The 181,577-nt window shown below is 61.8% G+C and carries 156 protein-coding genes, 1 tRNA gene and 3 pseudogenes (1 of these 160 only partly in view); 71 read left to right on the forward strand and 89 right to left on the reverse strand.

Annotated features, from left to right (window positions below):
* The 7 genes and pseudogenes from GFM02_RS18540 to GFM02_RS18570 form a co-directional block, all read right to left on the reverse strand.
* Positions 1 to 1,101, reverse strand: the 5' portion of a protein-coding gene (locus tag GFM02_RS18540; RefSeq protein ID WP_168322386.1) for a helix-turn-helix transcriptional regulator. The gene continues 6 nt to the left of window position 1, outside the view; the window shows 1,101 of its 1,107 coding nt (coding positions 1-1,101); its start codon is at positions 1,099 to 1,101; its stop codon lies beyond the left edge, outside the window.
* A 199-nt stretch (positions 1,102 to 1,300) separates the two neighbouring features.
* A complete protein-coding gene (locus tag GFM02_RS18545; RefSeq protein WP_168322387.1) occupies positions 1,301 to 2,728 on the reverse strand; it encodes a gamma-aminobutyraldehyde dehydrogenase in 1,428 nt (475 codons plus the stop codon).
* 13 nt (positions 2,729 to 2,741) lie between these two features.
* Entirely contained in the window at positions 2,742 to 3,554 is an 813-nt protein-coding gene (locus GFM02_RS18550; protein WP_017989472.1) for an ABC transporter permease, read from the reverse strand.
* On the reverse strand, positions 3,544 to 4,509 hold the full coding sequence (locus GFM02_RS18555; protein ID WP_020051707.1) for an ABC transporter permease: 966 nt from the start codon (positions 4,507 to 4,509) through the stop codon (positions 3,544 to 3,546). The genes GFM02_RS18550 and GFM02_RS18555 overlap by 11 nt, the downstream gene beginning before the upstream one ends.
* Positions 4,506 to 5,492 (reverse strand): ABC transporter ATP-binding protein, encoded by a 987-nt coding sequence (locus GFM02_RS18560; RefSeq protein WP_020051706.1) that lies wholly within the window; start codon positions 5,490 to 5,492, stop codon positions 4,506 to 4,508. The genes GFM02_RS18555 and GFM02_RS18560 overlap by 4 nt, the downstream gene beginning before the upstream one ends.
* 228 nt (positions 5,493 to 5,720) lie before the next feature.
* The gene (locus GFM02_RS18565; RefSeq protein WP_026265456.1) at positions 5,721 to 6,881 is read right to left on the reverse strand and encodes an ABC transporter substrate-binding protein; all 1,161 of its coding nucleotides are present in this window, start codon (positions 6,879 to 6,881) and stop codon (positions 5,721 to 5,723) included.
* Positions 6,882 to 6,996: 115 nt separating this feature from the next.
* Positions 6,997 to 7,904, reverse strand: a pseudogene (locus tag GFM02_RS18570) (LysR family transcriptional regulator).
* 179 nt (positions 7,905 to 8,083) lie between these two features.
* On the opposite strand from GFM02_RS18570, the gene GFM02_RS18575 reads away from it, so the two are divergent.
* Entirely contained in the window at positions 8,084 to 8,824 is a 741-nt protein-coding gene (locus tag GFM02_RS18575) for a hypothetical protein (RefSeq protein WP_168322388.1), read from the forward strand.
* A gap of 66 nt (positions 8,825 to 8,890) precedes the next feature.
* Here GFM02_RS18575 and lysS read toward each other — a convergent pair whose 3' ends face one another.
* From lysS to GFM02_RS18600, 5 genes are all read right to left on the reverse strand, one after another.
* Positions 8,891 to 10,387, reverse strand: coding sequence for a lysine--tRNA ligase (lysS, locus tag GFM02_RS18580; RefSeq protein WP_168322389.1), 1,497 nt, complete (start codon positions 10,385 to 10,387; stop codon positions 8,891 to 8,893).
* Positions 10,388 to 10,409: 22 nt separating this feature from the next.
* Entirely contained in the window at positions 10,410 to 11,876 is a 1,467-nt protein-coding gene (gltX, locus tag GFM02_RS18585; RefSeq protein WP_168322390.1) for a glutamate--tRNA ligase, read from the reverse strand.
* Positions 11,877 to 12,118: 242 nt separating this feature from the next.
* Positions 12,119 to 12,868 (reverse strand): TerC family protein, encoded by a 750-nt coding sequence (locus tag GFM02_RS18590; protein ID WP_168322391.1) that lies wholly within the window; start codon positions 12,866 to 12,868, stop codon positions 12,119 to 12,121.
* A 218-nt stretch (positions 12,869 to 13,086) separates the two neighbouring features.
* The gene (locus tag GFM02_RS18595; RefSeq protein ID WP_168322392.1) at positions 13,087 to 13,926 is read right to left on the reverse strand and encodes an AraC family transcriptional regulator; all 840 of its coding nucleotides are present in this window, start codon (positions 13,924 to 13,926) and stop codon (positions 13,087 to 13,089) included.
* 147 nt (positions 13,927 to 14,073) lie between these two features.
* The gene (locus tag GFM02_RS18600) at positions 14,074 to 14,766 is read right to left on the reverse strand and encodes a TetR/AcrR family transcriptional regulator (RefSeq protein ID WP_168272989.1); all 693 of its coding nucleotides are present in this window, start codon (positions 14,764 to 14,766) and stop codon (positions 14,074 to 14,076) included.
* Positions 14,767 to 14,917: 151 nt separating this feature from the next.
* Between GFM02_RS18600 and GFM02_RS18605 the strand changes: the two genes are divergently transcribed.
* The 5 genes from GFM02_RS18605 (at position 14,918) to xylA (ending at position 21,956) form a co-directional block, all read left to right on the forward strand.
* Complete coding sequence (locus tag GFM02_RS18605; protein ID WP_168272988.1) at positions 14,918 to 16,129, forward strand: HlyD family secretion protein; 1,212 nt, start codon at positions 14,918 to 14,920, stop codon at positions 16,127 to 16,129.
* Positions 16,130 to 16,156: 27 nt separating this feature from the next.
* Entirely contained in the window at positions 16,157 to 17,755 is a 1,599-nt protein-coding gene (locus GFM02_RS18610) for a DHA2 family efflux MFS transporter permease subunit (protein WP_168322393.1), read from the forward strand.
* Positions 17,756 to 17,963: 208 nt separating this feature from the next.
* Complete coding sequence (locus GFM02_RS18615) at positions 17,964 to 18,989, forward strand: LacI family DNA-binding transcriptional regulator (RefSeq protein WP_168272986.1); 1,026 nt, start codon at positions 17,964 to 17,966, stop codon at positions 18,987 to 18,989.
* Between the two features lie 21 nt (positions 18,990 to 19,010).
* On the forward strand, positions 19,011 to 20,465 hold the full coding sequence (xylB, locus tag GFM02_RS18620; RefSeq protein WP_168272985.1) for a xylulokinase: 1,455 nt from the start codon (positions 19,011 to 19,013) through the stop codon (positions 20,463 to 20,465).
* Positions 20,466 to 20,645: 180 nt separating this feature from the next.
* A complete protein-coding gene (gene xylA / locus GFM02_RS18625; protein ID WP_077979444.1) occupies positions 20,646 to 21,956 on the forward strand; it encodes a xylose isomerase in 1,311 nt (436 codons plus the stop codon).
* Between the two features lie 81 nt (positions 21,957 to 22,037).
* Here xylA and GFM02_RS18630 read toward each other — a convergent pair whose 3' ends face one another.
* On the reverse strand, positions 22,038 to 23,069 hold the full coding sequence (locus GFM02_RS18630) for a LacI family DNA-binding transcriptional regulator (RefSeq protein ID WP_072640525.1): 1,032 nt from the start codon (positions 23,067 to 23,069) through the stop codon (positions 22,038 to 22,040).
* Positions 23,070 to 23,237: 168 nt separating this feature from the next.
* Between GFM02_RS18630 and GFM02_RS18635 the strand changes: the two genes are divergently transcribed.
* The 5 genes from GFM02_RS18635 (at position 23,238) to GFM02_RS18655 (ending at position 29,564) form a co-directional block, all read left to right on the forward strand.
* Positions 23,238 to 24,761: a sugar ABC transporter ATP-binding protein gene (locus tag GFM02_RS18635; RefSeq protein ID WP_168322394.1), complete on the forward strand. Its 1,524-nt coding sequence runs from the start codon at positions 23,238 to 23,240 to the stop codon at positions 24,759 to 24,761.
* Positions 24,762 to 24,839: 78 nt separating this feature from the next.
* Entirely contained in the window at positions 24,840 to 25,844 is a 1,005-nt protein-coding gene (locus tag GFM02_RS18640) for an ABC transporter permease (protein ID WP_168272983.1), read from the forward strand.
* A gap of 83 nt (positions 25,845 to 25,927) precedes the next feature.
* Positions 25,928 to 26,875, forward strand: a complete 948-nt coding sequence (locus tag GFM02_RS18645) for a substrate-binding domain-containing protein (protein ID WP_003543021.1) — start codon at positions 25,928 to 25,930, stop codon at positions 26,873 to 26,875.
* Positions 26,876 to 27,125: 250 nt separating this feature from the next.
* Positions 27,126 to 28,181: a sugar phosphate isomerase/epimerase family protein gene (locus tag GFM02_RS18650; protein WP_168272982.1), complete on the forward strand. Its 1,056-nt coding sequence runs from the start codon at positions 27,126 to 27,128 to the stop codon at positions 28,179 to 28,181.
* Positions 28,182 to 28,376: 195 nt separating this feature from the next.
* The gene (locus GFM02_RS18655; protein WP_168272981.1) at positions 28,377 to 29,564 is read left to right on the forward strand and encodes a Gfo/Idh/MocA family protein; all 1,188 of its coding nucleotides are present in this window, start codon (positions 28,377 to 28,379) and stop codon (positions 29,562 to 29,564) included.
* A 70-nt stretch (positions 29,565 to 29,634) separates the two neighbouring features.
* Here the strand turns inward: GFM02_RS18655 and GFM02_RS18660 are convergent, their stop codons facing one another.
* On the reverse strand, positions 29,635 to 30,039 hold the full coding sequence (locus GFM02_RS18660) for a DoxX family protein (RefSeq protein ID WP_072640528.1): 405 nt from the start codon (positions 30,037 to 30,039) through the stop codon (positions 29,635 to 29,637).
* Between the two features lie 250 nt (positions 30,040 to 30,289).
* On the opposite strand from GFM02_RS18660, the gene GFM02_RS18665 reads away from it, so the two are divergent.
* A complete protein-coding gene (locus tag GFM02_RS18665) occupies positions 30,290 to 31,663 on the forward strand; it encodes a GH1 family beta-glucosidase (RefSeq protein WP_168322395.1) in 1,374 nt (457 codons plus the stop codon).
* 201 nt (positions 31,664 to 31,864) lie between these two features.
* A complete protein-coding gene (locus GFM02_RS18670) occupies positions 31,865 to 34,075 on the forward strand; it encodes a putative bifunctional diguanylate cyclase/phosphodiesterase (RefSeq protein WP_168322396.1) in 2,211 nt (736 codons plus the stop codon).
* Between the two features lie 49 nt (positions 34,076 to 34,124).
* On the opposite strand, the gene GFM02_RS18675 is transcribed toward GFM02_RS18670, so the two are convergent.
* The 3 genes from GFM02_RS18675 to GFM02_RS18685 form a co-directional block, all read right to left on the reverse strand.
* A complete protein-coding gene (locus GFM02_RS18675; protein WP_168322397.1) occupies positions 34,125 to 35,054 on the reverse strand; it encodes a rhodanese-related sulfurtransferase in 930 nt (309 codons plus the stop codon).
* A gap of 61 nt (positions 35,055 to 35,115) precedes the next feature.
* Entirely contained in the window at positions 35,116 to 36,024 is a 909-nt protein-coding gene (locus GFM02_RS18680) for a CHAD domain-containing protein (RefSeq protein WP_168272977.1), read from the reverse strand.
* Positions 36,002 to 36,490, reverse strand: coding sequence for a CYTH domain-containing protein (locus tag GFM02_RS18685; RefSeq protein WP_065281304.1), 489 nt, complete (start codon positions 36,488 to 36,490; stop codon positions 36,002 to 36,004). Before GFM02_RS18685 ends, GFM02_RS18680 begins: the two co-directional genes overlap by 23 nt.
* Positions 36,491 to 36,644: 154 nt before the next feature.
* Between GFM02_RS18685 and GFM02_RS18690 the strand changes: the two genes are divergently transcribed.
* From GFM02_RS18690 to GFM02_RS18705, 4 genes are all read left to right on the forward strand, one after another.
* A complete protein-coding gene (locus GFM02_RS18690) occupies positions 36,645 to 37,283 on the forward strand; it encodes a 2-dehydro-3-deoxy-phosphogluconate aldolase (protein WP_003543005.1) in 639 nt (212 codons plus the stop codon).
* Positions 37,284 to 37,393: 110 nt separating this feature from the next.
* Entirely contained in the window at positions 37,394 to 38,113 is a 720-nt protein-coding gene (locus tag GFM02_RS18695; RefSeq protein WP_168322398.1) for a tellurite resistance TerB family protein, read from the forward strand.
* A 64-nt stretch (positions 38,114 to 38,177) separates the two neighbouring features.
* Complete coding sequence (locus tag GFM02_RS18700; RefSeq protein WP_168322399.1) at positions 38,178 to 38,873, forward strand: GNAT family N-acetyltransferase; 696 nt, start codon at positions 38,178 to 38,180, stop codon at positions 38,871 to 38,873.
* On the forward strand, positions 38,870 to 39,076 hold the full coding sequence (locus GFM02_RS18705) for a hypothetical protein (RefSeq protein ID WP_017962148.1): 207 nt from the start codon (positions 38,870 to 38,872) through the stop codon (positions 39,074 to 39,076). The genes GFM02_RS18700 and GFM02_RS18705 overlap by 4 nt, the downstream gene beginning before the upstream one ends.
* 1 nt (position 39,077) lies before the next feature.
* Here GFM02_RS18705 and GFM02_RS18710 read toward each other — a convergent pair whose 3' ends face one another.
* The 3 genes from GFM02_RS18710 to GFM02_RS18720 all read right to left on the reverse strand — a co-directional run bounded on the left by GFM02_RS18710 (position 39,078) and on the right by GFM02_RS18720 (position 41,822).
* The gene (locus GFM02_RS18710; RefSeq protein WP_168322400.1) at positions 39,078 to 40,154 is read right to left on the reverse strand and encodes a nickel/cobalt transporter; all 1,077 of its coding nucleotides are present in this window, start codon (positions 40,152 to 40,154) and stop codon (positions 39,078 to 39,080) included.
* On the reverse strand, positions 40,148 to 40,789 hold the full coding sequence (locus GFM02_RS18715; protein WP_168322401.1) for a DUF1007 family protein: 642 nt from the start codon (positions 40,787 to 40,789) through the stop codon (positions 40,148 to 40,150). The genes GFM02_RS18710 and GFM02_RS18715 overlap by 7 nt, the downstream gene beginning before the upstream one ends.
* 139 nt (positions 40,790 to 40,928) lie before the next feature.
* Positions 40,929 to 41,822, reverse strand: coding sequence for a LysR family transcriptional regulator (locus GFM02_RS18720; RefSeq protein WP_168322402.1), 894 nt, complete (start codon positions 41,820 to 41,822; stop codon positions 40,929 to 40,931).
* A gap of 528 nt (positions 41,823 to 42,350) precedes the next feature.
* Here GFM02_RS18720 and odc2 point away from each other — a divergent pair.
* The 4 genes from odc2 (at position 42,351) to GFM02_RS18740 (ending at position 46,757) form a co-directional block, all read left to right on the forward strand.
* Complete coding sequence (gene odc2 / locus GFM02_RS18725) at positions 42,351 to 43,484, forward strand: ornithine/lysine decarboxylase (RefSeq protein WP_025396064.1); 1,134 nt, start codon at positions 42,351 to 42,353, stop codon at positions 43,482 to 43,484.
* A gap of 94 nt (positions 43,485 to 43,578) precedes the next feature.
* Positions 43,579 to 44,169, forward strand: coding sequence for a GNAT family N-acetyltransferase (locus GFM02_RS18730; protein ID WP_168322403.1), 591 nt, complete (start codon positions 43,579 to 43,581; stop codon positions 44,167 to 44,169).
* A gap of 255 nt (positions 44,170 to 44,424) precedes the next feature.
* Positions 44,425 to 45,453 (forward strand): serine hydrolase domain-containing protein, encoded by a 1,029-nt coding sequence (locus tag GFM02_RS18735; RefSeq protein ID WP_168322452.1) that lies wholly within the window; start codon positions 44,425 to 44,427, stop codon positions 45,451 to 45,453.
* 146 nt (positions 45,454 to 45,599) lie between these two features.
* On the forward strand, positions 45,600 to 46,757 hold the full coding sequence (locus GFM02_RS18740) for a GGDEF domain-containing protein (protein WP_168322404.1): 1,158 nt from the start codon (positions 45,600 to 45,602) through the stop codon (positions 46,755 to 46,757).
* 12 nt (positions 46,758 to 46,769) lie between these two features.
* Here GFM02_RS18740 and cysE read toward each other — a convergent pair whose 3' ends face one another.
* From cysE to GFM02_RS18765, 5 genes are all read right to left on the reverse strand, one after another.
* Positions 46,770 to 47,588, reverse strand: a complete 819-nt coding sequence (gene cysE / locus GFM02_RS18745) for a serine O-acetyltransferase (protein WP_168322405.1) — start codon at positions 47,586 to 47,588, stop codon at positions 46,770 to 46,772.
* Between the two features lie 120 nt (positions 47,589 to 47,708).
* Positions 47,709 to 48,206 (reverse strand): GNAT family N-acetyltransferase, encoded by a 498-nt coding sequence (locus tag GFM02_RS18750; RefSeq protein ID WP_168322453.1) that lies wholly within the window; start codon positions 48,204 to 48,206, stop codon positions 47,709 to 47,711.
* A gap of 13 nt (positions 48,207 to 48,219) precedes the next feature.
* Positions 48,220 to 49,209: a WD40 repeat domain-containing protein gene (locus tag GFM02_RS18755; protein WP_168322406.1), complete on the reverse strand. Its 990-nt coding sequence runs from the start codon at positions 49,207 to 49,209 to the stop codon at positions 48,220 to 48,222.
* Positions 49,209 to 50,303, reverse strand: a complete 1,095-nt coding sequence (locus GFM02_RS18760) for a CobW family GTP-binding protein (protein ID WP_168271052.1) — start codon at positions 50,301 to 50,303, stop codon at positions 49,209 to 49,211. The genes GFM02_RS18755 and GFM02_RS18760 overlap by 1 nt, the downstream gene beginning before the upstream one ends.
* A gap of 148 nt (positions 50,304 to 50,451) precedes the next feature.
* Positions 50,452 to 51,240, reverse strand: a complete 789-nt coding sequence (locus GFM02_RS18765) for a creatininase family protein (protein ID WP_168271051.1) — start codon at positions 51,238 to 51,240, stop codon at positions 50,452 to 50,454.
* An 85-nt stretch (positions 51,241 to 51,325) separates the two neighbouring features.
* On the opposite strand from GFM02_RS18765, the gene GFM02_RS18770 reads away from it, so the two are divergent.
* The 3 genes from GFM02_RS18770 (at position 51,326) to GFM02_RS18780 (ending at position 53,966) form a co-directional block, all read left to right on the forward strand.
* Positions 51,326 to 51,838 carry a MarR family winged helix-turn-helix transcriptional regulator gene (locus tag GFM02_RS18770; RefSeq protein WP_025396056.1) on the forward strand — a complete coding sequence of 171 codons (513 nt, stop codon included), beginning with the start codon at positions 51,326 to 51,328 and terminating at the stop codon, positions 51,836 to 51,838.
* A 119-nt stretch (positions 51,839 to 51,957) separates the two neighbouring features.
* Positions 51,958 to 52,980, forward strand: a complete 1,023-nt coding sequence (locus GFM02_RS18775; protein WP_020051667.1) for a LacI family DNA-binding transcriptional regulator — start codon at positions 51,958 to 51,960, stop codon at positions 52,978 to 52,980.
* Positions 52,981 to 53,009: 29 nt separating this feature from the next.
* Positions 53,010 to 53,966 (forward strand): 2-hydroxyacid dehydrogenase, encoded by a 957-nt coding sequence (locus GFM02_RS18780; protein ID WP_168322407.1) that lies wholly within the window; start codon positions 53,010 to 53,012, stop codon positions 53,964 to 53,966.
* A 42-nt stretch (positions 53,967 to 54,008) separates the two neighbouring features.
* Here the strand turns inward: GFM02_RS18780 and GFM02_RS18785 are convergent, their stop codons facing one another.
* Entirely contained in the window at positions 54,009 to 54,788 is a 780-nt protein-coding gene (locus GFM02_RS18785) for a gamma-glutamyl-gamma-aminobutyrate hydrolase family protein (protein ID WP_168322408.1), read from the reverse strand.
* Between the two features lie 292 nt (positions 54,789 to 55,080).
* Between GFM02_RS18785 and GFM02_RS18790 the strand changes: the two genes are divergently transcribed.
* Entirely contained in the window at positions 55,081 to 56,187 is a 1,107-nt protein-coding gene (locus GFM02_RS18790) for a TRAP transporter substrate-binding protein (RefSeq protein ID WP_003552852.1), read from the forward strand.
* 78 nt (positions 56,188 to 56,265) lie between these two features.
* Here GFM02_RS18790 and GFM02_RS18795 read toward each other — a convergent pair whose 3' ends face one another.
* Positions 56,266 to 57,759 carry a TRAP transporter large permease gene (locus GFM02_RS18795; RefSeq protein ID WP_168322409.1) on the reverse strand — a complete coding sequence of 498 codons (1,494 nt, stop codon included), beginning with the start codon at positions 57,757 to 57,759 and terminating at the stop codon, positions 56,266 to 56,268.
* A gap of 21 nt (positions 57,760 to 57,780) precedes the next feature.
* A complete protein-coding gene (locus GFM02_RS18800; protein WP_168322410.1) occupies positions 57,781 to 58,320 on the reverse strand; it encodes a TRAP transporter small permease subunit in 540 nt (179 codons plus the stop codon).
* 329 nt (positions 58,321 to 58,649) lie between these two features.
* Between GFM02_RS18800 and GFM02_RS18805 the strand changes: the two genes are divergently transcribed.
* The 6 genes from GFM02_RS18805 to GFM02_RS18830 all read left to right on the forward strand — a co-directional run bounded on the left by GFM02_RS18805 (position 58,650) and on the right by GFM02_RS18830 (position 65,447).
* On the forward strand, positions 58,650 to 60,953 hold the full coding sequence (locus GFM02_RS18805; RefSeq protein ID WP_020051661.1) for a putative bifunctional diguanylate cyclase/phosphodiesterase: 2,304 nt from the start codon (positions 58,650 to 58,652) through the stop codon (positions 60,951 to 60,953).
* A gap of 146 nt (positions 60,954 to 61,099) precedes the next feature.
* On the forward strand, positions 61,100 to 61,852 hold the full coding sequence (locus tag GFM02_RS18810; protein ID WP_017962130.1) for an N-acyl amino acid synthase FeeM domain-containing protein: 753 nt from the start codon (positions 61,100 to 61,102) through the stop codon (positions 61,850 to 61,852).
* Positions 61,853 to 62,118: 266 nt separating this feature from the next.
* Positions 62,119 to 62,343, forward strand: a complete 225-nt coding sequence (locus GFM02_RS18815) for an aa3-type cytochrome c oxidase subunit IV (RefSeq protein ID WP_017962129.1) — start codon at positions 62,119 to 62,121, stop codon at positions 62,341 to 62,343.
* Positions 62,344 to 62,498: 155 nt separating this feature from the next.
* Positions 62,499 to 63,647, forward strand: a complete 1,149-nt coding sequence (locus GFM02_RS18820) for a Re/Si-specific NAD(P)(+) transhydrogenase subunit alpha (RefSeq protein ID WP_168322411.1) — start codon at positions 62,499 to 62,501, stop codon at positions 63,645 to 63,647.
* Complete coding sequence (locus GFM02_RS18825; RefSeq protein ID WP_168322412.1) at positions 63,647 to 64,045, forward strand: proton-translocating transhydrogenase family protein; 399 nt, start codon at positions 63,647 to 63,649, stop codon at positions 64,043 to 64,045. The genes GFM02_RS18820 and GFM02_RS18825 overlap by 1 nt, the downstream gene beginning before the upstream one ends.
* A gap of 7 nt (positions 64,046 to 64,052) precedes the next feature.
* A complete protein-coding gene (locus GFM02_RS18830; protein WP_168271044.1) occupies positions 64,053 to 65,447 on the forward strand; it encodes an NAD(P)(+) transhydrogenase (Re/Si-specific) subunit beta in 1,395 nt (464 codons plus the stop codon).
* A gap of 93 nt (positions 65,448 to 65,540) precedes the next feature.
* Here GFM02_RS18830 and GFM02_RS18835 read toward each other — a convergent pair whose 3' ends face one another.
* The 5 genes from GFM02_RS18835 to GFM02_RS18855 form a co-directional block, all read right to left on the reverse strand.
* The gene (locus tag GFM02_RS18835) at positions 65,541 to 66,023 is read right to left on the reverse strand and encodes a DUF992 domain-containing protein (RefSeq protein WP_168271043.1); all 483 of its coding nucleotides are present in this window, start codon (positions 66,021 to 66,023) and stop codon (positions 65,541 to 65,543) included.
* Positions 66,024 to 66,085: 62 nt separating this feature from the next.
* Entirely contained in the window at positions 66,086 to 67,738 is a 1,653-nt protein-coding gene (locus GFM02_RS18840; RefSeq protein ID WP_168271042.1) for a sensor histidine kinase, read from the reverse strand.
* A 438-nt stretch (positions 67,739 to 68,176) separates the two neighbouring features.
* A complete protein-coding gene (locus tag GFM02_RS18845) occupies positions 68,177 to 69,046 on the reverse strand; it encodes a tetratricopeptide repeat protein (protein ID WP_168271041.1) in 870 nt (289 codons plus the stop codon).
* A gap of 135 nt (positions 69,047 to 69,181) precedes the next feature.
* Complete coding sequence (gene rpsU, locus GFM02_RS35180; RefSeq protein ID WP_003542939.1) at positions 69,182 to 69,397, reverse strand: 30S ribosomal protein S21; 216 nt, start codon at positions 69,395 to 69,397, stop codon at positions 69,182 to 69,184.
* 176 nt (positions 69,398 to 69,573) lie between these two features.
* On the reverse strand, positions 69,574 to 71,175 hold the full coding sequence (locus tag GFM02_RS18855; RefSeq protein WP_168271040.1) for an adenylate/guanylate cyclase domain-containing protein: 1,602 nt from the start codon (positions 71,173 to 71,175) through the stop codon (positions 69,574 to 69,576).
* Positions 71,176 to 71,461: 286 nt separating this feature from the next.
* On the opposite strand from GFM02_RS18855, the gene GFM02_RS18860 reads away from it, so the two are divergent.
* A complete protein-coding gene (locus GFM02_RS18860; protein WP_168271039.1) occupies positions 71,462 to 73,633 on the forward strand; it encodes a CHASE2 domain-containing protein in 2,172 nt (723 codons plus the stop codon).
* Between the two features lie 6 nt (positions 73,634 to 73,639).
* Here GFM02_RS18860 and GFM02_RS18865 read toward each other — a convergent pair whose 3' ends face one another.
* Entirely contained in the window at positions 73,640 to 74,662 is a 1,023-nt protein-coding gene (locus GFM02_RS18865) for a FecR family protein (RefSeq protein WP_205930372.1), read from the reverse strand.
* 252 nt (positions 74,663 to 74,914) lie between these two features.
* On the opposite strand from GFM02_RS18865, the gene GFM02_RS18870 reads away from it, so the two are divergent.
* Genes GFM02_RS18870 through GFM02_RS18895 form a run of 6 tightly spaced genes read left to right on the forward strand, consistent with a single transcriptional unit; the run spans position 74,915 to position 80,897 of the window.
* A complete protein-coding gene (locus GFM02_RS18870; RefSeq protein WP_168271038.1) occupies positions 74,915 to 76,168 on the forward strand; it encodes a sarcosine oxidase subunit beta family protein in 1,254 nt (417 codons plus the stop codon).
* A complete protein-coding gene (locus tag GFM02_RS18875) occupies positions 76,168 to 76,569 on the forward strand; it encodes a hypothetical protein (protein ID WP_168271037.1) in 402 nt (133 codons plus the stop codon). The genes GFM02_RS18870 and GFM02_RS18875 overlap by 1 nt, the downstream gene beginning before the upstream one ends.
* A gap of 12 nt (positions 76,570 to 76,581) precedes the next feature.
* Positions 76,582 to 76,923, forward strand: a complete 342-nt coding sequence (locus GFM02_RS18880) for a sarcosine oxidase subunit delta (RefSeq protein WP_168271036.1) — start codon at positions 76,582 to 76,584, stop codon at positions 76,921 to 76,923.
* On the forward strand, positions 76,920 to 79,913 hold the full coding sequence (locus GFM02_RS18885; protein WP_168271035.1) for a sarcosine oxidase subunit alpha: 2,994 nt from the start codon (positions 76,920 to 76,922) through the stop codon (positions 79,911 to 79,913). Before GFM02_RS18880 ends, GFM02_RS18885 begins: the two co-directional genes overlap by 4 nt.
* On the forward strand, positions 79,906 to 80,454 hold the full coding sequence (locus GFM02_RS18890; RefSeq protein WP_168271034.1) for a sarcosine oxidase subunit gamma: 549 nt from the start codon (positions 79,906 to 79,908) through the stop codon (positions 80,452 to 80,454). The genes GFM02_RS18885 and GFM02_RS18890 overlap by 8 nt, the downstream gene beginning before the upstream one ends.
* A gap of 44 nt (positions 80,455 to 80,498) precedes the next feature.
* Complete coding sequence (locus GFM02_RS18895; RefSeq protein ID WP_168271033.1) at positions 80,499 to 80,897, forward strand: VOC family protein; 399 nt, start codon at positions 80,499 to 80,501, stop codon at positions 80,895 to 80,897.
* 14 nt (positions 80,898 to 80,911) lie between these two features.
* Here the strand turns inward: GFM02_RS18895 and GFM02_RS18900 are convergent, their stop codons facing one another.
* The 14 genes from GFM02_RS18900 to GFM02_RS18965 form a co-directional block, all read right to left on the reverse strand.
* Entirely contained in the window at positions 80,912 to 81,400 is a 489-nt protein-coding gene (locus tag GFM02_RS18900; protein ID WP_168271032.1) for a MaoC family dehydratase, read from the reverse strand.
* A gap of 90 nt (positions 81,401 to 81,490) precedes the next feature.
* Positions 81,491 to 83,470, reverse strand: coding sequence for a glycogen debranching protein GlgX (gene glgX / locus GFM02_RS18905; RefSeq protein ID WP_168322413.1), 1,980 nt, complete (start codon positions 83,468 to 83,470; stop codon positions 81,491 to 81,493).
* A 12-nt stretch (positions 83,471 to 83,482) separates the two neighbouring features.
* On the reverse strand, positions 83,483 to 85,114 hold the full coding sequence (locus tag GFM02_RS18910; RefSeq protein ID WP_029871878.1) for an alpha-D-glucose phosphate-specific phosphoglucomutase: 1,632 nt from the start codon (positions 85,112 to 85,114) through the stop codon (positions 83,483 to 83,485).
* A 6-nt stretch (positions 85,115 to 85,120) separates the two neighbouring features.
* Entirely contained in the window at positions 85,121 to 86,563 is a 1,443-nt protein-coding gene (gene glgA / locus GFM02_RS18915) for a glycogen synthase GlgA (RefSeq protein ID WP_168322414.1), read from the reverse strand.
* Between the two features lie 3 nt (positions 86,564 to 86,566).
* Entirely contained in the window at positions 86,567 to 87,829 is a 1,263-nt protein-coding gene (glgC, locus tag GFM02_RS18920) for a glucose-1-phosphate adenylyltransferase (protein WP_020051642.1), read from the reverse strand.
* Positions 87,830 to 87,848: 19 nt separating this feature from the next.
* The gene (gene glgB, locus GFM02_RS18925; RefSeq protein WP_168322415.1) at positions 87,849 to 90,056 is read right to left on the reverse strand and encodes a 1,4-alpha-glucan branching protein GlgB; all 2,208 of its coding nucleotides are present in this window, start codon (positions 90,054 to 90,056) and stop codon (positions 87,849 to 87,851) included.
* Positions 90,053 to 92,515 carry a glycogen/starch/alpha-glucan phosphorylase gene (locus GFM02_RS18930; protein WP_003542904.1) on the reverse strand — a complete coding sequence of 821 codons (2,463 nt, stop codon included), beginning with the start codon at positions 92,513 to 92,515 and terminating at the stop codon, positions 90,053 to 90,055. The genes glgB and GFM02_RS18930 overlap by 4 nt, the downstream gene beginning before the upstream one ends.
* 276 nt (positions 92,516 to 92,791) lie before the next feature.
* Positions 92,792 to 93,991: a vWA domain-containing protein gene (locus GFM02_RS18935; protein WP_168271028.1), complete on the reverse strand. Its 1,200-nt coding sequence runs from the start codon at positions 93,989 to 93,991 to the stop codon at positions 92,792 to 92,794.
* A 115-nt stretch (positions 93,992 to 94,106) separates the two neighbouring features.
* Positions 94,107 to 94,994, reverse strand: a complete 888-nt coding sequence (locus GFM02_RS18940; RefSeq protein WP_168271027.1) for a transglutaminase family protein — start codon at positions 94,992 to 94,994, stop codon at positions 94,107 to 94,109.
* Complete coding sequence (locus GFM02_RS18945; RefSeq protein ID WP_168271026.1) at positions 94,991 to 97,408, reverse strand: circularly permuted type 2 ATP-grasp protein; 2,418 nt, start codon at positions 97,406 to 97,408, stop codon at positions 94,991 to 94,993. Before GFM02_RS18945 ends, GFM02_RS18940 begins: the two co-directional genes overlap by 4 nt.
* Before the next feature lie 27 nt (positions 97,409 to 97,435).
* Positions 97,436 to 100,762: a DUF2126 domain-containing protein gene (locus GFM02_RS18950; protein WP_168271025.1), complete on the reverse strand. Its 3,327-nt coding sequence runs from the start codon at positions 100,760 to 100,762 to the stop codon at positions 97,436 to 97,438.
* 103 nt (positions 100,763 to 100,865) lie between these two features.
* Entirely contained in the window at positions 100,866 to 102,248 is a 1,383-nt protein-coding gene (locus GFM02_RS18955) for a sensor histidine kinase (RefSeq protein ID WP_168271024.1), read from the reverse strand.
* Positions 102,245 to 102,922, reverse strand: a complete 678-nt coding sequence (locus tag GFM02_RS18960; RefSeq protein ID WP_003542898.1) for a response regulator — start codon at positions 102,920 to 102,922, stop codon at positions 102,245 to 102,247. The genes GFM02_RS18955 and GFM02_RS18960 overlap by 4 nt, the downstream gene beginning before the upstream one ends.
* 198 nt (positions 102,923 to 103,120) lie before the next feature.
* Positions 103,121 to 104,989 (reverse strand): adenylate/guanylate cyclase domain-containing protein, encoded by a 1,869-nt coding sequence (locus tag GFM02_RS18965; protein WP_168303190.1) that lies wholly within the window; start codon positions 104,987 to 104,989, stop codon positions 103,121 to 103,123.
* 433 nt (positions 104,990 to 105,422) lie between these two features.
* On the opposite strand from GFM02_RS18965, the gene GFM02_RS18970 reads away from it, so the two are divergent.
* Complete coding sequence (locus tag GFM02_RS18970; protein ID WP_168322416.1) at positions 105,423 to 106,292, forward strand: ornithine carbamoyltransferase; 870 nt, start codon at positions 105,423 to 105,425, stop codon at positions 106,290 to 106,292.
* Between the two features lie 63 nt (positions 106,293 to 106,355).
* Positions 106,356 to 107,402, forward strand: a complete 1,047-nt coding sequence (locus tag GFM02_RS18975; protein WP_020051633.1) for an ABC transporter substrate-binding protein — start codon at positions 106,356 to 106,358, stop codon at positions 107,400 to 107,402.
* A 5-nt stretch (positions 107,403 to 107,407) separates the two neighbouring features.
* On the opposite strand, the gene GFM02_RS18980 is transcribed toward GFM02_RS18975, so the two are convergent.
* Positions 107,408 to 109,021, reverse strand: a complete 1,614-nt coding sequence (locus tag GFM02_RS18980) for a right-handed parallel beta-helix repeat-containing protein (protein WP_168303187.1) — start codon at positions 109,019 to 109,021, stop codon at positions 107,408 to 107,410.
* 483 nt (positions 109,022 to 109,504) lie between these two features.
* Between GFM02_RS18980 and GFM02_RS18985 the strand changes: the two genes are divergently transcribed.
* The 4 genes from GFM02_RS18985 to GFM02_RS19000 all read left to right on the forward strand — a co-directional run bounded on the left by GFM02_RS18985 (position 109,505) and on the right by GFM02_RS19000 (position 112,917).
* Positions 109,505 to 110,449, forward strand: a complete 945-nt coding sequence (locus GFM02_RS18985) for a Bug family tripartite tricarboxylate transporter substrate binding protein (protein ID WP_168271020.1) — start codon at positions 109,505 to 109,507, stop codon at positions 110,447 to 110,449.
* Entirely contained in the window at positions 110,446 to 110,937 is a 492-nt protein-coding gene (locus GFM02_RS18990) for a tripartite tricarboxylate transporter TctB family protein (protein WP_020051630.1), read from the forward strand. Before GFM02_RS18985 ends, GFM02_RS18990 begins: the two co-directional genes overlap by 4 nt.
* An 88-nt stretch (positions 110,938 to 111,025) precedes the next feature.
* Positions 111,026 to 112,543, forward strand: coding sequence for a tripartite tricarboxylate transporter permease (locus tag GFM02_RS18995; protein WP_168271018.1), 1,518 nt, complete (start codon positions 111,026 to 111,028; stop codon positions 112,541 to 112,543).
* Positions 112,544 to 112,746: 203 nt separating this feature from the next.
* Positions 112,747 to 112,917 carry a hypothetical protein gene (locus GFM02_RS19000; protein ID WP_168271017.1) on the forward strand — a complete coding sequence of 57 codons (171 nt, stop codon included), beginning with the start codon at positions 112,747 to 112,749 and terminating at the stop codon, positions 112,915 to 112,917.
* 99 nt (positions 112,918 to 113,016) lie between these two features.
* On the opposite strand, the gene GFM02_RS19005 is transcribed toward GFM02_RS19000, so the two are convergent.
* Entirely contained in the window at positions 113,017 to 114,108 is a 1,092-nt protein-coding gene (locus tag GFM02_RS19005) for a DUF475 domain-containing protein (protein ID WP_168271016.1), read from the reverse strand.
* A 352-nt stretch (positions 114,109 to 114,460) separates the two neighbouring features.
* On the opposite strand from GFM02_RS19005, the gene GFM02_RS19010 reads away from it, so the two are divergent.
* Together GFM02_RS19010 and GFM02_RS19015 are read left to right on the forward strand one after the other, a co-directional pair.
* Entirely contained in the window at positions 114,461 to 114,691 is a 231-nt protein-coding gene (locus GFM02_RS19010; protein WP_168271015.1) for a hypothetical protein, read from the forward strand.
* Between the two features lie 57 nt (positions 114,692 to 114,748).
* Positions 114,749 to 114,937: a hypothetical protein gene (locus GFM02_RS19015; protein ID WP_168271014.1), complete on the forward strand. Its 189-nt coding sequence runs from the start codon at positions 114,749 to 114,751 to the stop codon at positions 114,935 to 114,937.
* 56 nt (positions 114,938 to 114,993) lie between these two features.
* On the opposite strand, the gene GFM02_RS19020 is transcribed toward GFM02_RS19015, so the two are convergent.
* Complete coding sequence (locus tag GFM02_RS19020) at positions 114,994 to 115,506, reverse strand: MgtC/SapB family protein (RefSeq protein WP_168271013.1); 513 nt, start codon at positions 115,504 to 115,506, stop codon at positions 114,994 to 114,996.
* Positions 115,507 to 115,725: 219 nt separating this feature from the next.
* On the opposite strand from GFM02_RS19020, the gene GFM02_RS19025 reads away from it, so the two are divergent.
* Positions 115,726 to 116,439, forward strand: a complete 714-nt coding sequence (locus GFM02_RS19025; protein WP_168271012.1) for a hypothetical protein — start codon at positions 115,726 to 115,728, stop codon at positions 116,437 to 116,439.
* Positions 116,440 to 116,445: 6 nt separating this feature from the next.
* On the opposite strand, the gene GFM02_RS19030 is transcribed toward GFM02_RS19025, so the two are convergent.
* From GFM02_RS19030 to cpdR1, 4 genes are all read right to left on the reverse strand, one after another.
* Positions 116,446 to 116,931: a hypothetical protein gene (locus GFM02_RS19030; protein ID WP_168271011.1), complete on the reverse strand. Its 486-nt coding sequence runs from the start codon at positions 116,929 to 116,931 to the stop codon at positions 116,446 to 116,448.
* 123 nt (positions 116,932 to 117,054) lie between these two features.
* Positions 117,055 to 117,249: a hypothetical protein gene (locus GFM02_RS35600; protein ID WP_168271010.1), complete on the reverse strand. Its 195-nt coding sequence runs from the start codon at positions 117,247 to 117,249 to the stop codon at positions 117,055 to 117,057.
* 186 nt (positions 117,250 to 117,435) lie between these two features.
* Positions 117,436 to 117,510 (reverse strand) — tRNA-Val (locus GFM02_RS19040).
* An 83-nt stretch (positions 117,511 to 117,593) separates the two neighbouring features.
* Complete coding sequence (gene cpdR1 / locus GFM02_RS19045; protein ID WP_003542883.1) at positions 117,594 to 117,956, reverse strand: response regulator CpdR1; 363 nt, start codon at positions 117,954 to 117,956, stop codon at positions 117,594 to 117,596.
* A gap of 187 nt (positions 117,957 to 118,143) precedes the next feature.
* Between cpdR1 and GFM02_RS19050 the strand changes: the two genes are divergently transcribed.
* Both GFM02_RS19050 and hisN read left to right on the forward strand, forming a co-directional pair.
* Positions 118,144 to 119,025: an N-formylglutamate amidohydrolase gene (locus GFM02_RS19050; RefSeq protein WP_027667760.1), complete on the forward strand. Its 882-nt coding sequence runs from the start codon at positions 118,144 to 118,146 to the stop codon at positions 119,023 to 119,025.
* Positions 119,026 to 119,296: 271 nt separating this feature from the next.
* Positions 119,297 to 120,070: a histidinol-phosphatase gene (gene hisN, locus GFM02_RS19055; RefSeq protein WP_168283108.1), complete on the forward strand. Its 774-nt coding sequence runs from the start codon at positions 119,297 to 119,299 to the stop codon at positions 120,068 to 120,070.
* Positions 120,071 to 120,157: 87 nt separating this feature from the next.
* Here the strand turns inward: hisN and GFM02_RS19060 are convergent, their stop codons facing one another.
* On the reverse strand, positions 120,158 to 121,132 hold the full coding sequence (locus tag GFM02_RS19060) for an alpha/beta fold hydrolase (RefSeq protein ID WP_168322417.1): 975 nt from the start codon (positions 121,130 to 121,132) through the stop codon (positions 120,158 to 120,160).
* Positions 121,133 to 121,532: 400 nt separating this feature from the next.
* On the opposite strand from GFM02_RS19060, the gene GFM02_RS19065 reads away from it, so the two are divergent.
* Positions 121,533 to 122,003, forward strand: coding sequence for an Hsp20 family protein (locus tag GFM02_RS19065; RefSeq protein WP_003542878.1), 471 nt, complete (start codon positions 121,533 to 121,535; stop codon positions 122,001 to 122,003).
* Positions 122,004 to 122,062: 59 nt separating this feature from the next.
* On the opposite strand, the gene GFM02_RS19070 is transcribed toward GFM02_RS19065, so the two are convergent.
* The gene (locus tag GFM02_RS19070) at positions 122,063 to 123,112 is read right to left on the reverse strand and encodes a bile acid:sodium symporter family protein (RefSeq protein ID WP_168322418.1); all 1,050 of its coding nucleotides are present in this window, start codon (positions 123,110 to 123,112) and stop codon (positions 122,063 to 122,065) included.
* Between the two features lie 45 nt (positions 123,113 to 123,157).
* On the opposite strand from GFM02_RS19070, the gene GFM02_RS19075 reads away from it, so the two are divergent.
* Entirely contained in the window at positions 123,158 to 124,012 is an 855-nt protein-coding gene (locus GFM02_RS19075) for a LysR substrate-binding domain-containing protein (protein WP_168322419.1), read from the forward strand.
* A gap of 55 nt (positions 124,013 to 124,067) precedes the next feature.
* Here GFM02_RS19075 and GFM02_RS19080 read toward each other — a convergent pair whose 3' ends face one another.
* Positions 124,068 to 125,123, reverse strand: a complete 1,056-nt coding sequence (locus GFM02_RS19080; protein ID WP_168322420.1) for a threonine aldolase family protein — start codon at positions 125,121 to 125,123, stop codon at positions 124,068 to 124,070.
* A gap of 538 nt (positions 125,124 to 125,661) precedes the next feature.
* On the opposite strand from GFM02_RS19080, the gene gltB reads away from it, so the two are divergent.
* Both gltB and GFM02_RS19090 read left to right on the forward strand, forming a co-directional pair.
* Entirely contained in the window at positions 125,662 to 130,386 is a 4,725-nt protein-coding gene (gene gltB, locus GFM02_RS19085) for a glutamate synthase large subunit (RefSeq protein ID WP_205930373.1), read from the forward strand.
* 226 nt (positions 130,387 to 130,612) lie between these two features.
* Positions 130,613 to 132,067, forward strand: a complete 1,455-nt coding sequence (locus GFM02_RS19090; protein ID WP_168322422.1) for a glutamate synthase subunit beta — start codon at positions 130,613 to 130,615, stop codon at positions 132,065 to 132,067.
* 189 nt (positions 132,068 to 132,256) lie between these two features.
* On the opposite strand, the gene GFM02_RS19095 is transcribed toward GFM02_RS19090, so the two are convergent.
* Positions 132,257 to 133,495 carry an SGNH/GDSL hydrolase family protein gene (locus GFM02_RS19095; RefSeq protein WP_205930380.1) on the reverse strand — a complete coding sequence of 413 codons (1,239 nt, stop codon included), beginning with the start codon at positions 133,493 to 133,495 and terminating at the stop codon, positions 132,257 to 132,259.
* 92 nt (positions 133,496 to 133,587) lie between these two features.
* Positions 133,588 to 134,811: a lytic murein transglycosylase gene (locus GFM02_RS19100; protein WP_168322423.1), complete on the reverse strand. Its 1,224-nt coding sequence runs from the start codon at positions 134,809 to 134,811 to the stop codon at positions 133,588 to 133,590.
* Positions 134,812 to 135,015: 204 nt separating this feature from the next.
* Between GFM02_RS19100 and galU the strand changes: the two genes are divergently transcribed.
* Positions 135,016 to 135,903 carry a UTP--glucose-1-phosphate uridylyltransferase GalU gene (galU, locus tag GFM02_RS19105; protein ID WP_003542870.1) on the forward strand — a complete coding sequence of 296 codons (888 nt, stop codon included), beginning with the start codon at positions 135,016 to 135,018 and terminating at the stop codon, positions 135,901 to 135,903.
* 69 nt (positions 135,904 to 135,972) lie between these two features.
* Here galU and GFM02_RS19110 read toward each other — a convergent pair whose 3' ends face one another.
* A complete protein-coding gene (locus GFM02_RS19110) occupies positions 135,973 to 137,514 on the reverse strand; it encodes an outer membrane beta-barrel protein (RefSeq protein ID WP_168322424.1) in 1,542 nt (513 codons plus the stop codon).
* A gap of 143 nt (positions 137,515 to 137,657) precedes the next feature.
* Here GFM02_RS19110 and GFM02_RS19115 point away from each other — a divergent pair, with 143 nt between their 5' ends.
* A complete protein-coding gene (locus GFM02_RS19115; RefSeq protein ID WP_131709774.1) occupies positions 137,658 to 138,653 on the forward strand; it encodes a KpsF/GutQ family sugar-phosphate isomerase in 996 nt (331 codons plus the stop codon).
* Between the two features lie 14 nt (positions 138,654 to 138,667).
* On the opposite strand, the gene GFM02_RS19120 is transcribed toward GFM02_RS19115, so the two are convergent.
* The 12 genes from GFM02_RS19120 to GFM02_RS19175 form a co-directional block, all read right to left on the reverse strand.
* Positions 138,668 to 139,123, reverse strand: coding sequence for an NfeD family protein (locus GFM02_RS19120; RefSeq protein WP_168322425.1), 456 nt, complete (start codon positions 139,121 to 139,123; stop codon positions 138,668 to 138,670).
* Between the two features lie 3 nt (positions 139,124 to 139,126).
* On the reverse strand, positions 139,127 to 140,167 hold the full coding sequence (locus GFM02_RS19125; protein WP_113548020.1) for an SPFH domain-containing protein: 1,041 nt from the start codon (positions 140,165 to 140,167) through the stop codon (positions 139,127 to 139,129).
* 185 nt (positions 140,168 to 140,352) lie between these two features.
* Positions 140,353 to 141,387 (reverse strand): ferrochelatase, encoded by a 1,035-nt coding sequence (gene hemH / locus GFM02_RS19130; RefSeq protein ID WP_168322426.1) that lies wholly within the window; start codon positions 141,385 to 141,387, stop codon positions 140,353 to 140,355.
* Between the two features lie 124 nt (positions 141,388 to 141,511).
* A complete protein-coding gene (locus GFM02_RS19135; protein WP_168322427.1) occupies positions 141,512 to 143,494 on the reverse strand; it encodes a bifunctional metallophosphatase/5'-nucleotidase in 1,983 nt (660 codons plus the stop codon).
* A gap of 174 nt (positions 143,495 to 143,668) precedes the next feature.
* Positions 143,669 to 143,989: a hypothetical protein gene (locus tag GFM02_RS19140; protein WP_168322428.1), complete on the reverse strand. Its 321-nt coding sequence runs from the start codon at positions 143,987 to 143,989 to the stop codon at positions 143,669 to 143,671.
* Positions 143,990 to 144,016: 27 nt separating this feature from the next.
* Positions 144,017 to 144,385 carry an outer membrane lipoprotein Omp10 gene (gene omp10 / locus GFM02_RS19145; RefSeq protein ID WP_012758937.1) on the reverse strand — a complete coding sequence of 123 codons (369 nt, stop codon included), beginning with the start codon at positions 144,383 to 144,385 and terminating at the stop codon, positions 144,017 to 144,019.
* 171 nt (positions 144,386 to 144,556) lie between these two features.
* Positions 144,557 to 146,008, reverse strand: coding sequence for a homospermidine synthase (locus GFM02_RS19150; RefSeq protein WP_168322429.1), 1,452 nt, complete (start codon positions 146,006 to 146,008; stop codon positions 144,557 to 144,559).
* A 196-nt stretch (positions 146,009 to 146,204) separates the two neighbouring features.
* Positions 146,205 to 146,570 carry a DUF4440 domain-containing protein gene (locus GFM02_RS19155; protein WP_168322430.1) on the reverse strand — a complete coding sequence of 122 codons (366 nt, stop codon included), beginning with the start codon at positions 146,568 to 146,570 and terminating at the stop codon, positions 146,205 to 146,207.
* 17 nt (positions 146,571 to 146,587) lie between these two features.
* Positions 146,588 to 146,872, reverse strand: a complete 285-nt coding sequence (locus GFM02_RS19160) for a YciI family protein (protein WP_020051601.1) — start codon at positions 146,870 to 146,872, stop codon at positions 146,588 to 146,590.
* Between the two features lie 2 nt (positions 146,873 to 146,874).
* Positions 146,875 to 147,504, reverse strand: coding sequence for an aminotransferase class IV family protein (locus GFM02_RS19165; RefSeq protein ID WP_168303161.1), 630 nt, complete (start codon positions 147,502 to 147,504; stop codon positions 146,875 to 146,877).
* Positions 147,501 to 148,661 (reverse strand): aminodeoxychorismate synthase component I, encoded by a 1,161-nt coding sequence (locus tag GFM02_RS19170; protein WP_168322431.1) that lies wholly within the window; start codon positions 148,659 to 148,661, stop codon positions 147,501 to 147,503. Before GFM02_RS19170 ends, GFM02_RS19165 begins: the two co-directional genes overlap by 4 nt.
* A gap of 93 nt (positions 148,662 to 148,754) precedes the next feature.
* Complete coding sequence (locus GFM02_RS19175; protein ID WP_168322432.1) at positions 148,755 to 150,611, reverse strand: M3 family oligoendopeptidase; 1,857 nt, start codon at positions 150,609 to 150,611, stop codon at positions 148,755 to 148,757.
* Between the two features lie 310 nt (positions 150,612 to 150,921).
* Here GFM02_RS19175 and GFM02_RS19180 point away from each other — a divergent pair, with 310 nt between their 5' ends.
* The 3 genes from GFM02_RS19180 to GFM02_RS19190 all read left to right on the forward strand — a co-directional run bounded on the left by GFM02_RS19180 (position 150,922) and on the right by GFM02_RS19190 (position 155,231).
* Positions 150,922 to 152,466, forward strand: a complete 1,545-nt coding sequence (locus tag GFM02_RS19180; RefSeq protein ID WP_168322433.1) for a sigma-54-dependent transcriptional regulator — start codon at positions 150,922 to 150,924, stop codon at positions 152,464 to 152,466.
* Positions 152,467 to 152,644: 178 nt separating this feature from the next.
* Entirely contained in the window at positions 152,645 to 154,492 is a 1,848-nt protein-coding gene (locus GFM02_RS19185) for a DUF882 domain-containing protein (protein WP_168322434.1), read from the forward strand.
* A gap of 70 nt (positions 154,493 to 154,562) precedes the next feature.
* Entirely contained in the window at positions 154,563 to 155,231 is a 669-nt protein-coding gene (locus GFM02_RS19190) for a GNAT family N-acetyltransferase (RefSeq protein ID WP_168322435.1), read from the forward strand.
* 60 nt (positions 155,232 to 155,291) lie between these two features.
* Here the strand turns inward: GFM02_RS19190 and GFM02_RS19195 are convergent.
* A pseudogene (locus GFM02_RS19195) lies at positions 155,292 to 155,465 on the reverse strand (DUF2312 domain-containing protein); the annotation flags it as partial.
* A gap of 116 nt (positions 155,466 to 155,581) precedes the next feature.
* On the opposite strand from GFM02_RS19195, the gene GFM02_RS19200 reads away from it, so the two are divergent.
* The gene (locus GFM02_RS19200) at positions 155,582 to 155,797 is read left to right on the forward strand and encodes a hypothetical protein (protein ID WP_064682814.1); all 216 of its coding nucleotides are present in this window, start codon (positions 155,582 to 155,584) and stop codon (positions 155,795 to 155,797) included.
* 979 nt (positions 155,798 to 156,776) lie between these two features.
* Here the strand turns inward: GFM02_RS19200 and GFM02_RS19205 are convergent.
* The 5 genes from GFM02_RS19205 to ubiT form a co-directional block, all read right to left on the reverse strand.
* The gene (locus GFM02_RS19205) at positions 156,777 to 156,956 is read right to left on the reverse strand and encodes a twin-arginine translocase TatA/TatE family subunit (protein ID WP_168322436.1); all 180 of its coding nucleotides are present in this window, start codon (positions 156,954 to 156,956) and stop codon (positions 156,777 to 156,779) included.
* Positions 156,957 to 157,578: 622 nt separating this feature from the next.
* The gene (locus GFM02_RS19210) at positions 157,579 to 157,992 is read right to left on the reverse strand and encodes a hypothetical protein (protein ID WP_168322437.1); all 414 of its coding nucleotides are present in this window, start codon (positions 157,990 to 157,992) and stop codon (positions 157,579 to 157,581) included.
* Positions 157,989 to 158,915, reverse strand: a complete 927-nt coding sequence (ubiV, locus tag GFM02_RS19215) for a ubiquinone anaerobic biosynthesis protein UbiV (protein WP_168322438.1) — start codon at positions 158,913 to 158,915, stop codon at positions 157,989 to 157,991. Before ubiV ends, GFM02_RS19210 begins: the two co-directional genes overlap by 4 nt.
* 6 nt (positions 158,916 to 158,921) lie before the next feature.
* Complete coding sequence (ubiU, locus tag GFM02_RS19220) at positions 158,922 to 159,899, reverse strand: ubiquinone anaerobic biosynthesis protein UbiU (protein WP_168322439.1); 978 nt, start codon at positions 159,897 to 159,899, stop codon at positions 158,922 to 158,924.
* Positions 159,890 to 160,396 (reverse strand): ubiquinone anaerobic biosynthesis accessory factor UbiT, encoded by a 507-nt coding sequence (gene ubiT / locus GFM02_RS19225; protein ID WP_168322440.1) that lies wholly within the window; start codon positions 160,394 to 160,396, stop codon positions 159,890 to 159,892. Before ubiT ends, ubiU begins: the two co-directional genes overlap by 10 nt.
* A 101-nt stretch (positions 160,397 to 160,497) precedes the next feature.
* On the opposite strand from ubiT, the gene GFM02_RS19230 reads away from it, so the two are divergent.
* Positions 160,498 to 162,006, forward strand: coding sequence for a UbiD family decarboxylase (locus GFM02_RS19230; protein WP_168322441.1), 1,509 nt, complete (start codon positions 160,498 to 160,500; stop codon positions 162,004 to 162,006).
* Positions 161,990 to 162,628, forward strand: a complete 639-nt coding sequence (locus tag GFM02_RS19235; protein ID WP_168270982.1) for a UbiX family flavin prenyltransferase — start codon at positions 161,990 to 161,992, stop codon at positions 162,626 to 162,628. The genes GFM02_RS19230 and GFM02_RS19235 overlap by 17 nt, the downstream gene beginning before the upstream one ends.
* On the opposite strand, the gene GFM02_RS19240 is transcribed toward GFM02_RS19235, so the two are convergent.
* Positions 162,583 to 163,263, reverse strand: a complete 681-nt coding sequence (locus tag GFM02_RS19240) for an NnrU family protein (protein WP_168322442.1) — start codon at positions 163,261 to 163,263, stop codon at positions 162,583 to 162,585. The two genes, GFM02_RS19235 and GFM02_RS19240, sit on opposite strands and share 46 nt — an antisense overlap.
* 234 nt (positions 163,264 to 163,497) lie before the next feature.
* On the opposite strand from GFM02_RS19240, the gene GFM02_RS19245 reads away from it, so the two are divergent.
* Genes GFM02_RS19245 through GFM02_RS19260 form a run of 4 tightly spaced genes read left to right on the forward strand, consistent with a single transcriptional unit; the run spans position 163,498 to position 166,611 of the window.
* On the forward strand, positions 163,498 to 164,040 hold the full coding sequence (locus GFM02_RS19245) for an iron transporter (RefSeq protein ID WP_168270980.1): 543 nt from the start codon (positions 163,498 to 163,500) through the stop codon (positions 164,038 to 164,040).
* The gene (locus GFM02_RS19250) at positions 164,040 to 164,390 is read left to right on the forward strand and encodes a cupredoxin domain-containing protein (RefSeq protein ID WP_168270979.1); all 351 of its coding nucleotides are present in this window, start codon (positions 164,040 to 164,042) and stop codon (positions 164,388 to 164,390) included. The genes GFM02_RS19245 and GFM02_RS19250 overlap by 1 nt, the downstream gene beginning before the upstream one ends.
* Positions 164,387 to 165,238 (forward strand): FTR1 family iron permease, encoded by an 852-nt coding sequence (locus GFM02_RS19255; RefSeq protein ID WP_168322443.1) that lies wholly within the window; start codon positions 164,387 to 164,389, stop codon positions 165,236 to 165,238. The genes GFM02_RS19250 and GFM02_RS19255 overlap by 4 nt, the downstream gene beginning before the upstream one ends.
* Positions 165,235 to 166,611, forward strand: coding sequence for a 4Fe-4S binding protein (locus GFM02_RS19260; protein ID WP_168322444.1), 1,377 nt, complete (start codon positions 165,235 to 165,237; stop codon positions 166,609 to 166,611). Before GFM02_RS19255 ends, GFM02_RS19260 begins: the two co-directional genes overlap by 4 nt.
* Positions 166,612 to 166,784: 173 nt before the next feature.
* On the opposite strand, the gene GFM02_RS19265 is transcribed toward GFM02_RS19260, so the two are convergent.
* The gene (locus tag GFM02_RS19265; protein WP_168322454.1) at positions 166,785 to 167,138 is read right to left on the reverse strand and encodes a YbaN family protein; all 354 of its coding nucleotides are present in this window, start codon (positions 167,136 to 167,138) and stop codon (positions 166,785 to 166,787) included.
* Positions 167,139 to 167,263: 125 nt separating this feature from the next.
* On the opposite strand from GFM02_RS19265, the gene GFM02_RS19270 reads away from it, so the two are divergent.
* Positions 167,264 to 167,551 carry a hypothetical protein gene (locus GFM02_RS19270; RefSeq protein WP_168283126.1) on the forward strand — a complete coding sequence of 96 codons (288 nt, stop codon included), beginning with the start codon at positions 167,264 to 167,266 and terminating at the stop codon, positions 167,549 to 167,551.
* A gap of 524 nt (positions 167,552 to 168,075) precedes the next feature.
* On the opposite strand, the gene GFM02_RS19275 is transcribed toward GFM02_RS19270, so the two are convergent.
* The gene (locus GFM02_RS19275; protein WP_168270973.1) at positions 168,076 to 168,909 is read right to left on the reverse strand and encodes a universal stress protein; all 834 of its coding nucleotides are present in this window, start codon (positions 168,907 to 168,909) and stop codon (positions 168,076 to 168,078) included.
* 66 nt (positions 168,910 to 168,975) lie between these two features.
* Positions 168,976 to 171,657, reverse strand: a complete 2,682-nt coding sequence (locus tag GFM02_RS19280; RefSeq protein ID WP_168322455.1) for an HAD-IC family P-type ATPase — start codon at positions 171,655 to 171,657, stop codon at positions 168,976 to 168,978.
* Between the two features lie 238 nt (positions 171,658 to 171,895).
* Here GFM02_RS19280 and GFM02_RS19285 point away from each other — a divergent pair, with 238 nt between their 5' ends.
* Together GFM02_RS19285 and GFM02_RS19290 are read left to right on the forward strand one after the other, a co-directional pair.
* Positions 171,896 to 172,219 carry a TraR/DksA family transcriptional regulator gene (locus tag GFM02_RS19285; protein WP_168270972.1) on the forward strand — a complete coding sequence of 108 codons (324 nt, stop codon included), beginning with the start codon at positions 171,896 to 171,898 and terminating at the stop codon, positions 172,217 to 172,219.
* 28 nt (positions 172,220 to 172,247) lie between these two features.
* On the forward strand, positions 172,248 to 174,110 hold the full coding sequence (locus GFM02_RS19290) for a heavy metal translocating P-type ATPase (RefSeq protein ID WP_168322445.1): 1,863 nt from the start codon (positions 172,248 to 172,250) through the stop codon (positions 174,108 to 174,110).
* On the opposite strand, the gene GFM02_RS19295 is transcribed toward GFM02_RS19290, so the two are convergent.
* Positions 174,107 to 174,928 carry a universal stress protein gene (locus GFM02_RS19295; protein ID WP_168322446.1) on the reverse strand — a complete coding sequence of 274 codons (822 nt, stop codon included), beginning with the start codon at positions 174,926 to 174,928 and terminating at the stop codon, positions 174,107 to 174,109. The two genes, GFM02_RS19290 and GFM02_RS19295, sit on opposite strands and share 4 nt — an antisense overlap.
* Positions 174,929 to 175,056: 128 nt before the next feature.
* On the opposite strand from GFM02_RS19295, the gene GFM02_RS19300 reads away from it, so the two are divergent.
* Together GFM02_RS19300 and GFM02_RS19305 are read left to right on the forward strand one after the other, a co-directional pair.
* Positions 175,057 to 175,515, forward strand: coding sequence for a pyridoxamine 5'-phosphate oxidase family protein (locus GFM02_RS19300; protein ID WP_168303153.1), 459 nt, complete (start codon positions 175,057 to 175,059; stop codon positions 175,513 to 175,515).
* 46 nt (positions 175,516 to 175,561) lie between these two features.
* Positions 175,562 to 175,933 carry a hypothetical protein gene (locus GFM02_RS19305; RefSeq protein ID WP_168322447.1) on the forward strand — a complete coding sequence of 124 codons (372 nt, stop codon included), beginning with the start codon at positions 175,562 to 175,564 and terminating at the stop codon, positions 175,931 to 175,933.
* A 203-nt stretch (positions 175,934 to 176,136) separates the two neighbouring features.
* Here GFM02_RS19305 and GFM02_RS19310 read toward each other — a convergent pair whose 3' ends face one another.
* From GFM02_RS19310 to GFM02_RS19325, 4 genes are all read right to left on the reverse strand, one after another.
* The gene (locus GFM02_RS19310; RefSeq protein ID WP_131664379.1) at positions 176,137 to 176,430 is read right to left on the reverse strand and encodes a hypothetical protein; all 294 of its coding nucleotides are present in this window, start codon (positions 176,428 to 176,430) and stop codon (positions 176,137 to 176,139) included.
* A 555-nt stretch (positions 176,431 to 176,985) separates the two neighbouring features.
* Positions 176,986 to 177,981 (reverse strand): HupE/UreJ family protein, encoded by a 996-nt coding sequence (locus GFM02_RS19315; protein WP_168322448.1) that lies wholly within the window; start codon positions 177,979 to 177,981, stop codon positions 176,986 to 176,988.
* On the reverse strand, positions 177,978 to 178,793 hold the full coding sequence (locus GFM02_RS19320; RefSeq protein ID WP_246728907.1) for a peptidyl-prolyl cis-trans isomerase: 816 nt from the start codon (positions 178,791 to 178,793) through the stop codon (positions 177,978 to 177,980). Before GFM02_RS19320 ends, GFM02_RS19315 begins: the two co-directional genes overlap by 4 nt.
* Before the next feature lie 110 nt (positions 178,794 to 178,903).
* Positions 178,904 to 180,844 carry a DUF3604 domain-containing protein gene (locus GFM02_RS19325; RefSeq protein WP_168322449.1) on the reverse strand — a complete coding sequence of 647 codons (1,941 nt, stop codon included), beginning with the start codon at positions 180,842 to 180,844 and terminating at the stop codon, positions 178,904 to 178,906.
* A 490-nt stretch (positions 180,845 to 181,334) separates the two neighbouring features.
* Here GFM02_RS19325 and GFM02_RS35475 point away from each other — a divergent pair, with 490 nt between their 5' ends.
* Positions 181,335 to 181,457, forward strand: coding sequence for a hypothetical protein (locus tag GFM02_RS35475; protein ID WP_281411274.1), 123 nt, complete (start codon positions 181,335 to 181,337; stop codon positions 181,455 to 181,457).
* Here the strand turns inward: GFM02_RS35475 and GFM02_RS19330 are convergent.
* Positions 181,446 to 181,577, reverse strand: a pseudogene (locus tag GFM02_RS19330) (IS481 family transposase); the annotation flags it as partial. The gene GFM02_RS35475 and the pseudogene GFM02_RS19330 overlap by 12 nt on opposite strands.

Below are 181,577 nucleotides of genomic sequence, written 5' to 3' on the forward strand. Positions count from 1 at the left end.
CTTCAGGCCGAAGAGAAGCGAGATCAACTGCGACTGGCGCTGCGTTCCGGTCTTGGAGAGCACCTTCTTGACGTAGCCGCGCGCCGTTTCATAGGTCAGGCCGCAGATCTCGGCGATTTGGCGAGGGGAGGAACCTTCCATCAGCAGGCGTGCGACGGTCGCCTCCTGCGGCGTCAGGGAGAAGAGCCGCCGCAGAAGATCGCCGTCCGCTCTTGCGCGTTCGGAAAGGTCGGTAACGATTGCAACAGCGTGCGAATGGGCGAAGAGATCCGCCGGCAGGCCTCGCAGGAGCTGGGCACGAATGACGAGCGGTGCCTTGCCGGCGCGTGAGAACAGCACCGGCGTCGACACGGCAGGACTGAGGAAGGTGTCGCCGCCGAGAACCGCCTTCAGATGCCGTCGCAGCAGGCCGGTCTCCTCCTGGCTGCCGGACGTGAGTTCGCGATCGACGATGCGGATATCGCCGTGGAGCAGCCGTTCGGCGCGACTGTTCAGATGGCTGACGCGGCCGGTGCGGTCGAAGAAGACCGAGGCGGTGCCGCTGAGCTCGAAGGCCTCGCTCATGCTTTCGATCTTTGCAGCTTGCAGCGAGCGGATGATCTCGGCCGAGGCGGTCAGCTTCGATCGCATGGCAAGTAGGATCCGCTCCTCCTCCCGGTCGAAAGGATGATCGTCGACGCGGCGCTGCAGGTTGAGGCTGAGCAGCGTATCACCCGAGGTAAAGCCGATCATCGCGGAATAACGCAGACCGAAGCGGGCGAGGAATTCGGTGTAGAATTCCAGGCGCCGGAACTCGTCTTCCGAGGCGATGTCGTGCTCGATGACGATGCCCTTGGCAAGCGCGACCGAAAGCCCGCGTTCGCGGAAATCCCGCTTGTACCAGTCTTCGGCGAAATAGACGTCGAAGGCTTCGAGCAGGTTTGGCGTTGTCAGGAACCCCGGAGAAAACTTGCCGACCGCCGGCATGATGTGGGCGCCCACTGAGCCGGTCGCCCGAGAGATCGCTTCCAGCGTGCCGGCCCATCTTTCCGGGGCGAGGGCGGATTCCAGCAATCCGTCCATGGCCTTTTCGAGCTCGGGGATATCGATGCGCGTCGCCATGAACAAAGACTGCCTGACCGAAGCTATTGCCGACCCGGCTTTCGAGCCGGAGGTCGACTATGGAGTGCCCGTATTGCCGCAACAACAAAATAAGACAATAGCAGGCGTTATTTATCGGCTGAATGTTCCGTTTCAACAAAAGTCGCCTGGTTACTATCGGCGCGCCTTATACCCACGGAATATCCTGCCTTTTCGTCTGTCAGCCGTGATTGATCATCACGTGGCGTACGGCGGTGTAGTCCTCCAGCGCGTAGACCGACAGGTCCTTGCCGTAGCCGGATTGTTTGAGGCCGCCATGCGGCATCTCGTTGGTGAGCATGAAATGCGTGTTGATCCAGGTGCAGCCATATTGCAGGCGGGCGGCGGTCTTCATGCCGCGGCCGATATCCTTGGTCCAGACGGAGGAGGCCAAGCCATAATCGCTGTCGTTCGCCCAGGCAACGGCATCGTCGGCATCGGAAAAGCGGGTGACTGAGACGACCGGACCGAAGACCTCGCGGCGGACAATCTCGTCATCCTGTGTGGCGCCCGCAATGACAGTCGGCGTGAAGAAGAAGCCCTTGTCGCCGGAGACCTTGCCGCCGGCGGTGATCTCCATGTGTTTGTGTTCGGAAGCGCGGGCGACGAAGCTTTCGACGCGGTCGCGCTGGCGCTTGGAGATCAGTGGGCCGATCTCGTTTTCGGTATCGTCGGCCTGGTTGAAGCGGATGCTCGAGACGGCCGAGGAGAGGTCGGCGACGAAATTGTCGTAGACCTTGGCATCGGCATAGATGCGGCAGGCGGCGGTGCAGTCCTGACCGGCATTGTAATAGCCGAAGGTGCGGATGCCTGCGACGACGGCATCGATATCGGCATCGTCGAAGATGATGACCGGGGCCTTGCCGCCGAGTTCCAGGTGGGTGCGCTTGACCGTCTTGGCCGCGGCCTGCAATACCTTCTTGCCGGTCGCGACATCGCCGGTGATCGAGACCATGCCGATCTTGGCGTGATTGATCAGCGCATTGCCGACACTTTCACCACGGCCGAGGATGACGTTGACGACGCCCTCGGGAAGGATTTCGGAGAGCAGCTTCGCCATTTTCAGCGCCGTCAGCGGCGTCTGCTCCGAGGGCTTGAAGACGACGGTGTTGCCGCCGGCGATTGCCGGCGCCAGCTTCCAGGCCATCATCATCAGTGGATAGTTCCAGGGTGCGATCGAGCCGACGATGCCGATCGGATCGCGGCGGATCATCGAGGTGTGGCCGGGCAGGTATTCGCCGCCGGCCGGTCCATGCAGGTTGCGCACGGCGCCGGCGAAGAAGCGGTAACAATCGACGATCGCCGGGATTTCGTCGTTCAGCACGGCATTGATCGGCTTGCCGCAGTTCAAAGCCTCCAGTGTGGCGAAGCCGGCGGCATCCTTCTCGATCGCATCGGCGATCTTCAATAGGTAGCCGGAACGTTCGCCCGGCGTCGTCTGCGACCAGCTCGTGAAGGCCCTTTCGGCGGCGTCGACTGCGGCGTCGACCTGGGAAAGCGACGCCTCGGCAAGGTTCAGTACCGTCTCGCCCGTCTTGGGGTTCAGGACGTGCTCTTCCGTTTCCGTGCCTTTTTCAAAGCGGGAACCGATCAGCATTTGGATATCCATGATGTTCTCCCTGTTATTTGCCGGCGCCGGCGATCTGGTCGCCGTCGCGGGTGAGGTAATAGGCTGCCAGGATTGGCAGGAAGGTGACGAGCACCACGACCATGGCGACCACATTGGTGACGGGGCGCTGGCGCGGGCGGATGAGTTCTTCGAGCATCCAGATCGGCAAGGTCGATTGCTGGCCGCCGGTGAAGGTGGTGACGATGACCTCGTCGAAAGACAGCGCGAAGGCGAGCATACCGCCGGCAAGAAGGGCGGTGCCGATATTCGGCAGGATGACATGACGGAAGGTCTGGAAGCCGTCGGCGCCGAGATCCATCGAGGCCTCGATCAGCGAGCCTGAGGTGCGGCGGAAGCGGGCGACCGCATTGTTGTAGACGACCACGACGCAGAAGGTGGCGTGACCGAGCACGATGGTCCAGACCGAAAACGGGATATCGAACAGGCTGAAGGCGGATCGGAGCGCAATGCCGGTGATGATGCCGGGAAGGGCGATCGGCAGGATGACCAGCAGCGAGATCGCCTCGCGGCCGAAGAACTTCGTCTGGCTGACGGCCGCCGCACAGAGCGTGCCGAGGACCAACGCGATCGCCGTGGCGATAACGGCGACCTGCACGGAAAGGCTGAGCGCCGACCAGACGTCCGGCCGGTTCCAGGCGACGGCAAACCATTGCAGGGTCAGCCCGGGCGGCGGCCATTGATAGCTCTTCTCCTCCGTCGTGAAGGCATAGACGAAGATCAGCAGGATCGGCAGGTGCAGGAAGAGCAGTCCGGCGGCTGCGGCGATTTTCAGGGGCAGTGGCGATCTCTTGAGGTCAGAGCGCATCGAAAGCCCCCAATTTCCTGGCGAGCGACAGATAAAGCGCCATGATGACGATCGGCACGACGGAGAAGGCGGCGGCGAGCGGCACATTGCCGGCCGTTCCCTGCTGGGCATAGACCGCCTGGCCGATGAAGAGCCTGGACGAGCCGATGATCTGCGGGATGATGTAATCACCCAATGTCAGCGAGAAGGTGAAGATCGAACCAGCGACGATGCCCGGCAGCGCTAAGGGCAGCAGCACGGTGCGGAAGGTCTGGCGCGGCGTGGCGCCGAGATCCGCCGAGGCCTCGATCAGGTTGCCGGGCACACGTTCGAGGGCCGCCTGCGTCGGCAGGATCATATAGGGCAGCCAGATATAGACGAAGACGATGAAGGTGCCGAGGTAGCTCACCGAGAGCGAATTGCCGCCAATCACGGGCAGGTTCAGGGTCGCGTCAAGCAGCCAGGAGAGATGCAGCTTCTCGAAGATCCAGGTGAGGATGCCTTCCTTGGCGAGGATCAGCTTCCAGGCGTAGATCTTGACGAGATAGCTCGACCAGAGCGGCAGCATGATGCCGAGATAGAAAAGCGCCTTCCATTTGCCTTGCGCATAGCGCGCTGTGTAGTAGGCGATCGGGAAGGCGATCAAGGCGGAAGCGATGGTCACCAGCGCTGCCATGACGAAAGTGCGGATGATGATGTCGAAATTCGTCGGGTTTAGAAGCTGCGCATAGGTCGAAAGGGTGAATTCGTAATTCACCAGGCCTGAGAAATCGTCGATCGAAAAGAAACTCTGCAGAAGCAGGGCGAGCAGCGAACCGATATAGATGATGCCGAGCCAGAGCAGCGGCGGCGTCAGCATCAGGAAGAGCAGCAGTTTCGGGTGCCGCCAGAAGGCATCGGACAGCCGGCCGAAGAACCCGCCGCGCCCCGGAAGAATCGATGTCGCCTCATTGGTGGTGATGAAGATCGCCGTCATGCCGCGTCATCCATGTAGTGGATATCGTCGGGCTGCCAGGCAAGGCGTATGCCGGCGCCGACGACAGGCACATCTGCGCCCGCCGGCAGCATCACATGCAGCCGCGCCCCTCGGAGGCCAACGGTGAGGCGCGTGGCTGCGCCGAGGAAGCTCGCATTGTCGACCTGCGCCTCGACGCCGTCGCCTGCCAGCCGGATTGCTTCCGGACGAAGGCTTGCCCAGCGTCTTTCGCCGCCGAGCGAGGCCATCAGATCAGGCGCGATGACGTTCGACGAGCCGACGAAATCGGCGACGAAGCGGTTTTTCGGGCGGCGGTAGATATCCTGCGGCGTGCCCTCCTGGACGATGTTGCCGTCGTTGAAGACGGCGACGCGGTCGGCCATGGACAGGGCCTCGCCCTGATCGTGGGTGACGAAAACGAAGGTGATGCCGAGCGCACGCTGGAGGCTCTTCAACTCCTCCTGCATCTGTTCGCGCAGTTTCAAGTCCAGGGCGCCGAGCGGCTCGTCGAGCAGCAGCACCTTCGGCTTGTTGACGAGCGCGCGGGCGAGCGCCACGCGCTGCCGCTGGCCGCCGGACAGCTGGCCGGGGCGGCGGGCGCCGTAGCCCGGTAGCTTGACGAGCTCGAGGGCATCGCCTGCCGCCTTCATCCGCTCCGCCTTGCCGACGCCTCTGACCATCAGTCCATAGGCAACATTGTCGAGGATATTGAGATGCGGAAAGAGCGCGTAGTCCTGGAACACGGTGTTGACGTTGCGGCGATAGGGCGGAACGCCGTCAGCTGTCTCGCCGAAGATCTGGATATGGCCCGCGGTCGGCTGTTCGAAGCCGGCGATCAATCGCAGGCACGTCGTCTTGCCGGAGCCGGATGGCCCGAGCATGGCAAAGAATTCGCCGGGCGCGATCTCGAGATCGACGCCGTCGACGGCGCGAACCTGGCCGAAATGGCGCGATACCTGCTGGAAGCGGACGGCTGACGTCATGGGGGCTCCGGGTCGTGTGTGTTCAGAGAGGGCTCGGTCTTGGCCAACAAAGACCCCGCCCCAAACCCCTCCCCACAAGGGGGAGGGGCTTAATCTGCCGTACCCCTTTCGCAAATACCTTGGCGTTTCGGCAGGAATTCGGCGGTGCCACTCGGAGCCCCTCCCCCTTGTGGGGAGGGGTTGGGGAGGGGTCTCACGCTACAACGGTCATCTCAGTGAGGACGTAAATTACCGTCCGCCGATCACGCCGATATAATCCGACACCCAGCGATGATAGGGCACGCATTCGCTCTGCGTTGTGCATTTGGCGACCGGGGTCTTCCAGAACTTGATCTTGTCGAAGTGATCGAAGCCGTTGGTGGCGCAGCCGCTATCACCCATCAGTTCGTTGCCCTTACAGGCGGCGGGAACGGAGGGCACGGCGCCGAACCAGGCTGCGGCGTCACCCTGGACCTTGGCCTTCAGCGAATGTTCCATCCACATATAGGCGCAGTTCGGATGTTCGCTGTCGGCGTGCAGCATGGTGGTGTCTGCCCAGCCGGTGACACCTTCATCCGGGAAGGTGGAGGCGATCTTCTGCTTGTCGGCCTGCAGCAGGTTCACCTGGAAAGGCCAGGAGCCGGAGGCGACGACACCTTCATTCTTGAAGTCGTCGATCTGGATCATTGCATCGTGCCAGTAGCGGGAGACGAGCTTGCGCTGGCCGCGCAACAGGTCGAGAGCGGCCTTGTACTGGTCCTCGGTCAGTTCGTAGGGATCCTTGATGCCAAGATCCGGCTTGTGGGCCATCAGATACATGGCGGCATCGGCGATGTAGATCGCGCCGTCATAGGCCTGGACGCGGCCCTTGTTCGACTTGCCGTCGGGCAGTGTCTGCTCCTCGAAGACGACGTTCCAGCTGGTCGGCGCCTTGTCCTTGAAGGCATCGGTATTATACATCAGCACATTCGGCCCCCAGAGATAGGGCACGCCGTAGTGCACGCCGCCGGCCGTATACCACGGGCCGTTCTGCAGGCGCTCGTCGACGGTCTTGAAGCTCGGGATCAGATCGGTGTTGATCGGCTGGACACGCTTACCGGCGATGAGGCGGAGCGAGGCGTCGCCCGATGCCGTGACGAGATCGAAGCCGCCCTCGTTCATCAGCGAAACCATTTCATCCGAGGTGGCGGCGGTCTTGACGGATACCTTGCAGCCGCTCTCTTTTTCGAAATCGGTGACCCAGTCGTAGTTCTTGTCGGTTTCGCCGCGTTCGATATAGCCGGCCCAGGCGACGATGCTGACCGCACCTTCGCCCTTGCCCAAGGCCTTCAGCGGTTCGGCGGCGATTCCCTGCGTCGCGAAGCTCAGGCAGGCGAGCGCTGCCGTGCAGGATTTCAACAGATTCGTCATCATCCGTCTCCCGGTTTGCCACTTTTGTGGCGGTTTGTTCCCGGATGAAAGGTGACGCGAAAAAGCCGCTTTCGCAAATTCATTTATCAGAAAGGCGATATCGGAAATTCCGATATCAGCGGATACGCCCGGATCTTAAGCTCTCGGCGATACCGACGAAATCGCGCGCCGCCTGCGGCAAGCTGGAGCCCTTGCGCCAGACCATGCCGACCTGGACGACCGGCAGCGATCCCGAGACGTCGCGGCTCTCGATGCGGTCGCCTTCCAGCGACCATGGTCGGTAGACGAGATCGGGAAGCAGGGCTACGCCGGCGCCTGTTGCAACCAGGCTGCGCACCGCCTCCACCGAGCGGGTGCGGAAGGCGACATGCGGGCGGGCGCCGAGCGCTGAGAGCAGCTTGCCGGTATTCTCTTCGATTTCGTGACCGTCAGCATGATCAGCGGTTCGCGGGCGATGTCGGCGACCGAGATGATGTCGGCCGACACCAGCGGATGGCCCATCGGCAGCCATAGTCGATAGGGCGAGGTTTCGAGGATTTCCGCCTGCAGCGCCATGCGGTCGCGCAGGTTTGATATCACCATCACGGCGACATCCAGCTCGCCGCCGACCAGGAGATGTTCGAGGTAACCGCCATTGTCCTCGATGGCGCTGACCTCGATGCCGGGACAGGCGCGCCGGTATCGCGCCAGGAGATCAGAGAGCACATAGCCGGCGACAAGCGAGGTGACGCCGATGTTCAGTGTGCCGGAGAGGGCGCTTTGCTGGCCGGAAAAGCTGGTCCGCGCATCGGAAACAGAGGCCAGGATCTTCGTCGCATGACGCAGGAACTGGTGTCCGTTATGGGTGATTGTCAGGCCGCGCGGATGGCGCTCGAAGAGCTCGACGCCGAGGTCGGTTTCGAGCTCCTTCAGCGCTTCCGTCACCGAGGATTGCGAGATCGAAAGGTTCTGTGCGGCTCGCGTCACCGAACCCTGTTCGGCGACGGCGACAAAATATTGAACCTGGCGAAGCGTGAAGGCCATGGGGTTTTAGAGCATGGCGGAACGGGCCGTGGCAAGCGGTCGAAAAAAGCGGACCTTTTTTGGTATTTTCTTAAAATGGAGCGGGCTTCGCATGCCCACTTAAACTTTCGGAAACGTCATTTCCTTAGCGTTCTCAGCACTTGTCCTGCGTTGGAGTTTCAGATGGCGGAGCAGTTGGCGTGAAGGCCTTACTGCGCATATTCCGGCCTTCCCGGAAATTGGCAATCATCATTGGCGGAGTCGCTCTTCTCATGGGCGTGTCCGGCGGTGCGGCGGTCTATGTCGGCAAGGACAGGCTGATCGGTGCAACTGGTGGTGGCTACGGGCTCGAATGCAGCGACGTCAATCTGGTGACGATCCGCAAGCAGGACCACGTCTGGGTGCGCAAATACATCAAGACGGAACCGACTGACGGGATGACGCGTGTCAAGACCGCGCTGCGTGTCGCCCAGGCGGTTTATGCCGCGCAGAAGCCGGATCTGGTCCAGGTGGTGGTGCTTGATGAAAACGGCCCAACGTTACGCGCCGACATTCGCGGCAGGGCGATCGGCGCCGATGTCGTCTATATCCCGCATCCTGACAAGTCCGTTCCGGGCCTCGACGACAAGTCCTATACGGCGCGCTACTACGACGGCAGGGCCAGCGAAAACGGGCTGTTCTTCGGCGAGCGGATAGAGATGCCGTCCGACGAGATCGCCATGATCAGCGCCGCTTTCAAGGATCCCGAGGATTGCGTCGACCCGGTCGCGGTTGCCTCGACCAGAAGCGAGGAAAAGGGCAAGAAGGCCGCAGGCGGCGGGCATGGCGCAGCGCCGGCAGCCGAAAGCGAAGCCGCGCCGGCTGCAGGCGGCCACGGCGCAGATGCGGTCGCAGAGGCGCCGGTCGAAGAGCCGCCGGCTGAAGCCGCCAAGACCCACTGAACAGCGAGCATGAAAAAGCGGAGCGCCGGGAGGCACTCCGCTTGGCATTTTCGACCTGTCTTCCGGTCAGTCGGCTTTGCTGCGGCGGGCCGGGAAGAGGATGACGTCGCGGATCGACGGTGCATTGGTCAGCAGCATGATGAGACGGTCGACGCCGATGCCGAGGCCACCTGCCGGCGGCATGCCCTGGTCGATTGCGTCGAGGAATTCCTCGTCCAGCTGCTTTTCCTTTTCGCCGCGGGCATGCGCCAGTTCGAGTTGCTCGACCATGCGGCGGCGCTGCTCTTGGGGATCGTTGAGTTCCGAGAAGGCGTTGCCGAGTTCCCAGGCGTTGCAATAGGTCTCGAAGCGCTCGACGAGGCGCGGCTCGCCCGGCACTTCCTTGGCGAAGGGCGAGATATCCTTCGGGAAATGCGTGACATGCGACGGCTGGATCAGCGTGGATTCGACCTTTTCCTCGAAGATGAAGGCAAGGCATTCACCCCAGGTCCAATCCTTCTCGACCGCAAAACCGGCAGCCTTGGCGGCGGCGCGGGCCTCTTCATCGGTCTTGATGGCGAGAAAATCGATGCCGGTCGCTTCCTTGACGGCATCGGGCATCGGCACGCGCTTGAACGGCCCCTTGAAGGACATGGTCTTGTCGCCGAAGGGGAATTCCGTCGTGCCGTGAATGGAGAGCGCCAAGGTTTCGAACAGCCGCTCGACGAGGTCCATGATGTCCTCGTAATCGACATAGGCCCAGTAACACTCCATCATGGTGAATTCGGGATTGTGCCGGGTGGAGACGCCTTCGTTGCGGAAGTTCCGGTTGACCTCGAAGACCTTGTCGGTCAGCCCCGAGATCAGCGTGCGCTTGAGGAAGAGTTCCGGCGCGATGCGCAGGTACATGTCGAGCTTCAGCGTGTTGTGATGCGTCTTGAACGGCTCAGCGGTGGCGCCGCCATAAACCGACTGCAGCATCGGCGTCTCGACTTCCATGAAGCCGTCATTTTCCATGAAGCGGCGGATGCCGGAGAGGATCTTCGAGCGCTGCTGGAAGCGGAGCTTCGAATCCTCGTTGGTCATGATGTCGAGATGGCGCTTGCGGTAGCGCAGCTCGATGTCGGAGAGACCGTGCCACTTCTCCGGCATCGGCAGCAGCGACTTCGTCAGCATGGTGATCGTATGCGCGTTGATCGTCAGCTCGCCACGCTTGGTGCGGCGTACGATGCCGGTGACGCCGATGATGTCGCCGATGTCGATCATCGGCAGCAGCGCACGGGCTTCTTCCGGGGTCGTGTCCTTGTGACTGAAAATCTGGATCTTGCCGCCGGCATCGTGGATGTCCATGAACATGCCGGAGTTGCGCGACGAGTAGACGCGGCCGGCGACGGTGACGACATCCTGCGTCTCGACGTCAGGTTCCAGGTTCTCATATTTCGCGATGAGTTCGGCATTGGTCATCGTGCGGTGGAAATGCGCCGGATAGACCTCGCCGATCTGCTCACGCAGCAGCTTCAGCTTCTGGGCGCGCACTTCCGTCGCGTCGGAGGAAAGGGTGTTTTCGGTCTTGTTGTCAGCCACTGTCGAAATCCTCTGACTGTTCTTACTTCGAGCCGACGAGGGCGGCGACCGCCTGCGAGGCGAGCTTCAGGCGCTGACGCACAACGGACCGGCCGAGGATCGCCATGGAATCGAAGAGCGGCAGCGAGCGGGACGAACCGGAGACCGCGACGAAGAGCGGCGAGACCACGATCTTCAGCTTCTTGCCCATGCGGTCGGCGATCGCGCGCAGCTCCGCCTCGATCGTCTCGACGTTCCATTCCAGGATCTTTTCGAGATCCGGCTGAACGGTGTTGAGGATCTCCAGGATCTCTTCCGGCGGCGACTTGATCTTGGCGAAGTCGGACGGCTGCAGGCCGAGATCGGATTTCAGCAGGAAGCCAGCAAGATCGGGCAGTTCGCCGAGCTTGGAAATGCGCGTCTGCGACAGGCGCAGACCTTCCTTCAGGCGGTCGTTTTCCATCGCCCAGGTCAGCACACGTGCCTGGAATTCCTCTTCGGAGAGCTTCTCGCGGATCCAGCGGCCGTTCAGCCAGTCGAGCTTCTGGATGTCGAAGATGGCGCCGGCCTTGGAGAGGTTCTCCGGATCGAACTTCTCGGAGAGAGCGTCGATATCAAGCAGCTCTTCGCCCTCGGCGATCTGGACGAAGAACAGGCCGAGGAAGTTCATCAACGCTTCCGGAATGTAGCCAAGCGCGGAGTAATAGGAGATCGAGGTCGGGTTCTTGCGCTTCGACAGCTTCGACTTGTCGGCATTGCGCATCAGCGACAGATGCATGAAGACCGGCTGGTCCCAGCCGAAATAGCGATAGAGCAGGATGTGCTTCGGCACCGAAGCCAGCCATTCCTCGCCGCGCGCCACATGAGTGATCTTCATCAGATGGTCGTCGATGACGTTGGCCATGTGATAGGTCGGCATGCCGTCGGCCTTGACGAGCACCTGCATGTCGACGGAATCCCACGGGATGCTGACATCGCCATAGACGCCGTCGGTAAAGTCGCAGGAGCCTTCGGCCGGGATCTTCATACGGATGACGGTCGTCTCGCCGGCAGCCATGCGCGAGGTGACCTCTTCGGCCGCAAGATTCAGGCAGAGGCCGTCATATTTCGGTGGCTTGCCGGCGGCACGCTGGGTTTCGCGCATCTGTTCCAGCCGCGCGGGCGTGCAGAAACAGCGGAAGGCATGGCCCTTGTCGAGCAGCTCCTGTGCATAGGGCTGGTACATCGGCTTGCGATCGGACTGGCGATAGGGGCCGTAGGGACCGCCGATATCAGGGCCTTCCTTCCATTCCAGCCCACACCATTTCAGTGCGTCCAACACCTTCGTTTCGAATTCCGGGGTCGAGCGCGTCGCATCGGTATCCTCGATGCGCAGGATGAACTCGCCGCCGTGCTTCTTGGCGAAAAGGTAGTTGAAGAGAGCGATGTAAGCGGTGCCGACATGCGGCTCGCCGGTCGGCGAGGGAGCGATGCGGACGCGGACGCCGGTGGCTGTCCCGGAAACTGTCATTGTGTGTGCCCGTCAATGAATGCCGGACGGCTTTCATGGGAAAGCGACGTTCGGTCGGAAGGATGCAGATAGCTTCATCGGCAAACCGGCCGGAAAAGGGCATGCACCCGCACTATCCGCCGATCGTCCGTTCGGCTGGCCTTAGGCCATATTCAACCGGGCGCGTCAAGAAAAACCACGCCTGCAAAGGCCTGATGGCGGTCCGGGAGGGCGCCAGTTCCGCCGCGCCGCCCGTCCAAGCCTCAATGCGCGGCGTCGCGTTTGCGTTTGCGGGCGTTGCGCGCGAACATGTTCAGCACCTCGACCAGCGCCGAGAAGGCCATGGCGGCGTAGACGTAGCCCTTCGGCACGTGGAAGCCCATGCCATCGGCGATCAGCGTCGTACCGATCATCAGCAGGAAGGCGAGCGCCAGCATGACGATCGTCGGGTTCCGCTCGATGAAGTTGGCAAGCGGCGTCGCGGCAACAAGCATGACGGTGACGGCGACGACGACGGCGACCACCATGATCGGCAGATGCGGCGTCATGCCGACGGCGGTGATGATGCTGTCGACGGAGAAGACGAGGTCGAGCAGCAGGATCTGGCCAATGGCCGATGCAAAGCCTGTCGTGGTCGACTTGGCGATGAAATCCTCCTGATGGTCTTCCGGATCGACGGTGTGATGGATTTCCTTGGTGGCCTTCCAGACGAGGAACAGACCGCCGGCAATCAGGATCAGATCCTTCCAGGAGAAGCCGTGGCCGAAGGCTTCAAACAGCGGTTCGGTCAGTTGCACGATCCAGGCGATGGTGCCGAGCAGGACGAGACGCATGACGAGCGCAAGACCGATGCCGATCTTGCGGGCCTTCTCGCGGTGCTCGGGCGGCAGTTTGTTGGTGAGAATGGAAATGAAGATCAGGTTGTCGATCCCGAGAACGACTTCCATCACCACCAGCGTGATGAGCGCCACCCAGGCGGCCGGATCCTGAATGAGCGTCATGATTTCCTGCATCAGCATATATCCCCTTTGCGTCACATGCGTAGTGACGCCCGCTATGTAATGTCGCCGGCCTGCCAGGCAAGCGCCGCAAGGGGGTATACGAAACCGATGTGACTTTTATTCCCCTGAACGGGATGATTTAAGGCCGGGGCGGCCTTAAATTTGAATCCTGTTCCAGATTAAAGAGTTAGAGCATGATGTCGTCCGAAAACCGCTGACATTTTTCGGCATCATGCTCTGACCGGCAACCAGATTTCGGTGACGCCCATGCCGGTATAGGGGTCGAAGCGCTCGTCGTAGCGTTCGAACATGTCGGGTGTCTCGCCGTGCTCCAGGCCTGAGGTTGGCCACCATGCGCCAAATATCCGGTTCATCGTCGCCGGAATACCGGAGACATGGCCGCGATGGGCAAAGACGACGTAGCGCTGGCCTGGAAGCTTGAGCGTTGCAAAATCCGCCGGCAGATCGCCGGCATCGGAAATTTCGACCGCGGCCATATAGCGGAATTTCTCTGCTTCACCATCGATATGGGTGCAGATGCCGTAGGCGATGTTGCCTTTCTGGCCGGAGATATGGCCGAAATGGGCATTGAATTTCTGCCAGAGGGAGGGGATGGCGGCATTGCCGCCATAGGAGTAGGTCTCCTGCAGGCCGGCAAACATCATCGGTTGAAGGGTTTCGAAGCGGGGCGGTTCGAGGTCGTTGAGGTGGGCGGGGTCCATTCTGATCGGCTCCAGCAAGACAAGGTTACGGGCGTGCCCCTGTCTGCGCACCGCATCCGGCGTCATGCCGAACTGGTCGCGGAAGGCACGGGTGAAGGCTTCGTGCGAGCCGTAGCCGGCGCAAAGCGCAACCTCGAGAATGGTGGATGAGCCGCCGACCAGTGTGGGCACGGCGCGGCTGAGGCGGCGCCCTCTTATATAGGCGCTGATCGAGTGACCGGTGACGAGCCCGAAGACGCGCGACAGATGGTAGCGCGACAATCCGGCTGCTTCCGATATCTCTTCCAGCGATATATCTCTTTCGAAATGGCTCTCGATGAACCAGATCGCCCGTCCGACGGCGCTCATCCTCATTCTCCTACAGTGCCGCGCCTCTTTTTGAGAGGCGCAAAGGACGCTGTAACACTTTGCAGTGGTTGCGGCTTCTTCCTTAGAGGAAGGCCGCCAGCCGGATTTGATCGCTATTGCGGGATTTTGGCCGATGGAGCGCGGTGGTCAAGGATGCGGTTGGACGGTCTCGTGTCGGCGCGCGCCGTAGGCGGCCATGAAGACCCGGATCGCGCCGCGGATGACGCGCTCGATTTCGTCACGCGGCGGCGGCTCTTCCATGCTTCCGAACAGGCGGAGCTTGAAGAAACTACCGCTGGCGAGATCGAGGAACTGGCCGGCGGCGAGATCGATGTCGTCGATCTCAAACCTGCCTTCGGCGATGTGGCGTTCCAGGAAGTCGCGCATGATGGTGCGCAGATTTTCCGGACCCTTGAAGAAGCGTTGACAGAGCACCGGCATGCGGTCGCGAACGCCGAGAACGGTGCGCATCGCGCTGATGACCTTTTCATCGGTCATATGGGTAACGAAGCTTATCCCGAATTCGTACAGGCCGGCTTCGGGATCGTCATGTTCGGCAAGCGCCGTGCGCACGGCCGCCACGAAGGCGGCGCGCTCGGTCTCGATCATCGCCGAAAACAGCTCTTCCTTGTTGGTGAAATAGACGTAAAGCGTTCCCTTGGAGACTCCGGCCTCGCGGGTCACGTCGTTCATGCTGGCGGCGTCGAACCCCATCTTCATGAAGACGCGCTTGGCGCCGGCGAGGATCTGTTGGCGCTTGGCCGGATCTTCGCCTGCGGCAAATCGGCCTCCGGCAGCGGGAGGACTGAATACGGCGGCGTGGTCTGGTGTCAGCGTCATGTCCTCTTAACCGTGTTGACTGTTTCGCATGTTCTTTAAAAGAAATCGAACCGATTGGTTCTATACATCTTGATATGACGATAAAACAGGTTTAAGTCAACTGAACCGAACCGTTCAGTTCGATTATTTACTCCAGATCGGTAAAGTAGCCATGTCGAGCAACCAGAAGAGCAACGTCGCGCGTATCGTCAGCGAAAACGCCGAGACCGAAGAGGTAAAGGCCGAGGTCGCGGCCGTAGAAGCTCCGACGGCGGAAGCCCGCGAAATTCCTTCAGCTCCCGCGCAGTCGGCGCCGGCTTCGGTCGCCGCACCCGCGGCTGCAAAGAAGCGCCGCAGCCTTGTGCTGCCGATCGTCGTGCTCGCCCTTCTCGCAGGCGGCGGCTGGTATGGTTACGAATGGTGGACGAACGGCCGCTTCATGGTGTCGACCGACGACGCCTATATCGAAGGCGATATCGCAACGATTTCGCCGAAGGTCACGGGCTACGTCGCGAAGGTGAACGTTGTCGCCAACCAGGAAGTCAAAGCGGGCGACGTGCTTGCCACGCTAGATAACGGCGACTATCAGAACGCCCTCGACTTGGCCCAGGCCCAGATCGTCACCGAAAAGCTTTCGCTGCAGCGTATCGACGCGCAGATCGAAGGCGCGAATGCGAGCCTCGTGCAGGCGCAGGCGCAGAAGGTGGCACTCGAAGCGGCCGTTCGCGGTGCCGAGATCACCCAGAAGCGCCAGAGCGACCTTCAGGCGAAGTCGGTCGGCACCGCCGCCGATCTCGACAACGCCAATATCGCCCTCGACCAGGCCAAGGCCAATCTTGCCGGCGGCGACGCCAACATCACCGCCGCACAGGCCAACATCACCATCCTCCAGGCCCAGCGCAAGGAAGCCGAAGGCTCGGTCCGTTCGCTTGAGATCTCGCGCGACAAGGCCGTCCGTGACCTTTCCTTCACCGTGCTCAAGGCGCCTTATGACGGCATTGTCGGCAACCGCTCCGTCCAGGAAGGCGATCTCGTCTCTCCCGGCCAGCGCCTGATGGCGCTCGTTCCGGTGCGCCAGCTCTATATCGACGCCAATTTCAAGGAAACGCAGATCCAGCATCTGGTGCCGGGCTCAAAGGTCAACGTCCAGGTCGATGCCTATAGCGATCATCCGATCGTCGGCACCGTCGCATCGATCTCGCCGGCTTCCGGCTCGGTCTTTTCGCTGCTGCCGCCGGAAAACGCCACCGGCAACTTCACCAAGGTGATCCAGCGCGTGCCGGTGCGCATCGCGCTGCCGCAGGATGCGCTCGACAGCGGCCGTCTACGCGCGGGCCTGAGCGTCGTCGTCGACGTCGACACCCGCACGGCGCCGAGCAAGTAAGCCTTCAGGAAAGGCAGAGGTGATCTGATGGCCGGCAGCGCGACAGCAACGGCGGGGACGATGCCTGCGGCACCCGCCCATGCCGACGAGCGCATGGATCCGAAGAAGCTCATCGCCTTCTTCGCGATGGTGCTCGGGATGTTCATGTCGATCCTCGACATCCAAATCGTCTCGGCCTCGCTTGCGGAGATCCAGGCCGGCCTTTCGGCCGGCAGCGACGAGATCGGCTGGGTGCAGACGTCCTATCTGATCGCCGAAGTGATCATGATCCCGCTTTCGGGCACGCTGGCGCGCATCATCTCGACGCGTTATCTTTTCGCGATCTCGGCCGCCGGCTTCACCATGGCGAGCGCACTTGCCGCGACCGCGACCAATATCGACCAGATGATCGTCTACCGGGTCATCCAGGGCTTCATCGGCGGCGGCATGATCCCGTCGGTCTTCGCGGCCGCCTTCACCATCTTCCCGCCGTCGAAGCGCAGCATCGTCTCGCCGATCATCGGCTTGATTGCGACGCTGGCGCCGACCATCGGCCCAACCGTCGGCGGTTATCTCAGCCATGCCTTTTCCTGGCACTGGCTGTTCCTCGTCAACATCGTGCCCGGCATCATCGTCACGATCGTCACCTGGAACTTCATCGATTTCGACAAGCCGGAACTGTCGCTCTTCAAGAAGTTCGACTGGTGGGGGCTGATCTCGATGGGCGTCTTCCTCGGCGGGCTTGAATATGTGCTCGAAGAGGGCAATTCCAACGACTGGTTCAACGACAGCTACATCACCATAGCGGCCGTCGCTTCCGGCGCTGCAGCCATCGTCTTCTTTTATCGCGCCTTCACGGTGGATTTCCCGGTCGTCGACCTCAAGGCCTTTGCGAACCGGAATTTCTCCTTCGGTTCGGTGTTTTCCTTCGTCATGGGTATCGGCCTCTATGGCCTCACCTATATCTACCCGGTCTATCTCGGGCGCATCCGCGGCTATGATTCACTGATGATCGGCGAGACGATGTTCGTCTCCGGGCTTGCGATGTTCTTCACCGCGCCAATCGCAGGCCGGCTGTCGACCAAGATGGATCTGCGTCTGATGATGGTGATCGGCTTCGTCAGCTTCGCGGCCGGCACCTTCATCATGATGCATCTGACGGCGGATTGGGATTTCTACGAACTCTTCATCCCGCAGATCCTGCGCGGCTTCGGGCTAATGATGTGCATGGTGCCGATCAACAACATCGCACTCGGCACGATGCCGCCCTCGCGCATCCGCGGTGCTTCCGGTCTGTTCAACCTGACCAGAAACCTCGGCGGCGCCGTTGGCCTTGCCGTCATCAACACCGTGCTCACCAACCGGCAGGACGTGCATTACGAGCGGCTGCGGGAGAATATGGACTGGGGCAATCCGGCGGCGATCGACCAGATGAACAACATGGCCGCCAATTTCAACACCTACGGCATGGATGGCGCCTCGGTTGCGATCAAGCAGATGGTCGGTCTTGCCACCAAACAAGCGATCATCCTTTCCTTCAGCGATGTCTTCCTGATCCTGACCGCACTCTTCCTTGCCATGATCCTCGGTGTCGCCATGATCAAGAAACCCGCGCCGCAAGGCGGGGGAGGCGGTGGCGGCCACTGACCTCCGGCCTGCCGCCCCTGAAAAGGCCCTCTCCGGAGGGCCTTTTTGTTGCTGTTTTCCGGCCGCTGTGTCATCAGGCGGATGATCGTCGGCTGGATCAGTCCGAATCGGATAGGCAATGCCGGGAAAATGACGCGAGAATCGGCTCGCTGGATTTTTTGATTTACGTACATCAAAATTGGCGCTAATGGTCTCGTCAGGAGGAATGATGAGGCCAACCGTTCACGATATCGCCGCCGCGGCCGGTGTCAGTCTGGCGACTGTCGACCGGGTTCTCAACCAGCGTCCCGGTGTGCGCCACGTTACGCGGGAAAAGGTCGAGACCGCGATCCGCGAGCTCGGTTATGTCAGAGATGTGGCTGCCGCCAATCTTGCCAAGGGGCGCACCTATCCGCTGGTCTTCATCCTCCCGGCCAGCGACAATTCCTTCATGCACGGGCTCAATGCCGAGATCCGCCAGGCAGTCCTCCGATCGTCGGCGGAGCGCACCGATATCCGCACCATCGAAGTGCCGGCCTTCGATCCGGCCGCCCTCGTCTCCGTGCTCGAAGAGCTTTCCCGCGACAAGCCCTGCGGCATCGCGCTGGTTGCGACCGATGCGCCTGACGTGCGCGCCGCCGTCGACAGGCTGGTGCGCGAGCGCTTTCCTATCGTCACGCTGGTTTCCGATCTCACGGGGTCGCTGCGCCATCACTATGCCGGCGTCGACAATATCGCCGCCGGCCGCACAGCCGCCCGGCTGCTCGGACGATTCCTCGGGCCGCGGAAGGGCGAAATAGCCGTGCTCGCCGGCTCCATGCTGGTGCGCGACCATCGCGAGCGGCTGGAGGGCTTCACCGCTGTCATGGCTGATGAATTTCCCGATCTTGCGATCCTGCCGGTTCTTGAAGGCCGCGACGACCCGGAGGTCGCCCATATGCTCGTTGCCGACGCGCTTTCGAGGAATGCCGGGATCATCGGCGTCTACAGCCTCGGCGCCGGCAACCGCGGCCTGATCCGGGCGTTGAAGGAGAAGGCCGTCGACCGCGTGCTGACCGTGGTTGCCCACGAACTGACCGCTCATACGCGCGCAGCACTGATCGACAACACGATCGATGCGATCCTCAACCAGGATGCCGGCCATGAGGTGCGCAGCGCGATCCGCGTGCTGAAAGCCAAGGCGGACGGGCTTGCCGTCATCGAAGCGCAGGAGCGCATCCGCCTCGACATATTCCTGAAAGACAATCTGCCGTAACGGCAAAGGGAGAAATACCACATGTATCTGGGTCTCGATCTCGGAACCTCCGGCGTCAAGGCGATGCTGATCGACGGTGATCAGAAGATCGTCGGCTCGGCCAACGGTTCGCTCGACGTGTCGCGTCCGCATTCCGGCTGGTCGGAGCAGGAGCCGGCCCACTGGGTGCGCGCCACGGAGGAGGCTGTCGCCGGTCTCAAGGCAAAACATCCGAAGGAGTTGGCGGCGGTCAAGGGCATCGGCCTTTCCGGGCAGATGCATGGCGCAACGCTCATCGATGCCACCGACAAGGTCCTGCGCCCCTGCATCCTCTGGAACGATACGCGCAGCTATGTCGAGGCCGCGGCACTTGATGCCGATCCGCGCTTTCGCGCGCTCACCGGCAACATCGTCTTCCCCGGCTTTACGGCGCCGAAGCTCGCCTGGATCGAGAAGCATGAGCCCGATGTCTTCGCCAAGATCGCCAAGGTGCTCCTGCCGAAGGATTATCTGCGTCTCTGGCTGACCGGCGACTATATCTCGGAGATGTCGGATTCGGCCGGCACCTCCTGGCTCGACACCGGCAAGCGCGCCTGGTCGTCTGAACTGCTGGCCGCCACCAACCTTTCCGAGGCGCAGATGCCGACGCTCGTCGAAGGCACCGAGCAGGCCGGCAAGCTGCGGTCCGAACTGGCGGCGCAATGGGGTATATCAGGGGATGTCGTCATTGCCGGCGGTGCCGGCGACAATGCGGCCTCGGCCTGCGGCATGGGTACGGTCAGCGATGGCGCCGCCTTCGTCTCGCTCGGCACATCAGGCGTGCTTTTTGCCGCCAACGGTTCCTATTTGCCGAAGCCGGAAAGCGCCGTGCATGCCTTCTGCCACGCGCTGCCGAACACCTGGCACCAGATGGGCGTCATCCTATCGGCCACCGATGCTCTCAACTGGCATTCCGGTGTTACCGGAAAGTCGGCCGCCGACCTCACCGGCGAACTCGGCGAGACGCTGAAGGCGCCCACCGGCGTCACCTTCCTGCCCTATCTCTCCGGCGAGCGCACGCCGCACAATGATGCCGTCATCCGCGGCGCCTTCATCGGCCTTGAACATGAAAGCAGCCGTGTCGTTCTGACCCAGGCGGTGCTCGAAGGCGTCGCCTTCGCCATCCGCGACAATCTCGAAGCGCTGCGTTCGGCCGGCACCGGCATATCCCGCGTCACGGCAATCGGCGGCGGTTCGCGCTCGCGTTACTGGTTGGCGTCGATCGCGACCGCGCTCGGCGTTCCGGTCGACCTGCCGGCCGACGGCGATTTTGGCGCGGCCTTCGGCGCTGCCCGTCTCGGCCTGATCGCTGCAACGGGCGCGGATCCGATTGCCGTCTGCACGCCGCCGGTGACGGCGGGCACGATCGAGCCGGTGTCCGCACTGAGCGGCGCTTATGAGGATGCTTACAAGCGCTACCGTGCGCTCTACCCGGCGATCAAGTCGCTGGCGCGTTGAGAACTGGAGCCAGCGGCCCCTCATCCGTCTGCCGGCACCTTCTCCCCGCTGGGGAGAAGAGGTTCGCAGCGGCGCCTCATTCCCCTTCTCCCCTGGGGGAGAAGGTGGCCCGAAGGGTCGGATGAGGGGGCTGCACGGCACGAACGATAAGACTGAATTACGAACCCAAGGAGACCTAACATGAGCACCGGATTTTTCGGCGATATCCAGAAAGTGAAATACGAAGGCCCGGACAGCACCAATCCGCTGGCCTTCCGCTATTACCAGCCGGACGAGATCGTCATGGGCAAGCGCATGGAAGACCATCTGCGCTTTGCTGTGGCCTACTGGCACACCTTCACCTGGCCGGGCGGCGATCCCTTCGGCGGGCAGACCTTCCTGCGTCCCTGGTTCGAGGACACAATGAAGGCCGCCAAGCTCAAGGCCGACGTCGCCTTCGAATTCTTCTCGCTGCTCGGCTCGCCCTACTACTGCTTCCATGACGCCGATGTGCGTCCGGAAGGCAAGACTTTCGCCGAGAACACTAAAAACCTCAACGAGATCGTCGATTATTTCGCGGAGAAGCAGGCCGCAACCGGCACCAAGCTGCTCTGGGGCACTGCGAACCTCTTCTCCCACCGCCGCTATATGTCGGGCGCTGCGACCAATCCGGATCCTGACGTCTTCGCTTTTGCAGCCGCGACGGTAAAGACCTGCATCGACGCCACGCAGAAGCTCGGCGGCGAAAACTACGTGCTCTGGGGCGGGCGCGAAGGTTACGAGACGCTGCTCAACACCGATATCGGCCGCGAGCTCGACCAGCTCGGACGCTTCCTCAACCTCGTCGTCGAATACAAGCACAAGATCGGTTACAAGGGCACGATCCTGATCGAGCCGAAGCCGCAGGAGCCGACCAAGCATCAGTACGACTACGACGTCGCGACCGTCTATGGCTTCCTCAAGAAGCACGGCCTTGAAAACGAGGTGAAGCTCAATATCGAGCAGGGCCACGCGATCCTTGCCGGCCACTCCTTCGAGCACGAGCTGGCGCTTGCCAATGCTCTCGGCATCTTCGGCTCGATCGACATGAACCGCAATGACTACCAGTCCGGCTGGGATACCGACCAGTTCCCGAACAATGTTCCCGAAATGGCACTCGCCTATTACCATGTTCTGGCTGGCGGCGGCTTCAAGACCGGCGGCACCAACTTCGATTCGAAACTTCGCCGCCAGTCTCTCGACCCGGCGGATCTGCTGATCGGCCATATCGGCGGCATGGATTGCTGCGCCCGCGGCCTGAAGGCCGCCGCCAAGATGATCGAGGACAAGGCTCTGTCGCAGCCGCTCGCCGATCGTTATGCCGGCTGGGAATCTGCCGAGGCGCAGAAGCTCTTCCGCGGCGAGTATTCGCTGGATGAGATCACCCACTATGTCGAGAGCCATGACGTCAACCCGCAGCCGAGATCCGGCAAGCAGGAACTGCTGGAGAACATCGTCAACCGTTACGTCTGATAAAGCGTGCCGGCGGTCATCGACCGCCGGCGCAACCCTATCTGGCCGCGCGCTGGCCGGAAGCTTTCAGCCTATATCGGCTTATCGTTTCAACCAGTTGCGCGATGGCGCCGAGACGGAGTTTCGAACCACCAGATCCGGCCTCAGCAGGATTTCCGTTTCGGTCGGCCGGCCATCGGACAGGAGTTCCAGCAGCAGTGCCATCGCCTGCTTGCCGATTGCCGTTCTCGGCTGGCGAATCGTGGTCAGCGGCGGCGATATGAAGACGGCTTGCGGCACATCGTCGAAACCAGTCACCGAGAAATCCCGCGGAATATCGTAGCCTCGCGCGCCGAGCCCGACCATGACGCCGATCGCCGTCTGGTCGTTCACGCACATGAAGGCGGTTGGAAGCGTGTCGCGCATGAAAAGCTGTTCGACCGCATGCCGCCCGCTTTCGATCGTACCGTCGCCTTCGAGCACGATCCTGGTGTCGGGCGGGATGCCGGCGGCGTCGAGACCGGCGTCGTAACCCATGCGGCGCCTGGTATAGGCAAGCCGGGTGCGCGAATCGCCGATGAAGGCGATCTTGCGATGCCCTTCGGCCAGCAGCAGATCCACCGCTTTGCGAGCGCCCTCGGTATCATCGACGCCGACATAGGGAATGCCGCCGTTAAAGACGGGCTCGAAAACGCCGACGCTCGGCGGCAGCCGCGCTGTCATGGTCTGATGCCCGAAGGGCAAGATGCCGGTGAACAGGATCAATCCGGCCGCCTGGTTGGAATTGAAGAATTTCAGATATTCCAGGCCGCGCTGCGCATCGTTCTGCGTGTGGCCGATCAGGATGCCGTAGCCGTGCGCGCGCGCTTCGTTTTCCAGCCCGACCAGAATGTTGGAGAAATTGGGATCGCCGATATCGGGCGCCACGACGAGGATCATGTTGGAGCGGCCAAGCCTCAGGCTGCGCGCCATGGCATTGGTCGTATAGCCGGTGATGGCGATCGCCTGGTTGACCTTGAGGCGGGTGGAGTTGGCGACCTTCTCCGGCATGTGGATTGCCCGGGAAACCGTCGCGATAGAGACCTCGGCGATCCGGGCGACGTCTTCGATGGTTGCGGGCGTGGAATTCGACACTTGGCTCTGCCTTAGGCTTCTTCGCCGCGACACTACACAGACTTGTCGAGAGGTCAAAGGCAGGCTTCAACTGATCTGTGTAAATCAACGATGTAAACCTTTACACGATGTATGTAAAGGTTTACATAGGCCTCCAGAGCGGATGGGATGCCGTTTTGGGAGGACCGGATGACTGTGGAAGCTGCCGACACCGCACCCGTGGTGCTGTCCGCCAGGCGCATATGCAAATCCTTCAGTGGAGTGCAGGTTCTCTTCAGCGTGAACTTCGATCTCCGCGCCGGCGAAATCCATGCGCTCATGGGTGAAAATGGCGCCGGCAAATCCACGCTTGTCAAAGTTTTGTCCGGGTTCGAACAGCCGAGCTCCGGCGAGATCCTGCTCGACGGCAAGCCGGTCGTGCTGCCGCCCAATGGCGCCGCCGAGGCGCTCGGCATCGTCATCATTCACCAGGAATTCAACCTCGCCGAACATCTGACCGTGACGGAGAGCCTCTTTCTCGGGCGCGAAGTCACGCGTTTCGGCGTGCTCGATCGCAAATATATGCGGTCGGAGACACGCAAGGTTCTCGATGTGCTCGGTTCGCATGTCGATGAGAATGCGCTGATCAGCACGCTTTCCATCGCCGACAAGCAGATGGTCGAAATCGCCAAGGCAATCAGCCGCGATGCGCGAGTGGTGTTCATGGACGAACCGACCGCAGTGCTGTCGAGTGAAGAGACCAACATGCTGTTCAAGCAGGTTCGCAAGCTTCGCGACCAGGGTACCAGCTTCGTCTTCGTGTCCCACAAACTCGACGAAGTGATGGAGTTGACCGACCGGGTCACCGTCCTTCGCGATGGCCAATGGATCAAAACTTCGCCGACATCCGTTCTGGACGGCGAATCGATTGCGCAGCTGATGGTCGGCCGCGAACTCTCCAGCCTCTATCCCGCCAAGGTCGAGCCTGATATCGACGAGGAGATTGTCCTCAGGGTCGCGTCGTTGTCCACGGGCTATGTGAAGGACGCGAGCTTCGAGGTGCGCAAGGGCGAGATCATCGGTTTTTCAGGCATGATCGGCTCCGGCCGCACCGAGCTGATGGAAGCAATCGCCGGGTTGCGGACCCGTCTCGAGGGCGAGGTGGTCATCAAGGGTGAAACAGTTCCCTCCGGCGACGTCCATGCCGCCAACCGCTGTGGGCTCGCCTATATGACCAAGGACCGCAAGTCGAAAGGCCTCTTGCTGCGCTCCGGCATGGTGACCAATCTGACACTGCAATCGCTCGGAAGGCACGCTCGTCACGGCTATCTCAGCCCGGGCAGCGAGGCGGCCGCAATGGCCAAGGCCAAGCGCCGCTTCGATATCAGGGTTCGCGATGGCAATATCGTCGCCGGCCGGATGTCGGGAGGGAACCAGCAGAAGCTGCTGCTCGCCAAGGTCATGGAGACCGAGCCTCAGATCATCATCATCGACGAGCCGACGCGCGGCATCGATGTCGGCACCAAACAGCAGATCTATCATTTCATCTCGGCGCTCGCCCGGGACGGCCGGTCGATCATCGTCGTGTCGTCGGAGATGCCGGAGGTCATCGGCCTCTGCACCAGAGTGGCTGTGATGCGCGAAGGGCGTATCGTCGGCGTGCTCGAGGGTGAGGAGATTTCCGAGCAGGAGATCATGCGTTACGCCGCCGGGCTCAAGAAGAAGGCTGCCTGAAGGCTGAAGCAGGGCTTTACCGATCAGGGCGACAGATAAGATTCCCAGAAAATATGGGACGGGAGGTTGGTTTTGGAAATGAGTGTCAACGAGGAGACCAGGGAAATCCGGCGCCGATCCTGGCGGGATGTCGACCTGCGTGCGGTCGCGCCCTTCGTCGCCCTGGCGCTGCTGCTGATCGTCGGAGCTTTAGTCAACCCTAATTTCATCGGCATCACCAACCTTGCCAATGTCGCGACGCGCAGCGCATTCATCGCCATCATCGCGGTCGGTGCGACCTTCGTGATATCAGCGGGCGACCTCGACCTTTCGGTGGGTTCGATGGTGGCCTTCGTCGCCAGCTTGATGATCCTGCTGATGAATTCGGGCGCCATCGAAAACCCGGCTTTGATGCTGGTGGTCGCGGTCGTCTTCACCATGGTTGCCGGCGCACTCTGCGGCCTGGCGAACGGCCTGATCACGACAGTCGGCAGGATCGAGCCCTTCATCGCGACGCTCGGTACGATGGGTATCTATCGCGGCCTGACGACATGGCTGTCGCAGGGGGGCGCGATCACACTTCGCTCCGCCGATATCCAGACGCTCTATCGCCCTGCTTATTTCGGCAATATCGCCGGTGTGCCGGTGCCGATCGTGGTGATCCTGGCGGTGACGGCGGTTGCTGCCTTCATCCTCTACCGCACCCGTTACGGGCGCCACGTCGTCGCGGTCGGATCAAACAGCGATGTCGCCCGCTATTCGGGCATCGCGGTCAACCGTGTGCGGACGATTGCCTTCGTCATCCAGGGATTGTGCGTCGCCATTGCCGTGCTGCTCTACGTTCCCCGTCTTGGCTCGACCTCGGCGACGACAGGTATCCTGTGGGAACTGCAGGCGATCACCGCCGTCGTCGTCGGCGGCACGGCGCTGAAGGGCGGCGCGGGCAGGGTCTGGGGCACGATCTGCGGCGCCTTCATTCTCGAACTGGTCGGCAACATCATGCTGCTTTCGAATTTCATCAGCGAGTATCTGATCGGCGCCATCCAGGGTGCAATCATCATCATCGCCATGTTCGTCCAGCGCTCGCTGGTGCGCAAAGCTTGAATTTCCGAATCATGAATTGACCGGACTTACAGGGCGTCCGGTCCCGTATGGAAAAGTCCCTGACCTTATTGGGAGGAAATAGCATGCGTAAATTGATGTTGGGCCTGGCGGTTGCGGCGGTGACGTTCGCCGGCGCCGCTCACGCCCAGGACAAGAAATTCACGATCGGCGTATCCATTCCGGCCGCCGACCACGGTTGGACGTCGGGCGTCGTGTTCCATGCCGAACGCGTCGCCAAGCTGCTGATGGCCGAACATCCCGGTCTCAACGTCATCGTCAAGACCTCGCCGGACGCCGCCAGCCAGGCCAACGCCGTGCAGGATCTCGATACGCAAGGCATCGACGCCCTCGTCATCCTGCCGTCGGACCCGGATCCGCTCGTCAACGCCATCAAGGAAGTCAAGGCCAAAGGCAAGTTCGTCGCCCTCGTCGACCGCGCGCCGAGCAACAACGACAATTCCGTGCGCGACCTCTATGTCGCCGGCAACAACCCGGCTCTCGGCGAAGTCGCCGGCAAGTACATCAAGGACACGACGCCGGACGCCGAAGTGGTCATCATCCGCGGTCTGCCGATCCCGATCGATCAGCAGCGCCAGGACGGCTTCGACAAGGGTATCGCCGGATCGAACGTCAAGGTTCTCGACCGCCAGTACGGCAACTGGAACCGCGACGATGCCTTCAAGGTCATGCAGGACTACCTGACCAAGTACCAGAAGATCGACGTCGTATGGTGCCAGGATGACGACATGGCCGTCGGCGTTCTGCAGGCGATCGAGCAGGCCAAGCGCACCGATATCAAGTATGTCGTCGCCGGCGCCGGCTCCAAGGACATGGTCAAGAAGGTCATGGACGGCGACAAGCTGATCCCGGTCGACGTTCTCTATCCGCCGGCAATGGTCGGCACGGCAATGGAGCTGACGGCGGCGGCCCTCTACGATCAGGTTCCGGTTCATGGCAGCTACATTCTCGATGCGACGCTCGTCACCAAGGAGAATGCCAAGGACTTCTATTTCCCGGATTCGCCGTTCTGATCCATCGACTGCAGGCAAGCGCCCATTCGAAAGGATGGGCGCATTTTTTATGCTTCCACTACAGCGGCTAGCCGAAAATGCTGCACGTACCTCTTGCCCGCCAAAGGCCATCATGATTAGCTCGCAGCCATATCGCATTTGGCCTCGCGCCAAATTCGACGCAAGGGCGAGGAGGCGCCTTGCTCCCGCCAAATAGCGTGCTACAACACTTCAGAAACGTTTACGGTCGATATTCAGGGAGGAATCTGACATGAAGACGATCAAAGGCCCCGGCCTTTTCCTTGGCCAGTTCGCGGGCGATACTGCTCCTTTCAACTCGTGGGACGCGATTACCAAATGGGCGGCCGACATCGGCTACAAGGGCGTCCAGGTGCCGACTTGGGCCAGTCAGCTGATCGATCTCAAGAAGGCTGCCACGTCCAAGGATTATTGCGACGAATTCGCCGGCAAGGCTCGCGAAAACGGCATCGAGATCACCGAACTCTCTACTCACCTACAGGGCCAGCTCGTCGCCGTTCACCCGGCCTATGACGAAGCCTTCGACGGGTTCGCGGCACCGGAGGTACGCGGCAATCCGAAAGCGCGTCAGGAATGGGCGGTCGAGCAGGTCAAGATGGCGCTGACGGCATCCAAAAACCTCGGGCTCAAGGCGCATGCGACCTTCTCCGGCGCGCTTGCCTGGCCCTTCATCTATCCCTGGCCGCAGCGTCCTGCCGGTCTGGTCGAGACTGCCTTCGACGAACTCGCCCGTCGCTGGGCGCCGATCCTTAACCATGCGGACGAGAATGGTATCGACGTCTGCTACGAGATCCACCCGGGCGAGGACCTGCATGACGGCATCACCTTCGAGATGTTCCTCGAGCGGGTGAAGAACCATCCGCGCGCCAACATGCTCTACGATCCCTCGCACTACGTCCTGCAGTGCCTCGATTATCTCGACAACATCGACATCTACAAGGACCGCATCAAGATGTTCCACGTCAAGGATGCGGAGTTCAATCCGACCGGGCGCCAGGGCGTCTACGGCGGCTATCAGGGCTGGGTCGAACGGGCGGGCCGGTTCCGTTCTCTCGGCGACGGCCAGGTCGATTTCGGCGCGGTGTTTTCGAAGATGACGGCGAATAATTTCGACGGCTGGGCCGTGGTCGAATGGGAATGCGCGCTGAAGCATCCGGAAGACGGCGCCCGCGAAGGCGCCGAATTCGTCGCCGCGCATATCATCCGCGTCACCGAGAAAGCCTTCGATGATTTTGCCGGCAGCGGCACGGACCAGGCGGCCAACCGGCGGATGCTGGGGCTTTCCTAAATCAGTGCATATTGGTTGGTTGCCCCTCATCCTAACCCTCTCCCCGTAAACGGGGCGAGGGGACTTGCCCGACCAAACGTCGAGAGCGGAAAAGACGCCGCGGCATACCCCTTCTCCCCGCGAGCGGGGAGAGGGTGGCGGCAGCCGGATGCAAGGGGTCATATCCGCACCAAGTTTAAATTCCAGGAGGACAGAATGGTAATCGAAGCATCATCCGAACAGACCCGCGAGCCACGCATCCGGCTCGGCATGGTGGGCGGCGGCGCGGGCGCGTTTATCGGCGCGGTGCATCGTATCGCGGCACGCATCGACGATCAGTACGATCTCATCGCCGGCGCGCTGTCGGCTTCGCCCGAAAAGGCGATCGCATCCGGCCGCGACCTCGGCCTCGATCCGTCGCGGACCTATTCCAGTTATCGCGAGATGGCAATCCGCGAGGCGAAGCTGAAGAACGGCATCGAGGCGGTGGCGATCGTCACGCCGAACCATGTTCACTACGATGCAGCCAAGGAATTCCTGAAGCGCGGCATCCATGTCATCTGCGACAAGCCGCTGACGTCAAACCTTGCCGATGCGAAGAAGCTGAAGAAGATCGCCGACGAGAGCGGCGCGCTGTTCGTGCTGACGCATAATTACACCGGCTATCCGATGGTCCGCCAGGCGCGCGAGATGATCGCGAACGGCGAACTCGGCGATATCCGCGTCGTCCAGGCCGAATATCCGCAGGACTGGCTCACGGAAGCGGTCGAGCAAACCGGCCAGAAGCAGGCCGCCTGGCGCACCGATCCGGCACAGTCCGGCGTCGGCGGCTCGACCGGCGATATCGGCACGCATGCTTATAATCTCGCCGCCTTCATCACCGGCCTGGAGCTCGACAGCCTCGCCGCCGATCTCGACAGTTTCGTTCCGGGCCGCCGGCTGGACGACAACGCCCATGTCATGCTGCGCTTCAAGGCGAAGGGTTCGGAGAAGCCGGCCAAGGGCATGCTCTGGTGCAGCCAGGTGGCGCCCGGTCATGAAAATGGCCTGATGGTCCGCGTCTACGGCACCAAGGGCGGGCTGGAATGGACCCAGAAGGACCCGAACTACTTGTGGTACACGCCTTTCGGTGAGCCGAAGCGGCTGATCACCCGGGGTGGCGCCGGTTCAGGGGCGGCTGCCGGCCGTGTCACGCGCGTGCCATCCGGGCATCCGGAAGGTTATCTCGAAGCCTTTGCGACGATCTATACGGAAGCCGCGCATGCGATCAACGCCCGCAAGAAGGGCAAGGCCGTGGACAAGGCAGTGGTCTACCCGACGGTCGATGACGGCGTGAAGGGTGTGGCTTTCGTCGAAGCCTGCGTCGCGTCTTCGAAGAAGAACGGCGCCTGGGTCAAGGTCTGAATTACCGATCTGGATTGCGCCATGAAAGCGCCGAGGCGGGTCAAGCCGCCTCGGCATTTTGTTTATTTGGTCAGGCAGTAGCAGTGCGGCCGCGCTTCAGAAGGTTATCGACGCTCAACGGTCCGGCACCTGCCGCCACCAGATAAAGAAACACGAAGCAGAACAGGATCGCCGCGACGCCGCCGTTCTGAGCGGGATAGATGCCCTTCGACGCATGGCCGATGAAATAGGCGAAGGCCATCAGGCCCGAGAGCACGAAGGCTGCGATACGGGTCTGGAATCCCACCAGGACCAGGAAGCCAAAGGTGAGTTCGAGCAACCCGGCAATCCAGGAGAGCGAGCCCGCGGGCGGCACGCTTGCCGCAGCCGGAAAATGCAGGATTTTCTGTGTTCCGTAGCTGAAAAGCACAAGTGACGAGACGATGCGCAACAGGCTCAACAGATGAGGCTGCAGCGAATGGACCGAAGAGAGCATTGGATTCCTTTCACATTTGTGATTCCATTTCCCGTGTAAGGATCGCGGTCTCAACGGCCAAGTCACGACTGCTGACATTGTTGTTATGAGGGCAGCTGCGCGGTGGGGGAGGGGCGGCTGCAGCGGCGTTGCAGCTGTCCTGTTTTTCCTCCTGCAACGTTGCAGTTTTTCTCGCCGCCAGCCTGTACTTTGCCCACAGGCTTGGCTAAATCCGGCGCAAACGGCTGAACCTGAGAGATAGGATTTGCAGATGATCGATCCGAAGAAACTCGCGGAGCGCTTTCCCGGCGACTTCACTTTCGGCGTTGCCACCGCCGCCTTCCAGATCGAAGGCGCCAGCAAGGCCGATGGCCGCAAGCCATCCATCTGGGATGCTTTCTGCAATATGCCCGGCCGCGTCCATAATCGCGATAACGGCGACGTTGCCTGCGACCACTACAATCGCCTGGAGCAGGACCTCGATCTCATCAAGGAGATGGGTGTCGAAGCCTACAGGTTCTCGATCGCCTGGCCGCGCATTATCCCCGACGGTACGGGTCCGGTGAACGAGGCCGGCCTCGATTTCTACGACCGGCTGGTCGACGGCTGCAAGGCGCGGGGCATCAAGACCTTCGCGACACTCTATCATTGGGATCTGCCTCTGCTGCTCGCCGGTGACGGCGGCTGGACTGCGCGCTCGACCGCCTACGCCTATCAGCGCTACGCCAAGACGGTGATGAACCGCTTGGGGGATCGCCTTGACAGTGTCGCCACCTTCAACGAGCCCTGGTGCATCGTCTGGCTCAGCCACCTCTACGGCATCCATGCTCCTGGCGAGCGCAACATGCAGGCCGCCCTTCACGCCATGCATTACATGAACCTGGCCCACGGCCTCGGCGTCGAGGCGATCCGCTCGGAAGCCCCCAATGTGCCGGTCGGCCTCGTGCTCAATGCCGCCTCGATCATTTCCGGCTCCGACAGCCCGGCAGATCGCGCCGCCGCCGAGCGTGCACATCAGTTCCACAACGGCGCCTTCTTCGACCCCGTCTTCAAGGGTGAGTATCCCAAGGAATTCGTCGAGGCGCTCGGCGATCGCATGCCCGTTATCGAGGATGGCGACATGAAGCTCATCAGCCAGAAACTCGACTGGTGGGGACTGAACTATTATAAGCCCGAGCGGGTCACTGATGATGCCGAACGCAAAGGCGATTTCCCCTGGACGGTGGAAGCGCCGCCGGCAAGCGACGTCAAGACCGATATCGGCTGGGAAATCTATGCGCCGGGCTTGAAGCTGTCGGTCGAGGATCTCTACCGCCGCTACGAGCTGCCGGAATGCTACATCACCGAGAACGGCGCCTGCGACAACACCGATGTCGTCGACGGCGAGGTCGACGATACCATGCGCCTCGATTATGTCGGCGATCACCTCGACATCGTCGCCGGCCTCATCAAGGACGGTTATCCCCTGCGCGGCTATTTCGCCTGGAGCCTGATGGACAATTTCGAATGGGCGGAAGGCTATCGCATGCGCTTCGGTCTCGTCCATGTCGATTATGAGACCCAGGTACGCACGGTAAAAAAGAGCGGCAAATGGTATCGCGAACTGGCAGCTCAGTTCCCGAAGGGCAATCACAAAGCGGGTTAGCGCAATTACTCCAGCGGGCACTTGATCCAGGCGCCTTTTGAACTTGCCCGTCCGGCGGCACGGCAAGCTGACGCTGCTTGCCGTCAATTTCGCGACCACCGGCGGCACGGACAAAAATAGATCGTCAGACACGTGCAACAGGCGGTTGTTTAAACGTTTTTGAACCCTTGGCTGGCAAAGTGCACCGGTCAGGGAGTCGTAATGCAGACCGCCGGAAAGTCGCAGAGTAAAGGATCGGGAATAGGCCGTCACATCACCGTCACGGGCGTGCTTTTTTCCTTCGCGGTCATCGTCGCCGTCGTCACCGTCATGGTGCTGACTGCGCTCGAGCGCGTGACCGAAAACGCCAATCTCCTCGATGACGAGCGCTCGCGCGAAACGACGATCGGCGCGGTGAAGACATTCGAGGATCAGCTCGGCGCGACGCTTGACGATTATGCCGCCTGGAACGATGCCGCCGCCAACGTCTACGCGCCGGACGGTATGGCCTGGACGGTGAGCAATTACGGCGAGATGTCGGTCAATAGCTCGCTGTTCGACATGGCGATTGTCGTCGATGGCGAGAAGAAGGCGATTATGACCTATCGCGACGGCAAACCGATGGAGGAGCCGCTCACGGATTTCTTCGCGCCGTCGCTCTGGATCCTGCTCGACAGGGTGAAGGCGGCCGGCCCGGCCGATCGTCCTCAAGCGGTCGGTTTCGTTACCACCAAGCGGGGCATTGCCGCTGTCGGCGTGGCATTGGTGCGGGAAAAGTCCGGTGCGCTGGACGCGCCCGCCGGCCAGCACCGCTATCTTATTTTCGCCCGCCACATCGATAACGACAGAGTGGCCGCGCTCGGCCAGACCTATGTCATCAGCGGGCTGAGGCTGGCGCCGCCGAGTTTTGCTGCCGACTATCTCGTACCGATCGTCGATCCGACGGGGGCGACGATCGGCAAGCTCGTCTGGGCCTCGCGGTCACCCGGCGATATCGCCTATGCGCAGGTGCGGCCGATGGTCATCCAGGCGCTCGGCCTCGTCGGATTGTTTTTCGTGGTGCTGCTGGTTATCGGCTGGCTTGCCGGCCGCCGCCTGAAGGCGGAGGAAGGCAGCGCTCGCGAGGAGGCGCTACGCGACAGGCTGAGCGGCCTTTCCAATCGGGACGGTCTCGGGCTCGCCGTCGATCGTTTTGTCGTCGAGGCAGGCCAGACCAGGCGCAACGTGCTGCTTCTTTATCTCGACCTCGATGGCTTCAAGGAAGTCAATGACAGCTATGGCCACGGCACCGGCGACCAGTTGATCCGGGCGGTCGCGGCCGGGCTCGATGTACTCATTCCGCAAGGTGCGGTTCTCGCCCGCATCGGCGGCGATGAATTTGCGATCGCCTTTCTCTCTGACAGTGAGAATGCCGCCGCCCTGCAGCTCGCCGAGCAGATCCTCGATTTTCTGGTCGAGCCGCTGGAGATCGGTCGTCGTGTCGTCGTCGTCGGGGCAAGCATTGGTATCGCCATGTCGCCTTCCGGGACGATCGGGCGTGAGGAGCTGGTGCGGCGTTCCGACCTTGCCATGTACAAGGCGAAGGAGGCCGGCCGCGCGCGCATGACGCTCTACGATCCATCGATGGACGCCGATCGAGAGCAGCGCAATGCGCTGGAGCTCGATCTCCGGATCGCCATCGAAAGCGGCGACCTGACGCTCGCCTACCAGCCGCTGATCGATGCGAGCACGCATGCGATGACCGGCGTCGAGGCGCTGGTGCGCTGGAACCGTCCAGGCCATGGTCCTGTTTCGCCCGAGCTGTTCATCCCGATCGCCGAGACCAGCGGCCTCATCGAATCGCTCGGCCTGTTCGTGCTGCGCAAGGCCTGTGAGACGGCCAAGCAATGGCCGGAACTCAATGTCTCGGTCAACGTCTCGCCCGGCCAGTTCCGCAATCCCGCCTTTACCGACTATGTGCGCTACGTGCTGAAGCAGACGGAGATCGAGGCCGGCCGCATCACGCTTGAAATCACCGAAGGCTACATGATCCAGAATCCGCAGCGCACCCGCCAGTCGATCGAACGGTTGAAGGGGCTGGGGGTCAAGGTGGCGCTCGACGATTTCGGTTCCGGCTTCTCCTCGATCGGTTACCTCAGGCAGTTCGGCTTCGACCGCATCAAGATCGACCGCTCGCTGGTCATGGGTGTCAACGACAAACGCCAGCGCGAGATGCTGCAGGCGACGGTAGCGCTCGCCCGCTCGCTCGACATTCCGGTGACGGCCGAAGGCATCGAGACCGAGGAGCAGGCGATAGCCATGCGCCTTTTCGGCTGCGACTGCCTGCAGGGCTATTTGTTCGGAAAGCCCGTGACATCAGACCTTATCACCGAGATGCTGAACGAGCGACGTGCAGCGGAGCCGGAAGCTCGGCGCCGCATCGGCGCAGCCTAAGCAGCGGCCTGATCCTCAGGCAGCAAGGTTGATCAATCAGAATCCTGGCTCAGCTGCCGATATGTCGCTGGCCGCGCTTCTTCGCCAGGGCGATCTGGTGCTGACGCTGACGGTAACGCAGCCGGTCTTCCTCCGTGCGCGTGTCGTAGCAGTGGCTGCAGGAAACGCCTTCCTCGTAAAGCGGCGAAGTCATTTCCTCGGCAGTGATCGGGTTGCGGCAGGCGTGGCAGAGCCGGTGTTCGCCTTCCTTCAAACCGTGCTCGACGGACACGCGCTCGTCGAAGACGAAGCAGGCGCCATCCCAGAGGCTTTCCTCCTGCGGCACTTCCTCCAGATATTTGAGGATGCCGCCCTTCAGATGATAGACCTCGTCGAAGCCCTCCGCCTTCATGAAGGCGGTGGCCTTCTCGCAGCGTATGCCGCCGGTGCAGTACATGGCGACCTTCGGCTTGTTGTGCAGACCGGGATTGTTGCGCACCCAATCGGGAAATTCACGGAAGGTCTTGGTCTTCGGGTCGAGCGCGCCGCGGAAGGTTCCGATCGCCGTCTCGTAGTCGTTGCGGGTGTCGATGACGATGGTGTCGGGGTCGGAAATCAGCGCGTTCCAATCCTTGGCAGCCACATAGGTGCCGACCACCTTGTTGGGGTCGATATCTTCGACGCCCATGGTGACGATTTCCTTCTTCAGCTTCACCTTCATGCGCAGGAAGGGCATTTTCGAGGCGCGGCTTTCCTTGTGCTCCAGGCCCGAAAATTCCGGCTGGGCGCGCAGGAAAGCGAGCACGGCGTGAATGCCGGCATCCGGGCCTGCGATCGTGCCGTTGATGCCTTCATGCGCCAGAAGCAGCGTTCCCTTGACGCCGTTCTCCTCGCAAAGCGTCTGCAAGGGCGCCTGCAGGTCGGCAAAGCGCGGCACGGAAACGAAATGGTAGAGTGCGGCCACGAGGAACGGGCTGGTGTGTGTCAGGCTGTCGGTCATAGGCCGGAAATACAGAAAATCGGCGGGCCGCGCAATTGCCTTCGCCAGTGGCGGCCTTCTCTCAGTTTCCAGCCATCAGCCAGAGAAGCTCGATGCGCTGGGCTTCCTCGTCGGCATCATCGGCGAAGACAGCTTCGGCTTTGATCAGCGCTTGCCGCCGGTCTTCCTGCTGGCGGAAGATGATGATGTCGAGCAGATGCGCCAGGTCGTCATTGCGGGTGAAGAGCTGCGGTTCGGCTTCGACCAGTTCGGAGAGCACGGTGAGATCGTGGATGTGGCCGAGATCCTCGGCGAGCTCCCTGGCCGCATCGCGTTTGGCCTTCATCGCGCCCGGCCAGACGTCGCGCAAAAGGGCATGGTAGAGCCGATAGTCGTAGGTGCGTTTGCGCAGAGTGTGGAAATCGTCGGCCGATGCCTCGCCATGGCAAGCCGCAAGCGCGGCTTTGGCCTTCCGCGCGGTGCGGCGCCAGCTCTTCGCCAGCATGCGGGCATTCTTGCGATGGCCGCCATTAAACGAGACTTCATCCAGCGCGGCGATCGCCTCCTTCAGTGCGTCCGATGTTTCCGTCAGCCGCTGTTCCAGGCCGCTTTCGGCTTCCGCCATCCAGTCACGGCGCCCTTCGAGAATGGTGACGATGCGGCCGAGCGCCTCGCTCTCCTCTTTCCCGCGGGCTGCGTGCTGCAGATATTCCGCTGTGCCGATGAGGGCGGCAGCGTCGCGGATCGCCGAAAGCGAGCGTGCGACATCGCGCAGCCTTACATTTTCATGGGCCTGGAAATCCGGCACCTCGCGGGCCACGAGGCGGTAGAGCGACCGTAGTCGTTTCAGGTTCTTGCGGAAGGAATGGATTGCCTCATGCGCGCCGTCCGGCCGCTCCTCGAGAACCGTGACGGCGTGTTCCAGCTGCTCGGTGGCGACGTTGCGAAACGCCTCGGTAAAATCGGCGTCAGGCCGAATGCGATAAGCCATGCCTGTCGTGCCCGTATTCTGTGGCAAGGGCCTGGTTGGAATAGCGGAAATCGCCGGTCACTTCGCGGCCGAGCCAGGTGGGCAGGGCCGGATCATCGGTTTCTGCCGTCATCTCCACCTCGGCGATCACCAGCCCGCGATGCTCGCCGGTAAAGACGTCGACCTCCCAGACGAAGTCCTCATGCGGAACGCGATAGCGCGTCTTCTCGATGACGACGCCGATCGCGTTCTGCAACAGCTCTTCGGCATCGGCGATCGGGATGTCATATTCGAATTCGTCACGGGTGATGGCGCTGCGGCCGATCTTGATCGTCAGTTTCGCCTTCCTGCCGTCGAGGATGCGCACCCGGACGGAGCGGTCGTCCATCGAGGCAATATAACCCTGCCTGAGGACAGACTTCGTCTCGACGGCGGAACGCCATCCATCGCTGCGTACAAGAAACTTCCGCTCGATCTCTTTCGCCATACCGGTGAACCTTTTGTGACGATTGCGGCACGGTAGCCCAATTTCCACGCATTTCATACCCTTCTCGGCATGCGGTCCGGTTTTATCTCGACAAGGTTCCGCGGGGGCGTTATTCGGGGTCCGAATTCAATCGTTTCAAGGAGGTCGCGCGACCATGGGCGAGAAAACAGAGAAGCTCCTTTCCATCCTGAAACTCCAGCCTGTCGTTCCGGTCTTGATCGTCGACGATGCGAAGACGGCGGTGCCGCTGGCCCGTGCGCTCGTCGCGGGCGGCCTGAAGGCGATTGAGATCACCATGCGCACGCCGGCGGCGCTCGAGGCCGTGCGCGCCGTCGCCGCAGAGGTCGAAGGCGCCGAAGTCGGCGCCGGCACGATCCTCAATGTCGCTCATTGGGAAGCCGCCGTCGAGGCCGGTTCGAAGTTCATCGTCAGCCCCGGCACGACGCAGGAGCTGCTCGATGCGGCTGCGGATTCCGACGTGCCGCTGCTTCCCGGGGCCGCGACCGCCAGCGAAGTCATGGCGCTGCGCGAAGAAGGCTACCAGGTGCTGAAATTCTTCCCGGCCGAGCAGGCTGGCGGCGCCGCCTATCTCAAGGCGCTGTCCTCGCCGCTTGCCGGCACGCTGTTTTGCCCGACCGGCGGTATTTCGCTGAAGAATGCCAATGATTATCTCTCGCTGCCGAACGTCATTTGCGTCGGCGGCTCGTGGGTGGCGCCAAAGGAACTGGTCGCGGCCGGCGACTGGGCCGGCATAACCAAGCTCGCGGCAGAGGCGGCGGCGCTGAAGGCCTGAGTTTCGGCAAGGGCGGGTGAGCCTCACGGCTCAATCCCGCTTCCCAAGTTTGTATTTCAACCGTCGCAAACCTATGTTCTCCTCCAGCTTCAACAGGGAGATGACGAGGAATGTTCGACGCAAAAAAGCTTCTCGACCAGTTCTTGGGTTCGCAGGTGCCGGGTCTCGGCGGCTCGGTCCGCGACAGGGCGGGTGATGCCGTTCAGACGGCCAGGAACAATCCGCTGGCGACAGGTGCGATTGCAGCCGCGCTTCTCGGCACCAAGACCGGTCGGAGTATTGCCGGCAATGCACTGGCGATCGGTGGTCTTGCCGCGATTGCCGGCCTCGGTTACCAAGCCTACAAGAATTACCAGGCCGGGCAGGCCCCGGCTGCCCCTTCCGATGCACCGTCCGCCAATAATCCGGTGCTTCTGCCGCCGCCTGCCGAATCCGGTTTCGGGCCGACGTCGCCTGCCGGCAGCAATGAATTCGCCCTGGTGCTGATCCGCGCGATGATTGCCGCCGCCAAGGCCGACGGCCATATCGACGATGCCGAACGCGCCCTCATCATGGAGAGGGTCAGGGCCGCCGATGTCAGCGGCGAGGCTGCGGCCTTCGTCGAGCATGAACTCGCCTCGCCGACGGATATCGATGCGCTGGTCGCTGCGGCGGTGACGGAAGAACAGCGCGTCGAGCTCTACACCGCCTCGCGGCTCACCATCGAGCCGGATTCACGCGCCGAGCGCGGTTATCTCGACCTGCTCGCAGGCCGCCTCGGCCTTGCCGACCAGCTGGTCGACCATATCGAGGCGACGGTATCCTCCGCCAAGGTGACCTTGTCACAGTGACATCTAGGCCGGTTGCCTTTGTTGGGCGGCTGGCCTATCCACTCTTCCGAAAAGGGGAGTGAAGATGCGCGATCTTGCTAATTTCAAGGGCTGCCCGGCGCCGAAGCCGGTGACGCTGAAGGGCCGTTTCGTTACTGTCGAGCCCTATCGGCGCGCGGAACATCTCGAGGCGCTGTGGGACGGGCTTGGCGGCATGGGCATCAACCCGCTGCTTCTCTATTTTGCCCAGGACGATTTCTCCGATATCGACGATTTCGCCAATTGGCTGGAAACCGTCAATACCAAGTCCGGTTGGCTGACCCATATCTTCCGCGACAACGCCACCGGCAAGATTGTCGGCATGGCGAACTATATGCGCGCCGACCCGGCGAACGGCGTCGTCGAGATCGGCGGGGTGGCGCACGGGGCCGAGATGAAGCGGTCGCCGCTGTCGACCGAGGCGCATTACCTGATGGCCAAGCATGTCTTCGAGGATCTCGGCTACCGCCGCTACGAATGGAAATGCGACAATAAGAACGAGGCGAGCAAAACGACGGCTACGCGTTACGGCTTCAGCTTCGAAGGGGTCTTCCGCCAGCACATGATCTCCAAGCATCGCAATCGCGACACCGCCTGGTTCTCGATGATCGATGCCGAATGGCCGGTGATCAACGATGCCTTCGAAGCCTGGCTTTCGCCCGGGAATTTCGACGCCGAGGGCAACCAGGTTCGCCGCCTGCAGGATATCCGCGCCGATCTCGAAAAGGAAAGGCTCGTATGAGCCCGGAAAGCCGCTCGCAGGCAACCGCCGCCGGCATCATCCTGCTTAGCGCTGCCCTGGTCATCTATTTCCTGCCGACCATCGTTCTGTGGATCGGCAACTTCTCGCCGACGTTGGCGATCGTCGTCGGCGTCTGCCTGATCATGGCGTTTTTCGCTGTCTTCTGGTTGCGGGCTCGTTACCAGCGCAGCCGAGGAAAGTAGCTTATCCCTGCAGCGAGGCCCCAAGCAGCAGGGCGCCCATCAGCATGACGAGCACGGCGCCGAGGATTTCGATGGCATTGCCGACCCAGATCGAGGCGGGCGAGCCGCGTCCGGAGAGGCGGACGGCCGCGCTCTTGGCAGTGACGGCAAGTGTGGCAAGCAGGGAAACGGTAATCGCCGTGCCGAGCGACATGGCGACGACCGAAAGCACGCCGCCGAGATAGAGCCCGTTCAGCAGTGAGAAGGTCATGACCAGAAGTGCGCCGGAGCAGGGACGCAGACCGACGGCAACGATCGCCGACCAGGCCTCGCGAACGCTGAATCTGTCGCCGCCGAGCAGGGCCGGGTCGGGCACATGGGCATTGCCGCAGGTTTCGCAGACCATGCCGGGAACAAAGGTGTGGCCGGCTTCGACAGCCTGCGCCTTGCCGTTGAAGGCATAGGCCTGGCGTTCGGCTGCATTATCCTTCCAGTCGAGCATCATGCTGACCGGGCCGACAGGCGTCGCCATCAGCCGGCGCCGTGGCATATTGCCGGCCATCGAGCGCAGTTTTCGAAACAGCAGCCAGCCGCCGAACAGGATGACCATGACGAAGCTGGCGATCTCCATTGCGTGGGTCGCCTCCGTCAGCGTGATGCCGGTGCCGCGCAACACCAGCCAGGCGCCGCCGACCAGCGCCACCGCCATCACGCCCTGGACGAAGGCCGAAATGAAGGAAATCACCACGCCGCGCTTCAGCTCGACCTCGTTGGCGATCATGTAGGAGGAGATGACCGCCTTGCCGTGGCCTGGGCCGGCGGCATGGAAGACGCCGTAGGCGAAGGAGAGGCCGATCAGCGATGCCAGCTGCCACGGGTCTTGGCGCATCGCCTTCAAGGCGCCGGTCAACGCCCGATAGAAGGCCTGCTGTTCATAATTCACATAGAGCAAAAGCGGTGCGAACGGCCCGCCGGTCGGCTGGAAGCTCGGCTCCGCCGTGCCGATGCCGAGCGGAGATTGCGCATGGGCCAGACTTGCCGCCGCCAGGAGCGCAAGGACGACAGCGGAAAGGATGAGGGGCAGGCGTTTTCTCAGCATGTGACCTCCAGCCGGGTGGCGAAGAGTTTGGACATGTTGGTGCCGGTAGGATCGTTAAAGAAGGCGTCCGTCAGCGACTGTTTGTTTTCCGATATCACTTGGTCGGCATCGGGCCGCACCACCTGATGTTTGCAAGTCTTGAAGCCGTCTCCGACGATCGCAAGCTCACCGTCCGTGGGAAAGTCGATCGAGGTATAGAGCGTCGGGTCATAGACGCCGAAGCTGAGCCTGCCCTTGAGCGGCATCTTCTCGACCGGCTTCACCGCAAAGAACATCAGCAGTTGACCTTCCTTGTAGTCGACATGGATGATGTCAGGCTGCTGAACGGTGATGTTCTTCCCGTTGATCGTCAGGTTCATGTAGTAATCGTAGTCGGCAAGCGACTGCTTCACCGTCTTTCCGACCTCCGCGAGCTCGTTCGGCTCCAGCTTCAGGTCGGTGTTCTTGTCGAAATCCATGACCACGGAGGAAGAGAAGACCTCGTCGAAGCGCCAGACATTGCGCAGTTCCTCGACACTGCCGTCCTTGCCGGCCACGACTTCGAGGCGCGCTTCCACGAAGATGTGCGGATGGGCAAAGGCGGCGGCCGGCGCCAGCGAAAGAAGCGCCGCCATCAGTATCGTCGAATGTTTCATCTATTCCGCTGCTCTGTTCGGTGACCCTGACTTCTTGCCAGAAATTGGGACGGAATTGGGACGGGCTTCACTGGCGGATCCCCGATCGTCGCCGTCCGATCGTCTGAGCCACGTGGTCAACATGGAACCTGTTGTCGCATCATGGGTGCTTCTTGAACCAGTTGTGCAGGTAATCGACGAAGATCCTCACCTTGGCCGGCAGGTAGCGCCGGTGCGGGTAAACGGCATAGATGCCGCGGTCGGTGGGGATGTAATCGTTGAACAACGTTACCAGTTCGCCGCTCTCGATCGGCTTGCGGGCGATGAAATCCGGGATGAAGGCGACGCCGATGCCGGCCAGTGCCGCGCGTAATGTCGCATGCGGGCTGTTGACCTCTATCGGTCCGGAAACGGCAACGGCGAACGAGGTGTTGTCGGGATTGTGGAAGCGGATGCTCGCCTGGGTGCGCGCATTGGTATCGACGATGAAAGGGACGTTGGAAAGAGCCGTCGGGTGATCGAGATCGGGATAACGCTCGAGAAAATCGGGGGTAGCGCAGAGATGGATGCGGAAATCCGAGATCTTGCGGGCGATCATGCCGGAATCCTCGAGTTTGGTGATGCGGATCGCCACGTCGAAGCTCTCCTCGATCAGATCGACGAACCGGTCGTCGGCGGCAATCTCCAGCGAAAGGTCCGGATTCTCCTTGGCGAAATCGATCAGCGACTGGCCGACATCGGCATCGACGAAGGTGCGCGGCACCGAGATGCGCAGCCGTCCCTTGAGCTGCGCATTGTTCTCACGCACGAGATCGGCGAGGTTGTCGATCTCCTTCAAAATATCGGAGGCGGTGCGGTAATAGGTATGGCCGGCCTCGGTCATGGAGAACTGCCGGGTGGTGCGGTTGAGCAGCAGGGCGCCGAGCTCGTCTTCCAATTCGCGCACATATTTGGAGAGCAGCGCCTTGGAGCGACCGGTGCGCCGTGCCGCGGCGGAGAAGCCTTCGGCCTCGACGACATCGATGAAGGCGCGTATGCGGGTCAAGGTATCCATGGCACCCCTCAGGCTGTTTCGGAATGTTGAACAAATTGGCTCGTTTTGTTCAATAATTTTTTTAGCCCCATGATCAAAAAATCGCTTGATTATGAAGGCGAATATTCTTATTTCCCACTCAGCCCAAAGTCGCACGTGCCCATGGGTGTCCGCCGAACCCTCGAATTGGTGAGGAAATCGGTAAGGTACCTGGAATTAACCCCTCCAGTCGCTATTCCGGCCAACCGGAAAATGCGAGGACGCCTGAAGCAACGACGGTGCGGGCCTTTTTGTTCTCTCCCTGCTTTCCATCAGCGGGGGTTACTGAAGAGGCACACCATCATTGCCGGAAGTGCGGTTGGGATTCTCCCTCCAATCCATGGCAGACAAAGCCGAACTTACACCGCATCGCGGCGTTGGTTCACTATCTGCGCATCGAGCGCTTGCTATGGTTCCGGGGTCTCCACCGGCTGGTTCCAATGCGAGCTATCGTATGCCCTTTGTCCTCCGGTTCATGCCGGAGCTCTGGAATTGGAAGAGGGAATCGATATGACCACCCAGCGCATCCGCGACTTTCTCGCAACCCGACGTCCCGATGGTCCCTGCCTCGTGGTTGACCTCGACGTCGTTCGCGACAATTTCCACGCCTTCCGTCACGCCATGCCGGACAGCGCCATCTATTATGCCGTCAAGGCCAACCCGGCTCCCGAAGTGCTGAAGCTGCTCGCAGGCCTCGGCTCCAATTTCGATTGCGCATCCGTTGCCGAAATCGAAATGGCGCTCGAAGCCGGTGCGACCGCCGCCCGCATCTCCTATGGCAACACGATCAAGAAGGAACGTGACGTTGCCCGCGCGCATGCGCTCGGCGTCAGCCTCTTTGCGGTCGACAGCCACGAGGAAGTCGAGAAGATTTCGCGCGCCGCTCCCGGCGCCCGGGTCTTCTGCCGCGTGCTCACGGATGGCGAAGGCGCCGAATGGCCGCTGTCGCGCAAGTTCGGCTGCGTTCCGCAGATGGCTGTCGACGTTCTCGTCTACGCCCATCAGCTTGGCTTGCAGTCCTATGGGGTGTCGTTCCATGTCGGTTCGCAGATGACCAAGGTCGATGCCTGGGATTCGGCGCTCGCCGATGCCAAGCGCGTCTTCGTATCGCTTGCCAAGCAGGGCATCCACCTGCAGATGGTCAACATGGGCGGCGGCTTCCCGACCAAGTACCTGCGTGACGTTCCGTCCGCAGAAGCTTACGGCAAGTCGATCTACCAGGCGCTGCGCACGCATTTCGGCAACCAGATCCCGCAGACGATCATCGAGCCGGGCCGCGGCATGGTCGGCAATGCCGGTGTCATCAAGGCGGAAGTCGTTCTGATTTCGAAGAAGTCGGACAATGACGATGCCCGCTGGGTCTTCCTCGACATCGGCAAGTTCGGCGGTCTCGCCGAGACGATGGATGAAGCCATCCGCTATCCGATCCGTACGGAACACGACGGCGACGAGATGGAGCCCTGCGTCATTGCCGGTCCGACCTGCGATTCGGCCGACGTGCTCTACGAGAAGAACCTCTATCCGCTGCCGATCTCCCTTTCGATCGGCGACGAGGTCCTGATCGAAGGTACCGGCGCCTATACGACGACCTATTCGGCGGTCGCTTTCAACGGTTTCGACCCGTTGAAGTCCTACGTCATCTAAGGTCGTTTCCGCCGGCCCCGTAACCAGCCGGGGCGGCAATTTCACAATTTTCCTTCATCGCCGCTGATAACGGTATTGGGTACGGGAGGCCAAGATGGCCGCTGTTCTTGATTCTGTCCGCGCATTCTTTGCGCCTACCACTTTCGCCATCGACGCCGAAAATCCCTCGGATGTCGTTGCGCGTGAAAACCTGCTCGACCGCGTCATGGGCCCGGGTCGCCGCAAGAAGTCGTCGGAGAAGATCCGCCGCAACCGCGTCCCGGCCGAGGGTCTTGCGCTCGTCGCGCGCGATCGCGACGGCCATGTCATCGGCTCGGTGCGGCTGTGGAACATCGAGGCCGGCGTCAATGACGAAGGCACGCCGATCAATGCGCTGCTGCTTGGACCGCTCGCCGTTGCGCCCTATCAGGGCGGCAAGGGCATCGGCTCGGCGCTGATGCGCGCGTCGATTCTCGAAGCGAAGAAGCGCGGGCACGGCGCCGTCCTGCTCGTCGGCGACGCTGCCTATTACGAGCGCTTCGGCTTCTTTGCCGAAAAGGCTCGCCATCTTGTCATGCCGGGTCCGTTCGAACGCTCGCGCTTTCTGGCGCTCGAGCTCACGGAAGGCTGGCTTGACGGCGCGGCCGGCATGATCGTCCCCTCGGGACGCATGCTGGCCAGCGCCCCGGTTCGCCGCGCAGCCTAGCGCATCGACCCGAAAAGATGCGCGGACTGTAAGGCTGCGCCGACCGGCCGGCCAGGTTGGGAATTTTTCCCCCGGCTGGTAATATCCGCGCCGTTTGACCACGCAGGCAGGCGGGCCTGGTGTGGTTACGGCGCGGATTGTCTTTCTGGCGGGTGAAGCGGCGCGGCCGCTCGCTCCCGACACACGGAAACACAATCGCGTGAAATGGGTCGCCGGCCCGCGAACATATCGCGGCGATATCCTATCTTGCGTCGCATGATCCGCCTTCTTTCCCTTTTGCTTTTCTTCTGCCTGCCGCTTGCCGCAACGGGGCCGGCGACTGCTCAGAGTACGGCTTCCGGCGTCGGTGGGATTGGCCCGCGTCTCGATCGCTCGGCGAGCGACCCCGCGATGAGGCCTCTCAAGACGGTGATTGTCGCTCGCGACGGACGCGTGCTTAGCGAACGTGGGTTCCACGGTCATTCGCCCTCGGAATCGACCAATATCAAATCCGCTTCGAAGTCGATCATTTCGGCGCTGGTCGGTATCGCCATCGACAAAGGCCTGCTGACGGGGCCGGACCAGAAGATCGCGCCGATCCTGAAGGCCGATCTTCCGGCAGCACCAGACCCGCGCATCAACGACATCACCATCGGCAATCTTCTCTCCATGCAGGCGGGGCTCGATCGCATGTCGGGGGCGAACTACGGCCGCTGGGTCTCCTCGCGCAACTGGGTGCGCTTTGCGCTGTCGCAGCCTTTCGTCGATCAGCCCGGTGGCGAGATGCTCTATTCCACCGCATCCACGCATCTGCTTTCGGCCATTCTCACCAAGGTCGGCCGGCGGCCGACGCTGGTGTTGGCGCGCGAATGGCTGGGTCCTGTCGAAGGTTTCCGCATTGGCGCATGGGAGCGCGATCCGCAGGGCATCTATCTGGGCGGCAATCAGATGGCGATGAGCGCCCGGTCCCTGCTTGCTTTCGGCGAACTCTACCGCAACGGCGGCAAGACCGCCAACGGCCGCCAGATCGTCCCTGCCGACTGGATCTCCCAGTCGTGGCAGCAGCGCACCAACTCGCGTTTCTCTGGCGATGAATATGGCTATGGCTGGTTCACGCGGCAGATCGGCGGCGAGCAGGTGCATTTCGCCTGGGGATATGGCGGGCAGATGCTCTACATCGTGCCGTCGCTCGATCTCACCGTCGTCATGACCTCGGAAGAGAGCGGTCCGTCTGCCCGAAGCGGCTACAGCGACTTGCTGCACAGTCTGTTGGCGGACATCATCGGCTCGGTGCGTGCCGCCTGACGACAGGGCCGCGCGTCTTTCAGACGCGCTGTAGGACTTTGAATTATGCAGCGGCGAAAAACCCCGATCGTTAAATTTTTAGCGAAGGCTCCAATCAAACCGCAAAACGCTTGCTGTAAGTTCCGCGAGAATTTCGGGAAAGCGCCATGCTGCTGGATCTCAGGACAATCTATTTCATTGTTGCCGTGAGCTGTTTCGTGCTGGGCGTTCTCCAGCTTGCAGCCTATGCGACGGGTCGCTTCGAGAGGTGGCCGCTCTGGTGGGGCTTGAGCAACCTTCTTGTCGGTGTCGGCTCGTTTCTCGTCGCGCTGCGCAATCTCGTTCCCACCTCCGTCTCGATCGACGGCGGCAATATCGTCACCATCGCCGGCTATATGCTGATGTTCTTTGCAGTGCGGGTGTTTTCGAGACGAGCGCTCGACCAGCGCGCTTTCTGGCTTGCCATCTTGCTCGTCAGCGTTCCTGTCGTCCTCATCGTCAGCGATCCATCGGCAGTCTCGGCGAGGCTCCTCTACGTCTCTGTCATCTGCTGCCTCTGCGACCTTGCCGTCGCAAGGGAGGCGATCAGCATTGTCCGGCGCGAGAGGCTTTATTCGGCAGCCTTGCTTGTCGGCCTCTACGCCTGCACTGCCGCGATCTTTGCGGTTCGCAGCATTCTCGCGGCGACCGGTGAGATCGGCGGGCCGGATCCCTTCGGCGGCAGTGCAATTCATAGCTGGATGGCGGTATCGGCGGTCGCCTTCATCATGCTGCGCAGCATGGCCATGGTGCTGATGGCCGCCGAGCGCAGCCGAAATCAGCTGACGGAACTCGCTCACCACGATCCGCTGACCGGCGCGCTCAATCGCGGCGGCCTTGCCCAGCATCTGTCCGCCCTCGGCTCCCAGCCGGTATCGCTGCTGATCATCGATATCGACCATTTCAAGCAGTTGAACGACAGGCATGGCCATGCCGCAGGTGACGACATCCTGCGGCTTTTCGCCAGTGTTTCGAGAGGCATCATGCGCTCGGACGATCTGCTTGCCCGTCAAGGTGGAGATGAGTTCCTGGCGGTGCTGAAAAATGTTGCCGGGCAAGATGCGGTCGCGATTGCTGAGCGCATCCGTCTCGCCTTCGCCGCCGCCGTCATGCAGCGGCCGGATCTGGCCGTCTTTCCGACGCTGAGCATCGGCGTTGCCGCGCGTGCGGAAAGCGGCGAAGATTTTGAACGATTGATGCAGAAGGCCGATGAGGCGCTCTATCGTTCGAAGCGCGAAGGCCGCAACCGGGTCGAAGCCTTCGGGGAGAATCAGCAGGCCGCGTAGAAACGGGCGACCTTAGATATTCTGATCCATCGTCTCGGCCGGGATTTCGTCGGCGCGGTGGATGCGCACGACCGTTGCCGGCACGCCGGCAACCGTGCAATGCTCGGGCACCGATTTGAGCACGACGCTACCGGCGGCAACTTTGCTGAAGGCGCCGATTTCGATATTGCCGAGGATCTTGGCGCCCGCGCCGATCATCACGCCGTGGCGGATCTTCGGGTGGCGGTCGCCGGTCTCCTTGCCGGTGCCGCCGAGCGTGACGTTCTGCAGGATAGACACTTCATCCTCGATGACAGCCGTTTCGCCGATGACGATGCCCGAACCGTGGTCAAACATGATGGATGCGCCGATCCGTGCCGCCGGATGGATATCCGGGCCGAAGACCAGGGAAACGAGATTGGCGAGCCAACTGGCGATCTCCGGACGGCCGGCGATCCAGAGCGCATGGGCGATGCGATGCGTCTCAAGCGCATGAAAGCCCTTCAGATTGAGAAGCGCGTGCAGAAATGTCGTGCAGGCCGGATCGCGCTCGCGCACGGCGATGAGATCGGCCTCGACCTTCCGCATGATATCGTCATCAAGTGTGGACAGGATGAGATCGAACAGATCACCCGTTTCCACCTGCGCTACGGAGAGCCGCGCGGCCAGCACGCGGGCGATGATCTCATCGTTGTTGGCAGTGTCCGTTACCTGAGCGGCAAGCAGCTGCCGCAATATCGGCTCGCGCGCGGCGAACTCGGCCGCCTCGGCGCGGATGACGGTCCAGACGGATGCTTCGGCCAAAGGCTGCGGCTGTTGCCCGGCTAAACCGAGGCGGGTCGATTTCGACATTTCCGTTTTCTCCGTCAGCCACGGCAGCGCAAAGCGCTTCCTGCTCGTGGTTCATGTTTCGCCCGGGCACGGCGTTTGGCAAGCCCCGATATCCTACGGCCTTGAGTCCGATAGCATATTCTAACCACCGGATGGCTGCGGGCGAGGAGTCAGCTCCGGAAGCCGGCGCCAATGATAGAGCACATCAGGCTCCCGCTCTTCGTTGTCGGCGCCATCGGTCTCCTTTTCAGCGGTAAAACCATGCCGTTCGTAGAAGCTGCGAGCGCCTGCATTACGCTTAAACGTCCAGAGCCTGATCTCGTTCATCTCCTCCTTGGCGCAGCCGAGGAGTGAAGAGCCGATGCCCATGCCCTGGAAACCGGGGAGAACGTAAAGCTGCTCTATCCAGTTGTCGCCATAGGCGATGACACCGACGAGCTGGTTTCCCAAGGTGGCGCCGAGGATGGTGCAATTCGGCAGCAGATGCATGCGCCAGTACTGCTCTTCCTCCTCGGGCGTATGCACATCCGGCAGCCAGGGCAGCCGCTGCCACAGGGAAGCACGTCTGATTGCGGCCGCGGCTTGCATGTGATCGGCGGTGAGCGCCATGACTTCGGGTTCCATCAGGGCGTCGTCCATGCCGGCAACGGCCTCAAGCCGAAATATCGATGACACCACAATCGCCGGCTTCCGAGCCGAAGGCGAGCAGCTTGCCGTTTTTGCTCCAGCTCATCGCTGTGATCGCACCCTTGCCGGGTCGGCGCAGCAGCGCTTCCTTGCTGTCGGCGATGCGCACGGCCAGAATCATGCCGTCGATGAAGCCGATGGCGAGGATGTCCTCGAGCGGATGGAATTTCACTGCGGTTGCCATGATATTGGCGCGGGTACCGAGCTCCAGCGGCGCCTTGCCCATCGGCCCGTCCTTGCCCTGGAAGGGCCAGACGATTGCCGCAGGCGCGCCTGAAGACGCGAGCCACTTGCCCTTGACCGACCAGGAGAGCGATTTCACCTTGGAAGGGTAGCCGGTCATGCGCATGTGGCGGGCTTCGGTGCCGGGCTTGATGTCGAGCTTCCAGCCGTGCAATGCGTTTTCCTGCATCGAGGTGACGAGGAAATTACCATCAGGCGAGAAGGTGACGCCGGTATGCGCACCCTTCCATTCAAGATCGATCGGCTTGGCATTCATGCCGATCCAGTGCAACGACACACCGTTGTAGCGCGCGGCCGCGATGCGCAGGCCCTTCGGTGCAAAGGCAAGACCTTCGACGGTGCGCTCCTCGGGGAATTCCTTGGTCGTGCCATCGGCAAGGCGCACCAATGAACTCTTACCGTAGGAATAGGCAACGGCACCCTGCGGGCCGGCTGCCACCTGCGAAATCCACTTGCGCGGCGCGGTCGCGATCTCGCTGACACTGCCGTCGGCGGCAATGCGCAGCACCTTGCCGTCCTCGCCGCCCGAAATCAGGCTCTCGCTGTAGGGATCGCGGATGGCAGTGAGCATGCCCTGGTGGGCTTCAGAAACCCTGTCGCCGCCGTCCAGCCGGTGGAATGTACCGTTTGCGCTTGCGAAGAAGGGAACATCACCTAAAAATTCGACGGCCAGAACGTGTCCTTCGAGATCAAGCGGTGCAACTGTCGGCATCAGGCGGCTGCCTCGCAGGCCTTGAAGGAGGTTTCGAGCTTCTCGCGGTCGAGTTCGCGGCCGATGAAAACGAGACGGCTCTCGTGCTTTTCGCCTTCCTTCCACGGCCGCTGATGATCACCCTCGATGATCATGTGCACACCCTGAACGACGTAACGCTCGGGATCGTCCTTGAAGGCGATGATGCCCTTGAGACGCAGAATATTCGGCCCCTGCGTCTGGGTGATCTTCTGGATCCAGGGGAAGAAGCGCTCCGGGTTCATCTCGCCGCCGCGCAGCGACACCGACTGCACCGTCACATCATGGATCGCCGACATAGCGCCGTGATGATGATCGTGACCGTGGTCATCATGCTGATGACCGTGATGATCATGATCATGATGGTGGTGGTCGTGATCGCAATCGGGGCCGCAGACATGATCGTCATGGCCGTGCTCCAGGAAATGCGGATCGTTTTCGAGCGCGCGTTCCAGGTTGAAGGCGCCCTGATCGAGCACGCGGGCGAGGTCGACGCCGGAGCGGCTGGTCTTGTAGACGCGGGCGGCCGGATTGATGGCGCGGACGATATCCTCGATCACATCAAGTTCTTCCGGAGTCACCAGGTCGCTCTTGTTGATGATGACGACGTCGGCGAAGGCGATCTGGTCCTCGGCCTCGCGGCTGTCCTTCAGGCGCAGCGGCAGGTGCTTGGCATCGACGAGGGCGACGACGGCGTCGAGCTCGGTCTTGGCGCGCACATCGTCATCCATAAAAAAGGTCTGGGCGACCGGCACTGGGTCGGCAAGGCCGGTCGTTTCGACGATGATGCCGTCGAAGCGGCCGGGGCGGCGCATCAGCCCTTCGACGACGCGGATCAGGTCGCCGCGCACCGTGCAGCAGACGCAGCCATTGTTCATTTCGTAGATTTCCTCGTCCGACTCGACGATCAGGTCGTTGTCGATGCCGATTTCGCCGAACTCGTTGACGATGACCGCATATTTCTTGCCGTGATTTTCGGAGAGAATGCGGTTGAGCAACGTCGTCTTGCCGGCGCCGAGATAACCGGTGAGCACGGTAACGGGAATGGGCTTCTGGGTGGAGATCGCGTCGGTCATGAGAACCTCTAGGATTAGGCGTGCGGCCGAGCGGCTTGGGATCGGCTGCTTGAACGGTTGGTCTCATATAATGGCTTGAGCGTGGCAGTTCAAAGGGTTTTATAATGTTATAAGATCACATCGTCTGGCCGGTGCAGATGGCCCATATTCACCTGAGTTGCGCGACATCGAATGCATCGACATCGCTCAGCAATTCCATCAGTCCTTTTACCGCATGGGCAATCAGCGCCTCACCTTTTTCTGCCGTCGCAGCCGCGGCATTGCCCGCCACGCCTTGCCTGTTGAGATCCGACATCTTCCAGCCGAAGGCGTGCGGCCCGTAGGCGCGCAGATGTTTGAAACGCTCGGCGAATTCCGTCTGTCGCGAGGAAAAGTCCGCCGCCTTCGCCATATCCACCTTATCGGGATGAAGCGCCAGCATCACCGAGGTCTCGATATCGCCGCCATGGATGCCGATCGCCTTTTCCTCCGGCGTGATCACGCCATCCGGCACGCCGAAACGGGTCCAGCTCGTCGCCACCGCCAGCATGGCAAAGCGGACCCGCGCCTCGGTGGCGACGATTGATGTGACGGGCGAATTGCCGCCATGGGCGTTCAGCATCACGAATTTGCGGATACCCTGCTTTGCAAGCCCCTCGGCGATGCCGAGCCAGCGGTTTACCGCTTCGTCGAAGGCAAGCGTCTTCGTTCCTTCAACATCCATATGCTCTATGGAATAGCCGACAGATTCGGCGGGCAGGAAGGTGACCGGCCGGCCGGCGGGCAAGGCCATCTTCAATCGCCCGGCGATGCCTTCGGCAATCAGGGTGTCGGTTTCGAAGGGCAGGTGAGGGCCGTGCTGTTCATGGGCGCCGAGCGGCAGCACGGCGATCAGATGGCGCCCGTCAGGTGCAAAGGCCGGGTTGCTGTCCTCGAAGCGCGGCGAAGGTGTCATCATCCGGTCGTTGCCTCTTGTTTATGACGAGATCCTGAGCAATGTCATATCGCAGCGGCGTCGGGGCTTAAAGATCAAAGGGATGGCTATGGGAAAGAAGCACAAGGACGGCAAAAAGAACAAGTCCAAGAAGAAGGACCAGACCGAATATACGCTCGTCGATCTCTCCCCGGCCCTGACCCAGGCGGCGCGTTCCATGCGGACGGTGCTCTCGCGCAACCTGCTTGAAAGCGGGCTCTATGCCGGCCAGGACGGCGTCATTCTCTCACTTGCCGAGAGCGACGGCATGACGGCAGGCGGTCTTGCGCAGAAGCTCGGCGTCAAGGCGCCGACGATGACCCGCACGATCGGCCGCATGGAGGCGCAGGGCTTTCTCGAGCGCAAGCCCGATGCCGAGGATGCGCGTCTCACCAAGGTCTATCTCACCGAACTCGGCCGCGGCAGCGTACAGGGGATCGAAATGGCGGCCTCGGCCTGCGACAGGCTGGCGACGCAGGAGTTCTCCGAGAAGGAAATTCGCAATCTCGTCCGGCTGCTGAAGGCGATCGATGCCAATCTGCAGGCCGAAGCCATTCATATCGAAGAACCGGACGAAGACTGAAATTTCCCCGAAAGACGAATTGCTTCCACCGATTAAATCTTTTAATTAAACATTTTAAGGGCCGCGCCGGTTTGACGGCGGGGTCTTGGCTGTCTTGCGTGCTGCCTGGAGGAGGACACGTGGTCCAGAAGATCAAGCTTTCGACTATTGCCGAAACGCTCGGCATTTCAACGGCGACCGTATCGCTTGCCTTACGCGACAGTCCGCTCGTTGCCGGCAATACCCGGGAGAAGATCAAGGAACAGGCGCGCGCGCTCGGCTATATCTACAATCGCCGTGCCGCCAGCCTTCGGACCTCGCGCTCCGGCATCATCGGCGTCGTCGTGCATGACATCATGAACCCCTTCTACGGGGAGATTCTGAAGGCGATCGAAAGCGAGCTCGATCGTAGCCGCCACACCTTCATCCTTTCCAACCATTACGACAATGTCGAAAAGCAGCGCACCTTCATCGAGACGCTGCTGCAGCTCGGCGGCGACGGCGTCATCATGTCGCCGGCGATCGGTACGCCGCCGGAGGATGTGCAACTGGCGGAAGACAACGGCATGCCGGCGATCCTGGTCGCGCGCTCGATGGAAGGGCAAGACCTGCCGACCTATCGCGGCGACGACAGCTACGGTATCTCGCTTGCCACCAACCACCTGATCGGCCTCGGTCATCGCTCGATCGCCATGATCGGCGGCACGGACCAGACATCCACCGGCCGCGATCGCTACCAGGGCTATGTCAATTCGCTGCGCAAGGCCGGCATCGAGGTCGATCCGAACCTGCGCATTCCCGGTCCACGCTCGAAACAGGGCGGTTTCGAGGCTGCAGTGCATTTCCTTTCGCTGCCGCAGAAGCCGACCGCAGCCGTCTGCTGGAACGATCTCGTGGCGATCGGCCTGATGAACGGCATTGCGCGCGCCGGCCTGGTGCCGGGAGGCGATATTTCCGTCACCGGCTATGACGATCTCGAGGAGGCCTCGATCGCCACGCCTGCGCTAACGACCGTCTGGAACGGTCAGGCCGAGGTCGGGCGCTTAGCGGCCCGAGCGCTGCTCGATCGCCTTGCCGGCAGCCATGAGCCTGATGGTATGCATCTGATCAAGCCGGAAATGCGCATTCGCCAGTCCACCAGTCCCCATCGGCCGCGCGCCTGAACCAAGACCGCCATCCAAGAGGAAAAGCCATGTCCCGCATCGCCATTCTCGTTCCTGGGAAGATACACGAGCGTGTTCTCGACAGGTTGAAGGATCGTTTTGAGATTGTCGCCGTCCCGCGCGAGGAGACGCTTGCGCTCAACGGCGAGATTGCCGGCCGCATCCGCGGCGTCGCCGTTTCCGGCTCCTTCCCGGGCGCCTGGATGGACCAGCTGCCGCGTGTCGAGGTGATCGCCAATTTCGGTGTCGGTTATGACGGCGTCGATGCAAAACATGCCGCCGAAAAAGGCATCGTCGTCACCAATACGCCCGATGTGCTGAACGACGAGGTCGCCGATACGGCGATCGGCTTGCTGCTGAACACGGTCCGCGAGTTGCCGCGGGCCGAAGCCTGGCTGCGTGCCGGCAACTGGAAGCCGGGCACGGCCTATCCGCTGTCGCGCTTCTCGCTGAAGGGCCGGCATGTCGGGCTTTACGGCCTTGGCCGCATCGGCCTCGAAATCGCCAAGCGGCTGGAGCCGTTCAAGGTGAAGATCAGCTATCACACACGTTCGCGTCATGCCGATGTGTCCTACGATTATCACCCGACGTTGAAAGGGCTCGCGGAAGCGGTGGATACGCTGATCGCCATCGTTCCGAAGACGCCGCAGACGCACAAGACGATCGATGCCGATATTCTGGCTGCCCTCGGCCCTGACGGCATCCTCGTCAATGTCGGCCGCGGCTGGACGGTGGACGAGGAGGCGCTGAGTGTGGCGCTTGCTTCCGGGGCGCTCGGTGCTGCCGGTCTCGATGTCTTCTATGAAGAGCCGAGCGTGCCGGCCGACATGCTGGAACCGGCCAATGCCGTGCTGCTGCCGCATGTCGCCTCCGCGTCGGTGCCGACACGCAATGCGATGGCCGATCTCGTCGCCGACAATCTCATTGCCTGGTTCGAGAAAGGTGCGGCGCTGACGCCGGTGCCGGAGACGCCGCAGAAGGCTTAGCGTAGCTGGCTCCGCGGACGATGCTTGGCCGGCGCCGCGCCGTCAGGCGATCGCCTGCGCGGGGATCATCGGCAGCTTGGCGGCGGCATAACTGCGGACGGCGTCGCCGAAAGCGGCGAACAGCTGGTTCGAAGACTTGTCGGTTTCAGCCCAATATTCCGGATGCCATTGCACGCCGACGGCAAAGGCCTTGGCGTCGATGACGGAAACGGCCTCCACCGTGCCGTCTTCGGCGATCGCTTCCACCTGCAGGCGTGGGGCGGTTCTGGCGATTGCCTGGCGATGCAGGGAATTCACGCGGATCTCGCCCGGACCAAGAATGCCTGCGATGCAGGAGCCTTCCTTGACGTGGACGGTCTGGCGAATGGCGTACATGCCGTCCCGGTCGACGCCTTCCGGCCGGCGGTGGTCCCAGATGCCGGGTTGCTCCTGGATCTCGCTTGTCAGCGAGCCGCCGAGGGCGACATTCAGCTCCTGGATGCCGCGGCAGATGGCAAGCAGCGGGACGGCGCGGTCGATGGCACGGCGGATGAGCGGCAGGCTGGTGGCGTCGCGGGCGGGGTCGAACGGGCCGTGCTTGTCATTCGCCTCGGTACCGTAGAGTGAGGGATGAACATTGGTGGCCGAGCCGGACACCAGCAGGCCGTCGACGCGGTCGAGGATCGCATCGGTATCGTAGCCATCCTCGAAGGCGGGGATCATGAAGGCCATGACGCCGGCGGCATTCAATGCGGCACGCAGATATTGATGCTGCACGGCATGCCAGGTTGCGCCGTCGAAGCTGCGGATATCGGCAGGAATGGCAACGATCGGTTTCGTCATATCAGCCCCGGTGAAATCTTTGTGCTTGCCGTTTCTGCCGCCAGAACGGCCGTCAAGTCAACGCTTGGCTGCGTGAGGTGGCCAAATTGCGGCGGAAGCGATAGGGAAGCTCTCCGGTTTGGGCTAAGCCGCTGATTTTGATGGGCGCCTGGGGGCCGCCTTATTGCCGTCTTGATGCCAAAGGCTAATAGACTAAAGCTTGAATCGCGGCCCCCGCCATGCTTAGGTTTTCCCTTACTGCGGGTAGGGGTGAAGATCGCCCGCGCAGTACCATCTATACGGGAGGTTTTTGATGGATCGTCGTTCGTTTTTCAAGAAGGCGGGAACCGCCGGCGCCGGTGCGGTTGCCGCAACGGCATTGGCAGCGCCTGCGATCGCGCAGGAGAATCCGAAGATCGCGTGGCGCATGACATCGTCGTTTCCGAAGAGCTTGGATACAATCTACGGCGGCGCCGAGGACATCGCCAAGCATGTCGCCGCCGCGACGGATGGCAATTTCACGATCCAGCCTTTCGCGGCGGGTGAAATCGTGCCGGGCCTGCAGGCCGTCGATGCCGTTGCCGCCGGCACGGTCGAGGCAGCCCATACCACCTCCTATTATTTCGTCGGCAAGGACCCGACCTATGCCATTGGAACGGCCATTCCATTCGGGCTGAACAGCCGTCTGACCAATGCCTGGTACTATGAAGGCAACGGCAACAAGCTGATGAACGAGTTTTATGCCACGCAGGGCATGTATGCCCTGCCGGCCGGCAATACCGGTGCGCAGATGGGCGGCTGGTTCCGCAAGGAAATCAACACGCTCGATGACCTCAAGGGCGTCAAGATGCGCATTGCCGGCCTTGCCGGCCGCGTCATGGAGAAGGTCGGCGTCATCCCGCAGCAGATCGCCGGCGGCGACATCTATCCGGCATTGGAAAAAGGCACGATCGATGCGGCGGAATTCGTCGGCCCCTATGACGACCTAAAGCTCGGCTTCCACAAGGTGGCAAAGTACTACTATTATCCGGGCTGGTGGGAAGGTGGCCCGACGGTGCATGGATTCTTCAATCTCGAAAAGTGGAGCAGCCTGCCCAAGCATTATCAGGCAGCGCTGACCGACGCCTGCGCCTTTGCCAACACCAACATGCTGGCGAAGTACGACACGAAGAACCCAACCGCGCTGAAGCAGCTCGTCGCGGAGGGCGCGACGTTGCGCCCGTTCAGCCAGGAGATCATGGAAGCCTGCTTCCAGGCAGCCACGGGCATCTACAGCGAAATCTCGGGCACGAACCAGTATTTCAAGAAGATTTACGACGACCAGACCGCCTTCAAGCGGGACGCCTATCTCTGGATGCAGCTCTCGGAATACACCTTCGATACGTTCATGATGATCCAGCAGCGGGCCGGAAAGCTTTAAGCTCTCCGCCGTCGACGCTTCAGACGAGCGCAATAACAAAACCCCGGATCTCCATCCGGGGTTTTGCTTTTTGCTGGACTATTTGGCCGGTGGCGGCGGTGCTCCCGGCAGGCCGTTCAGCGGCGGCAGGGTCAGGCCTGGGATCTGCGGCGAGCCATTGCCGCCGCCGCCCATCGGCGGCAGGCCGAGCTGGCCGCCGAAGCCCGGGATTTCGATCTTGATCGAGTTCGGGTCGACCTTCGGGCCGTGACCCAGCCAATAGGTGACCGATTGCGGCCAGAAGATAACGATCGCCACCAGGATCAGCTGCATACCGACCCAGGGAAGAGCCCCCATGTAAATATCCGAGGTCTTGACGTCCTTGCTGGCGATCGAGCGCAGGTAGAAGAGTGCGAAGCCGAAGGGCGGATGCATGAAGCTCGTCTGCATGTTGACGCAGATCAGGACGCCGAACCAGATCAGGTCGATGCCGAGACTGGAGGCGACGGGTGCGAGCATCGGGATGACGATGAAGGCGATCTCGAAGAAATCAAGGAAGAAGGCGAGCACGAAGATGAAGATGTTGACGAAGATCAGGAAGCCGACCGGCCCGCCGGGAATGCCCGACAGCATGTGCTCGATCCAGCGCGAGCCGTCCATGCCCTGGAAGACCAGGCTGAAACAGGTGGAGCCGATCAGGATCATCACCACCATGGATGTGATGTGCGTGGTCGATGACATGGCTTCGCGGATCAGCGGCCAGGTGAGGCGGCGATTCATGGCGGCAAGCACAATGGCGCCGACGACGCCGAGCGCGCCTGCTTCCGTCGGCGTTGCAAGGCCCATGAAGATCGTGCCGAGCACCAGGAAGATCAGCACGATCGAGGGGACCATGCCCATCAGCACCCTCACGAGCAGAGCCCAGTTGAAATCGCCGCGCACCTCTTTCGGCAGCGGCGGCATCGATTTCGGCCGGATAATCGACATCACCAGGATGAAGAGCACGAAGATCGTCACCTGCAGGATTGAGGGGCCGATCGCGCCGAGATACATGTCGCCGACCGACCTGCCGAGCTGATCGGCGAGAACGACGAGCACGAGCGAAGGCGGGATCACCTGTGTGATCGTGCCCGAGGCGGCGATGACGCCGGTGGCAAGGCGCGGGTTGTAGCCGTAGCGCAACATGATCGGCAGCGAGATCATCCCCATGGTGATGACCGAGGCAGCCACCGTGCCGGTGATCGCGCCGAGAACGGCGCCGACGAGGATGACGGCATAGGCGAGGCCCCCGGGTATGCCGCCAAAGAGCTTGCCGGTGCCCTCGAGCAGGTCCTCGGCAAGGCCGCAGCGTTCCAGCACCGCGCCCATGAAGGTGAAGAAGGGAATGGCGAGCAAGAGATCGTTGGAAAGGATGCCGAAGAAGCGTAGCGGCAGAGCCTGCAGGAAGACCTCGCCGAAATGGCCGGTGAAGATGCCGATGATGGCGAAAAACAAGCCGACGGCGGCGAGCGAGAAGGCGACCGGAAAGCCGTAGAGCATGAAAATGATCATGCCCAGGAACATGGCCGGCGGGATGATGCCGAAATCAAACAAATCCGTGTCTCCCAGCCCGCGTTACTGCAGCGGCTTTTCGTATTTCGTATCGATGCTGAGATAGCCGGTGAGCGCTGCGATCCGCTTGATCAGTTCGGAAACGCCCTGAAGGGAAAGCAACCCGAAGCCGGCGACGAGGATCAGCTTGACGGGCCAGCGGATCAGCCCGCCGGCGTTGCCCGATATTTCCCCTTGCCGGTAGGACAGTGCGAAGAAGGGCCAGCAGACCCAGGTGAGGAAGACGCAGACGGGGAGGAGGAAGAGGATGAGGCCGACGATGTCGATCCAGATCTTCGCCCTGTCGGAAACCGAACCATAGATCAGGTCGACGCGGACATGTTCATTGTTGCGCAGCGCATGCGAGGCGCCGAGCATGACGACGAAGGCGAAGAGATACCACTGGATCTCCAGCCAGCCGTTCGAACTGTAGTTGAAGGCATAACGGACGATGGCGTTACCGGCGCTGATCAGGCAGCAAAACAGCACCATATATTCGGAAAGTTTGCCCATGAACTGACTGATCGAATCGATCAGTCGGCTTGCGGCCAGAAGTACCGACATTCGCCTCCCCTTATTCTTGTCCCGCCGGTTTTCCGGCAGCTTTTCCCTCTTGCAATCGATGTAGACCACGGCCTTTGAAATTGGAAGGATAAATGCCTCGCGTTGGAGTATAGTCTTAGGTGCGCAGGTAGGATCATATGGCCGCCGAATATTTCAACAACCCAGGCGTGGATAAATTATTTCAGTAATCTCGCCGGTAGGCTGTATTAACTCGCGTAGGCTGTGCGGTTCATCCTGTGGTTTTAGAAAATTTGACCAAATGTTTGATTCCATTGAAATCAATTTTTAAAGGGTTGGGCTTAGAATCCCCGCGCACAGGGAAAGTATGGATGAAGCCAGATAACCCGAACAGGGTCCCAATAGATGTGTATCTGTCGTTTGTGAGTTCCCTCTCCGGGAATCGCATGACGCTTCTTGTTGGCGTGATTGTACATGTTGCGACGTGCCTTGCCGTGGCTGCCAAGACACAATACTCCATCTACATCCTGCTATCGGTCGCCTTCCTTCTGGTCTTCGGCGCCCGCATGGCCATCTTCCGGCAGTTCGATCGTGTCGACAAGCAGAGCCTGTCGCACGCCGGAATCGAACGGTGGGAGCGGATTCTCGTTGCCAGTGGAGCCTGCACCACGGCGCTCCTCGGCATCGCCAGCGGCTACGCCATCTTCGTCGTGCGCGATTCCTTTGCGGAGCTTGCCTGCATTTCCGTCACCATGGCAACCATGGTTTCCGTCGTCGGCCGCAACTACGGCTCGCGCTTCGCAGTCGACCTCCAGACGTTCTTCTGCTGCCTGCCGATGATCGTCTGCAGCCTGCTGGTACTGGATTTCTATCGCGGCGTTCTGTCGATCTTCCTCATTCCTTTCTGGCTGACGACGCGGGCCATGGCGAACGGCGTGCGCGAGTTTCTCTATGAGAATGTCATTGCGCGCCGGGAAATCACCATCATTGCCGACCGTTTCGATACGGCTCTCAACAACATGCCGCACGGCCTCGTCATGGTCGATGCCGAAAACCGCATCCAGGTGGTCAATCGCAAGGCCTGCGAGCTTCTGAAGATCGGTGCGCCGGAGCGGCTGAAGGACCGTGACCTCGGCGCCGTGCTGCGCTACGGCGCGCGCTACAGCTTCATGGATGCCTCGCAACCGGAGCTCATCCTGCGCCAGCTCACCCAGGTCGCCGAGGGCAGCCTGTCGCGCACGCTCATTCATTTTCCCGAGAGCCTGTCGCTCGAATTCTCCGCCAGCCGCAGGGCCGACGGTGGCGCCGTGCTGATCTTCGAGGACGTGTCAAGCCGGGTGAAGGCGGAGCAGAAGATCCTGCACATGGTGCGCTTCGACGCGCTGACCGGCCTGCCCAACCGGCAATATTTCGGCCAGTTGGTGCAGGAGTATTTTGCCAAGTATCCGAAGAAGAACGGGCCGCTCGGCTTCATGGTGCTCGATATCGACGAGTTCAAACATGTCAACGACATGCGCGGCCATGTGACCGGCGACCATCTGCTCTGCGCTATCGCCGCCCGCATCAAACAGGCTTCCGGTAATGCCATCCTCGGCCGGCTGATGGGCGATCAGTTCATTCTGTTCTTCCCGCGTGCGAAGGAGCAGGCCTCGCTCGACCGCGAAATCCGCCGCGTTCATGCCGCGATCCAGGGTAACTACGAGGTCGACGAAGTGACTTTTCTCGTTTCGCTCAGCGCCGGCTACGCGATTCTCGAAAGCGACGCGTTCGCGATGGACGAATGGAGCGTCAAGGCGGATCTTGCCCTGTTCGAAAGCAAGTCGCGCTTCAAGGGCGGCATCTCGGGATTCGAGCGGGAGATGGACGGCCGCTATATCGAGCAACAGAAGCTGAAGGCGGATCTGCGCGATGCGGTCTCGGCGCAGGCGCTGCATCTCGTCTTCCAGCCGATGTTCCGGGCCGACGGCTCGCGGATCGAATGTGCCGAGGCCCTGGCGCGCTGGGTGCATCCGGAGAGGGGCTCGATCCCCCCCGATGTCTTCATCCGGCTCGCCGAAGATATGGGCATCATATCCGACATCACCCGCTTCGTGCTGTTCAAGGCCTGTAGCGAATGCATGACCTGGCCGGAACATATCGCCGTTTCGGTCAACCTTTCGGCGCGGGATCTGCGCGATGCCGACATCCTTTCGGTGGTTGCCGAGGCGCTTGCCCATTCCGGCCTCGCCGCGGCACGACTGCATCTCGAAGTCACCGAGAGCTGCCTGATCGACGAGCCGGCGGCGGTGCGCGCCATCCTGGCGGAGCTCAGGTCCCGCGGCATCACCATTGCCATCGACGATTTCGGCACCGGTTTCTCCAGCCTCAGCTATCTCGACACGCTGCCGCTTGATATCGTCAAGATCGACCGGTCCTTCGTGCGCAACATCGTCGAGGATGCGCGCCGCCTCAAGCTCTTGCGCGGCACAGTCAATCTCGCCCGCGAACTGGGCCTGAAGATTGTCATCGAGGGCGTTGAGACCGAGGAGCAGCTGGCGCTGCTCAACAAGCACCGCAGCGCCGATCTCGTGCAGGGTTACGTCTTCTCGCGGCCGGTGCCTTCCCAGAACATCACGCTGCTACAAGAGGGCATCGGCCGCCGCACCGTCCAGCGCCGTCGCAACAAGGTCGCCTGAGCCCCCCGCAAGTGACTGGTTATCCCAGCCGAAAATCTTGCGCGCCGTTAACCTTAATAGTTTAAATTCAACCCAAATTTTCAGATTTTCTTGCCTATATATCGGCGGCGTATGATTAATGATCCGTTAACGAGCGGATCGAGAGAATGTCAGACACACTTTTTACGCGTAGCGATTTCAGCAGGAAAATCCTAGAAATTCTAGATCACGTCGAATATCGCCGGGTCGAAAGCAGTGAAGACATGGAGGACGTGGAGCGGCTGCGCTACAAGGCCTACAAAGCCCACGACGCGCTGTCGCTTGCCCCGGAAGGCCTATTGGACGATGTCGATTTCGACAGCCATGCCTATATCTTCGGTCTCTATTATTATGGTGAACTGGTCAGTACGATCCGAATTCACTATGTGACGCCGGAGCATCGTATCAGCCGGTCCGGAGAGGCCTTTCCCGAGGCGATGGATGAGCTTTTGGATGCCGGGCTGACCTTGATCGATCCGGCGCGTTTCGCGGCCGATCCGGAGCTCACCGCCGATCTGCCGTGGGTTCCCTATCTGACGCTGAGACCCGCCATCGTTGCGGCAGCGTATTTCCGAGCTGACCGCGTTATTCAGTCCGTCCGGCCCCCGCATGCCGCCTTCTACAAGCGGGTCTTCTATGCCGATACCATCGTGCCCGGCCGACTGGCGGAGAGTTACGGGGTTGACGTGACGCTGATGGCGACGAATGTGATCGAGGTCGGACGCAAGCTGCTGACGCGCTATCCCTTCTTCATCTCAAGCGCCAGCGAGCAGCGTATGATGTTTTCGCGCACTCCGAACGACACGCTACCGCCGCTCACCATCATTCCGACGGCGCGTTTCGTGCCGCCAGGCGAACTTGGCACCGATCTGCCGCTGTGATTTCTCTTTCTCCGCGATAGAGAGGCGATGCCGTCAGGGCAGATGAGGCGTGGACGACAGGCGAAAACCGCATCTGTCGCCGGACCTCCTTTCATCCGATCGTTGAGGTCGTCTTCTCGTCCGGATGAGGTCGCTGCGAGGCGCGCTCGCGGCATTCTCATGCATTGCGCTTTTGCCTGTCATTGTGTAATTCCTGCAGGAAGGGATTTCCCTCGCTCAGGCTAGGGAATCAAGCAGCGCAGAGGCATTTCAGGGAGACGATATTTATGGCCGAACATCATACCGGACCGGTCGAGACCGGCGCGCCGATGGACTACAAGGAACATGAAAAGACCTACGACATGTTCGTCGCCAGCGCGAAATACGGCTCGATGCTTCTCATCGTCCTCCTGCTTGCAATGACCGCCGGTTTCTTCGGCGGCGCCGGCCTTCTCGGTGGTCTCTTCGTCTTCATCATTCTACTCGCTGCCGGCATCTTCCTGCTCCGCTGATCGCGTAGATTCAGAGGGTCAGAGCGTCCTTTGTACGTCCGAAAGGACGCACGGCGCTCTGAGGGGAAGAGAGCTTCTCAGAAGCTTTTTGAATGAGGTGCTTGGCCCGCGCAGGGAAGCCTGCGGCGGTCTGGCTGACCCGGAGGAGGGGGCAGTTGGGCAATATCGTTTTCGTTGCAAGGGAAAACACGGGCGAGGAGACGCGTGTCGGCGCCTCCGCTGAGACCGTGAAGAAGATGAAGAGTTTCGGCTTCGACGTCGTCGTCGAAGCCGGTGCCGGTGCGGCTTCGCGTATTCCGGACGGGGAGTTCGAGGCCGCCGGCGCCAAGATCGGCAGTTTTGCAGATGCAGCCTCCGCCGACGTGGTGCTGAAGGTGCGCCGTCCCAGCGGATCGGAAATCTCCGGCTATAAAAGCGGCGCCGTGATCATCGCCATCATGGACCCTTACGGCAATGACGAAGCGATCGCGGCACTGGCAAGTGCCGGACTTTCGGCTTTCGCGATGGAACTGATGCCGCGCATTACCCGCGCCCAGTCGATGGACGTGCTGTCGTCCCAGGCCAATCTCGCCGGTTACCAAGCCGTCATCGAGGCGGCGGCGGTTTATGACCGCGCCATGCCGATGATGATGACGGCGGCCGGCACCGTGCCGGCCGCCAAGGTCTTCGTCATGGGCGCCGGCGTCGCCGGTCTTCAGGCGATTGCGACTGCGCGTCGTCTGGGTGCTGCGGTCTCGGCCACCGACGTTCGCCCCGCCGCCAAAGAGCAGGTCGCCTCGCTCGGCGCCAAGTTCATCGCTGTCGAGGACGAAGAGTTCAAGGCGGCGGAAACGGCCGGCGGTTATGCCAAGGAAATGTCCACCGACTATCAGGCGAAACAGGCGGCTCTGGTTGCCGAACACATCGCCAAGCAGGATATCGTCATCACCACCGCGCTGATCCCCGGTCGTGCGGCGCCGCGCCTCGTTTCGCGCGCCATGCTCGCTTCGATGAAATCAGGTGCGGTTGCCGTCGACCTCGCGGTCGAGCGCGGCGGCAATATCGAGGGCGTCGTCCCCGGCGAGATCGCCGATGTCGAAGGCGTCAGGGTGATCGGTTTCGCCAACATGCCGGGCCGGGTCGCGGCCAGTGCCTCGGCGCTCTACGCCAAGAACCTCGTCACCTTCCTCGAGACCATGGTCAACAAGGAAACCCGGAGCGTCGTCGTCAATCTCGACGACGAACTCGTCAAGGCGACGATGCTGACCTATGCCGGCGACGTCGTTCATCCCGCCTTCGGCGGTGCGAAGAAGGGAGACATATGATGGCCAGTGAAGCGATGGACAGAGCGCTGGAGCAGCTCGACCAGGCGGTGACCGCCGTCATCACGGCGGCCGTCCAGGCACCGGAAGCGGCAAGTGCGGCGACCGGCGGGGCGATCGATCCCTTCGTCTTCCAGCTCGCGATCTTCGTATTGTCGATCTTCGTCGGCTATTACGTCGTGTGGTCGGTGACGCCGGCGCTGCATACGCCGCTGATGGCCGTCACCAATGCGATCTCCTCCGTCATCGTCGTCGGCGCGCTTCTGGCGGTCGGCATCTCGACCAGCGGGCTTGCGACCGGCTTCGGCTTCGTCGCCCTCGTGCTCGTCTCGGTCAACATCTTCGGCGGTTTCCTCGTCACGCAGCGGATGCTTTCGATGTACCGCAAGAAGGACCGGTGAGGGACTGATGACCAATATCGCAGCCTTCCTCTACCTCGTCTCCGGCGTGCTCTTCATCCTGGCGCTGCGCGGCCTGTCGCATCCGGCCAGCAGCCGCAAGGGCAATCTCTACGGCATGATCGGCATGGGGATCGCGATCCTGACGACGCTGGTGCTGGCGACCCCTGACTTCGGCGGTTTCGTGCTGATCGTTCTTGGCCTTGCCATCGGCGGCAGCGTCGGCGCCTATGTCGCCCGCACCATCCCCATGACCTCGATGCCGCAGCTCGTCGCCGGTTTCCATTCGCTGGTCGGCCTTGCCGCCGTGCTGGTCGCGGCCTCCGCGCTCTACACGCCGGCTTCCTTCGGCATCGGCGAGATCGGCCTGATCCACACCGAGGCACGCGTCGAGATGGCGCTCGGCGTGGCGATCGGGGCGCTGACCTTCACCGGCTCGATCATCGCCTTCCTGAAGCTCGACGGACGCATGTCCGGCAAGCCGATCCTGCTGCCCTACCGGCATGTGATCAATGCGAGCCTGCTGGTGCTGATCGTGCTCTTCATCACCGGGCTTGCCGTCACCGAGAGCCATTTCGACTTCTGGGCCGTCGTAGCACTGTCGCTGGCGCTCGGCGTTCTGCTGATCGTGCCGATCGGCGGGGCCGATATGCCGGTCGTGGTGTCGATGCTGAACTCCTATTCAGGCTGGGCGGCGGCCGGCATCGGCTTCACGCTCGGCAATCTGGCGCTGATCATCACGGGCGCGCTCGTCGGTTCTTCCGGCGCGATCCTTTCCTACATCATGTGCAAGGGCATGAACCGCTCCTTTGTCTCCGTCATCCTCGGCGGTTTCGGCGGTGAGTCGGCGTCCGGTGGACCCGACACATCAGACAGGACGGTCAAGCTCGGCTCGGCCGAGGATGCGGCCTATCTGATGGCCAATGCATCGAAGGTCATCATCGTGCCGGGATATGGCATGGCGGTCGCCCAGGCACAGCATGCGCTGCGCGAACTCGCCGACAATCTCAAGAAAAACGGCGTCGAGGTGAAATATGCGATCCACCCGGTGGCAGGCCGTATGCCCGGCCACATGAACGTGTTGCTCGCCGAAGCGAATGTTCCCTATGACGAGGTTTTCGAACTCGAGGACATCAACTCGGAATTCGCCCAGGCCGACGTCGCCTACGTCATCGGCGCCAACGACGTCACCAATCCAGCGGCGCGCGACGACAAGACCTCGCCGATCTACGGCATGCCGATCCTCGACGTCGACCGGGCCAAGACCTGCCTCTTCGTCAAGCGTTCGCTCGGCTCGGGTTATGCCGGCATCGACAATACGCTGTTTTACAAGGACGGCACGATGATGCTCCTCGGTGACGCGAAGAAGATGACCGAGGATATCAACAAGGCGCTCGCGCATTGATTGCTGCAGCCACCCTTCGGGCGGCTGCAGGCAACTACTACTGTTTGCCTTGGCCGATACTACTGTTTGCCTTGGCCGACGCGGCTGCTTTCGTCAGGTCTCGCCCGGCACGAGTGTCATTTTCTCGACGCCGATCGCCAGGTTTAAACCTTCCTGAGCCTGGACATTCAACGGCTGCAGCATGAAGGCCTTGTTGGTGCCGCCGGCGATGACCTTGGCGCCGGCGCCTGCACCGATGCTCGCATCGGCGCCGATCCCGTAATATTCGCCGGCAAGGGCGAATTGCGGGATATCAGTGCCGGTCTTTGCCAGCACCTGCCAGATCATGACGCTCTTGCCGGTCTGGCCGATATCGAGGCCGAATTTCTCGATTTTGCCGGCATAGACCGCCTTGGCGCCGCCGGCCGATGGCGTATAGGTGCAGATAAGGTTCTTCTGCGAGGTGACGATCAGGCCCTGGCCGCCATCCGATCCGCAGACCAGACGGCCAAGCGTGACATAATTTTCCGCGCCCGCCGGGCTCGCCCAGGCAACGGCTGTCAGCGCCGCGGCTGCGATCATCGTTTGCTTGAACATGGTCTTTCTCCTTTGGAACGACCTGTCCGAAACGGGTGGAGGTTGCGATTGTTCCGGGACTTTTACTCCCGCTCCAGCGTGGCGCGCTGCGCCGTCAGCACCCATAACAGGCCTTCGGGCCGGAAATCGATCTCAACCGTGCCGCGAAAGGCGGAGGCGGCATGAGCCTTGATAACGGTCGTGCCGAAGCCCGAGCGCGATGGCTCGGTGACTGGCGGGCCGCCGCGCTCTTCCCAAGTGAAGCGGAGCAGGGCATCCGGCTTGTCCGGCTCGCTGACGTCGCGCCATTCGAAGCGGACACGGCCTTGCGGTACGGAGAGCGCACCGTATTTCACCGAATTGGTGGCGAGTTCATGCAAGGCGAGGCCGAGATTCTGCACGGCATCCGGTTTCAGCACGAAGTCTTCGCCGCTGATGTCGATCTGGTCGCGCGATTGCGGGAAGGCGTGCAAATGGATGTCGACGACCCGCCGCAGCGATACCCCTCCCCATTGCTCGCTGGTCAGGAGCTCGATCGAACGCACCAACCCCTCGAGGCGATCGGCGACGGCGGCGCGGAAGGTCTCGACGCTGTCGGACTGCTTGGCGAGCTGGCGCATCATTGCCTGGGCAAGCGTCAGAAGATTCTTGGTGCGGTGGACGAGTTCATGCATGACGAAACGCAGCCGGTCTTCGGTCTGGCTACGGTCGAAAGAGGCATTCGAAAGGGCAATTGCCACCTGGTTGGCCTCGATGACGCTGGTCTCGACCGGCGAGACGATATGGCCTTCGCCCATACGGTTTGCCATGTCGGCGATGTCGCGAATGGTAGTGCGCACCTGTCTTGCGACGGCATAGGCACCCAGCACGGCAACGAGCACCAGCGCCACGCCACCGATGATAAGGAAACGCCAGGTGCTGAGAATCGAAGCCTGGGCGATCGGTCCCCAGATCACCGTCTTCCACGACCAGCCGGGAATCTGTGCATAACCGAGGAGCATGTGCGGCAGGATCGCCTCGTCCTCGAAGACGCCGCGGGACACTGTGAGCGCCGGCAAAATGCGCGGATCGAAGGGCGTTCCGGGTTCGAGATTGGCGGGGCCAGTGGCCGCGACGACGTGGCCGCTCTCATCGATGACGGCGGCCGACCAGCCGGGGCCAAGGCCCTCGGTGGTCACAAGCTTGCGCAGATCCTGGGCGTTCTGCGTGATGATAAGGGCTGCGACCGGCTCATTCTTTCGCGGCAGGGTGACGTTATAGACCCATTCGCCGCTGGTCCGGCCGCGAAAGACGTCGGACGCTTCGATGCGACCGGACGCCATGACCGCCTCGAGGGCGGGGATGTTCGCCGTCTTTCCGAGCGGCGTACCGAACGCCCGACGCGTATTGAGCAACTGCTGGCCGCTGCGGTCGACGGCGATGACAAAAAGCGTATTGTCTCTCAGGGCCGTTTCCGTGCGTTCGTGGAAGGAGGCGAGATTGCCGTTTTCAAGCTCCGGCGAACTCGAAAGCAGCCGCAGCGTCGTCGCCATGTCCTGAAGCTGGCGGTCGATGATGCGTGAAAGGGCAAGCGCATCCTGGGCGGTCTCGCGCTTCAGCGCCGAACGCTGGTTGTCCTCCAGCTGCAGCAGAAGCAGCGCTACGAAAGCGAAGATCGGCAGTGCGATTGCCACGGCCATGGCGACGAGGTAGGTGCCGATCGAAGCCTTGGGAAAGAACAGGGTGACGATCTTCATCTGTTGCGCCAGATGGCATGCGCCTGAAAAGATGCGCGGCGCTGTAATGCGCATGGCCCGCAACGGTTTTCGCTTGCGGCCAGGAAAGCAAAGATCCGCATCTCTCGCAAACCGCCCTCAACCCGTGTTCGAACGCCCGATAGCAGGCTATCGAAGCAGGTCCATGTTAGGGGGAGCAGGAGCAGGTTGCAACATACTATGACACGCCGCCGACGATGACAGGCGCTTTTTAGGCTTCTCTATGCAAGGCGCTACGGCCGGCTTTGCGGCAGCGTCGCTTCCTCCGCCCGGCATGGCGCGATATCACCTCAATGGTCTCTATACCGGCTGGAAGATTCGTTTAAGCCATCAGAGACTTGGCCGCAGTCCCGATGAGCGGTGCCACCGGCAAGAGGCGGTTGCGAGCCGCCCGATGCTCGGGGCCGCCCAATGATGTCCTTAGCCGGCTGGGGCGACGCCGACGCGAGCAAGGCCGTCACGAGCCGGCTGGTACTTCGGATCGAGGCCGATCGCGTGGCGATAGGAGCGGGCAGCCTTCGCCTTGTCGCCGCGGCGTTCGTAGACGAGCGCCTGGTTGGCCCAGGATTCGGCGATGTTGCCGTTAAGCTCGATCGCATGGTTGAAATCGGCAAAGGCGTTGTCGTCGTCGTTTAGCGCGATATAGGAAATGCCGCGGCCATTATAGGGCTCGGCCGAATTCGGGGCGAGCGAGATCGCTTTCGAGAAATCGTCGATCGCCTTATCCTGCTGATTGCGCTTCTGATAGATCAGGCCACGATTGTGATAGGCGCGGCCATCGGTAGTGCCGAGTTGGATCGCCCTGTCGAAATCGTTGAAAGCCTGGTCGTCCTGGCCAGCCATGCGATAGACATTGCCGCGGCCGATATAGGCGACGTCGTAGCTCGGATTGATCTGCAGGGCGGCATTGTAATCGGCAATCGCCTGGGCCTGCTGACCCATGTTGCGATAGACGAGAGCGCGGTTGGCGTAAGCCTGGAAAAACCGCGGATTGATCTGCAATGCCGTGTTGAAATCGTTCAGCGCCGGGCGGAACTGGCCGGCGCGGCCATAGGCGGAACCACGGACGTTGTAACCTTCGGGATCCCTCGGGTTGGCGTTGATAACCGCCGTCAGCGACGCGATATTCTCTTCCGAACCCTGCGCCTTGTCGATGCGGATCACGGCATCCGTGGTGTTGGTCGTCTCGCAGCCGGCGAGGCCGAACATTGCCGCCAGCGCCAAAGCGGGTAGGAATGCCGTTTTTTGCAAGCGCAAAGTGCGGGACGGATTAAAGGTATTGACAGCCATTCGGGCTCGCTTTCCCCATGCGGCATATCCGGTGCGCGGATATGCGATCTTCAGCGGCAAACTAAAAAAGGCGGCGGCGAACCCATCGCCCCCGCCACAATGCATCTGAAAACGTCGAAAAAACGACGGCAACGCTCAGCGTGCTGCGACCAGACCTTCGCGCTGGGCGCGCTTACGGGCCAGCTTGCGAACACGACGAACAGCCTCGGCCTTTTCGCGAGCACGCTTCTGCGACGGCTTCTCGTAGTAGTCGCGCATCTTCATTTCGCGGAAAATGCCTTCGCGCTGCATCTTCTTCTTGAGAGCGCGGAGAGCCTGATCAACATTGTTATCGCGGACAAGTACCTGCACGAGAATCACGTTCCTTTGGTTGGTTGATGCCGGAGGCGGCGCAGCGGCCAGAGGCAAAACAATAACATTCGCGCGGCCGCAGCCTTGCGATTGGTGATGCGGGATAGCAGATTGGGTACGGGAAGTCCAGATGGATATGGAAGGCGGGCGGAAAAATCACGCTTCGCCTGATCCGGTCATGATCCGGCCGGTTCGGGGGCGGCTTCATCCAGCGCGGCGATTGCCTCCTTGAGAGCCGTCCTGACCCTGAGGCGATCGGCAGGCTCAAGCCGGCTCATATCCAGGTGCAGGTCGAGGCCGGAGAGGTGCTCGCTCAGAACGCGGCTCTTGTGTTCAGCCCCGAGCGTCAGCCCATCCACCCCATAGGGCACGATCTCGCGCTGTATGCCCTTCATCGTGATCGGCGGCAAGGGATGAGCGTCGACGATTTCGTTCACCAGCGCATAGGTTTCGTAGCTGATGACGATCTCTCCTCCCTCAGCGATCGATTGCAGCCGGGCTGCGAGATTGGCCTCCGCCCCGATGATCGTATAGTCCATGCGGTCGCTGCTGCCGAAATTGCCGACGTTGCAATAACCGCTGTTAATTCCCATACGGACGACGAAAGGCTCTTCGGTGCCGTTTCTGCGCCACCTGTCCTTGAGTTCGCCGAGACGGCGTTGCATGTCGACGGCCATACGAAGACATGCTTTCGCATCCTCCTCCGGCCCCTTGGTTTCGGGATCGCCGAAGAAGACCAGCATCGCGTCGCCGATGAATTTGTCGACCGTGCCGCCATGCTCCAGGGCAATGTTCGACATCTCGGTCAGATATTCGTTGAGCATTTCCGTCAGCGCTTCCGGCTGCAGCCGCTCGGTGGTCGCGGTGAAATCCTTGATGTCTGAGAAGAAAATCGTCAGGCGCTTGCGCTCGGTATGGACCACGACGTCTTTCTGTCCGCTGAAGATGCTCTTGTAGATCTGCGGCGAGAGATAGCGCGAAATCTTCAGGGAAACGCTTGCCAGGAATTCGTTCGCCGCTTCAAGGTCCCGGTTGGCGCTATGGATCGCGCGCGCCTGCTGCCGCTGCAGCAGAATGAAGCTGAGGCCAATGATGGCGACAAAAAGAAAATAGCAGAGCAGATATTTGAAGGCGAAGACGTTGCTTACATAGGGTTGCTTGATGACCACTTCCTGAATGCCGCGGACATCGCCGACCTTCCAGTCGGTCTTCGGGCTTTCCGGATGGCTGTTATGGCATGCAACGCAGGCTTGCCCCATGAGCACGGGGGTGATGAACCGCACGGTATCAGTCAGTCCGACGCGGGTGAGGTCGTTCAGCGTCTGCTGCGGATTGGCACGCAGCTCGGCCAGCGCTCGTCTCTCGAAATCGTCGAGCTCGTGGGAAGCGCGGCTTTTGAACGGCAGGTCGGAGACGAAACGATAGGTAATATTGGCCTGCTGCTCTTTGATGACGTCGCCGAGTTCCAGGGAAAGTGTCGCCGGCAGCGGGATCGCGCCTGATATATTGGCGTAGTTGTGGGAGACGACCGTGCCCGCGGTTGCGCCGCTGGCGTGCGCGGCCAGGACGCGCCCCACGACATTGGCGGAATAATAGGAGCGGATGCTCGATATCAGCGAGCTCATGTCGCGGGCCTGACGCCGCAGGGTATTGCCCGAGAGATCGCTGATATCAAGCCAGACGGCAAGCGGCAGCCCGGCGAGCATTGCCAGCACGACGACAATCAGCCAATAGCCGCTGCGGCGCGCGGCGGATTCGGAAATCACGGCGACCTTCATCCTTCTCTCGAAAAAGCATCCGATTTTCGATCGTTACAAGAGCATTTCACCGCGCGCCGGGCAAGGTTGAAGCCTTGTCATCCCGGCAAAAGCCCGGCGAAAACTGGAGGCGTGGCCTGATTGAAGACGGTTCCCTGCCGTTGGCCGGAAAGCGAAATGCGGGAGGCTGAAAAGAGAGCGCCCGGGATGCATCTGCGAATGGCGTTTGGGAGGAAAGCGGCGTAGCTTGTCTGCCGGCAGGTGCGGGTCGCCCTGCCGGCCGTGGGAGGGGACACCCGGTGAGATCATGACGCGCGCGCAGCAAATCGGTGTCGTTCTCGGCCTGGCGATCGTGACTGCGCTGACGATCCTTCGAGCAAGTGATCCCGGGATCTTCAAGTTGATCCGCGGCGTGACCTTCGACGAGTATCAGCGGCTGGTTCCCAGGACCTTCGAGCCGATGCCGGTCCGCGTGATCGACATCGACGAGACGTCGCTGCGCGAATTCGGCCAGTGGCCCTGGCCACGGGACCGGATGGCCCTGCTGGTGGACCGGCTTTCGGAGATGGGTGCCTCAGCCATTGCCTTCGATGTTCTCTTCGCCGAGCCGGACCGGCTGTCGCCGCGCAATGTTGTGCGCGACGTTGCCGGTGTGGATCCTTCCTTGGCCGAGAAGTTGCCCGACAATGACGAGATATTCGCCCGTTCGATTGCCGGAAAACCCGTCGTGCTCGGTTTCGGTCTTTCCAACGAGGGCAACTACCGGCCGCCTGTCAAGGCGGGCTTCGCCTTCACCGGCGAAAGCCCTGTCTCGGCTCCGCCCTATCTCGGCGCCTCGACGCCGCTCAGGCCGCAATTGGAGGCCAATGCGGCGGGGCTCGGCCATATCAGCCTCAATCCCGGCAATCCCTCGCCGGTGGTGCGTGCGGTGCCGCTGTTCTTGACAGACGGTGAACAGCTCTATCCGAATCTCGCGATCGAGGCTCTGCGCGTGGCGCAGGGGGCGTCGACCTATGTGCTATCGGGCGCGCCCGATCGCGCCGGCATCATGACATCGGCAAAGATCGGGGATTTCGTCGTGCCGCTGACGGCAGCGGGCGAACTCTGGCTCTATGTCAGCCCCGACCGGGCCGAGCGATACATATCCGCCCGTCGGGTGCTCGCGGCGGAAGGGGCCTCTCCCGAGGTCGCGGCCGCCATCGATGGCAGCATCGTCTTCATCGGCACATCGGCGGCCGGCCTGCAGGACATCCGCGTCACCGCCCTTGGCGAGAATGTTCCCGGCGTTTCGCTGCATGCGCAGGCCGTCGAGCAGATTCTCTCCGACCATTTCCTGTCGCGGCCCGACTGGGCTGACGGGCTGGAAATCCTGCTGATCGCGGTGCTCGGCTGCCTGCTCGTCGTGGTGACGACATTCGTCAGCCCCGCCGTCGCTCTGATCTGCGGCCTGCTGATCACGGCGATGGCGCTGGTGGCGTCCTGGCTGTCGTTTCTTTATGCAGGGCTTCTCTTCGATCCACTGGCTCCGATCGTCAGCGGATCAATCATCCATTTTGCCGCGACCTCGTTCCGGATCCTGGTGATTGACCGGGAGCGGCGCGCGGTGCGGCGCGCCTTCGGGCATTATCTTTCTCCATCACTGCTCCACCGCATCGAGCATACCCCAGATGCTTTGCGCCTCGGCGGCGACGATCGCGAGCTGACGGTGATGTTCGTCGATGTCAGGAACTTCACCGAGATCAGCGAGCGGCTGGCGCCAACGGATGTCGTCGCGTTCCTGAACACATTGCTCGACGCGCTGAGCCGCCATGTGGTGGCCAATGAAGGCACGCTCGACAAGTTCATCGGCGATTCGATCATGGCGTTCTGGAATGCGCCCGTCGATGTGGCCGATCATGGAACCAAGGCCGTTCGCGCAGCACTTGCCATGCGCGAAACGCTGGCCGAATTGAACGCCGGCGACGCCTTCGGCTTCGGGCCCGGACAACAGGTCGGCATCGGCATCGGCATCCACACCGGCCTTGCCTGTGTCGGCAATATGGGCGCCAAGACGCGCTTCAACTATTCGGCGGTTGGTGATGCCGTCAACACCGCGGCGCGGCTGGAATCATGCTGCAAAGAGGTCGGCTTCGATATTCTGGTATCCGACAGCACGGCAAGGTCAGTGCGGGGAATGGCGCTGATCGAGGCAGGCGCCATTCCGCTCAAGGGCAAGAGCAGCCGAACGCAGATTCTCGCCGTCGTCGGCGACGAACGTGTTGCAGCATCTGCAGAGTTTGCAACACTTATTGTCGTTCACCAGCAACTGACGCAGGCCCTGCTTTCGCATTCGAAAAACACCCGCAAGCTTATCGGCACGGCAAAACTGAGGGCGGCACAGGTGATCGGCGGTCTGGCGGAATTCTACGAGCGCATATCCCGCAGGGCCGATCATTTCCGCGAGGTGCCGGAGGAGGTCGAAAAAAGCGCTGCAGACTGACACGCGTCAGCGACCGCGATTGAAATTCCGACCCGTTTCGCGGTTCCGATCGTTGTCATGATCGCGGTCTCGATCATGGTGGCGCTCGTGCCCCCGATGGTCCAATCCGTGATTTCCAGGCTTGCCATCATCGTCATGCCGGCCATGGCCTTCATGCTTGTCGGGCCTATCCGGCTTGTCATGATGGGGCTTATCGTGGTGCGGCCTGTCATGATGAGGCTTGTCATGATGAGGCTTGTCGGGCTTGTTCGGCCGCTCCTTTTGCGGCTCGGCCTGTCTCTGTGGCGGATCCTGCCTTTGCGGAGCAGGCACAACTGCCGGCGGAGGCCGCGTTCTGTCTTTTCTTTCCGGCGCAACGGAGGCCATATTGCAGCCACCGAGCATGCCGATGCCGCCCGCAAGTCGCTGATTGCCGGAGAGGAAGGGTAGGGCGCGCTGATTTCCGAGCGTCGCGAGGATGCTGGGGTCGACCCGGCGCGCCGCCGACATATCGCCATTTGGCTTGGCCACCACGCAATCGCAGCGCTGCTGCAACTGCCGGCAGCCGCCCGGGCCGCAGAAACGGGCGGCACCATTCAGCAACACGACAGCGGTCGTGCCGTCAGGGCCGACGTAGAAATCGAAAGCGGTGCCGCGTACGCCAATCGTGCCGGCCGGCGTCAGGATCTGATAGGCCGAGGAGTTGGAGCTGCCGCTGACCCAGCGAAATGTGCCCTTGGCCGCCCTGATGGTCAGTTTCTTGACCGATTGGGAATCATCGAAGACATATTTGTCGATGACGACCGACGAACCCCAGCCGACGGCGAGCTTTGTGCCGTCACGAAACAGGAACTGGCCAAGCCCCGATTGCGATGTCTTGATGCGTTCGTTGCGATGAACGCTGGTGTCGACCTCGATCGGCCCGCTCTGTCCCGTCACCTCTGTCTTGATGACGACGGCCTGGCCGACCGGCTCGGCGGCGAGTGCCGGCCATGCGCCACTTAACGCGATGCAAAGCATCGCGACTGATACTGCGCGCCAACCCCACATGATACACATACCCCACAACATGTGATTGTTAACATTTTAGTAATTGCTTGTCTTCTAACCCTCTTGGGTTAGAACCGGGCCTGCGGCCGAGCGGAAATGCAGACGCTTGCGTCATCGGCCTGGAGGGGCATTCTCATCTGCGTGTCGAAAGCAAAGCTCTCCTGCGTCGCAAAACAACCGTTGTGCCGCATTTGGATTTGCGATTTGTATGAGCGCGGAGAACAGGCCCTTTCCCGAAGGAGAAGAAGGCGGATGCGGAAATATTCGGTTTTTGCCGTGGCACGGGAGGCCCTTCGTGGCCACAGGGGCTGGGAGAAGCAATGGAATACGCCTGAGCCGCGCGCCGAATACGACGTCGTCATCATCGGCGGCGGCGGCCACGGGCTGGGAGCTGCCTATTATCTCGCCAAGGAGCACGGCATCACCAATGTGGCGGTGATCGAAAAGGGCTGGCTCGGCGGCGGCAATACCGGGCGCAACACCACCATCATCCGCTCGAACTATCTCTACGAAGAGAGCATGCACATCTACGAGCATTCGATGAAGCTCTGGGAGGGGCTTTCCCAGGAGCTCAACTACAATGTGATGTATTCGCCGCGCGGCGTGATGATGCTCTCGCACAATATTCACGACCAGCAGTCCTTCAAACGGCATATCCATGCCAACCGGCTCTACGGCATCGACAATGAATGGCTGACGCCGGAGCAGGCGAAGGCATATTGTCCGCCGCTCGATATCTCGGCCGGCGCGCGCTACCCGATCAACGGCGCAGCATTGCAGCGGCGCGGCGGCACGGCCAGGCACGACGCGGTTGCCTGGGGTTATGCGCGGGCTGCCTCAGACCGCGGGGTTCACATCATCCAGAACTGTGAAGTGACCGGCATCCGGCGCGGTCCGGACGGACGGGTGACCGGGGTCGAGACCTCGCGCGGCTTCATCGGCGCCAGAAAGATCGCCGTCTCGGCGGCCGGCCATACGACAACCATCATGCAGATGGCTGGTGTGCGCGTGCCGCTGCAATCGAGCCCTCTACAGGCGCTGGTTTCCGAACCGCTGAAGCCGATCTTTCCCTGCGTCGTCATGTCGAACACGGTGCATGCCTATATCTCCCAGTCCGACAAGGGAGAGCTCGTCATCGGCGCCGGCACCGACCAGTATAATTCCTATTCCCAGACCGGCGGGCTGCAGATCATCACGCATACGCTCGACGCCATTTGCGAGCTCTTCCCGATGTTCCGGCGCGTCAAGATGATGCGGCAATGGGGCGGCATCGTCGACAATACGCCGGATCGTTCGGCGATCCAGTCGAAGACGCCGGTTCCCGGGCTTTACGTCAATTGCGGCTGGGGTACCGGCGGCTTCAAGGCGACACCGGGCTCGGCCAATCTCTTCGCGCATTTGATTGCTCGCGACGAGCCGCACAAATTCAATGCCGGGCTGACGCTGGAGCGCTTCCGCAGCGGCCGGCTGATCGACGAGGCGGCGGCGGCGGCGGTGGCGCACTGATGTTGACGGCGGCTCTCCTGACGATCGGGATCAGCGGCGCGGCAATGCCGGCCGGTGACGTCTTTCCCGGCGTCGGAGATTTCCGCCTGCAGAAGATTCACAGGGCTGCCGGCGAAAGCGAATGGCCCTTCGTTGCCGAGAGCGGCACGCTACTTTGCGCGATGATCCTGCGCAAGCCAGCCGTCTATTTCGTGCCTGAGGTCGGCGGAACGCCGGGACGTGCTTTCGCGATCGACAATGATATCACCATGATGGCTTTTGCGAATATCGGCATGACCGATGTGCTGGAGCCCTACGACAATTTCGAACAGCTTCTCAAGCGCCTCATTCCCTATGTGACGATGGGAAAGCGTCTCTGCAATCAACCTCCTGGAACCCACGTTTCCGGATCGGAACTCTAAGACGGGTAACACATGCTGCTGATCTATTGCCCCTACTGTCAGGAAGAGCGCTCCGAGCTCGAATTTCGTGGCGCAGGTGACGCGCATATCGCGCGACCCACCGGTATCGCCTCGATCTCGGACGAGGAATTCGAGGCCTATTTCTTTCTGCGCGACAATCCGAAGGGGCTGATCTTCGAACGCTGGCGGCATATTCACGGCTGCGGGCGCTTCTTCAACGCGGCGCGCGATACGGTGAGCGACAAGTTCATCGTGACCTACAAGGCGGGTGAGCCGAAACCTGAGATCGGTGCGGCGGCCAAGCAGCATGGGCCTGTCGAGACATATGAAGCCGTGGAAGGAGAGGCGCAATGAGCGGCGTGAACCGTATCGCCGGCAAGGGGCGTTTGACACCGGCCAAGACTGCGCGTTTCAGCTTCGACGGCAAGAGCTATACGGCGCTCGAAGGGGATACCGTCGCCTCGGCGTTGATTGCCAATGGTGTGCATCTCATCGGCCGTTCGTTCAAATATCACCGGGCCCGCGGTATTCTGTCGGCGGGGGCCGAGGAGCCGAACGCGCTGATCGACGTTTCCCGCGATACGGCGCGCAAGCAACCGAACGTGCGCGCCACCGTGCAGGAAGTGTTCGACGGCATGATCGTCAGCTCGCAGAACCGCTGGCCCTCCCTTGCCTTCGACGTTGGCGCGGTCAACAATCTGATGTCGCCGTTCTTCGCCGCCGGTTTCTACTACAAGACCTTCATGTGGCCGCGCGCCGCCTGGAAACACGTCTACGAACCGTTCATCCGTCGCGCCGCCGGCCTCGGCGTCGCCCCGACGGAGGAAGATCCGGACCATTATGCCAGCCGCTATGCCCATTGCGATGTGCTGGTGGTCGGCGCCGGTGTTGCCGGGCTTTCGGCGGCGCTGGCTGCGGCCGAGACCGGCGCGCGGGTGATCCTTTGCGACGAGCAGGCGGAAGCCGGCGGCGCATTGCGCTACGATGTCGGGGTAAGGATCGACGGACAGGACGGCAATAGCTGGGCACAGAAGGCCGTGGCGCGGCTGAAGGCGATGGACAATGTCGAAGTGCTGTTCCGTACGACCGCCTTCGGCTACTACAACCACAATTTCGTCGGTCTTGCCGAGCGCGTCACCGATCATATCGCCAAGCCTACCCGCGATCTGCCGCGCGAGCGGCTTTGGCAGGTCCGGGCCAAGCGCGTCATCCTCGCCACCGGCGCGATCGAACGGCACATGGTATTTCCGAACAACGACCGGCCAGGCATCATGCTGGCCTCGGCAGGGCGGATGTATCTCAATCATTACGGCGTCGCCGTCGGGACCAAGGTCGGCATCTACACGGCGCACGACTCGGCCTACGAGGCGGCCTTCGATCTGAAACGATCGGGTGTTTCGATTGCTGCCATCGTCGACAGCAGGCAGGCGCCGGGAGCGGCAATGCTGGAAGAGGCACGGGCGCTCGGCATCGATGTTCTGGCCGGCCAATCGGTCGTCAATACGTCGGGGCGGCTGCGCATCTCATCGATGACGGTAGCGCGCAACGGCGGCGGTTCGCCGCGCAAAATTGCGGTCGATGCGCTCTTGGTTTCGGCCGGTTGGACGCCGTCCGTGCATTTGTTCTCCCAGTCGCGCGGCAAAGTGGCCTTCGATGCCGAAAGCCAGCGTTTCCTGCCCGGCTCCTATGCCCAGGACTGCCTCTCGGTCGGCGCCTGCAACGGCACCGACGACCTGCAGCGGACGATCGAGGAATCGCTTGCCGCCGGCGAACTGATGGCGCAGGCCACCGGCAAAAGCAGCGGCGAGAAGATCGCAATTTCGGCCGAGCAAGCCTATGACTGGACGGGCGGCATGATCGGCGCTGCCGAAGGCGCCGGACCGAAGACCAACGCCAAGGCCTTCATCGATTTCCAGCATGACGTCTGCGCCAAGGATATCCGCCTTGCCGTGCGCGAGGGCATGCATTCGATCGAGCACATCAAGCGCTTCACGACCAACGGCATGGCCTCGGACCAGGGCAAGCTCTCCAACATGCATGGCCTGGCGATTGCCGCCGAAATGCTCGGCAAGGAAATCCCGCAGGTCGGGCTCACCACCTTCCGTGCGCCCTATACGCCGGTCACCTATGGTACGCTGGTCGGCCATTCGCGCGGAGAGCTGTTCGATCCGACACGCAAGACGCCGCTGCACGGCTGGGAAGAAGCCCATGGCGCGGTCTTCGAGGATGTCGGCAACTGGAAGCGCGCCTGGTTCTATCCGCAGGCCGGCGAGACCATGCATCAGGCGGTGGCTCGCGAATGCGGGACGGCACGCGAGGCGGCTGGCATCTTCGACGCCTCGACGCTCGGCAAGATCGAGGTGGTGGGGCCGGATGCGGCGGAATTCCTCAACCTCATCTACACCAATGCCTGGGATACGCTGAAACCCGGCAAGGCCCGATACGGCATCATGACCCGCGAGGACGGCTTCGTTTATGACGACGGCGTTGTCGGACGCTTGGCGGACGACCGTTTCCATGTGACGACGACGACCGGCGGCGCGCCGCGGGTTCTCCATCACATGGAAGATTACCTGCAGACGGAATTCCCGCATCTGAAGGTATGGCTGACCTCGGTGACCGAACAATGGGCTGTCATCGCCGTGCAGGGGCCGAAGGCGCGCGAGATCGTCGCGCCGCTGGTCGAAGGGCTCGATCTTTCGAACGAGGCCTTCCCGCATATGAGCGTCGCTGAGTGTACGGTCTGCGGGGTGCCGGCACGGCTCTTCCGCGTCTCGTTCACCGGCGAAACCGGCTTCGAAATCAATGTGCCGGCCGATTACGGCCAGTCGGTGCTCGAAGCGGTCTGGGCCAATGCCGAGCCGCTCGGCGCCTGCGTCTACGGCACGGAGACGATGCACGTTCTTCGCGCCGAAAAGGGTTACATCATCGTCGGGCAGGATACCGATGGGACGGTGACCCCCGATGACGCCGGACTTTCCTGGGCGGTTTCCAAGAAAAAGACGGATTTTGTCGGCATTCGCGGGCTGAAGCGGCCGGACCTCGTCAGGGACGGACGCAAGCAGCTCGTCGGCCTCGTCACCAAGGATCCGAAGCTGGTGCTCGAAGAAGGCGCGCAGATCGTCGCGAGCCCGAACGAGCCGAAGCCGATGACCATGCTTGGCCACGTCACATCAGCCTATTGGTCGGAAAATTGCGGTCGGTCGATCGCCTTCGCGCTCGTCGCCGGCGGCCGGGCGCGGATGGGCGAGACGCTCTATGTGCCGATGCCGGACCGGACGATCGCCGTCGAAGTGACGGATCTGGTATTCTTTGACAAGGAAGGGGGCCGCATCCATGGCTGATGTTGCAATTCGTAAACCGGCGCTTGCCGGCCGTCTCGGCGGCTCCGCAACGGTGCGGCTGACGACCGCACCCGCCGCCAGCCGGGTGGCGTTGCGCGCGCCGGCGGAATCGCTTGCAGCACTTTCCTCTGCTCTCGGCCTGGCGCTGCCGGATGCCCCGAAGACATCCGGCCGGGCCGGCGCCCGATCGGCGCTCTGGATTGGGCCGGACGAGTGGTTGGTGATCGACGAGGCCGGCGCCGATCTGATCGCAACACTTTCCGGTGCCGGCACGCTGCATTCGGCGACCGACGTTTCCCACCGCAATGTCGCGATCATCGTCTCGGGACCGGGTTCGGAGGCGACGCTTTCGGCCGGCTGCCCGCAGGATCTGTCGCTTTCTTCCTTTCCGGTCGGCGCCGCATCGCGCACGATTTTCGGCAAAGCGGAAATCGTGCTTTTCCGTACGGAAGAAGACACGTTCCGGGTGGAGTGCTGGCGGTCGTTTTCGGATTATGTCTTCGGGCTGCTGAACGAGGCGGCCGAAGATGCCGGGCACTGAGTCTCAGCAAAGCGCGGGCGTGCGCTCATTCAAGAGGTAAGCGAATGCTGCACCATGCCTCCCTCGGCGTTTCCGACATCGAGCGGTCGGCGGCATTTTACGATGCCGCCCTTGTGGCGCTCGGTTATATCAGGGTCTGGGACGATATCAGGCCGGGGCAAACAGGGCAGGCGGTCGGCTACGGCCCTCCCGGCGGCGGGGACAAGCTGGCGATCAAGCATCGTCCGGACGGCCAGCGTGCGCCCGGCCCGGGTTTTCATCTGGCGTTTGCCGCGCCGAACCGCCAGGCGGTCGATCGGTTCTATGCGGCGGCAATCGCGCATGGTGGAAGCGACAATGGCCGTCCCGGCCTGCGGTCCCACTACGGTGAGCACTATTACGCGGCGTTCGTCACGGATCCCGACGGACATGCTCTCGAAGCCGTGTTCAATTCGGCCGAATAACAAAGCAATTCTGCTCAGATGTTCTCGGGACGGTCCTTCGGGTCGAATTGGATGATGGTGATCCATTTTGCCGTCAGCGCCGGCTTCTTCTCGTTTTCGATCTCGATCGTAACGTCATAGGTGGTCATCAGCATGCCGGCGCCGCGGAAGCGGGCTTCGGAGAGCAGGAAGCGGCCGCGGACGCGGGCGCCGCTTTTCACCGGCGTCATGAAGCGAACGCGATCGAAGCCGTAGTTGATGCCGAGGGTCTGCTCGCGCACTTTCGGCAGGCAGTTGTAGTTCATCGTCGACAGCAGAGACAGGGTCAGGAAGCCATGGGCGATGGTGCCGCCGAAGGGACTCTCGGCCGCCGCGCGCTCAGGGTCTGTATGAATGAACTGATGGTCGTCGGTCGCCGCCGCGAAGGCGTCGATCATCGTCTGGTCGACGGTGACCCAATCCGAAAGGCCCGTTTCCATGCCGATCAATCCCCGCACGTCGGAGAGTGAAATTTCCGTGACCATGAATTCCTCGTGAAATTAGCCGCCGCGGCAAAGCCTTATCGTGCATTTGTGACGATTGCGACAAGGATTTGCGCAAGCGAGGGGAGGCGGTCAATTTTCTACGAAAAAGGCAATCGAGCGCGGCTCGACGATTGCGCGGCCACCGGTTTTCTTCGCTCCATCCGGGGTCAACTGGCGCCAGTCCGGTTCGCCCTCAGAAGGCAGCGTGAAAAATTGGCGGCTCCCCGAGCGATTGAAAAGCACACCGAGCCGGGTCTGCCTGCCGCGAGAGGAGCGGTCACCGGTCGATAACAGCATGCCGAGGGTGGAGAGCGACGGCGTCTCCCATTCGGCAACACTCATCGGCTCGCCGGAGAGCGAAATCCATTCGACATCGCCGTTTCCTGACAGGAAGCCCGGTTCGGAGAACACGGTGAAGCGGCGGCGCAGGCCCGCAACAAAGGCGGTGTGGGCGATGAGATCCCCGTCCAACGCCTTCCAGTCCAGCCAAGTGATCTCGTTGTCCTGGCAATAGGCGTTGTTGTTGCCATGCTGGCTGCGGCCGCCCTCGTCGCCCGCCGTCAGCATGATGCTGCCGCGGGTGGCAAAGAGCGTTGAGATCAGCGCCATCACATCGTCCCGGCGGCGCTTGCGGATCGTCGGATAGACGGTTTCGCCTTCGACACCATTGTTCCAGGAATGGTTCTCGTTATGGCCGTCGCGATTGTGTTCGCCGTTGGCGTCGTTGTGCTTTCCGGCGTAGGAGACGAGATCGATCAGCGTGAAGCCGTCATGGGCAGCGAGGAAATTGACGCTGCGCGTTTCCTTGCCGTCGTTGCGGGAAAAGATGTCGGAGGAGCCGGCGAGTGCGGTTGCCAGCGCGCCGGTCTTCCAATCGTCGCCGCGCCAGTAGCAGCGCAGGTCGTCGCGAACCCGGTCGTTCCATTCCAGGAAGGGCGGCGGGAAATTCCCGAGCTGGTACCCGCCCGGGCCGATATCCCAGGGTTCGGCGATCATGATCCGGTCGGCAAGCACATCGTCGGAGAGGATCGCGGCCAGCGTTCCCCCGCCGCGCTCGAAGCCTGTCGCGGTGCGTCCGAGCACCGGGGCCAGATCGAAGCGAAAACCGTCAACGCCGGCGTTGAGCACGAAGTGGCGCAGGCTGTCGATGACGAGACGGCGGACCTCAGGATGATCGCAGGCGATCGTGTTGCCGGTGCCTGTGTCGTTGACGAGTTCGCCCGGCCAATTCTGGGCGTGGCGATAATAATGCAGGTTGTCGAGGCCGCGCAGCGACAGCGTCGCGCCGTAACGGTCGCTCTCGCCGGTATGGTTGAAGACGAGGTCGAGGATGACGGCAATGCCTTCGGCATGGAGGGCCGCGACCGTCTCGCGCAGCTCCGTCATGCCGCCGGGGACGAGCCGCGGATCGAGCGCCATGAAGGCGACGGGATTGTAGCCCCAGCCGTTGGTGAGGCCGAGCGGTGGCAGATGGCGTTCGTCGATCCAGGCGGTGATCGGCATCAGTTCGACGGCGTCGACACCGATCCGCTTCAGATGCGCGACGACGGAGGGATGGGCAAGCGCTGCGACCGTGCCGCGTTGAGCCTCCGGCACGTCGGGATGAAGAATGGTGAAGGGCCGCACCGCCACCTCATAGATAAAGCCGCCCGGCTTGAACAGCGGCTTGCCGATCGCGGCTCGGGTATCCGTGGTGACGATCGCCTTCGGCATCAGATCCTGGCTGTCCTCGCCATAGATGCCGAGGCGGGGATCGTAGCGGAACGGCCTGTCGATCTCCTTGGCGTAGGGATCAATCAGCAATTTGGAAGGATCGTACCAGAGGCCGTTATCGGGCGCATAGATACCGTCGGCGCGATAGCCGTAGCGCGCGCCCTCCTTCAGTCCGTCGACAAAGAGACGATGGAAGTAGTTGCTGTCGCGCGCCATCGGCAGGCGCACGAATTCCCTGTTGCCGTCATCCTCGAAGAGGCAGAGTTCGATCTGTGCGGCATGATGCGACCATACGGCAAATTCGACGCCGGTCTCGAAGACGATCGCGCCGGCTTGCGCCGAACTGCTTCCCCGCATGTTTCCCCCGGATCAGGTGATCACGGTCGGCGCATCGCGTCCCGTGCGTTCACGAATGCTGGCAATGCTTTCGGCGGCCGCGATCAGATCGGCGAGCGCTTCCTGCGTTTCGATGTTGTGGCGAGTCGAATCCGGCTCGTAACGCTCGATATAGACACGCAAGGTTGCGCCAGACGTGCCGGTGCCGGACAGGCGGAAGACGACGCGGGAGCCGCCCTCGAAGAGCACACGGACACCTTGATGCTCGCTCACCGATTTGTCGATCGGATCGTGGTAGGCGAAGTCGTCGGCCTTCTCCACCTTCAGGCTGCCGAAGCTCTTGCCGGGCAGAGTGGGAAGCTGGCTGCGGAGATTGTCCACCAGGCCGTTCGCCGCATCGGTGTCGAGGCCTTCGTAATCATGGCGCGAATAATAATTGCGACCGTAGGTCTGCCAGTGCTGGGTGACGATATCGGCGACGCTCTCGCCGCGCACGGCAAGAATGTTCAGCCATAGCAGCACGGCCCAGAGGCCATCCTTTTCGCGAACGTGACTGGAACCGGTGCCAGAGCTTTCCTCACCGCAGATCGTCGCCATGCCGGCGTCGAGCAGGTTGCCGAAGAACTTCCAGCCGGTCGGCGTCTCGTACATGCCGATGCCGCGCTTTTCGGCGACGCGGTCGGCAGCACCCGATGTCGGCATCGAACGGGCGATGCCGGCAAGGCCGCCGGAATAGCCGGGGGCGAGATTGGCGTTGGCGGCAAGGATCGCCAGGCTGTCGGAAGGCGTGACGAAGATGCCGCGGCCGATGATCAGGTTGCGGTCGCCGTCGCCGTCGGAAGCGGCGCCGAAATCGGGCGCGTCATCGCCCATCATCTCATCGAAGAGTTCCTTGCAGTGCACCGGATTCGGGTCCGGATGATGGCCGCCGAAATCCGGCAGCGGCATGAAATTGCGCACCGAACCCGAGGGAGCGCCGAGACGATTTTCGAAGATTTCCTTGGCATAGGGACCGGTGACGGCGCTCATCCCGTCGAAGGCAATGCGGAAGCCGAGGCTGATCAGATTGCGGATGGCGCCGAAATCGAACAGCTCTTCCATCAGCGCGGCATAGTCCTCGACCGGGTCGATGACCGAGAGGATCGTGCCGCCGGGAAGCTCGTCCTTGCCGATGCGGTCGAGATTGACGTCGGCGAAATCGGCGATCTTGTAGCTGTCGATCGTCTTGGAGCGCGCATAGATCGCGTCGGTGATCTTTTCCGGCGCCGGGCCGCCATTGTTGATGTTGTATTTGATGCCGAAGTCTTCGGTCGGGCCCCCGGGATTGTGGCTGGCGGAGAGGATGATGCCGCCAAAAGCCTTGTATTTGCGGATGATGTGGGAAGCGGCTGGCGTCGACAGGATACCGCCCTTGCCGACCATGACCTTGCCGAAGCCATTGGCCGCGGCCATCTTGACCGCCTTCTGAATGACCTCGCGATTGTAGTAGCGTCCGTCGCCCCCGATGACGAGGCACTTGCCCTGATAGCCTTCCAGCGAATCGAAGATCGACTGGATGAAGTTCTCCGCATAGTTCGGCTGCTGGAAGACCGGAACCTTCTTGCGCAGGCCCGACGTGCCGGGTTTCTGGTCCAGATAGGGCGTGGTGGGGACGGACTTGATCATTTTAGGTCACATGCCTTTCGAGACGAGGCTTGAATAGAGGGCAGCGTAGCGTTCGGCGCTCTTCTCCCAGGAGACATCCGATTTCATGCCCTGCTTTTGCAATTGGGTCCAGAGTTTTCGGTCCTGATAAAAATGCATCGCACGGCGGATTGCCTGTAGCATGCCTGTTTCGGTCACGGGGGCAAATTGTATGCCGGTTGCGACTTTCGCTGCAAGTGCGGCGTGATTGGCGTCGATCACGGTGTCGTTCAACCCGCCGGTGCGGGCGACGATCGGCACGCAGCCGTAACGCAGGCCGTAAAGCTGGGTCAGGCCGCAGGGTTCGAAGCGCGACGGGATGATGATCGCATCGCAGCCGGCCTGCATCAGGTGCGACATTGGCTCGTTATAACCGATCGAAACGCCGATGCGGCCGGGGTGGCGGCTGGCGGAGGCGAGCAGCGCGCCTTCAAGGGCGGCTTCGCCGGAGCCGAGCACGACGAGCTTGCCGCCCATGGCGACGATTTCATCGGCGACGTTGGCGACGATATCCATGCCCTTCTGCCAGGTGAGACGGCTGATGACGCAGAAGATCGGGGCGTCGTCATTGTCGAGATGGAAGAATTCGGCGATCGAGCGACGGTTCTCCTCGCGGTTCTTCAGCGTCGTCGGGCCATAATGGGTGTGGACGACAGGATCGGTCGCCGGGTTCCAGATATCGGTGTCGATGCCGTTGACGATGCCGTGCAGATCGTCGATGCGGCTGGCTATGACGCCCTCGAGCCCCATGCCGAATTCCGACGTCAGGATCTCATCGGCATATGTCGGGCTGACCGTCGTGATCGCATGGGCGGTCTTCAGGCCGCCCTTGAGGAAGCCGACGGTGCCGTAATATTCGATGCTTTCGGTGGCGAAGGCATGGGCAGGCAGGCGCAAGCCGGGAAAGATCTCGGAACCGAACTGGCCCTGGAAGGCGATGTTGTGGATGGTCAGCACGCTCGGCAGTTCCGGCGTCGGATAATAGCGCATATAAACCGACGTCAGGGCCGCCTGCCAGTCGTGAGTGTGGACGAGATCCGGCCGCCAGCCGGGCAGCAGGCCGGCGGCGATCTCGGAGGCGGCGAGCGACAGGGCGGCGAAACGGCGCCAGTTGTCGGGATAGTCCTTGCCGAGCGGATCGAGATAGGGCCCGCCCGGCCTGTCATAATAGGCCGGCGCATCGAGGATGAGCAGATCGAGCCCCTCGTGCTGGACCTCGAGCACGGTCGCCCGCTCACCGAGCAGGTCGGGGAATTCGAGCCTGACGACCGGGTCGCGAATGACCTTCATGACGGCGGGATAGCCGGGCAGAAGGGTCTTGGTCTCGACCCCGAAGGCTTTCAGAGTAATCGGCAGGGCGCCGGACACATCGGCCAGACCCCCTGTCTTGATCAAAGGGAAGACTTCGGACGAAACCGAAAGAACTTTCATAAGTCAGATATCCAGCTTGTCGATCATCGGTTGCGTGATCAGGCAGATGCCGCTTTCCGTCCGCCGGAAGCGCTTGGCATCGAGCTCAGGATCCTCGCCGACGACCAGGCCTTCCGGAATGACGACACCATGGTCGATCACCACATTCTTGAGCTGCGCGCGCCGTCCGATCTTCACGTTCGGCAGAATGACCGCCCCTTCCATCTTGGAGAAGGAATTGGCCCTGACACCGGTGAAGAGCAGGCTGTTGTTGAGCATGGCGCCAGAGATGATGCAGTCGCCTGACACAACGGAGGAGGTGGCCGAGCCGCGGCGATCCTCGTCGTCATGGACGAATTTCGCCGGCGGAGTGATCTCGGCATAGGTCCAGATCGGCCAGGACTTGTCGTAGATGTCGAGCTCCGGAACGATCGCTGTCAGATCGATATTGGCCTGCCAATAGGCATCGATCGTACCGACGTCGCGCCAATAGGGCTCGTGCTCGAAATCGGAACGGACGCAGGACTTGGCGAAGCGGTGGGCAACAGCCTTACCGTTCTTGACGATATAGGGGATGATGTCCTTGCCGAAGTCGCGGCTCGAGGTCGGATCGGCGGCGTCCCGGCGCAGCGCATCGAGCAGGAACTTGGTGTGGAAGACGTAGATGCCCATCGAGGCGAGGGCGAAATCCGGCTTGTCGGGAATGGGCGGCGGATCGGCCGGTTTCTCGACGAAGGCGATGATCTCGTCCTTCTCGTTGACATGCATGACGCCGAAGCCGACCGCTTCCATGCGCGGCACTTCCAGGCAGCCGATGGTAACGTCGGCGCCGGAATCGACGTGCTGCTGCAGCATCCACTCATAGTCCATCTTGTAGACGTGGTCGCCGGCAAGAATGACCATGTATTCGACGCCGTAATCCTGGATGATGTCGATGTTCTGATAGACGGCGTCGGCCGTGCCTTCATACCATTGCGTCTCGGAGACGCGCTGGCTGGCGGGCAGAATATCGAAGCTCTCGTTACGCTCGGGGCGGAAGAAGTTCCAGCCGCGCTGCATGTGGCGGATCAGCGAGTGCGCCTTGTATTGCGTCGCAACGCCAATGCGGCGGATGCCGGAATTCAGGGCGTTCGACAGGGCGAAATCGATGATGCGGGCCTTGCCGCCGAAATAGACGGCCGGCTTGGCACGCCGGTCGGTGAGTTCCTTGAGACGGCTTCCCCTACCGCCCGCCAGAACATAAGCCATTGCATCGCGGGCAAGTGGCTGAACGCGCTTTTCTACCATTTTCTCCTCCCACCAGTCACTAATTTTCAGGTTCAAGCATGATTGTCGCCAAGGGCGGCAAGGTGATCGAGCAGGTGATGTTGCCGCCGGCATCGACGGCCTGCACGCGCCCGCCATTGCCCTTGCCGCTGCCGCCGTAGATGTCGGCATCGGTGTTCAGGATTTCCCGCCAGCGCCCTGCGGACGGCAGGCGGATCGAGTAATTCTCGCGATAGACGGGGGTGAAATTGGTGATGACGGCGACCGGCTTCTGGCCCGGCGCCTTGCGCAGCCAGGCAAAGACGGAATTCTGGTGGTCGTCGGCGACCAGCCATTCGAAACCTTCGCCCTCGCAGTCACGCTCATGCAGCGCCGGCTTGCTGCGATAGGTGAAATTGAGGTCGCGCACCAGGCGCCGCATTCCCTCGTGCATGCGATACTGAAGCAGGTTCCAGTCGAGGGCTCTCTCTTCGCTCCACTCGCTCCACTGGGCAAATTCCTGGCCCATGAACAGCAGCTTCTTGCCGGGATAGCCCCACATATAGGCGTAGTAGGCGCGCAGATTGGCGAATTTCTGCCAGTCGTCGCCCGGCATCTTGGCGATCAGCGAGCCTTTTCCGTGGACGACTTCGTCATGCGAGAGCGGCAGGACGAAATTTTCCGAATAGGCGTAGAGCAGGCCGAAAGTGAGCTCGTTGTGATGGTGCCCGCGATAGATGGGATCGCGGCTCATGTAGCTCAGCGTGTCGTGCATAAAACCCATGTTCCACTTGAAGCCGAAGCCAAGGCCGCCTTCATGCACGGGCTGTGAGACCTTGGGCCAAGAGGTCGATTCCTCGGCGATGGTCATGACGTTGGAATTTTTGCCGTAGATGCGGATGTTGAGATCCTGCAGAAAACGGACCGCTTCGAGGTTCTCGTTGCCGCCATATTCGTTCGGGATCCATTCGCCGTGCTTGCGCGAATAATCGAGGTAGAGCATCGAGGCGACGGCATCGACACGCAGGCCGTCGAGGTGGAATTTTTCGGCCCAGTAGAGCGCGTTGTTGACAAGATAGGAAACGACCTCGGTGCGGCCGAAATTGTAGATCGCCGTGCTCCAATCCGGGTGGAAGCCCTTGCGCGGGTCTTCGTGTTCGTAGAGCGCGGTGCCGTCGAACCAGCCGAGGCCGTGTTCGTCGGTCGGAAAATGCGCCGGCACCCAGTCGAGGATGACGCCGATGCCGACCTTGTGGCAGCCATTGACGAAACGGGCAAAACCCTCCGGCTCGCCGAAACGCGCGGTCGGCGCGTAGAGGCCGGTCGTCTGGTAACCCCAGGAGGGGTCGTAGGGGTGCTCGGTGATCGGCAGGAATTCGATATGGGTGAAGCCCATATCGGCGCAATAGGGGATGAGGCTGGAGGCGAGCTCGTCCCAGGACAGCATCGTGCCGTCCTGCCGGCGCTGCCAGGAGGCGGCATGCACCTCGTAGATCGAGATTGGCTGGCGGCGCTTGTCGGTCTCGCGCCAGTGCTTCAGATGGGCCTCGTCTTCCCACTCCTGCTCCAGCTCGGCGGCGGTGATCGAGGCGGTCTTCGGCCGCAGCTCGCTGCGGCGCGCGAAGGGATCGGCCTTTAGCGGCAGCAATACGCCGTCCTGGCCACGGATCTCGAACTTGTAGGCAACGCCGATCGGTACATCAGGGGCAAAGATTTCCCAGATGCCGCTGTCGGCACGGAAGCGCATGACGTGGCGGCGGCCGTCCCAATTGTTGAAATCACCGACGACCGAGACGCGCTGCGCGTTCGGCGCCCAGACGGCGAAATGGATGCCCTGGGCGCCGTCATGCTTGATGAGGTGGGCGCCCATCTTGTCGAACAGGCGCAGGTGCGAGCCTTCGCGGGCAAAATAATCGTCCATCGGTCCGAGCACAGGACCGAAGCTGTAGGGATCGGTAACAGCCCATTCGGCATCGCCGCGCCGGGCGCGGTAACGTACCGGCTGGAGCTTTGTGAGGGAAACCGGACCGGCGAAGAAGCCGTCGGCATGGAGCTGCTTCAGTTCGCCGATGACGCCGCCGTCGAGCGTCATGGCGGTCACCTCCTCGGCGCCCGGGATGAAGCACCGGGCGACGAAAGCGTCGCCGGCCTGGTGCACACCGAGGACGGCAAAGGGATTGGAATGCGAGCCGGCAAGGATTGCCGTGATTTCATCTGCCGAAATTTCCCAGGAAAGCTTTACTTCAGGGACGGTTTTCGGCGTTTTCATCCGGCTCTCCAGATTTCGTCTGCATATTGCCTGATCGTACGGTCGGAAGAGAACCAGCCCATCCGCGCCGTATTGTTGATCGTCTTGGTGTACCAGGCGGACTGGTTGGTCCAGATCTGGTCGACCTCGCGCTGGGCCTGGGCGTAGGCGTCGAAATCGGCCGCGACCATGAACCAGTCGTGCGAATAGATGCCGTCGATCAGCGACGTATAGCGGTTGCGGTCATCGGGCGAGAAGACGCCGGAGCCGATGGCGGCAAGCGCCTGGGCGAGTTCGCGCGATCCCTCGATGATGGCGCGCGGATTGTGGCCATCACTGCGGACTTTCGAGACCTCGTCGGCCTTGAGACCGAAGATGACGATGTTGTCCTCGCCGACATTGTCGCGCATCTCGACATTGGCGCCATCGAGCGTGCCGATCGTCAGCGCGCCATTGAGGCCGAACTTCATGTTGCCTGTGCCGGATGCTTCCATGCCGGCGGTCGAGATCTGCTCCGAGAGGTCGGCGGCCGGAACCATGACTTCGGCGAGCGAGACATTGTAGTTCGGGACGAAGACGATCTTCAGCAGGCCGCGTACCGACGGGTCGTTGTTGATCGTGCGGGAGACGTCATTGATCAGCTTGATGATGAGCTTGGCATTGTAATAACTCGGCGCCGCCTTGCCGGCGAAGAGTTTCACGCGCGGCACCCAGTCGAGCTCCGGATGCGAGCGGATCTGGTCGTAGAGCGCGACGGCCTCGATGATATTCAGCAACTGGCGCTTGTATTCGTGGATGCGCTTGATCTGGATGTCGAACATCGCCGATGGATCGAGCTTCACGCCCATGCGGCTGGCGACGAGGTTGGAGAGTGCCACCTTGTTGGCGCGCTTTATCGCTGCGAATTTCTGCTGGAAAGCCGGATCGGAGGAATGCACGTCGAGCGCACGCAGCTTCTCGGCATCATCGAGGAACTCGTCGCCGATCGCTTCGCGGATCAGGCCGGTGAGGCCGGGATTGCACTGCTGCAGCCAACGGCGCGGCGTGATGCCGTTGGTCTTGTTGTTGATGCGGTCGGGATAGAGCTTGTGCAGGTCGGCGAAGACCGTGACCTTCATCAGGTCGGTGTGCAGGGCTGAGACGCCGTTGATCGAATGCGAGCCGACGAAAGCGAGGTTGCCCATGCGCACACGGCGGTCGCCGCTTTCATCGATCAGCGAGATCGAGCGGATTTCCCCATCGGAGAAGTTCTTGCCCTTCCGGGCGTCGATCAGGATCTTGGCATTGATCGCATAGATGATCTGCATGTGGCGCGGCAGCAGGCGCTCGAACAGCGGTACCGCCCAGCTTTCCAGCGCTTCGGGCAGAAGCGTGTGGTTGGTGTAGGAGAAGGTGCGGCGGGTGATGTCCCAGGCCTGGTCGAAATCCATCCCGTGTACGTCGCAGAGCAGACGCACGAGTTCGGCGACCGAGACGGCGGGGTGAGTGTCATTCAGCTGGATCGCCACCTTGTCCGGCAGCGAAGTGAAATCGTCATATTGCTGCAGATGGCGGCGCAGGATGTCCTGCAGCGAGGCCGACGAGAAAAAGAATTCCTGGCGCAGGCGCAGTTCCTGGCCGGCAGGGGTGGCGTCGGCAGGATAGAGAACCCGGGTCAGGCTTTCGGCCTTGTTGCTTTCGCGCAGCGCCCCGATGTGGTCGCCGGCGTTGAAGGCATCGAGCAGGATCGGATCGATCGGCTGCGCCGACCAGAGGCGCAGCGTGTTGACGCGCTTGCCGCGCCAGCCGACGGCCGGCGTGTCGAAGGCAGCGGCGATGACGCGCTCGGCCGGTTTCCAGACGTAGCGCGGCTGGTCGTCATGGGTGGTGATGAATTCAACGGCGCCGCCGAAGCCGATTTCATAGGCGCTTTCGCGGCGCTCGAATTCCCACGGATTGCCGTGGGCGAGCCAGTTTTCCGGCAGCTCCACCTGCCAGCCGTCGGCCAGCTGCTGGCGGAAGAGGCCGTGGACATAGCGGATGCCGTAGCCATAGGCCGGAACCTCGACCGTCGCCATGCTCTCCATAAAACAGGCAGCCAGTCGGCCGAGGCCGCCGTTGCCGAGTGCGGCGTCCGGCTCCAGGCCGGCAATGACGTTGACGTCGACGCCGAGCGAGGCGAGCGCATCGCGCACCTCCTCCATCAGGCCGAGGTTCGAGATGGCGTCGCGCATCAGGCGGCCGATCAGGAATTCGAGTGAAAGATAATAGACGCGCTTGGCGCCAGTCGCATAAACCTCGCGGGTGGAAGCCATCCACTTGTCGATGATGCGGTCGCGCACCACCAGGATGGTCGCCGTCAGCCAGTCATGCGGCTTCGCCACCTTGGCATCCTTGCCGATGCGGTAGGTCAGACGTTCGATAATTTCTTCAGCGAGAATTTCCGGCCTTGAACTGCGAGGGGCGGGGGAGGGGATGATCGGCTTGGAAACAGTGTTCATCGTCAGGTCTCGCCAATTTTAATTTGGTTTCAGGGTGTTATGCCTGATTCAATCGATTTGTCGCTTGCACCAGCGATAGTTTATGCATCGTTACTAAGCACTTGCAACAAAGGATTTGGACAAACGAAAAATTTGCGAAACCTTCATATTCACGCGGGTCAAGGGGGTTGATTTCAATCGCTTTTCCCGATCTGATGCGCCGAACGAGCACAACGAAAAGCCGCTCCGGTTTGTTCCGGTGCGGCTTTTTTCTAAGTTGAACGTTGGGCTGAGCGTTCAGTTGGTCAGCAGTGTGACAGCCTTCGTCGCCTCTTTTGCAATGCTGGTAAAGGACGCCACCAGCTTCTCCATCGTTTCGGCTTCATAATAGTTTCCGCCCGGCGAAGCGCAGTACTGGAGCAACTGCTTGCCCCTGTCCGGTGCCATGAAGGCGACGGTAAAGATCTTGATGCCGGCTGTTTTGGTCGCGTCGCACTGGTTGCGCACGTTCTGGTCGAACGAACTTTGCCATTCGCCTGTGTTGCCGGTCATTTCGCCGTCGGTCATCAGGATGATGTACCGAGATACAATTGTGTTGCCTTTGGCAGCATGCGCCTGAGTCTCAACATCAGAGCCGTCCGAGGCTTTGGCAATAGAAAGAGTTGCCTGTCTCATCGGTTCGGTGGCGTCGGTGCCCCCGCTTGCTGTAATTCCGCTCACATAAGTTGCAGTCGTCGCCGTACCCCAGGCCATACCGCTCATGCTTTTGATCTGGGTCTTTTGCCAATCCTTATAAATCAGACCGTTGTTGTAAGAATAGGCACCCGTGCGTACGAGGCTGTGATCCGGATCGGCGGTGTCCAATGCATCAAAGAGGGCATCGGCAGCCTTTTTGAGCGCGTCGATCTTCGTGACGTAGGTTTTGCAATTCTTACCATTATAAGTCGCGCAGGTAGTCGTCTTTTCGCCCATCGAACCCGATTGGTCGAGGACCAGTTCCATCGAGAGAGCGGTCTTGGTATCGCTGGTGCCGCTCGAAGTCGAAGTCGAGGCGCCGATATTCAGCGTCTTGTAGCCAAGAACGCTCATGAATGGCGTGGCGGCGATCCCATAAGAGGTGGCGACGGTAACTTTATAGCTCTTGCTTGTTGCCGTCGTGCTGACGTCGATGTCGACGCTTGTTCCAGCCTTAATGCTGCTTATGGCGTCGGTGTCGACATGATTGGCCATCTGGCCGCTTACGAAATCTTTGGCTATGGCTTCGGCGTCAGCGGTGGTCGAAGCCGCCCCACTGGCGAGTGCGGTCGCTGCCGCGAGAGCGGCCGAGTCGGTGGCTTCTTGCAGCTCGCGCTTCGAGAGCGCCATGTTCGAATAGTCGATCGCCAGGCCGGCGGCACCGAGCAGGACGGGCATCATGATCGCCGTCATTATGCCGAAATTACCGCCACGGTCGCTGAACATGCGACGCAGGCAGGGATGCAAAAAGGAGGTGTTCATCATGTTCACCCGTATAGGAGGCCCTGTGAGGTGATATGCGCACGCTTCTCCTTTCCTCCGGCCTTACGGCGTCAATACAATTTTAACGAATCGTCGGATTTTTCCAGTTTTGGGATCATTTCAGCGGGATGACGTCGACCGCCTGGACGGCGCGTTGGCCGCCGTAGCTTTTCAATACGCCGATGACGGGAACGACGTCGGAATAGTCCCGGCCATAGGCGACGACGACGTGGTCCGTGCCGGCGGGGATGTTGTTGGTCGGGTCGAGCTCGATCCAGCCGTTCGTCTCACCGCACCAGATCCGCACCCAGGCATGCATGGCGTCTGCGCCTTCCAGCCGTTCCTTGCCAGGCGGCGGGATGGTGCGCAGGAAACCGGAGACGTAGCCGGCCGGAATGCCGAGGCTTCGGAGCGCCAGGATCATCACATGGGTGAAATCCTGGCAGACGCCGCTCTTCAGTTTGAACGCCTCGAGCGGCGTCGTGTCCACCGTCGTCGCGTCGGGGTCGTAGGTGAAGTCCTTGTTGATTCGGGCACAGAGCGCATGGGCGATCTGCATCGCCGTCAGCTCAGGCGTCGCACACCTTCGCGCATAGTCGGCGATCTCGCGCGCTTCGGTGAGGCGCGGACTGTCGCCGAGGAAATGGTGCGGCGAATCCGGCGCCAGCGACCACATGCCTGATATCTCCTCCGGCAGGTCGGCAAGCAGCGGCGAGAAATCGGCGGCAATCGGCTGGCTTTCCACCTGCACGCGGGCCTGCATGCGAATGTCGAGCGTCTCGTGCGGCGCGCGCAGCAGGAAGGAGGTGGCGGGATGATGGAAGAAATCGACGAAGTGCGACTGTTCGTCCGGCGAGGGCGAAATGGTGATCGATCCGGCGATCAGCCGCTGCCGATTGGCCAGCGACAGCGGCATCAGGCGCATGATGTGGCGGGCGCCGGAGGCCGGCGCGTCGTAGCTGTAACCCATGTGGAGGGAGAGATCGTAGAGCACGGCCGTCACCCGAGATAGGTCTGGGCGAGCAGATCGGAGAGCTGCTCCAATTCGCGTTCCAGTCGCTGATAGACCTCGACGCCCATGCCCTCCGGCGTCATCACCGCCAGGCCGGAATGGAGCCGCATCGCCTCGCGGTAGAAGGGCGACATCTGGCCGTTGATCATGGCATTCGGCAGTTGCTCGACCTCATGATGGATCTCATTCACCTGGAAGAGGACCGAACGCGGGTTGAGCGGGTCGAGCGCCAAGAGGTCGGTGACCGTCAGCCGCGCGGTGTTGACGTTATAGCGGCGGCGATGGGTCATGACGCTGTCGCCGATCTCGAGCAGCATGTCGAGCGCGCCGTCAGGCGCTTCCGGGCCGGACATGTGGCCGAGCAGGCGGGTCATGTGCAGGCCGCGTTCGATATAGCGGCCGAGCGAAAGAAACCGCCAGCCGGTGAAGCGGTACATGTTTTCATGCATGAGGCCGGCGAAGCCTGCAAGCTTGCGTAAGAGGATCGTCATCGCGTGGCTGGCGTCGTCACCGGCAGCGACGGTGACGTGGAAGCGGCGCGCGGTCTTGGCGAGATCGTTGAGCGCCAGCCAGCCGTCCGGCGAGAAGCGATCGCGGATGTTGCTGGCCGAAAAGACGGCGCTGTCAATGTTGCGCAGCAGCGTTTCCGGCACGGCGTTGGCAGTATCGATATCGACGGCGGCAAGATAATCGGAGACGTCGGCGAGCAGCGGCTGGCTCGGGTCGGCGGCTTCGGCGAAACGGGCATGCCAGGCGCGCAGGATGCGCAGCGCCCCTTCGGCACGTTCGATGTAACGGCCGAGCCAGAACAGATTGTCGGCCGCCCGGCTGGGCAAGCTGCCCGGCATGTTGCGGGTGAAGCTGCCCTCGGCCGGCAGCAGCGTGTGGCGCTCGACCGGTTTGTCGCTGACGATCCAGACATCGGCCGCCGCTCCGCCCGACTGCATGGCGATCGCCGCGACATCGGCGCCGGAGCCGATGCGGGCAAAACCGCCGGGCATGATCTGCCAGCCGTTTGCCGTGCGGGCGGCGAAGACGCGCAGCGACATCGGCCGCGGCACGAGCTTGCCGTCCACCCAGGCGGGCGTCGTCGACAGCGTGACGACCTCCTGGCCGACGAGCTTCGGGCCGTCCGAACTCAGCCAGTCGGTGATCGAATCCTTGGCGGCCGCACGCAGCGACGAGCCGAGCACGGACTCGCCGTTGTCGTCGAAGAAGGGTGCGCGGGAATAGGCCGGGCCGATCACCATCTTCTCAATGTTCTTCGCCACATGCTCGCGCTCTTCCTCTTGGCCACACCACCAGGTGGCGATCGAGGGCAATTGCAGATCCTCGCCAAGCAGATGGTGACAGATAGTCGGCATGAAGGCGAGAAGCGCCCGGGTTTCAAGAATGCCGGTGCCGAGCGCATTGACGATGGTGAGGCTTTCGGCGCGGAGCGCTTCCACGAGGCCGGGCGTGCCGATATGCGAATTCTGGTTGAGCTCCAGTGGGTCGGCAAAAGCCGAATCGAGACGGCGCCAGAGCACGCCGATCGGCTTCAGGCCGGCGACGGTGCGCACCATGACGCGGCCCTTGACGACAGTCAGGTCCTCGCCTTCGAGCAACATGAAGCCGAGATAGCGGGCGATGTAGGCGTGCTCGTAGTAGGTCTCGTTGGCGGGGCCGGGCGTCAGCACGGCGATACGGTCGTCGCCGGAATGTTTCATACCCTGAAGCGCATCCCGGAAGGCGCCAAAGAAGGAGGCAAGGCGATGGACCGGGGTTTCGGCATAGATATCCGAGAAGGCACGGGTCGTCGCGACGCGGCTTTCCAGCGCGAAACCAGCGCCTGAGGGAGCCTGCGTCCTATCGGCGAGCACCCACCAGTTGCCGTCAGGCCCGCGGCCGATTTCGAAGGCGCAGAAATGCAGATAATGGCCGGATGCCGGCTTGATGCCGGCGAGCGGGCGCTGGAATTCGGGATTGGCGGCGATCAGTGCCGGCGGCAGGAACCCTTCCTCTACCAGCCGGTTGTCGCCGTAGATATCGGCGATGATCGCTTCCAGCAGGTCGGCGCGCTGGACGAGGCCCGCCGACAGCGTCTGCCATTCGCGCTCGTCGATCAGCACCGGGATATGCGAGATCGGCCAGGCTCGCTCGCCGGCGCCCTTGCTGCCATAGGCGCGATAGAAGACGCCGGCATCACGAAGATAGCGGTCGGCGCGGGCGAACCGCTCGGCGAGATCCTTTTCCGGCATTGCGCTCAGATGCGAGAGGAAATTCTGCCAGACGGGGCGGACGGCGCCGTCGTTGTCGACCATTTCATCGGCGGTATCGGGAAGCGGCGCATAGCCGAAGGCCGCATTCTTGACGATGCGGTCCTCTGCCTCTTCCCTGCGCTCCACTGCCGGCTTCTTGCCCATCAAAACTTAAGCCTCAAACCCTCGGCCTCAAACCCCGGCGGGCCGCCTCAGATCCAGCGTCAGCGGAAATTCCGGCGAACCCGTCTCGACGCGCGGAATGTATCCGCCCGCCGTATGCCCCCACGGCTCGAACCGGGTGAGTCGTCTTGCTTCCGCCTCGTTACCGTTGACCGGGAAGGTGTCATAGGTCCGGCCACCCGGATGAGCAACATGATAGATGCAGCCGCCGATCGAACGCTTCGACCATGTATCATAAATGTCAAAAGTCAAAGGTGTGTTGATCGGCAGGACGGGGTGCAGGCCCGAGGCCGGCTGCCACGCCTTGTAGCGGACGCCGGCAACCGACACGCCCGATGTACCGGTCGGCGTCAGCGGCAAGGTGCGGCCATTGCAGGTTACGGTATAACGCGAGGCATTGCCGGTTTCGAGCCGCACCTGAAGGCGTTCGACGGAGCTGTCGACGTAGCGGGCAGTGCCGCCCGGCGCGCCTTCCTCGCCCATGACGTGCCAAGGCTCCAAGGCCTGGCGCAGCTCCAGCTTAGAACCCTCGTATTCGACCTCGCCGCAGAAGGGGAAGCGGAATTCGAGCTGGGCCTTGAACCATTCCGGGCTGACGTCGAAGCCGTTTTCGCGAAGATCGGCGAGCACGTCGAGGAAGTCGGCCCAGACGAAATGCGGCAGCATGAAACGGTCGTGCAGGGTCGTGCCCCAGCGGACGAACTTGCCGTCGACGGGATTGACCCAGAAACGGGCGATCAGCGCGCGCACCAGCAATTGCTGGGCAAGCGACATGCGCGCGTTCGGCGGCATCTCGAAACCGCGGAACTCGATGAGGCCGAGCCGTCCTGTCGGGCCGTCGGGCGAGAACAGCTTGTCGATGCAGATCTCGGCGCGGTGGGTGTTGCCGGTGACGTCGGTCAGAAGATTGCGGAACAGGCGGTCGACGAGCCAGGGCAGCGGTTGCTGGCCACGGCCGGGGGCTCCGATCTGCGCCATGGCGATCTCCAGCTCGTAGAGGCTGTCGTGACGAGCCTCGTCGATACGCGGCGCCTGGCTGGTCGGGCCGATGAACATGCCGGAGAAGAGGTAGGAGAGCGAGGGGTGACGCTGCCAGTGGAGGATCACGCTTTTCAGGAGGTCGGGACGGCGCAGGAAGGGGCTGTTGTTCGGATTGGCCGCGCCTACGACGACATGGTTGCCGCCGCCGGTGCCGGTATGACGGCCGTCGATCATGAACTTGTCGGCGCCGAGCCGGGTGGCGCGGGCCTCCTCGTAGATCGCCGTGGTGATGTCGACGCAGTCCTTCCAGTTCGAAGCCGGATGAATATTGACCTCGATGACGCCGGGATCCGGGGCGACGCGGATGACGTTGATGCGTTCATCCTGCGGCGGCGGATAACCTTCGATATGGACGGGAAGCTTGAGCTCGGCGGCGGCGTTTTCGGCGGCGGCGATCAGCTCGAGATAATCCTCGATGCGCTCCACCGGCGGCATGAAGATGCAGAGCCTGCCGTCGCGCGGCTCGACCGACATGGCGGTGCGTACGGCGCCGCGAAGCTCGCCGAGCGTCTGTTCGACCCGGCCGCGATTGCTCTCGTCGGCATGGAAGGAGGCTTCCGGCATGGCCCGGCCGGCCGGTACGAAGACATCAGGCAGCGGTCCCCGCGGGATCGTCGGATCGGCGGGGTGGATATAGGGGTAACGCGCCGGGGGAACATAGGGCAGCGTGCCGAGCGGCAGGCGATATCCAATCGGACTGTCGCCCGGGACGAGGAAGATCTTGCCGCGGCGGGTGCGCCATTTCTCGCTGACCCAGACCCGTGTTTCGGCTGCTTTGGCGTTCCATGCCTGAACCGGAAGGACGTAACCGGTCGGGGTCGTGAGGCCGCGGGCGAAGACGCGGGCGATGCGGCTGCGCTCCTCGGGATCCTTCAGCTTCGAATTGGACGGATCGACATTTTCGGGAAGGCTGCCTTCCTTGATGATCCAGTCGGCCGGATCCTCATAGGCCGGCTGCACCATGTCAGGCTTGATCGCCAGCTCCTTTGCGATTGCCGTCAGGAGCTTTTCGGCATCCTCGGCTTTGACGCCGGTATCCTTGCCTTCGGCGGCGACCAGATCGAGGTTCTGCCAGACCGGCTTGCCGTCGCGGCGCCAGTAGAGCGAGAAGGTCCAGCGCGGGAGGCTTTCGCCCGGATACCATTTGCCCTGGCCGTAATGCAGGAAACCGCCGGGGGCGAAGCGTTCTTGCAACTTGCGGATCAGGATGTCGGCCTTTTCGCGCTTGGTCGGGCCGACCGCGGCGGTGTTCCACTCCTCGGACTGGAAATCGTCGATCGAAACGAAGGTCGGTTCGCCGCCCATCGTCAGATGCACGTCCTCGGCTTCGAGGATACGATCGACTTTCTCGCCGAGTTCGTTGAGCTCCTCCCAGCTTTCATCGGAAAAGGGCTTGGTGATGCGCGGGTGCTCGGCAACGCGCGAGACCTTCATGTCGAAGGCGAATTCGGTTTCGGCCTCGCCAAAATAACCGCCGGAGATCGGAGCGGCGTTGCGATAATGCGGCGTGGCGGCAAGCGGGATGTGGCTTTCGCCGGTCAGCAGGCCGGACGTCGGATCGAGGCCGACCCAGCCGGCGCCAGGCAGATAGACCTCAGCCCAGGCATGCAGGTCGGTGAAATCGACTTCGGTGCCGGAAGGGCCGTCAAGCGCCTTCAGGTCCGGCGTCAGCTGGATGAGGTAGCCGGAGACGAAGCGGGCGGCGAGACCGAGATGGCGCAGGATCTGGACGAGCAGCCAGCTGGTGTCGCGGCAGGAACCCTTGGCGCTTTCCAGCGTCTCCTCCGGCGTCTGCACGCCGGTTTCCATGCGGATGACATAGCCGATCTGTCGCTGCAGACGGGCATTCAGGCCGACGATCATATCGACTGTCGGCTGGTCGGGCGACCAGTCGAGCGTCGGCAGCAGCGCCTTGAGGCGCGGACCGGCCGGCTCCGGCGTCATGTAGATCGACAGATCCTCCTGGATCGTTTCAGGGTATCCGAAGGGCCACTTGGTTGCCTCTTCCTCGACGAAGAAGTCGAAGGGATTATAGACCGTCATGTCGGCGACGAGATCGACCTCGATCTTGAACTCCGTCACCGGGTCCGGAAAGACGTAGCGGGCAAGGTAATTGCCGTATGGATCCTGCTGCAGGTTGACGAAATGGTTGGAGGGCGTGACCTTCAGCGAGTGGCTGAGCACCCGTGTCTTCGAATGCGAGGCAGGTTTCAGCCGGATGATCTGTGGGCCGAGGCGGATCGGCTTGTCATAGGTATAATGCGTCAGATGATAGATGCTGGCTTTGATCGACATATTTCTCTTTTTATCCGGCTCGCATCGTCGTGCGGCTTGCTGTTCCCGAAAATCAGTGTGTGCAATGCAGCGAAAGAAAGCAAGGCGGAAAGGTCGACGGCTCTTACGCTGCCTTGGTAAAGGTAACCGCCGCCCTCAGGCCCTTCCCGCCCGTGCCCGGCTCCAGCGTCAGCGCGGCATTGAAAAGATTGGCGATTTCTTCGACGATCGGCAGACCGAGACCGGCACCGGGCGCACTGGACTCATTGCCGCGCGAAAAGCGCCGGCGCACCGCCTCCAGCTTTTCGGGCGGGATGCCGGGACCGTTGTCCTCGATTTCGAGGCGGATCGTCTCTGACGCGGCGATGATACGGACGGTGACCTCAGCTCCGTTGCCGGCATAGGCGATGGCATTGCCGGCAAGGTTGCGCAGCATTTCGCCGATTAACAGCGGCTCGGCGCGGACCATCGCCGGGCTCTCGCCCTCGAAGCCGAGATCGATGCCGGCGACGGCGGCCGTCGGGATCTGCTCGCCGGTGATTTCCTGGGCGATGGCGGCGAGATCGATGGCGGAGGCGGTGAGCGCCTCCTTGGCGGTGGCGGCGTCGATCTTGGCCATCAGGAGAAGCTGGGCAAGGATGCGCTCGGCATGCGCTACCGCCTGGTCGCCCTTCAGTGCTGCCGCCTGCGCCTCATCAAGCGAGCCGGCACGGGCGGAAAGGGCAAGCTGGGTGCGGATGATCGCCAGCGGGGTGCGTAGCTGATGGCTGGCATTGCCGGTGAAATGGCGGAGTGCATCGAGCGCCGATTGCAGGCGGACCATGAAGGAGTTCACCGTATCGACCAGTGGCTCGACCTCGCTCGGCACGGTCTGCTTGATAGGATGCAGGTCATCGGGGCTGCGTTCGCCGATGGCGTCGCCGAGCTTGTAGAGCGGGCGGAGCGCCACCGTGACCGAGATCCAGACGATGACGGCGGCGCCTGCGATCATGAAGGCGAGACGGAGTGCGGAGCGGACGAGGATCGCCTGCGCCAGCTGTCGGCGGGCGATGGTGGTTTCGGCGACCGTCACCACGAAGGGCACCGAGCGGATGCCCGTCGAGGCCGAGCGTTCGAGTGTGGCGATGCGGATCGGTTCGCCGCGGAAGCTATCGTCGGCGAAGGCGGCGGCATCGCCCGGCGTCTTCTCGAGGACCGGCAGGGACTGGTAGCCGGTGATGAATTGGCCCGGCGGGCCGTCGACGCGGTAGAAGACGCGATCCTGCGCGGCCGAGGTCAGCATCTCCAATGCGACATAGGGGATATCGACCTGCAGCGTGCCGTCCTCGGCGACGACGACGCGCTCGGCGATCGCCAGCGCGGAACCGGCGAGCACGCGGTCGGAGACGATATTGGAGGTCTGGACCGCCTCGCGATAGGTATCGGCAAGTGCCAGCGTGCCGATGACGGCGGTGGAGACGAGCAGCCAGAAGAGCAGCCGGCGCCTAAGGGAATAGGCGGCTTTCATGAGGCCTCGGGCAGCTTGTCGAGATAATAACCGATGCCGCGGGCGGTCTTGACGGTCAGGCCGTGCGGCGACAGGCGCTTACGCAGGCGGCTGACATATTGCTCGATGGCATTTGCGGAAATGTCGTCGTCGAAGGCCGTCAGCGATTGAATGATCGCCTCCTTGGCGACGACCTTGCCGGCCCGCATGAAGAGGATTTCGAGCAGGCCGAGCTCGCGGGCGGGAATATCGAGCGGCGTGGCACCTGATGAAAAGGTGCGGGAATTGAGATCGAAGGAGATGCCGCCGAAGCCGACGGTCGCCGAGCGCAGTCCGGCTTGGCGGCGCAGCAGCACGCGCACGCGGGCCTCGAATTCGGCGATATCGAAGGGCTTGATCAGATAATCGTCGGCGCCGAGATCGAGCCCCTTCACCCGCTCTTCCGGCGTGCCGCGCGCGGTCAGGATGAGGACGGCGGCCTGGTTCTGCCGGGCGCGCATGGCGCGCAGCACGTCGAGACCGTCCATCTCTGGCAGGTTGAGGTCGAGGATCACCAGATCGAAATTTTCCGCTGCGATGACCGCATTGGCAGACGCCCCGTCATGGACGACATCGACGGCATGGCCCGTGCCGCGCAAGATCGCCGACAGGCCGTCTGCCAGCGCGATATTGTCTTCGGTGAGCAGGATGCGCACGGATGTTTCCCCTGTTTTTCAAGGGAGATTACAGAGATGAAGCAGGGATGTCACAGCGATTTTCAAGCTTACAGCGCCGCGCGTCCTTCAGACGCGCAAAGGACGCTGTAACACTTTGAATCCACGCATCGTGCTTTCCGAAAATCGATTCCGATTTTCGGGCCGATGCGCCGGCGAACGGCCGGGAAAAGTTCGACCTCAGCTCCCGGTCCTTTCGATCCGCTCGCGCTGCATCATTGCGGCGGCGAGCAGCTTCCGGAAGCGGGGGTCGTCGCGGATGTTGTCGAGATCGGAATCATTGTCGAACCATTTGATATGGTAGACGGAGCTGTTCGGCAGCAGCTTCTCCAGCAGATCGATCGCCTGATCGACGTCGCCGAGGACGGAGTAGACGCAGGCGAGATTATACTGCGCGACGATGTCGTCCGGATCGATGGCGATCGCACGGGCCGCCCAGTCGCGTGCCCTTGCCGCGTCGCCGAGATGGGCAAGCGCCAGCGCGCCGCGATGGGCGGGGCCTGAATTTTCCGGGTTGACGTTCAAGGCCCGTTCGGCGCGCAGCAGGCCGAGGCGCGCCCAGTTTTCCGTATCCAGCACCCGGCCGAGCGAGCGGTAGGCGGACATCAGGTGGATCGGCGAAACGTAATCATCAGAGCGGATTGCGGCGGCGCGGGTGAAATATTGCACGGATTCGGCGAAGTTGCCGCGCATGAAGAAGAACCGGGCATAGTGGAAATTTGCTTCGAAGAGGTTCGGGTCGAGCGCCAGGGCACGTTCGAACGCCGCCGCCGCCCTATCGTCGTAGCCGCTCTGATGCAAAGCGAGACCATGGGAGGCGTGGGCCTCCGGGAGGTCGGGATCAAGCGCCAGGGCGCGGGCGCTCATCTCGAGGATGCGCCTCAGCGGCACGTCGTCAGGCGCCCAGTCACGGATCGCCGCGTCGCAATCGGCGATGCCGGCATAGGCGCGGGCATAATCCGGATCGAGCTCGACCGCCTTGCAGAACATGCGCCTTGCGAGCTGGAGATAGGATTTGGTCCAGGTGTGGGAGAGCTGACGGCCCCTGAGATAATAGGTATAGGCCTCGGCATTGGCGGTCGGCTCGTTGGCGATCGCCTTCTTCTCTTCCGGCAGTAGACGCACTTTCAACTGGCCGACGATCGCATGGGTGATCTCGTCCTGGATGGCGAAGATGTCGGTCATGTCGCGGTCGTAACGCTCGGCCCAGAGATGGTCGCCATTGGCGGTGTCGATCAGCTGACCGGAAATGCGCACGCGATTGCCGACGATGCGCACGCTTCCCTCGAGCACGTAGCGCACGCCAAGCTCCTGAGCAAGCCGCTTCACCTTCACCGATATGCCCTTGTAGGTGAAGATGGTGTTGCGCGGCACGACGTGCAGGCTGGAAATCTTGGAGAGATCGGTGATGATGTCTTCGGTGATGCCGTCGGAGAAATAATCCTGGTCGGCATCGCCGCTCATATTGGTGAAGGGCAGCACCGCGATGAAGCAGGTGTTGCGGTTCTGCGCGACCAATCTGGCGGAGGAAGGCGGCGCCAAGCTGACGGTATAGACCTGAACGGGCTGCCGGATGTTCTTCAGCATATGCTCGCCGATAAATTCGAAGCCGAGATTGAGGCGCGAGCCGACCTGATCGCGCACCGAGGCCGACACGGCGATGCCGCCCGGCGCTGCAATGCGCTCGAGCCTAGCGGCGAGATTGACCCCATCTCCGAATATGTCGCCGTTCTCGACCACGACGTCGCCGAGATTGATGCCGATACGGAACTCGACGCGTTCGTCCTTGGGCACGTTCTCGTTGCGGGCCGCCATGCTGCGCTGGATTTCGGCAGCGCAGGCGACCGCGTTCACCACGCTCTGGAATTCGGCAAGGATGCCGTCGCCGGTGAGTTTGACGATCCGGCCCTTGTAGTCCGAAATACGAATGTCGACCAGTTCGCAGCGATGGCGGTTCAGCGCCTGCAACGTCCCGGATTCATCGATGCCCATCAGTCGGCTGTAGCCGACGACGTCTGCAGCAAGAATAGCGCTCAGTCGTCGTTCCATGACCCCTCCATGGATCTTCACAGTTTAGTCTAGCTTTTTATAGAGTTTTTGTCGCGTAGAGTCGTCCCCCGAATAATAGATTCGGGCGGTCTCGACATTTTTGCGCGGCAGCGCGACCATATAACGTCGCCGATCTTCATCAATACTCTAAATGGGTGAAGGGCGGCGTCAGCCCATAATCCTTTGTGATGAAAGGACAATTCACATCCGAGAAAACGGAGTGTTTTGCTTTCGTGGATACTTTCTGGATCGGTATCATAAAACCGATCGCCGATTGATTTAAGCTTGCGCCGGACCCAGCAGCATGGCTTGGAAGACGAATCGCGAGGATATCCAATCGCGGTATCGAATGTGATTCGCGGTTGCTTCGGCGATTGCCGTGAGGCCAACGAAAGGTATTGTGGCGACGTTTCATACCTGACGGAGATTTTGGATGACAGGTTCGGCCCGGAATTTTCTGGAGTTTCATGACATTCCGGAAGCCGGACTTCGGTCGGTCATCGCTCGCGCCGGTGTACTTGCCAAAGCCTGGGATGAGCGCACGATGCCGCAGAGCCTTGCGGGCAAACGCGTCGCGCTGATCGTCGATGATGGCGGCTGGCGCAATACCACCGCCTTCGATCTCGGCATCCAGGCGATGGGCGGTATCTGCGTGCATGTGCCGATCGGCTTCAATGCCAAGGAGGAAACCGGCGATCTGTCGGGTTATCTTGGCAACTGGTTCGACATGCTGGTGATCCGCACCAGGGAGTTCGCGACATTGAAGGCGGTGGCGGCAGCCTCGCCGGTGCCTGTCATCAACGCGCGCACACGCTCCAACCACCCTTGCGAGACGCTCGGCGATCTTGCCTATATCAACAGCCGGCGCGGTTCCATCGACGGGTTGAAGGTCGTTGGCGTGGCGGCGGACGCAAATATCCTTCGCTCCTGGGCCGAAGCATCGATCGCATTGCCGATTAAGGTGGTGCAGGTCTATCCCGAACGCTGGCACATCAGCGACGCCGCGCTGCTCAACAGGCGCCTCCGCGTGAGCACCGATATGGGCGAGCTATCCGATGCCGACGTCGTTATCACCGACTCATGGCCGGGTGACGCCACCGGGGAGGCGCTCGCCGGCTACCGGATCGGGATCGACGTGCTCGATCGTTTGCGGGAGGATGCGATCTTCCTGCCGTGCCCGCCGGTTGCGCGCAGCCAGGAAGTGACGGCGGAGGCGATGGAGCATCCGCTCTGCCGGAGCCGTGCCGCCAAGGCCTTTCTGCTGCACGCGCAGAATGCGCTGATGGAGTGGGTCGCTGCCTAGTCCGGTGCCCTTGCTCCTCCCGACGCGCTCAGGCATTGTTGCTGCATGAGGAGAGTTTTCATCTTGCTGCTGGCGCTCTGGCCGGGCTTTGCGCTCGCCGATCCGGTCTTCTATCCGGCGAAGTCGGGCAATGCCGATGCGCCGGTGCTGACGGTTTATTCCTCGCTCGACGAGCCCCTGGCGCAGCCGATGATCCGGGGTTTCCAGGACGCCAATCCCGATGTCGCAGTCAAATATGAAGACATGCTGACCGGCGATATCTACGACCGGATCGTCCGGGAGACGGATGCCGGCAAGAAGACGGCGGATTTCGCCTTTTCCTCGGCGATGGACCTGCAGGTGAAGCTTTCCAACGACGGATATGCACAGGTCAGCAACCTGCCGATGAGTGCTGCATGGCCGAAATGGGCAAACTGGCGCAACACCGCCTATGCGCTCACCTTCGAGCCGGCGGTGTTCGTCTATCACAAGCCGAGCTTTGCGCATGAGCCGGTGCCGAGTTCGCGGGCTGAATTCGTCGACTATCTGAAGCGCAAGGGCAACGAGGTCTACGGGCGGATCGGCACCTACGATATCGAGCGTTCCGGCGTCGGCTTTCTTTTCATGGCGCGCGACCAGGAGCAGTTCGGCGACATCTGGTCGGTGATCAGGGCGATGGGGGCTGCCGGCGTCAAGCTTTATTCGACGAGTTCGGCGATCCTCGAACGCGTTGCCGACGGGCGCTTCGTGCTCGGCTACAATATTCTCGGCTCCTATGCGGCCGACTGGGCCTCGCGCTATCCCGATGTCGGCATCGTGCTGCCGAAGGATTATACCGTGGTGATGTCGCGGATCGGGCTGGTGCCGCAGGCCGCCGCCGAGCCGGAGCTCGGTCGGCGTTACCTTACCTTCTTCATGTCGAGGGAAGGGCAGACGATCATGGCGCGCGAGCTACAGATCCCGGCCGTCAGCCCCGAGGTCGCGGGGGAGAATACCGCCAATACGCTGCAGGAACTGCTCGGCGCCCAACTGCGGCCGGTGCCGGTGAGCCCCGGGCTCATGGTCTATCTCGACCAGGTGAAGCGGGCGCGGCTGATCGCGCACTGGAACGAGGTTCTGCGGACTCAGTGAAGGCGTCAGCTTTCAGCCTGATCACCCTTTCCGCAAGGCTTCGGATAGAGCCAATATTCGTAGAACATCGGCTTTTCGATCGTAAAGGGACGTTCGCCCTGCCAGGCGCCGACGCTATAGTCCGCACCGGCGACGGACTGTTCGCGTCCGTCAGGAAGCTGCATCTGGAAAGGCACTGCCGCAACCTGCACGGTCAGCTTCAATTCTTCGGGCTTGCCGAAGGCGGTCGAACGGAAAGGGACCGGGCCGGGATTTGCGTCCACGCCGATCGGATATCCCGCATGACGCAGCAGGTCGGGGAAATATTCGTGATCGATCAGATCACCATCGAAGCGTATGTCGAGTTCTTGCCAAAGCTTGGTGAAATATCTGCCTTCGAGTGAATTTTCGCCCTGGCCCGGCTTCGGGACGTTCTGCCAACTCGCACCAAAAGGTGCAGAATCCTTCGGCGTCGACAGGCCCGCTGCGCCGTAATAGCCGATCGCGTTGTTTAGATGGTGGAACTGGCGGATACGGTTGCGCTTGCTGATCGGCCCTCTCAGCATCCATGAATTGTTGAAGACATAGTGCGGGCCGACGGCTTCGTGCTGTTTGGGAAACTTGAAAAGCTGGCCGAAATTGCGGTCGTCGCCATCGGGGCCAGGTCGATGCTGATTCCAGCCGAGATTGCCGTAGATGTAGAAATAGCCGGATCGGTGCATCTCCAGCGAAAATGGCATGTAGCAGTCGACAAACCTGTTGCCGCGCACCGTCCAGTTCCAGGCATAGTCTTCCGCCTCGATGGCGTTGTCACGAATGCGGACGAACCAGTTGTTTTCGATGACGATGTTGCGGCAGAAATCCTCCACTGTGGAATCGGAGGCATCGTTGAAGAAATGGATGCCGTTGAAGGCGTCGAGAATGACATTGTTGCGCAGGACGACATAGCCGGCGATAGTCCATGCCCGGAAGAAGTCACCGTCAAAACCGCGCTCATCCGTTTCGACGTCCACACGGCTCTCGGTGTCCTCGATATTGCCGTGGACCTGGTCCCATGAGATTTCTCGCCAGAGCCCGCAATCGCCGGGATCGAGCCCGGCATCGACCGCGCCGATCTTTCGGATCGCTGCTAGGTCCGCCTCGCCGTGAGATCGCAGATCCTGTATCCAGTCGCACTCTTCGATCAGCAGGTGGCGGGTGTAAGGTCCGGCAGCGCCGATGGCGATCGTGCTGCCGCGAATATGCAGGCGGCGGAGCGTGATATGCTGGCAGTTGTCGAGATAGATCGCGGTGGGCCAGCAGCCTTCGAACGTGAGATCCTCGATGACGACCCACTGGCAATTCCGCAGCACGAGCGCTGCGTTGTCGGCAAGGTAATAAATGCCGGGGAAGCGGCCATTGGCTTCCTGCACGGCGGCGAGGCGGTTGGCGATCTCGCGATAGTCTTCGTAAGGTTCGCCGCCATCGATAACGGCACCGTTGCCGCGGATCACGACCGGCTGCTGCTGCGAGCCGCTCACCGAGGAGAGGACAAGCGGCGTTGCGTATCGTCCGCCTTCCAGCGTCAGCGTTGCGCCGGGACGCAGCGATCGCATGTCATCGTAAATCCGGTCGGGATTGGTGTGCAGACAGTACGACATATCGTTTCCTGTGGGTATCAGTGAAATAAAGGCCTGCAGAAATCGAGAGAGCGGGAAACAAAACCCTGGATTGAGCAAGATGTAGTTGACTTAGGGTCACTCGTGCAAGGGATTAAACCACAGCTATTTGAGGGCAATGCAGGGGATCAGGAACCGGTCCGAGGGTCTCGCCAGACGAAGCCCGCAGCCGTACTTCGGCAGCGGATAATGCACTTGCCATCGGCAGCGGAGAACCGGATTTAGATCCGCGCCTGCCAATTACGGCAAAAAAGTGTCGTCTCCTTCTGGATATCTCGCTGATGTCAGCTAAATGACAGGTTGTTGTGGTCGCTTTGGCTACTTCTTCTCCGTGGAGGCGGAGAGCTGAAGCCTTGGGAGGTATTCCGCTCGTCATTCAGGACGCTTGCGTCCGCTGACCGGCCATTCCTCCCGATTCCCAGAGAACAACAGGCGGTTTGCTCAGCCGCCGACGGAGGACACATCGTGAAGCATACGTTCATCGCAACCCTTTTTGCAGCGACCATCGCGCTGCCGGCCTATGCGGCCGACTACACCATCATCGCGCCGGCCGCGCCCGGCGGCGGCTGGGACCAGACGGCCCGTTCGCTGCAGACCGCGCTGCAGCAGGAGAAGATCTCCGGCAACGTGCAGGTCCAGAACGTTCCCGGCGCCGGCGGCACCATCGGCCTTGCGCAGTTCAGCAGCCAGGCTGCTGGCAACCCGAATTCGCTGATCGTCGGCGGCTATGTCATGGTCGGCGCGATCCTCACCAACAAGTCGCCGGTGACGCTCAAGGACGTTACGCCGATCGCCCGCCTGACCGGCGAATATGAGGCCGTCGTCGTTCCTGCAGCCTCCGAGATCAAGACGATGGCCGATCTGGTCGCGGCGCTGAAGAAGGATCCGGGCTCCGTTTCCTGGGGCGGCGGTTCGGCCGGCGGCACCGACCATATCACCGTCGGCCTGATCGCCAAGGCTTCCGGCGTCGATCCGACCAAGATCAACTATGTCGCCTTCTCCGGCGGCGGTGAAGCGCTCGCCGCCATTCTCGGCGGCCAGGTCACGGCCGGCGTCTCGAGCTATAGCGAGTTCGAATCGCAGGTGAAATCAGGCACGCTCCGTCTTCTCGCCGTCTCCAGCGAAAAGCGTATCGACGGCGTCGATGCCCCGACGCTGAAGGAAGCCGGCACCGACGTCACCATCCAGAACTGGCGCATGGTCGCCGCTGCCCCCGGCCTGTCGGCAGAGCAGGTGGCAAGCGTCACCGCCGATTTCGAGAAGCTGCACGGCTCCGCCACCTGGCAGGAAACGCTGAAGACCAAGGGCTGGGCCGACACCTATCTGTCCGGCGACGCCTTCAAGGCGCAGCTCGAAAAGGATATCTCGGCCACTGAGAGCATTCTCAAAGACATCGGACTTGTTCAATGAGCGAGGATAACACCTCCTCGGCAACCGAGCGCCGCCCTGATTGGGCGGCGTTCATTATTGCCGTTTTCCTCTTCGTCGTCGCCGGCGTGATGGCCTGGGATGCCTTGCATCTGAAAACGATCGCGCAATACGATCGCATCGGTCCGGCGACCGCGCCTCAAATGGTGGCATTTGGCCTCTTCTGTCTCGGGATCTGGACCGCCTTCGAAGCCTGGCGCGGCGATTTTCCGGAGCGTGACCGGCAGGAAGTCGCACCCGTCATCTGGATCGTCGCCGGTCTTGCCGGCCAGATGCTGCTCCTGCGCGTCGCCGGCTTCTCGATCGCAACAGGCATCCTCTTCGCGCTGACGGCACGCGGCTTCGGCAAACGCAAGCTCTGGATCTCGCTGCCGCTTGGCATCGTCCTAAGCTTCGTCGTCTGGGCGATCTTCTCGCAGCTGCTGCAGCTGACGCTGCCGGCCGGCCCGCTGGAACATCTGTTCTTCTGACCGCGCGGGACGCGCTGTCAGCTCTTTTGATTTTGCGCGGCGCCCGGTTGCCAAACGCACGGCCGGGAATGCCGCTTGGGACACCAAGATGAGCACATTCGAATTCCTATGGCAGGGCATCCTGGTTGCGATGCAGCCGATGAACCTGGTTTATGCGCTGGTCGGCGTGACGCTCGGCACCGCCGTCGGCGTGCTTCCCGGCATCGGCCCGGCTCTCACCGTGGCGCTGCTGCTGCCCGTCACCTACAAGCTTGATCCCGGCGGCTCGCTGATCATGTTCGCCGGCATCTATTACGGCGGCATGTATGGCGGCTCGACGACCTCGATCCTGCTCAACACGCCGGGTGAAAGCGCTTCGATCGTCACCGCGCTCGAGGGCAACAAGATGGCGCGCGCCGGGCGCGGCGGACCGGCGCTGGCGACAGCGGCGATCGGCTCCTTCGTCGCTGGCCTGATCGCCACGCTCGGGCTTGCCTTCATCGCGCCTTACATCGTCAAGCTGGCGCTGGTCTTCGGGCCGCGCGAGTATTTCGCGCTGATGGTGCTTGCCTTCGTCACCGTCTCCTCGGCGTTTGGCGACTCCGCCTTGCGGGGCCTGACCTCGCTGTTCATCGGTTTCGCGCTCGCCATGGTCGGCATCGACCAGCAGACGGGGCAGGCGCGGCTTTCCTTCGGCATTCCCGATCTGCTCGACGGCGTCGAGGTGACGACGCTGGCGGTGGCGATGTTTGCGATCGGCGAGACGCTCTATATAGCCGCTCAGGGCAACCGGATCGCGGAGAAGGTCGAGGCAGTCAAGGGTTCGCTCTGGATGAATGCGCAGGACTGGTCACGTTCGTGGAAGCCGTGGCTGCGCGGCACGCTGATCGGTTTCCCGATTGGCGCGATGCCGGCGGGCGGCGCCGAAATCGGCACCTTCCTCTCCTATGCGACCGAAAAGCGGCTGGCGAAAAACCCGGAGGAGTTCGGCCATGGCGCGATCGAAGGTGTCGCCGGCCCTGAAGCGGCGAACAACGCATCGGCCGCCGGCACGCTGGTGCCGCTTCTGACGCTCGGCCTGCCGACGACGGCGACGGCGGCGATCATGCTTGCCGGCTTCCAGCAATACGGGCTGCAGCCAGGGCCGCTGCTGTTTGCCACCAATCCGCAGCTCGTCTGGGGGCTGATCGCCAGCCTGCTCATCGCCAATGCGATGCTTTTGGTGCTGAACCTGCCGATGATCGGGCTCTGGGTGCGGCTGCTGACCATTCCGAAGCCGTGGCTCTATGCCGGCATCCTGCTGTTTGCGACGCTCGGGACGATCGGCGCCAATCCGTCGGTGTTCGAGCTCGGCATGCTGCTCGCCTTCGGCCTGCTCGGCTATGTGATGCGGCTCTTCGGCTATCCGATCGCGCCCACCGTCGTCGGCTTGATCCTCGGACCGCTTGCCGAACAGCAGCTCCGCCGGGCGCTGGCAATCAGCCAGGGCGACGTCACGACGCTGGTGATGTCGCCGATCGCGGCAGGCCTGTTCATCGTTGCAGCGGCCGCCTTCCTCATCCCGCTGATCCTGCGGCTGCGCGGCAGAGGGCAGGTGCTCTCGCAACTGGCTGCAAACGAAGACTAGCGCGTCGGCTCGAAAATCGGTCCGAAAGGACGCACGGCGCTCTAAGAATAAAAAGACCACCCACCCCCTTCTCGAGGCCGGCCATGGAGACATGTGCCGGCCTGCTGTTTTTTGCATGGCTGAGGTGATTTTCTGAGCATTGTGGAGGTCAGTGCGCGATGCCATCTATGAGTGGTCAATCATAGAGCAAGAGGAAAAGGACAATGTCCACACTTCGCAATTCAGTCCGTACTGGCTTCTTTGGCCGCGCGTTCGCCGTCCTTGGTGCCGCAAACGCCGTCAGCGCTGCTGTCGAAGCAGGTCGCCGCCCGCGCGCCAATGACCTCACCACACTCGGTATCGACCCGGCCTCCTTCGGTCAGGTCTCCCGCTAAGACCTTCACGTCATGCATGAATGAATTAGCCCGCAACCGGATGGTCGCGGGCTTTATTTTTAGCTGCAAGGGCGTCGCACACTGCGGCTTCCTGCATCGTCAGGCGTGAAGCTCCTCCTGCCGGGCGCCGTGATCTTCCACCTTTTCGCGCCTGTTGTGGCGGATGGACGACCAGAGGGAAAGACCGATCAAGGCCGCGCCGCCGAGGCCGGTGATAACCTCGGGGATATGGACCAGGGTCTGCGCATACATGATCACCGAGAGGATCAGGATGGCGTAGAAGGCGCCATGCTCGAGATAGCGGTATTCGGCAAGCGTTCCCTTCTCCACCAGCATGATCGTCATCGAGCGCACGTACATGGCGCCGATGCCGAGGCCGATCGCGATGACGAAGAGGTTCTGCGTCAGCGCGAAGGCGCCGATGACGCCGTCGAAGGAAAAGCTCGCATCCAGCACCTCCAGATAGATGAAGGCGCCAAGACCGCCCTTGGCGGCCGCACTCATCGTCTGCTGCGACGCATCGAGCAGCTCCCCGACCACCTCGACCGCGAGGAAGGTGAGCAGGCCGTAGATGGCGCAATGGACGAAGACACTGGCTTCCTCGCCACCGATCAACCAGGAGAACACAAGCATCAGTGCCAGCACGAAGGCGATCTCGATGCCCCTGATGGTGGCCGAGCGCGCCATCACCTTTTCCAGGCCGCGAAGCCAATGGATTTTTTTCTCATGGTCGAAGAAGTAGCTGAGGCCGACCATCATCAGGAAGGTGCCGCCGAAGGCTGCGATCGGCAGATGCGCGTCGTTCATGATGCGGGCATATTCGGCCGGCTCGCGTGCGGCAAGCACCAGAGCATCCCAGGGGCCGATCTGGGCCGCGATCGCGACGATTGCCAGGGGGAAGACGATGCGCATGCCGAAGACGGCGATGATGATGCCCCAGGTGAGGAAGCGCTGCTGCCAGACCGGCGTCATCTCCTTCAGCTTGTTGGCGTTGACGATGGCATTATCGAAGGAGAGCGAGATCTCCAGCACCGCAAGCACCGTGCAGATGAAGAAGACGGTCGCCATGCCGCCGATCGTACCGGTCGTCTGCCAGCCGAGCACCGCGCCGAGAACGAGGCCGAGGGCGGTGACGATGAAAGCCCAGCGGAAATAGCTGAGCGCGGAGTTATGGGTCACGGGTTGATTCATGGCCGCACCTCGCGGCCGCAAATCGAGTTGAAGAGTGTCGATACAGTGGAAAAACGCGGCACGCCACAACGGGCACGCGGGTCAGGCATGGTGAGCTTGTTCATCGATGAAAAATCCGCCGGCTAAGCTGCAGGCGGTACCGACATCACGAGAGCGCCGTAAAAACTCTCGCCAGAGGGGCCCGGCACCAAAGTTCCCCGTCAGCCGATGTCTGGAAGGCTGCCGGATAGGCTCTAGGTAATGAACTTCGCGGGCCAGTCAAGGTCGGTCGTCACACCGGATTGGGGTGATTTTTTTTGGAACAATCCCGACGCCCGCCCGTTAGGCACTGGTTGAGCTTAAAAGGAGGCCGATGATGCACACTTCGACCCATCTTCCCGACAAGCGCACGGAGGCGTCCGACCGCATGAAGCGGGTAAAGCCGAACCGCATGCAGAAGGCGCAGGTGCTGCCGCCGCATCATGTCGACCTGACACTGACGCCCGGCATCTACCACGACATTCACGTGCCGGCCCATGTTACCGGCGCCGATCTTTCCAAAGGCGGCCCCGACATCAAGGGCAATGCAGGGACCAAGAAATAACGGGCATTCCGGAAGCCTCCGGCGCTGACGGTAGATTTGAAACAGGGTGAGAAACATATGACGATCAACTTTGTGCCCCGCGAGATCTTCATCCGGCACGAAAATGAATGGCAGGCCGTACGCGAGGCGGCGGACGAACGCATCGATATCGGCAAACGCCAGAAGCCGCTCTCCGTCGGCGGCACGGCATTGGTTGGTAAAAGCGATCCTTCGGCCACACGCGCTGAACGACCAACAGCCGAATGACCAACTGAAGCACACGTGACACGAGCGCCCGGCGTGATGCCGGGCGCTTTGTTTTTCTATTTGTGTTCATCGGGATCGACACGCTGTCCGGAATTATAGCCGAACCATTTTTCGAGCTTGCCGAAGGCGAAGAGCACGCAGATGGCAGCGAGCGTCGTGAAGAAGGCGATCGGCCAATAGCCGAAGCCCATGGCGAGGCCGATCGCGCCGGAGAGCCACATACCAGCGCCGGTCGTCAGCCCGTGCACCCGACCTCTTGCAAAGACGATCATGCCGGCGGCGAGGAAGGCGACGCCGGCGGTGACGGCTTCTATGACGCGCAGCGGATCGATGCGCACCTGATCGTCATCGGTAAAACCCGGCATGTGCACTGCCTCGATCGAGATGATGGCAAAGAGGGCAGCGGCAAGACTGATCAGAATATGGGTCCGGAAGCCCGCCGGGCGGTCGCGGGCCTCACGCTCGAAGCCGATCAGCCCGCCGAAGACGATGGCGCCGAAGAGGCGGGCGAAGATGACGGGATAGTGGATACGCGACGCCGGTATTATGTCGGCGATAATCAGATCCATGGATTTTTCCCCCAGAAAGATGGAATTTTTCGCTGGCTAACGTCTGGGCGCGGAATTTGTTCAGCTTTTCCCTCTTGCGTTTCGGCAGTGCTGTTGGCCTCTCCGGCGCGTTCATGTCATTGGAGGGAAAGTTTGGCGAACCGGCATCATCCTGTCTCCGCGCCAACCTTTCGGAAAGGATTGGGCAGCGATAATCCCGGCCTCACGGGAATCGGACAGATGGCCAAGACAGCGACACGCGGCCGCCGCAAGGCGCCGGCGAGAGGAAAGAGCAAAGCGCGCAGCAGCGGTGGCGGATTGCTGCCCTGGGCGGTGATCGGCATTGCCGCAATCGGCGGCATCGTCGCCCACGACCATTGGAAGAGCATCCAGCCGATGCTTGCAAGGCAATCGACGCCGATCACACGGGACGCGGCGGAGCCGAGGCCTGTCGTCAAGAAGGACGCGCCGCCGAAGCAGGTGGCGCTTGCCGCACCCACGCCGAAAGTCCCAGTGCCGCAGCCGCTGCCGCCGGCCGCGATCCCGACGCCGATGATCCAGCCGATAAAGGCAGTGTCGTCGCCGGCCTCCGCTGCCGTTTCGCAAACCGGGACAGTCGCATTCGGCTATTGCGGGCAGGGCGCCCATATCAATTGCGTCGGCGACGGTGGCGTCTTCTGGTACAAGGGCGAGAAGATCGTGATTGCCGACATGGCAAGCCCGGCGGTCGACCGGGCGCGCTGTGACGGCGAGCGCCGGGTGGCCTTTGCCGCCAAGTCGCGGCTGCTGGCGCTTCTGAACGCCGGACCCTTCACCATGAATGCGGCGGGTAAGGCCGAACCCTCTGGCGCGCCGCGCGTCGTCTCGCGCGACGGCCGCTCTTTCGGCGCGCAGCTGATCAATGAGGGCCTGGCACGCAAGCCAGGGGCGGCCGGCAGCGCCTGGTGCGCCTGAGGGCGGCTACTTACCCTTCTTCACCAGCTTGCCGCCGGTGCGGAAGCTGCCGGTGAAGGAGGAGTCCTTGCTTTCGGCGGTGCATTCGATCGCGATCGGCTTGCCGGCATAGGGATTGCCGAAGGTGCAGAAGCCGGCGACCTTGACCTCTCCGGTCATCTTGTTGCCGACACCCGTGGTGACGAGGCTGAGCGGCAGGCGGGCATTGCCGTTGGAGGCAGGCTTGATGCCGCTGCCGTCGCCCTGAAAGCCCAGCGCCTTGCCATCCGAGGTGAAGATGAAGGTCACCACGCCATTGGCCAGCGTGACGCTGGCAAGCTCGTTCTTGCAGCCCTTGGTGGCGTCGAATTTGGCGACGACCAGCTTGGCGCATTTGCCGGAAAGCGTAATGACGCCGGGCGCACCAGGAAAGGTCTCGGCGGGCGCGGCAGAGGCCGGCAAGGCGAGGACGGCGGAAAAAAGGGCGGCAGCTGCCGGTGCGGAAAGTCTCATTCTCTATCTCAACCCCATCTGTCTGCGACGGCGAATCGGCCGTGCGTTGGATAGCCAGGCATTGGCACTCTTCTGTGACTTATTTTGGTCTTACCCGGCGGACGCTCGACATCAAACAGGGCGCTAGGGACTTTTGAAGTCGTCCCAGAGGATCGCTGCCCCAGCCGCAAATATCGTGATCGGGATCAGCCAAAGCTTGATGCTAATGGGTTCGACGACGTGAAACTGCATATACCCGAAACCAATGAGGCCAGCCGCAACCAGGGTGAGGCCGAGGATGATGGATATCGCTTTACGTGTCCGCGTCCTTTGCGTCATACGTCCCTCAATTTGCCACGTGCCGGGTTATCCCACAGCCAATTGAATCCAACCCGGATCATGGGTCGCGGACCAATCACGTGCAAGCCTTCGCTCCGCAAAGTGCTGGATCTGGAGCGCGCGCCAAGCTCAGGAAAGAGAAAATCCCCAAGGCGGGGATTTATCAACGATGTCAGGGAGATCGGATGGTGGGCGTGACAGGGATTGAACCTGTGACCCCTACGATGTCAACGTAGTGCTCTCCCGCTGAGCTACACGCCCATCCGATGGCGGCGCATAGATCACAAAACCTTCGGAGCCGTCAATAGGCTTTTTTCAGTTTTGTGACGCGCCGCCCGCAAGCCTTATGCGGCAAGCATCTTGTTGACCTCGTCGACCAGATCGCGCAGGTGGAAAGGCTTGGAAAGGACCTTGGCATCCTTCGGCGCTTTCGAATCGGGGTTCAGCGCCACGGCGGCAAAACCGGTGATGAACATCACCTTCAGGTCGGGGTCGAGCTCGGTGGCGCGGCGCGCCAGCTCGATGCCGTCCATCTCGGGCATGACGATATCGGTCAGCAGCAGGGAAAACGGCTCCTCGCGCAGCCGGTCATAGGCGCTAGCGCCATTGTCATAAGAAAGGACCTTGTAGCCGGCCTTTTCGAGCGCTTTCACCAGGAAGCGGCGCATGTCATTGTCGTCTTCGGCGAGAAGTATCTTCTGAGTCATCAATCCAGACCGCGATCCATAGGTTTTTGGTGGGCTGCCAGCCGTTTACACTAGTCTCGCTCCGGTAAACAACCGGTGAATTGCCTGTGCGTGACCGCCATCCCTTCTACATAGTATGGACTTGCGGCCGGGCAACTGGCAACATACGCGAAGCAGTCAGTTCATGACATGGTAAAGAGGGCCGAAAGTGCCGGAAATACGCGAATACGAGCTTTTTGAGGTCCATGAGCCCGTGTCGCAGACCATTCCCTTCGTCTACAACTCCCCCCATAGCGGCCGCATTTATCCACCGGAATTTATCGCTCAGTCCAGGCTGGAAGGCATCGCCATCCGCCGTTCCGAGGATCATTACGTCGACGAGCTCTTCGGCTCGGCCGTCGCACTCGGTGCGCCGCTTTTGGCGGCCAACTTCCCGCGCGCCTATCTCGACGTCAATCGCGAACCCTACGAACTCGATCCGCGGATGTTCGACGGGTTGCTGCCGCCCTATGCCAACGTCAATTCGCTGAGGGTCGCCGGCGGGCTCGGCACCATTCCGCGCATCGTCGCCGAGAACATGGAGATCTATGCGCGGCGCCTGCCGGTGCAGGAGGGGCTCGACCGCGTCGAAGCGGTCTACAAGCCCTATCATGCGGCGTTGCGCCGGCTGATTGCGCGAACGCATGTGCAATTCGGCTTCGGCGTGCTGATCGACTGCCACTCGATGCCCGGCAATGTGCGCGTCGCCGGCAGCACTGCGCGGCCCGATTTCATCATCGGCGATCGCTACGGCACCAGCGCTTCGGCCGAACTTTCGCGCGCGGCGATCGCCATCCTCGAGGAGATGGGTTTTGCGGCGATCCGCAACAAGCCCTATGCCGGCGGCTTCATCACCGAACATTACGGCCGGCCCTCGCGCGGCCTGCACGCGCTGCAGATCGAGGTGAACCGAGCGATCTATGTCGATGAGCTGACGCTGGAGAAACGCGACGATTTCGCCGCGGTGGCCGATGCCGTCGCGGACTTCATGCAGCAGATGGCGGACTATGTCGAGAAATTCGCCGGCGAGCGGGCGCTGGCCGCCGAATAGATCCGTTTTTCGATTTTGCTGACGTGTGGCCTTCCCCGGCCAAAAAAAACCGCGCTTGTGAGCGCGGCTAAGTCTAGGGAGGAAACACCCAAGGAGGGTATTTACAGTCAGAAGACTGTATGAAGACACTACTATTGCATTGCACAAATGTCAAGCAATTTATTGCGCTGCGATATCTTTGTGCAACTAAACTCAATTTGCCTGCTGCGTTTGCATTCCCGTTGCTTTTCGCTATGAAAAGCGCCACTCCCGCCAGCCAAACGGATCCAACATGTTTCCTGACCGTTCGTTCTTCAATCGCCTGGCGGAGGCTGCCCGCGCCGAAACGCTGCCGCGTTTCCGCTCCGGCCTCGATGTCACGAACAAGCTTTCTTCCGGTTTCGATCCGGTGACGGAGGGCGACCGGGCGGCCGAACTCGCCATCCGGGCGTTGATCGAAGAGAATTTCCCCGACCACGGCATTCTCGGCGAGGAACATGGCGATGTCGGGCTCGACCGCGAATATGTCTGGGTGATTGATCCGATCGACGGCACGCGCGCCTTCATCTCCGGCGTGCCGGTGTGGGGAACGCTGATCGGCCTGCAGAAAGCGGGCCGGGCGATCATGGGCATGATCGAGCAACCCTTTACCGGCGAGCGTTATTTCGCCGACCAGAACGGCTCGATCTATACCGGGCCGGAGGGCGAGCGACGGCTGGCGACGCGCCAGTGCGACACGCTCTCGAACGCCATCCTGTTCACCACCTCGCCGCATCTCTTTGCCGGCGAGGAGATGGAGAAATACCGCGAGATCGAAGGCCAGGTGCGGCTTTTCCGCTATGGCTGCGACTGCTATGCCTATGCGCTGCTTGCCGCCGGCCATATCGATCTGGTCGTCGAAAACAGCCTGAAGCCCTATGACGTCGGCGGCATCATTCCCGTCATCGAAGGGGCGGGCGGCATCATCACCACCTGGGACGGCGGACGGCCGGAAAACGGCGGCTCGATCATCGCTGCCGGCAGCCGGGCAGTCTACGAACAGGCAATCGCCATCCTGCAGCGCTGATCCCGATCAGCCGTGCTGATCCTTGGTCAGCAGCGCTGATCCCCTGGTCGGCAACGCTGATCCCCCGGTCGGCAAAGCCGATCCGTCTCACGTACCGAGGGCGGCGACGTCCTGGTTTTCTTCGGCATCGCTGCCGGGAATAAAGGCGTGGAAGGCGGCAAGGGCGGCAGCGCGATAGATATCGCGCTCCTGGAAGATCTCGTGACGGGCGCCGTTGATCGGCACCAGCTGGCCGGCACGGAAATAACGTGAAAGCCGCTCCTGCGCCGTATAGGGCACGACACCGTCGCGCGTCGGGGCGATGACGATGGTCGGGATGGTGATCGAGAAGAGATGGTAGGGCGAGGTGACCCGGTCCATCGTGCGGAAAGCCTCGGTCAGCCAGCGGGCTGTGGGTGGCCCGAGTGTCAGCTCCGGATGGGCCTTCATCATCGCGACATTGCGCTCGAAACGGTGTTCGTCAGAGGTCAGCGGATTGTCGCGGAAATCCGGCTCCTTCAGTTTCGAGGTCAGCGGCAGGAAGCCAAGGCCAACGGCGTTCAGCGTGCCGGCAAGGGTGCGAATGACGCGGGGCGAAGCCGCCTGGCCGGTCAGGCCGATGAAGGGCGCCGACAGCACCATGCGATCGATACGAGTGGTGAGATAGGGCGCGGCCGACAGCGCGATCAGGCCGCCTGTGGAATGCGCGAGCAAATAGAAGGGCAGGCGGGTATCCGGTAGCACAACCTTTTCCAGGAAGGTATCGAGATCGCGCTCGTAATCGACGAAGCGGCGGATGTGGCCGTGGTTGCGGCGTTTCAGGAGCCGCTGCGAGCCGCCCTGGCCGCGCATGTCGAAGGTCGCGACCCAGAGGCCCTTGGCCGTCAGGTCGCGGATCGTCTCGAAATACTTCTCGATATATTCGTTTCGGCCGTGCAGGATGACGACGGTGCCCTTGGCAACCTGTCCGCTAGAGCGGAAGACGGCGTAACGCAGCTGGTGGCCGTCATGGGTTTCGAAGAACCCCTCCGTGCGGTTTTCCGGGGCGGGATTATCGGGCGTCGAATAGAGAACCTGATCCATGACTTTGCCAATGCGCCGCTGCTGACTGCTTCGCATCAGGGATAGCGCATGGCATCCGGCTTGGAAAGCGGTGGGAAAAGGGCCGGCAGGAGCATGAGGGTGCTCGCGCCGGCCGAAGTTGAGGCTGAAGAAGAAGGGACGATGCACTTCAGCCATCGGGACCAGATTCACCCGACGCCTAAATCCTAGGCGAATGCGCCTGAACGCGCTCCGAACCAGTCGTTCATGCGGGGTTCACGGGCCGATCAAGGCGATCCAGAAAGGTCTTGAACTCGTCAAATCCCATCACCATCTCCTTCCTGCGGGTGCCGGAAAGGGCCCGCGCAACCGTCCCGAGGCCGCCAAAGATGGGGTTTCAGGGGCATTTCATCGCAACACGTCGCTTCCACAGGAGGACATCATGCGTCACGTAGACTTCTCTCCCCTCTATCGTTCGACCGTCGGTTTCGACCGGCTCTTTACCATGCTCGACAGCCTTGCCCAGCCGGAGCAGGCGCAGACCTATCCGCCCTATAATATCGAGCGCACCGGTGAAAACACCTATCGCATCACCATGGCCGTTGCCGGTTTCGACGAGACCGAACTTTCGATCGAAGCCCATGCCCATGTCCTGTCGGTGAAGGGTGAAAAGAACGAGGAACCTGCCGAAAGCGGCGAATTCCTCTACCGCGGCATTGCCAAGCGCGCCTTCGAGCGCCGCTTCCAGCTTGCCGACCATGTCGAGGTGACCGCCGCTTCGCTGAAGAACGGCCTGCTGCACATCGACCTTCTGCGCAACATTCCCGAGGCCATGAAGCCCCGCAAGATCGCGATTGCCGCAGAACCGGTCGAGGCTCCGAAGGCCATCGAAGCGCAGATCATCAACGGCTGATTGATCCCACGGGATAAAACGGACGGCGCTCCATCGGGGCGCCGTTTTTTTATTGCGGCTCAGGCCGGGCTGGTGGCTTCGTCTATCTCTTTTTGCGTTGCGCGGCGGGCCGCGGCGGCGGCGTATTTCTGGGCAATGACGGCGCAGACCATCAACTGGATCTGGTGGAACAGCATCAGGGGCAGCACGATCGCGCCGATCGACTGGCCGGCGAAGATGACGTTCGCCATCGGCACGCCGCTTGCGAGGCTCTTCTTCGAGCCGCAGAAGGTGATGGTGATCTGGTCGGCCTTGTTGAAGCCCAGCCAGCGGCTACCGAACATCGTCAGCATCAGGACAATTGCCAGCAGAAGTATGTCGGCGGCGATGACGACGGCGATATCGGCAATCGAGAAGGTGTGCCAGAGGCCCTCGACGACAGCCGTGCTGAAGGCGAGATAGACGACCATCAGGATCGAGCCGCGGTCGACAGGCATCAAGATCTTCTTCTTGGCGCGAATCCAGTCGCCGATCCAGGGCTGCAGAACCTGGCCGATGATGAAGGGGGCAAGCAGTTGCAGCAGGATCTGCTCTAGTGCGTCGAAGGAGAAGCCGCCGTGGCCGCCGACGGAAAACAGCAGGCCGACGAGCAGCGGTGTCAGGAACATGCCGAAGATGTTGGATGCCGAGGCCGAGCAGATGGCGGCGGGCACGTTGCCGCCCGCCATCGAGGTGAAGGCGATCGACGACTGCACCGTCGACGGCAGCACGCAGAGGAAGAGGATGCCGAGATAAAGCGGTTGCGGCAGGATCGTGTCGGGGACCAGTCCGAGCGCCATGCCGAGCAGCGGGAAGATGCCGAAGGTCGTCAGCAGGATGACGATATGCAGGCGCCAGTGCAGCAGGCCTGATATGACGACGTCGCGCGACAGGCGGGCGCCATGCAGGAAAAACAGCAGCGCGATGGCAAGATCGGTGGCGATGCCGAAATAATCCGCGAATGTGCCGCTCGCCGGCAGCAACGAGGCGAGGATGACGGTGCAGACCAGCAGGATGGTGAATGTATCGGGCAGAAAGCGACGCATGGCGGTCTCGCGGCTTGGTAAAACAGTCATTGTTCTGTCGTCCATTATGATCCAGGATGCAAGGAATAACAGTTATCGAGAAGCTGGATCATGCTGGACCTTTCGCAATTGCGCAGTTTCGTCGCCGTCGAACAGATGGGCAGTTTCACGCTCGCCGCAGAAAGGCTCGGCCTCGGGCAGTCGACAGTCAGCCAGCACATCCAGCGGTTGGAGGCGGCACTGGGGCGCAGGCTGCTGGCGCGCGATACGCATAAGGTGATGTTGACCGGCGATGGCGAGGCGCTGCTGTCGCATGCGCGCGCCATGCTTTCGATCGAGGGGCAGGTGCAGTCATTGTTTAAGAGCCACAGCCTGCGCGGCAGCCTGCGGCTCGGCGTGTCGGAGGATTTCGTCACCAGTCAGTTGCCGGCGGTGCTCGAGGATTTCGTGCGTTCGCATCCATCGGTCGACCTCGAACTGACGGTTGCGCTGTCCGGTGTCCTATACGAGATGCAGGACAATGGCGAGATCGATCTGGTGCTCGCCAAGCGCCGGCTCGGCGATGCGCGCGGAAAGCTCGTCTATCGTGAGCCGCTCGTCTGGCTGGCGCGCGATCCCGAGCGTGTGCTCGCTTCCGGTCCTCTGCCGCTGATCGCCTTTCCGCCGCCGAGTGTCACACGCGCAATCGCCCTCGAAGCACTCGGACGGAACGGGGTGCCGTGGCGGATCGTCTGCACCTGCGGCAGCCTGAGCGGGCTGACGGCAGCGGCGCGGGCCGGGATGGGCGTGCTGGTGCAGCCGCGCAGCATGGCGCCCTCAGGGCTGAAGGAGATTGCGGTCGGAAAACTTCCGGCGCTGGAGGATGTGGAATTCGTGCTGGTGCCGCGTAAGGGCGCGGATCAGGCGCTGGTTTCAGCACTGTCGGAGGATATTCTGCAAAAGGTGAGAGGACTGAGGTCGACGTGAGTCCTTGCCCCGCCAGCGAAGGGCCTGCCGGGCCCGCAAGCCTTCGGGCAGGCGATCAGGCGGCCAGGCATTTCAGGAAACCATCCACGTCCGCTTCCGTGGTCGCGAAGCTGGTGACGAGGCGGATCAGGGTTTCGCTTTCGGAAACGAGTTCGGGCGCTGCTGCCGGGACTGGCCATTCGTAAAATTTCGCGCCCTTTTCCTCGGCAGTTTTTGCGGCACTCTTGTTGACGACGGCAAAGACTTCGTTGGACGCGGTCGGCCAGGCGAGGCGGGCGGAGTAGTTGCTCGTGCCGATGCCGGCGCGCAGCCTGTCGGCCATGCCGTTCGAATGGCGGGCGAGATCGAGCCAGAGGCCGTTTTCGAAATAGGCGTCGAACTGGGCGGCGATGAAACGCGACTTGGAGAAGAGCTGGGCGGCGCGCTTGCGGATGAAGGGCATTTCCCGGGCCTGATCCGGATTGAAGAAGACGATCGCTTCGGCACACCAGCAGCCGTTCTTGGTGCCGCCGAAGGACAGCATGTCGACGCCGCGCTTCCATGTCATTTCGGCCGGGCTGGCGCCGAGTGCGACCAGGGCGTTGGCGAAACGGGCGCCATCCATGTGGAGCGGCAGATTGCGCTTCCTTGATATGGCGGCGATCTCGCCGATCTCCGGCAAGGAATAGACGGTACCGATCTCGGTCGTCTGGGAGATGGTCACCGCGCTGGCGCGGCCGTGACGGACGGCATCCTCGGGAAAGCTTGCGATCTTCGCCGAAAGCTTTGCCGGATCGATCTTGCCGGCTTCGCCGTCAACGGCAACGAGGCGGGCGGCGCCGGAGAAAAATTCCGGGGCGCCGCATTCATCCTCGATCACATGGGCCCCCGAATGGCAGAAGGTGATGCCGCCGGGCCGCTGGACGCTTGCCAGCGCCAGGGAGTTGGCGGCCGTGCCGGTGGCGACGAAGAAGATCGAAACCTCACGCTCGAAGATCTCGGAAAAACGGGCCTCGACCTTCCTGTCGAGATCGCCGGCGCCATAGGCCGCGGCAAAGCCGGTCGATTCCATCAGCAGACGTTCGGCAATGGATTTGTGGGCGCCGGCCCAGTTATCGGAAGCAAAGAACATGGGGGAAACCGTAGGAAAGGAGGGGTTGGCAAAGTCCGCAGCGGACATTACGCCAAAGCTTCACAGGATCAAGGTTGTCGCCAGCGACACATCACGGAAATTGAACTACGCAATCAATAAACAAAATAATACGTCACGGCGTAATTTTATTTCGTCATGGCCGCTACCCGGGCAATCTTCCGTCGCAAATTGACGTTTTTTGACGGAACGCTCTTGCAGAGCCGAATGCTTTCTGGCATAGAACTGATGAATTAGGACAGTGTTGCTGTCCTATTTTGGCCTTTATGACCGAAGAGGCGCCGAAAGCCCTGGAACAGACCGGCTTTCACGCTATAGTTCTTCCGAGCGTCAAGCCTCAAGGGGCGGCGCGCGGAGGCGAATGGCAGGCGCGGAACGCGACGGTTTGCTTTCCTTCAAAGCAGATGTCTGCGGCCGATCTTCACAATGCAACAGCGCTGTCATGCGCCGAACCTATCTTCGGGTTGCGGCGCGAGACGAAAAGCCGCCCGCGGCCCCGCGGGCTTCGACAGGAGGAAAGATGATGACGAAGACGCCATCCATGGAAGTTGACCGGTTTGCTGCTGCAGAGCTGCGCGCGACGGCCGATATGTCCAAATCCGCCTCCGGCCTGCCGAAGAAACAAGGCCTCTACGATCCGCGCAACGAACATGATGCCTGCGGCGTCGGCTTCGTCGCCCATATGAAGGGTGAGAAGTCGCACCAGATCGTCAAGGATGGCCTGTTCATCCTCGAGAACCTGACGCATCGCGGCGCCGTCGGCGCCGATCCGCTGATGGGTGACGGCGCCGGCATCCTGGTGCAGATCCCCGACCGTTTCTTCCGCGAGGAGATGGCCGAGCAGGGCATCACCCTGCCGCCGGTCGGCGAATATGGCGTCGGCCATATCTTCATGCCGCGCGATGAAAAGCAGATCGAGCACTTCAAGAAAGTGATCAAGGACGTCATCACCGAGGAAGGTCAGGTCTTCATCGGCTTCCGCGACGTGCCCGTCGACAATTCCTCGCTCTCTAAGGCGCCGGCTATTGCCGCAACCGAGCCGCATCATGTGCAGGTCTTCATCGGCGCCGGCGAGGATGCCGAAAACAACGACGAGTTCGAGCGCCGGCTGTTCACGCTGCGCAAGGTGATCTCCAACCGTATCTATGACGAGTTCGACGGCGAGGAGAGCAATTTCTATCCGGTGTCGCTGTCGTCGACGACGGTGGTCTACAAGGGCATGTTCCTGGCCTATCAGGTCGGCGTCTATTACAAGGACCTGTCGGATCCGCGTTTCGAAAGCGCGGTCGCCTTGGTGCACCAGCGCTTCTCGACCAACACCTTCCCGTCGTGGAAGCTTGCGCATCCTTACCGCATGGTCGCCCATAACGGCGAGATCAATACGCTGCGCGGCAACGTCAACTGGATGGCGGCGCGCCAGGCGTCGGTCTCCTCGCCGCTGTTCGGCGAGGACATCTCCAAGCTCTGGCCGATCTCCTACGAGGGGCAGTCGGACACGGCCTGTTTCGACAATGCGCTCGAATTCCTGGTGCGCGGCGGTTATTCGCTGGCGCATGCGGTGATGATGCTGATCCCGGAAGCCTGGGCCGGCAACCAGTCGATGGCGGCCGAACGCAAGGCCTTCTACGAATACCATGCGGCGCTGATGGAGCCCTGGGACGGGCCGGCCGCCGTCGCCTTCACCGACGGCAAGCAGATCGGCGCGACGCTCGACCGCAACGGCCTGCGGCCGGCGCGCTACCTCGTCACCGATGACGACCGCGTCATCATGGCGTCCGAAGCCGGCGTGCTGCCGGTTCCGGAGGAGAAGATCATCCAGAAGTGGCGCCTGCAGCCGGGCAAGATGCTGCTGATCGACATGGAAGAAGGCCGCATCATCTCCGACGACGAGGTGAAGTCGCAGCTGGCGACAGCCCATCCCTATCGCAGCTGGCTCAACCGCACCCAGCTCATCCTCGAAGATCTGAAGCCGGTGGAGCCGCGGGCGCTGCGCCGTGACGTGTCGCTGCTCGACCGCCAGCAGGCCTTCGGCTACACGCTCGAGGATACACGCATCCTGATGTCGCCGATGGCGACGACCGGCCAGGAAGCGATCGGCTCGATGGGCACGGATACGCCGATCTCGGCGATGTCGGAAAAGCCGAAGCTGCTCTACACCTATTTCAAGCAGAACTTCGCGCAGGTGACCAACCCGCCGATCGACCCGATCCGCGAGGAACTGGTCATGAGCCTGGTTTCCTTCATCGGGCCGCGGCCGAACATTCTCGACCATGAGGGCGCGGCGAACGCCAAGCGGCTCGAGGTTCGCCAGCCGATCCTGACCAATGGCGATCTCGAAAAGATCCGCTCGATCGGCCATACGGAAGACCGTTTCGACACCAAGACGCTCGATTTCACCTATGATATCGAGCGTGGCGCCGAAGGCATGCCCGAGATGCTTGACCGGCTCTGCGAGCGCGCGGAAGCGGCCGTCAAGGGCGGCTACAACATCATCGTGCTCTCGGACCGCCAGATCGGGCCGGACCGGATCGCTATTCCCGCGCTGCTCGCCACAGCTGCCGTGCATCACCATCTGATCCGCAAGGGGCTGCGCACCTCGGTCGGTCTCGTCGTCGAGACCGGAGAGCCGCGCGAAGTTCATCATTTCTGCCTGCTCGCCGGCTACGGCGCCGAGGCGATCAACCCCTATCTCGCCTTCGACACGCTGCTCGACATGCATGCCAAGGGCGAATTCCCGAAGGAAGTGGATGCTTCCGAAATCGTCTACCGCTACATCAAGGCGGTCGGCAAAGGCATCCTCAAGGTCATGTCGAAGATGGGCATTTCGACCTACCAGTCCTATTGCGGCGCGCAGATCTTCGATGCGATCGGCCTGCAGTCGGAACTGATCGACAAGTATTTCTTCGGCACCGCGACGATGATCGAAGGCGTCGGCCTCGAAGCGATCGCCGCAGAAACCGTCGCCCGCCATAACGCGGCCTTCGGCACGGATCCGCTTCTTGCCACGACACTCGATATCGGCGGCGAATATGCCTACCGCATGCGCGGCGAAAGCCATGCCTGGACGCCGGATGCGGTCGCCGCCCTTCAGCATGCCGTGCGCGGCAATGCCGAGGACCGCTACCGCGAATTCGCCGATATGGTGAACAGTTCGGCGCTGCGCATGAACACGATCCGCGGGCTCTTCAAGCTGAAGAGCGCCGAGGCGCTCGGCCGCAAGCCGGTATCGATCGACGAGGTCGAGCCGGCGGCCGATATCGTCAAGCGTTTCTCGACGGGAGCGATGTCCTTCGGCTCGATTTCCAGGGAGGCGCATACGACGCTGGCGATCGCCATGAACCGGATCGGCGGCAAGTCGAACACCGGCGAGGGCGGCGAAGAATCCGACCGCTATATACCGCTGGCCAATGGTTCGATGAACCCGGAACGTTCGGCGATCAAGCAGATCGCCTCGGGCCGCTTCGGCGTCACCACCGAATATCTCGTCAATGCCGACGTGCTGCAGATCAAGGTGGCGCAGGGCGCCAAGCCTGGCGAAGGCGGCCAGCTGCCGGGTCACAAGGTTGACGCGACGGTTGCCAAGACCCGCCACTCGACACCGGGTGTCGGCCTGATTTCGCCGCCGCCGCATCACGACATCTATTCGATCGAAGATCTGGCGCAGCTGATCTACGATCTGAAGAACGTCAACCCGACTGCCGATGTTTCGGTCAAGCTGGTCTCGGAAGTCGGCGTTGGCACGGTCGCTGCCGGCGTCGCCAAGGCGCGTGCGGACCATATCACGGTCGCCGGCTTCGACGGCGGCACGGGTGCGTCGCCGCTGACCTCGCTCAAACATGCCGGCAGCCCCTGGGAAATCGGCCTTGCCGAGACCCAGCAGACGCTGGTGCTGAACGGCTTGCGTTCGCGTGTCGCCCTGCAGGTGGACGGCGGCCTGAAGACCGGCCGCGACGTTATCATCGGAGCGCTGCTTGGAGCCGACGAGTTCGGCTTTGCCACCGCGCCGCTGATTGCCGCCGGCTGCATCATGATGCGCAAGTGCCATCTCAACACCTGTCCGGTGGGCGTGGCGACTCAGGATCCGGTGCTGCGCAAGCGCTTCAAGGGCGCGCCGGAGCACGTCATCAACTACTTCTTCTTCGTCGCCAACGAAGTGCGCGAAATCCTCGCCTCGCTGGGCTTCACCCGGCTTGACCAGATCATCGGCGCTTCGGAGCTGCTGGAGAAGGACGAGATGCTGAACCACTGGAAGGCGAAGGGCCTCGACTTCAGCCGCATCTTCCACAAGGTCGACGCTCCCAAGGAAGAGACCTTCTGGACGAGCCGACAGAAGCACCCGATCGACGACATTCTCGACCGCGTGCTGATCGAGCAGGCTCAGCCGGCACTGACGGCCAAGACGCCCGTCGCCTTCGAGGTCGGCATCAAGAACGTCGACCGTTCTGTGGGAGCGATGCTTTCCGGCGAAGTCGCCAAGCGTTATCGCCATCGCGGTCTGAAGGAGGACACGATCAATGTGACGCTTCGCGGCACGGCGGGGCAGAGCTTCGGTGCCTTCCTGGCGCGCGGCGTCACCTTCAACCTGATCGGCGACGGTAACGACTATGTCGGCAAGGGCCTTTCGGGCGGCAAGATCATCATCCGGCCGCCGGAGAATTCGAGGATCGTGGCCGAGGACTCGATCATCGTCGGCAACACCGTGCTTTATGGTGCTACCGAGGGCGAATGCTACTTCCGCGGTGTGGCAGGCGAACGTTTCGCCGTGCGCAATTCGGGCGCGATCGCCATCGTCGAGGGTGTCGGCGACCATGGCTGCGAATACATGACCGGCGGCGTCGTCGTCGTGCTCGGCGCCACGGGCCGCAACTTCGCGGCCGGCATGTCCGGCGGTGTCGCCTACGTGCTCGATGAAACCGGTGATTTCGCCAGCCGCTGCAACATGGCAATGGTGGAGCTCGAGCCGGTGCCCGAGGAGGATGATATGCTGGAGAAGCTTCATCATCACGGCGGTGATCTCATGCACAAGGGACGCGTCGACGTCTCCGGCGACATGACGCGCCATGACGAGGAGCGCCTTTACCAGCTGATCTCCAACCATCTGCATTATACGGGCTCGGCCCGCGCCACTGAGATCCTCGACAACTGGGCCGACTATCGCCCGAAATTCCGCAAGGTCATGCCGGTCGAATACCGTCGTGCGCTCGAGGAAATGGAGCGCAGCCGGATGGGTATCGCCGCGGAATGAATTGCACCGGACATTCGTCACCTGACGACTGCAGGTGACGGATGACGAAAATATCTCGATGACCCGTGACGATCACGCCGACGGCGAAAGCTGTTCAGATCGCACGGATGTCTTTCAGGGGATATGGTCCAATGACGGTCAAGACAAGCAACTTGCCCCGGGTACCGGGACTGACGATAGACAGATTGGCTGCGGTGAGGCGGTCATGAGGGTAAGGGACGAAGATATGGGTAAGGTAACAGGGTTTCTGGAAATCGACCGGCAGGTGGCGAAGTACCAGCCGGCGTCGGATCGTATCCGTCATTTCCGCGAGTTCACGATCCCGATGTCGGACCCGGAAGTGCAGAAACAGGCCGCGCGCTGCATGGACTGTGGCATCCCTTATTGCCACGGCCCGACTGGCTGCCCTGTTCACAACCAGATTCCCGATTGGAACGACCTCGTTTACAACAACAACTGGGAAGCGGCGATCCAGAACCTGCATTCGACCAACAACTTCCCCGAGTTTACCGGTCGCGTCTGCCCGGCGCCCTGCGAGGAAGCTTGCACGCTGAACCTCGAGGATGCGCCGGTCGCCATCAAGACGGTCGAACAGGCGATTGCCGACAAGGCCTATGAGCTCGGCTTCATCCGTCCGCAGCCGGCCACGGTCCATACCGGCAAGAAGGTCGCCGTCATCGGCTCCGGGCCTGCCGGCATGGCGGCCGCCCAGCAGCTCGGCCGAGCCGGTCACGAAGTGCATCTCTATGAGCGCGAGACCAAGCCGGGCGGACTGCTGCGTTACGGCATTCCCGATTTCAAGATGGAGAAGAACTTCATCGACCGCCGCGTCGAGCAGATGAAGGGCGAGGGCGTCACCTTCCATTGCGGCGTCAATGTCGGCGTCGACGTCAAGGTCGAGCAGCTGCTCGCCGATCACGACGCCGTGCTTTACTGCGGCGGCTCCGAGACGCCGCGCGAGGCGGGCATTCCGGGCACCGACCTTGCGGGCGTGCATGATGCGATGCCCTATCTCGTGCAGCAGAACCGCCGCGTCGGGCGCGAGAACATCGACAGCGTCGGCTGGCCGTCGGACCCGATCCTTGCCGGCGCCAAACATATCGTCGTCGTCGGCGGCGGCGATACGGCTTCGGACTGCGTCGGCACGGCGTTCCGCCAGGGAGCCGTCAAGGTCACCCAGCTCGACATCCGGCCGCAGCCGCCGGAGAAGGAAGACAAGCTTGCCGTCTGGCCCTTCTGGGCGACGAAGATGCGCACCTCCTCCTCACAGGCCGAGGGTGTTGTGCGCGAATTTCAGGTGGCGACACTTGAATTCGTCGGCGAAGACGGTGTGCTGACCGGCGTCAAGTGCTGCGAGGTCGACGAACGCCGGCGGCCGGTTCCAGGCACGGAATTCGTCATCCGGGCCGATCTCGCCTTCATCGCCATCGGTTTCCGCGGGCCGTTCACCGGCAGTGTACTGAAGGAGCTCGAGGGCAAGCTGACGCTCAACACCGACAAACGCGGTTCGACCAACGTCGTCGCCAACGACCGCGACTACAAGACTTCGGTCGACAAGTTCTGGACGGCCGGCGACGTGCGCCGCGGTCAATCGCTGGTGGTCTGGGCGATCCGTGAAGGCCGCCAGGCGGCGCGCGCCATCGACGAGGAATTGATGGGCTCGACCGTCCTGCCGAACTGACCACCGGCCGCACACCTTCCCGAAGACCACGAACTCCGCCCCTTCGGCGGAGTTTTTTCATGGTGCGCTGCGCTGTGGTGCGACCGCTTTACGCGGAGGCTATGCGCCGCAAGCCTCAGGCAGTGCCAGGAAGCGAGATTTTCCGCCGGACGCGGGCTGAGGAGGAGCCGGCGACCTCGCAAGGCATTTTCACTTGACCGAGACTTCGGCCGGCGCCTTAACCGCCGGCAGACGGTAGTCATCGACGCGGCCGGGAGGTGCTGGCGTCATTTCGCCCTGCTCGACCAGCAGGTCGCGCGGCGACCGCGTCAAAGCCACAGGCGGCGGCCTGGCGCCGAGCAGCTCGCCGCCGCCGTCGAGATTGGGATCGGAGAGGCTGATCGGCACGGTATGTTCGACCGGATTGGCGGGAAGGCCGAGGCCGGGCAGATTGCTGGAGTCGAGGCGGACCAGATCGGGACTTGCCTGCGTACCGAGAAGACGCCGCGCCGGTTTTTCCACATAGAAGGCGAGCTTGCGTCGGCCGGCCTGGGTCAGGTTGATGCCATCGGAGGTGCGCAGGCGCACCTGCTGGCCGTTCACATCCGAACCGGTGACGATGAAGTTGCCGTTTTCGTCGACGAAACCATCCCAGATATCGACGAATTCACCACCGATGCTTTCGACCTGGTTGCGGTAGAGCTGGTTCATCTGGACGGCATCGGCCGTCATCTGATCGGATTCGAAGGCGGGAAGACCGACCCAGAGCAGCGGGATCTTGCGGTCGGTGACCTCCTTGCCGAAGGAAAGCACGCGGTGGCGGTATTCGGTGAACCAGCCATCGGTGCGGAATTTTTCCTTGGCGGTGTCGGTCACCATCTGCTGGCGATCGTTGGCGCCGATCATGACGACGACCATTGCCGGCTTCAGCTCGTCGATCATCTTCGGCAGCTGTTCCGGCCAGTCGTAATAATCGTCGCGGACAAGACCCGATGAGACGTTGCCGCGGGCTTCGACGACGACACCCGGCGAGGTCTCGAAGGCGGCGGTGAGGCCGTCGCCGAGGCCGCTGGCCAGGAAATCGCCGACGATCAGGATTTTTCGGGCGTCGGCAAGCTTCTGTACGGCCGGCTCCTCCTCAACGGGAGCGCGGACCGGCGGTGCAGTGCGGGTATTGACGATGGCTTTCTGCGCCGGCGGGCGTTTGCGCTGCTGGCGTCTCGGCTGCTGAACGTCAGGGGCTTGCGGGCCGTCGTCGAGATAGCGCCGGCCAAGGAAGAAATCGAAGATGGACCTACGCTGATAGCGCTGCTCCTGGGCTTCGGCGACATGCACCGGCGCAGACACGCCAAGGCATAGCGAAGCCACCGCCAAGGCGAGCACGAGCCAACGGATTTTACGGGTCCGATCAGTTTTCTTCGTCATGGGCAGTTCCGCATCTGCCGGCATCTTGCACGCAGGGCAGGCCAGCGTCCACTCCCGCTTTATGTAGGTCACGGTTCCGACGCTTCCAATCAGCGCTTACTTTTCGGTGTCGTGTTCTAGCGACGAAGTGCATTCAGAAGCGGCAAGGAGGGCTCGCCGTCGGGCTGCATGCCGATGCGCGACTGCACGGCTGATATCGCCGCCTTCGAACCTGAGCCGAAATTGCCGTCGACCTCGCCACTGTAATAGCCGAGCGTCTTGAGACGCGTCTGCAGCTCGAATTTCTCAGTGATGTCGAGTGCGCCGTTCGGGCGCGGCCAGCGCTGCTGCATGCCGCCGTAGCCGGCGATCTGGTCGGCCAGCAGGCCGACGGCAAGCGCGTAGCTATCCGAGGCATTGTAGTTCTTGATGGTGAAGAAGTTGGCGGTCATCAGGAAGCCCGGGCCACTAGGCCCGGCCGGCATCTTCAACACGGCCTTGGTAGCGCTCTCGCGGAAGGCCTTGCCGTTCGGGCGTGTCAGGCCGAGGGCTGCCCATTGGGCCAATGTATGGGTCTTGCCGGCCTGCTTGGCGACTGCAGCGGGAACGACGACCTCGTAGCCCCAGGTCTTGCCGGTATCCCAGCCGTTCTTCATCAGGAGATTGGCCGAGGTCGCCAGCGCGTCGGGGATCGAGTTCCAGATGTCACGATGGCCGTTGCCGTCGGCATCGATGGCATAAAGCAGGTAACTTGTCGGAATGAACTGGGTGTGGCCCATGGCGCCGGCCCAGGAGCCGGTCATCTCGCGTGCCGGCACGTCGCCATTCTGCAGGATCTTCAGCGCGGCAACCAGCTGTTTCTTGGCGAATTTGGCACGGCTCGGATCGGCATAGGCAAGCGTTGCCAGGGCGCGCGGCACGTAGTGCAGCCGGTCGTCCTTGTCGAGGACCGCGCCGTAATTCGATTCCATCGACCAGATAGCCAGCAGTATGGTCTTGTCGACGCCGAAGCGCTGCTCGATCGCAGCGAGCGTTCTTGCGTGCTTGGCGGCCATCTCGCGGCCGATCTTGACCGTATAGGGATTGACGCGACTATCGACATAGTCCCAAATCTTCGAGGTGAATTCCGGCTGGTAGGTCGCCTTTTCGAGCACGGTCGGATCGGGCTCGCTCACCCCGGAAAAGGCCTTTTGATAGGTTGCCTTAGTGATGCCACTCTGAGCGGCAGTCTGGTAAAAATCCGCGATCCATTTCTGGAAGCGGGAATCAGCTTGCGCGTTGTCGGGGACCAGGGCCACCTGGACGGCGACAACGAGGGCGAGAGCAAGACCACGAAGGGAGTTTTTGTGATTCTGGGTCATCGACAGTCGTATCCGTCATCTTTAGTTTCTGGTGCAGCGGGGCATCACGTCCGCCCAGACCCGAGACTACAGGAACGGAGTCAACAAATTCTTTACCATGGCGGCCCGCTGCGGTCACCATTTGCAAAACAGTAGCAATTCTATACTAGTTAAAGCTAAAAAGCTCTAATTCCAAAGCGATATGATCGAAGCAGGAGGCCGGGTGTGGCTCAACACAACAAAGTTCGTAAAGCAGTATTTCCGGTTGCAGGGTTGGGAACGCGATTCCTGCCGGCGACAAAGGCTGTTCCGAAGGAAATGTTGACCGTCGTCGACAAGCCAATCATTCAATATGTCGTCGATGAGGCGATCGAAGCCGGGATCGAACATCTCGTCTTCGTCACCGGACGCAACAAGCACGTCATCGAAGATTATTTCGACATTCATTTCGAGCTGGAACAGACGCTGCGCGAACGCGCCAAGAAGGCGGAGATTACCCTTCTCGCCCAGCAATTGCCGAAGGCCGGCACGGTGAGCTTCACTCGCCAGCAGGAGCCTCTCGGCCTCGGCCACGCCGTGTGGTGCGCCCGCGAGATCGTCGGCGACGAACCCTTCGCACTGCTGCTGCCCGATATGATCATGAAGGGCGACAAGGGCTGCATGAAGGGCATGATCGATCTCTATGCCCAGAGCGGCGGCAATATCATCGCCGTCGAGGAATGCGCGCCGGACCAGGCGCATAAATACGGCATCGTCGGCGTCGGCGAGGCGATCGGCGACGGCTTCCGCATCACCGGCATGGTGGAAAAGCCCGCCAAGGGGACGGCGCCTTCCAACTTCTTCATCAACGGCCGCTATATCCTGCAGCCTGAGATCTTCAAGATCCTCGAAACCCAGGAGCGCGGCGCCGGCAACGAGATCCAGCTCACCGACGGCATGCTGAAGCTGCTGAAGGAACAGGATTTCGCCGGTTACCACTTCCGCGGCGCGACCTACGACTGCGGCGCCAAGGACGGCTTCATCCTGGCAAACGTCGCCTTCGCCCTCGAACGCGCCGATATCCGCCCCTCCGTCGAAGGCGGTTTCAGGGAACTGCTTGCCGGCCTGAAATAAGCCGCAGATTCAATGTGATAGAGCGCCGCGTGTCCTAACGGATAGGCGGCGCTCTATTTTTCGACATTCTTAGCGTTTCAGCTTGAGACCGACGCCGGCGCGCCATTGCTGCGAATCGGTGCCTTCCTTGCGCGTCGTCAGCTCGTAGCCGAGCGTGCTGGTCAGATCGAGATAGCGGTTGATGTTCCAGGTCAGGCCGGTCGCGGCGGTATAGACGAGTTCGTCGTTGATGGTGCTGTCCGTGGGATAATCGCGCCATATGACCCCGCCGATCATCGTCCCGACCAGGTTGTCGCGCAGCTGGTGGGTGACCGTCGTCGTCAGCGCGTGCGAGACGTAGCCGCTTTCGCCTGCCGTGGTCGAGGGTTGGATGGTTGTCTGCAGGTCGAGATTGACATCGGTGCCGCGGATCGGCGACCAGAGCAGGCTCGCATCAAGCGTGGCGGTATCGATCGAGGACAGGCGGCTGTCTTCGAAATCCGCCATCTCGTAGCCGACACCGACTTCACCCTTCAGCTTTTCGCCGAGATCGACCTCGACGCCTGCCTTGGCGCCATAGCTATGGCCGGAACGCTCGTAACCGGCAGAATCTTGCGTTTCGTCATAGACCGTGCGGCCGATGTTGGCCTCGATGAAGGGGATGAGCGCGGGGGACAGTTCGTAGCCGACACGGCCACGCAACGTGCCCGTGGTCTGATTGCGGTCGCTGAGGGAGACGGTCGTGCCGTTCGAAAGTTTAGCGTCCGAATAGATCGAGCGTGTCAGCGCAAGTGCCGTCGTGCCGCGCAGGATGCCAAAATCGCGCTGGACGGAGGCGCCGGCCGAAAATTCCTGGACGTCCGACTGCTGCGCGGCGTTGGTGATCGCGTCGGGATCATCGGTGTCCTCGCGATAGAAATTATAGCCGGCGATGAGGTGCGCCGTGGTGTCGTCGGGAAGATCGAGCCTGAGATCGCTGTTGATCTTGAAGGAGGGCTGTTCCTCACCCTCGCCGCTGACATTCTTCTGCCAGGCGCCTTCCGAGGTCACGGTCAACTGATGCCGGCCCCAGTCGGAAGTCAGTGTCGCTGCCGCATCCGTTTCGAGAAAGGCGCGCCGCTGCCTGGTATTGCCGTCCTTGGTGGTCTCGGTGTTGATGCTCTGGGTGACGCTCGGGCGGAGCACGAAAGTGCCGATCGGGATTCCCGGCGTTTCCGTTGTCGAGGCACTTTCGGCAGCCCTGCGGCGCGGCAGCGCCTCGTCGACCGGCGCTTCACGGGTGTTCAGCCGGCGTATCTCTTCGTCGAGGATGGAACCGGTAATGTCGTCGCCGGCTTGCGCGTCCGGTATGGCGGGCCGCTGCTGGGCATCGTCCGCGTTCGCGGTCGCGCCGTTTGCCGCAGGAGTGGCGGTATCGCCGGTCTCGTCATCGAAACCGGCGGCGGATGCGGCATTGTTGGTTGCGCGGTTATCCTGAGAGGCGGCGGAGCGGCTGTTTGCCGGCTGTGTCGAGGCGGACTGCGCGAAGGCTGCCGTCTGGCTGAGAAGCAGGATACCCAACACGGCAAAGGAGACGGCACGGCTCATGGCGCGGAGCGGCGTGACACTGCTCGTCTGTTTTGGCTGGCCCATGCAATTCGCGCCTGACATGCTTTCGGTTCTTACCCAAAGGTAAAGCCTTGTGGTTAACCATTCGTTGCCGGCGGCGGGCGCTGTTCACAATTCGGAAAGAGTGCGGGGTGGACTTGGAAAGTGAAAAGGTCTAACGCAATTTCATGAACAGAAGAGCGATCAACCTCGTTGAAAACAGCGTGCTCGAATCGGCAAAACGCACGATAGAGACTGAAAGACGCGGTCTTGAAGCGCTCGAACAGGCTTTTGACAATGGATTGGCCGGACCGTTCACCCGGGCCGTCGAAGTCATCGGCGACATCTCCGGACGCGTCATCGTCACCGGCGTCGGCAAGAGCGGGCATATCGGCGCCAAGCTCGCGGCGACATTCGCTTCGACCGGAACGCCTGCCTTTTTCGTGCATGCGGCGGAGGCCAATCACGGCGATCTCGGGATGATCGCGCGCGACGACGTCGTGCTGGCGATTTCCAAAGGCGGCGAGAGCGCCGAGCTCAAGAGCATCATTTCCTTCACGCGGCGCTTCTCCATTCCGCTGATCGCGATCACCTGCAGCGAAGGTTCCTCGCTTGCGGCCGCCGCCGATATCGTCCTTCTGATGCCGAACGAACAGGAGGCCTGCCCCAATGGGCTGGCGCCGACGACCTCGACGCTGATGCAGCTTGCAATCGGCGACGCGCTGGCGGTGGCGCTTTTGGAGGCGCGCGGCTTTACCGCCACGGATTTCCACGTCTTCCACCCCGGCGGCAAGTTGGGTGCGAGCCTGATGCATGTCGCCGATGTCATGCATACAGGCGAGCGGCTGCCGCTCGTTGCCACGGGTACACCGATGCCGGAGGCGATCACGGTGCTGTCGCGCAAGCATTTCGGCTGCGTCGGCGTGCTTGATGAGGATGGGCGGCTCTGCGGTATCGTCACCGAAGGCGACATGGCGCGCAACCTGACGCGCAATCTTGCCGAGCTTACCGTCGACGACATCATGACGCGGACGCCGAAGACGGTGAAGCCGACGGTGCTGGCGACCGCGGCCCTGGCGCTGCTCAACCAGCATCACATCGGTGCGCTGATCGTCATCGACGACGACCGCCGGCCGGTCGGGCTGGTGCATTTCCACGACCTGCTGCGGATCGGCGTCGCCTGATCAGGCTCGTTTGATCAGACGGGTTCCACCGTCAGGTCGCGGCCGTTGCTCGAAACCACCTTCACCTGCGTTCCCACGGGCAGGTCAGGTCCCATCACCTGCCACAGCGTATCGTCGAGTCGGATGCGGCCGCGGCCCTCACGGATCGGTTCGTGCAGCGTCGCTGTGCGGCCGACGAGGCTGGCGCCGCGCTGATTGAGGAAGCGCTCGTCGGTTGTGGCGTTGCGCAGCGTCAGCCGGCGGCCGGCGAAGGTCGTGGCAACGGCGAGAAGCGCAAAAAGGATCGCCTGTAACTCCCAGACCCAGAAGGCGCTGTCCCAGAAGAGCAGCGACAGCGCGCCGACGATCAAGGCGGCAAGGCCGATCCAGACCAAGAAGAAGCCGGGAACGATCATTTCCGCGGCGAGCAGCACGAGGCCCGCGACCCACCAGCTCCACGGACCGAGTTCGGCGACGATCTTCGCCAGCATGGCTTAGCGCTCCTGCTCGGGATTGAAAGGATTGGGGGTCGACGGATTGATCGGCGGCGTCGAGCGCGCCGGTGCGGGGCGCGGACGCGGCGGTACCGGCAGCGGCGTTGACGGGCTGTTGCCGGCATCGCCGAAGACCTCGCGGGCAATGGCGCCGATACCAGCGAGCGAGCTCAGGATGGAAGAGGCTTCCATCGGCATCATCACGATCTTGGAATTGGGCGCGGAACCGATCGAGGTGAGCGCCTCGGTGTATTTCTGGGCGACGAAATAGTTGATCGCCTGGATGTCGCCGGCGGCGATGGCCTCAGAGACCATCTTCGTCGCCTTGGCTTCGGCCTCGGCCAGGCGTTCACGGGCTTCAGCATTGCGGAAGGCGGCTTCGCGCTGGCCTTCGGCTTGGAGAATGGCGGATTGCTTGGCGCCTTCGGCCCTGAGGATCTGGGCATTGCGCGAGCCTTCGGCCTCCAGCACCTGGGCGCGTTTCTCGCGTTCGGCCTTCATCTGGCGGGCCATCGCATCGACCAGGTCGCGCGGCGGCTGGATATCCTTGATCTCGACGCGGGTGACCTTGATGCCCCAGGGATGCACGGCCTCGTCGACGACGCGCAGCAGCCGGTCGTTGATCGCATCGCGGTTGGAGAGCAGTTCATCAAGATCCATCGAACCCATGACCGAGCGGATGTTGGTCATGGTGAGATTGAGGATGGCGTTTTCGAGGTTGGAGACCTGATAGGCAGCCTGGGCGGCGTTCAGCACCTGATAGAAGGAAACGGCATCGGCCGAAACCGAGGCATTATCCTTGGTGATTACTTCCTGGGTCGGCACGTTCAGCACCTGCTCCATCACGTTCAACTTGGCGCCGACGCGCTCGATGAAAGGGGTGATGAGGTTGAGGCCGGGCTCCAGCGTGCGGGTATAACGTCCGAAGCGCTCGATCGTATAGCGGTAGCCCTGCGGCACGGTCTTGATCCCGGCAAAGAGCACCAGGATGACGAAGATCACAAGCACGATCACGACGATGTCGAAGCCGCCGAACAGCATGAAGAATTCCTCCTATCGGCGCATACGCGCCTGCCCAACTCATGTGATGAGTTAGCACGTTCTTTGCGAGGAAGAAATGATGGTCACAGCCGGCTAGCCTCCAAGCGAAGAGGAGGTTCCGTTTCGTCTAAGTCATTGGGCTGTTTCCAGTTCCTCGGCCGATGCTGCTTTCTGAAGACGGTTTCTCAGACCCAGCCCTGCAATTCGCGGCGGACGACCTTTTCCAGCACTTTCATGCCGTCCTCGCCGTCGTTGAGGCAGGGAATATGCGCGAACTTCTCGCCGCCGTTCTCTTGGAAGGAATGGGCGGCCTGTTCGGCAATCTCCTCCAGCGTTTCCAGACAGTCGGAGACGAAGCCGGGATTGATGACGGCGATGCGCTTGACGCCGTCCTTGGCGAGCTTCTCCACCGTCTTGTCGGTGTAGGGCTGCAGCCATTCCTCCGGCCCGAAGCGGGACTGGAAGGTGACCATGAAGTTTTCGTTGGTGAGCCCGAGCCGCTCGCGCAGCAGCCGGCCGGTCTTCTGGCACTGACAGTAATAGGGATCGCCCTGCTTGAAATAGGACATCGGTATGCCGTGGAAGGAGGCGAGCAGCATCTCGGGCTTCCAGTCGAGGGTCGAAAGATGCTTTTCGACGGACGTGGCGAGCGCCTCGATATAGGTCTCGTCGTCGTGGTAATCGGGAATGGTGCGCAGCGCCGGCTGCCAGCGCATCGAGAGCAGCTTCTGGAAGGCCTTGTCGTTGACGGTGGCGGTCGTCGCCGCCGCATATTGCGGATAGAGCGGGAAGAGCACGATCCGGTCGCAGCCTTCTTCTTTCAGCGCGTCGATGCGCGAGGCGATCGACGGCGTGCCGTAGCGCATCGCCCAATCGACCTTGACGTTATCAAGATCCTGCAGCCGCTCGGCCATCAGTTCCGACTGATTGCGGGTGTAGGTGCGCAGATAACTTTCGTTCCTCTCCTTGTTCCAGATCAGCTCATAGGCCTTGCCGACCTTCTGCGGGCGGGTGTTGAGCACGATGCCGAACAGGATCGGATACCATTTCCAGGGCGACCATTCGATGACGCGGCGATCGGTCAGGAATTCCCTGAGGTAGCGGCGCATCGAGGTATAATCGGTGCCGTCAGGCGTGCCGAGATTGACCAGCAGCACACCGACCCTACCAAATTTGACGGTCGGATGGTCGGCCGGACGGAGTGAAATATCTGCTGTCATTCTGGCCCCAACGCTCTTTTGTCCCGTCGGCTCATACGCGGCCTGGAGATCGTGGTTCACCCTATAGAAAGAAAAGCCGGCCCGGGAAACCCCGGACCGGCCAGTGGCATCGAGACAAATCGTCTTACTTGGCGGGGACCTCGATCTCCTTGCCGACCGTCAGGTGACGCGGGTTCGGCTTGCCATTGGCATCCGAAAGCTTCCGCCACAGCGTGCCGTCGCCATAGAAGGTCACGGCGAGATCCCAGAAGGTGTCGCCCGCGGCGATGACGTGCGTGGAAGGCGTCGTCGCGGCAGGTGTGGAGGCTGCCGGTGCCGGTTCCGCCGTGGGTGCGGGTGCTGCTGGTGCTGGTGCAGCAGGAGCCGGTTCTGCAGGTGCCGCCGGCGCGGGGGCCGGTGCTGCTGGGGCCGGTGCAGCGGGTGCGGGAGCCGGCTCGGTGGATGGAGCAGGAGCAGCCGGTGCGGCAGGCGCCGGCTCGGAAGCGGAGGGAGCAGGCGCTGCCTGCGCCAGTTCGGTGACGCGGCCATCCGTATAGGGCTTGTAGGGCGAATGCGCGGCGACATATTCGGCGGTCACGTCGGCAAGGTCCGGACCGTAATCATAGGCGTTCTTGCCTTCCTTAAAGATCGAATAGCCATCGCCGCCGGCCCGCATGAAGTTGTTGGTGGCGACTTTGTAGGTCTTGGCAGGGTCGATCGGAGCGAAATTGTCGCCTTCCTTCACCTGGACATCGCTGACGCGGCTGCCGACAGGCTTCGACTGGTCGAAGGAGAATTTCAGCCCGGCGACCTGCGGGAAGCGCCCGGCACCCTGGTCGATCTGGCTGACGCCGTTTTCCAGCGCTTTGACGACATCTGCGCCAGTCGTCTCAAACGTAGCGAGCGTGTTCTGAAAAGGCAGGACGGTGATGACCTCGCCCTGGGTGACCTCGCCGCCGTCGATTGAAGCACGCAGGCCGCCGCCGTTCTGAACGGCGATGGTGACGCCCTGGTTCTTGGTGCGGTCGAGTATGGCGTCGGCCACCAGATTGCCCATCGAGCATTCCTTGACGCGGCAGACCTTGCGGTCGCCTTCGATCGGGCTTTCGGAAGAGCCGATCACCTTCTTGCGCAGTTCCTCGATCGGCTTTGCCAGTTCGGCAATGCGGGCAATGACGGCAGGATCGGGTGTGAAGGTGGAATCGATCAGGATCGGATCGCCCTTGGCATCCTTGACCACGCCGCTATCGTCGAAATTGACGACGAGATCGCCGAGATACTTGCTGTAGGAGGCAGCCTGGACGACCGGCACCTTGTAGCCGCCGGGATTGTCGACCATCGTCGGGTAGGGGCCTTCAGCCTTCGGATCGGTATTCGAGAGCAGGCTGTGGGAATGGCCGCCGACGACGATGTCGACATCCGGGATCTTGGCGATCAGGGCGAGATCGCGGGGGTAACCGACATGGGTGAGCGCGATGATCTTGTTGACACCCTGGCCCTTCAGATTCTGAACGGCCGCTGTGATGGTCTGAACGTCATCTTCAATCGTAACGTTCGGGCCGGGGGAGGAAAGCTCTGCCGTATCATTGGTGACGGCGCCGACGATACCGATCTTCTGGCCGGCGACATCGAGCACCAGCGACGGCTTGATGCGGTCGCCGAGCTTGGAGGCGGTCGTCGCCTTGACGTTCGCCGTCACGACAGGGAACTGCACCTTGTCGAGGAAGGTCGCAAGCCCGTCCTCGCTGTCGTCGAATTCATGATTGCCGACGGTCATGGCGTCGAATTTCATCAGGTTCAGGAACTCGGCTTCGGCTGCTCCCTTGTAGGTCGTGTAGAAGAGCGAGCCCTGGAAATTGTCGCCGGCATTCAAGAGGAGGACGTTCTTGCCGGATAGCGCCTGGCGGCGCTGATCGATCGCGATCTTCAGGCGGGCAGCACCCCCGAAGCATTCCTTCTTGCCTTCCTCTTCGGCCGAGCAGGTGGAGTCGAACTTGTTGATCGATTCGATGCGCGAATGGAAATCGTTGATATGAAGAATATTGAGTTCGTAATCCGCAAAGGCGGCGCCCGTGCTCAGCGCCAGCATGGACGCGGTCAAAAGACCGAAGCTGAAAGACTTCGTCATCCCTGTTCTCCTGATTGAGGCGAAAGATCCCCCTGATCCCTCGCCGATCCCTTTCATTATGCGCCGGGGCGGTTTCCCGGCCTGCGGATGTTCCATCAGACGATGCACGACCGCAAGAGAAAGCTGGGCCAGGCGGGACGGTTTCCAAGGGGACAGGGTAAAAAAGCCGGGTTCCTATCCCAGGCATTCGCCGTCGGCGGTGTTTCGATAGAGTTCGTGCACGGCCTCCGCAATATTCGGAACCGTGGCGAGCGCGATGATCAAGCAGAGAAGGGAAACGAGGCGATGAAAGCGCCGGCCGGCCCAATAGGCAAGGAGCGCGCCTGCACCATAGATCAGGACTGCCGGCACGGCTGACATCAGTACCTGCAGCGGCTCGTCGCAATCGGGAGCGGCGATACCCTGGGCACGATAGACATTGGCCGGCAAAACGACCGCAAGTGCCGCAAGCGGCATGGCGAGCAGCAGGACGAGATAAGACGCGAAGGCACGCATGGTATGCCTGGCCTATCGCCGCATCTTTCAGCCGCGGCGGGAAAGCGTGAACTGTGCGCCGGAATCGGAGGTGCAATTGAGCTGGCTCGGGTTGACGAGCGCGCAATTGACCTTGGACTGGGTCTTGCGCACCAGCGAGGTCATGTTGATCTCCACCAGGGTCGGTGAGGTGTTGATATAGGTGCCCGAGGCAAGAAGCTGGTTGCTGTCGGTCGTGCGGGTGGTGAAACTACCGCCCTGGAAGGTGGAAACGATGCCGTTCGGATCGCTCCAATTGCCTTCGACGCCGGTAGCGGCGGGCGCGGTTGCAACCGGCAAGCGACGCGGCTCTGATGAAACGCAGGCGGCAAGAGCGGCCGCTGCACCGACAAGAACAAGACCAGTTCTGATTTTCATAAGGCTTCTCCCGGCGAATCGGCGCGGCGGACACCCGCCAAGTTCGTGCAAAACATGGCGCGCGCCCGGCATGAAGGCAAGTCTTGGAAGGGCGGCGGGCAGCAATTATACAGCCGGCGTTACAAAAATGCCCGCCTTGCGGCGGGCATTGTCAAAGCCATGAAAGCGTCCTCAGCGAACGAGAATGTTCCTGAACTGCCACGGATCCTTGGTGTCGATATCCTCCGGGAAGAGACCCGGACGGCCGTCGAGCGGGGTCCAGTCGGTGTAGTGGCCTTCGACCGGGCCGAGATAGGGCATCTGTACTTCGAGGCAGCGCTTGTAATCGATCTCGTCGGCTTCGACGATGCCGGCATTCGGGTTTTCCAGCGCCCAGACCATGCCGGCGAGGACGGCGGAGGTCACCTGCAGGCCGGTGGCGTTCTGGTAGGGTGCGATGCGGCGGGTTTCCTCCAGGGACAGGCGCGAGCCATACCAGTAGGCGTTCTTCTCGTGGCCGTAGAGCAGGACGCCGAGTTCGTCGATGCCGTCCTCCAGCTCGTCCTCGTCGAGAACGTGATGGACCGGCTGCGAGGTGCCGCCATTGCCGAACATTTCATGCAGCGAGAGCACGGCGTCGTTGGCCGGATGGTAGGCATAGTGGCAGGTTGGGCGGAAGGTCACTTCACCGTCCTTGTCGCGGACCGTGAAGAAATCGGCGATCGAGATCGACTCGTTGTGGGTGACGAGGAAGCCATATTGCGGGCCGGGCGTCGGGCACCAGGTGCGCACGCGGGTATTGGCGCCCGGCTGCTCCAGATAGATCGCTGCCTTGTTGCCCTTCTTGTGCTTCTTGGCGTTCTTCGGCATCCACTCTTCATGCGTGCCCCAGCCGAGTTCAGCCGGCTGCAGGCCTTCAGAGATGAAGCCTTCGACGGACCAGGTGTTCCAGAAGACGTTGAGCGGCTTCGGATGCTTGGTGCGCTGGGTGTCGCGCTCGGCGATGTGGACGCCCTTGACGCCGAGCTTCTTCATGAGCTTTGCCCAGCCTTCGCGATCGTGCTGGTCCGGCTCCTCGAACTTGAGGCCGATGTCGTTGGCGAGGTTGACGAGCGCCTGCTTGACGAACCAGGAGACCATGCCCGGATTGGCGCCGCAGGTGGAGACGGCGGTGGCGCCGCCCGGGTTCTTCGCCTTTTCCTTGCGCATGGTTTCGCGCAGCGCATAGTTGGTGCGGTCGGCATTGCTCATGCTCTTGTCGAAATAGAAGCCGAGCCAGGGCTCGACGACGGTGTCGATATAGGGAACGTCGAGTTTGCGGCAGAGCTTGAGGATGTCGAGCGAGGAGGTGTCGACCGAGAGGTTGACGCAGAAACCCTGACCTTCGCCTTCCGTCAGCAGCGGCTTCAGCAGTTCCTTGTAATTGTCCTTGGTGACATATTCCTTGATGTGGCGAACGCCGTGCTTCTTCAGGATCTCCATGTCGGAGGGTTCCTCACGAGGGTCGATGACGACCATCCGGCTCTTGTCGAATTTGAAATGGCGCTCGATCAGGGGCAGGGTGCCGCGACCGATGGAGCCAAAGCCGATCATCACGATCGGACCGGTAATTTCGGCATATACCGGATAGTTTTGTTCCGTCATTCTTTTCTCCTGTGGAAGGCGACGAAGGCGTTCAGCCTGAAGAATTATTTTGAGATTGCCGCAGAGAGTGCGAAGTGACCGGCTCTAACCATAAAACGACGTCACAATAAAGAGCGTTGACGGGGAAAGGCCAAATATCGAGCGGCGATAGAGGCCGGCGAAGCCATCCTGGGGATCGGCAGCTCGATGGATTGGCTTAACCGATGACGGTGCCCTGGTGGAAGAGCATGCGCCAGTGCCCATCCTCTTCCAGCCGCCAGATGGAACAGCGCAGCGTCCGCCTTTCGCTTCCGTCGGTGTCTGTGTAAATGGCGCGGTAGGTGACGAGCGCGATGTGCTCCGCAAGTCTTTGGGTTTCGAAATGCTCGCCGCGGGACGTTCCCGTCCGTTGTTCGGCCAAAAGACTGGGCACAATGACGTCGAAGGTATAGAGCCGTCCGGAACTGCCGATTTCACGGAAATCGCGCGAGAGCAGCGTCGTCAGCATCTCCCGCGAGGCGCGAACCGATGGCTCGAAGAGTTCTTCTTCGAGCTTTTTCAGATGGGCTGCGAGATCATCCATGATTTTCTCCTCTAAATTCAGCCCTTCAGGATTTCCAGTCCTTCGACCGCGGTCGTCACGGCAAGCTCGGTGATGTCGTATTCGGCAACGCCATGGATGATGAAGGGATCGGCTGCGACATAGGCCTCGATTGCGGTGCGATCGCCGATTGCGAGGATGACGCCGCCGGTGCGCGGCACCTTCCGGCCGGAAGCGAGGAACCAGCCCTGGGCATAACCATCCTTCACCCAGGCCATGTGCGGCTCCATGTGCCTGTCGGCTTCGTCGTTGGGTTTCACATAGGTGAGGGAGAGAATGAACATGGTCAGTTCCTGACGAGGTTTGCGCGGATCAGGCCGCGCAGCGAATTGCCGATATAAAGCGTGCCGGCATCGAGATCGGCAAGCGTGATACGGCCGACGCGGGCCTGACGCCGGCAGATGAGTTCGGTGCGCAGCACGCCGGCGAGCAGGCCGCAGGAAATCGGCGGGGTGCGCAGGATGCCGGTTCCGTCGTCCAGGAAGATCGAGGTGATGGTGCCCTCGCAGACTTCGCCACGTTCGTTCAAAAGCATGACCTCATCGGCTTCATCAGGCCTATATTCGGCGCGTGCGGCCTCGTAGACGGCACGGCGCGTGGTCTTGACGCGCAGCAGCCTGTCGGCGGAATTCAGGCGGGTCTCGGCGACACGGACGGTCCAGATGGCGTCGGGCGCGAGCGGCGCGAAAGCGGCGCGCGTCACCTCGATGTGGCCTTGCGCGTCGAAGGTCAGGCGGATCCGCAGCGGACCGGTCGCACCCGCAACGGCTTCGTCGAGCTTGGTCGCCGCCTCGATCGGTTGCGGGAAGCCAAGGCGGCGGGCGGAGCGGGAAAGCCGGGCGAGATGCAGCCGCAGCCGGATGAAGCCTTCGCCGGGCTGCCAGCGCAGCGTCTCGATCAGCGAAAAATCGATCATCGCGCAATCCATTGGTCGCCGACAGCGAAGCGGGCCTTGAGCAGGCATTCCTCATATTCGGCCTCGGCAGTCGAATCGAAGACGATGCCGCCGCCGACATTGAAGACGGCCCTACCGCCGTTAAAAAGCGTGATCGTGCGGATGGCGACGGAAAAACGCATGGCGCCGGTGGGCGAGATCATGCCGATCGCGCCGCAATAGGCGTCGCGCGGGACATCCTCGAGCGCATGGAGGATTTCCATTGCCCGCATCTTCGGCGCGCCGGTGATCGAACCGCAGGGAAAGAGCGCGGAGAAGATGTCGCGGATCGAAAGATCGGGGCGGAGCCTTGCCTGGACATGGCTCACCATCTGGTGGACGGTCGGATAGGTCTCGATGTCGAAGAGCTTCGGGACGTCGAGCGTGCCGACTTCGGTGATGCGGGAGATATCGTTGCGCAGGAGATCGACGATCATGCGGTTTTCCGCCTGCGTCTTGATATCGCAGCGCATGGCTTCGATGATTTCGGCATCCTCGGCGGCGGTAGCGCCGCGTTTTGCCGTGCCTTTCATTGGATGGGTCTCGATCCAGCCCTCTTCGTCGGTGCGGAAGAAAAGTTCGGGCGACCGCGAAAGGATGATCGGGCCGCCGAGATCGACCAGCGCGCCGTATTTGACCGGCTGGCGTTCGATCAGCGACCAGAAGGCGGCGCGGGGATCGCCGTTCCAGCGAGCCTCGACCGGCATGGTGAGGTTTGCCTGATAGGCGTCGCCAAGCCGCAGGTGCTGGTGGAGACGGTCGAAGCGCTCTTTATATATGGGGAAATTCCAGGCAGCTTTCGGAGCGGTGAGGAATTCCTCGTTTTCGAGGCGCTGTTTTGGTTGGGCAAGCGGATGCGTATCGGCCTGCGGAGCGTCGAACACGCCGAAACAGATGAGCGGGATTTCGCGATGTTCCCCGGCGAAGGGAGCAAGTTTTTCCTCGAAGAGGTATCCGGCCTCATAGGCCATGTAGCCGGCAAGCCATTTGCCTGCGGCCTTGGCCTGCTCCATCCGGGCAAGGCCTGTAAAGAACTCGGCGCGCGTCCTGGCAACGATGATCTCTGCCGGCTCGGCGAAAAGCATCACCTGTCCGGTCACGTCGTCGCGGAAGAGAATAGTGGGTTGGGTTTCGGCCATCGGCGGCGTCTTTTCTTGGAGCGCGATCCCTCGTCCGCCTGCTGGCGCCTCTTCCCGCTTGCGGGAAGAGGTTTGGCGTGGGGACAGGGCTGATCAGGCCGTTCGGTCCAACGCCTCCAGTTCGTCGATCAGCCCTTCGATCATCGACAGGCCCTGGCTCCAGAACGACGGATCGGTGGCGTCGAGGCCGAAAGGCTTCAGCAGTTCCGAGTGGTGCTTGGTGCCGCCGGCCCTCAGCAGTTCGAAATACTTCTCCTGAAAGCCCTTCTCCGCCTTCTGGTAGACGGCATAGAGCGAATTCACCAGGCAATCGCCGAAGGCATAGGCGTAGACATAGAAGGGCGAGTGGATGAAGTGAGGGATATAGGCCCAATAGGTCTCGTATCCCTCGGAAATGCTGATCGCCGGCCCGAGGCTCTCCGACTGGACGGAGAGCCAGAGTTCGCCGATGTCGTCAGCTGTGAGTTCGCCGGCCTTGCGGGCGGTGTGCAGCTTCCGCTCGAATTCGTAGAAGGCGATCTGGCGCACGACCGTGTTGATCATGTCCTCGACCTTCTGGGCGAGCATCGCCTTGCGCTCGCGCGTATCGGTGGTCTTTTGCAGAAGGGCGCGGAAGGTCAGCATCTCGCCGAACACGGAAGCAGTTTCGGCAAGCGTCAGCGGCGTCTGGCACATCAGCGCCCCTTGTGCACCGGCGAGAACCTGATGCACGCCGTGCCCGAGTTCATGGGCAAGCGTCATGACATCGCGCGGCTTGCCCAAATAATTGACGAGCACATAGGGATGGGCCGAGGGAACCGTCGGATGCGCGAAGGCACCTGGCGCCTTGCCGGCACGAACCGGAGCATCGATCCACTGCTCGTCGAAGAAGCGCCTGGCGATATCAGCCATCTCCGGGGCAAAATTGTCGTAGGCCGAAAGCACCGTGTCCTTCGCCTCCGGCCAGGAGATGATGGCGCTGGAGGTTTCCGGAAGCGGCGCGTTGCGGTCCCAGAAATTCATCTGCTCCATGCCGAGCCATTTCGCCTTCATCTTGTAATAGCGGTGCGAAAGGCGGGGATAGGCGTCGCGGACGGCCGCGGCCAGCGCATCGACGACCTCGCGCTCGACGCGATTTGCCAGGTGGCGGCTGTCGGCGATGTCCTCGAAGCCGCGCCAGCGGTCGGCGATCTCCTTATCCTTGGCAAGCGTGTTGGTGATCAGCGTAAAGGTGCGGATATTCGCCTTGAAGGTTTCGGCGAGCGCCATGGCTGCCTTGCGGCGCACTTCCGGATCCTTTTCCTGCAGCTTGTTCAGCGCCACTTCGAGCGGCACTTTCTCGCCATCAATGTCGTAGCGAAGTTCCGCCATGGTTTCGTCGAAGAGGCGGTTGAAGGCTGCGGCCGATGTCATCGACTTCTCGAGGAAGAGCTGTTCCAGCCTGTCGTCGAGCTGGTAGGGCTTGTCCTTCCTGAGGTCGAGCAGCCAAGGGCGATAATGTCCGGCGGCGGGATCATTCGCCATGCAGGCGTCGATCACCGCGTCGTCGATGCGGTTCAGTTCCAGCGCGAAGAACAGGAGATGGCCGGAAAATTCGGTGATCTTGGCCTGTACGTCGCCATAGAGCTTGCCGTTTGTCGGATTGGTGGTGTCGGAGAAATAGGTGAGGCCGGCAAAGGAGCCGAGACGGCCGATGATGTCGTCCAGCGCCTCATATTCCTTCAGCGCCGCGCCGATGCCCTCGGCGCCGGTCTTCGCCGCCGCCTCAGTGAGTGCGCCCTTCCACTTTTCTTCAAAGGCGATCGCGGCCTTGCCGGCCTTTTCCATGTCCGCAACGAAGGCGGTGGAGGTGGCGGAGGGATAAAGATCCTGCAGCTTCCAGACCGGCAGATCGCCGAGCGCCGCATCGGCGGCCCCAGCTGGCGCTGCCGCCGATAGAAGAAGGCCGGCGTGCGGGAGCTTGTTTTTCATGGGCGCAATTCCTCTCCACTTTCATAACAGTCTGCTTGTCTACCGCATCGGCCCGAAAATCGGAATCGATTTTCGGAAAGCACGATGCGTCGATTCAAAGTGTTACAGCGTCCTTTGCGCGTCTGAAAAGACGCGCGGCGCTGTAAGCGTGCTAACGCCCCGCATCAAGGGGTTTTCGGCGCATGAAAGGCCTCGCTTCGGCACGAAAACGACCTGTTGCAATCGTTAAAATGCAATTATTTCTCAAAACTGGATGTTCAAGCCTTGCTGTCAGAGTGCGCTTTATGGTTTCGCATGAAGTGAGGCGACAATGACCGGTTACAATGAGCTCAAGGGAGCAGGGCAAATCCTCGTGGTCGAGGACGACCCCGTGCAGCGCCGCCTGCTCAAGAACGCAATCGAGCGTCACGGCCATGTCGTGCACCAGGCGGAAAATGGCCGCATCGGCCTGGAAATGGTCAAACGCGACAGCGGCCTTTTCAACGTCATCGTGCTCGACTTGATGATGCCGGAGATGACCGGCCTCGAATTCCTCGATGCGCTTCACGAATTCGGCACGCAGATCCCTGTCATCGTGCAGACGGGGCAGGGCGGTATCGAGACGGTGGTGCAGGCGATGCGCGCCGGCGCCTTCGATTTCGTCGTCAAGCCGGTCTCGCCCGAACGCATCGCCACTTCGATCTCGAACGCGATGAAGCTCGACCAGCGCGAGGTGAAGGCGCGGGCCGGACGCCGGTCGCGCTCAGGCTCGGTCGGTTTCGACGACATCGTCTCGGCAAGCCCCGCGATGCTCCGTGTCATCGATCTCGCCCAGCGGGCGGCTCAGTCCAACATTCCCGTCGTGCTCGAAGGCGAATCCGGCGTCGGCAAGGAACTGGTGGCGCGCGCCATCCAGTCCGGCGGCGACCGCTCGAACAAGCCCTTCGTCACGGTCAATTGCGGGGCGATCCCGCATAATCTGGTCGAAAGCATTCTGTTCGGACACGAGAAGGGCGCGTTTACCGGCGCGACCGAGCGTCATATCGGCAAATTCATGGAAGCGGACGGCGGCACCATCTTCCTCGACGAGATCGGCGATCTGCCGCTCGAGGTGCAGGTGAAGCTCCTGCGTGCCGTGCAGCAGGGCGAGATCGAGACCGTCGGTGCACGCACCGCGCACAAGGTCAATGTCCGGCTGATCTCTGCGACCAACAAGGATCTGATCGAGGAGGTCAAGAACGGCCATTTCCGCGAGGATCTCTACTATCGCCTCAACGTCTTCCCGATCACCATTCCGGCGCTGCGCAAGCGCAAGGAAGACATTCCGCATCTGGTGCGCGTCTTTGCCGACCGCTTCTCCAGCGAGCAGAAGAACGGCCGCCGCATGACGGTGAACGCCGGCACGCTGGCTTTGCTGACGGCCTATGACTGGCCGGGCAATATCCGCCAGCTCGAAAACGCGATCTTCCGCGCGGTCGTTCTGGCCGAAGGGCCGGAGCTGACCGAGGCGGATTTCCCGCAGATCGCCGCCCAGCTTCCGGAATATGACGTGGTGGATCACCTGGCACTCGTTGCCGACAATACCGGCCTCGATCCCGACAACGGCTATGGCGAGGACTTCAGGGCGTCGATCTCGGGAGAGGCGCACCACCGCCTGTCCGAGGCCTCGGAAAACGCGATCGCCAGCGTCAATCCTGCCGGAGACGTGCGCAGACTTGCCGATGTCGAGGAGGAGCTCATCCGATTCGCGCTCAAATTCTATCGCGGGCAGATGAGTCAAGTAGCGCGCAAGCTCGGCATCGGCCGATCCACACTTTATCGTAAGCTCAAGGACTACGGCATAGACCCCGACAATCCCCAGAAAGATGCGGCTTAAGCGCTTTTCATTAAGATTAAGGCAACCACGTTTTGTTACTAGTCATAAACCACTTGTTAGTGGCGCGTTCACTATGTAAAGAAAAGGTTGATCATGTGTGGCATTTTTGCCATCGTGTGACCGCATTTGACAGTCATCTGAGACAGTACGGGACATTGTCTGTCTGACGGGGATCGAGTTGCCGAATCTGAATGGGAATTCCAAGCCTTCGCGCTTGAGCTGGCGTTTGTTGTGCGCCGACATTTGCGGAAAGGCAATAAGGACGGTAGCGGCCGCCCTTCTTGCGCTCGCGGTTTCCTCACCGGTATTCGTTGGTACGCCTTCGCAGGCAGCGGGCGACACCCGCAGCCTCAAGCTTTATTTCATTCATACCGGCGAAAAAGCCGTCATCACCTACAAGCGGAACGGCAAGTTCGACCCCAAGGGTCTGGAGCAGCTGAACCGCTTCCTGCGCGACTGGCGCAAGAACCAGCCGACGAAGATGGACCCGCGCCTGTTCGACCTGATCTGGGAAGTCTATCGCCAGAGCGGTTCGAGGGACTACATCAACGTCGTCTGCGGTTTCCGTTCGCCAGGGACCAACGAGATGCTGCGCGGTCGCTCGCGCAAATCCGGCGTCGCCGAAAAGAGCCAGCATATGCTCGGCAAGGCGATGGATTTCTTCATTCCCGACGTCAAACTCGCGACGCTGCGCGCCATCGGCATGAAGATGCAGGTCGGCGGCGTCGGCTTCTATCCGAAATCGGGCTCGCCCTTCGTGCATATGGATGTCGGCGGCGTTCGCGCCTGGCCGCGCATGAGCCGCGACGAACTCGTCAGGCTTTTCCCCAACGGCAACACCATTCATATTCCGGCCGACGGCAAGCCGTTGCCGGGCTACCAGCAGGCGATGGCCGACTATAAGCGCCGCGGCAGCGGCCCGCAGATCCAGATCGCCAGCGCCTCCGAATCGGCACCGAAGCACAAGACGCTGTTTGCCGCGCTCTTTGGCGGCGGGGCGGACGAGCAGGAAGACGAGTCGGACGATTCCACGCCTGTCGCCGTCGCCAAGGCGACACCGCCGAAGGCCGAGCCCGCTCCTGCCGAGCCGCAGCAGACCGAAGTCGCCGATCTGAACGCGCCGGTGCCGCAGGTTCGCCCGGCATTCAGCAACCAGCCGACGGGCAGCGAAGTGGGGAACGCGCTCGTCGCGCCGCCCTCGGGTAATGCCGCACAGCAGGCTCTTGCGGCGGCCCTTCCGGCCGATCAGGCCCAGCCGCAGCAGTTCGCCGATCTCAGCGCCTACAGCATTCCGGTTCCCTCGCTTCTCGGTCAGCGCCGCGCCCCTGGCGACGCCGAGGTTGCATTGGCCGATCCCATGTTGACGGGCGCGAATGCACTGCCGGTTCCGACGCCGATCGAACGCCCTGCGGTCGCCGAGAACCTTCTTGCCGCGGCCGATGCCGATCCGGAAGCAGAGGCCGACGAAGCCGATCAGGACGCGCTGTCTCCTGCCGTTGCCGATGCGCTCGACCAACAGCGAAACGAGGATGCGGAAAGCCAGATCGCGTCGAATGCGCCGCCGCAGACGGTCGAGCAGGCGATCAACGCCGCGATGACGCAAAAGGCGCCTGCCGCCAAGCCGCCGCTCGAACTCGCCGCCTTGGCGCCGATGACCAAGTCGGCAAGCTTTGGCGACGGTTTCGACGAACCGGCTGTCGAAAGCGCCGTGGCGCAGGGGCTTCCTGCCAAGGGTGGTCGCCCGACGCATAAGGAAGCCGCCGCAGCGGATGCCAGCCGCACGACGGTGCGCACCGAGCCAAAGCTGACGGAAAAGATGATCTCGCAGTGGGCGCTCACCAATGCCCGCCTGGAAATGGCCTCCAAGCAGGTCAAGGCGCCGCGGTTCGTCAGCCAGACGATGCGCGCCCAGCCGACCGCCGTCTATGCCGAGGGCTTCAACGTCAAGACCGCTTCGGTCGACCCGGCCCGCTTCAGCGGCACGGCTGTGAACTTCATGGAAGTGCGCAAGTTCAACACGAACTGAGCCTGCTGATCATCGAAGTATCGAAAGCTGCCGAGGCGACCCCCGCAGGCACTGGCTAATTGTGAAATCCATGGACATTGGCGCCCGGCCCCGCTCGGGCAGGCAAGTTGCAGCCGTTGGCCTTGTCGAAAATATCTTCCTGAAGCATTTTGATCGCTCAATCCTCTTGGGATCGAAGGGAGAGAATGTCGTGACAGAGCGTGTTTTGCCTGCCGCATCTGTGATCAGACGTGCGCGCCAATCTGATGCCGAAGCCTTGTCCGGCTTCGCAGCGCGGCTATTCCGCGACACGTATAGCAGCGACACAGCAGCGTCCGATCTTGAATCCTATATCGACAAGAATTTCAGCACGGAACGCCAGGAGGCCGAGATCTTTGATCCCTCAGCCGCCGTTTTTGTCGCGATGGTCGATGATCTGATCATTGGATATGCGCATGTCGTCGTGCGCTCAGCCGATGGACGCTCTGCTCTTCTCAATCGAATTTACGTCGACGCCGAGTGGAGAGGAAGCGGATTGGCCAGCCGTCTTCTCGACGTTGTTATCAACGAGTTCGAGCAGCGCGGCGTTACGCACCTGGAATTGACGGTGTTCGAACGGAATAGCCGAGCTGTGGCGTTCTACAAGCGGGTCGGATTTGCTGTGATAGGCAACACGACATTTATGGTCGGCGAGGACCCGCAGACTGACGTCGTGATGCAATTGGACTTGATCGGGCGACTCAATGGCCGATCGGCCTGAGAAAGAAAAGCCGCCGGAGAGCAGCTCGGCGGCTTGTCGATATCGGCGATGTCGGAAGGATCAGCCTTCCGGCGGCGACTCGATCATGCCGAGCGCGTGCAGGTAGGTGTCGAGGATTGCTTCCTCTTCCATGCGTTCCTGCTCGTCCTTCTTGCGCGGCGCCACGACCTTCTTCAGGATCTTGGTATCGAAGCCCATTCCCTTGGCCTCGCCAGAGACGTCCTTGATGTCGTCGTTTCAACTATTCACCTTTTACCTTCGCACTCTTCTCCGAGCGTGTAATTGATTCAGATCATGTTCGGAACCGCTTGCCTTCGAGCTCGTTTCCCCGGATCGGGATGGAGGTTTGAATGCCGCCGCTGATCTCTTTCATGCTCACTCGTCTCGCCATCGGATTCGCGATAGGCGGCATCGCGGGCGCCATTGTCTGGATCAATGGCCTCTCGGAAATGTTTCCCTCGAACGTTTCGGAGCGATGGCTGGCGCAGGGCCTGTTCATCTACCTTTTCGCGAGCACGATCGGCGGGGGCTACCTGGCGACGGCTCTTTTCCAGAATGACGATTGAAAGCTTACGCGTGGTTGACCTGCATCAAAGACGTCCGTCCGTCGAGGGAGCGATGATCGGCTACCTCGGGCGAGTCCCCTATGACCATGGCAAGTCCGAGCGCTGGCCCGCCCTGACAGGAGAGGACGGGCAACCCATTTCCACGCAACGACGGCTCAAATCGACTAAGGAGTTGTCGTGCATCCACGAGGTTCACACCGGGCTGCAGTTTCACCGATAAATACCGAAAGGACAATTTCAGTGCTCAATCTGGAACCGGATGAAGCTGTTCTAGTTGGCCGAATTCATGAAGAAATCGCGACGGAACCGTGGTTTAAACGAACCGCCGTAACGGAATGGGAGCTGTTGAAGCTCATCCTCGCCAACAGAAGACGTTGCGACGACGGTTCGCTTCGAGGCCTCTGCAAGCAGCAGGCCCGCGGACGCTTTCAATGCAGGTAGCAACAGCCTCTACACCGCTTTGCCTGAGTCCCAAACGAGACGTGGCGAAAAGACTTGTGCTTTCGGCGTCGCCGCTTTGGCTGGGTGTCGGTGCAACATAACCGACTCCGCATGCCGCCAACCCCGGACCCAGTTCAAGACATCGTTCGCCGTAACCAGAAAGATGTCCCGGTTGCCGTCGATGATCCTGGAGCGGGCGACTGCGATTTCGCAGAAGATGGCTGCGTATTGAATGAGCCTGGTCTCCGTGGCCCTCGGGGGTGACGCGACTGTCAAAAGCGCCCGCCGTGAGACGATTACCATACCCGCTCGCCCCTCACGACGGAATTCAATTCTTCCCGACCGCTCGCGTTCGTCAAGAGCAGCATGAACGACCACTGGCATCATCTCGTGTCTCCTTACCTTTGACGCGGGTGTCAGCGCTATTTGCCCGCCTGAGGTCACAAAGCTCATTGACTTGCGTCAACGTCCGGCGTCACTTCATGGCGGATCTGCCTTCCATGCGGCGAATCGTCGCATTTAGGCGAGGTTGCAACGCCTAGAGCTTGTCCTGCTGGTCCAGTTCGCCATCGGTCCGCTGGTCGTCGCGGAGGTCTCTCTTAAAGGCTCTGATACCTTGGGCGACGTCGCCCATCAATTCAGGGACTTTTCCTCGTCCGAAAAAGATCAGGATTATGACAAGTACGATGGCCCAGTGCCACGCGCTAAAACTTCCCATGGACGTCTCCTGTCATTGGACGCCGATAGACTATCCGAAGCTGATGCACTCTCGTTTGTTGCAGATCAATCGGCTGCGCGATCACGATGAAGATATCCGCGGCAAAGGCGAGATGGGTCCGCTTCTTTGCCCGTCGGTCGGAAGAGGCGGGCCATGGCGTCTGCGCCAGACCCGCACATCTTCGGCGGTGACGTCGATCCGTCCGCAGGAAGCGACGCGGTGAAACTTTTCCAATGCGATCGTCTTGAAGAATTCGACGTGTTGAGCGAAGCGTTCCTCGGTGGCCCGAGGAGGCGATGCGACGTTTAGGATGGCCCGTCGGGTTACCTTGACGACAATTCCGCACGATGCTTTCTGACCGATCTGCAAGAAAAGGCTCCCGGTCATGCTTCGCCCGTCGAACTCGATGGACGACCGCGGCTTCATGACCGGCGGTCCCGCTTGAACCAAGCGCCTCTCGGGCGGCTACCGGGCGCTGCCGCGGCATAAGTTGCGACGCGGAAGGACGTTCGCGCGTCCAGGAGATAGGCTTCCAAGGTTGCCTGAGCTTCACCTCCGAGCAAGACGCCCGAACTAACCAGTTCGAGAATATCTAGATGGAGGTTTTGGTGGCATGAATACGTCATCGTCCCGCCCCCGCGACCGCGACGGGACTTTCATCCGGCCGTCGACGGAGGTCGCGTCTGTTGAAGGTGAAGGCGCGAAGAAGTTGAGAGCCCAGATGTGCCTGCTCGGCGAGATCGTCGAAGATCATCGCCGCCTCCTCCAGTTCCCCGATGTCCGTCGCAGGTCCGAGCTGATCCAACTCGCGAAGAAGTTCCAGCAGCGTCCCCGCTTTCGATCTTTGCCGAACCGCCGACGCGAAAAGCTCCCGGACGACCGCCGCGCGTTCCGCCGGCCCGAGGTTGGTCAGGACCTCGCCCACGACGGTCGAGTAGCCGCAACCCACCTCCGGCTGCCTCGCGAACGCCTTGATCTGGCGGAGAGCTGACACGGCTCTGTCTTTGCTGCACGGCGATTGCTTCAGTCTCGTCATCGCGTATGTCCTTGAGAGTTTTTGAGCCTCGATACCCACTCCGCACCGGCCACGGCGTAGTGGAAGCCGTTGGAAAGCGGCGCGGCCGGATAGACGTTCCGCAAACAGGCGGCTGCCTCGTCCGGCTCGATCTTTCCTCGAGAGAGATCGACAAAAAGCCGGGCCACGAGCGCCATGTCGCAGTTCTGTGGAGAAAGCCTCAAAGACGAGACTCCGAGTGAAAGCATTTCGTTCGGCCCTTCGAGAAGGGCCTGGCAGGCATGCGAAACCGTCTGAACGCCATTCAACGCCAGGAACGGCTGTCCGGAGAGCGTGTTGACGGGTAGGCCATCGGGATCGTTCTGGCAGACGAACTGGCAGTTGTCTTTCGTCTTGCCTTTCGAACGGGCGTGAGCGCATCTCGCCGAGATGGCAAGCGGGATCCGGCCGAAGGCGAAAAGCTCGAACTCCGGACCGGGACACGACTTCGTAATCTCCATCACCGACGCCGCCGGGATTTCAGGCGGCAGGCAGATATTCGTCGCTCCGTTGCGTGCGAGAAGCCTTGCCGTAGCGCCGTTGTAGACGTTGACGAAAGGACCGATCGCGTGCGGGCGACCTTTCAGGAGCTGGAGGGCCGAAAGATCGTTCGCCTCGACGAGGTGGGCGTCCTCTTCGGCCACCGTCCTCTGGTACTTCGATTCCCGGTCGAGCGTGACGAGGGCGAGCGTCGAGAACCTTACTATCTTGCCGGCGTTTTCCAGCCGATCGACGACCGCGGCCATTTCGCCTTCCATGAAGTGGAGCCTCTTGGAGCAGACCGTCTCTCCAAGAACGACGACGTCGATGGGCGCCTCGTCGGCGATCCTGTAATAGAAGTCGCGCCACTTTTCAGTCGGCCAAAGGTAGAGGAGCGGCCCAAGGGTGAGGCTGAGGGGATTCATCGCGTCCTATCTCCACCGCTTCACGTACGCGCCTTGCGTCGTCTGCTGGCCCTCGCTCAGTGCCTTAAGGCGAGCCATCAGGCGGGCGCGGTCGGCCGGGGCCGCGTTCAAGGTGGCGCGCAGCGTAGATACGACTTGGGAAATGTAAGCCTTGCCACGCTGCCGACCTTCGACCTTCAGCGCCTTCACTCCTGCATCCCTGAGTTCGTCGAGCTGGTCCATCACGTCGAGGGAGACGGGATCTTCGAAGGCGTAGGTCCTGCTGTCGCCGATCTCGAATCGCCCCTTGCAAAGCGTCGGATATCCCGTCGCCTCTCCTGCCTCGAAGCGGTTGATCGTGAAGCCGCCCAGGTCCGAAACCATGTCGTTTCCAGACTGGTGATAGCGCACGTGGCTGGCCGGGGAGCAGACGCCGTTCATGTTTGGCGACTTGCCCGTTGCATACGAGGAAAGCGAGCAACGGCCTTCCGCCATTACGCAAAGCCCGCCGAACACGAAGACTTCGAGCTCGCATGCGACGCGTCGGGCGATCTTGGCGATGTCCTGGATCGTCAACGTCCTTGGCAGGACCACGCGCGCCGCTCCGAAACTTTCCACAAGGAAGGCCAGCGCATCCGGATTCGAGGCCGAGGCCTGGACGGAGACGTGCAGCCGCTGCCCCGGATGATGTTCGGCCACATGCGCCATGAGGCCGAAGTCGGCGACGATCAGGGCGTCGGCGCCCGCTTCCGTCGCTTCGCCGGCTCGTCGATACCAGAGGTCCTCCTTCCCGGCGGTCATGAACGTGTTCAGGGCCACGAAAGTCTTCACTTTGCGGGCGCGAGCGTATGCGATGGCCTCGCGAAGCTCGAGGACGTCGAAGTTCAGACCGGGAAAGTTGCGGGCGTTCGTCTCATCGCGGAAGCCGCAGTAGACGGCGTCGGCGCCGGCGTCGACGGCTTCCCGGAACGAGGCCGGGGTTCCTGCGGGGCAGATTAGTTCCATCGCACGCCCTGCGTCTTGAGGGCTTCGCGTCGAGCTGCGTCCATGACCTTTGCAGTCAAGCCGCCCATTGGTCCGGCGAGTTTGCTCATCGATCGGACGAGATCGATCTCGTTGTCGTCGAGCGCGTTTCGCAGAGCGAGCACTGCTTCCATGTCTCCGGTCACGACAAGCCTACGCGCGAAGAAGAGAGCGTCTCCGTCCACCCGGCCCTCGGCGAGCGCCAGCATCAGCACCAGCGGTCCGGTGATGGTGGCGTCCGCCTCGGGCAGCTTGCCACGTCTGGCCGTCCACACAGAGCGCTCCGTGGGCCGAACTGAAAACCAAAATGGAAAATCCGTCGGAACGAACGCGAAACGCGTGGTCCGATGTTCACCCAGGCGGTCGAACAGTTTCGGGTGAGTTCGTAGGACTTGCTGTAGAAGCAGGTCGGCGATCCGCGCCGCGATCGGCAACGGGACCAACCTTGCAGTCGCCATCAGGTGGGCTGGAGCGAGCATTGGGGCCTCTTCGGTTTGACGGGGCACTTTAGTTTCGTTCGCCGAGTCGCTGTTTGATCTTCGACAAAGACCGGACCGTTTCGCGATGCGATTGCTGACGGATGTTGAAAGACTTTCGAAACGTTCAAAGGCATGTCGACCTGCAGGGATTCCTTCTCGACCTGGAGAGGCGGGGATTGTTGCTTGCCGTGGAGGAGCCGGTCTCCCTTGTGCATGAAGTGACGGCTCTCCACCAAAAGGTGCTGCACGAGGCGGGGCCTGCCCTGCTGTTCAAGCGACCGGTCGACGCCTCCGGGAGAACGTCGGACGTGCCGGTTGTCGCCAATCTTTTTGGGACGCGGGAACGGATCGAACTGGGCTTCGGTCTCTGTGCCGGCGGCCTTCCTCGTCTCGCGGACGAGCTGGCGGAGCTGCAGCGGCCGAGCCCGCCGAAATCCCTTGTCGACGCCTGGAGCAAGATACCGCTTCTAAAGGCCGCGTCGGCCATGCGTCCTCGCTATTCCGGAAAGGCGCCGTGTCAGGAGGTGGTCGTCAAGGAAGACGCAATCGATCTGGGCCGGCTGCCGATCCAATGGTGCTGGCCGGGCGAACCCGCGCCGCTCGTCACATGGCCGTTGGTCATCACCTGCAGCCCCGACGACCCGGAGGACGTCAACGTGGGCGTCTACCGTATGCAGGTCCGCAACAGGAGCTCTTTGATCGTCCGCTGGCTTGCCCATCGGGGCGGCGCGAAACATTTCCGGCAGTGGCAACGGAAGGGATTGGACATGCCGGTGGCGGTCGTCATCGGCGCCGATCCGGCGACGATCCTATCGGCGGTCATTCCACTGCCCGAAGGAATGAGCGAGTTGAATTTCGCCGGCCTTCTGAGGGGATCGCGTACCCAGATTACGAAGTGTCGCACCGTGCCGCTGTCCGTCCCCGCGCACGCGGAGATCGTCCTCGAAGGATTCGTGTCCAAGGACGAGACGGCGCCGGAGGGGCCGTATGGCGACCACACCGGCTATTACAACTGCGTGGATTCCTTCCCCGTCCTCCATCTGAGCGCAATCACCAGCCGGCGGTCTCCGGTCTATCTGACCACCTATACCGGCCGTCCACCGGACGAGCCTTCCGTACTCGGCGAAGCGATGAACGAACTGTTCGTCCCCATAGCGAAACGCCAGTTCCCGGAGATAACGGACATCTGGCTGCCGCCGCAGGCCTGCTCCTACCGTGCCGCCGTTGTCGCCATCGACAAGAGTTACCCCGGCCAGGCTCGCCGCGTGATGATGGGGTTGTGGTCGATGCTCCCGCAGTTCAACTACACGAAACTCGTCATAGTCGTCGATGCCAACGTTCCGGTCCGCCGATGGGATGACGTGCTTTGGGCGATCTCGACACGTTTCGACGCCGCGCGCGATCTCGTCGTTCTTGAGAACACACCGATCGACTACCTCGATTTCGCATCTCAGAAAGCTGGACTGGGCACGAAGATGGGAATGGACGCCACCAACAAGATCGGCGTCGAGACTGAGCGGGAATGGGGAAGGGAACTTCGCATGCCGGAAGAGTTGACAAAACGCGCGGGCGAAATCTGGGAAAGGATCGGACGTGGACTCGCACGTTGATCGTCACGACGTGGTCGTAGGAGTGAGCGGCGCATCGGGCGCGGCGCTTGGCGTCGCTGTTCTGGAACGATTGACGGCCCTGGGTGTCAGAGTGCATCTCGTCGTCACAGCCGGCGGCCGGCGCACCCTGGCGCACGAACTCGGCCCCGAGGCTCACGGCAGGATGCTTCTCAAGGCGCATCGATGCTACGACCACAAGGACGTCGGCGCGGCGATCGCAAGCGGCTCCTTTCCGGTCTCCGGCATGATCGTCGCGCCTTGCTCGATGAAGACGCTTGCCGCAGTCGCGACGGGCTTGTCGGAAAACCTTCTGACACGTGCCGCCGACGTCCAACTCAAGGAGCGTCGGCGACTGGTCCTGCTGACGCGTGAAACGCCCCTTCATCTCGGTCACCTCCGCAACATGACGTCCGTTACCGAAATGGGGGCCATCGTCATGCCGCCGGTGCCTGCCTTCTACAACCTGCCCCAGTCTCTCCAGGAGGTCGTCGACCATCTGGCCGGCCGGGCCATCGACCTCCTCGGCCTTAATATGCCACATCAGTCGCGACCATGGACGGGAGAGGCCTCTTTCGTTCAGCCGAGGACGGCGATCGGGTCCGCTCCGAAGAGCGTCGCATGACCGCCTCCCAGGAGGAGCCAGCATGAAATTCCGGCGGTAAGTGCGGCGGCGAGAATCATGGGCGGGTCCAGTCTTGGACGCCGCCGCGAGAAAAGACGCGCGAGTGGAACAATCGAGGTCCCTTCCGACAAAGCCCGCCACCGAGCGCCAAGGCGTCGGCGCGCGCGTTTCTCAGCCATGGGAATGGCCGCGAGAGCGAAGAGCGCGAATCCTCCGAACAGCAGGAGCGACCGGAGGTCCCCGTTCGCGACGATATGTCCGGACGCCCAGATGGCGAAGCCCCAGAGTACCGGATGTCTCGTCACCTGCACCACGGCCCCGCTCCTTTCTGAGGACCTCAATGCGACCGAAAGCGGGTTTTCACTAAACAGGCCGGCTAGTACCAGGAAGCCGCCCAGCGGAGCGAGGACGAAAGCTGCCGCCGCGTGCCATGGCCGCAGATCCCAAAGCGGAACGTAATCGAGAGACAATGCGGCTGAAAACAGCCAGACGAGCGCCGCGGTCGATACAACCGAGTAGCTGATCAGATAGACAGGTTTGCCGAGTTGGGAAACGATGCCCGCCCGTATCGCTGGGATCGCGGGGATGGAATGGAGAAGTAGGAACACTGCGAATCCAGCAATGAACGAAATCATGAGGCCCTCCTGGAGACCCTCTATCCATAGTAGATCCGCCTTCCGCTAAATTTGATCGCCGTCAATCATAACCTGCAACACCTTGTCCGGCTTAAATCCTTAACAATCCGAAGACACGCTGGATCGAACCGGCTCGACAATAAGATCTGCGTGCGTCTTTGCGCCAGCGCAAAGAGCGTGGTCTTTCGCCGACTTAAAGATGACGGCATTAGTCATCTTTGAAGGCCTGTGATCATGCTCCGAATTCGTTCCATTTGCTTCGCTCCCGTTGCCTTGGCCGCGATGCCGCTAGTCCTCAATGCCGCTGAATTTCCCATTGGCGCACCTCAGGTTGCCGGCGGGATGGAAGTGGCCGCGGTGTACCTGCAGCCGATCGAGATGGATCCTCCCGGAATGATGCGGCCCGCCGCGGAGTCCGACGTCCATCTGGAAGCGGACATTCACGCCACCGGCGACAACGCGAATGGATTTGCGGAGGGCGACTGGGTTCCCAATCTTCACGTCGAATATAAGGTGAAGAACCTGGACAACGGTGCGGAAGCGGCCGGCGCTCTCGAGGCGATGGTGGCCAGCGACGGCCCGCACTACGGAGACAACGTCAAACTTTCGGGTCCGGGTCGCTACGCGGTCGAGCTGACCGTTCATCCGGGAGGGCACGGCATGATGTCGTTCGGTCGGCACGTCGACAAGGAAACTGGCGTCGCCGAGTGGCCTGAGGCATTCAGCCTAGAGTACCAATTCGTGTTCGCGGGGGTCGGAAAGAAGGGCGGCTACTGATGGGGGCGATTAGACCTTCGACCGTCCTGACGCTGGCGCTGACGGCAGTTCTTGTCGGGCCGCCTCCTGCGACCGCGGAGAACGAGGACCCTGTCTTCGACGTTCACTTCAGCAACGGTGTGATTTCGCCCACGGTTATCGAGGTTCCCGCGAACAAGCGCTTCAAGCTGGAACTTCATAACGACGGTTCCACTCCGATCGAGTTCGAGAGCATCCCGCTCCGCAAGGAAAAAGTGCTCGCGCCGGGAGCTTCGAGCTTTCTCGTCTTCAGGTCGTTACAGGTCGGCGAGTACGCCTTCTTCGACGACTTTCACCTCGACATGCCACCAGCCAAACTGATTGCGCGATGACAGCGGACCTCCTCCTCCAATCCTTCAGGATCGTTTCCGTCGTGTGGAGGGAATCCTTCGAGGCCCTGCTGATCATCGGAATACTTCTCGCGTGGACGGTACACGAGGGGGCGGCCGTCCGGCGCCGAGCAGCGAGGTCGATCGCCGGCGGCGCGGCGGTCGGACTGATCGCCGCCGTCGGACTGGCCTTCCTCATGACCAGCGCCGCCGATGTCCTCGATGGCGACGGCCAAGACGTCCTTCAACTCGTACTCGCCGCGTTCGCGTCCATCCTCATGCTCCGCATGGTGTTCTGGATGCAGGGAACCATGCGCAGCCAGTCCAGGGACCTGAAGTCGCAGGCCGCCGGCCTTGGGGAAGCCCGGAACTGGGCCTCGCTCGGTCTGCTTTCCACACTTGCCGTGGCGAGAGAAGGCGCCGAGACGGTCGTCTTCCTGTACGGAATGCTCTCCGGCTCGGATGAGAGCGCATCGCTCGTGGCCGGTTCCGGCGCGCTCGGGCTCGCGACGGCGTGTCTGACCTTCCTGGCCCTTAAATCCGGCGCGTCGGCGTTCTCCAAAAGAGCACTATCGATGACGAGCCAGGTGCTGATCCTGATCCTCGGAAGTGGCCTGATGATGACTGCGGTCGACAGAGCGATCTCGCTTGGGATCGTGTCGACGCTGACGTCGCCGCTTTGGGACACGAGCTGGATATTGGACGACGCGGCGGGGGCCGGCGCCTTCTTCTCAGGACTGGCAGGCTATCGCTCGAGACCCGAGCTTCTCCCGCTCCTCGCTCTGGGCTTCTACTGGATGACGGCGTCGCTGGCCTACGCACCGGCGGTTGGGGACAAGGCTCACGCATGAACGCTGTCCGGACAGTCACGCGCAGTTTTGCCGGTGGTCTCGGCGACGTCCTTTTCGCGCATCAGGGCCTTATCCGCCGAGCGCAGTGGGTCATAATAACGGCTTACCTGTCGCTCCTCGTCATTCCGCTGCTGCTTCCGCTACCGGGCAGCAGCGACTACATGTGGAATAATCTGTCGCGGTTCGTACAGTTCGTATTCTGGGGCGTCTGGTGGCCCTTCGTGATCCTGGGGACGGCGCTGGTCGGCAGATTTTGGTGCGGGCTCCTTTGCCCCGAAGGCGCGCTCTCGGAGATTGCGAGCGAGCGAGGTGCAGGTCGGGCCATTCCGAGCTGGATGAAATGGTCCGGCTGGCCTGTCGTCGCATTCGTTACGACCACCATCTATGGGCAGCTTACGAGCGTCTACCAGTACCCCAAGCCTGCCGCACTGCTGCTCGGAGGATCGACGCTCGCGGCGATGGTCGTCGGAGCCCGGTATGGCAAGGCGAAGCGCGTATGGTGCAGGTTCCTGTGCCCGGTGAGCGGAGTCTTCGGGGTCGTTTCGAAAATCGCGCCGCTGCATTTCCGAGTGTACCCCGAGGTTTGGAAACGTTCGGCCGCAGTGGGCGGCTCAGGCGTGAATTGCGCACCGCTCGTTCCGATCAAGACGATGCAGGGAAGTTCGGCCTGTCATATGTGCGGCCGCTGCAGCGGGCATCGTGGCGCGATACGGCTCGCCTGGCGCAAGCCGTCGTCGGATATCGTATCCGGTTCAGGGCGGATGGCGACCCGTTGGGACACGATCCTGATCGTCCCGGTGCTTCTGGGTCTGGTGCCGACGGCGCTTCATTGGACGGCTAGCGGCGTGTTCCAGTCTATCCGGCAATGGCTTGTCGAACTCTGCGTCGACATGAGCTGGTCCTGGCCGCTCTCTCTGCGAATTCCCTGGTGGCTTCTCACCAACTACCCATCGGTCTACGACGTCATGAACGTCGTAGACGCGGTCTCTTTTCTAGTGCTCGTGTGCTTGGGTGCGCTCGCCGCCTCGGTCGCGTTCGTGCTGCCTCTCGCCGCCGCCGCTGCGATCCTTCGTCGTCCGAGGCGGATCGTCCATCATCTGGCGCAGGCTTTCATTCCGCTCGCCAGCGCGTCGCTTTTCTGCGGCCTCCTTGCGCTGACCACGAGCCAGCTAGGCTCGGATGGCATAGTTCTTCCCGGAGTCGATGCGAGCCGCGGAGCAGCAGTCGTACTTTGCGGCGTATGGTCGTCGGCGCTGTTTTTCAGGATTGGGGGCGTCTATAGCAAAGGAATCGCCCGCCGCATCCTCGCTACGATTCCGGCGGTCATAGCGACCGCCTTGTTCTGCGCGGCCTGGCTGGCTTCGTTCTTGTAGAAGACCATTCCACGATCAACAGCTGCACTTGCGGGCGGTCGCCAATTGGCGCGGCGACGACGGGAGGGGTCGAGACGCACTGCGGCCTCCGTCGCCGGATTTTTTGATCTCGACGAATGGTCTTGATTTCTTTTGTATTGACACGATTCTTTGTTGAGGTTCTTCAAGAGAGGTCACGCCGACGGACGGGTGACGATGAATGCGACACAGGCGCTGAGGATCACAGCGACGACTGCGAGTGGCAAGGGGCCGGGATCAAGCCAGACGAGCAGCAGGAAGCTGGCCGCGATGGTCAGCGCCGCCATAGCCTTCGCCCTTGATCTGATTGCCCCGCGCTCGCGCCATGCCCTTACCGAAGCGCCGAGCCATGGATGATCCAGAAGCCAGGACTCGAACCTTGGCGAGGTGCGGGCGAATATCCCCGCCGACAGCAGCAGAAATGGCGTCGTCGGAAGCAGAGGCAGGAAAATGCCGACGATTGCAGCGGCGACCGAGGCCCAGGCGATCGTCATCATCAGGGTACGCATCTTCATCTCCAAGATTTTCAACGACTATAGACTTGGAGAGCGTTCGGTTCTTTGACATCCCTCAAAGACGGATTTGCGCAGACGTCTAACATGCTCTCCATCAACTGCACGACATGGAGAGTGCGATGCTGCCGAGGTTCGTTACCGCGTTTCTGAAATCATCCGGCGAGGCGGGCGTCGTGGTGATGGAACATGAAGGCGCCCATCGTGTGATTGTAGTCGATCGCGCCGCGCTCCACGAGATGGCCAGCCCGCCTCGGGCCGACGAGACCCGGCTTCAGCAGAGCCTCGGCGCGATCTGCGAAATAGCAACGTCGAAAATCCTGAGCGGCGAAGGTTCCCCCCACTCCCGGTTAAGCGTCTCCGCCAGCGACGTCACCGCGTGGAAGCTGGAACGGTCGCGGTTGCACTAGGGCTTGATGAAGCGCCGCCTCGCGGCCACGAAAAACCAAAGAACGATCTGCATCAAAGGACTGCGTTGATGAGATTAGTGATGTTCGGACTGGCTGGCGCGGGCAAGGAAAAACAGGCCGGCCGAGGCGGCTTGCAATACCGCATCTCAACGGACGATCTACAGAGCGCAGCGTCACACGAGAGCCCGGCGTCGCCACCACGAAAGCGCAGATACAGAAGGGCGCGCTGACTTCGGATGAAGTCGATCCCGGGCTGCTTGTCGAGCGGCTCGATCAGGAAGTAGTGTCGGCAGTGAAGGCGGCCGTCGACAAGGCTGGTCTGCTCCAAAGAACACGTTTCTGACGCCCGAAGAGGCGGTGCTCGCCAGATTTTTCGAGACTGCGCGTGCGACGGCGGACGCCGCGTGAAGGAGTTGACGTCGCTCCTCTGCGGCGGATACGCCGGCGGTCACGCTGACCACGCTCGAAAACAGCGTCGCCCTAGCGGCCCGGCGGGACGCACGTGTGCCGCCGGGTTCATCCCTTCAGTGAGCCATGAATATTGGCATGCTGCTTTGCTCGATCATGTTGCGCGTCACGCCTCCGAAGAGCGTCTGCTGCCAGCGAGGGTGATTGTACGCACCCATGACGATCAGATCGGCATTCACGTCCGTCGCATGCTGCCTCAGGATCTCGTCGGCCGTGTTTCCGCCGCTGGCCACGCGATCCACCTGAACCTTGACCCCGTGACGGGAGAGGAAGCTCGCGATGTCGGCGCCTGGCTCCTCTCCATTCACCCGCTCTCGTGAGACCGGGTCGATCATCGTCACGTAGACGCAGTCGGCCGTCTTCAGCAGGTCGAGGGCTTGCCTTGCGGCACGCGACGCCTCGTCGCTCGAATCCCATGCCAGTACGATCGATTTGGAAGTGGAAGAGAGCGGCCGCCGTCCGCGGTTGATGATGACCGGCGTCGGCGTCTGGAACAGAGCGCCATTCATGACCCGTTTCTGGAGTTCCTCATCCTTGCACGCTTGGCGGCCGACGAGAACGACGTCGGCATAGAGCGCCCGTTCTGCAACGTCCTCCTGCGCAAAAGCATATTCCGTATAGACGTCCTGCACGTCGTAGGACAGGTCGGTGCGCGACAGGTATGCCTTGATCTCTTCGGCTTTTTTGACGAGTTCCTCGATTTCGCGCTGGCGTTCTTCCAGCCAGACGGTCGAGAGGGAGTTGTATTCTCCCATCATTGGCGACGCTCCCATGCAGATCACGACCGCGCTGAGATGTGCTCCTGAGGCTCCGCAAAACTCTGCGGCGGCCTTCAGGTCTTCGTCGAAATATTTGGAACTCAGGATGCTCAATACCGTGCGAATGGACATTTCGATCACCTCTCTTGTTGAATAGCGTAAGGATATCGACGCCCGTGACGAAGTCTTTGATCTTCATCAAGCAACACGGGGTGAACGACCGCGCCGTCGCCGGCAGACGAGCTTGTCGGCCTCGGTCACGAAAACGAGGGAGCTCGCCACAAGCATGCTGAGGGCCCATTCGAGAGGCGTGATGGGCGAAAGGCCGAGCGTTCCGCTGAGCCACGGCACGTACATCGCCGAGATGTGGATCGTCTGGGCGGCGAGCACGCTGAGGAGTAGGAACCGGTTTCGGAGGATGTCGACGGAGAATATCGATCTTTTCTCGGAGGAGCTTGCCAGCGTCTGGACGTTCTCGAACATCACGAAGATCAGAAGCGTTATGTTGCGGGCTTCGGGAACGCCATACCCGTGCGCGAGCATCCACTGAAAGGCCAGGAAGGCACCCGCGCCGATGACAAGCGTCGATTGAACGACGCGACGGATCATCAGCCGGTCGAGGAGAGGCTCGAGCGGAGAACGTGGCGGCCCCGCCAGCTCGTCTCCTTCCGGCCTTCCCCCTGCAAGGGCGACGTCCTGGATGCCGTTTGTCACGAGATTGAGCCATAAGAGCTGAACAGGGAGGAGCGGCATGGGTAGGCCGAATGGCAGCGCGAGCATGAAGAGCAGGACCTCGGCGGCGCCCGTTGCCACCGACATCAGCACTACCTTGCGGATGTTGCGATAGGCTGCCCGGCCTTCTGCGATCCCCGCGACGATGGATGCAAAGTTGTCGTCCGTGATGACGAGATCGGCGCTTTCCTTCGCCACCTCGGTTCCTCTGAGCCCCATTGCGACCCCGACATGCGCCTTCTTCAACGCCGGACCGTCGTTCACGCCGTCTCCGGTGACGGCGACGATGTGGCCATTGCGGATCAGGGATGCGACGATCGCCGATTTCTGCGCCGGCTGCACGCGGGCGTAGATGCGGGCCTCTCTCGTAATCTCGTCCAGCCGTTGGTCGCCCGCTCGCGCAGCTTCATCGATGTCGTGGCCCGAAACGACCTGGCTGGCAAGAAAGCCCAGGCCGGCATCTCTGGCAATCGCGGCAGCAGTCCGCGGGTCGTCCCCGGTCACCATCACTACGTCCACGCCGGCCGCGCGGCAGTCTTTCATAGCCTGCAGCACTTCCGGTCGAACCGGGTCCTGCAGTCCGGCCAGCCCCAGGAACACGAGATCGACAAGGTGACCGTGTCCGAGGCTTCCGGCGAGCGTCGCGCCGACTTCCCCTTCGGCGAACGCGAGCACCCTGAGCCCCCGAGCGGCCATTTCTTCCTTCTGCGCCAAAAGCGAAGCGCGGTCGATCTCGACAGCGCTGCCCGCGACGTCCATCCGATCCGCCATCTCGATGAGCACCTCCGACGCCCCCTTGACGAAGACATGGATCCGATCGCTGCCGTGGTGGAAGGATGCAGCGTATTTGTGCTCGGGCTCGTAGGCGATTCTTGCCGCCAGCGGGTATCGGTCGTTCAGCTCTTCCTGTCCCAGCCCCGCCTTTCGCCCTGCTGCAAGAAGCGCCACGTCGACCGTATCGCCGGCAGCGAGCCAGAGATCGTCCCGGCGAACGAGGCTTCCTTCGTTTGCAAGCAGTGCGGCGCGTAGCAGCCTGCGCGCCCTCTCGCGGACCAGGTCGTCGTCCAGACCGCTCGCCCTGGCCTCGCACCTGTCGAGATCGGCATGCGCGTCGAGGGCGATGTCCGTGCCGTCCGGCAGGCGAATTTCGGTCACCGTCTGCACGTTGCTGGTCAATGTCCCCGTCTTGTCCGTGGCGATCATCGTTGTCGAACCTAGAGCCTCCACGGCCGGCATGCTTCGGACGATGACGTTGCGGGTGGCCATCCGCCGCATGCTGACGGCAAGCGCGATGGAGATGGCGATCGGAAGCCCTTCAGGAACAGCGCTCACCGCCAGACCTACGGACATCATGACCAGATCGTGCAGAGGGAGGCCCCGCATGAAGCCCGCGACGACCAGCACCAATGCTGCCAATCCTACGAAAAGAGCGAGCGCGTTCGTGAACTTCGCCAGCCGGGCGACAAGCGGGGGCTGCGACGAACTAGCTCTTCCCAACTCGGCGGCGATGCCGCCAAGCATGGTCGCGGTACCCGTAGCGGTCACGACGCCTTTGGCTCGCCCGCGCGTCACCAGGGAACCCGCGAGCAGCAGCATGGAACTGCGGGTTTCATCCGGCGATCCTTCGACGGTGCGCCCTTTGGCGACCGGTTTCGACTCGCCGGTCAGAAGCGACTCGTCGCACCGGAGGTCGCTTGCATCGACAAGCGTCAGATCGGCAGGGATTCTGTCGCCGGATTCCAGAAGAACGAGATCGCCGACGACCAGCCTCTTGGCCTCGATCCGGCAAGCCGCGCCGTCCCGGATGACCCGGGCCGACGGCTGCTCAAGCTTGCGAAGGGCGGCGGCCGCTCGATCCGCAGAGTACTCCTGGTAGGTGCCGATGGCCGCATTGATCAGAAGCACGACCAAGATGAACAGGGCGTCTTCGATCCTGCCGGTCGCAAACGAGAGCGCTGACGCCAGCAAAAGGATGTAGATGATCGGGTTGCGAAATTGAACGAGGAAGACCTTCAGCGGCGATGGAGGCTGAGGCTCGGGCAGGGTGTTTGGTCCGAGCTCGGCAAGGCGTTCCTCGGCCTCGACGCTCGTCAGTCCGATCACGGCTGGCGTCGTCGGGGCGGGTGTCTGCGCCGTGAGATTCATGATGGGCTCCGGGCTTGTCGCAACGATTTCATTGAAAGCTCGCTCGACAGCCTATGTGCGCCCGCGCAGGCGGCATTGACCGGGATCAAGGAGCTCCGATCGCATTGAGATATGCTGCAGACGATTTGTGGGCCGCGGCATATGCGGCCACTGCGTTCTGATGGCGGTGCGTTTGGATCGGTATTCTGACGGCATCGCGTGTGGACTGAGATTGATCCGGCAAGATTGAAAGGCGACTAAAATGAATAAAAGCTCGGTACAGACGGTGTTGCAGACGATGAAGGATGACCTTGTCCGTCGTCTCGAAGCGATCGATGCGGATCTCTGCGTCGCGCTCGATAAGGACAGCGAGGAGCGCGCGACCCAGGTTGAGAACGACGAAGTTCTTCGCGAGATGCAAGCCGAGGGACGTGACCAGATCGCGGCCATCGACGCGGCGATCGGCAGGCTGAACGACGGCACATACGGACAATGCGCCAAATGCCACCATCCGATCGGCAAGGAGCGGCTGACTGCGGTTCCCTATACGCCGTTCTGCATCGATTGCGCAAAATCGTTTCGCTGAGGCTTCCGGATTGATGGGAGGGTGAGAGGTGGCTACAGCGGCGGCTTGGTGGGCTGATAGGTGGGCGTGGCCTCAGGACGGGGTGTCGCGATTGAGGGCGGCGGGCTCCCGGTCGGGCCTTCTGGTGCTGTCGTCGCTCCTTGCTCTTTCAGCCGCACTCGCCCTCTATCTCGCGGGTCACGGGCTTGGATATCGTTTAATCCTTGTAGGCTGCACCAGCCTGATTCTGCTGTCTCTTTGCATTGAGATCGCCAAGAAGCTGCGGAAGCAGGAATACGGCCTGGATCTGATCGCGGCCCTGGCCATGGGATCCTCCTTGTGGTTCGGCGAATATCTTGCCGGAGCGATCGTCGGTCTCATGTATTCCGGCGGTCAGTTTCTGGAGGCATACGCACATCGTCGCGCCGACGAGGGGATGTCGGCTTTGCTGGCGCAAGTTCCGCGGACGGCCTTGCGGCTTGCCGGAGCCGGTTTCGAAGAAATTCCGATCGAGAAGATCGCAGTCGGCGACGTGCTCCTGATACGCAAGGGCGACGTCGTACCGGCCGACGGGGCGCTCGTCGGCGAAGCCGCGACGATCGACCAGGCGGTGCTGACCGGAGAGCCTTTCCCAGTGCGCATCGCCAGGGGTGGCAAGATTTCGAGCGGTGCTACGAACGAGGGCGATGCGATTGAAATCCGCGTTTTAAACCGCGCCGAGGACAGCACCTATGCCGGTATAGTCAGGCTCGTGGAAGCATCGAGGCGCTCCAAGGCGAAGCTGATGCGCCTGGCCGACCGGTTCTCGGTCTGGTTCCTGTTCGCGACGGTAGCGATCGCAGGAGTCTCGGCATTCATGTCCGGAGACCTGTCAAGGATCGTGGCCGTGCTGGTTGTCGCCACGCCCTGTCCGTTGATATTGGCCGTACCCGTCGCACTTGCGGCCGGCACTTCAAAAGCCGCCAAGGAGGGCGTTCTGGTGAAGGGTGCGGGACCTCTCGAGGCCCTCGCACAGGCCACCGTAGCAGTGTTCGACAAGACGGGGACGCTCACCGCGGGACAGCCGGAAGTCGGTCACATCGAGGGCCCGGAACATCCCGACAGGATCCTGCGGCTGGCCGCCTCGCTGGACCAGGCGTCGGGCCATGTGGTAGGGCGCGCGCTGGTGGACGAGGCGCATAGACGTGGGTTGGTACTGAGCCGTCCATCGCAGGTGACCGAGACCGCGGGATCCGGAATCTCCGGAATAGTCGATGGCGTGCGTGTCGGCGTCGGAGGAGACACCTATTTCGGAGAGGCGCTGCGCTCGGGATCGAACGGTTCAAGCAGCGCGATGCGCGTGAAGGTACTGTTTGACGGCACGCCGGCTGGCACGATCACGCTCGAAGACCGGCTTCGCAAAGACGCTGTCCAACTCGTCACCCAGCTCAGAGCAGTGGGGATCACTCGAATAGTCCTGGCTTCCGGCGACGAGCTGCCGATCGCGACAGCCATAGCTCGCTCGCTGGGCTTGGACGGCGTCGCGGCGAGGCTCGCTCCCGCAGACAAAGTCGCAGTCATCGAAAAGGAACGCGTCCACGGAAGGGTGCTGATGGTCGGCGACGGCGTGAACGACGCGCCAGCGCTGGCGGCAGCCGACGTCGGAATCGCGGTGGGGGTCGAGAACCTTGCGGCGGCCGCGGAGGCCGCGGATATCGTGCTCGTCCGGGACGACCTCACCAGGATAACAACGGCGATCGGCATCGCGCGTCGTTCGCGCAAGATCGCGCTTCAGAGCATCTATGCCGGCATAGGTCTCTCGCTCCTCGCGATGGGGTTCGCGGGAGCGGGCTACCTTCCGCCAGTCGGCGGCGCATTGCTTCAGGAGGCCATCGACGTGGCGGTCATTCTCAACGCCCTTCGCGCCCTCTAATGGGCGAGAAGCACCGGCAGCTCGGCCTTGACGAGCAGTTCCCGAGTGACGCCGCCGAGGATGAACTCACGAAGCCGCGAATGGCCGAACCCGCCCGCGACCAATAGGTCCGCCTTTCGTTCCAGCGCGGCCGATTGGATGGCGGCGGTCGCGGTCTCGCCGCCTGCCTGGATCGATACGTCTTCCACTTCCAATCCCGCGTGTTTCAGACAAGAGATCAGCAGCGCGCGGTTCGCCTCGTCGATCTCCTTGTCGTCGGTGATCGAGATGACATGCACCTTGGTTGCGCGCTCGATGAACAAGCGGGCGCAGGAAAGGGCACGTGCCGCGGTGGCGCTGCCGTCCCAGGCAACGGCGATCGTGTTCACATGAGAGCAGACGCTGGTGGCAGGAAATAGGACGAGTGGACGGCCGCTCCCGAACAGCAGCGTCCCGGAAAGCTGGCGGGAGAGTTCCGATGCCTCGACAATAGACAGGTCGTGGCACCTGGCAATTTCCGAAAAGCGTTCATAGACGAACGGTTCCGTGACCTCGAATCCGTGGATTCGCACCTCGAAGCCAGTTTCCGAGACAGCGTCGGTGACGTGTTCCCGCAGCGAAGCACCGCTGTCCCGGCTATACCGCTCTGCTTGTCCCCGCCATGTGTCGACATCGATAAATGTCGGGAAGGGCTGATGGACTTGGGGGATCCGGACTTCCGGGACGCTCGCGACGAGATCGGCGTCGTTCTGGCGAGCGAGGTCGACTGCGTTGTCGATTATGGTGAAGGAACTCGCGTCGGGATAGGTCGATAACGGAAGATGGAACTGCGGCTTCATGCTGGCCTCCTGAGGTTAAATAGTGGTCATGATGCATCCTGCGGAGAAGTTTGCATTGCGCTTGATCAAGGCCGGGTTCTCAGGAAACTCTTATGATCGTGCCTTCGATACGAGCGGAGTGCGTGACCATGACGATGAAGCTGACGGAACTCACCCCGGCCCAGTGCTACCGCATTCTTGAGAGCGCGCACTTCGGTCATCTCGCCTGCTGCAAGAATGGCCAGCCTTACGTGGCGGCGATCTATTTCGCATTTTCCAGCGGCGTTGCCTATAGCTTCACCATGCCCGGCAAGAAGCTCGACTGGATGCGGGGGAACGACAGGGTCTGCCTTCACGTCGAGCAGCGTCCCGCCGTCGGCGGCTGGGCGAGCGTCGTCGTCGAAGGGCGGTTCGAGGAGTTTCCGGACAGCGACGCGCGGCGAAGCGAGAGGTTGCATGCCTGGTCACTTCTTCAAAAGCATCCTGACTGGTGGGAGATCGGCGCCATGACGCTGCAGGAACCCCCGGTGCTCGAAGGCTCTCCGCACGTCTTCTACGGCATTGCCGTCACCGCCGTATCAGGACGGAGCGCCGTCAGGACGGAATGAGAGTCGATGCTCGCCCTGAACCCCTATCCCATAAACGGAGCACCACATGCCATATCTCCCCAGCCTCTATCCACGCGCCACTTTCACGTCCAACCTCGCGCCGGTTTTTCGCCCGGGGGCTCTGATTCAAGAGCAGATCTTCGTCGCGTCGACCACGATCACCACGGATTTGACGGCGTCCGCCGCTCGGCGAGGGCTTCGATGCTTTGAATTTCTGACTCGACTTGCCTGCAGTATCGAAAACGGCGATGCGGTCGAGGTTCTTTCGGACTTTGTCGAGACCGAACTGGAGGAATTTCCTACAGAGGTGTCGAGGCTTTGCGAGACCGGATCACGACTATTGTCGCACACCGCCGAACTGTATCGTGACGTCGCCGCCGGTCAGGTCAGGGAGGCTGAGGCGAAGACGGTCGTGTGAAGCGCGCGGCTTACCGGGTCTCGGCGGCGGCCATCACCTCGACCGCCCAATCGTCCGGCGAGGCCGACGAAGGGAGGCCCTCTACCGCGTGAACGAGGTGGAGGCTTCCGTTGGGCGCATGCTGCGCGCGGGCCGTTTCGACGCGCTGGAGCATGCGTTGCCGGGATCCTCGGCCGATGGCGCAGACAATTGTGGCGAACATCTCAGTATATGTCCTTTCCAGACAGGCTGACGAACTCGGTGGTCAGTCCATCGACATGGGCTTCCTTGAGCAGCCGATCGGCACTCATGATGTCGAGACACATGGTGCCACTGAAGGATTGCCGAAGCGCGCAGCAGAAATGATCTCTCGCCCACGCCTGGCCTCGCGGCGTCGCCGCCGTCACCTCCCAACGATCCTCGTCCCGACGTTCGAGAACCAGGTCGGCGGAGGTTCGCTCGACCGGCGGAACCGATGTGGCTGCGGTCGTTGCTGTCTTACAGGTCTGTTCGCGCATGTCCGTCTCCTTTGGATGAGGTCGTGGCGCTGTGTCCAGGGAGGTTATCGGACCTACGGCATTCCGTCTTTGACGAGCATCAATCCGGACGTTTGACCGGGATCAAGCCAAGATCGGGAAGGTGGTGATACGACTACGGCGGTGGTACATGCCGATGGAGGGAAACGTGAGGGCGATGGTACTCGAACAGGTGGAGCGGCCGGACCCGCCAGCGCCGCACGGCCAGGTCGTCGTCAAGGTGGAAGCCTGCGGCGTCTGCCGGACCTTCACGTCGCGACGAGGCCCTCGGCGACCTGCGCGCAGGCCGCATCAACGGCGCAGCGATCATCGTGCCATAGCCGCCGTCCTTGTCGACGAGGATCAAAGCGGATCGTTCGGGGCAAAACGGAAGCTTCTCCGTCAAACGTCCGGCGCCTGCTCGCCCAAGCGCCGTTGTCGATGCGTTGAAGCCATCTGACCTGCCTGACGGCGCGGCTTGACCAAGGCGCACCTTCTACTTCTGGCTCCGTTTGTCGCGAACAGAGCGAGAAGCAGACCTTCAGTGGATCTCGCCGCTCACGCCGCCAAGCTGGCGATGCGGGGAATGAGCCACAACATCGCGGCCGTGCCGATCATGTAGGCGCCGATCTGGCGCGCCGGCGCGGGTGGCATCGCGATCAGCGCGTTTGCCGCCCTAACCAGGACCAGCGCCATGGCAACGAAGATCAACTGTCCGGCTTCCACACCCAGGTTGAATGTCAGGAGACTCATCGGCACATCGGATTGCGGCAAGCCGATTTCCTTCAGGGCGCCAGCGAACCCGAAGCCGTGCAGCAGCCCGAACGCGAAGGCCACGACCCAGGGGTAGCTCTCGGAGAGCCGCCTTTCGCCCGGCTTCGTCTTGATCAGTTCGTTTGCGACAAATGCGATGCTGAGGGCGATCGTCGCTTCCACCGGTTTCTGCGGCAGGCTGAAATATCCGAGCGACGCTCCAGCCAGCGTGATGCTGTGGGCGATCGTAAAGGCAGTGATCGTCTTGACCAGCATCCAGCGGCCTCGAATGAGTAGCATGAGCGCAAGCACGAAGAGCAGGTGATCGAGGCCTGAGAGTATGTGGTCGGCGCCCAGCAGAAAATAGGTCTGAGCGACCTCGAGGCTGGTCTGTGCGCCTGCTGCGACGAAAGAGGGCGCGTCCGGCATGAGGCGCACGACCTCCGTATCGCCGTTCGCGTATTCGATGCGGACGAGCGCTTCGGTCATGGTCGACTTGAGGCCGTTGATGCCGATCTCGCCGCCCCTCAATCCCCCTGCACAGGCGACGGTCCTTCGCTCCAGATAAGCTCCGTTCACGATCGACCTCACCGGTTCGGCTTTCTCGATGCACGGCTTCGGCAGACTTGCATAGAGGCCGAGACGCATGTCGCCCTGCGCCGGCACCTTCCAGACGACGGCGAACTCGTGCGGAGCGGTTTCGCGCATGTCGAGATAGGCCGGCCTGATCTCATGGGCCATGCCGGACGTGGCCAGGAACACCGGGATGAGCACTGCCAGCAGGGCGCCAAGCCGCGTCATGGGCCGGTTTCCGCACCAGCCGGGCTTTCGATGCTCACCACATAGCGCTTGAGCAGTTCGGCGAATCGCTGGTCTTCAAGTTCCTTGCGCTTGGCGTTCGTCCACTCTCGCGCAACGACGTCGCGCACCACGTCGAGCGCCGGCACTCGGCCGGGCAGGCGGTCAGACACCCGGATCAGATGCAACCCGTAACCGCTGGCGACGGGACCCGTCCACTGGCCCAGCGGGGCCTTGTCGAGTTCTTCCACGAATTCGGCGCCGAAGGTTTGACCGATCGATGTCTTGCTCGAAAGCGGCAGGTCGGGCGGAAGCAGCGTGGGGTCGCCAAAAAGGGCGCGGTCCGTGGCCGGGTTGGTCAGCAGTGCTTCGAGGACGGAAGCCGCGTCCTGTGCGATCGTGTCGTCGCGCCGCTGAGGGTTGAGAAACACCTGCTGGAAGGCCAGCATCGGATCGATCTCGAACGTGGCTGCATTGGCTTTCAGATAGGCATCGAGCTCCGCATCGGTCGCTGTCAGCGTTTCGGCGTCGGCCGCGTTCAGGAATTCCATCTTCTGGCGCAAGCGGCGACGAACGACAGTGTCGTCCCTGTCGAGCCCGAGTTCCAGCGCCTGGCGTACCAGAATTTCCTCCTTCACATGATCGTCGATCAGACCCTTCAATTCCTCGGCTGTTGGCGGGCGCTGCCAGGTCTTTGTGAACACGGTCGCCATCTGCTCGATCTTCGGCGCCGTGACGACGATGGTGTCCGGCTTGTCGTCCGTATCAGGGCCCAAGAGCCCGTAGCCTGCGAAGATCAGCAGCGCCAGAGCCATGAAGTGGACCAGTGGTTCCATCAACACGCGTTTCAACAAGATCGTGCTCACGCGTTCACCGGATGAGGGCCCCGACGGTGCAGCGGACGATTCAACCGCCGGCACCGCTATCACGGCGTGTACCAGATCGGCGAGGTATAGGCGCGTTCGCTGACGGTCATCCGCGTACTCTCGAGCGGCTTGTTGCCGAACCGTTTGGCATCATAGGCGGTCCACCGCGGCGTCGGTATCTCGATGACGCGTCCGTAGTAAAAGGCCTTCTGCTTCGGATTAAAGCTGGGGTCCTTCCACACGGCGATCAGTTCCGGCGCGCCGATCGTGTTGGTCCAGGTCGCGTTCTCGATGTCGACGGTGCTGCCGACCGATGGCACCTTGCCGTCGGCGCCCGGTTTGCGATCCCCGCCCCAGGCGACGTCGTATATTTGCTCATGCGTCTCGCCTTTGTCGTCGAGCCAGCCCTTGACGATCTGATAGCGGTCGAGATTGGCTCCGATCGGGTCTCGCAGCGCGGCGACGAGGAACGACGGTGCCTTGCCCTCCGGCGCTGCGGTCAGGTCGCCGCCCATGGGGACGCCCTTGCCGTAACCGATCGCGCCGGGGTTGCGGGTCTCGGCATCGGCCGGCTCGAAATCCCAGCCACCGAAGAAGCGCACGGCCATGCGCGGTCCGGTAGTCGCGTAGGTCTCCTTGCGCTGCATCGCGTCCCAGATCGACTCTCGCGTGTTTTCCGCGGCCCATACAGCCGCGTAGCCCGACGCGCCGACCTCCCAGTCCATCACCGTAATCCCGGTCTTGGCGTCCTTGACGAAGGTTGCCGTCAGACGCTCGGGGCTCGGCTCCTGCGGCGTGGTCTTGCCGAAGAAATTTTCCTCTTCCATGGCCGCAAGGCCCGTATGCGCGTCCGAACTGCCGACCAGCCCGAACTTGTAGGGGTTCGTGCCGAGTTCGGCTTCGAGCTTGAGGCCGTTCTTCAGCGCGGACCTTGTATATTCAAACTCCAGCATGTCAGGCGTCTTCGGCACGCTGGCATCGAGATTACCGAAATCCCAAATCTCGAAATCGGCGAACTCGTCATTCGGCGACAGCGCCGGGTGCGCTTCGCCCGTGCCTTTCGTCTGGGTCGTCTCGTAGAGACGTTCCCACCTGGCCCGCTGCTCGACATATTCGGTGTCCACGGGCTTGTTGGTGAAGGACTCGATCAGCGGGAACATGCGGCCGTTGGACAGATTGCCGTTGTGCGCAATCGCCAGCACGCTGCCGCCGGTCTTGTCCTCATAGGCCTGCATCCACTTCCACAGGTCGCGCGGGTTGTCGCTGCCCAAGGGCTTAAGCGTCGTGTAGGGCACGACCTGATCGGCCTTGTCGGCATTGTCGCGGAAGATCACGTTGCGGTGCAGGTTGTTGCCTGCGGTGTTCGACGTCCACTCATAACCGATGAACGCGGTGAACCGCCCCGGATCGTTATATTCCTCGGCGGCCTTTATCGTGTCTTGCCAGGCGTTTTTGTAGGGACGCGTATCCGGCCCGTAGATCATGCTCTTGGGCAGTGTTCCCTTGCCGAAGCTGAAGATGATTTCGAGCGCCGCCGTGGCGCCCTGACCCGACTTGATCATGTCGTACCAGGTCTTGGCCTGCGGATCGGCGATAACATCCGGTTTGCCGGCAAAGAGGTCGGGGAACATGCCCATGTTGTCCGAGTGGTCGGCCACCACCAGGAAGTCGAGCGGCCGTGACAACTTGGCAGGCTGGCCGCTCGACGCCGTGATCTCCTCGCCGCGGGCGAAGCGGTAAGCGTCGCGAGGCGTCAGCCGTGCTCCGAAAGCGCCGGCGTCGAACGAGGCTCCGGTGTGGAGATGCGTGTCGCCGAACAGCGGTCGGGTCGGAAAATTGCGCCCCGCATAGGGCGAGTAGACGGGTTTGCTGGAAAATGCCTTTCCGGCCTTCGCACTGTCCAGAGTGCCGATATCGGTGGTCTCCTGGGTCGCAGCCGGCAAGGCAGAGCCCAGGCTTACGAAGCCCGCAATAATCAACGTCGCAGATGTCTTTTTCATCGCATTCCCCCCTTTGCAGCAGTTATACTTAAACTGTCTGAGCTGACTATTTGTTGATTTGCATCAATGACAGGAAACCTTGTCTCTCCTTTGTCCTTCTCAAGCGTCCTGTGGCTGCCGTCCCTGGTGTCAACCACCGCATATGGCGATTAGCAGAGGGCAATTGTAGTATCATCGAGATTAGGCATTTTCCCGAACATTCAATTGTTCGCGAAAAATATTGCTGGATTGACGTTTTGAGTCCAGACAGAGTGCGATAACTCTCTTTACATCATAGCAAATACGGAACGGCATGAGAAACTTTTAGTAGGAAAATAGTATGCTAGGCCATGACCGACCCGGTTGAGACTGGCCAAAATGCTTAGAATTACTGTAGGGGAAGTGATGAAACTCGGAGCTGCACGTACTGTGATGTTCATTGGGAGTCTCTATTTACCGGTGGTGTCATGGCGGCTGACTTGCTTACATATGCAATCCGAGGGAGGAAAACATGAAAATTGGACGTCCCTGCGCCGTGGCGATACTCGCCTTGGCAGCCTTTGCGCCGATTGCGCATGCGGAGGATGATGCTCGCGCCATTCTCAAATCCATGTCGGATTACCTAGCTGTTTAGTCCCGGCATTTGATGGATAGGATCGATGATGAATCGATCTGGCTCGGAAGTCCACCTTTTGCAGATGAACTCGAAGGGGGTGAGGCCCTTTAGTGTCTTGAGCCTGCGCCCAAAATTGTA

The organism is Rhizobium leguminosarum bv. viciae (assembly GCF_012276115.1).
Classification (GTDB): domain Bacteria; phylum Pseudomonadota; class Alphaproteobacteria; order Rhizobiales; family Rhizobiaceae; genus Rhizobium; species Rhizobium leguminosarum_T.

Coding starts and splice junctions, on each gene's coding strand:
- GFM02_RS18545 (WP_168322387.1), bottom strand. CDS start 2,728: ATGGATATCCAAATGCTGATCGGTTCCCGCTTTGAAAAAGGCACGGAA.
- GFM02_RS18550 (WP_017989472.1), bottom strand. CDS start 3,554: ATGCGCTCTGACCTCAAGAGATCGCCACTGCCCCTGAAAATCGCCGCA.
- GFM02_RS18555 (WP_020051707.1), bottom strand. CDS start 4,509: ATGACGGCGATCTTCATCACCACCAATGAGGCGACATCGATTCTTCCG.
- GFM02_RS18560 (WP_020051706.1), bottom strand. CDS start 5,492: ATGACGTCAGCCGTCCGCTTCCAGCAGGTATCGCGCCATTTCGGCCAG.
- GFM02_RS18565 (WP_026265456.1), bottom strand. CDS start 6,881: ATGACGAATCTGTTGAAATCCTGCACGGCAGCGCTCGCCTGCCTGAGC.
- gltX (WP_168322390.1), bottom strand. CDS start 11,876: ATGACAGTTTCCGGGACAGCCACCGGCGTCCGCGTCCGCATCGCTCCC.
- GFM02_RS18590 (WP_168322391.1), bottom strand. CDS start 12,868: ATGCAGGAAATCATGACGCTCATTCAGGATCCGGCCGCCTGGGTGGCG.
- GFM02_RS18595 (WP_168322392.1), bottom strand. CDS start 13,926: ATGAGCGCCGTCGGACGGGCGATCTGGTTCATCGAGAGCCATTTCGAA.
- GFM02_RS18600 (WP_168272989.1), bottom strand. CDS start 14,766: ATGACGCTGACACCAGACCACGCCGCCGTATTCAGTCCTCCCGCTGCC.
- GFM02_RS18605 (WP_168272988.1), top strand. CDS start 14,918: ATGTCGAGCAACCAGAAGAGCAACGTCGCGCGTATCGTCAGCGAAAAC.
- GFM02_RS18610 (WP_168322393.1), top strand. CDS start 16,157: ATGGCCGGCAGCGCGACAGCAACGGCGGGGACGATGCCTGCGGCACCC.
- GFM02_RS18615 (WP_168272986.1), top strand. CDS start 17,964: ATGAGGCCAACCGTTCACGATATCGCCGCCGCGGCCGGTGTCAGTCTG.
- xylB (WP_168272985.1), top strand. CDS start 19,011: ATGTATCTGGGTCTCGATCTCGGAACCTCCGGCGTCAAGGCGATGCTG.
- xylA (WP_077979444.1), top strand. CDS start 20,646: ATGAGCACCGGATTTTTCGGCGATATCCAGAAAGTGAAATACGAAGGC.
- GFM02_RS18635 (WP_168322394.1), top strand. CDS start 23,238: ATGACTGTGGAAGCTGCCGACACCGCACCCGTGGTGCTGTCCGCCAGG.
- GFM02_RS18640 (WP_168272983.1), top strand. CDS start 24,840: ATGAGTGTCAACGAGGAGACCAGGGAAATCCGGCGCCGATCCTGGCGG.
- GFM02_RS18645 (WP_003543021.1), top strand. CDS start 25,928: ATGCGTAAATTGATGTTGGGCCTGGCGGTTGCGGCGGTGACGTTCGCC.
- GFM02_RS18650 (WP_168272982.1), top strand. CDS start 27,126: ATGAAGACGATCAAAGGCCCCGGCCTTTTCCTTGGCCAGTTCGCGGGC.
- GFM02_RS18655 (WP_168272981.1), top strand. CDS start 28,377: ATGGTAATCGAAGCATCATCCGAACAGACCCGCGAGCCACGCATCCGG.
- GFM02_RS18660 (WP_072640528.1), bottom strand. CDS start 30,039: ATGCTCTCTTCGGTCCATTCGCTGCAGCCTCATCTGTTGAGCCTGTTG.
- GFM02_RS18665 (WP_168322395.1), top strand. CDS start 30,290: ATGATCGATCCGAAGAAACTCGCGGAGCGCTTTCCCGGCGACTTCACT.
- GFM02_RS18670 (WP_168322396.1), top strand. CDS start 31,865: ATGCAGACCGCCGGAAAGTCGCAGAGTAAAGGATCGGGAATAGGCCGT.
- GFM02_RS18675 (WP_168322397.1), bottom strand. CDS start 35,054: ATGACCGACAGCCTGACACACACCAGCCCGTTCCTCGTGGCCGCACTC.
- GFM02_RS18680 (WP_168272977.1), bottom strand. CDS start 36,024: ATGGCTTATCGCATTCGGCCTGACGCCGATTTTACCGAGGCGTTTCGC.
- GFM02_RS18685 (WP_065281304.1), bottom strand. CDS start 36,490: ATGGCGAAAGAGATCGAGCGGAAGTTTCTTGTACGCAGCGATGGATGG.
- GFM02_RS18690 (WP_003543005.1), top strand. CDS start 36,645: ATGGGCGAGAAAACAGAGAAGCTCCTTTCCATCCTGAAACTCCAGCCT.
- GFM02_RS18695 (WP_168322398.1), top strand. CDS start 37,394: ATGTTCGACGCAAAAAAGCTTCTCGACCAGTTCTTGGGTTCGCAGGTG.
- GFM02_RS18700 (WP_168322399.1), top strand. CDS start 38,178: ATGCGCGATCTTGCTAATTTCAAGGGCTGCCCGGCGCCGAAGCCGGTG.
- GFM02_RS18705 (WP_017962148.1), top strand. CDS start 38,870: ATGAGCCCGGAAAGCCGCTCGCAGGCAACCGCCGCCGGCATCATCCTG.
- GFM02_RS18710 (WP_168322400.1), bottom strand. CDS start 40,154: ATGCTGAGAAAACGCCTGCCCCTCATCCTTTCCGCTGTCGTCCTTGCG.
- GFM02_RS18715 (WP_168322401.1), bottom strand. CDS start 40,789: ATGAAACATTCGACGATACTGATGGCGGCGCTTCTTTCGCTGGCGCCG.
- GFM02_RS18720 (WP_168322402.1), bottom strand. CDS start 41,822: ATGGATACCTTGACCCGCATACGCGCCTTCATCGATGTCGTCGAGGCC.
- odc2 (WP_025396064.1), top strand. CDS start 42,351: ATGACCACCCAGCGCATCCGCGACTTTCTCGCAACCCGACGTCCCGAT.
- GFM02_RS18730 (WP_168322403.1), top strand. CDS start 43,579: ATGGCCGCTGTTCTTGATTCTGTCCGCGCATTCTTTGCGCCTACCACT.
- GFM02_RS18735 (WP_168322452.1), top strand. CDS start 44,425: ATGATCCGCCTTCTTTCCCTTTTGCTTTTCTTCTGCCTGCCGCTTGCC.
- GFM02_RS18740 (WP_168322404.1), top strand. CDS start 45,600: ATGCTGCTGGATCTCAGGACAATCTATTTCATTGTTGCCGTGAGCTGT.
- cysE (WP_168322405.1), bottom strand. CDS start 47,588: ATGTCGAAATCGACCCGCCTCGGTTTAGCCGGGCAACAGCCGCAGCCT.
- GFM02_RS18750 (WP_168322453.1), bottom strand. CDS start 48,206: ATGGACGACGCCCTGATGGAACCCGAAGTCATGGCGCTCACCGCCGAT.
- GFM02_RS18755 (WP_168322406.1), bottom strand. CDS start 49,209: ATGCCGACAGTTGCACCGCTTGATCTCGAAGGACACGTTCTGGCCGTC.
- GFM02_RS18760 (WP_168271052.1), bottom strand. CDS start 50,303: ATGACCGACGCGATCTCCACCCAGAAGCCCATTCCCGTTACCGTGCTC.
- GFM02_RS18765 (WP_168271051.1), bottom strand. CDS start 51,240: ATGATGACACCTTCGCCGCGCTTCGAGGACAGCAACCCGGCCTTTGCA.
- GFM02_RS18770 (WP_025396056.1), top strand. CDS start 51,326: ATGGGAAAGAAGCACAAGGACGGCAAAAAGAACAAGTCCAAGAAGAAG.
- GFM02_RS18780 (WP_168322407.1), top strand. CDS start 53,010: ATGTCCCGCATCGCCATTCTCGTTCCTGGGAAGATACACGAGCGTGTT.
- GFM02_RS18785 (WP_168322408.1), bottom strand. CDS start 54,788: ATGACGAAACCGATCGTTGCCATTCCTGCCGATATCCGCAGCTTCGAC.
- GFM02_RS18790 (WP_003552852.1), top strand. CDS start 55,081: ATGGATCGTCGTTCGTTTTTCAAGAAGGCGGGAACCGCCGGCGCCGGT.
- GFM02_RS18800 (WP_168322410.1), bottom strand. CDS start 58,320: ATGTCGGTACTTCTGGCCGCAAGCCGACTGATCGATTCGATCAGTCAG.
- GFM02_RS18805 (WP_020051661.1), top strand. CDS start 58,650: ATGAAGCCAGATAACCCGAACAGGGTCCCAATAGATGTGTATCTGTCG.
- GFM02_RS18810 (WP_017962130.1), top strand. CDS start 61,100: ATGTCAGACACACTTTTTACGCGTAGCGATTTCAGCAGGAAAATCCTA.
- GFM02_RS18815 (WP_017962129.1), top strand. CDS start 62,119: ATGGCCGAACATCATACCGGACCGGTCGAGACCGGCGCGCCGATGGAC.
- GFM02_RS18825 (WP_168322412.1), top strand. CDS start 63,647: ATGGCCAGTGAAGCGATGGACAGAGCGCTGGAGCAGCTCGACCAGGCG.
- GFM02_RS18830 (WP_168271044.1), top strand. CDS start 64,053: ATGACCAATATCGCAGCCTTCCTCTACCTCGTCTCCGGCGTGCTCTTC.
- GFM02_RS18835 (WP_168271043.1), bottom strand. CDS start 66,023: ATGTTCAAGCAAACGATGATCGCAGCCGCGGCGCTGACAGCCGTTGCC.
- GFM02_RS18840 (WP_168271042.1), bottom strand. CDS start 67,738: ATGAAGATCGTCACCCTGTTCTTTCCCAAGGCTTCGATCGGCACCTAC.
- GFM02_RS18845 (WP_168271041.1), bottom strand. CDS start 69,046: ATGGCTGTCAATACCTTTAATCCGTCCCGCACTTTGCGCTTGCAAAAA.
- GFM02_RS18855 (WP_168271040.1), bottom strand. CDS start 71,175: ATGAAGGTCGCCGTGATTTCCGAATCCGCCGCGCGCCGCAGCGGCTAT.
- GFM02_RS18860 (WP_168271039.1), top strand. CDS start 71,462: ATGACGCGCGCGCAGCAAATCGGTGTCGTTCTCGGCCTGGCGATCGTG.
- GFM02_RS18865 (WP_205930372.1), bottom strand. CDS start 74,662: ATGTGGGGTTGGCGCGCAGTATCAGTCGCGATGCTTTGCATCGCGTTA.
- GFM02_RS18870 (WP_168271038.1), top strand. CDS start 74,915: ATGCGGAAATATTCGGTTTTTGCCGTGGCACGGGAGGCCCTTCGTGGC.
- GFM02_RS18875 (WP_168271037.1), top strand. CDS start 76,168: ATGTTGACGGCGGCTCTCCTGACGATCGGGATCAGCGGCGCGGCAATG.
- GFM02_RS18880 (WP_168271036.1), top strand. CDS start 76,582: ATGCTGCTGATCTATTGCCCCTACTGTCAGGAAGAGCGCTCCGAGCTC.
- GFM02_RS18885 (WP_168271035.1), top strand. CDS start 76,920: ATGAGCGGCGTGAACCGTATCGCCGGCAAGGGGCGTTTGACACCGGCC.
- GFM02_RS18890 (WP_168271034.1), top strand. CDS start 79,906: ATGGCTGATGTTGCAATTCGTAAACCGGCGCTTGCCGGCCGTCTCGGC.
- GFM02_RS18895 (WP_168271033.1), top strand. CDS start 80,499: ATGCTGCACCATGCCTCCCTCGGCGTTTCCGACATCGAGCGGTCGGCG.
- GFM02_RS18900 (WP_168271032.1), bottom strand. CDS start 81,400: ATGGTCACGGAAATTTCACTCTCCGACGTGCGGGGATTGATCGGCATG.
- glgX (WP_168322413.1), bottom strand. CDS start 83,470: ATGCGGGGAAGCAGTTCGGCGCAAGCCGGCGCGATCGTCTTCGAGACC.
- GFM02_RS18910 (WP_029871878.1), bottom strand. CDS start 85,114: ATGATCAAGTCCGTCCCCACCACGCCCTATCTGGACCAGAAACCCGGC.
- glgA (WP_168322414.1), bottom strand. CDS start 86,563: ATGAAAGTTCTTTCGGTTTCGTCCGAAGTCTTCCCTTTGATCAAGACA.
- glgC (WP_020051642.1), bottom strand. CDS start 87,829: ATGGTAGAAAAGCGCGTTCAGCCACTTGCCCGCGATGCAATGGCTTAT.
- glgB (WP_168322415.1), bottom strand. CDS start 90,056: ATGAAAACGCCGAAAACCGTCCCTGAAGTAAAGCTTTCCTGGGAAATT.
- GFM02_RS18930 (WP_003542904.1), bottom strand. CDS start 92,515: ATGAACACTGTTTCCAAGCCGATCATCCCCTCCCCCGCCCCTCGCAGT.
- GFM02_RS18935 (WP_168271028.1), bottom strand. CDS start 93,991: ATGAACACCTCCTTTTTGCATCCCTGCCTGCGTCGCATGTTCAGCGAC.
- GFM02_RS18945 (WP_168271026.1), bottom strand. CDS start 97,408: ATGGGCAAGAAGCCGGCAGTGGAGCGCAGGGAAGAGGCAGAGGACCGC.
- GFM02_RS18950 (WP_168271025.1), bottom strand. CDS start 100,762: ATGTCGATCAAAGCCAGCATCTATCATCTGACGCATTATACCTATGAC.
- GFM02_RS18955 (WP_168271024.1), bottom strand. CDS start 102,248: ATGAAAGCCGCCTATTCCCTTAGGCGCCGGCTGCTCTTCTGGCTGCTC.
- GFM02_RS18965 (WP_168303190.1), bottom strand. CDS start 104,989: ATGGAACGACGACTGAGCGCTATTCTTGCTGCAGACGTCGTCGGCTAC.
- GFM02_RS18970 (WP_168322416.1), top strand. CDS start 105,423: ATGACAGGTTCGGCCCGGAATTTTCTGGAGTTTCATGACATTCCGGAA.
- GFM02_RS18980 (WP_168303187.1), bottom strand. CDS start 109,021: ATGTCGTACTGTCTGCACACCAATCCCGACCGGATTTACGATGACATG.
- GFM02_RS18990 (WP_020051630.1), top strand. CDS start 110,446: ATGAGCGAGGATAACACCTCCTCGGCAACCGAGCGCCGCCCTGATTGG.
- GFM02_RS18995 (WP_168271018.1), top strand. CDS start 111,026: ATGAGCACATTCGAATTCCTATGGCAGGGCATCCTGGTTGCGATGCAG.
- GFM02_RS19000 (WP_168271017.1), top strand. CDS start 112,747: ATGTCCACACTTCGCAATTCAGTCCGTACTGGCTTCTTTGGCCGCGCG.
- GFM02_RS19005 (WP_168271016.1), bottom strand. CDS start 114,108: ATGAATCAACCCGTGACCCATAACTCCGCGCTCAGCTATTTCCGCTGG.
- GFM02_RS19010 (WP_168271015.1), top strand. CDS start 114,461: ATGATGCACACTTCGACCCATCTTCCCGACAAGCGCACGGAGGCGTCC.
- GFM02_RS19015 (WP_168271014.1), top strand. CDS start 114,749: ATGACGATCAACTTTGTGCCCCGCGAGATCTTCATCCGGCACGAAAAT.
- GFM02_RS19020 (WP_168271013.1), bottom strand. CDS start 115,506: ATGGATCTGATTATCGCCGACATAATACCGGCGTCGCGTATCCACTAT.
- GFM02_RS19025 (WP_168271012.1), top strand. CDS start 115,726: ATGGCCAAGACAGCGACACGCGGCCGCCGCAAGGCGCCGGCGAGAGGA.
- GFM02_RS19030 (WP_168271011.1), bottom strand. CDS start 116,931: ATGAGACTTTCCGCACCGGCAGCTGCCGCCCTTTTTTCCGCCGTCCTC.
- GFM02_RS35600 (WP_168271010.1), bottom strand. CDS start 117,249: ATGACGCAAAGGACGCGGACACGTAAAGCGATATCCATCATCCTCGGC.
- cpdR1 (WP_003542883.1), bottom strand. CDS start 117,956: ATGACTCAGAAGATACTTCTCGCCGAAGACGACAATGACATGCGCCGC.
- hisN (WP_168283108.1), top strand. CDS start 119,297: ATGTTTCCTGACCGTTCGTTCTTCAATCGCCTGGCGGAGGCTGCCCGC.
- GFM02_RS19060 (WP_168322417.1), bottom strand. CDS start 121,132: ATGGATCAGGTTCTCTATTCGACGCCCGATAATCCCGCCCCGGAAAAC.
- GFM02_RS19065 (WP_003542878.1), top strand. CDS start 121,533: ATGCGTCACGTAGACTTCTCTCCCCTCTATCGTTCGACCGTCGGTTTC.
- GFM02_RS19070 (WP_168322418.1), bottom strand. CDS start 123,112: ATGGACGACAGAACAATGACTGTTTTACCAAGCCGCGAGACCGCCATG.
- GFM02_RS19075 (WP_168322419.1), top strand. CDS start 123,158: ATGCTGGACCTTTCGCAATTGCGCAGTTTCGTCGCCGTCGAACAGATG.
- GFM02_RS19080 (WP_168322420.1), bottom strand. CDS start 125,123: ATGTTCTTTGCTTCCGATAACTGGGCCGGCGCCCACAAATCCATTGCC.
- gltB (WP_205930373.1), top strand. CDS start 125,662: ATGATGACGAAGACGCCATCCATGGAAGTTGACCGGTTTGCTGCTGCA.
- GFM02_RS19090 (WP_168322422.1), top strand. CDS start 130,613: ATGGGTAAGGTAACAGGGTTTCTGGAAATCGACCGGCAGGTGGCGAAG.
- GFM02_RS19095 (WP_205930380.1), bottom strand. CDS start 133,495: ATGCCGGCAGATGCGGAACTGCCCATGACGAAGAAAACTGATCGGACC.
- GFM02_RS19100 (WP_168322423.1), bottom strand. CDS start 134,811: ATGACCCAGAATCACAAAAACTCCCTTCGTGGTCTTGCTCTCGCCCTC.
- GFM02_RS19110 (WP_168322424.1), bottom strand. CDS start 137,514: ATGGGCCAGCCAAAACAGACGAGCAGTGTCACGCCGCTCCGCGCCATG.
- GFM02_RS19115 (WP_131709774.1), top strand. CDS start 137,658: ATGAACAGAAGAGCGATCAACCTCGTTGAAAACAGCGTGCTCGAATCG.
- GFM02_RS19120 (WP_168322425.1), bottom strand. CDS start 139,123: ATGCTGGCGAAGATCGTCGCCGAACTCGGTCCGTGGAGCTGGTGGGTC.
- GFM02_RS19125 (WP_113548020.1), bottom strand. CDS start 140,167: ATGCTGTTCGGCGGCTTCGACATCGTCGTGATCGTGCTTGTGATCTTC.
- hemH (WP_168322426.1), bottom strand. CDS start 141,387: ATGACAGCAGATATTTCACTCCGTCCGGCCGACCATCCGACCGTCAAA.
- GFM02_RS19135 (WP_168322427.1), bottom strand. CDS start 143,494: ATGACGAAGTCTTTCAGCTTCGGTCTTTTGACCGCGTCCATGCTGGCG.
- GFM02_RS19140 (WP_168322428.1), bottom strand. CDS start 143,989: ATGCGTGCCTTCGCGTCTTATCTCGTCCTGCTGCTCGCCATGCCGCTT.
- omp10 (WP_012758937.1), bottom strand. CDS start 144,385: ATGAAAATCAGAACTGGTCTTGTTCTTGTCGGTGCAGCGGCCGCTCTT.
- GFM02_RS19150 (WP_168322429.1), bottom strand. CDS start 146,008: ATGACGGAACAAAACTATCCGGTATATGCCGAAATTACCGGTCCGATC.
- GFM02_RS19155 (WP_168322430.1), bottom strand. CDS start 146,570: ATGGATGATCTCGCAGCCCATCTGAAAAAGCTCGAAGAAGAACTCTTC.
- GFM02_RS19160 (WP_020051601.1), bottom strand. CDS start 146,872: ATGTTCATTCTCTCCCTCACCTATGTGAAACCCAACGACGAAGCCGAC.
- GFM02_RS19165 (WP_168303161.1), bottom strand. CDS start 147,504: ATGATCGATTTTTCGCTGATCGAGACGCTGCGCTGGCAGCCCGGCGAA.
- GFM02_RS19170 (WP_168322431.1), bottom strand. CDS start 148,661: ATGGCCGAAACCCAACCCACTATTCTCTTCCGCGACGACGTGACCGGA.
- GFM02_RS19175 (WP_168322432.1), bottom strand. CDS start 150,611: ATGAAAAACAAGCTCCCGCACGCCGGCCTTCTTCTATCGGCGGCAGCG.
- GFM02_RS19180 (WP_168322433.1), top strand. CDS start 150,922: ATGACCGGTTACAATGAGCTCAAGGGAGCAGGGCAAATCCTCGTGGTC.
- GFM02_RS19190 (WP_168322435.1), top strand. CDS start 154,563: ATGGACATTGGCGCCCGGCCCCGCTCGGGCAGGCAAGTTGCAGCCGTT.
- GFM02_RS19200 (WP_064682814.1), top strand. CDS start 155,582: ATGCCGCCGCTGATCTCTTTCATGCTCACTCGTCTCGCCATCGGATTC.
- GFM02_RS19205 (WP_168322436.1), bottom strand. CDS start 156,956: ATGGGAAGTTTTAGCGCGTGGCACTGGGCCATCGTACTTGTCATAATC.
- GFM02_RS19210 (WP_168322437.1), bottom strand. CDS start 157,992: ATGACGAGACTGAAGCAATCGCCGTGCAGCAAAGACAGAGCCGTGTCA.
- ubiV (WP_168322438.1), bottom strand. CDS start 158,915: ATGAATCCCCTCAGCCTCACCCTTGGGCCGCTCCTCTACCTTTGGCCG.
- ubiU (WP_168322439.1), bottom strand. CDS start 159,899: ATGGAACTAATCTGCCCCGCAGGAACCCCGGCCTCGTTCCGGGAAGCC.
- ubiT (WP_168322440.1), bottom strand. CDS start 160,396: ATGCTCGCTCCAGCCCACCTGATGGCGACTGCAAGGTTGGTCCCGTTG.
- GFM02_RS19230 (WP_168322441.1), top strand. CDS start 160,498: ATGTTGAAAGACTTTCGAAACGTTCAAAGGCATGTCGACCTGCAGGGA.
- GFM02_RS19240 (WP_168322442.1), bottom strand. CDS start 163,263: ATGATTTCGTTCATTGCTGGATTCGCAGTGTTCCTACTTCTCCATTCC.
- GFM02_RS19245 (WP_168270980.1), top strand. CDS start 163,498: ATGCTCCGAATTCGTTCCATTTGCTTCGCTCCCGTTGCCTTGGCCGCG.
- GFM02_RS19250 (WP_168270979.1), top strand. CDS start 164,040: ATGGGGGCGATTAGACCTTCGACCGTCCTGACGCTGGCGCTGACGGCA.
- GFM02_RS19255 (WP_168322443.1), top strand. CDS start 164,387: ATGACAGCGGACCTCCTCCTCCAATCCTTCAGGATCGTTTCCGTCGTG.
- GFM02_RS19260 (WP_168322444.1), top strand. CDS start 165,235: ATGAACGCTGTCCGGACAGTCACGCGCAGTTTTGCCGGTGGTCTCGGC.
- GFM02_RS19265 (WP_168322454.1), bottom strand. CDS start 167,138: ATGCGTACCCTGATGATGACGATCGCCTGGGCCTCGGTCGCCGCTGCA.
- GFM02_RS19270 (WP_168283126.1), top strand. CDS start 167,264: ATGCTGCCGAGGTTCGTTACCGCGTTTCTGAAATCATCCGGCGAGGCG.
- GFM02_RS19275 (WP_168270973.1), bottom strand. CDS start 168,909: ATGTCCATTCGCACGGTATTGAGCATCCTGAGTTCCAAATATTTCGAC.
- GFM02_RS19285 (WP_168270972.1), top strand. CDS start 171,896: ATGAATAAAAGCTCGGTACAGACGGTGTTGCAGACGATGAAGGATGAC.
- GFM02_RS19295 (WP_168322446.1), bottom strand. CDS start 174,928: ATGAAGCCGCAGTTCCATCTTCCGTTATCGACCTATCCCGACGCGAGT.
- GFM02_RS19300 (WP_168303153.1), top strand. CDS start 175,057: ATGACGATGAAGCTGACGGAACTCACCCCGGCCCAGTGCTACCGCATT.
- GFM02_RS19305 (WP_168322447.1), top strand. CDS start 175,562: ATGCCATATCTCCCCAGCCTCTATCCACGCGCCACTTTCACGTCCAAC.
- GFM02_RS19310 (WP_131664379.1), bottom strand. CDS start 176,430: ATGCGCGAACAGACCTGTAAGACAGCAACGACCGCAGCCACATCGGTT.
- GFM02_RS19315 (WP_168322448.1), bottom strand. CDS start 177,981: ATGACGCGGCTTGGCGCCCTGCTGGCAGTGCTCATCCCGGTGTTCCTG.
- GFM02_RS19320 (WP_246728907.1), bottom strand. CDS start 178,793: ATGGCTCTGGCGCTGCTGATCTTCGCAGGCTACGGGCTCTTGGGCCCT.
- GFM02_RS19325 (WP_168322449.1), bottom strand. CDS start 180,844: ATGAAAAAGACATCTGCGACGTTGATTATTGCGGGCTTCGTAAGCCTG.
- GFM02_RS35475 (WP_281411274.1), top strand. CDS start 181,335: ATGAAAATTGGACGTCCCTGCGCCGTGGCGATACTCGCCTTGGCAGCC.